General features: G+C 57.0%; 194 protein-coding genes, 6 tRNA genes and 1 other RNA gene (2 of these 201 cut by a window edge). 130 read left to right on the forward strand and 71 right to left on the reverse strand.

Annotated elements, in window-relative coordinates; all coding sequences use genetic code 11:
* The 6 genes from ilvD to D3791_RS15050 form a co-directional block, all read left to right on the forward strand.
* Positions 1–494, forward strand: partial view of a dihydroxy-acid dehydratase gene (gene ilvD, locus D3791_RS15025; protein ID WP_172512670.1) — the end only. 1,210 nt of this gene lie to the left of the window's left edge; the window shows 494 of its 1,704 coding nt (coding positions 1,211–1,704); the start codon falls outside the window, past its left edge; the stop codon is at positions 492–494.
* Positions 495–783: 289 nt separating this feature from the next.
* Positions 784–2,667, forward strand: a complete 1,884-nt coding sequence (locus D3791_RS15030; protein ID WP_172512671.1) for an acetolactate synthase large subunit — start codon at positions 784–786, stop codon at positions 2,665–2,667.
* Between the two features lie 3 nt (positions 2,668–2,670).
* Positions 2,671–3,189 carry an acetolactate synthase small subunit gene (gene ilvN / locus D3791_RS15035; protein WP_061952333.1) on the forward strand — a complete coding sequence of 173 codons (519 nt, stop codon included), beginning with the start codon at positions 2,671–2,673 and terminating at the stop codon, positions 3,187–3,189.
* Between the two features lie 104 nt (positions 3,190–3,293).
* Complete coding sequence (gene ilvC / locus D3791_RS15040; protein WP_172512672.1) at positions 3,294–4,325, forward strand: ketol-acid reductoisomerase; 1,032 nt, start codon at positions 3,294–3,296, stop codon at positions 4,323–4,325.
* Positions 4,326–4,614: 289 nt separating this feature from the next.
* On the forward strand, positions 4,615–5,229 hold the full coding sequence (locus tag D3791_RS15045; RefSeq protein WP_172512673.1) for a hypothetical protein: 615 nt from the start codon (positions 4,615–4,617) through the stop codon (positions 5,227–5,229).
* Between the two features lie 32 nt (positions 5,230–5,261).
* Positions 5,262–6,524 carry a hypothetical protein gene (locus tag D3791_RS15050; protein WP_172512674.1) on the forward strand — a complete coding sequence of 421 codons (1,263 nt, stop codon included), beginning with the start codon at positions 5,262–5,264 and terminating at the stop codon, positions 6,522–6,524.
* A 150-nt stretch (positions 6,525–6,674) separates the two neighbouring features.
* Here D3791_RS15050 and D3791_RS15055 read toward each other — a convergent pair whose 3' ends face one another.
* The 4 genes from D3791_RS15055 to D3791_RS15070 all read right to left on the reverse strand — a co-directional run bounded on the left by D3791_RS15055 (position 6,675) and on the right by D3791_RS15070 (position 12,206).
* Positions 6,675–7,280, reverse strand: coding sequence for a sunset domain-containing protein (locus D3791_RS15055; RefSeq protein ID WP_172512675.1), 606 nt, complete (start codon positions 7,278–7,280; stop codon positions 6,675–6,677).
* Between the two features lie 117 nt (positions 7,281–7,397).
* Entirely contained in the window at positions 7,398–8,300 is a 903-nt protein-coding gene (locus tag D3791_RS15060) for a class C sortase (RefSeq protein WP_172512676.1), read from the reverse strand.
* A gap of 143 nt (positions 8,301–8,443) precedes the next feature.
* Entirely contained in the window at positions 8,444–9,847 is a 1,404-nt protein-coding gene (locus tag D3791_RS15065; RefSeq protein ID WP_172512677.1) for a SpaH/EbpB family LPXTG-anchored major pilin, read from the reverse strand.
* A gap of 88 nt (positions 9,848–9,935) precedes the next feature.
* Positions 9,936–12,206: a SpaA isopeptide-forming pilin-related protein gene (locus tag D3791_RS15070; RefSeq protein ID WP_172512678.1), complete on the reverse strand. Its 2,271-nt coding sequence runs from the start codon at positions 12,204–12,206 to the stop codon at positions 9,936–9,938.
* An 82-nt stretch (positions 12,207–12,288) separates the two neighbouring features.
* On the opposite strand from D3791_RS15070, the gene D3791_RS15075 reads away from it, so the two are divergent.
* From D3791_RS15075 to D3791_RS15095, 5 genes are all read left to right on the forward strand, one after another.
* On the forward strand, positions 12,289–13,065 hold the full coding sequence (locus D3791_RS15075; RefSeq protein ID WP_172512679.1) for a hypothetical protein: 777 nt from the start codon (positions 12,289–12,291) through the stop codon (positions 13,063–13,065).
* A 953-nt stretch (positions 13,066–14,018) separates the two neighbouring features.
* Positions 14,019–14,717, forward strand: a complete 699-nt coding sequence (locus D3791_RS15080; protein WP_172512680.1) for a class I SAM-dependent methyltransferase — start codon at positions 14,019–14,021, stop codon at positions 14,715–14,717.
* A gap of 182 nt (positions 14,718–14,899) precedes the next feature.
* Positions 14,900–15,676 carry an acyltransferase gene (locus D3791_RS15085; RefSeq protein WP_172512681.1) on the forward strand — a complete coding sequence of 259 codons (777 nt, stop codon included), beginning with the start codon at positions 14,900–14,902 and terminating at the stop codon, positions 15,674–15,676.
* A gap of 458 nt (positions 15,677–16,134) precedes the next feature.
* Positions 16,135–17,730, forward strand: coding sequence for a phosphoglycerate dehydrogenase (gene serA, locus D3791_RS15090; protein WP_172512682.1), 1,596 nt, complete (start codon positions 16,135–16,137; stop codon positions 17,728–17,730).
* Between the two features lie 400 nt (positions 17,731–18,130).
* Complete coding sequence (locus D3791_RS15095; RefSeq protein WP_172512683.1) at positions 18,131–19,147, forward strand: glycosyltransferase family 2 protein; 1,017 nt, start codon at positions 18,131–18,133, stop codon at positions 19,145–19,147.
* A gap of 156 nt (positions 19,148–19,303) precedes the next feature.
* Here D3791_RS15095 and glf read toward each other — a convergent pair whose 3' ends face one another.
* Positions 19,304–20,476, reverse strand: a complete 1,173-nt coding sequence (glf, locus tag D3791_RS15100; protein WP_172512684.1) for a UDP-galactopyranose mutase — start codon at positions 20,474–20,476, stop codon at positions 19,304–19,306.
* A 262-nt stretch (positions 20,477–20,738) separates the two neighbouring features.
* Between glf and D3791_RS15105 the strand changes: the two genes are divergently transcribed.
* Positions 20,739–23,360 (forward strand): polysaccharide pyruvyl transferase family protein, encoded by a 2,622-nt coding sequence (locus D3791_RS15105; protein WP_172512685.1) that lies wholly within the window; start codon positions 20,739–20,741, stop codon positions 23,358–23,360.
* Between the two features lie 80 nt (positions 23,361–23,440).
* Complete coding sequence (locus D3791_RS15110; protein WP_172512686.1) at positions 23,441–25,234, forward strand: glycosyltransferase family protein; 1,794 nt, start codon at positions 23,441–23,443, stop codon at positions 25,232–25,234.
* Positions 25,235–25,515: 281 nt separating this feature from the next.
* Here the strand turns inward: D3791_RS15110 and D3791_RS15115 are convergent, their stop codons facing one another.
* Complete coding sequence (locus D3791_RS15115) at positions 25,516–26,271, reverse strand: SGNH/GDSL hydrolase family protein (RefSeq protein ID WP_172512687.1); 756 nt, start codon at positions 26,269–26,271, stop codon at positions 25,516–25,518.
* A 427-nt stretch (positions 26,272–26,698) separates the two neighbouring features.
* On the opposite strand from D3791_RS15115, the gene D3791_RS15120 reads away from it, so the two are divergent.
* Positions 26,699–27,904, forward strand: a complete 1,206-nt coding sequence (locus D3791_RS15120; protein ID WP_172512688.1) for a polysaccharide pyruvyl transferase family protein — start codon at positions 26,699–26,701, stop codon at positions 27,902–27,904.
* A 366-nt stretch (positions 27,905–28,270) separates the two neighbouring features.
* Here the strand turns inward: D3791_RS15120 and D3791_RS15125 are convergent, their stop codons facing one another.
* Both D3791_RS15125 and D3791_RS15130 read right to left on the reverse strand, forming a co-directional pair.
* A complete protein-coding gene (locus tag D3791_RS15125) occupies positions 28,271–29,155 on the reverse strand; it encodes a GT-D fold domain-containing glycosyltransferase (protein WP_172512689.1) in 885 nt (294 codons plus the stop codon).
* Between the two features lie 367 nt (positions 29,156–29,522).
* Entirely contained in the window at positions 29,523–30,329 is an 807-nt protein-coding gene (locus D3791_RS15130) for a DUF6270 domain-containing protein (protein ID WP_172512690.1), read from the reverse strand.
* A gap of 514 nt (positions 30,330–30,843) precedes the next feature.
* On the opposite strand from D3791_RS15130, the gene D3791_RS15135 reads away from it, so the two are divergent.
* The 5 genes from D3791_RS15135 to metG all read left to right on the forward strand — a co-directional run bounded on the left by D3791_RS15135 (position 30,844) and on the right by metG (position 41,263).
* Complete coding sequence (locus tag D3791_RS15135) at positions 30,844–33,378, forward strand: glycosyltransferase (protein WP_172512691.1); 2,535 nt, start codon at positions 30,844–30,846, stop codon at positions 33,376–33,378.
* 166 nt (positions 33,379–33,544) lie between these two features.
* Positions 33,545–37,387 carry a CDP-glycerol glycerophosphotransferase family protein gene (locus D3791_RS15140; protein WP_172512692.1) on the forward strand — a complete coding sequence of 1,281 codons (3,843 nt, stop codon included), beginning with the start codon at positions 33,545–33,547 and terminating at the stop codon, positions 37,385–37,387.
* A gap of 73 nt (positions 37,388–37,460) precedes the next feature.
* On the forward strand, positions 37,461–38,501 hold the full coding sequence (locus tag D3791_RS15145; RefSeq protein WP_172512693.1) for an XcbB/CpsF family capsular polysaccharide biosynthesis protein: 1,041 nt from the start codon (positions 37,461–37,463) through the stop codon (positions 38,499–38,501).
* Positions 38,502–38,647: 146 nt separating this feature from the next.
* Positions 38,648–39,655, forward strand: coding sequence for an NYN domain-containing protein (locus D3791_RS15150; RefSeq protein ID WP_172512694.1), 1,008 nt, complete (start codon positions 38,648–38,650; stop codon positions 39,653–39,655).
* Positions 39,656–39,712: 57 nt separating this feature from the next.
* The gene (gene metG / locus D3791_RS15155; protein WP_172512695.1) at positions 39,713–41,263 is read left to right on the forward strand and encodes a methionine--tRNA ligase; all 1,551 of its coding nucleotides are present in this window, start codon (positions 39,713–39,715) and stop codon (positions 41,261–41,263) included.
* Positions 41,264–41,362: 99 nt separating this feature from the next.
* On the opposite strand, the gene D3791_RS15160 is transcribed toward metG, so the two are convergent.
* Both D3791_RS15160 and D3791_RS15165 read right to left on the reverse strand, forming a co-directional pair.
* Positions 41,363–42,055: a response regulator gene (locus tag D3791_RS15160; RefSeq protein ID WP_061952316.1), complete on the reverse strand. Its 693-nt coding sequence runs from the start codon at positions 42,053–42,055 to the stop codon at positions 41,363–41,365.
* Between the two features lie 6 nt (positions 42,056–42,061).
* The gene (locus D3791_RS15165) at positions 42,062–43,294 is read right to left on the reverse strand and encodes a sensor histidine kinase (RefSeq protein WP_172512696.1); all 1,233 of its coding nucleotides are present in this window, start codon (positions 43,292–43,294) and stop codon (positions 42,062–42,064) included.
* A 182-nt stretch (positions 43,295–43,476) separates the two neighbouring features.
* Between D3791_RS15165 and D3791_RS15170 the strand changes: the two genes are divergently transcribed.
* The 10 genes from D3791_RS15170 to thiL all read left to right on the forward strand — a co-directional run bounded on the left by D3791_RS15170 (position 43,477) and on the right by thiL (position 54,440).
* Positions 43,477–44,535, forward strand: a complete 1,059-nt coding sequence (locus D3791_RS15170; RefSeq protein ID WP_149596783.1) for a 3-isopropylmalate dehydrogenase — start codon at positions 43,477–43,479, stop codon at positions 44,533–44,535.
* 114 nt (positions 44,536–44,649) lie between these two features.
* Positions 44,650–45,744, forward strand: coding sequence for a branched-chain amino acid aminotransferase (locus tag D3791_RS15175; RefSeq protein WP_061952313.1), 1,095 nt, complete (start codon positions 44,650–44,652; stop codon positions 45,742–45,744).
* A 75-nt stretch (positions 45,745–45,819) separates the two neighbouring features.
* A complete protein-coding gene (gene galE, locus D3791_RS15180; protein WP_149596784.1) occupies positions 45,820–46,911 on the forward strand; it encodes a UDP-glucose 4-epimerase GalE in 1,092 nt (363 codons plus the stop codon).
* 17 nt (positions 46,912–46,928) lie between these two features.
* The gene (locus tag D3791_RS15185) at positions 46,929–47,693 is read left to right on the forward strand and encodes a fumarylacetoacetate hydrolase family protein (RefSeq protein ID WP_172512697.1); all 765 of its coding nucleotides are present in this window, start codon (positions 46,929–46,931) and stop codon (positions 47,691–47,693) included.
* Positions 47,694–47,851: 158 nt separating this feature from the next.
* Positions 47,852–49,357 (forward strand): glutamate--tRNA ligase, encoded by a 1,506-nt coding sequence (gene gltX / locus D3791_RS15190; RefSeq protein ID WP_022876929.1) that lies wholly within the window; start codon positions 47,852–47,854, stop codon positions 49,355–49,357.
* Between the two features lie 363 nt (positions 49,358–49,720).
* Positions 49,721–49,792 (forward strand) — tRNA-Gln (locus D3791_RS15195).
* 46 nt (positions 49,793–49,838) lie between these two features.
* Positions 49,839–49,914: transfer RNA gene (locus D3791_RS15200), tRNA-Glu, on the forward strand.
* A gap of 99 nt (positions 49,915–50,013) precedes the next feature.
* A complete protein-coding gene (locus D3791_RS15205) occupies positions 50,014–51,780 on the forward strand; it encodes a P-loop NTPase family protein (protein ID WP_172512698.1) in 1,767 nt (588 codons plus the stop codon).
* Positions 51,780–53,423, forward strand: coding sequence for a GTPase (locus D3791_RS15210; protein WP_172512699.1), 1,644 nt, complete (start codon positions 51,780–51,782; stop codon positions 53,421–53,423). Before D3791_RS15205 ends, D3791_RS15210 begins: the two co-directional genes overlap by 1 nt.
* A gap of 6 nt (positions 53,424–53,429) precedes the next feature.
* Positions 53,430–54,440, forward strand: coding sequence for a thiamine-phosphate kinase (gene thiL / locus D3791_RS15215; protein WP_246242152.1), 1,011 nt, complete (start codon positions 53,430–53,432; stop codon positions 54,438–54,440).
* 27 nt (positions 54,441–54,467) lie between these two features.
* Here the strand turns inward: thiL and D3791_RS15220 are convergent, their stop codons facing one another.
* Complete coding sequence (locus D3791_RS15220) at positions 54,468–55,193, reverse strand: IclR family transcriptional regulator (RefSeq protein ID WP_172512700.1); 726 nt, start codon at positions 55,191–55,193, stop codon at positions 54,468–54,470.
* Between the two features lie 122 nt (positions 55,194–55,315).
* Here D3791_RS15220 and leuC point away from each other — a divergent pair, with 122 nt between their 5' ends.
* The 6 genes from leuC (at position 55,316) to D3791_RS15250 (ending at position 61,919) form a co-directional block, all read left to right on the forward strand.
* Positions 55,316–56,755 carry a 3-isopropylmalate dehydratase large subunit gene (leuC, locus tag D3791_RS15225; protein WP_172512991.1) on the forward strand — a complete coding sequence of 480 codons (1,440 nt, stop codon included), beginning with the start codon at positions 55,316–55,318 and terminating at the stop codon, positions 56,753–56,755.
* Between the two features lie 14 nt (positions 56,756–56,769).
* Positions 56,770–57,375 (forward strand): 3-isopropylmalate dehydratase small subunit, encoded by a 606-nt coding sequence (gene leuD / locus D3791_RS15230; protein WP_172512701.1) that lies wholly within the window; start codon positions 56,770–56,772, stop codon positions 57,373–57,375.
* Between the two features lie 258 nt (positions 57,376–57,633).
* Entirely contained in the window at positions 57,634–58,953 is a 1,320-nt protein-coding gene (gene murA, locus D3791_RS15235) for a UDP-N-acetylglucosamine 1-carboxyvinyltransferase (protein ID WP_022876692.1), read from the forward strand.
* A 17-nt stretch (positions 58,954–58,970) separates the two neighbouring features.
* Positions 58,971–59,735, forward strand: coding sequence for a lysophospholipid acyltransferase family protein (locus tag D3791_RS15240; protein ID WP_246242154.1), 765 nt, complete (start codon positions 58,971–58,973; stop codon positions 59,733–59,735).
* Positions 59,736–59,772: 37 nt separating this feature from the next.
* The gene (locus tag D3791_RS15245) at positions 59,773–60,807 is read left to right on the forward strand and encodes an NAD(P)H-dependent glycerol-3-phosphate dehydrogenase (RefSeq protein WP_022876690.1); all 1,035 of its coding nucleotides are present in this window, start codon (positions 59,773–59,775) and stop codon (positions 60,805–60,807) included.
* Entirely contained in the window at positions 60,807–61,919 is a 1,113-nt protein-coding gene (locus D3791_RS15250; RefSeq protein ID WP_022876689.1) for a D-alanine--D-alanine ligase family protein, read from the forward strand. The genes D3791_RS15245 and D3791_RS15250 overlap by 1 nt, the downstream gene beginning before the upstream one ends.
* Positions 61,920–62,002: 83 nt before the next feature.
* Here D3791_RS15250 and D3791_RS15255 read toward each other — a convergent pair whose 3' ends face one another.
* Positions 62,003–62,542 (reverse strand): DUF3515 domain-containing protein, encoded by a 540-nt coding sequence (locus D3791_RS15255; protein WP_061952306.1) that lies wholly within the window; start codon positions 62,540–62,542, stop codon positions 62,003–62,005.
* 177 nt (positions 62,543–62,719) lie between these two features.
* Here D3791_RS15255 and D3791_RS15260 point away from each other — a divergent pair, with 177 nt between their 5' ends.
* Genes D3791_RS15260 through rsmD form a run of 4 tightly spaced genes read left to right on the forward strand, consistent with a single transcriptional unit; the run spans position 62,720 to position 67,425 of the window.
* The gene (locus tag D3791_RS15260; protein ID WP_246242156.1) at positions 62,720–63,649 is read left to right on the forward strand and encodes an LCP family protein; all 930 of its coding nucleotides are present in this window, start codon (positions 62,720–62,722) and stop codon (positions 63,647–63,649) included.
* Between the two features lie 23 nt (positions 63,650–63,672).
* Entirely contained in the window at positions 63,673–64,641 is a 969-nt protein-coding gene (locus D3791_RS15265) for a DAK2 domain-containing protein (RefSeq protein WP_022876686.1), read from the forward strand.
* A gap of 37 nt (positions 64,642–64,678) precedes the next feature.
* Positions 64,679–66,820: an ATP-dependent DNA helicase RecG gene (locus tag D3791_RS15270; protein WP_246242158.1), complete on the forward strand. Its 2,142-nt coding sequence runs from the start codon at positions 64,679–64,681 to the stop codon at positions 66,818–66,820.
* Positions 66,821–66,834: 14 nt separating this feature from the next.
* A complete protein-coding gene (rsmD, locus tag D3791_RS15275; protein ID WP_172512703.1) occupies positions 66,835–67,425 on the forward strand; it encodes a 16S rRNA (guanine(966)-N(2))-methyltransferase RsmD in 591 nt (196 codons plus the stop codon).
* Here the strand turns inward: rsmD and D3791_RS15280 are convergent.
* Positions 67,396–68,178: a spermidine synthase gene (locus tag D3791_RS15280; RefSeq protein WP_172512704.1), complete on the reverse strand. Its 783-nt coding sequence runs from the start codon at positions 68,176–68,178 to the stop codon at positions 67,396–67,398. The genes rsmD and D3791_RS15280 overlap by 30 nt on opposite strands.
* Positions 68,175–69,386 carry an aminotransferase class I/II-fold pyridoxal phosphate-dependent enzyme gene (locus D3791_RS15285; protein ID WP_172512705.1) on the reverse strand — a complete coding sequence of 404 codons (1,212 nt, stop codon included), beginning with the start codon at positions 69,384–69,386 and terminating at the stop codon, positions 68,175–68,177. The genes D3791_RS15280 and D3791_RS15285 overlap by 4 nt, the downstream gene beginning before the upstream one ends.
* 112 nt (positions 69,387–69,498) lie before the next feature.
* Between D3791_RS15285 and coaD the strand changes: the two genes are divergently transcribed.
* On the forward strand, positions 69,499–69,966 hold the full coding sequence (gene coaD, locus D3791_RS15290) for a pantetheine-phosphate adenylyltransferase (protein WP_172512706.1): 468 nt from the start codon (positions 69,499–69,501) through the stop codon (positions 69,964–69,966).
* Positions 69,967–70,059: 93 nt separating this feature from the next.
* A complete protein-coding gene (galU, locus tag D3791_RS15295; protein WP_172512707.1) occupies positions 70,060–70,959 on the forward strand; it encodes a UTP--glucose-1-phosphate uridylyltransferase GalU in 900 nt (299 codons plus the stop codon).
* Positions 70,960–71,151: 192 nt separating this feature from the next.
* On the opposite strand, the gene D3791_RS15300 is transcribed toward galU, so the two are convergent.
* Positions 71,152–71,943, reverse strand: coding sequence for an SGNH/GDSL hydrolase family protein (locus D3791_RS15300; RefSeq protein ID WP_172512708.1), 792 nt, complete (start codon positions 71,941–71,943; stop codon positions 71,152–71,154).
* 1,529 nt (positions 71,944–73,472) lie between these two features.
* Here D3791_RS15300 and D3791_RS15305 point away from each other — a divergent pair.
* From D3791_RS15305 to D3791_RS15345, 9 genes are all read left to right on the forward strand, one after another.
* Entirely contained in the window at positions 73,473–74,540 is a 1,068-nt protein-coding gene (locus tag D3791_RS15305) for an LCP family protein (RefSeq protein ID WP_172512709.1), read from the forward strand.
* Positions 74,541–74,676: 136 nt separating this feature from the next.
* Positions 74,677–75,525, forward strand: coding sequence for an ABC transporter permease (locus D3791_RS15310; protein ID WP_022876676.1), 849 nt, complete (start codon positions 74,677–74,679; stop codon positions 75,523–75,525).
* Between the two features lie 148 nt (positions 75,526–75,673).
* Complete coding sequence (locus D3791_RS15315; protein WP_052165317.1) at positions 75,674–76,393, forward strand: ABC transporter ATP-binding protein; 720 nt, start codon at positions 75,674–75,676, stop codon at positions 76,391–76,393.
* A 7-nt stretch (positions 76,394–76,400) separates the two neighbouring features.
* On the forward strand, positions 76,401–77,438 hold the full coding sequence (locus tag D3791_RS15320; protein WP_172512710.1) for a glycosyltransferase family 2 protein: 1,038 nt from the start codon (positions 76,401–76,403) through the stop codon (positions 77,436–77,438).
* On the forward strand, positions 77,435–78,256 hold the full coding sequence (locus D3791_RS15325) for a CDP-alcohol phosphatidyltransferase family protein (protein ID WP_061952292.1): 822 nt from the start codon (positions 77,435–77,437) through the stop codon (positions 78,254–78,256). Before D3791_RS15320 ends, D3791_RS15325 begins: the two co-directional genes overlap by 4 nt.
* Before the next feature lie 40 nt (positions 78,257–78,296).
* Entirely contained in the window at positions 78,297–79,187 is an 891-nt protein-coding gene (locus D3791_RS15330; RefSeq protein ID WP_172512711.1) for a glycosyltransferase family 2 protein, read from the forward strand.
* Positions 79,188–79,426: 239 nt separating this feature from the next.
* On the forward strand, positions 79,427–79,888 hold the full coding sequence (locus tag D3791_RS15335; RefSeq protein ID WP_022876671.1) for an FAD synthase family protein: 462 nt from the start codon (positions 79,427–79,429) through the stop codon (positions 79,886–79,888).
* 49 nt (positions 79,889–79,937) lie between these two features.
* On the forward strand, positions 79,938–81,212 hold the full coding sequence (locus D3791_RS15340; protein WP_172512712.1) for a CDP-glycerol glycerophosphotransferase family protein: 1,275 nt from the start codon (positions 79,938–79,940) through the stop codon (positions 81,210–81,212).
* 295 nt (positions 81,213–81,507) lie between these two features.
* Complete coding sequence (locus D3791_RS15345) at positions 81,508–85,050, forward strand: CDP-glycerol glycerophosphotransferase family protein (protein ID WP_172512713.1); 3,543 nt, start codon at positions 81,508–81,510, stop codon at positions 85,048–85,050.
* Positions 85,051–85,121: 71 nt separating this feature from the next.
* Here D3791_RS15345 and D3791_RS15350 read toward each other — a convergent pair whose 3' ends face one another.
* The gene (locus tag D3791_RS15350; protein ID WP_172512714.1) at positions 85,122–86,336 is read right to left on the reverse strand and encodes a CDP-glycerol glycerophosphotransferase family protein; all 1,215 of its coding nucleotides are present in this window, start codon (positions 86,334–86,336) and stop codon (positions 85,122–85,124) included.
* Between the two features lie 131 nt (positions 86,337–86,467).
* A complete protein-coding gene (locus tag D3791_RS15355) occupies positions 86,468–87,703 on the reverse strand; it encodes a CDP-glycerol glycerophosphotransferase family protein (RefSeq protein WP_172512715.1) in 1,236 nt (411 codons plus the stop codon).
* 390 nt (positions 87,704–88,093) lie between these two features.
* Here D3791_RS15355 and D3791_RS15360 point away from each other — a divergent pair, with 390 nt between their 5' ends.
* From D3791_RS15360 to mutM, 4 genes are read left to right on the forward strand one after another with little or no spacing between them, the layout of a single operon-like run.
* Positions 88,094–88,630: a YceD family protein gene (locus D3791_RS15360; protein WP_028268815.1), complete on the forward strand. Its 537-nt coding sequence runs from the start codon at positions 88,094–88,096 to the stop codon at positions 88,628–88,630.
* Between the two features lie 30 nt (positions 88,631–88,660).
* Positions 88,661–88,864 carry a 50S ribosomal protein L32 gene (gene rpmF / locus D3791_RS15365; RefSeq protein ID WP_013348816.1) on the forward strand — a complete coding sequence of 68 codons (204 nt, stop codon included), beginning with the start codon at positions 88,661–88,663 and terminating at the stop codon, positions 88,862–88,864.
* A 24-nt stretch (positions 88,865–88,888) separates the two neighbouring features.
* Positions 88,889–89,566 carry a ribonuclease III gene (gene rnc / locus D3791_RS15370; protein WP_246242164.1) on the forward strand — a complete coding sequence of 226 codons (678 nt, stop codon included), beginning with the start codon at positions 88,889–88,891 and terminating at the stop codon, positions 89,564–89,566.
* Between the two features lie 11 nt (positions 89,567–89,577).
* The gene (mutM, locus tag D3791_RS15375) at positions 89,578–90,504 is read left to right on the forward strand and encodes a bifunctional DNA-formamidopyrimidine glycosylase/DNA-(apurinic or apyrimidinic site) lyase (protein ID WP_172512717.1); all 927 of its coding nucleotides are present in this window, start codon (positions 89,578–89,580) and stop codon (positions 90,502–90,504) included.
* A gap of 51 nt (positions 90,505–90,555) precedes the next feature.
* Here mutM and D3791_RS15380 read toward each other — a convergent pair whose 3' ends face one another.
* The 4 genes from D3791_RS15380 to D3791_RS15395 form a co-directional block, all read right to left on the reverse strand.
* A complete protein-coding gene (locus D3791_RS15380; RefSeq protein ID WP_246242167.1) occupies positions 90,556–90,990 on the reverse strand; it encodes an SRPBCC family protein in 435 nt (144 codons plus the stop codon).
* Between the two features lie 17 nt (positions 90,991–91,007).
* Positions 91,008–91,343, reverse strand: a complete 336-nt coding sequence (locus D3791_RS15385; protein WP_172512719.1) for an ArsR/SmtB family transcription factor — start codon at positions 91,341–91,343, stop codon at positions 91,008–91,010.
* Positions 91,344–91,559: 216 nt separating this feature from the next.
* Positions 91,560–92,426 (reverse strand): sulfurtransferase, encoded by an 867-nt coding sequence (locus D3791_RS15390; protein ID WP_172512720.1) that lies wholly within the window; start codon positions 92,424–92,426, stop codon positions 91,560–91,562.
* Between the two features lie 144 nt (positions 92,427–92,570).
* Positions 92,571–93,386 (reverse strand): serine hydrolase domain-containing protein, encoded by an 816-nt coding sequence (locus D3791_RS15395; protein ID WP_172512721.1) that lies wholly within the window; start codon positions 93,384–93,386, stop codon positions 92,571–92,573.
* A gap of 149 nt (positions 93,387–93,535) precedes the next feature.
* Between D3791_RS15395 and smc the strand changes: the two genes are divergently transcribed.
* Positions 93,536–97,108 (forward strand): chromosome segregation protein SMC, encoded by a 3,573-nt coding sequence (gene smc, locus D3791_RS15400; RefSeq protein WP_172512722.1) that lies wholly within the window; start codon positions 93,536–93,538, stop codon positions 97,106–97,108.
* Positions 97,109–97,143: 35 nt separating this feature from the next.
* On the opposite strand, the gene D3791_RS15405 is transcribed toward smc, so the two are convergent.
* On the reverse strand, positions 97,144–98,742 hold the full coding sequence (locus tag D3791_RS15405; RefSeq protein ID WP_172512723.1) for a tetratricopeptide repeat protein: 1,599 nt from the start codon (positions 98,740–98,742) through the stop codon (positions 97,144–97,146).
* 576 nt (positions 98,743–99,318) lie between these two features.
* On the opposite strand from D3791_RS15405, the gene D3791_RS15410 reads away from it, so the two are divergent.
* On the forward strand, positions 99,319–100,707 hold the full coding sequence (locus D3791_RS15410) for a glycosyltransferase (protein WP_172512724.1): 1,389 nt from the start codon (positions 99,319–99,321) through the stop codon (positions 100,705–100,707).
* Between the two features lie 469 nt (positions 100,708–101,176).
* Positions 101,177–102,673 (forward strand): glycosyltransferase family 2 protein, encoded by a 1,497-nt coding sequence (locus tag D3791_RS15415; RefSeq protein WP_172512725.1) that lies wholly within the window; start codon positions 101,177–101,179, stop codon positions 102,671–102,673.
* 173 nt (positions 102,674–102,846) lie between these two features.
* On the opposite strand, the gene D3791_RS15420 is transcribed toward D3791_RS15415, so the two are convergent.
* Positions 102,847–104,082 (reverse strand): MFS transporter, encoded by a 1,236-nt coding sequence (locus tag D3791_RS15420; protein WP_172512726.1) that lies wholly within the window; start codon positions 104,080–104,082, stop codon positions 102,847–102,849.
* Positions 104,083–104,255: 173 nt separating this feature from the next.
* Here D3791_RS15420 and ftsY point away from each other — a divergent pair, with 173 nt between their 5' ends.
* From ftsY to D3791_RS15465, 9 genes are all read left to right on the forward strand, one after another.
* Complete coding sequence (gene ftsY / locus D3791_RS15425; protein WP_172512727.1) at positions 104,256–105,437, forward strand: signal recognition particle-docking protein FtsY; 1,182 nt, start codon at positions 104,256–104,258, stop codon at positions 105,435–105,437.
* Between the two features lie 544 nt (positions 105,438–105,981).
* Positions 105,982–107,283, forward strand: a complete 1,302-nt coding sequence (locus D3791_RS15430) for an SH3 domain-containing protein (RefSeq protein ID WP_172512728.1) — start codon at positions 105,982–105,984, stop codon at positions 107,281–107,283.
* Positions 107,284–107,437: 154 nt separating this feature from the next.
* Positions 107,438–108,124: a hypothetical protein gene (locus D3791_RS15435; RefSeq protein WP_172512729.1), complete on the forward strand. Its 687-nt coding sequence runs from the start codon at positions 107,438–107,440 to the stop codon at positions 108,122–108,124.
* 325 nt (positions 108,125–108,449) lie between these two features.
* Positions 108,450–110,582 (forward strand): acyltransferase family protein, encoded by a 2,133-nt coding sequence (locus D3791_RS15440; RefSeq protein WP_172512730.1) that lies wholly within the window; start codon positions 108,450–108,452, stop codon positions 110,580–110,582.
* 179 nt (positions 110,583–110,761) lie between these two features.
* On the forward strand, positions 110,762–111,421 hold the full coding sequence (locus tag D3791_RS15445; protein WP_172512731.1) for a hypothetical protein: 660 nt from the start codon (positions 110,762–110,764) through the stop codon (positions 111,419–111,421).
* A 298-nt stretch (positions 111,422–111,719) separates the two neighbouring features.
* A complete protein-coding gene (locus D3791_RS15450; protein ID WP_172512732.1) occupies positions 111,720–112,940 on the forward strand; it encodes an ammonium transporter in 1,221 nt (406 codons plus the stop codon).
* A 139-nt stretch (positions 112,941–113,079) separates the two neighbouring features.
* Complete coding sequence (locus D3791_RS15455; RefSeq protein ID WP_425483120.1) at positions 113,080–115,272, forward strand: catalase; 2,193 nt, start codon at positions 113,080–113,082, stop codon at positions 115,270–115,272.
* A 132-nt stretch (positions 115,273–115,404) separates the two neighbouring features.
* The gene (locus tag D3791_RS15460; RefSeq protein WP_172512733.1) at positions 115,405–116,535 is read left to right on the forward strand and encodes a YihY/virulence factor BrkB family protein; all 1,131 of its coding nucleotides are present in this window, start codon (positions 115,405–115,407) and stop codon (positions 116,533–116,535) included.
* Between the two features lie 102 nt (positions 116,536–116,637).
* On the forward strand, positions 116,638–117,114 hold the full coding sequence (locus D3791_RS15465; protein ID WP_172512734.1) for a pyridoxamine 5'-phosphate oxidase family protein: 477 nt from the start codon (positions 116,638–116,640) through the stop codon (positions 117,112–117,114).
* Between the two features lie 129 nt (positions 117,115–117,243).
* Here the strand turns inward: D3791_RS15465 and D3791_RS15470 are convergent, their stop codons facing one another.
* Entirely contained in the window at positions 117,244–117,435 is a 192-nt protein-coding gene (locus D3791_RS15470; RefSeq protein WP_022876651.1) for a CsbD family protein, read from the reverse strand.
* Positions 117,436–117,816: 381 nt separating this feature from the next.
* On the opposite strand from D3791_RS15470, the gene D3791_RS15475 reads away from it, so the two are divergent.
* The 3 genes from D3791_RS15475 to D3791_RS15485 are packed head-to-tail and all read left to right on the forward strand — an operon-like array spanning position 117,817 to position 120,969.
* On the forward strand, positions 117,817–118,878 hold the full coding sequence (locus tag D3791_RS15475; protein ID WP_172512735.1) for an acyl-CoA dehydrogenase family protein: 1,062 nt from the start codon (positions 117,817–117,819) through the stop codon (positions 118,876–118,878).
* Complete coding sequence (locus tag D3791_RS15480; RefSeq protein ID WP_172512736.1) at positions 118,872–120,242, forward strand: bifunctional PIG-L family deacetylase/class I SAM-dependent methyltransferase; 1,371 nt, start codon at positions 118,872–118,874, stop codon at positions 120,240–120,242. Before D3791_RS15475 ends, D3791_RS15480 begins: the two co-directional genes overlap by 7 nt.
* A complete protein-coding gene (locus D3791_RS15485; protein ID WP_172512737.1) occupies positions 120,235–120,969 on the forward strand; it encodes a glycosyltransferase family 2 protein in 735 nt (244 codons plus the stop codon). Before D3791_RS15480 ends, D3791_RS15485 begins: the two co-directional genes overlap by 8 nt.
* Before the next feature lie 103 nt (positions 120,970–121,072).
* On the opposite strand, the gene D3791_RS15490 is transcribed toward D3791_RS15485, so the two are convergent.
* The 7 genes from D3791_RS15490 to D3791_RS15520 form a co-directional block, all read right to left on the reverse strand.
* A complete protein-coding gene (locus D3791_RS15490) occupies positions 121,073–121,399 on the reverse strand; it encodes a hypothetical protein (RefSeq protein WP_245858298.1) in 327 nt (108 codons plus the stop codon).
* A 426-nt stretch (positions 121,400–121,825) separates the two neighbouring features.
* Positions 121,826–123,253, reverse strand: a complete 1,428-nt coding sequence (locus tag D3791_RS15495; protein WP_172512739.1) for a phytoene desaturase family protein — start codon at positions 123,251–123,253, stop codon at positions 121,826–121,828.
* A complete protein-coding gene (locus tag D3791_RS15500) occupies positions 123,250–123,780 on the reverse strand; it encodes a hypothetical protein (protein ID WP_172512740.1) in 531 nt (176 codons plus the stop codon). The genes D3791_RS15495 and D3791_RS15500 overlap by 4 nt, the downstream gene beginning before the upstream one ends.
* A gap of 121 nt (positions 123,781–123,901) precedes the next feature.
* A complete protein-coding gene (locus D3791_RS15505; protein WP_172512741.1) occupies positions 123,902–124,282 on the reverse strand; it encodes a hypothetical protein in 381 nt (126 codons plus the stop codon).
* An 89-nt stretch (positions 124,283–124,371) separates the two neighbouring features.
* Complete coding sequence (locus D3791_RS15510) at positions 124,372–125,007, reverse strand: cyclodeaminase/cyclohydrolase family protein (protein ID WP_172512742.1); 636 nt, start codon at positions 125,005–125,007, stop codon at positions 124,372–124,374.
* A complete protein-coding gene (locus D3791_RS15515; RefSeq protein ID WP_172512743.1) occupies positions 124,997–125,212 on the reverse strand; it encodes a DUF6480 family protein in 216 nt (71 codons plus the stop codon). Before D3791_RS15515 ends, D3791_RS15510 begins: the two co-directional genes overlap by 11 nt.
* 141 nt (positions 125,213–125,353) lie before the next feature.
* Positions 125,354–126,079, reverse strand: a complete 726-nt coding sequence (locus D3791_RS15520; protein ID WP_246242173.1) for an esterase/lipase family protein — start codon at positions 126,077–126,079, stop codon at positions 125,354–125,356.
* Positions 126,080–126,517: 438 nt separating this feature from the next.
* Between D3791_RS15520 and D3791_RS15525 the strand changes: the two genes are divergently transcribed.
* From D3791_RS15525 to D3791_RS15535, 3 genes are all read left to right on the forward strand, one after another.
* Positions 126,518–128,542, forward strand: a complete 2,025-nt coding sequence (locus tag D3791_RS15525; protein WP_172512744.1) for a M23 family metallopeptidase — start codon at positions 126,518–126,520, stop codon at positions 128,540–128,542.
* A gap of 195 nt (positions 128,543–128,737) precedes the next feature.
* Complete coding sequence (gene ffh, locus D3791_RS15530; protein WP_061952269.1) at positions 128,738–130,300, forward strand: signal recognition particle protein; 1,563 nt, start codon at positions 128,738–128,740, stop codon at positions 130,298–130,300.
* 141 nt (positions 130,301–130,441) lie between these two features.
* Positions 130,442–131,635, forward strand: coding sequence for a hypothetical protein (locus D3791_RS15535; protein WP_172512745.1), 1,194 nt, complete (start codon positions 130,442–130,444; stop codon positions 131,633–131,635).
* A gap of 92 nt (positions 131,636–131,727) precedes the next feature.
* On the opposite strand, the gene D3791_RS15540 is transcribed toward D3791_RS15535, so the two are convergent.
* The gene (locus D3791_RS15540; RefSeq protein ID WP_172512746.1) at positions 131,728–133,440 is read right to left on the reverse strand and encodes an AMP-binding protein; all 1,713 of its coding nucleotides are present in this window, start codon (positions 133,438–133,440) and stop codon (positions 131,728–131,730) included.
* A gap of 230 nt (positions 133,441–133,670) precedes the next feature.
* On the opposite strand from D3791_RS15540, the gene D3791_RS15545 reads away from it, so the two are divergent.
* Positions 133,671–134,471, forward strand: coding sequence for an IclR family transcriptional regulator (locus D3791_RS15545; protein ID WP_061952266.1), 801 nt, complete (start codon positions 133,671–133,673; stop codon positions 134,469–134,471).
* Here D3791_RS15545 and D3791_RS15550 read toward each other — a convergent pair.
* From D3791_RS15550 to D3791_RS15565, 4 genes are all read right to left on the reverse strand, one after another.
* Positions 134,468–135,424: a beta/alpha barrel domain-containing protein gene (locus D3791_RS15550; RefSeq protein WP_022876637.1), complete on the reverse strand. Its 957-nt coding sequence runs from the start codon at positions 135,422–135,424 to the stop codon at positions 134,468–134,470. The genes D3791_RS15545 and D3791_RS15550 overlap by 4 nt on opposite strands.
* Positions 135,421–136,680, reverse strand: coding sequence for a CaiB/BaiF CoA transferase family protein (locus tag D3791_RS15555; protein WP_172512747.1), 1,260 nt, complete (start codon positions 136,678–136,680; stop codon positions 135,421–135,423). Before D3791_RS15555 ends, D3791_RS15550 begins: the two co-directional genes overlap by 4 nt.
* Positions 136,681–136,707: 27 nt before the next feature.
* Positions 136,708–138,132, reverse strand: a complete 1,425-nt coding sequence (locus D3791_RS15560) for a GntP family permease (protein ID WP_172512748.1) — start codon at positions 138,130–138,132, stop codon at positions 136,708–136,710.
* Positions 138,133–138,328: 196 nt separating this feature from the next.
* The gene (locus D3791_RS15565) at positions 138,329–140,035 is read right to left on the reverse strand and encodes an AMP-binding protein (protein ID WP_172512749.1); all 1,707 of its coding nucleotides are present in this window, start codon (positions 140,033–140,035) and stop codon (positions 138,329–138,331) included.
* Positions 140,036–140,181: 146 nt separating this feature from the next.
* On the opposite strand from D3791_RS15565, the gene D3791_RS15570 reads away from it, so the two are divergent.
* Together D3791_RS15570 and D3791_RS15575 are read left to right on the forward strand one after the other, a co-directional pair.
* Positions 140,182–141,042 (forward strand): carbohydrate kinase family protein, encoded by an 861-nt coding sequence (locus D3791_RS15570; RefSeq protein WP_172512750.1) that lies wholly within the window; start codon positions 140,182–140,184, stop codon positions 141,040–141,042.
* 126 nt (positions 141,043–141,168) lie between these two features.
* The gene (locus D3791_RS15575; RefSeq protein WP_022876632.1) at positions 141,169–142,038 is read left to right on the forward strand and encodes a VOC family protein; all 870 of its coding nucleotides are present in this window, start codon (positions 141,169–141,171) and stop codon (positions 142,036–142,038) included.
* A 21-nt stretch (positions 142,039–142,059) separates the two neighbouring features.
* On the opposite strand, the gene D3791_RS16850 is transcribed toward D3791_RS15575, so the two are convergent.
* From D3791_RS16850 to D3791_RS15590, 3 genes are all read right to left on the reverse strand, one after another.
* Positions 142,060–142,827, reverse strand: a complete 768-nt coding sequence (locus D3791_RS16850) for a CatB-related O-acetyltransferase (protein WP_281350612.1) — start codon at positions 142,825–142,827, stop codon at positions 142,060–142,062.
* 90 nt (positions 142,828–142,917) lie between these two features.
* Positions 142,918–144,738 (reverse strand): glycosyltransferase, encoded by a 1,821-nt coding sequence (locus D3791_RS15585; RefSeq protein ID WP_172512752.1) that lies wholly within the window; start codon positions 144,736–144,738, stop codon positions 142,918–142,920.
* Between the two features lie 31 nt (positions 144,739–144,769).
* Positions 144,770–144,991 carry a hypothetical protein gene (locus tag D3791_RS15590; RefSeq protein WP_172512753.1) on the reverse strand — a complete coding sequence of 74 codons (222 nt, stop codon included), beginning with the start codon at positions 144,989–144,991 and terminating at the stop codon, positions 144,770–144,772.
* Here D3791_RS15590 and D3791_RS15595 point away from each other — a divergent pair.
* The 18 genes from D3791_RS15595 (at position 144,980) to D3791_RS15680 (ending at position 161,479) form a co-directional block, all read left to right on the forward strand.
* Positions 144,980–146,695 (forward strand): HNH endonuclease signature motif containing protein, encoded by a 1,716-nt coding sequence (locus tag D3791_RS15595; RefSeq protein WP_172512754.1) that lies wholly within the window; start codon positions 144,980–144,982, stop codon positions 146,693–146,695. The two genes, D3791_RS15590 and D3791_RS15595, sit on opposite strands and share 12 nt — an antisense overlap.
* A 242-nt stretch (positions 146,696–146,937) precedes the next feature.
* Positions 146,938–147,348 (forward strand): 30S ribosomal protein S16, encoded by a 411-nt coding sequence (gene rpsP / locus D3791_RS15600; RefSeq protein ID WP_022876628.1) that lies wholly within the window; start codon positions 146,938–146,940, stop codon positions 147,346–147,348.
* A 2-nt stretch (positions 147,349–147,350) separates the two neighbouring features.
* The gene (locus tag D3791_RS15605; RefSeq protein ID WP_022876627.1) at positions 147,351–147,593 is read left to right on the forward strand and encodes an RNA-binding protein; all 243 of its coding nucleotides are present in this window, start codon (positions 147,351–147,353) and stop codon (positions 147,591–147,593) included.
* 115 nt (positions 147,594–147,708) lie between these two features.
* On the forward strand, positions 147,709–148,245 hold the full coding sequence (rimM, locus tag D3791_RS15610) for a ribosome maturation factor RimM (RefSeq protein WP_172512755.1): 537 nt from the start codon (positions 147,709–147,711) through the stop codon (positions 148,243–148,245).
* Positions 148,246–148,248: 3 nt separating this feature from the next.
* Positions 148,249–149,082 (forward strand): tRNA (guanosine(37)-N1)-methyltransferase TrmD, encoded by an 834-nt coding sequence (trmD, locus tag D3791_RS15615; RefSeq protein ID WP_022876625.1) that lies wholly within the window; start codon positions 148,249–148,251, stop codon positions 149,080–149,082.
* Positions 149,083–149,356: 274 nt separating this feature from the next.
* Positions 149,357–149,716, forward strand: a complete 360-nt coding sequence (rplS, locus tag D3791_RS15620; RefSeq protein ID WP_022876624.1) for a 50S ribosomal protein L19 — start codon at positions 149,357–149,359, stop codon at positions 149,714–149,716.
* A 13-nt stretch (positions 149,717–149,729) separates the two neighbouring features.
* Positions 149,730–150,377 (forward strand): signal peptidase I, encoded by a 648-nt coding sequence (gene lepB, locus D3791_RS15625; RefSeq protein ID WP_172512995.1) that lies wholly within the window; start codon positions 149,730–149,732, stop codon positions 150,375–150,377.
* 426 nt (positions 150,378–150,803) lie between these two features.
* Positions 150,804–153,164: an LPXTG cell wall anchor domain-containing protein gene (locus D3791_RS16690; protein ID WP_216847354.1), complete on the forward strand. Its 2,361-nt coding sequence runs from the start codon at positions 150,804–150,806 to the stop codon at positions 153,162–153,164.
* A 167-nt stretch (positions 153,165–153,331) separates the two neighbouring features.
* Positions 153,332–153,916 carry a hypothetical protein gene (locus tag D3791_RS15635; protein WP_152485571.1) on the forward strand — a complete coding sequence of 195 codons (585 nt, stop codon included), beginning with the start codon at positions 153,332–153,334 and terminating at the stop codon, positions 153,914–153,916.
* A gap of 186 nt (positions 153,917–154,102) precedes the next feature.
* Positions 154,103–154,807, forward strand: coding sequence for a signal peptidase I (gene lepB / locus D3791_RS15640; protein ID WP_246242176.1), 705 nt, complete (start codon positions 154,103–154,105; stop codon positions 154,805–154,807).
* Between the two features lies 1 nt (position 154,808).
* A complete protein-coding gene (locus D3791_RS15645; RefSeq protein ID WP_172512757.1) occupies positions 154,809–155,546 on the forward strand; it encodes a ribonuclease HII in 738 nt (245 codons plus the stop codon).
* Positions 155,546–155,866 (forward strand): DUF2469 domain-containing protein, encoded by a 321-nt coding sequence (locus D3791_RS15650; protein WP_022876618.1) that lies wholly within the window; start codon positions 155,546–155,548, stop codon positions 155,864–155,866. Before D3791_RS15645 ends, D3791_RS15650 begins: the two co-directional genes overlap by 1 nt.
* A gap of 95 nt (positions 155,867–155,961) precedes the next feature.
* Entirely contained in the window at positions 155,962–156,324 is a 363-nt protein-coding gene (locus tag D3791_RS15655) for a YraN family protein (RefSeq protein ID WP_022876617.1), read from the forward strand.
* The gene (locus D3791_RS15660; RefSeq protein WP_172512758.1) at positions 156,321–157,874 is read left to right on the forward strand and encodes a YifB family Mg chelatase-like AAA ATPase; all 1,554 of its coding nucleotides are present in this window, start codon (positions 156,321–156,323) and stop codon (positions 157,872–157,874) included. The genes D3791_RS15655 and D3791_RS15660 overlap by 4 nt, the downstream gene beginning before the upstream one ends.
* A 9-nt stretch (positions 157,875–157,883) precedes the next feature.
* Positions 157,884–159,128, forward strand: coding sequence for a DNA-processing protein DprA (gene dprA, locus D3791_RS15665; protein WP_172512759.1), 1,245 nt, complete (start codon positions 157,884–157,886; stop codon positions 159,126–159,128).
* A gap of 25 nt (positions 159,129–159,153) precedes the next feature.
* Positions 159,154–160,152, forward strand: coding sequence for a tyrosine recombinase (locus D3791_RS15670; RefSeq protein ID WP_172512760.1), 999 nt, complete (start codon positions 159,154–159,156; stop codon positions 160,150–160,152).
* A gap of 142 nt (positions 160,153–160,294) precedes the next feature.
* Positions 160,295–160,798 carry a DUF3145 domain-containing protein gene (locus tag D3791_RS15675; RefSeq protein WP_022876613.1) on the forward strand — a complete coding sequence of 168 codons (504 nt, stop codon included), beginning with the start codon at positions 160,295–160,297 and terminating at the stop codon, positions 160,796–160,798.
* A 294-nt stretch (positions 160,799–161,092) separates the two neighbouring features.
* Complete coding sequence (locus D3791_RS15680; protein ID WP_172512761.1) at positions 161,093–161,479, forward strand: VOC family protein; 387 nt, start codon at positions 161,093–161,095, stop codon at positions 161,477–161,479.
* Here the strand turns inward: D3791_RS15680 and D3791_RS15685 are convergent.
* The 6 genes from D3791_RS15685 to aceE form a co-directional block, all read right to left on the reverse strand.
* Complete coding sequence (locus D3791_RS15685) at positions 161,476–162,051, reverse strand: dihydrofolate reductase family protein (protein WP_172512762.1); 576 nt, start codon at positions 162,049–162,051, stop codon at positions 161,476–161,478. The genes D3791_RS15680 and D3791_RS15685 overlap by 4 nt on opposite strands.
* A 188-nt stretch (positions 162,052–162,239) precedes the next feature.
* Entirely contained in the window at positions 162,240–163,487 is a 1,248-nt protein-coding gene (gene fabF / locus D3791_RS15690) for a beta-ketoacyl-ACP synthase II (RefSeq protein WP_172512763.1), read from the reverse strand.
* A 108-nt stretch (positions 163,488–163,595) separates the two neighbouring features.
* A complete protein-coding gene (locus D3791_RS15695; protein ID WP_022876609.1) occupies positions 163,596–163,841 on the reverse strand; it encodes an acyl carrier protein in 246 nt (81 codons plus the stop codon).
* A 212-nt stretch (positions 163,842–164,053) separates the two neighbouring features.
* On the reverse strand, positions 164,054–164,977 hold the full coding sequence (locus D3791_RS15700) for an ACP S-malonyltransferase (RefSeq protein ID WP_022876608.1): 924 nt from the start codon (positions 164,975–164,977) through the stop codon (positions 164,054–164,056).
* 176 nt (positions 164,978–165,153) lie between these two features.
* Positions 165,154–166,362 (reverse strand): PucR family transcriptional regulator, encoded by a 1,209-nt coding sequence (locus tag D3791_RS15705; protein WP_172512764.1) that lies wholly within the window; start codon positions 166,360–166,362, stop codon positions 165,154–165,156.
* A 131-nt stretch (positions 166,363–166,493) separates the two neighbouring features.
* Positions 166,494–169,238, reverse strand: a complete 2,745-nt coding sequence (gene aceE / locus D3791_RS15710; protein ID WP_022876606.1) for a pyruvate dehydrogenase (acetyl-transferring), homodimeric type — start codon at positions 169,236–169,238, stop codon at positions 166,494–166,496.
* A 404-nt stretch (positions 169,239–169,642) separates the two neighbouring features.
* Between aceE and D3791_RS15715 the strand changes: the two genes are divergently transcribed.
* The 3 genes from D3791_RS15715 (at position 169,643) to D3791_RS15725 (ending at position 170,658) form a co-directional block, all read left to right on the forward strand.
* The gene (locus D3791_RS15715; protein WP_152485573.1) at positions 169,643–170,017 is read left to right on the forward strand and encodes a DUF3052 domain-containing protein; all 375 of its coding nucleotides are present in this window, start codon (positions 169,643–169,645) and stop codon (positions 170,015–170,017) included.
* Positions 170,017–170,466, forward strand: coding sequence for a redoxin domain-containing protein (locus tag D3791_RS15720; RefSeq protein ID WP_172512765.1), 450 nt, complete (start codon positions 170,017–170,019; stop codon positions 170,464–170,466). Before D3791_RS15715 ends, D3791_RS15720 begins: the two co-directional genes overlap by 1 nt.
* A gap of 116 nt (positions 170,467–170,582) precedes the next feature.
* A tRNA-Val gene (locus D3791_RS15725) sits at positions 170,583–170,658 on the forward strand.
* An 87-nt stretch (positions 170,659–170,745) separates the two neighbouring features.
* On the opposite strand, the gene D3791_RS15730 is transcribed toward D3791_RS15725, so the two are convergent.
* A complete protein-coding gene (locus D3791_RS15730; protein WP_172512766.1) occupies positions 170,746–171,204 on the reverse strand; it encodes a hypothetical protein in 459 nt (152 codons plus the stop codon).
* 226 nt (positions 171,205–171,430) lie between these two features.
* On the opposite strand from D3791_RS15730, the gene D3791_RS15735 reads away from it, so the two are divergent.
* Positions 171,431–171,503 (forward strand) — tRNA-Val (locus tag D3791_RS15735).
* 229 nt (positions 171,504–171,732) lie between these two features.
* On the opposite strand, the gene D3791_RS15740 is transcribed toward D3791_RS15735, so the two are convergent.
* Positions 171,733–172,761 (reverse strand): methyltransferase, encoded by a 1,029-nt coding sequence (locus D3791_RS15740; protein ID WP_172512767.1) that lies wholly within the window; start codon positions 172,759–172,761, stop codon positions 171,733–171,735.
* 411 nt (positions 172,762–173,172) lie between these two features.
* On the opposite strand from D3791_RS15740, the gene D3791_RS15745 reads away from it, so the two are divergent.
* Complete coding sequence (locus D3791_RS15745; RefSeq protein WP_022877055.1) at positions 173,173–173,367, forward strand: CsbD family protein; 195 nt, start codon at positions 173,173–173,175, stop codon at positions 173,365–173,367.
* A 50-nt stretch (positions 173,368–173,417) separates the two neighbouring features.
* On the opposite strand, the gene D3791_RS15750 is transcribed toward D3791_RS15745, so the two are convergent.
* A complete protein-coding gene (locus D3791_RS15750) occupies positions 173,418–174,641 on the reverse strand; it encodes a glycosyltransferase (RefSeq protein ID WP_172512768.1) in 1,224 nt (407 codons plus the stop codon).
* A 68-nt stretch (positions 174,642–174,709) separates the two neighbouring features.
* Between D3791_RS15750 and D3791_RS15755 the strand changes: the two genes are divergently transcribed.
* The 3 genes from D3791_RS15755 (at position 174,710) to D3791_RS15765 (ending at position 177,892) form a co-directional block, all read left to right on the forward strand.
* Positions 174,710–175,366: a TetR/AcrR family transcriptional regulator gene (locus tag D3791_RS15755; RefSeq protein ID WP_172512769.1), complete on the forward strand. Its 657-nt coding sequence runs from the start codon at positions 174,710–174,712 to the stop codon at positions 175,364–175,366.
* 85 nt (positions 175,367–175,451) lie between these two features.
* Positions 175,452–176,618, forward strand: coding sequence for an acetylornithine deacetylase (gene argE, locus D3791_RS15760; RefSeq protein ID WP_246242193.1), 1,167 nt, complete (start codon positions 175,452–175,454; stop codon positions 176,616–176,618).
* Positions 176,618–177,892 carry an MFS transporter gene (locus tag D3791_RS15765; protein WP_022877059.1) on the forward strand — a complete coding sequence of 425 codons (1,275 nt, stop codon included), beginning with the start codon at positions 176,618–176,620 and terminating at the stop codon, positions 177,890–177,892. Before argE ends, D3791_RS15765 begins: the two co-directional genes overlap by 1 nt.
* A gap of 78 nt (positions 177,893–177,970) precedes the next feature.
* Here D3791_RS15765 and trhA read toward each other — a convergent pair whose 3' ends face one another.
* Complete coding sequence (gene trhA, locus D3791_RS15770; RefSeq protein WP_022877060.1) at positions 177,971–178,660, reverse strand: PAQR family membrane homeostasis protein TrhA; 690 nt, start codon at positions 178,658–178,660, stop codon at positions 177,971–177,973.
* Between the two features lie 168 nt (positions 178,661–178,828).
* Positions 178,829–179,089 (reverse strand): GlsB/YeaQ/YmgE family stress response membrane protein, encoded by a 261-nt coding sequence (locus tag D3791_RS15775; RefSeq protein ID WP_022877061.1) that lies wholly within the window; start codon positions 179,087–179,089, stop codon positions 178,829–178,831.
* A 319-nt stretch (positions 179,090–179,408) separates the two neighbouring features.
* Here D3791_RS15775 and D3791_RS15780 point away from each other — a divergent pair, with 319 nt between their 5' ends.
* Both D3791_RS15780 and D3791_RS15785 read left to right on the forward strand, forming a co-directional pair.
* On the forward strand, positions 179,409–179,930 hold the full coding sequence (locus D3791_RS15780; protein ID WP_022877062.1) for a gluconokinase: 522 nt from the start codon (positions 179,409–179,411) through the stop codon (positions 179,928–179,930).
* Between the two features lie 47 nt (positions 179,931–179,977).
* A complete protein-coding gene (locus D3791_RS15785; RefSeq protein WP_022877063.1) occupies positions 179,978–181,393 on the forward strand; it encodes a GntP family permease in 1,416 nt (471 codons plus the stop codon).
* Positions 181,394–181,489: 96 nt separating this feature from the next.
* Here the strand turns inward: D3791_RS15785 and D3791_RS15790 are convergent, their stop codons facing one another.
* Positions 181,490–182,224 carry a FadR/GntR family transcriptional regulator gene (locus D3791_RS15790; protein ID WP_022877064.1) on the reverse strand — a complete coding sequence of 245 codons (735 nt, stop codon included), beginning with the start codon at positions 182,222–182,224 and terminating at the stop codon, positions 181,490–181,492.
* A gap of 207 nt (positions 182,225–182,431) precedes the next feature.
* Here D3791_RS15790 and gndA point away from each other — a divergent pair, with 207 nt between their 5' ends.
* The 4 genes from gndA to D3791_RS15810 all read left to right on the forward strand — a co-directional run bounded on the left by gndA (position 182,432) and on the right by D3791_RS15810 (position 187,861).
* Positions 182,432–183,871, forward strand: coding sequence for an NADP-dependent phosphogluconate dehydrogenase (gene gndA, locus D3791_RS15795; RefSeq protein ID WP_172512770.1), 1,440 nt, complete (start codon positions 182,432–182,434; stop codon positions 183,869–183,871).
* A 196-nt stretch (positions 183,872–184,067) separates the two neighbouring features.
* Positions 184,068–185,063, forward strand: a complete 996-nt coding sequence (locus D3791_RS15800) for a phosphodiester glycosidase family protein (RefSeq protein ID WP_172512771.1) — start codon at positions 184,068–184,070, stop codon at positions 185,061–185,063.
* 4 nt (positions 185,064–185,067) lie between these two features.
* Complete coding sequence (locus D3791_RS15805) at positions 185,068–186,165, forward strand: bifunctional glycosyltransferase family 2/GtrA family protein (RefSeq protein WP_022877067.1); 1,098 nt, start codon at positions 185,068–185,070, stop codon at positions 186,163–186,165.
* Between the two features lie 67 nt (positions 186,166–186,232).
* Positions 186,233–187,861, forward strand: a complete 1,629-nt coding sequence (locus tag D3791_RS15810; RefSeq protein ID WP_172512772.1) for a carbohydrate-binding domain-containing protein — start codon at positions 186,233–186,235, stop codon at positions 187,859–187,861.
* A gap of 102 nt (positions 187,862–187,963) precedes the next feature.
* On the opposite strand, the gene D3791_RS15815 is transcribed toward D3791_RS15810, so the two are convergent.
* On the reverse strand, positions 187,964–188,548 hold the full coding sequence (locus D3791_RS15815) for a TetR/AcrR family transcriptional regulator (RefSeq protein WP_022877069.1): 585 nt from the start codon (positions 188,546–188,548) through the stop codon (positions 187,964–187,966).
* Between the two features lie 98 nt (positions 188,549–188,646).
* Between D3791_RS15815 and D3791_RS15820 the strand changes: the two genes are divergently transcribed.
* Complete coding sequence (locus tag D3791_RS15820; RefSeq protein ID WP_172512773.1) at positions 188,647–189,033, forward strand: DUF1304 domain-containing protein; 387 nt, start codon at positions 188,647–188,649, stop codon at positions 189,031–189,033.
* Positions 189,034–189,079: 46 nt separating this feature from the next.
* Positions 189,080–190,090 carry an NADP-dependent oxidoreductase gene (locus tag D3791_RS15825; RefSeq protein ID WP_172512774.1) on the forward strand — a complete coding sequence of 337 codons (1,011 nt, stop codon included), beginning with the start codon at positions 189,080–189,082 and terminating at the stop codon, positions 190,088–190,090.
* A gap of 97 nt (positions 190,091–190,187) precedes the next feature.
* On the opposite strand, the gene D3791_RS15830 is transcribed toward D3791_RS15825, so the two are convergent.
* Entirely contained in the window at positions 190,188–190,715 is a 528-nt protein-coding gene (locus D3791_RS15830) for a GNAT family N-acetyltransferase (protein ID WP_172512775.1), read from the reverse strand.
* The gene (locus tag D3791_RS15835; protein WP_172512776.1) at positions 190,712–192,979 is read right to left on the reverse strand and encodes an ATP-binding cassette domain-containing protein; all 2,268 of its coding nucleotides are present in this window, start codon (positions 192,977–192,979) and stop codon (positions 190,712–190,714) included. The genes D3791_RS15830 and D3791_RS15835 overlap by 4 nt, the downstream gene beginning before the upstream one ends.
* 422 nt (positions 192,980–193,401) lie before the next feature.
* On the opposite strand from D3791_RS15835, the gene D3791_RS15840 reads away from it, so the two are divergent.
* A complete protein-coding gene (locus tag D3791_RS15840) occupies positions 193,402–194,682 on the forward strand; it encodes a dicarboxylate/amino acid:cation symporter (protein ID WP_172512777.1) in 1,281 nt (426 codons plus the stop codon).
* 71 nt (positions 194,683–194,753) lie between these two features.
* On the opposite strand, the gene epsC is transcribed toward D3791_RS15840, so the two are convergent.
* The 3 genes from epsC to msrA all read right to left on the reverse strand — a co-directional run bounded on the left by epsC (position 194,754) and on the right by msrA (position 197,072).
* Positions 194,754–195,338: a serine O-acetyltransferase EpsC gene (epsC, locus tag D3791_RS15845; protein ID WP_022877075.1), complete on the reverse strand. Its 585-nt coding sequence runs from the start codon at positions 195,336–195,338 to the stop codon at positions 194,754–194,756.
* Between the two features lie 142 nt (positions 195,339–195,480).
* Entirely contained in the window at positions 195,481–196,416 is a 936-nt protein-coding gene (gene cysK / locus D3791_RS15850; protein WP_022877076.1) for a cysteine synthase A, read from the reverse strand.
* 128 nt (positions 196,417–196,544) lie between these two features.
* The gene (gene msrA / locus D3791_RS15855) at positions 196,545–197,072 is read right to left on the reverse strand and encodes a peptide-methionine (S)-S-oxide reductase MsrA (protein WP_028268905.1); all 528 of its coding nucleotides are present in this window, start codon (positions 197,070–197,072) and stop codon (positions 196,545–196,547) included.
* 132 nt (positions 197,073–197,204) lie between these two features.
* Here msrA and D3791_RS15860 point away from each other — a divergent pair, with 132 nt between their 5' ends.
* Together D3791_RS15860 and D3791_RS15865 are read left to right on the forward strand one after the other, a co-directional pair.
* Positions 197,205–198,158, forward strand: coding sequence for a Nif3-like dinuclear metal center hexameric protein (locus D3791_RS15860; protein WP_022877078.1), 954 nt, complete (start codon positions 197,205–197,207; stop codon positions 198,156–198,158).
* A gap of 513 nt (positions 198,159–198,671) precedes the next feature.
* Positions 198,672–199,079, forward strand: coding sequence for a VOC family protein (locus D3791_RS15865; RefSeq protein WP_246242197.1), 408 nt, complete (start codon positions 198,672–198,674; stop codon positions 199,077–199,079).
* A 94-nt stretch (positions 199,080–199,173) separates the two neighbouring features.
* On the opposite strand, the gene D3791_RS15870 is transcribed toward D3791_RS15865, so the two are convergent.
* The 3 genes from D3791_RS15870 to D3791_RS15880 all read right to left on the reverse strand — a co-directional run bounded on the left by D3791_RS15870 (position 199,174) and on the right by D3791_RS15880 (position 202,350).
* Positions 199,174–200,199: a COG1361 family protein gene (locus D3791_RS15870; protein WP_172512778.1), complete on the reverse strand. Its 1,026-nt coding sequence runs from the start codon at positions 200,197–200,199 to the stop codon at positions 199,174–199,176.
* Positions 200,196–201,434, reverse strand: coding sequence for a sialidase family protein (locus D3791_RS15875; RefSeq protein WP_172512779.1), 1,239 nt, complete (start codon positions 201,432–201,434; stop codon positions 200,196–200,198). The genes D3791_RS15870 and D3791_RS15875 overlap by 4 nt, the downstream gene beginning before the upstream one ends.
* A gap of 136 nt (positions 201,435–201,570) precedes the next feature.
* On the reverse strand, positions 201,571–202,350 hold the full coding sequence (locus D3791_RS15880) for a YaaA family protein (protein WP_061952223.1): 780 nt from the start codon (positions 202,348–202,350) through the stop codon (positions 201,571–201,573).
* Positions 202,351–202,506: 156 nt separating this feature from the next.
* Here D3791_RS15880 and rnpB point away from each other — a divergent pair.
* The 3 genes from rnpB (at position 202,507) to D3791_RS15895 (ending at position 205,739) form a co-directional block, all read left to right on the forward strand.
* An RNA gene (gene rnpB / locus D3791_RS15885) (RNase P RNA component class A) lies at positions 202,507–202,861 on the forward strand.
* A gap of 198 nt (positions 202,862–203,059) precedes the next feature.
* Positions 203,060–204,517 carry a glyceraldehyde-3-phosphate dehydrogenase gene (locus D3791_RS15890; RefSeq protein ID WP_172512780.1) on the forward strand — a complete coding sequence of 486 codons (1,458 nt, stop codon included), beginning with the start codon at positions 203,060–203,062 and terminating at the stop codon, positions 204,515–204,517.
* A gap of 175 nt (positions 204,518–204,692) precedes the next feature.
* The gene (locus D3791_RS15895; protein WP_172512781.1) at positions 204,693–205,739 is read left to right on the forward strand and encodes a winged helix DNA-binding domain-containing protein; all 1,047 of its coding nucleotides are present in this window, start codon (positions 204,693–204,695) and stop codon (positions 205,737–205,739) included.
* Between the two features lie 12 nt (positions 205,740–205,751).
* Here D3791_RS15895 and def read toward each other — a convergent pair whose 3' ends face one another.
* Together def and D3791_RS15905 are read right to left on the reverse strand one after the other, a co-directional pair.
* Entirely contained in the window at positions 205,752–206,324 is a 573-nt protein-coding gene (gene def, locus D3791_RS15900; protein ID WP_022877083.1) for a peptide deformylase, read from the reverse strand.
* Positions 206,325–206,348: 24 nt separating this feature from the next.
* Positions 206,349–207,497 carry an acyl-CoA dehydrogenase family protein gene (locus tag D3791_RS15905; RefSeq protein ID WP_172512782.1) on the reverse strand — a complete coding sequence of 383 codons (1,149 nt, stop codon included), beginning with the start codon at positions 207,495–207,497 and terminating at the stop codon, positions 206,349–206,351.
* A 381-nt stretch (positions 207,498–207,878) separates the two neighbouring features.
* On the opposite strand from D3791_RS15905, the gene D3791_RS15910 reads away from it, so the two are divergent.
* Entirely contained in the window at positions 207,879–208,382 is a 504-nt protein-coding gene (locus D3791_RS15910; RefSeq protein ID WP_172512783.1) for a DUF2306 domain-containing protein, read from the forward strand.
* Between the two features lie 86 nt (positions 208,383–208,468).
* On the opposite strand, the gene D3791_RS15915 is transcribed toward D3791_RS15910, so the two are convergent.
* The 3 genes from D3791_RS15915 to orn form a co-directional block, all read right to left on the reverse strand.
* Positions 208,469–208,544 (reverse strand) — tRNA-His (locus D3791_RS15915).
* A gap of 386 nt (positions 208,545–208,930) precedes the next feature.
* Positions 208,931–209,006 (reverse strand) — tRNA-His (locus D3791_RS15920).
* 161 nt (positions 209,007–209,167) lie between these two features.
* Complete coding sequence (gene orn / locus D3791_RS15925) at positions 209,168–209,776, reverse strand: oligoribonuclease (RefSeq protein ID WP_172512784.1); 609 nt, start codon at positions 209,774–209,776, stop codon at positions 209,168–209,170.
* 211 nt (positions 209,777–209,987) lie between these two features.
* Here orn and mptB (D3791_RS15930) point away from each other — a divergent pair, with 211 nt between their 5' ends.
* The 7 genes from mptB (D3791_RS15930) (at position 209,988) to D3791_RS15960 (ending at position 218,523) form a co-directional block, all read left to right on the forward strand.
* A complete protein-coding gene (gene mptB, locus D3791_RS15930; protein ID WP_246242203.1) occupies positions 209,988–211,514 on the forward strand; it encodes a polyprenol phosphomannose-dependent alpha 1,6 mannosyltransferase MptB in 1,527 nt (508 codons plus the stop codon).
* An 8-nt stretch (positions 211,515–211,522) separates the two neighbouring features.
* Positions 211,523–213,028: a polyprenol phosphomannose-dependent alpha 1,6 mannosyltransferase MptB gene (gene mptB / locus D3791_RS15935; RefSeq protein WP_246242608.1), complete on the forward strand. Its 1,506-nt coding sequence runs from the start codon at positions 211,523–211,525 to the stop codon at positions 213,026–213,028.
* Positions 213,029–213,085: 57 nt separating this feature from the next.
* Positions 213,086–214,204, forward strand: coding sequence for a VanZ family protein (locus tag D3791_RS15940; protein WP_081638084.1), 1,119 nt, complete (start codon positions 213,086–213,088; stop codon positions 214,202–214,204).
* Between the two features lie 116 nt (positions 214,205–214,320).
* A complete protein-coding gene (locus D3791_RS15945) occupies positions 214,321–215,100 on the forward strand; it encodes a DUF2637 domain-containing protein (RefSeq protein ID WP_022875062.1) in 780 nt (259 codons plus the stop codon).
* Between the two features lie 85 nt (positions 215,101–215,185).
* A complete protein-coding gene (locus D3791_RS15950; protein WP_022875063.1) occupies positions 215,186–216,283 on the forward strand; it encodes a GTP pyrophosphokinase in 1,098 nt (365 codons plus the stop codon).
* 133 nt (positions 216,284–216,416) lie between these two features.
* Positions 216,417–218,018, forward strand: coding sequence for an ABC-F family ATP-binding cassette domain-containing protein (locus tag D3791_RS15955; protein ID WP_022875064.1), 1,602 nt, complete (start codon positions 216,417–216,419; stop codon positions 218,016–218,018).
* 67 nt (positions 218,019–218,085) lie between these two features.
* On the forward strand, positions 218,086–218,523 hold the full coding sequence (locus D3791_RS15960) for a hypothetical protein (protein ID WP_172512786.1): 438 nt from the start codon (positions 218,086–218,088) through the stop codon (positions 218,521–218,523).
* Between the two features lie 21 nt (positions 218,524–218,544).
* On the opposite strand, the gene D3791_RS15965 is transcribed toward D3791_RS15960, so the two are convergent.
* The 3 genes from D3791_RS15965 to D3791_RS15975 are packed head-to-tail and all read right to left on the reverse strand — an operon-like array spanning position 218,545 to position 220,133.
* Positions 218,545–219,450 carry an SURF1 family cytochrome oxidase biogenesis protein gene (locus tag D3791_RS15965; RefSeq protein WP_172512787.1) on the reverse strand — a complete coding sequence of 302 codons (906 nt, stop codon included), beginning with the start codon at positions 219,448–219,450 and terminating at the stop codon, positions 218,545–218,547.
* Positions 219,451–219,696, reverse strand: coding sequence for a hypothetical protein (locus D3791_RS15970; protein ID WP_022875067.1), 246 nt, complete (start codon positions 219,694–219,696; stop codon positions 219,451–219,453).
* On the reverse strand, positions 219,696–220,133 hold the full coding sequence (locus D3791_RS15975; RefSeq protein WP_022875068.1) for a DUF3099 domain-containing protein: 438 nt from the start codon (positions 220,131–220,133) through the stop codon (positions 219,696–219,698). Before D3791_RS15975 ends, D3791_RS15970 begins: the two co-directional genes overlap by 1 nt.
* A 175-nt stretch (positions 220,134–220,308) precedes the next feature.
* Between D3791_RS15975 and fabG the strand changes: the two genes are divergently transcribed.
* Together fabG and D3791_RS15985 are read left to right on the forward strand one after the other, a co-directional pair.
* Complete coding sequence (gene fabG / locus D3791_RS15980; protein ID WP_172512788.1) at positions 220,309–221,031, forward strand: beta-ketoacyl-ACP reductase; 723 nt, start codon at positions 220,309–220,311, stop codon at positions 221,029–221,031.
* Positions 221,032–221,101: 70 nt separating this feature from the next.
* Complete coding sequence (locus tag D3791_RS15985) at positions 221,102–221,851, forward strand: SDR family oxidoreductase (protein WP_172512789.1); 750 nt, start codon at positions 221,102–221,104, stop codon at positions 221,849–221,851.
* A gap of 144 nt (positions 221,852–221,995) precedes the next feature.
* Here the strand turns inward: D3791_RS15985 and D3791_RS15990 are convergent, their stop codons facing one another.
* A complete protein-coding gene (locus tag D3791_RS15990) occupies positions 221,996–223,738 on the reverse strand; it encodes a VanW family protein (protein WP_172512790.1) in 1,743 nt (580 codons plus the stop codon).
* A gap of 163 nt (positions 223,739–223,901) precedes the next feature.
* On the reverse strand, positions 223,902–224,822 hold the full coding sequence (gene serB, locus D3791_RS15995; RefSeq protein ID WP_172512791.1) for a phosphoserine phosphatase SerB: 921 nt from the start codon (positions 224,820–224,822) through the stop codon (positions 223,902–223,904).
* Between the two features lie 123 nt (positions 224,823–224,945).
* Between serB and D3791_RS16000 the strand changes: the two genes are divergently transcribed.
* From D3791_RS16000 to lplAB, 5 genes are all read left to right on the forward strand, one after another.
* Complete coding sequence (locus tag D3791_RS16000) at positions 224,946–225,731, forward strand: ABC transporter ATP-binding protein (protein ID WP_028268505.1); 786 nt, start codon at positions 224,946–224,948, stop codon at positions 225,729–225,731.
* A 28-nt stretch (positions 225,732–225,759) separates the two neighbouring features.
* Positions 225,760–226,557, forward strand: a complete 798-nt coding sequence (locus D3791_RS16005; protein ID WP_022875074.1) for a sulfite exporter TauE/SafE family protein — start codon at positions 225,760–225,762, stop codon at positions 226,555–226,557.
* Between the two features lie 4 nt (positions 226,558–226,561).
* Positions 226,562–227,395 carry a TrmH family RNA methyltransferase gene (locus tag D3791_RS16010; RefSeq protein ID WP_022875075.1) on the forward strand — a complete coding sequence of 278 codons (834 nt, stop codon included), beginning with the start codon at positions 226,562–226,564 and terminating at the stop codon, positions 227,393–227,395.
* A gap of 146 nt (positions 227,396–227,541) precedes the next feature.
* Positions 227,542–227,799 (forward strand): type B 50S ribosomal protein L31, encoded by a 258-nt coding sequence (locus tag D3791_RS16015; RefSeq protein ID WP_022875076.1) that lies wholly within the window; start codon positions 227,542–227,544, stop codon positions 227,797–227,799.
* A 131-nt stretch (positions 227,800–227,930) separates the two neighbouring features.
* The gene (gene lplAB, locus D3791_RS16020; protein WP_172512792.1) at positions 227,931–228,986 is read left to right on the forward strand and encodes a lipoate-protein ligase LplAB; all 1,056 of its coding nucleotides are present in this window, start codon (positions 227,931–227,933) and stop codon (positions 228,984–228,986) included.
* Positions 228,987–229,066: 80 nt separating this feature from the next.
* On the opposite strand, the gene pepN is transcribed toward lplAB, so the two are convergent.
* A protein-coding gene (gene pepN, locus D3791_RS16025; RefSeq protein WP_246242207.1) for an aminopeptidase N crosses the window boundary here: on the reverse strand, positions 229,067–230,686 show its 3' portion. 1,029 nt of this gene lie beyond the right edge of the window; 1,620 of the gene's 2,649 nt are visible here — the last part of the coding sequence; its start codon lies beyond the right edge, outside the window; its stop codon occupies positions 229,067–229,069.

Raw genomic sequence — 230,686 nt, forward strand, 5'->3', positions numbered from 1 at the left:
TGAAGTCCGCGGGCTTCGACGCTGATGTTTTCGAAGGCACCGCGCGAGTCTTCGAGCGCGAGCAAGGTGCCCTTGAAGCATTGGATGCTGGACAGATCCAGGCTGGCGACGTGGTGGTCATCCGCTATGAGGGTCCAAAGGGCGGACCTGGCATGCGCGAAATGCTGGCCATCACCGGTGCCATCAAGGGCGCGGGGCTTGGCAAGGACGTCCTGCTGCTGACAGATGGCCGCTTCTCCGGCGGCACGACGGGCCTGTGCATTGGGCATGTGGCTCCGGAAGCGGTCGATGGCGGACCTATCGCCTTCGTGAAGGATGGCGACCGGATACGCGTGGACATTTCAGCGAGGACCTTTGACCTGCTGGTCGACCCGGCTGAGCTTGAAGCCCGGAAGTCGGGATGGAAGCCGTTGCCGGCCAAGTTCACCTCGGGCGTGCTGGCTAAATACGCGAAACTGGTAAATTCCGCTTCGACAGGCGCTTATTGTGGCTAAAGGAGCCTTCGTCTGATTCAGTGGACGCGGAAACGCGTCCACTGAATGGACATCCATCTCATATAATGAGATGAACGGGGTGTCTAGTTGAACTTTATCTTTGGGTAGAGAAAACTAGAGACATGCAAACAAACTTCGATGTTCTACTAGTTATCAGGCGCGAAGCCTGAGACGCTGTCGCACTAAGCGGACAGAACATCGGTAACGCGCAAGCCCCCTTTCGTCAGTAGTGACGGCCGCGGGGCGTTTTTTATGCGCAAACGAAGAGATAGAAATGGAAAGGATCCCGATGAGCAACTCAACACCCGCCAATCCGGCGTCGGTTGCGAAGTCAATCAATCGATCTAAGGATGCCGCCGCCGCTGTCTCTTCCGTCGTGGAAGCTTCGAACCCGGTACAGGGTCCGAATAATATCGTTGCTCCCACACAGATGACGGGCTCACAAGCCATCGTCCGCTCGCTGGAAGAACTGGGCGTCAAAGACGTCTTCGGATTACCAGGTGGGGCCATCCTTCCCACCTATGATCCACTGATGGATTCGACCAAGATCAACCACGTCTTGGTCCGCCACGAACAGGGTGCAGGCCATGCCGCACAGGGTTTCGCCATGGTGAGCGGGGAGGTTGGCGTATGCATCGCCACCTCCGGACCAGGCGCAACCAACCTCGTCACCGCACTGGCCGATGCCAATATGGACTCGGTACCAATGGTGGCAATCACCGGTCAGGTCCATAGTGCATTCATTGGCTCTGACGCATTCCAGGAAGCAGACATTGTCGGCATCACGATGCCGATTACCAAGCACGCTTTCTTGGTCACCAACGCAGAAGACATTCCAAAGACTCTGGCGAGTGCCTTCTACCTCGCCCAGACCGGTCGTCCCGGTCCGGTGCTGGTGGATATCACCAAAGACGCCCAGCAGTCCGATATGACCTTCTCGTGGCCGCCAAAGGTGGATCTGCCCGGCTACCGAGTTGTGACCCGTGGCCACAACAAGCAGCTTCGCGAAGCCGCCAAGCTGATCGCCGGGGCAACCCGTCCGGTGCTGTACGTAGGTGGTGGCGTAATCAAGGCCAACGCCCACGAACAGCTCAAGGAATTCGCGGAATACATCAATGCGCCTGTGGTCACCACCCTGACCGCTCGCGGTGCCTTCCCGGATTCGCACGAACAGCACGTGGGCATGCCAGGCATGCACGGTGCCGTGTCTGCAGTGACTGCACTGCAGCAGTCGGACCTTTTGATCACCCTTGGCGCCCGCTTCGATGACCGAGTCACCGGTGTGCTCTCCTCCTTCGCGCCGAACGCGAAGGTGATCCACGCCGATATCGACCCTGCGGAAATCTCCAAGAACCGCGTTGCCGATGTGCCGATTGTGGGCTCGCTGGATGAAATCATCCCGCAGCTGCAGGAAGCCTGCGCAACCCGCTTCGAGAACGAGCCGCAGCAGGATCTTTCCAGCTGGTGGGGCCTGCTCAACCGCCTGCGCGAGACCTACCCGATCGGCTACACCGAAACCCAGGATGGCCTCTCGGCGCCACAGCACGTGATCCAGCGCATCGGTGAACTCACCGGTCCTGAAGGCGTCTATGTTGCCGGCGTGGGCCAGCACCAGATGTGGGCCGCCCAGTTCGTCAAGTACGAGCGTCCGCGCTCCTGGCTGAACTCGGCTGGCCTGGGCACCATGGGCTACTCGGTCCCTGCCGCAATGGGCGCCAAGGTCGCACAGCCGGACCGCGTGGTCTGGGCCATTGATGGAGACGGCTGCTTCCAGATGACCAACCAGGAGTTGGCCACCTGCGTGATCAACAATATTCCGATCAAGGTCGCAGTCATCAACAACTCCTCGCTGGGCATGGTCCGCCAGTGGCAGACCCTGTTCTACGATTCCCGGTACTCGAACACCGATTTGAATACCGGCCACGGAACCGCTCGCATTCCCGACTTCGTGAAGCTGGCCGACGCCTACGGCTGTGTGGGCCTGCGCTGCGAACGCGACGAGGATATCGACGCCACGATCCGGAAGGCGCTGGAGATCAATGACCGCCCAGTGGTGATCGACTTCGTTGTCTCGGCCGATTCGATGGTGTGGCCGATGGTCCCATCGGGCGTGAGCAATGACGAGATTCAGATTGCCAAGGGCATGACCCCAGAATGGGAAGAGGAGGACTAGAACATGGCAAAGCATACGCTTTCGGTACTGGTTGAAGACGTCCCCGGCGTACTTACCCGAGTAGCCAGCCTCTTCGCCCGCCGCGCCTTCAACATCCACTCGCTGGCAGTGGGCCCCACCGAAATTGACGGCATCAGCCGCATGACCGTGGTGGTCGACGCCGAGGGGGATTCCCTGGAACAGGTGACCAAGCAGCTCAATAAGCTGATCAACGTCATCAAGATCGTCGAGCTGCTTCCGGAAACCTCGGTGCAGCGCGACCACATCATGATCAAGGTGCGCGCCGACGCGGCGACTCGCCTGCAGGTGACGCAGGCCGCGGAGCTCTTCCGTGCCTCCGTCATCGATGTGTCCACCGACTCGCTGGTGGTCGAAGCCACCGGCAACGCGGCAAAGATCGACGCGCTGCTGGCGGTGCTGGAGCCATTCGGCATCCGCGAAATCGTCCAGTCCGGAACCCTCGCGGTGGGCCGCGGCGCCAAGTCCATGAGCGACCGGGCTCTGAAGACCCTGAGCGCCTAAAAGCCGTAGAAGACTTCTACGGACACGAACTATAAATTTTAGATACTTGGCATCTAGCTTAGAAATTGAGCTAAAAAGCCAGAGCACAAATAAGGAGAATTACAGTGGCTGATCTGTACTACGAAGACGACGCAGACCTCTCAATCATCCAGGGCAAGAAGGTAGCCATCATTGGCTACGGTTCCCAGGGCCACGCACACGCACTGAGCCTGCGCGACTCGGGTGTCGAGGTTGTTGTCGGCCTGGCTGAGGGCTCGAAGTCCCGCGCCAAGGCTGAAGCTGAAGGCCTGAAGGTTTCCACCGTGGCTGAGGCTGCCGCTTGGGCCGACGTCATCATGATCCTGACCCCGGACCAGGTCCAGGCCCAGGTGTACACCGAGTCGATCGCCGAGCACCTGGAAGAGGGCAACGCCCTGTTCTTCGGCCACGGCTTCAACATCCGCTTCGGCTTCATCCAGCCACCAGCCAACGTTGACGTTGCCCTGGTTGCACCAAAGGCTCCAGGCCACACCGTACGCCGCGAATTCGAAGCTGGCCGTGGCATCCCTGACCTGATCGCCGTGGAGCAGAACTTCTCCGGCGGCGCCAAGGAACTGGCACTGTCCTACGCTGCAGGCATCGGCGGCACCCGCGCCGGCGTTATCGAGACCACCTTCACCGAAGAGACCGAAACCGACCTGTTCGGCGAGCAGGCTGTTCTCTGCGGTGGCACCTCGCAGCTGGTTCAGTACGGCTTCGAAGTTCTGACCGAAGCTGGCTACAAGCCAGAGATCGCTTACTTCGAGGTTCTGCACGAGCTGAAGCTCATCGTCGACCTGATGTGGGAAGGTGGCATCGCCAAGCAGCGCTGGTCCATCTCCGACACCGCTGAGTACGGCGACTACGTTTCCGGCCCACGCGTTATCACCCCAGAGGTGAAGGAAAACATGAAGGCTGTACTGGCTGACATCCAGTCCGGTGCCTTCGCTAAGCGCTTCATGGATGACCAGAAGGCTGGCGCTCCAGAGTTCAAGGAACTGCGCGCCAAGGGCGAGTCCCACCCAATCGAGACCACCGGCCGTGAGCTGCGTTCGCTGTTCTCCTGGATCTCGGACGCATCCTCGGATGACTACGTGGACGGCTCCGTCGCCCGTTAGGTCTCAGCGATCCTGAGGTAAACGCTTAGAAACTGCCGTGGTGCGGTGACTTAAAGTCATCGCACCACGGCAGTCTTCGGTTTAACGGACAAAGCCATGCTCATGGCATGCGTTTCAAAATTCAGCTACTTTTTCCTTAAAGTTTCATTCGTGCGCTGCAGAAGAAACAGTTTATCCTCATATTAGTTAAATGTCGGTTCATGGTGTCATTATTAGATTGCGAATTCAAAGCGTCTAACGACCTTTGGTGTCGTTAGATATGTTGGGTTTATCTGAGAATGAGATGTAGATGTTGGGAACAATTAAACGATTTCTTGTCCGTGCCACACTCACGATTGTGGGTCTGGCCGTCGTCGTAGGGATAACACTGGCGGCTGCGCACTACTTTGGCAATCCCTTCGATGCGTACGGCAGCAAGAAGAATACGCGTGTCTTGTACTCAATCAAGAGCGTTGAAGAGATCGCATTGTTGAGCTTGGGTGTTCAAGAAATTGAGAACGATTCGGAGGATAAGAGGCTATTCAACGTCTCGATTCCGGGTACAACGAAGACATCAAATGTACAGTTCTCATTTCAAGCGAAGCTCGGGATAGACGGCGAGAACGTAGAAGTTGAAGACCGAGGTGGCGACGAATATTTAATCAAAGTTCCTGAATTCGAATTCATCGGCATGGAGAACCTCGACGTCCAAGTCATAAATGAGGAAAATGGGGTCCTCAGCTGGGTCACTCCTGATATTGACAAAGATGAAATGCTCAAGAAGGTTCTCAACGAGGATCTTCAGGACAAATACATCGACAGCAATCAGCAGATACTTCGTCAGCAGGCCGAGAACTTCTATCGGGGACTGGTGGCAAGCATCGAGCCTGAGGCTACCGTTGAATTCGAATTTGCAGGCGAGTAATTTCAAGAAGCGGAATCAGGTGCGAATCACGCATGAGTATTGACGAAATCGAAATCATCGCTGACGATGATGGAATTGCGGTAATCGGGGACAAGGGAACTGTCGAATCGGTACTGGCGTCGCTGAACCTGGAGTCAAAAGACATGGTTCTCGACACCCTGATTACTGGTGCTGCAATGGGTGCAACCGCTGCTCAGGTTGCGGCAGAGGTCTCGGCCAATTACGGACGATGGGTGAAGCTGTCGGAGCAGTCAGCCAAGGCGTTCCATGTCGCCGATCTCATGAAAGGTTCTTCCGATGGGCTGAGCCGTGCCATAGTCATGAATAAAGGCAAGACCGCTGGCATTCTTGAGATCGTCACTAAACCGGGCGCAGCCCTGGCGAATCCGGCGTTCCTCGCAGGCGTTGGAGGCATCATGGCGCAAGTGGCGATGCAGCAAAGCATGGACCAGATCAATGACTATCTCGCTGTCATTGACGAAAAGATCGATGACCTGATGCGTGCCAATCATGATGGAATGATGGCCGAAATTGACGGTGTTGCCATGACGATTGAGCAGGCACTGACAATTCGGGATGGCGTCGGGCACGTCAACGATGTGACTTGGTCAAAAGTTCAAGATAGTGAACGGATCATTGCATCCAAACAAGCTTTAGCAATTCGTTCGCTCAACACGATCGCTGAAAAACTTGAGAAAAAAGCCAAGATGGGTGACATCGCCAAATCCGCTGTTGAAGCTGAACCGCAGGTGAACCAGTGGCTTTCGGTACTCGCACGTTGTTTCCGGTTGCAGGATGGCGTTGCAGTTTTGGAATTAGACCGCGTGCTTCAAGGATCACCCAGTGATTATGAGCGGCATCGAATTGCCATGAAGATTGCACGGAAGCACAGGACTGAGCAGATCACACAAAGCACAGGCGAGATTCTTAACAGGATCGCGCTCGTTGGTTCCAGAGCAAATGCCAAAGTGCTGCTGCACCCCAAGTCCGCAGGAGTTATCGTTCACAGCTCGAATAGTATTTCAGCAGAGTTGTCCGAATTTCAGATTCAGCTTGGATTTGAAAGCAGCAATCGTGAACTGGATCAGAAGCGATGGCTGACCGCAGTCTCGGAAGCACGCGACAAGGTAACTGATGCGGGCGCTGATGGCCTGGTTGCTATCCGGCAACTGGGGGACGAGACCAAGAACAAAGCGTTGGGTAAAGCCGAAGGGCTGGCAACTTCGTTAGCTGAAGGCATCCGGAAACGAAGAGAAACAGGCGCACCGCAATCGCCGAGGGAACTTGAGGATTGATCCAGCCTTAGCCGGGCCCAGCCAAAACTGCCGGTCCAGATTTCCCGGTATCTTGCGAAAAGACAACGTCCTTGGCCACCTAATTTTGAGGTGGCCAAGGACGTTGTCTTATTGACGGGCAATCGCTGAAGCTTGAGCTACAGCAAGTTGTTAGCGCTTAGAAGCGCGGTAGCCGGCCTTCCGGGCATCGGAAGTGGTCTTGAAGCACTCTTCAGGCGCAGTGCGAGAGTAGAATGCGCCACCTGGTACGTGGTACTTCCATTCCTTCTTGCTGCCGGTGCGGTTGCCCTTCACCGGGAAACCCGAAGGGCAGCTGTAGCCTTTGCCATTCATCTTCACTGAGCGCTTGCTTGAAGCCTTCTTGACTGACAAAGACTGGGTTTTGGTGATCGTTTTGGTCTTGCCCTTGAGCTTGTACTTCACGGTCGTCTTGACCTTGTACGTACCGGCAGCCAATTTGACCGACTTCTTACTCTTGGCAACGGTCTTTTTGCCCTTGGTGACTGTCAGGAGTGCTGAATTGATCTGGACGTTCTTGGCCTTGGAATAACTTGGCTTGATCGTAGCCCTTGCTTTGCCCTTGACCGTCTTGTTGCTGATCTTCTTAATCGTGACCGGGGCGGTCTTCTTAGCAGCTGCAATGGCAATGCTTGGTGCTGCAGTCGGCTGGGAAGCTGCCGACGCTACAGAGACACCAGAAAAAGCGAGGGCGCAGGCTGCGATGACAGCAAGCGAAGGCCGAACGATGTTTTTCATTTGTCCTCATGATTCGGAGAGTGAGTGAAGAACTTGAATGTTCCAGTATTGATTATAATATCAATTTGTCACTGCTCACTAGTGGAAACTCATGTCGCCCTTGGACGATATTGGACGTTAAGAACTTCGCGTATTGACGGTGCGCCCAGCGAAATAGACCCACGCCGCGGCAGCCAATACTGCAGCGCCAGCAAAGACTGACCACCACGGGAAGCCAGGGATTTCGGGCGCTTTTCCAAGGGCGTTGAGATCTTCAATCGGGGTGGGCAGAATGCGTTGAGCAGTGACCAGCATTCGATGCGAATTGATTCCCAGGGGAGTGCAGGTCACCAGTGTGGCCAGGTCCTTGCCGTATTGGGGAACCAGCGATTTGGTTTCATCGGGGAGCACTGTTTGGGTTTCGATGACTTGGTAGGACAGCACTTCTCCGAGGACCTCGATGGTGAAGGTGTCCCCGATTTTCAGTTTGGGCAGATCGTTGAAGAGCGTGGCATCCGGAAGGCCACGGTGTGCTGTAAGCACCGAGTGTTGCGAGGCTCCGCCAACCGGTAGCGCCGTACCTTCAAGGTGCCCCACGCCGCGTTCCAGGGTCTTGGCATCTGTGCCGTGATAAATGGGAAGATCCACGTTAATCGCGGGAATTCTCAACCGGCCCATCAAACCGTCATCCGATACTTTGAGCAGGTCATTGTAGTCTTGGCCGTTGCCTTGCCGCCCGTCGCTGGTAGGCACGTTGCTCCCAGGTGAGAGCAAAGCGCCGCCGACAAGCTGCTGGTTATATTCGTGTGCTTTGGCCAGCTCCGACTGCAGCCAGTTGGGCTCATCTTCCGAAATCTCGGCGGAAATCATGCCGATGGTTTTGGATTGGTTGTATTGGGCAAACCAGCTGGCGGTGGACGGATAGAGCAGGGTCAACGCGCCGAGCAGGAACACGCTGGCAATGACCAAGGTAGCGACGGGCAGCTTCCACCGCCGTTGAGCCTCGGCCGGGCTCGGATCTTTCTCATCCACTGCTGACATAGTCGGTTCCTTCATCGGTGCTTTTCGGACGTGCGGCCACATCGGTGGTTGTCGGGCTGAAGGTTTAATTGCGGAAGTGGGAGAACGAGCAAATCTCGTCCTCCCACTCCTACCGCTTGGCTAGGCCACGCTGTTGGTCGGGCTTATTCAGCGCGACGCTGGCGTGCTCGACGCTGTACCAGAACTGCGCCACCGGCTACGGCCATCAGGCCGATACCTGCCAGGGTGAACAGCAAGGTACCTTGTGCACCGGTCAATGGAAGATCCGGTCCGTCAGCCTTGTGGTTCGTGATCGTTGGTTCAGCGGTTGCGCCCGCGGTGACATCGATTTTGGTCCACGGATTGGCGGGGAGGACGAAGCCTGCTGGGGCCACAATTTCCCGGACCCAGAAGTCTTCGGTGACATCTTCATCAATGCCAACGTGGACCTGCCATACGATCACGCCAAGGTCGTTCGTGGTGCCGGTGGCGATGGGATCGCCCTCTGGTTCGCCATTTACTGGAGCGGATCCATAGAGCTCGAACTTGGCTCCTGGCAGGATCGCGTCGCTTTCATCGGTCTTGGTGAGCTCGATGGTTCCGAGGTTCGTATTGGCTGGATCCTCAACGGTGGTGCCATTGATGGTCAGGGTTGCGTTGTTAACAACCTTGCCGCCGGTTGGAATTGTGTTCACAGTTGTTACCAGTTCGATGGAGAAGGTGGCTTCCCCTGCAAGATCCAGCTTGGCCAGTCCTGACTCGGTCAGTGAAATCTCGGACTTGTCGTCCGAAACCGTGTAGTCGGCCGCTTCAATGGCCTCACCGTTGAGCATCAAGCTGCCCCAGGAAACGAAAGTCAGCTCCGCAGGCAGCACATCGGTCAAGGTGAAGGACTCGTATGGCAGTTCCGAAGCAGGAACGATCGTGTCCAGGGTCCACGTCACCTCGTCGCCCAAAAGCAGGGCTTCGGTGTCAACCGTCTTGGTCAAATTGATTTCATTGAGCACATTCTTCGGGTACACGTGAACGTTGTAGTTCCATGAACCGTCTTCGTTCGGGTAGGGAACGGTGACCCAGAATGGATCGTGCTTCTGTGCGATCAAGTTATCGCCCGACTTGGTCTCGGTGACCAGGTAGAGTCCCAAGTTCAGCCCGGTGAAGGTGGCTACGCCCGCGGCATCGGTAGTAACTGCGGTGTTGGTGCCCAACGAATACTCTGCCGAGGGCAGCGACGGTGCCGTACCGGCATTCGTGACTGCTTCGGAGAGTTCCCATCCTTCAGCGGTGCTCAGGTCAATTGGTGCGCCGTTGTGCAGTACCGGCTGCAAGGTGAATTCAACACCGAGCAGTTCCTTATCCAGACCTGGATCAGGAGTGATTTCGGTACCATCGCCCTGCTCGCCTGGTACGGCTGAAGACTTGTGGACACTAATCGAGCCTGTCTGTGCCGGATCAATGCCCGGCGCGTCGTCGGCAGCTGCGGCGGTGGCCCCCAAAAACCCCGCCCCAACCAGCGCCAGTGCGCTAGCTCCGGCAATCAATTTGCCGAGTCGTTGTTCGCTGAACACAATTACTCCTCATATATAAAATGCGAATGATTGCGGTACCGGCCCCCAAGTACTACCGGTACCGCGGTTTATTTGGCAGTTCGTGAATCTAGCGGATCATTCGATCGCGCCGCGTCTTCCAGAACCTGCCCCCTAGTACGCTCAACCCCAAGATCAAGATTCCTGCGCCTAGAAGATATACGTGGTCACGTCCCAAACCACCGGTGAGCGGAAGGGTGGGACCGACCTGCTGTTCGTTGACGACGGCTGCAAGCTCTACCTGCAATGCTTCGCCTTGAACAGTGAACTCATGGATGGTGTCATCCCGTTGGTACCCCGGAGGTGCCAGCAATTCGGCTAGGGTGTAGTCGCCCCATGCCAGGTTCTCGATTGAGAACTTGCCAGCTGCCGGATCCCGGTCCAGGCCCTCGCACGGTTCCTCGATGCAGTCGGTGATTTCCACTGCTTGCGAGTTATCGCCTGCCGGTCCGGTGAGAGTCCATGTTGCGCCAGCCAGCAACCGATCCTGCACGTCGGTTTTCGTCCATGTAACCGAGCCTGGCTTGGCAGTGTTGACGATGGTGCAGGTCGCTGCCTGGCCCAAGTCCAATGAGATTGAATCAGCATCTGATTGATTGCCCGTTCCGGTGCAGCTCCATTCGCCAGCTTCGTAGCCGGCAGGGCCCGATTCGTTGAGAGTGTAGCTGCCTGCGGTTACCGAAGCCTCGGTGACTGCCGGTTCGCCCGTGACTCCGGAAACCGTGATGGAAGGATCTTCGGAATTGGTTGCCGTCAAAGTCCAATCGGAAACCGTGGACGTGCCAGAGAACTCTTCATTATCCAAGTCTTTGACCAGAGTCAGCTGCTGTACGCAGTCGACGGTATTGACCACTTCAATCACATTCGGATCCGGTGTCACCGTCATGGTGTGCGTAATCTGGTCTGTCTCGCCGTCGTTGATTGATGTCGACACCGTGCAAAGCTCAGGAAGATCTGACACAGTTTCGCTGATTGCCACTTCGTCTCCGACCAGGAAGCCGGTGATTGGAGCGTCAAACTGGCTCTCGGACCCATCAACCGTCAGCTGGGCCTGGCCAACAGGTTGGTCGCCGTGGGCGTATTCCTCGCCATTGACGATCCACTGCTTTGTCACGGTCAATGCGACTTCTGCGGTGTTGGTGAGGGTACAGGTGATTTTGTCGCCTGCATTGATGACCACGGAGTTCGTTTCCGATACGGGATGCGAGTCCCCACAGTCAACGCTGGTCAGCTGGTAGCCAGTCGTGCCATCCGATTCAGACAAGGTGTATTCACCGGGCGTAACCGGGGCGTTTGTCACCGATTCTTCACCTGTGGCTCCGGCAAGGGGAGTAGGACCATCAGCCTCCAAGGTCCAGCTTTCCGGTGCGGCTTCGCCAACAACTTTCTTGACCAGTGTCAGCTCAGTGCACGTGACCGTGTTGGTTACCAGATAGCTGTTCTTACCGACGGAGAGGGTGTGCTGTCCCAGGTCTCCCGAGGCTTCGTAAGTGCATCCTTCAGGGACCTGAACATTGGTCTCTGCCACGGTGACCGTCTGCTCCGAGTAGTATCGGGTGTTATCACTCTCGGTGACATATTCCGTGCCGAATGTTGCTGCGTCCTGGCCCGTGAGCTCTAGCGTTGCATCGAATCCCTCTGGCTGATCGCCATGCGAGTAGTCCTGGCCATCAATAACCCACGACTTGTCGACTACAACGCTGGAACAGGTACTTGGAATATTGAGCGAAATGGGTGCTACCCAGTCCTTGAGGGCCGAAGCATCGCCAGAAGCGCTGGAACGAATATTCAGGGTGCCGTAATTGCCGCTGCAGTCGGCTGTACCAAATAGTGCCGTCAGGTTCACCGCGAATTCTGCAAAGAGGTTAGGCTCAAGGTCAGCAGTGCCACTGAAGTTCTTGATGACACCTGTATTTGCCATGCCTGTGAAGCCGGCGGTGCTCGGTAGCACTGTCCAAAAACCAGTGGTGGCACTAGTTGAGGTCCAGGTGTAGGCCTTGTCCAGAAGTAGGTCGTTTTGTCCGTTCTGGTTGACCGAAAGCCTCAGGTCGCCTGTGCTTCGCGTCGGGCTAGGCGAGGCGGCACTTGAGTTCGGCAGAGCGTTCAGTTCGATGACAAGCTGAGCTGTGCCGTTGCCGGTTTCTCTTTCGAATCCAAGGTATGCGTAGACATCGGTACCGATGGTGCGTTGCAAGGCATAAACATTGTGAATGTCGTTCTTGTCGCCGGCTGTATTTGTTCCGCCAGACTCACTCGAGTCCCAAGGCCAGGTACCTTCGCTGACGCCGTTGGTAAATTGCGTTGAGTCGTTTACGCCGTCGTTGGCAGTTGGCTGTGTCAATACCGAGGACCAGTCGTCTTTGACGTTGGAACACAGGTTTCCGTCGATCTCAAAGTTCCCAACGAACCTCGGATTGAACTGCGTGGAGCAATCCGCTGCGGCTGCACCAAGTGCCAGGTTTTTTGCAGCCGGCGTTGGCGACGGGCTAGGCGAAGGAGTTGGTGATGTCTCGAAAGCGGACTCTGTTGCAGAAGCCGATTGTTTGGTCGAAGTCGTGCTGGTTGGCTCAGGCGAGGCTGTTTTCCCAGGGCTCTTGCTTGAAGCCGAAGGCTCACTCGGAACGCTAGAGACCAATGTTGCCTTTGGCGATTCGACGGGAACCGCAGAGAATGTAGCCGTTGGCGCCTTGCTGACTTCGGGTTCGGCTTCGCGCTCGGGTTCATCAGTGCTGGAACTCTCGACCGCAGACGCAGAAGCGGACTCCACCTGGATGGACCGTGGAGTACTTTTCAGCGAGATTTCGCTGGACACCTTGGGCGTGGCCGGAATGCTTGGTTCGGTAGCAGCGCTTTCCGATGCTGTCGGCTCGCTAGGGGCCGACGACGCAGTTATGGAAGTAGCAGCAGACATTGCCAACGCAAGCGTCGCCACAGAAAGAGCTCTCCACTGCCGTGAGCGTAGAGGCTTCTGTATCAATTGTTCACGGCGACATTTACGTCGGCGCGCAATTCTGTCCCCAACAGGATTGCCAAACACTAGATTTCCCCAAATTTTAGTGTGGAAGCTGTACAGGTCAATCCTTGTGAACGCGTTTAAGCGTGACGCATTACCGGAGTCTTCATCGATTATGAATATTCGGTACTACTTGCCGTTCAATCCCCAAGATAGAACGGCCGGCCCCAAGTTTTTGCTGAACTAACCAGCTTCCGTGCGAGTGTTGTAATCGTCAGCGTATACACCCGCTGAGGTTTCGTCAATATTGTTTTTAAATACGACATAATGCGATCGAAAAGTTCGTTACATTGTGTCTTTTTTCATTTTTAAAACCACCCAGTTCTGGGCGCTGTGGTTTTCCGAGGAGGCTTACGTTTCAGTAGACATATAACTTTTTAGATGGAAGTAATGGCGATCCTGGTGGTGGCACTGGAAGCATCTAAACCGTCGGTGGGCCAAAGTATCATACGCCCGCTTCACTAGATTGTTAGCGCTTGATCTAAAGCCGCAAACGCCAACGAGGGGCCGGCAAGTGCTAGATCCGCGTAGTTCGTGATTGCTGCACGATGCCGTCGAATCGCATCGGTGCGCTATGAAATAGTTTACTAGGAATTTAAGTAGGGGTGGTTGTCCTGTGAGAGTGGTATGCGAGATCTCTCCGGAAATGTTCCTCTTGGTTGTGAAAGAAGCAAGTCAATTTATCTTCCACGGATGGGCGTTTGTTGGCACTTTTTATGTCAAGAATATTCGCAGAATTATTATTGATTATCGAAATTAATCCTGCCGTTAATCTCAAGGTTGTTGGAGCATCGGCGGATTCGAGCTGGATAACATTCTCGATCGTTGGAGAAATTGAATAAGGCCTCTAGAGATGTGTTCCTTCTTGGCCCCATCGAAAGGATCAAGGTGCGATGAGGGCATGGTCTGCGGCTTATTGGGTTCTTGGAGATGTCCTAATGTTCAGCCCACTGCCGGTCTCGTTGCAGGTCAGGGTAATTTGAGTCCTCTGTCTCGCCGGTGCGCAACCGATCGGGCGAAAATACTGAAACTGAAGAATCTGGCAGCGAAATAGATTAATTGAATCAGTGTCTGGAGTATCAGGATCATTCCAGAACATGTTGTTAGACTCCGACAAACCAAGCGACTCTGAGGAATAAAATGAACGCGAGTAATTACGATCAATTCGCCGCGGCGTACGCCATTGAGAACGAATCCAGTCTCCTTAATGCCTACTATGAACGGCCCGCCATGCTCGAATTGGCCGCTGAGGTGAAGTGGCGACGGATATTAGATATCGGTTGTGGGGCTGGGGTGTTAGCCCAGGAGCTCATTGCTAGGGGTGCCACCGTAAGCGGCTTCGACGCAAGCCAGGAAATGATTGCACTTGCCCGTAAACGACTTGGCGACTCGGCCGACCTTCGCGTCTCACGGTTAGGGGAGCAGCTTCCCTATGAAGACGGAAGCTTTGATGACGCCGTGGCATCCCTTGTATTCCATTATTTGCCGGACTGGTCTTTGGCGCTGCGAGAAATCCGTCGTGTACTCAAGCCCCGCGGGAGGCTGATCATGTCGGTCAACCACCCGATTCTCTATCCTTGGAACCATAAGGGGTCGGACTATTTCAAGGTGACCGAATACAGCGACGAGGTCAACCTCAACGGAGAATCACACGAGCTGACATATTGGCATTACCCTTTGCACGTGATGGCGTCTGCAGTACTTGAGGCAGGGTTCTCCATTGAAAGGATTTGGGAACCGCCATATTCGAAGCACGCGCCTACGGAAGTAGTTCCGGAGGCTCTGCGCGATCGCGAAGCCTTCCTGAGCTTCCTCTTTTTTGAGTTGAAATCCAAGTAGGCGTCGAGCAACTGCGAATGCGCTGGAACTCCAATCAGGCGGTTGGTGCGGATCCTGGCTACCAAAACTGTCCAGTTGGTTGCCTTGGATCATCTGCGGGCTGAGGATATGGCCAGACAGGGAATGATCATCGTCGTTTTCAGACCGCAGGCGGTTATTGAGCTGAACTGTAGACTGACGCCATGGTCAAAATAAATGCTCTTACTGAATATGCCGACGATGACGGAAACTCGATCGAGTCGCCATCCCTTTTCGACAAGGACATCAACATCACCATCCGTGGCAAGAACAACCGGATCGTCATTGATGAGAAGGCTCGCATCGGAAAACTGACTCTTGTCATGGATTGTGACAATGGAACACTGATCGTCGGACCCAGCTCCAAAAAAGCGCTGCAGATGAACATCCGCATCGGCGAGGATTCGATTGTCAAGATCGGCGCTAACGTCACGACGACCTCGATGCCTATAGTCAGTGCTGTTGAGGGGTCGACGGTCAGTTTTGGCGACGATGTCATGATTGCCAGCCAAAATCAGTTCCGAGCAGATGACGGACATCCAATCTTCGACATCGCCACGGGCAAAAGAGTCAATCCCGCGAAAGACATCATTGTCGGGAACCATGTGTGGATCGGTGCCAAGGCAACGCTGCTGGGAGGAGCCAAGATTGGCGACGGCTCGGTCATCGGCTTTGGAAGCATTGTGACCAAGGAAATCCCGAACAATGTCATCGCCGTCGGGTCGCCCGCGAAAGTAGTTCGCAAGAATATCGCCTGGGAACGCCCCCATCTGTCATTCGTTGCGCCGCCGTACAAGCCGGATGTCTCGACGGTCAAGAAGTCGGAGAAGTATTGGAACGCGACGGTCGACCTGCATCATCCGCAGGTAGTCAAGAAATCCCTGACCCTATTCGGGCGGATCATGAAGAAGCTCGGATATCAGAAAATAACCAAGAGCTGACATCCGCTGCGTTCTGCTTCAACCCAAGACCAGCCGGAACAAGGCCGTTGATTCCAACTACCGCCCAATGCGGTTTCTCGTGGTGAACAGCTAACTGAATGACGCCACGCGATTGCTGCGTGCCTTTGTTGCGGGTGGCATCGGGGAGGAAGTGGGCTGGAATGTAGAAATCGATCCGTGATGGGGTGCAATTGACATGCCGTTGCACCGTAATTTCCGTTGGATCAACGGCACTTATCGCAAGAGCCAACCGTCCCCTGAAATCCGGATACGGCGGATCAGTGTCACATTCTATGTAATAAGTGAAAGTTTTCACAAAGTAGGGTTTTCTCTGCGTAACATGCGTGATTTCGCACCAAAACGAAGGATACATAGGGTTACGCTTGATTCGACGGCAGACGCTAAAAACTGCTGTCTTGCAAGCATCAGCCCTATGAAATCGCAAAGGTGCCACACCCGTGTCTGACATTAAGCCCATCGTACTTTTGGCCGAGCAACTTTCTCCTGCAACGGTTGCTGCTCTCGGTCCCGACTTTGAAATTCGTCAGACTGACGGTGCGGACCGCTCTCAGCTTCTCGAAGCCATTGCCGATGTAGATGCAATCCTGGTTCGCTCTGCCACTCAGGTAGATGCTGAGGCCATTGCTGCAGCCAAGAACCTCAAGGTCATCGCCCGTGCTGGCGTTGGCCTGGACAACGTAGACATCAAGGCCGCTACCCAGGCTGGTGTCATGGTCGTGAATGCTCCGACCTCCAACATCATTTCCGCAGCTGAGCTGACCGTCGGCCACATCGTTTCGCTGGCACGTCGAATTCCGTCCGCGAACGCCTCGCTGAAGAACGGCGAATGGAAGCGCAGCTCCTTCACCGGCGTCGAGCTCTTCGAGAAGAAGGCCGGCATCATCGGCCTGGGCCGCATCGGTGCTTTGGTTGCAGCTCGCCTGCAGGGCTTCGGCATGGAAATCGTCGCTTACGATCCATATGTCACCCCAGCACGCGCGGCCCAACTTGGCGTCACCCTGCTGACCCTGGACGAGCTCCTGGCAGAAGCCGATTTCATCACCATCCACATGCCAAAGACCCCCGAGACCCTCGGAATGCTGGGCAAGGATGCTTTCGGCAAGATGAAGGACACCGCCTACGTTGTCAACGTTGCCCGCGGTGGCCTGGTAGATGAGGCTGCGCTTTACGAAGCACTGAAGAACAAGGAAATCGCCGGAGCCGGCATCGACGTCTTCGTCAAGGAGCCAAGCACCGACCTTCCATTCTTCGAATTCGACAACGTCACTGTCACCCCGCACCTCGGCGCATCCACCGATGAAGCCCAGGAGAAGGCCGGCGTTTCCGTCGCCAAGTCTGTTCGCTTGGCATTGTCCGGCGAATTGGTGCCGGATGCAGTCAACGTCGCCGGTGGCGTCATTGACGAGAACGTACGCCCAGGCATCCCGCTGATTGAGAAGCTGGGTCGCATCTTCAACGCTTTGGCTGTCGGTTCGCTGACCAGCATCGACGTTGAGGTTGCCGGCGAAATCGCTGAGCTCGATGTCAAGGCTCTGGAGCTGTCGGCACTCAAGGGTGTCTTCATGGATGTTGTCTCGGAGCAGGTCTCCTACGTCAACGCTCCTGTTCTCGCAGAACAGCGTGGCGTCGCGACCCGTTTGATCACCACCGCAGATTCGCCTGAATACCGCAACCAGCTGACCATCAAGGGTTCCACCAACGAAGGCACCCAGCTTGCCGTGGCTGGCACCCTGACCGGCCCGAAGCAGATTGAGAAGCTCGTGGGCATCAACGGTCACGAGATTGAAATCCCGATCTCTGATCACATGATCGTCGTTCGCTACGCGGACCGTCCTGGTGTTGTTGGCTCCCTGGGTAACGTTCTGGGCGAGCAGGGCGTGAACATTGCCGGTATGCAGGTCTCCCGCGATGAGAAGAAGTCTGAAGCCCTTGCTGTCATCAGCATTGACTCGGCGCTTCCTGCCGGTGTTCTCGATGTTGTTGGCGCTGCAATCGGCGCCAGCGTTGCTCGCGAGATCAACCTCGAGGACTAATCAGCCAGCAGATTGCTGATTGGGCTTGTTTGGCCTAAGGAGCATGAACGATTCTCAGAGGCATGCAGCCTAGTCCTGAGCTCCACAACAATAGAGGAAGCCGCCCACTGCGACAGTGGGCGGCTTCCTCTATACCTAGGGGAGTGCGGGGCTGAGATCCTTGTGGGCACTCATCGTGATGAGGGCTGCCAATGCTCTGGCGGCCCGGATGTCACGCGTCATCCGCTGCCTCGATACCTGCGGTGGCCATTGGAAGAAGATGGAAATTATTTAACAAATGAATTTCAGGAAATCACAAGGTAAACAACGGGTTAATAAAAGATAGAATTTAGGTTTTCACTAATCAGAAGTGGTTAAGAAATTAGCTGACATCTTTTTATTGAGATAAACTTGATCCGATATGAGGGATGAATTAAGAGACAATGCGGAAACCGTTCAGGCGAGTTTCGAGCCGTCTGAGACTGCTATTGTGATCGTTACTTACAACCGATCACATCTTCTCGATCGACTCCTGACTAGTATCCAGGTCATGGATCCTGCCCCCGGTCATGTCGTTATCGTAGACAATGCCTCTGTCGATAACACGCACGAGATTGTTGAAAAGCACTCCGCTGAACTTGCTGCGAAAGTCGTTTATAAGAAGCTGCCAACCAATACCGGCGGGGCCGGGGGATTCCACACCGGAGTCAAGACTGCGTATGAGCTTGGCGCCACGTGGATCTGGATGATGGACGACGATGTTGAAGTCATTCCCAATGGATTGGGTCGCCTAGGCCACTGGTCGCAGCGTTTCAAGGTCATCCAGGGCAGGCGCTATGACTACGATGGCAGCGAGTTCTATTGGCAGTATCGAATCTCGGACCGACTGGCCATCCCGATTCCGTTCGCGCCTAGCGACTTCGATGTCACGGGCTATCGGGAGATGAATTCGGGCTGTTTCGAGGGTATGTTTATCCATCGTGACGTAGTCCGTCGAATTGGACTTCCCGATCCGCGCTTCTTCATCTACTGGGATGATCAGCTCTACGGCTGGCTGGCATCAAGAATTACCACTGCGGTCATCGTCAATGAATTCGTCCTTCGACGTACGAGGGACATCCGTCAGCTCGATTTGGGCATCCGCCACTTCAATGCTTCGAGTGATCCTTACCGTTACTACATCATGCGAAACCGCGCGATACTCAAGCAGTACTATCGCGCTCACGGCATGTGGCACCCAGGCGCGTTTGCTTTGGGGACGGCTCTGACGTTCGGGAAGGAAATCTTGCGCCTGCTCTTGGTGGAAAAGACTATTCGCGGCACGTCGAATCTCTTCAGGGGAATCCGAGACGGCCACAAGATCGCCAAGGACAATACCTGGGAGCCAATGGCTCCCTTGGAATCCCTTAAGCAAAATCAGCACCACAAGTTCGACTGAGTATCGGCGCGTGATCGCCAATATCTAACGATCACGGGGAAGCGACGTCTAGGGCATCCCTCTACGAATTAGTCTCCCAAAACAATCTTTCAGAAGCAGCACATACAAGAAAGTGGCAGCGTTCGCGAATGCGAACGCTGCCACTTTTTCAGTGCGCTACTGCGAGACCTTCAGGTCCTGGGCAATCTGCGAGATCTGGTTATCCCACATCGACAGCGCTGAACCGATGGCCATGTGCATATCCAGGTACTGGTAGGTTCCCAGACGGCCGCCGAAGAAGACATTCTCTTCCTTCTTGGCGAGCTCGCGGTAGGCCAGCAGTCCAGTGCGGTCCTCTGGAGTATTCACCGGGTAGTACGGCTCGTCGTCGCGTTCAGCGAAACGCGAGAACTCACGCATGATCACGGTCTTGTCCGTTGGGTAGCTGTCCTTGCGCTCCGGGTGGAAGTGCTTGAACTCGTGGATTCGCGTGAATTCCACGTCGGCATCCGGGTAGTTCATTACCGGGGTGCCCTGGTAATCGCCCACATTCAAAACTTCTTCTTCAAAGTCCAGGGTGCGCCAGGACAGGTTGCCTTCGCTGTAGTCGAAGTACCGGTCGATTGGACCGGTATAGACGATCGGCATCTTGCCAACCAATGCCTCCTTGTTTAAGGGCTGGCTGGTATCGAAGAAGTCGGTGTTCAGCTGAACGGTGATGTTCGGGTGATCAGCCATGCGCTCAATCCAGGCGGTGTAGCCGTCAACTGGCAATCCCTCGTACTTGTCATTGAAGTAGCGATTGTCGTAGTTGTAGCGCACTGGGAGTCGGCTGACGATATCGCCCGAGAGCTTTTCGGGGGAGGTCTGCCACTGCTTGGCGGTGTAGTGAGCGAAGAAGGCCTCGAACAATGGGCGTCCTACGAGGGCAATGCCCTTCTCGTAGAAATTCTTGGCGCTGTCTACCTCGAATTCCCCTGCCTGTTCCTTGACCAAGGCTCGGGCCTCGTCAGGGGTGTATGCGGCATTGAAGAACTGGTTGATAGTGTGCAGATTTACTGGGAGAGCGAAGGTCTGATTGTTGTGCGTCGAGTAAACCCGGTGTACGTAATTGGTGAAGCTGGTGAAGCGATTCACGTACTCCCAAACTCGTTCATTCGAGGTGTGGAAGAGGTGTGCTCCGTATCGATGAACTTCGATGCCGGTCTCTGGTTCTGCTTCGCTGTAGGCGTTTCCGCCAATGTGCGATCTCCTGTCGATAACGGTGACCTTGAGACCTGCGTCGGCAGCCCGTTCTGCAATCGTTAGACCAAAGAACCCGGACCCGACAACTAATAAATCTGTATCCATAGATGCTATCTATTCATTGCACAGTAACCGACTACCGTATGGAAGGTTAACCGAAGGTGTATTTCGCTCTAACAAACAGCCATATCGCCGAATTTCAAAGGTCGTGGAATTGATTTATTGGTAGCGTAGTTACTCGCGACCAGCAATTCGCCTGATATCGGCCCGTCGTAGCAGTGCCCCGTTCCCATAGGAACGAGAGGGCAGTCCCGCGGAACCGCCCGCCGGTTGCGCGCTAGTTAATGCATGATGCGTAAGACAAGGAATGAGGAACTTCCCCTTGGTGGATCCGAAGAACAAGTATGATGTAGCCGTCCTCGGATGGTGGTACGGCAAAAATTACGGATCAATTCTGACTTACTACGGTCTGAACCGCGCCATCGAAAATCTCGGACGTTCGGTACTTATGGTTCATGAACCACTGGGCTACAACGGCTTCCGAGTGCGTTGGCCAGACGACATCCTGTCTATGGATTTCGCTCGCCGAACCGGTTACCAGTACACCGAGCAGATGCATTACTCGCAGCTCGGAAAGCTCAATGAGCTGGCAGATAATTTTGTTGTCGGAAGCGACCAGCTGTGGAACCCGCTCATCGGCCGCGTCAACGATGACCTCTTCCTGGACTTCGTTGCTCCAGACCGCAACCGCGTAGCCTATGGCACGTCGTTCGGTAATCGCGGAACCGAGAAGTTCAAGCCAGAATTCATTGCCAAGCACGCCCAGAACCTGCAGAAGTTCAAAGCCATCTCAGTTCGAGAAAACTACGGCATCGATACCGCTCGCAACATCTTTGGGGCCAAGGCAGACCTGGTTGTTGACCCAGTGTTCCTGCTGGACCAGAACCACTACAGCGAACTGGCTGCGAAGGCAACGATCTCGCCAGAAGGCAAGTACATGGCCGTCTTCTTCCTGGATCCAACTCCAGAGAAGAAATCCACGGCACTGGCCATCCTTGAAAAGACCGGGTTGGAAAAGATCCTCGTGATCTGCAATCCGGATGAGGGACGCACAGCTGCCCAGGAGATTTGGGCTGACGAACCACGCGCAGAAATTATCGAGAGCGATTCGCCGGAAAACTTCCTGCGTGGTTACAAGGATTCCAGCTATGTGGTCACCGACAGCTTCCACGGCACCGCATTCTCGGTTATCTTCGAGAAGCCATTCTCCTCGATCTACAACAACAAGCGTGGCGCTGACCGGTTCAAAAACCTGCTGTCGTCCCTCGGCTTCGGTGACACCCGACGCGTCTACGAGAGTGATACCGCCGAGACAATCAACGCAAATGACAACGTCTCGCTGGACATTGATTTCACCAAGGCACGCAACTACATCGAGAACGGCCGCAAGACTTCCCTCGAATGGTTGAACGCGGCCCTGGACCCGGCAGTCAAATCATCAGCCGCCCTTGAAAACGGCAAGGCCGTGATTGACGCTGCCAGCGCCTCGGTGCAGAGCCACACGCTGGATCTGGACTTCTCGGCAAACAGCGACATCTGGGCTATCACCAAGGGCAAGGACGGCGTTTCACTGAGCGTCGGCAAGGACAAGGACCTGCGCGGAAAGCATGTCTGGACCGATCTGCCCGAACCATTGACTCCTGGCTCCCGCAAGCGCCTGAAGATCCAGTGGGCTCCAACCACCAAGACCAAGAGCATCAACGTGCACCTGCGCAATCCGCAGTCCGGTACGTTCAAGGTCATCGGCAAGGCAGAAGTCGCGGAGACTTCCGGCGGCCTTCGCACCGATGAATTCGAGTTCTCGGTAGCTGAAGCCGGCCTGAGCCAGGTCATGCTCGGTGCCCTGCACTTCACCGGTCCACAAGCCGGCGCCCAGGTTCATGAGATCTCCATTACGGATATCAAGCCCAAGGCACTAGCCGCCCCAGCAGCACCAGCGAAGTCCAACGACGACATCGTTGAAGGGTTCTCGAAGCAAGCACGCCGCTTGGCGCTGCATGACTACGAATCCCAGGTACGTTCGTTTAGCCGTGGCCGCTCAGCAGATTCCGTCACCGGAATCCGGGCACGCATGTTCTTCCACGCCCACGCGATCGAAAAGGGCCTGACCCACAGTAACTTCCGTCCAGGTTTCGGCCGCGTCGCCATTCCTGGCCTTGCCAAGGAAATGAACGCCTGGATCACCCGCGGCCTGGACACCAACGACACCATCGTGCAGAGCTCCGCATCGGTGATGAAGGCCTACTTTGCCCGCAACGAGGAAACCAATACGGATGTCTCGCACTTCCGCAATCTGTTCTCGGCACAGGCACTGGACGTCATCGCCAATGGCCGAGTAGGCGAGGGTGGAGCATTCCCTGCTGCGAACCACCGTGAAGATCCGGTAGAGACTCCCAACGATGACCGCGCGTTCATGGACGTGATGTACGGGCGTCGAAGCGTACGAGAGTTCGTCGATACCCCAGTTGACGACGCAGCCATTTCGGCCGCCGTGCAGATTGCAATGCAGTCGCCATCCGTCTGCAGCCGTCAGGGTGCACGTGTTCACCAGTTTGATGACCCGGAAACCATCAAGCAGCTCTTGGAAGTACAGGGTGGATTCTTTGGATTCAAGGCACCACCACGCCTTCTGCTGGTGACTGCAGACCTGGATGCGTTCCTCTTCGCTCCAGAACGCAATCAGCCATTCGTTGATGGGGGACTGTTCATGATGTCCCTGCTTCTTGGACTGACCCAGATGGAGCTCGGCTCGTGCCTGCTGAACACCGCCATGGGCGTGGAGAAGGAACAGAAGATCCGGAACATCGTCGATATTCCAGAAAACGAAGTATTCATCGCGTTCGTAGCCGTCGGCAACTTCGACAAGAATGTCCTGGTTCCTCGCTCCAAGCGAGTTGAATCAGACAGCATTCTGAAGCGACACGCATAGATCTTAGACCCGGTTAGGAACGTAACAAGAGTATGACGATGCCAGCAACATTTGAACAGGAACAGATCGAAGGACCTGACATGACCGAGTCAAGCACCTCTTACCCCGTACAACCGGGAATCTGGCTGCAAGCCGGAATCTCGACGGAACAAGAAGCGCACTTTCATGTCTACGGTCCAGTGGGCATCTCGCTCAGCCGGGGCGTGGCAGAATTCGCCCCGGGCGGGCTGCTCTCCACGAGCACGTACTACAACGTGTTCAACTACGGAAAGTGGAGAAGGATCTGCGGAAACCTTCCACTGGAACTCCAGCTCAAGGGCCACGGACGCTACCAGCTGAACGTCTTCCAAGCTGACCGCCATAAGTCATGGCACAAGATTGTCAGTGAAGTTATCACCCTCGACGGCACATACCGCCAGCCGGTGGTCATCGACGAGTCGACCTCTGATGAGTCCTTGCTGTTCTTCGACCTGATGGCGCTCAAGGACGGCGAGCTGGAAGATTTTGCCTGGGCAACCACGGCAACGCCAGTACGCACTCCGGAATTGATGCTTTCGGTAACGACTTTCCGACGTGAAGATGAAGTTGAGAACACCATCTCTCGTTTCCGCGAATTCCGCGCGACTTCCGAGATCAAAGAACACATCAGCATGACTGTGGTTGATAACGGCAATTCCCTGAAGGTTGATGACGGTGACGGTGTTGAGGTCATTGCCAACGAAAACCTTGGTGGCGCCGGTGGATTCACTCGCGGCTTGCTGCGTGCCCGAGAAATAGGAGCAACCCACTGCCTCTTCATGGATGACGACGCTTCCATCCAGATGGAGGCACTATCGCGCACTTGGTGGCTGCTGGCCTTCGCCAAGGATCCACGCACCGCAGTTGCCGGCTCGATGATCAACGCATCGCATCGCTGGCAGATCTGGGAGAACGGTGCCGAATTCGAGCTTGGTTGCAAGCCTCGCTACCACGGCCTGGATCTTCGTTCACGCGATGCCGTCTTCAACATGGAATACGAGACGACCGCTCCAGCGCCAGAAGATCTGTATGCTGGCTGGTGGTTCTTCGCCTTCCCGATTGACCAGGTGCAGCACCTGCCATTCCCATTCTTCGTGCGCGGCGATGACGTAAGTTTCTCACTGGTCAATGACTTTGACATCGTGTCATTGCCTGGTGTTGCCTCAGTCCAGGAAAACTTTACCGATAAGGCGTCTCCGATGACCTGGTACCTGGACTTCCGCAGCCACTTGGTCCACCACTTGTCATTGCCAGAAAAGCAGCGTTCATGGTTGGAACTGCAGCAGATGGTGGCCAGCTTCTACATGCGAAACGTCATGAGGTTCCATTACGACACTCTCTCCGCCATCAACCTGGCCTTTGAGGATGTGCTTCGTGGACCGAAGTTCTTTGATAAGCATGCCGATATGGCAAGACGGCGGGCCGATCTTAAGGCGCTCACCAAAGACGAAGCGTGGAAGCCAGTCCAGGAACGGCCAAGCGAACTGCACGGAGAAAAGCCGCGCTATTCACGCGGGTTGCTCCTGGCAACTTTGAACGGTCACTTGCTGCCACTGGGCAAGGAAACTGATGCGAATCTGACGCTGTCATCGCCTTTCCGTGATGACTACCGGAAGGTTTACGGAGCTAAGGAGATCACTTATCTCAACGGTGATCAGTCTTCGGCGTACGTGGTTCGCCGTAATCAGAAAAAGTTCTGGCGCGAGTCATTGCGCTTGGTTCGAAACACGATGCGTTTGCGTTCAGCCTACGATGAGAACATCCGGTTGTGGCGTGATGGCTATGATCAGCTGACCTCGGACTCCTACTGGACTGACAAGTTGAATCTCGATCAAGCGGGAAAACTGAATAAATAACAGTATCGCCAACCGGCCGATCCGGAAAATTTATGATTGCCATTCGCATTAATCATCAACTCATGCAGAGCAAGTCATGATTTTTCTGGATCGGCTGACAGGCCAGTACCCGCGTCTGAGAGCAACTAACATTATTGACCGTTGTGGTTACCGGAACTGTCGAATCTGTTGGACTCGTGGACGTACTAACCGGATGTTATCGGAAGGAACATGGCCCCCGCGAACCTCGAAGATTTCTTGTTCGGCTGCAAAAATCTTCAGATTTCGTGCCAGGTGAAGTGCTACGACCAGTAATTACCCATAGCGACCGGCAGTAGTTCTCGCCAATGCAAATCCCGGACATCCAACGAATCAATGATGTGATGATCGAATCCGGTTGGGACAAATTTTGGTGATATCGTGCCTGATTCAGGGTCCAATAGATGAGCGTTAATATCGAAATATCCGTATCCGAGTTCATTGCAGGCACCCTTCAATATTGAATTGAACCTAAATGCAAGTTCAGTTCGGAGAATGTCTGACGCATAAGAGTTCTTGAGATTTTGGACTACAGAGTGCCGTTTCGATAAGTCATCAGAACTGTCGGTGAATCGTTCTGTTACGATTCGGGTGATGTATTTGATGGCCTTGTCGCGATCGTAGCAAAGCGTAGGTAGGTTTATGCCCTTGATTATGATCCGCGAGTTTGGCATGTCGAGTGTTTCGATGTAACGGAAATACGCTGCAACGAATTGGTCGATCAACTCAGACATTGGGCTTGTGCTGCCCTGTACATATTGTCGAAACGGGATTCCAAGTTCGATATCAACTTGCCCCAAATTGAGAACTAAGAAGTCCGGCTTAGCATTCTTTATCCATTTCGGAATGTCAGAACCAACGTTTAGCGTAGACGTAAGCTTGCCAACGCCTGATACTGTCGCCCCGTGGATGACCTTGTTATAGCAAGTTATTCCGCGTAGCGATTTGTTAATGGTTCGCAGCTGATTAGTGATTCCAAAATATTCGGTGTGGGAGTCGCCGACGACGAGGAATTTCATTCGATACCTGTTCAATCTAAACTAGCGGGACAGTGAAATAAACTGATCCGCACGAGCTTACAGCATGACAGGCCTCGTAGTCCTACTAGTCGGATTCCAAATACGTCAAAGTTTCGTTTTGGAGCAGATACTCTCTTCAGAATCGATAAGTTGCGAGGTCGGAGAGACGGGGCGCAATTTGCAGAGCGCATACTGTGGCTCGGGGAGGTGGCCAGGTGACGCATTCGTTCATGTGCTCATTTGGTTTGTGGCCTAGGTCTGGAGATAGCGATTTGAAACGCGGAGCGTCTTGGGCCAGTACTCGCGTTATATCGAAAGTGATACGAAAACCGGCTACGAGGTCTAACTGTATGGTACGTGGAGGTTCCAACTCATGCTGTATCATACATTAGGCCAATATAAGTTCTCCGATTAGAGTTGATACATAATGGAATTAGATATTTCTAAGTTGTCTGACCTGTTAAACGCAAACGCTTATCTCAAGCAAAGTTGCGATAAGATTTTCGTTTACAGAAATGTTAAATGTGTAATTGAATTCCCGGTTTTAATGGGGCAAGTTGCACTTGATATTGAATTGGTTGAAAACTCATTGGTTGCCAGCCTCGTCGGACGCACCATCGCGACGCGTAGACTCATTCGCAATGCGTTCTTGACGAAGTATCAGCTCCGCCAAAAAGACGGTGAAAGGTTGCTCATTCCTGGCTCGCTTAGCGACGGAAACACTGAAACCCTCATCGAAAACATTATTGATCTTATTGAGGGAATTCAAAAAGAGACCACTGAGTATCTCTCATTTAGACGAGAAGATGTTGGGTGTGACGCACCTGGATTACCCATTTATTGGTGGGACGGACTGGCTAACTTTGGAGACTCGGTAGGCCCACTGCTGGTTTCTGAGATGCTTTCCGTGAAGCCGTTGAATGCTCGCCAGCGAGTGCGCGCGGGAAATACACTTTTCTCGGTTGGATCAATTACGACCTCCATAGATCGGGATAACGTAACGGTGTGGGGGAGCGGATTGCTTGCCCCATTGTCCGACAGGCAAATCATGAATCTCAGGCAGCGCAAGAATGTAGAGGTTCTAGCTGTGCGCGGCCGATACACCCAATTGGAGCTGGAGGCGAAACTTGGCTGGACCGTTCCTTCTGTATTCGGCGATCCTGCGCTCCTATTGCCGAAGTATTTCCCGGTCCCACGAAGGGATCCGTTGGATTCGAAGTCTATTTCAGTAGTTCTCCATTGGGAGCACGCCAAATACTTAGATACGGCAGAGGAAAACATCAATTTTATCAATGTAGGCGATGATGCGCGTCTGGTAGTGGAGCAGATCGCTTCGTCTTCCGTGTGTATCTCTTCATCATTGCATGGAATAATCGTGGCTCAGGCTTATGGAATCCCTTGGATCTGGCTTCAAGTCTCCGACCACAAATTGCATTCCAGCAATTTCAAGTTTGATGATTTCTTTACCACTTTGGAACGACGACAGGTTTGCAAAAAGTCTGTCGTTCAAAAGGATCTGAACGGCGTCTCTTGGCACAAATTGGCGGAGTCTGCGACCTTGCCGGATCTTTTAGTTGACCTGGATCCATTAGAGTCAGTTCTTCTTGCCGCCGGGCTAACCGAGAGGGAATAAGATCTTTGGCATGCCGGTAAAACGGATGCACGAGGGATCGGATATCGGTGAATTGGTCTTGAGGTACGAAGCATGGATAGAAATACGCGACTAATTCTTGTGATAATTGTTGGTCTAGTACTTACATGGGTGATTACGTCAGATTGTTCAAGTTTCAGTTCAGTTCAACCTGACTAAAGAGGTTCGCTAATCCGTATTGCGGATGGCAGAAACACTGCGGTTGGGACAACGACAAGAAAACGGGCCTGAGTCCGCCTAATAAGGTGGATTCAGGCCCGAAAGTGTTTAACGACGAGACTAAATACTGATTTCGCGCCCCGAGCTAGATGAACTCGTAGAATACATCAGACATCACCGTGACCAGTATTACTTTGAATCTGGTTTTATCAACGGCACGTTCTCCGGAAACTCTCCACCAGTGAACGCGGCCGCGTAGCTTGAAGCAAGATGACCGACATCGATGGTGTGTTTGTTTCCGCCATCTGGGGAACTCAAAAAGGCAGACAATGTCGTACCTGTCGGGCCCAGCGCTGTGAGATATATGTCGGCCTTCGGAGTGTCAAGTACTCGTTGCTTCAGTTCTGAAAATTCGGAGAAGGCGTTTCGGGGTAGCGACTCGACCAACTTGATGTCTGCCACGTTATCGAACAGTTCAGGAAGTAAAGCAAAACGAGAGTTCTTGCCGGCGATGACACAAACGTTCTTACCGTCCCAAAGCGAACGCCAAGCGTCTACCGCGTCTTGCCCATGCTTCTGGAAAAATAGAGGTCTTGATATATGGGTGTTAGCCCACGTCGACTTTGACTGTGCCAAAATGGGTTGTAAAGCGTGCCACACCTCAGCCCAAATACCCATCCACAGCCGGCTTACGAAAATAGTTGGGAAGGCTAGTAGAGTGTGCTTATAAATGGCGTCGTAGGAAAGAAGTATCCGTTTGAGTTCAAACGCTAGTTCCGGATTTGGTTTCTGGAACGAGAGCTCAAATTCCGGTTGCAACATTAGACGAATCTCGCCGTCACCCCAACGAGCCACCGATTTACCCTTATGAAGTTCTTCCATGGTCTCCATCATGGACAACTGTCGATACTGAATAGTCTCATCGACATCTGCTAAGACCTCTCGAAGGCTTGCTTTGCCTAAAACTTCAAGCATCCGCCCCTGCTCGGCAAGTTGTTTACCTTGGTTCTCTAAGATCTTGTTTTGATTCTTTACCACGCTCAGCAAGCTTGTTACGAGTTGCTCAATTTCCAAAATACTCTCCAGTCCGAGTTAATTACACTAGGCGCCATCTTACATGTGACGTTGTTCTATCGAGGCCTTTGAGCACATCCGAATGCATTAATGCCCGGTCGTCGTAGAAGCTAACCGGCGGTCTGAGGAACACTATCCCGGCCAGTTTATTGACTTACATGGCCACCTGGCTACGTGGCGAACCAGATGATGTACGATCTGGGGACTACACCTTGCGCGGGTGGCCTCTTCTAACATGACCAATGATTCCCTGCTTCCATCGGTCATGGTGGATGGTACCCGCTTCGCGGATGAGGCGGCGATGAAGATCGCCGAGAACCTCCTGCTGCCTTGGTTCAAAGGCAACGATTAGGTAGCGGTCCAGCACCTAAACTAAGGCACGTTGGCTCGAACGAGCATGAGTAAGAGCCATGCGCGTAAGTTCGTTCAAGAAATCCGCATGATATTGGAGCTGGTAATGCACTCCGTAAACACCCCAGGGGTGCCCTACGAAACTCATGGTGTCGTCGTTCCGAACGCAGATGACTTCATCAGCAAAATTTTCTGAAAAGTAGGTGTTGAGCTTCCGCCACCAAACGTTCATGGCATGCAACGCGGAGGCATTACCCATTTCTTTGGCTTGTCCGTTTTTCTCTCGGTACTTCGTCACGAACTCAACGTCGTGAAGAACCAGCTTGCTGTTTGGCGATACTCTGCGAATGTAGTTCACCGCTTCAGTCGCTGCTTCCGTCCACAGGTCAAAGTACTGTTCCGACTGTGGGCGGAATTCACGGAGGAGGTTTTCTTTGTAGAAATCAGTTTTAGTGAGTTTCCACTGATTACGGGTGACGAAAGTTGCATCCTTCAGCTGTGCGGCACCGAATCGTATATCTCCGAAGAAATCGAAGATAATGTATTCCGGCTTTTCGGTGGCGATGTAAGAATTTACTTCACGGGTCATCTCTGACCTGATGTCCTTCACGATACTGTCCTTGAGCTGGGCTAGATCAGCTTCAGGAACAGTGAACGGGCCGGAAACGAAAGAGATCAGCGACCCCTGGATAAGGCTCGAACCGCATTCAAAGAACATCTTATAGCTCGGGCAGAACTGCCGATTGAACACATCTCTGGTTACGCAGCTGCCAATAACTGCTACTTTGATTGGTAGTGTGGCATCGCCTGAGGTTTGAACCATTCGATCATTATATCTTTCAACACTCGTTCACATTCTTAAGTTACCGGAGGGAAGACCGACCATTCCAACCATGAAAACTGGGGGTTCCATGAAGGTCTGGTCTCGCTCAACGCTGACAGGTAAGGGGCCTGACGATTCAAATGATGATAGCGCCCAGGTCATATTTACGATGGTCGGACGGGTATCAGCTTCAAGGGAGACGAAGAGTCAGCAGCGCGTCGTCAAGATTGACTTTTTATATTCCACATGTGGCTGTACCGTCTGCGCGACGAGAACTTGCTCAAAGCTACAAGAGACAGATGAATTTGCAACGAGGTTGGCTAAGTTCCTTAACTGGAGGTAAACGGAAGATGTACAACAAGGTGACAAATCTTGTTTATACTTGTAGGGAGAACCGTCGACTTCGGTGGTGGGTTTGAGATCGCCAATGGTACTTACGGGGTTGCGTGTCTCAGGCTAGTCGCATAGTAATGGGCCTGTAAAACATGAGCAGGGGAACAAGTAATTGCCGGATATGACAAAAGTAAAGCGAATTTCGCGTCGAATTAAGAACTTAGCCAAACGTGAAGTTCAGTCGTACTGGCGAAATCTTCCGATTATGGAAAAATCGGTATTGTTCGAGTCTTATTCTGGCAATGGGATGCTTTGCCATCCTGAGGCAATTTTTCGTTACATGCTGGAAAGACCAGAATACAGCGACTTCAAATTTACATGGGTTCTCAACGACATTCATCGCTATGAGTCTATTACAAAGGATTTTGAATCCTACTCTAACGTTTCGTTTGTCAAGTATGGATCTCTTGAGTATCATCGCAAACTTTCGACATCAAAGTATCTCGTTAACAACGTTAGCTTCCCGGCACCTTTTGTTAAAAGAGATGGGCAGGTATATCTCAATACTTGGCACGGTGTTCCTCTGAAAAAAATGGGCTATGACATTGCGGGGCGACCTGAAGATGCAAAAAATATAGTCCGTAATTTCCTCGCGGCAGACTACCTTTTATCGTCATCTCCCGCGATGACAGATGTAATGTATTCGAAAGCATTCAAGCTCCAAGGCATATATGAAGGGCAGATACTAGAAGAAGGAAATCCGCGAACGGACCGTCAGCAGACGAATGCTCAGCCAGAGCTGGAATTTCGGTCGTTGATGGAGAACTATGGTGTTCGGGTTGATGACCGAGAAATTATTCTTTACGCACCTACGTGGAAGGGCGAATCGTATTTTAGTCCTCACAATGATGCCGCAAGTCTAAAGGGCCTGATCGATATCATCGAAGAGGGCATTGATAGCACGAAATACCAGGTCCTCCTTAAAGCCCATCAGGTAGTCTCCGCCGCAGTGAGCGAAGATGCGGATCTCAAGGATTACTTAATTCCGAATGGTATTCCTACAAATGTGGCGTTAGGCGCTACGTCCATCTTGGTCACCGACTATTCGAGTATTTTCTACGACTTCTTGAGTACTGGTCGTCCTGTAGTCTTCTACATCCCTGATATTGATGACTACCGACGGTATAGGGATCTGTACGTTGATCCAGAGGACTTGCCGGGACGTGTAACTAATTCTGCTACCGGCCTAGTGGAGGCAATCACTTTAGAGCTAGCGTCCGGGAAGAATGATTCGCCTATTGCTGATGCCTATAAACAAAGTCGGGAAAAGTACGTACCCTACGATGATGGTCGCAGCACGGAACGTGTGGTGAACGCCGTCTTTAGGGGCGGCGAAGCGCGGTCAATACGACTATCGAGTAACGATAAGCTGAAGATTCTTTTATACGCTGGCGGTTTGATACCAAATGGCATAACCACCTCTGCCTTGAATTTGTTGGATAACATCGACTATTCGCGGTTCGATGTAACTGTGTTGTGTCCATACAATGCGCAGAACGCCAAACAGCATATTTATGCTCAAATTAATCCCAACGCTAGAGTTCTGTTCAGGTTTGGAACGTTTACCAGTGGCTACCTGGATAATGCATTACGTCTACGGGTTTTGAAATATGGTAATGATTCGCTTATTGCCAAACTTCCAACTCAAAAGAAACTTTGGGAAACCGAATGGCGTCGCTGTTTCGGGAATGCGAAGTTTGATCACATGATTGATTTTAGTGGCTACACGGCCTTTTGGGGAATGCTTTTCTTGCATGGGCCGGAATCAAAAAAATCTATATGGCTCCATAACGATTTGGCTGCCGATGCTTTGCGCTCGGTGGAGGGGGATACCCCACTTAAGGATGGCCTCTATTCGACATTTTCAATTTATCGGAAATTTGATAATTTAGTCTCTGTTTCTCAAGGGCTAAATGACATAAATAGGTTATCCTTAGCTAAATGGGCACCGCGTTCAAATTTCTCGTGGGCATCAAACACGGTGAACGAAGAGAAGATCCGCCAAATGGCGGCCCTGGATGACGGCTCGGGGTCAACAAGTTATGAACTGGATCGACATCATAGGAGCATGATGATGGGCGATCTAGTACAGAGACTAATAGATCCTGCACGCCCCGCTCTTAAGGAAATTGCTGCTTCAGTTGATTCAGGTAGAGCCTTCTTCACATTCTTTTCCGCCGGCCGGTTGTCACCGGAAAAGAATCACATCAGACTTGTTCGCGCTTTTGCCCGCGTGCACAAACGGTTTCCAGCCACCAGACTTGTTATTGCAGGCGATGGACCGTTGAAGAAACTGATCAGGCAAGAGATTGTTAGCCTCGGGCTTACAGAATCGGTCAAACTAGTTGGACACATAAAAAACCCGTACCAGCTCATGTCCCTGTCTGATGCTTTCGTGCTTTCTAGTGACTATGAAGGTCAGCCGATGGTGTTATTAGAGGCTCTCGTTTTAGGAGTTCCTGTGATAACCACTTCCTTCGGTTCGGTTAAGGGCGCCCTGCCAAAGAATGTAGGCAGAATTGTTGCGCCAACCGTTGACGATTTAGCAGCCGGGATGATTACTCAAATCGAATCCGATGGGGAAGTCGTAGACTTTGACGTCGTTAGTTACAACAAGCGAGCCATTACTGAATTTGAGCAAATCTTGCTGCCGTAAGTCGGATAACTATAGAACGTGCGAATTTCACACCATGACGGTAATCGCCGTACAGCAGGTTGGAGATTTCCGGCTCATATTTCTAGCCTGTTCTGGAAACATACGGCGTGGAATTTGATCAGATCGGCCGAAGGTTGGGCATTTAAGTTTTGACGGTATTAGGAGAATGATGGTTATCAAAGATCTGTTCGCAGAGGCGACAATCAAACATGGTCAGCTACTTGGCAAGGCTGGCAAATGGGCTGAGGCTCTTGACGAGTTCAAGAAGGCTGCAAAGATCGTCGGTAGTGTCGATGGCCGAGTCAATTATCTTGTCGGTAACGCTTATTTTCAGTTGAAGAACCTTCCAGAGTCCTTATTGTGGACGAAGAAAGCGCTATCACTCGTTCCTGATAACTATTCGTGGAATATTCGTTTGGGAGCTCTTTACGAACAAACTAAACGCCATACTGATGCGGCCGATGCTTATGAGTATGCTGTTGCTCTTCAGCCAGGAAATATTGATGCGCTCACTAGACTCGCCAGAGCGTATTCAAGTTCAAAACGACATGCCGATGCTAGAGAAGTACTTGCCAACGCAATACATATGGGTTCAGCAGATAAATCCATTTCTACGGCTTACGTATCTAATTCTCTGAAAAATAGTCCGACGTGGCAGAAAATTGAAGCTCTGCAGTACGGACTCCAGCTCGAACCCGCGAACGCCAGCTGGCTCGAACGCCTCGGGGCGGAGCTTGCCTCCCTCAATAGATATGCTGAGAGCGCTGAAGCCCATTCAAAGGCTATTGCAGCAGGTTCAAAGAGCTTGGCTAATGCTTGTGGGTTGGTTCGTTCGAGCAGGGAATGCGGGCGGGCTGACCTCGAAGCAGATGGATTGGAGCTAATCCGAGCTCTGAAACCTGGGGAAGACCCTATGTCGGTAGTAGCCCAGTACTATCAAAGCAAGGGTCATTGGCCGGATGCTTACAGGTTCTATAAAGATGCTGCGCGTGACTCCATTGATCCGGCTTCGAATTTGTATAACACCGGTCTTGCTGCCGACCGAAACAATGCATGGGCGGAAGCTTCTGAGTGGTTCCGCGAAGCACTGGAAGAAGATCCCGACAAGCCTGCGCGACACTACCGCATGGGACTCGCGCTAGAGCGTCAAGAACGCTACAAAGATGCGGCTCAAGCATACGACGCTGCAATTCGATTCCTGGGCAAGGACCAACCGTACTGGAGCTTCCGGCTGGCATTTGTCCTATGGTCCGCCAATGATATTGAAGGAGCGTTACAAGAGTTCTTGAAGAGTCTGCCAGGGCAGGCGAACCTAGTTGAGCACGTCATGACCCTGGAAAGTATAGAGCTCGGTGCATATGACGCTGAGTTATTTGAAGCGCACCTGTTGCGGTTGATCGAGCGCAATGACTTCAAAGTACTTCACGACCGTGGCGTCAAGATGCTTAAAGCTGGCCACTATGAAATCGCTCTGAGGTATTTGACTGAAGCTTGCCGTAGGGATCCGGAACAAAATGGGATTTGGTTCTTCCATAAAGCCCTAGCTGCACACCGTTTGGGGCTGGCAGACCTAGCCATCTCTTCGTTCTTGCAGACGCGAGTTTTTGTTCGTGCTGACGGCATTGCGGCCGAACAGTACCTTAAAGCCAAATGGCGTCGCGACATCATGGAGTACGTCTCGTTACAAGAATCTACTGAACTGGATGATCAGGCCGTTCTGTACGAGAGCTACTTCGGTGGGAAGATCTCTTGTAACCCATTAGCTCTATATCGTGAATTGGCTCAAAGGCCAGGATACGCAACGACGAGGCATTATTGGGTAGTTACTTCGGAAACAAAAGTACCAGAGGACGTACGGCAAAATCCGAATGTTATTCTTGTGCCGCGGGGCAGCCGCCTCTATCTAAAATTGCTCGCGTCTGCTGGCTATTTGATCAACAACGTCACTTTCCCTCACTACTTTGTGAGGCGAGAAGGTCAGCGCTATCTCAATACGTGGCATGGCACCCCGCTAAAGACCCTGGGCAAGGACATCGGCACTGGGTTCATGGAACATGCGAATGTAAGCCGCAATTTTCTTCAGGCAACCGAGCTGTTAGCACCAAACGATCACACCCGAAACGTATTGATTGATCGGTACGACATTTCTGGATTGTATTCTGGACGGATCCTCCGAACTGGTACGCCGCGCATTGATCAGATGCTGTCCGCGACGCCTTCCGAGAAAGACGCATTGAGGACTGAGCTGGGCATTCCAGAAGGTAAGAAGGTTATTTTCTATGCGCCAACGTGGCGTGGATCGCTCAATACCAAGCATTTCGATACTGAATCGTTGATTCGCGATTTGGGGGTTATGGGAGATGTCGATGGAACGGTCCTATTATTCAGGGCTCACCACATGACCGAGGCCATAATCGGTAAGACGGAATTGCCCGCGATCACGGTTCCAGAAAACATTGCCTCGGAGTCGGTATTAGCGATCTCTGATGTCTTGATTACTGACTACTCCAGTATCTTCTTTGACTTCATGCCAATGAAAAAGCCCATCATTTACCACGTCCCAGATCTCGATGAGTACAAAGCTGAACGTGGATTGTATTTTGACTTTGATGAGCTGCCTGGAACTGTCACTCAGACACCGACGGAGCTTATGGACTGCATCAAATCTTCACTTTCGCAAGACGTTGCGGCAGACGTTTCATATTCGAATGCCATAGCAAGTTTTTCTGCTCAGGAAAATGGTTCGTCAGCCAAACGCACTGTCGATGCATTTTTTGGAGACGACACGACTTTCATCGAAACTCTCCGAGCGGATGAAAAGAAAGTGCTGTTGTTCCATCAGAGCCTCCTCCCGAACGGGATTACGTCGGCGTTTATCAATATGCTTAACGCAATTGATCCGTCCATGTATCGTGTAGTGTTCCTTTTCGACCCGGCACCTTTCAGCAAGGAACCACTTCGCATGGACAAATTTGCGATGTTGCCTGAGCATGTGCAAAAGATTGCCCGGGTTGGAGCGCATTTGGTGTCTCTGGAAGAACGATGGGTAATCGACAAGTTCAATGCATGGAACGCCTGGGGATCGCAAGAACAAGAGCAGATCTATCAAGGCGGTTTTGCAAGAGAATTTGAGCGGATTTTCGGTCAAGCGAAGTTTGACGCAGTAATTGAATTCGATGGTTATGCGCCATTCTGGTCTGCGTTGTTAGGTTCTGCTGCACGATCTAAGAAAAAGATCGCATTTATGCACAATCGTATTTACGCAGAATGGACCACGAAATATCCCGAGCTTGCGGGCACCATGAAGATTAATAAGTGGTATGACAAACTGCTGTCTGTCTCTGCGGCAACTAACGACATCAATAGAGATGAACTGGGGCACATCTTTGACATCCCGGCCTCTAACTTCCGGCCGATCAATAATTTAATCAATTTTGAACTTCTCTATGAAGAGACGAACAAGCCTCTAGATAGCGACATTCAAGCCTTCTTGAACGGAGCGACTGAGACGTGGTTGAGCATTGGGAGAATGTCACCAGAGAAAGCTCATTTGAAACTCTTCAAGGCTTTCCGGCGACACCTTGAGGTTGTTCCAGGGGCGAAATTGGTCTTGCTAGGGGACGGACCCCTACGCGTTGAGCTTGAAGCGTATGTGTCTGCGAATAACCTTGGTCCATCTATCCTTCTGGCCGGCCAGCGTTCTAATCCATTTGCGGTTATGCGAGCTGTAGATGCGTTTGTCTTGGCATCTGACCACGAGGGCCAGCCTATGGTTTTGCTGGAGGCCCTAACTCTCGGACTACCAGTTCTTGCGACTGACATAGTGGGAAACCGTGGCATACTCGAGCCAGGTTACGGACTACTTGTGGAGAATTCGGTAGAGGGCCTTTCGCACGGATTCCAAGTAACACTGGACTCCGCCAAGGATTTCGTTAAATTTGACGTAGTCAATTATTGTGATGAGTCATTGACTTCAGCTCTATCTGAATTTGTCGGTCTGGACGCATAGCTACTACTGTTACTTGACCCCTTATGATGCGCCTCAGAAATCCTGAGGCGCATCATTCATGAAAGGACCGTGTATGGAACGAACTGGTAATGTCCTCAAGCTCGATTCGGCCGAACTTGGCGACCTGTTGCAGCTGCTGAAAACGGATTTGTCTCCGCGCTTTATCCATGTGGATTTGCGAGCAATGAATGTGGAACAGAGCTTCTCTCGCATAGCTTTGCACAACTCCGTTTTCCGTGAAGCAATAGTCACAATGGCGCAAAGCGCGTACTACGCGTACGCACAGCGCGGATCTGTAACAAGTTTTGTACACGAAAGCCGGCTCGACGGACTCTGGAATCCATTGAAGGATGGTACTTACCGTAGGGCAGAAGACGGTACTGTTTACAAGCTAGAAGAACCGTTGCAAACACCAACGCGCCCACGATTGCTAGTTTTGTTCTCATCCATGCCGCCAGACCTATTCACGCCGAGCCTCAGCCGGTACTTTACTACTAACTTCAACTCGATTGCGAAATTTAGTAATAAAGAAACTTATATTCTGAGAATTGCTGATGTAGGCGGGGTAATTGGAAATTTCTATCTTGATACTCTGGCTCTCCCGAAAAACACGCAAAATATCGGAACTCTAATTAGAGACGTGATGGCTCAAAATGGAGTTCAACCAGAAGATGTTGTACTTCTAGGATCGTCAAAAGGCGGTACTGGAGCCCTTTATCACGGTGTATCGCTTGGTTTGAAATTCGTTGCTGTGGATCCAATTCTTTCGGATGCTCACTACTGGAATAAGCACAACGATATTCATTTCACCAACAATTCTTTGTTCCCTCGGCGTAAGGATGAGATATTCACGCAACTCCTTGCCCAAAATGACATAGATGGTGCGGAAGAGGGGACCCAATGCGTAATTTATTCGCGCCGGTCTCCGCAACATAAATACATTCATGATCAGTTCTTATCTTTGACTGACAACGGGATCTTCATCGATGTGGATAGTCCGGAGATCAAGGATCATCCGGATGTGGCCCCGAATGCACTCCACGTCACGACCACCATAGCCACCACTATGCTTGCGGGGGTTGGTTTGAAAAACGGACGTTCTATTGTGAAGTAAAGTCGCGCGAAAGGTAAGTTGCTTCTTGGTGAGCGTACCTGATGAAAGGACGCTTGGACACCAAAACTAGGGTCCCCTACGCGGAATGGCTAATTTGTGAGTTCTTCCGGGGCTTTGGCTCCTCATGGAGTAGGTAGGATCGAACCATGATGAACCAAACTGCCATTTTCATAGATGCTGGATTTTTACTTTCACTAGGCGGACACCGTGCTGCTGGTACAACTTTACGGTCTGCGTTTACGACGCACTATGAGTCATTAGTTCGCGGCATTGTGCAAACGGTGAAGAAGAATACCGGCCTTAATAACCTACGCGTTTACTGGTATGACGCATCTAAAGACGGTCTGTTTACTGAGCAGCATAAAAGGATCGGGCTGATACCGGGAGTAAAGGTGCGTCTGGGACGTATCTCGTACAACGGTGAGCAAAAAGGCGTAGATCTACGTTTGGCTCTGGACCTTGTTGGAGTGGCTAGGAATCGATCCGCTTCGATTGCGTACCTAGTATCTGGCGATGATGACCTCGCTGAGGCTGTAGAGGAGGCCCAGGATCTCGGCATGAAAGTGGTGCTCCTGGGCGTAGCAAAGTCCGACAGCAGGCTAGGGGTTGCTTCAGTGGCTGAGCACTTGGCTTTGACCGCGGACTATATCGAAACCATTCCAAATCAACTGCTCGATAGCGCGTTCACAAAAGTTTTGGAGTGGGACCAGCACCACTCCGAGAAGACCTCAATTATTGCCAACGCACCGACTGAAGTCCCGACTTCGATGGCACCTAAGCCTTTCGCTCCAACGCCTGCTGTAATGGCCCAGAAAACAACTGCGAAGGCACAGACTCCAACTGCGTCCAGTGCCGAAGTCGTTTACTCAAGTGGCGGCGAGCAGCCGGGTTACAAAGGCAACGCTGCCTACGAGCAACAAGAACTTAAAGTGGCCGAAGAAATCGGTGCAAAGGTTGCCAAGTCCTGGCTTGCATTTACGACTCAGTCTGAAGTTGTTGAGCTCATGGCCGATAAGCCACAGCTGCCACCTGAAATCGATAGGACATTGCTGAAGGACTGTGCTCAAGTCCTGGGGGAGTGGAAGACTGATCAACAGACCATCCGCAGAACCTTACGCAGTGCCTTCTGGGAGTATCTAGCAAAGATCATGTGACGAGCTAGCAACGACTTGAAGAACTCTAACTGACGCGAGCTAAGGTAAATTTGTAACGTGACTTCTCAGCAGAAACCCTTTTACATCACCACTGCCATTTCCTACCCGAACGGCACCCCGCATATCGGCCACGCTTATGAAGTAGTGGCCACCGACGTTATGGCTCGGTTCAAGCGACTAGACGGGCACGACGTTTTCTTCATGACCGGCACCGATGAGCACGGTCAGAAGATGATGCAGACAGCTGAAAAGCTGGGAATCACTCCGGCTCAGCTGGCCCAGCGTAACTCGGACGCCTTCCAGGCGATGAACGATGAATTGGGCACCAGCTACGACCGATTTATCCGTACCACTGACGCTGACCACCACGCCGCGGCACAGGAGCTGTGGCGCCGGATGGAAGCCAACGACGATATCTACCTGGATAAGTACGCTGGCTGGTATTCGGTACGCGACGAAGCCTTCTACACCGAAGAGCAAACCGAGGTCCGCGAGGACGGCATTCGATACGCCACTGAAACCGACACCGAGGTCACCTGGACAGAAGAAGAGTCCTACTTCTTCCGTCTTTCCAAGTACCAGGACAAGCTTCTCGCGTACTACAACGAGAACCCAGAATTCGGTGCGCCTCGTTCACGTTTTAATGAGGTTGTGCGATTCGTCGAGGGCGGCCTGACCGACCTTTCGATTTCGCGCACAACTTTCGACTGGGGTATCCCGGTACCGGGCAATGAAAAGCACGTTATGTACGTGTGGGTAGATGCATTGACTAACTACCTCACCGGCGTGGGTTTCCCTGATGTCAAGTCTGCATCATTCCAGAAGTACTGGCCGGCTGACGTTCACGTCATCGGCAAGGACATTTCACGGTTCCATGCCATCTACTGGCCTGCATTCCTGATGTCTGCCAAGCTTCCTTTGCCGAAGCGCGTGATGATCCATGGATTCCTTCACAACAACGGTGTCAAGATGTCCAAGTCATTGGGCAACACCGTTTCGCCTGATGACTTCGTGAACCGCTACGGCCTGGACCAGGTCCGGTACTTCTTCCTGCGCGAAGTTCCTTTCGGAGCCGACGGCAGCTACAACCACGAGACCATCGTCGCCCGTATCAATGGGGACCTCGCCAACAACTTCGGCAACCTCGCTCAGCGCTCGTTGTCGATGGTCGCCAAGAACTGCGGCGGGGTAGTACCTACGCCTGGTGAGTTGCTTGAAGCCGACCAGCAGATTCTTGATGCTGCCGGGAAGCTTCTAGAAGCCAACCGGGACGCATACTCGCGTCAGGAATTCAGCAAAGCTCTGGAAGCCGTTTGGCACGTATTGGGTGATACCAATGCGTACTTCGCGGAACAAGAGCCTTGGAAGCTGAAGAAGACTGATCCTGAGCGCATGGCCACGGTGCTTTACGTGACAATCGAAATCGTTCGCAAGGTCGCACTGCTTCTGCAACCGGTTCTGCCTCAGGCCATGACCGCCATGCTGAATTCTTTGGCGGTTGGCGAAGGGTCGGCCCGTACCTTCGAATACTTTGACACTGCTTTGGTTCCAGGCACCGAGTTGCCAGCGCCATCCCCAGTGTTCCCTCGATACGAGGAAGAGAAGTAGCCAAAGCTACTCAGGCAAAGAAGCTGCCGGCCAGGCAGAGAACTCACGTTCTCTGCCTGGCCGGCAGCTTTCGTTTGAGCCGTTACAGATTCTCTGCGTCTACGGGCTGACAACGCCGGTCTGGTAAGCAATGACTACGGCTTGAACCCGATCCCGGGCGTCTAGCTTGGCCAATATGTGGCCAACATGGGTTTTGACCGTGGCTTCAGAGAGGAAGAGCTCCTCGGCGATTTCAGGATTGGATCGACCCAGCGCGATAAGGCCGAAGACTTCGCGTTCCCGTCGAGTCAGCGAATCCACGAGAGCTGACAGCTGCTCATTGCCTTGAGCGCTTTCCTTCTTCAGCAGTGGTGCCATATGATCCAGCAATCGGCGAGTGGTCGAAGGAGCGATCACTGCATCGCCGCGATTCACCGTGCGAATGGATTCAAGCAACTCTTCGGGCGGTGCATCTTTCAAAAGGAATCCGCTGGCGCCAGCCTGGATCGCGCTTAAAGCGTACTCATCCATGTCGAATGTTGTCAGCACAATGACCTTTGGGCCCTCGGCAGCGGTTTTAGATGGATCAAGCAAACGTTCTGTTGCTTCGATGCCATCCATTTCCGGCATTCGCACATCCATGAGGATGACGTCAGCTTGATTCATCAGGGGAGTGGCGATAGCCTCTCGGCCATTGCTTGCTTCAACAATCACCTGCATGTCTTCTTGAGAGTTGATCAGCATGCGAAAGCCGCTGCGTACCAGTAGCTGGTCATCCACCAAGGCGACCTTGATGGCGTTGTCGTTTTCCATGTGTTGTTAGTCCTCGGAGTATGGAATGAATACGGCGACGGCGAATCCGCCGGAGGATTGTGGGCCAGCGTTGCAAGTTCCCTCGTACAAGGCTACGCGTTCCTTCATGCCGAGCAGCCCCTGGCCGGCTCCCTCTAGCTTGATAGCTCCTGCGCCACGCCCGTCGTCTTTGATCTGCAGCTCTAGGCCTCGGTAAGTCCATCCGAGGATTACCTCGGCGACAGCGTTAGCTCCGGCATGTTTGAGCACATTAGTCAGGGATTCTTGAACGCAACGGTACGCGGTGAGCTCGGCGCCAGCGGGCAGTTCTTTTCGCGGAGTGCCTATGGTGGTCAGCTGTACCGTCAGGCCTGAATTCTTGGCTAGCTCCACGAGATCCGAGATGTCAGATAGGCCTGGCAAGGGCCGGTTCTGAAGTTCTTCGTCTTTACGGAGGACGCCGAGAAGCCTACGCATTTCCTTGAGCGAAGCGCGTCCGGTGTCCGACACCGTCTTGAGAGTATCAATGGCAATCTGCGGGTCATTGACCGCCGCATAGCGGGCACCGTTCGCCTGCGTGATGATGACAGATAGCGAGTGGGCAACGATGTCGTGCATTTCTCGGGCAATATGATTACGTTCATCAGACGCCGCCAAGGCTCTTTCCATGACGCGTTCTTTTTCAAGCCGTTCGGCATGATCCTGTAGGGATTTCATGGCCAAGCGTCGAGTGCGGGCAAGGTCGCCAAAGGTCCACGAGACGGTGACAACGAGGGCAAGACCCACAAAGGAGACCAACATGTTCAGCGTCATCGACGGTGTGGGGTCGGAAACGTCACGGAAAGGGTTGAACATGCTGAAGGTGGCCAAGACGGCACCGGTCAGACCGAGGGCAAGGGTGCTGAAGGACTGCCAGCGTTTTCCGTACACTGCCATCGTGTAAACCATGATTGGGACTGAGAATTGCGATGGCAGCACGAGGCTGTCAAAGCCTAGCTGCAGGATGTGGCCGAAAGCCACGACAAGTGTCGCTGCCCAAGGGTATTGCCTTCGCACCATCAAAGGGACGGTTTGCAACAGGGCGATGGCGAAGATTGAAAGTACGGCGGAGCCTGACATCGCGCCCGCGAAACCGAGTGTTCCGGGGACACAGAATAGGGTGTAGATCAGACCCGTGATGAAGTCTATTCGTCGGGGATTCGCTCGGATCCAACCGTCAATTCGACGGTGGGGATTGGCAAAAATCAATTCTTCCTTCAATTCCGTGGAGCTTGCTGCGGACTATTGATGCACTGGTTGCTACGTCCGGAGTATCCAGAATATCGACTTCGTCTAGTCTTGTACCTCATGCCTAGGTTTGAATTCTGAAACGCTTGGAAACATTCTTCTCAATATATGAGATGAACTCTCACATGTTGGACTTGGATGGCTAGAGTTAAAGCATGGCAAATGAAATTGATATTGCGGTCATTCCAGGCGACGGTATTGGCCCAGAAGTTGTAACTGAAGCGGTCAAGGTTCTGAAATTCGTCACCAACGGTGGCAAGCAAGACGTCAAGCTCACTTACTACAAGCTGGGTGCAGAGCACTGGTTGGAAACCGGCGAGACTCTTCCGGATGAGACCCTTGCCTCGATCAAGCAGCACGATGCGATTCTCTTCGGCGCAGTAGGTGCGGCGCCGGGCGACACCCGCATTCCATCTGGGATCATCGAGCGTGAAATGCTCCTGAAGCTCCGCTTCTCGCTGGACCACTATGTGAACCTGCGTCCATCCAAGTTGTACCCAGGCATCGAAAGTCCGCTGTCCAACCCGGGAGCAATCGACTTCATCGTGGTGCGTGAAGGTACTGAAGGCCCGTATGTCGGCAATGGCGGCTCAGTCCGCACTGGCACCTCGCATGAAATCGCAACCGAAGTTTCGGTCAACACGGCCTACGGTGTCGAGCGCGTTGTCCGTGACGCGTTCCGCCGCGCCTCAGAGCGTGAACGCAAGCATGTCACGCTGGTGCACAAGCACAATGTCCTGGTGCACGCTGGCCACTTGTGGAAGCGCACGGTAGAGGCAGTGGCAGTGGAGTTCCCTGAAGTCACTCACGATTACCTTCACGTTGACGCTGCGACCATTTTCCTGACAACTGATCCATCTCGATTTGATGTCATCGTCACGGACAATCTCTTCGGAGATATCCTGACTGACCAAGCAGGCGCAATCACCGGCGGCATCGGTTTGGCAGCAAGCGGCAACATCAACATGGACCGCACCTACCCCTCGATGTTTGAGCCGGTGCACGGTTCAGCGCCAGATATTGCCGGGCAGCAGAAGGCGGATCCAACTGCGGCTATTCTTTCGGTGGCCTTGATGCTTGATCATCTCGGATTGTCAGAAGAAGCACGCTCGGTTGAGCAAGCTGTTGAAAAAGAGATCACTTCGCGTCAAGAATTGACCGATAATCGCACCACGAGTGAAATCGGCGATGCAATTGTCGCGTTACTGGCATAAGCTGAAAGTGACGTTTCCGATTAGTAGTTAATCGGTAGCATTTCCACGAACGGGTGTTCCGCTTTGGCGTGGAGCATCCGTTCTTTGTTTATTGAGCTAGGAAGTCCAAGGTAGATGGAATTCACCGAAAATCTTTCAACGAGTCGCAAGAGCGACCAAGAGCGCGCCAGCGTTCTGGCTAACCCTGGTTTCGGGGACTTCTTCACTGACCACACCACTGTCGTTGACTGGACCGCCAACGAAGGCGGCCAGGGTGGCGAATGGCATGACGCCCGTATTGAGCCTTATGGGCCAATCGCCATGGATCCAGCTGCTTCGGTGCTGCACTACGGCCAGGAAATTTTTGAAGGCTTGAAGGCTTACCGCCACGCTGACGGGTCCGTGTGGACGTTCCGCCCACGCGCCAACGCTGCTCGCTTGAACAAGTCTGCCCAGCGTCTTGCGCTGCCACAGCTGGATGAGGATGTCTTTGTTGAGTCTCTGAAGAAGCTCGTGGCCACTGACATTGACTGGGTGCCAACCGGAGACGGCGAAGCCCTGTACCTGCGCCCATTCATGATTGCTACCGAAGCCTTCCTCGGTGTGCGAGCAGCTCGCGAAGTTTCCTACCGTGTCATTGCTTCGCCTGCAGGCAACTACTTCGGTGGCGAGCTCAAGCCCGTCGCTATTTGGGTATCGAAGAATTACGCCCGTGCGGGACGTGGTGGCACCGGTTCAGCCAAGTGCGGCGGCAACTATGCTGCATCCTTGGTGGCGCAGCTGGAGGCTGAAGAAAACGGCTGCAAGCAGGTTCTGTTCCTGGACTCCTTTAACGACAACGCAGTTGAAGAACTGGGCGGCATGAATGTTTTCTTTGTCACCAAGGACAACAAGTTGGTTACCCCTGCTTTGACTGGCACCATCCTTGAAGGCGTTACCCGTTCATCCGTTATTCAGCTTGCCAAGGACCGTGGCATCGAAGTTGAAGAACGCAAGATCACCCTGGACGAATGGCGTGATGGAATTGCCTCCGGCGATATCACCGAGGTCTTCGCCTGCGGTACCGCGGCAGTGATCACGCCAATCGGTGTTTTGAAGAACGGCGATGAGCTCATTGGTGACGAAAATGCACCGGCTGGCGAAGTGACCATGTCCATTCGTGAGGAACTGCTGGGCATCCAGCTGGGAACTGTTGAAGATCGACACGGCTGGCTTGAGCGTTTGGCATAGACGCGAAAGTAAGCGACTACGATGGTCTCGGGGCTTAAGCCCTGGGGCCATCGTTTTTATGTGAAAAGGAATGAAATGCACGTACTGGTAACTGGCGGTGCAGGCTACATAGGTTCGCACGCAGTGCTCCTATTGCTCGAAGCTGGCCACAAAGTTTCTGTCTTCGATAATCTCAGCAATTCTTCGCCTGAGTCGTTGCGCCGCGTTCGAGAAATGTCTGGTTCTGCTCCGGATCTATTCATTGGCGATTTGCTCGACAGTGACCGGTTGGATTCAGTTTTGAGCCAGACCCAGCCCGACGCTGTAATTCATTTCGGCGGGTTGAAGGCCGTTGGCGAATCAGTGCAAAAGCCAATTTCCTATTACCAGAACAATGTTGTTGGCACCTTGAACCTGGTTTCCGCGATGGAAAAGGCCGGCGTGAAGCGTTTGGTCTTCAGCTCTTCCGCAACGGTCTACGCCGAGTCCACCGAATTGCCGTTGGTTGAAGGCGCCCAGCGGGATGCCTCAAATCCCTATGGCCGCACCAAGCTGCATATCGAGCAGATCCTTGAAGATCTTGCAGTCTCCGACTCCTCGTGGTCCATCGCCACCTTGCGCTACTTCAACCCAGTCGGTGCTCATCCATCGGGGAATATCGGCGAGGACCCACAGGGTATCCCGAACAACCTCATGCCTTTTATTGCTCAGGTTGCCGTTGGACGCCGAAGCGAAGTTCAAGTCTTTGGCAATGATTACCCGACCTATGACGGCACGGGTGTACGCGACTACATTCACGTCATGGACCTCGCCCAGGGACACTTGGACGCATTGGACTTCCTGAACAGCCACAACGGGCAATACGTTTGGAACCTCGGAACGGGAAGCGGAACCAGCGTGCTTGACGTCATCGGCGCATTCTCACGAGCCTGCGGCCGCCAGCTGCCATACAAATTGGTAGACCGCCGCCCAGGCGACATTGCCGAGTATTACGGTGATCCAACCACAGCTCGCCTGGAGCTCGGCTGGAAGGCCGAACGTGGCGTAGAGGAAATGGCCCGAGATATGTGGGAATGGCAGTCCAAAAACCCTGCCGGATACCCGGATTATGATCTTGACGGAATTTCTGAAGAAGAAATTAACGAATTCATTCGCGGGGCCCGCGCGTCAATCGTCAAAGAAAAGTAGACAAGAGAAATAATCAAATGAAAATTGCAAGATTTGTAGTAGACGGTGACCCGCTCTATGGAGTCGTCGATGGAAACGACATCCATGTCCTAGCAGGTGACCCTTTCTTCCAGGGAATCAAGACCACCGGTGCAACCCACAGCCTTGACGATGTTCGACTGGTGGCTCCAATCATCCCGCGCTCCAAGGTCGTTGGATTCGGACGCACCTACCGCGAGCATGCCAAGGAACTCGGCAACGAGATCCCGCAGGAACCACTGATGTTCCTGAAGCCAAACACTTCCGTGGTTGGCCATGGGGATCCTGTCACCTTGCCTGCGTTTTCAGATGAAGTTTCCTTCGAAGGGGAACTTGCAGTAGTCATCGGACGGATTTGCAAGGACGTCCCTGCCGACAAAGCACAGGACGTGATCTTCGGATACACCGTTGCCAATGACCTGACCGCACGGGATGCTCAACGCAAAGACCCTCAGTGGGCCCGCGCCAAGGGATTCGATGGTTCTTGCCCATTGGGTCCATGGATCGAAACTGAATTGTCTGATCCAGATGATGTCAGCATCGTCACCCGAGTCAATGGGGATGTCCGGCAAGACGGATCAACCAACGAGATGATCTGGCCCGTTAATGAACTTGTTGCCCGAGCTTCCGAGGCATTCACCCTTTTGCCAGGAGATGTCATCATGACCGGGACACCTGCAGGCGTGGGATTAGTTAATGCCGGAGATGTCGTGGAAATTGAGGTTGAAGGAATCGGTTCATTACGAAGTGTATTCCGACGCTGAGTTAGTTTATCTATCCTTTATCCGGATACAATAATAACTACCACCAACTTGCCATCATCATTTTGGTGGAACCGCACTGGCTCTCGATCATTTATGTGATCGGGAGCCTTGCGGTTTAAATGCAACTTTCGGCTCGGAAGGCATAGAATGAAGACATCATGACTGATCTATCGCTGATTCCTGTAGTAACCGAAGACACCCCGGTCCGCGTCCGCTTTTGCCCATCACCCACTGGTACGCCACACGTTGGCCTGATCCGCACGGCCCTGTTCAACTGGGCCTATGCTCGTCACACCGGCGGCAAGATGATTTTCCGCATCGAAGACACCGATGCGAAGCGTGATTCGGAAGAAAGCTACAACCAGGTACTCGATGCCTTGGGCTGGTTGGGTATCGACTGGGACGAAGGCGTAAACGTCGGGGGACCGCACGAGCCTTACCGCCAGTCTCAGCGAGGCGAGATCTACCAGGACGTCATTGCCAAGCTGCGCGCTGCTGGCCACGTTTACGAGTCCTACTCGACTCCAGATGAGATCGAAGCCCGTCACAAGGCGGCTGGCCGAGACCCAAAGCTTGGCTACGACAACTTTGACCGCGAGCTCACTGACGAGCAGAAAGCCGCTTTCAAGGCTGAAGGGCGCGAGCCTGTGCTGCGTGTGCGCATGCCAGATCACGACGTCACCTTCGATGACTTGGTCCGCGGAGAAATCACGTTCAAGGCCGGCAGCGTTCCGGACTTCGTAGTTGTTCGTGCAAACGGACAGCCCTTGTACACCTTGGTAAACCCAGTTGACGATGCATTGATGGGTATCACCCATGTGCTTCGTGGCGAAGACCTGCTGTCCTCAACCCCTCGCCAGGTGGTGTTGTACGCGCTGCTTCACGATATTGGTGTTGCACAGTACATGCCTCGTTTCGGCCACCTCCCATACGTCATGGGCCAGGGCAACAAGAAGCTTTCCAAGCGTGATCCAGAATCAAGCTTGTTCTTGCACCGCGACAACGGATTCATCCCAGAAGGCTTGCTCAACTACTTGGCACTGCTCGGATGGTCGCTCAGCGCAGACGAGGACATCTTCTCCCGCGAGCAGCTCGTTGAGGCATTCGATGTAACCGATGTCCTTTCGAACCCGGCTCGATTCGACGTCAAGAAGGCGGAAGCAATCAACGGCACGCACGTGCGCATGCTGGAGCCACAAGACTTCCGCGACCGACTGGTTCCTTACCTTCAGGCCGCGGATCTGCTCGGCTCGGAACTGACTGCTCGCGAGAACGAGATCCTTGATCAGGCAGCTCCCTTGGTCCAGGAACGCATCGCGCTCCTGGGTGAAGCAACGGACATGCTCGAATTCCTGTTCAAGTCTGATGATGAAATTGTCATTGCCGACAACGCGCTCAAGGGGATGCCAGCCAACCTTGTTGAGGTTGTTGAAGCCTCGGTTGAAGCATTGGAAGCTTTGTCAGATTGGAATGCGGAAACCATCCAGGGCGCGCTTCGTGCCAAGCTGGTTGACGAGTTGGAGCTCAAGCCACGCCAAGCCTTTGGTCCTGCACGTGTAGCGATCTCCGGTAAGCGAGTATCGCCACCGCTCTTCGAGTCCATGGAAATCCTGGGCCGCGATTCGAGCCTCAACCGTCTTCGCGCATTTGGAGCGTCTCGGTAAGCTGCTGCGCTTGCGATAACTAATTCAAATAAGCCTCGGGCGCCATCGATTTCAAAAGTCGGTGGCGCCTGAGGTTTTTGATGTTCGGATTGGATTCAATGCCATGCCGGCTGGCGGATATGAAAGATCTGCCGCGGTGCATGCAGGCGCAGTGGGTCAGTTCACACAGATGATGAGGGCGCAAGATTGTTCTCAGCTGACAGGAGTAGGCGATTTTCCGGCGAAATTCCGCGGATGTCTAGACGGGTAGGTGATGGGCTCTCCGATTTGTGTAGATGGTTGACTGCCGGTATAGTTGTATCTCGTGCTACGGAAGTGGCCTGGAATAATGCTTGACAGAATTCCTAAACTCCCAAGTCACAATGGGATATGGTGTAATTGGCAACACAACGGTTTCTGGTTCCGTCATTCTAGGTTCGAGTCCTGGTATCCCAGCGCTTCACCGGATTCGTTCGGTGAGTCAAGGTGAAACTTGACGTACGGCCCCATCGTATAGCGGCCTAGTACTCCGCCCTCTCACGGCGGCAACACGGGTTCGAATCCCGTTGGGGTCACCATATGAAAAACCACGGAGAGATCCGTGGTTTTTTCTTTTGCGCAGAAAACGTGCTTCCATCTCTCAGCAAACACCATCGCCATAAGGCAAGATGGTGCACATGGAGTCGAACTCAGATCAGACAAAGCCTGCATTGAGTGGTGCCGCTGGAAGCGCAAATACCAGTGACATCACCATTGGAAGCCTCACGGAATTACGTGGCATACTCACGGATCTTGTTTTCGTCGGTAATCAGTCTTCTGCGGCATCTGAAAGCGAACAGCTGCGCGAAAAGACGCTGCACCAGATATCCGACTATTTAATTCCTCGCGTCTCAAATTTGGGGGCGCCGTTATTGGCCGTGATTGGTGGTTCCACTGGCTCCGGCAAGTCGACACTGGTCAATTCACTCATCGGGGAGCAAATCAGTATTTCCGGCGCTGTCAGGCCAACGACTCGTACTCCTGTCCTCGCATTCAATCCCGTGGATCAGCCCTTCTTCGAATCAGATCGCGTGCTCCCGGAACTCACCCGCGTTTCAGGAGGCGGTTTTGCGGTAACCGGGGATTCGTCTCGAAATGAAGCGCTCTTGATGAAGCCGCACGCGAGCGTACCTCAGGGGCTGGCGATCCTCGATGCGCCGGATATCGACTCAGTATCAGACGATAATCGGGCGCTTGCAGGACAGCTGCTCAACGCCGCTGATTTATGGATTTTTGTAACGACAGCCAACCGGTACGCAGACGCATTGCCGTGGGAACTGTTGACAGATGCCGGTGTCAGGGACATCACCGTTTCCGTCGTACTCAACCGAGTTCCTCAGGGAGCCGAGCGAGATATCGTGCCAGACTTGCGTCGCTTGCTGAGCGAAAAGAATCTGGATCCTGCTCTGCTGCACGTCTTTAACGAGACGCAACTCAACGAAGAGAAACTCCTGCCGGGGGAGCAAGTTGAACCTCTGTTGGCGTGGCTCAATGCATTGGCCGCTGACTCCACCAAGAGGCAAGAGGTCGCTGCGCAAACACTGGCGGGTGCCTTGCGTCGCACCACGGCCGATGTCGGAGAGCTATTGGCCGAATTGCAAGACCAGGCGCAACAGATTGAAGACTTGCGTCAGCTGACCAAAGGGAGATTTGCCCAGGCGCAGGAACGCATCAATGCCGCACTCAACGACGGATCGCTATTACGCGGAGAAATCCTGGCGCGCTGGCAAGATTTTGTTGGAGCAGGGGAGCTGCTTCGCGGGATCGAGGGAGCTATTGGGCGTGTCCGAGACAGGGTGGGCGCTTTCTTTTCCGGCCGGCCACCAGCCACGCATCGTGTTGAGCAAGCTATCGAATCAGGCCTGCATACGGTGTTCATCGCCGAAATTACCAAGGCCTGCCATGACGTCGATAGGTCTTGGAAGAACACACCATTGGGCCAGGTGCTCCGCGCAGATCTGGTTTCGCCGCGGCCGCCAAAGGATCTTGATGAGCGGGCTGCTGACAGTATCCGACTCTGGCAAAAAGACATTCTTGAGATGATCCGTGAAGAAGGTGCTGGCAAGCGAAAAACCGCCCGCATAGCTGCCTTTGGGGTCAACGGCGTCGCGGTCATTTTGATGGTTGTAGTTTTTGCCTCGACCGCGGGTTTGACCGGACTTGAAATCGGTATTGCCGGCGGGTCTGCTGTAGTGGGCCAGAAGCTGTTGGAAGCGATATTTGGCGAGGATGCTGTCCGGCGCATGGCAACCAGGGCGCGCAAGATGTTGGATGCACGAGCGGAAGCTTTGATTGGCAAGAGCGTGCAGTTATACGCGGACGGGCTGGATCATGTGGCGCAACCGAAAGCGGCCCTGGCCTTGAACAAAGTCACTGATCGATTGAACGGCAAGGGGGCTAAATAATGGCGGAACGAAAAGTAGTCCGTGCTGTTAATGGTCTGAATCAGCAGATTGACAGCGTTATCGGCGCCATGGAGCTAGCTGAACCATATCTGGATCCGGACAGCATCGATTTGGCGGCCTCGGTCATCAGGAAATCGGAATCACGTCGAAAGCTATCCTCGGAACACGTGGTTGTGGGTCTCTTTGGCGCAACGGGTAGCGGCAAGTCCACACTCTTCAACGCTCTCGTTGGCCAGGAATTGGCGTCAACAGGGGTGATCCGTCCTACGACGACAAATACAGTAGCTGCCATTTGGGATACAGCAGGCGCCAATGAGCTTCTGGACTGGCTTGAAGTGACAGATCGCCACGTCATTGAAGAGAGCGCAGAGCCTCGACGCCGATCCTCGAAAAAAGACTTTGATTCCGGGCTATTGCTCCTGGATCTGCCGGACATGGATTCGACGCGGGTGGAGCATCATCAGATTGCCTCGCGCCTGGTGGGTCAGGTAGATTTCCTGGTTTGGGTTCTTGATCCCCAGAAGTATGCGGATGCATCCATTCACCATGGTTTTCTCAACTCCTTGCAAAGCCAACAGGGAAATATCCTGATTGTTCTGAACCAGATAGATCGAGTGGCCGAGTCTGACCGCAAGAACATAGTTAGTTCCTTGCGCGATACTCTCGCTTCGTCCGGATTGGAAAGACTTCCGATTGTCTGCGCGTCGGCCACCACCGGAGAAGGGCTGGACGAAGTCCAACAGCAGATCGCTGCTGCCGCGAAAAACAAGGCCATTTCCACGCGCCGGCTCAGGTCTGACGTTGACCAGGTAGTGCACCACCTGAATGGACAAATAAGCGTTGAAAAAGTCCGTCAGCCAAGCCAGATGCATCAATCCGAACTGGAACGAACGATCGCCAATGCTCACGGCGCACAATATATTGCTGACGCAGTAGAGACTTCGTACAAGCTCCGGGCAGCCCGACGCACAGGTTGGCCAGTGACCACCTGGCTGATTCGACTGCGCAATGATCCATTGCAGCGAATGAACTTGGGCCGCAAACGGGACGAACCCGAATTGTCCATCACCTCGCGTCCAGAACTATCCGTGGCAGAATCTTCGGCCATTGACCACGCTATCGATAAGTATGTTCAGCAAAGCACCGAAGAACTGCCTGACAGTTGGCATGAACCAATTCGAGAACAGGTCGGGGCCAATGTCGAGCACCTTGATGGTGCCGTTGATGCCGCTATCGCTAGCACGCAGCTTGGCGTTGAAAAGTCATCATGGTGGTGGCCTGTCGTCAAATTTATCCAGTGGGTCTCATTGTTGGCAGCATTGACCGGTGCGCTTTGGCTTGCTGCTTATCCCGTTGCTGGGTACTTCCAATTCGACTTGCCCTCGGCCCCACGGGTGGAAGGGATCGCGCTTCCCACGCTGGTCTTGGCAATCGGGTTATTGCTGGGTATCGTCCTAGGCATAGCGTGCTCATTCGTCAATCGAATAGTGGCTAAAGTTAAACGTAGGAAGGCGTTAAGGAATATCGAACGTTCAGTATCCGGCTTGGTTCGCACGGCCATCGTTGAACCTGTAGACGAGTATCTGACTACGTATAACAGCTATGCCACCCTTATTACCTCAGCAGCAAAGAAAGCCGACTAGAACTCTGTGACTATTAATCAGCCTGAAGCTACCGTTGGAGACCTTGGCGAGCAAGGAATTCTTGACACCATACTTCCACTCCTTGATTCGCAAAAGGCAAACCTCGGTCCGGGGGACGATGCAGGTGCGCTAAGCGTTCAGGGCTCGGAAATCCTGGTTTCGGTGGATACTCTTGTCGAAAATCAAGACTTCAAGTTGGTTTGGCCAAGCGGTCTAGAACACCGTGCTTATGACATCGGGTGGAAGTCTATTGCCCAGAATGTTTCGGATATCAACGCCATGGGCGGCACCACTACCGGCGCGGTAGTTTCCTTGTCGCTGCCTGCTCAGACATCCCTTCAGTGGGTTAAAGATTTTGCCCAGGGAATGGCAGATGCCATCAGTTCGCTGGGGGCCAAGGAACTCACGATTCTCGGCGGTGACCTTGGCAAGTCAACGGAAATCTCGGTGACGACAACGGTTCTGGGGGAGTGCGCGCACGGAAAGATTCTGCGCAATGGCGCCAAGCCTGGGGACGTCATCGCAGTGGCTGGCCGTCTTGGTGATGCCGGTGCTGGGCTAACTGTTTTGGAACATCGCAGCGACGCCAATAAGTGGAGCAGGGCTGTGCGCAGGATTGCAGAAGCGCAATGCAAGCCCGCACCACCATTAGGGTCAGGTCCTCGCGCAGCTGAAGCCGGCGCTCACGCCATGATGGATATCTCTGATGGCCTCGTTCGTGATACTTCGCGTCTGGCCAAGAACAGCGGCATTAGCATCGATTTCAACAGCGAGGTATTGAAAAAGTTCGCTGCACGTTTGGCGCCCGCTGCGCAATTGACCGGGACAGATCCAATGGAATGGGTATTGCACGGCGGTGAGGACTTTGGCCTTGTGGCCGCTTTCCCAAACGAAGATGTGGTTCCCGAAGAATTCACGGTGATTGGCGCTGCCAAGGCGCGAAGTGGCCGACGCTCATTGGTGACGGTCGACGGGAAGATCGCGACCGCAAGCGCGGGATTTGACCACTTCAACTAAGCCGCGGCCCACGCACACCGCGGCTTCCTAGCTGTGGTCGTTTTGCACTCTGAGCAGTTCAGAAAGCTCATGGGCGGCACTGGTGACCGCTTCGTGGTGGATCTTTCCTGGCTGCCGCGTCAGTCGCTCAATGGGGCCGGACAACGACAAAGCGGCGATGACGCGGCCGGACTGGCCACGGACAGGCGCTGAAACCGAAGCAACGCCTGGTTCGCGTTCACCCAAGGACTGAGCCCAGCCACGCCGGCGCACGCCCGCAAGAATGGTAGGCGTGAAACGAGCGTGATGCAGTCCTTCGACCATCCGCTCGTTGTCCTCCCAAGCCAAGAGAATCTGTGCGGCTGAGCCAGCTTTCATCGACAGCTGGGTTCCCACCGGAATGGTATCGCGCAATCCGATGGGTCGTTCTGCGCTGGCGATGCATACACGGAAGTCGCCTTGTTTGCGAAAAATCTGGGTACTTTCACCGGTCAGGTCTCGAAGCTTGATGAGAATCGGCCCTGCCGCGCTGACCAAGCGATCTTCACCTGCGGCGCTGGCCAACTCCACCAAGCGATTTCCAAGCTCAAAGCGGCCGTGCATATCTCGGCCTAACAGCCCGTGGTGGACCAACGACTGGGCGATGCGGTGCACCGTCGGACGCGAAATGTCCGTCAGCTCCACCAACTGGGAAAGGGACGTCGGTCCGTTTTCCAGCGCGTTGAGGATGGCTGCTGCCTTATCGAGAACACCTACACCGCTACCTATTGTCATAGTCCCAGTATCACGTCTCATTATTTGAGATTCAAGTCCGCATACTGGAAATGACTATCTGTGAAGTGTCAAAGTTGAACTACCACAATTACGTAGCTTGAGGAGTGTGTCGCATGTCCGCCATGCAGTCGCCCCAGACATTGGCAGAAAAAGTTTGGAGTGCACATGTTGTGCGCCAAGGTGAAGGAAGTGGAGAGTCCCGCCAGCCGGACTTGATCTACATTGACCTCCACCTCCTACACGAAGTGACCTCGCCGCAGGCGTTCGAGGGGCTTCGCCTGGCAGGACGCCAACTGCGCCGCCCGGATCTGACCATCGCGACAGAAGATCACAACACTCCTACGCTGGAAATCGACAAGCCTATCGCTGACTTGACCAGCCGCACACAGATTAATACCCTGCGTGAAAACTGCAAGGAGTTCGGCGTCCGCCTTCACTCGCTGGGCGACAAGGAACAGGGCATCGTCCACGTGGTTGGCCCGCAGCTGGGCCTGACCCAGCCGGGCATGACCGTGGTCTGCGGAGACTCCCACACCTCCACGCACGGCGCATTCGGCGCTCTGGCATTCGGTATTGGCACCTCCGAGGTGGAGCACGTGATGGCCACCCAGTCGCTGAGCCTGAAGCCTTTCAAGACCATGGCTATCAACGTCGAGGGCACCTTGAAGCCGGGAGTCACCTCCAAGGACATCATTCTGGCTGTCATTGCCAAGATTGGCACCGGTGGCGGCCAAGGGTACGTTCTCGAGTACCGCGGTTCAGCCATCCGCTCGCTGTCCATGGACGCGCGAATGACCATCTGCAACATGTCCATCGAAGCAGGCGCTCGCGCTGGCATGATCGCTCCGGACGAGACAACCTTTGAATATGTGAAGGGCCGTCCGCACGCGCCAAAGGGTGAGGACTGGGACGCAGCGGTAGAAGACTGGAAGCAGCTGCACTCCGATGAAGGAGCCCAGTTTGATGCAGAGGTCTTCCTGAACGCCGATGAACTTGAACCATTCGTCACCTGGGGAACCAACCCAGGCCAGGGTGTCTCACTCTCCCAGAGTGTTCCTTCGCCGGAAGACTTCGAAGACGAGAATGATCGCAAAGCCTGCGAACGCGCTCTGAACTACATGGGCCTGACCGGCGGAACGCCGATGAAGGATATCCGTGTGGATACCGTCTTCCTGGGATCCTGCACCAACTCTCGCATGGAAGACCTGCGGGCCGCGGCAGAAGTCATCAAGGGAAAGACCAAGGATCCAAACATCCGGATGATCGTGGTGCCAGGCTCGGCCCGCGTGCGGCTGGAAGCCGAAGCCGAGGGACTGGATCAGGTATTCAAGGACTTCGGCGCCGAGTGGCGATTCGCTGGTTGCTCCATGTGCCTGGGAATGAACCCGGACCAGCTGGATGAGGGGGAGCGCTGCGCTTCAACCTCCAACCGCAACTTCGAAGGCCGCCAGGGCAAGGGCGGACGCACGCACCTCGTTTCGCCGCTGGTTGCCGCCGCCACCGCGGTCCGCGGAACCCTGTCCTCGCCAAGCGACCTGGTCAACGCAGCGGCTGCAGTCTAGAAAGGATTACCACGATGGAAAAGATTGTTACCCACACCGGCATTGGTGTTCCGCTGCGGCAGAGCAACGTGGACACGGATCAGATCATCCCTGCTGTCTACCTCAAGCGCATTACGCGAACCGGCTTCGAGGACGCGCTGTTTGCCGGCTGGCGCCGCGACGAGAACTTCATCCTGAATAAGGAACCTTTTAACGCCGGTTCCGTGCTTGTTGCCGGCCCGGACTTCGGTACCGGCTCTTCACGCGAGCACGCAGTTTGGGCATTGAAGGATTACGGCTTCAAAGCAGTGATCTCCGCACGTTTTGCCGACATCTTCCGCGGCAACTCCGGCAAGCAGGGATTGGTTGCCGCCGAGGTGGCGCAGAGCGACATCGAACTGATCTGGAAGGAATTGGAGAACAACCCGGGCACCACCGTGACCGTGGATCTTGAAGCCCGTACCGTTCACTGCGGCTCGATCTCGGCGCCATTCCAGATTGATGATTACACCCGCTGGCGCCTGATGGAAGGCCTGGACGACATCGGGCTGACTCTGCAGCAGGAAGATGCCATCACGGCCTACGAGGCGCAGCGTCCGGCGCACAAGCCTAAAACGCTGCCCGCACAAACCGCCGGCTAAGAGGTTTTTCCTGAAGCCGGAATAATAGGTCCGCTCTTTACCGTTCTTATAGCGGGAGAGCGGACCTACTGTTCTTCCTAGGACGCATATACCGCTCAGGGTTGTGACGTGGCTGAAAGCATGCTCACAATGTGTGCGCCACGGGATGATCTGAACATACCAGCGGGTACATAAGCGGTATGCTTGCTAAGTCCTGCCAGTTCGAAAGCTCAGAAGCTTCGGCGGGCGATAACGACTACGCGATGAGGTAATTCATACATGGGTAAGATCTTGACGATCCATGGTGGTGTTCCACTTGAGGGCACCGTACGAGTCGGCGGAGCAAAGAACCTAGTGCCAAAAGCCATGGTTGCAGCTCTGCTTGGTGACACTCCTTCTGTTCTGCGCAATGTGCCAGAAATCAAAGACGTCGTAGTAGTACGCAGTTTGCTTGAGATTCATGGTGTCAAGGTTGATCAGGACCCAACCACTGGTGATCTCACCATGGACCCTACCCAGGTCAAGATTGCCTCGAACCAGGCCATCGATGCCCACGCAGGCGACTCCCGTATCCCTATTCTGTTCTGCGGCCCGCTGATCCACTCCTTGGGTGAAGCCTTCATCCCGGATCTGGGTGGCTGCCGCATCGGCGACCGTCCCATCGATTTCCACCTCGAAGTCCTGCGCGAATTCGGCGCAGTCGTGGACAAGGCCCCGGACGGCATCCGCATCTCGGCACCCAACGGCCTGCACGGTGCCAAGCTCTCCTTGCAGTACCCAAGCGTTGGCACCACGGAGCAGGTTCTGCTCTCGGCCGTTCGCGCCAAGGGCGTTACCGAAGTCAGCAACGCGGCCATCGAGCCAGAAATCCTGGACTTGATCTCTCTGCTGCAGAAGATGGGCGCCATCATCTCGGTACACCGCGATCGTGTCATTCGCATCCAGGGCGTGGACCAGCTCACCGGCTTTGACCACACCGCCTTGCCTGACCGCAACGAGGCCGCTTCGTGGGCTTCGGCAGCACTGGTCACCAAGGGCGACATCTTTGTTCAGGACGCACAGCAGCGCGACCTGACCGCCTTCCTCCACGTATACCGCCAGATTGGTGGCGAATTCGAAGTCAAGTCCAACGGCATTCGCTTCTACCACCCAGGTGGAGATCTGAATCCATTGATCCTGGAAACCGACGTCCACCCAGGTTTCATGACCGACTGGCAGCAGCCGCTGGTCGTGGCACTGACCCAGGCCAAGGGCGTTTCCGTGATCCACGAAACCGTTTACGAAAACCGTTTCGGATTCACCGATGCTCTGGTGCGCATGGGCTCCACCGTCCAGGTGCACACCGACTGCCTCGGTTCCACTCCTTGCCGCTTCGGTCAGCGCAACTTCAAGCACTCAGCTGTTGTTGTCGGCCCGGCAAAGCTCACCGGTGCTGATATTGACGTTCCAGATCTTCGTGGCGGTTTCTCCCACCTCATCGCAGCCCTGGCTGCTGAGGGCACCAGCCGTGTGACCGGAATTGAAATCATCAACCGCGGCTACGAGCACTTCATGGACAAGCTGCAGAGCTTGGGCGCCAACGTCGAGCTGAGCAACTAACAAAGGGGATCTTGTTCGTGGTAAAGATCCTGGCTCCGGGGGAGTCTGCAAAAACCAAGCGTGTCTTTTCCGTCTTGGCGGGAATCGTCCGTCCGGTGATGAATGGCTTGACGGGTAGAACCTGGAAGGGCTTTGAAAACCTTCCGCAGGGTGGATACATCGTCTGCCCAAATCATCTGACGGAAATTGATCCGCTGGTAGTCGGGCACGCCATTTACAGTAACGGCAGGCTTCCTCGTTGGCTGGCTAAGGAATCACTTTTTAAGCCACCTGTGCTTGGCTGGTTCCTGCGGACCACCGGCCAAGTCCCCGTTTCACGTAGCTCTGCAAGTGCAGGTGACTCGTTGAAGCAGGCCAAGAAGGTGCTGGACGCCGGCGGAGTCATCGTGATTTACCCCGAAGGCACGCTGACCAGGGATCCCAACCTGTGGCCCATGATCGGACGCACCGGTGCAGCGCGCTTGGCGTTGCAAACCGGTGCTCCGGTCGTGCCCATGGCACACTGGGGAGACCAGGAGCTACTGCCGAGGTACTCCAAGAAGATGTACCTGTTCCCGCGCAAGCATGTCACCGTCTCCGTTGGAGCACCGGTAGACCTGGATGATTTGCGAGAAGGCCCGCGCACCCGCACGGCGCTCCAGGAAGCAACGGACCGAATCATGGACGCGATCACCGGTTTGCAGGCTGAACTGCGCCAGGAAGAACCACCGGCCAAGCGCTGGGATCCTTCTGAGCATGGACAAGCCCAAACCGGCCGTAGCTTCGAAAAACCGGATAACTAATCATCACTCGACATCATCACTTTCTAGAGGACTGACAATGACAAAGCCACTTCCACGCAAGATCGCCGTGATGGGTGCCGGTAGCTGGGGTACAACGTTTGCCAAGGTCTTGGCTGACTCCGTTGCAGATCAGGGGATTCCCGTTCAGATCTGGGCACGCCGTGATGACGCAGCCAACGAGATCAACGAACGCCACACCAACTCCCGGTACCTTCGCGAGACGAAACTGCCTGCCAACATCTCAGCTTCGTCGAATCAGCGTGAGGTGCTAGAGGGTGCTGACCTTGTTGTCCTGGCCATCCCATCGCAGTCGCTGCGCCGGGAATTGGCTGTCTTCAAGAAGTACTTCGAGCCAGAAGCCGTATTGCTTTCCCTGATGAAGGGCCTGGAGCGCGGCACCGACCTTCGCATGAGCGAAGTGATTGCCGAGATTACCCAGTTCCCTGAAGATCGAATTGCTGTGCTGTCCGGTCCGAACCTTGCCATGGAAATTGCCCGGGAACAGCCAACGGCATCGGTCGTTGCTTGTGCCGACTCGGAAACCGCCCAGTGGATCGCTGAACTTTGCTCGGCACCGTACTTCCGTCCTTATACTAATGACGATGTCTTGGGTGTTGAGCTCGGTGGAATCGTCAAGAACATCATCGCGCTTGCTGTTGGCATGTGCGATGGCATGGGCATGGGCGACAACACCAAGTCCACGGTGATTACCCGTGGCTTGGCCGAGACAACCCGCCTGGTGCTCTCTTTGGGCGGACGCCTGGACACCCTGGCTGGCCTTTCGGGACTAGGCGACCTAGTTGCCACCTGTTCCTCATCGCTGTCACGCAACAACACCGCCGGTCGCCTGCTCGGCCAGGGCCTCTTCCTCGACGAGGTCAATGACCGCATGTCGCAGACTGCCGAAGGCATCAAATCCGCGCGGGCAGTCTTCGATCTGGCTCGCGCTCACGAAGTTGAAATGCCAATCACTGAAGCGGTGGTCATGGTGCTCGAAGGTTCGTTGAGCGTTGAAAACATGGCGGCGCGATTGCTGGCCCGCGAACTGAAATCTGAAGGAGAACAGAACTAATGGCTGACCGTAAACTTCGTGTCCTCCTGCTCTTCGGCGGACGTTCCTCGGAACACTCGGTTTCTTGCGTGACTGCCTCCGGCGTGATGCATGCAATCGACCGGGAGCGCTTTGACGTCATCCCCGTTGGCATCACTCGCAATGGTGGATGGACCCTCTTGGACAAGGATCCCGAAGGTTGGGCTCTCGATTCGGGCCAGTTGCCAGAAATCGCCTCCGTTGACCACCCGGTTCAACTATCACCCGAGCCGAATAAGACTTCACTTCAAGCTTTCGGCGGTTCAAAGATCTCGGAAATCTCCGAAATCGACGTAGTCTTCCCGCTGTTGCACGGTCCTTTCGGCGAAGACGGCTCGATTCAGGGAATGCTTGAAACCGCCGGAGTCCCATATGTTGGCTCCGGTATTGCCGCTAGCGCCATGGGCATGGATAAGCACTTCATGAAGGTCGTTTTTGAAGGGGCCGGCTTCAACGTTGGCCCTTACGAAGTCATCAGCAACAAGCAGTGGCTGCGTGACAGCGATGCCGCCTTGGCTCGTTGCGATCGCTTGGAATACCCGCTATTCGTCAAGCCTGCTCGCGCAGGTTCATCGGTTGGCATCACCAAGGTCGACGTCCCCTCGGATCTTCGCGCGGCTGTCGAGGTAGCCCGGGTTGAAGATCCAAAGGTGATTGTCGAGCAGGGGATTGTTGGCCGCGAAATCGAATGTGGTGTCCTGGAAGGCCGTGGCAGTTCTCCTGCCCGCGCTTCTTTGCCGGGCGAGATTGCCGTGGCAGATAACGGGCATACGTTCTACGACTTCGAAGCTAAATATGTGGACGGAACCGCTGCGCAGCTAAGCTGCCCTGCTGTATTGAGCGAAGAAGCCACTGCGGAAATTCGCGAATTGGCAGTCAAGGCCTTTGATTCCCTGGATGCTGAAGGTCTTTCGCGTGTTGACTTCTTCTACACGCCGGAGGGCCAGTGGATCATCAACGAGATCAATACGATGCCTGGCTTTACGCCGTCGAGCATGTACCCGCAGATGTGGGATAAGACGGGTATCGACTACCGTGAACTGATCAACGAGCTCATTGCCTTGGCAACTGAACGAAATGTCGGTCTTCGTTAATTTCCAGCCGTAAAAAGACGTTGGCCTGGTGCCCGAGATTTTCTCGGGGCACCAGGCCAACATCGTTTGAAGCAAAGTACGGATTACAACTGCTCTGACTTATCGACGCTCACACAAGCCTTCTGCGCGGGGATCTTGGCAGCAGCATCTGACAGGGACGCAAGAACCGTGCTTGAAGGAATCACATTCGGATCCAACACCACTTCCGTCGCTGGCGTGCGGCCGTAGGTGGTCAGCGTCCAGATCCCGGACTTCTCATCTTCGTGGGCGACCCAGTCAACGTCATTGACTGATACGCATGGATCGCTTGTCGGAGTGGGCACTTGGACGCCGCAGCGCAGAACCACTTTAGAAGGATCGCCCCAAGCCGAGGTGGCTTGGGAAGTGGTGGTGCGACGGTCAGCATCTCCGATAGTGTCTGGGAGCACTACCATCATCTCCGCGCAAAGTGGGTTAGCCGCATCGGGAGCCGCATCAACCGCTGCAACGGACGAGCACCCAGCGAGTAACGGCAAAAATAGTGCTCCAATTAAGGCGTTTCGAGTTAATCGGCCTACTTTTGGATTAAGTTTTGGTGACAGTCGGGCTGTGACACTGATTTTAGACACGTTATAAGCGTACATCGGCTATCTGAAAGATAAGATGTATTGAGTTGAAACTGTGAAAGGTAGCATATGTCCTTCGAAGAGCAGCCAGCAAGGCAGCGTACAAAGAAGAAGCGCACTGGGCGCGTAGTACTCTTTAGTGTTCTATCCATAGTGGTAATTGCTGCGTTGGTTGCCGGGCTATATGCCTGGAACTTGGCACGCACATTTGATGAAAATAGCAACAAGCTTGCTGACGCTTTTCCGGCCGAGGAAACTCGGCCGGAGGTCAAAGAAGAATCCAAGGACGCTATCAACGTCCTCTTGCTTGGATCCGATACTCGCGCAGAACGCTCCGATGATGAGCCGGGCGATGACTTCGCGACCCTACCTAGCGGCGGTCGTTCAGACACGATGATGCTGGTTCACATTCCGTCGGATCGCAAGAACGTGTTTGTCACCTCGATCATGCGTGATACGTGGCTTGACATTCCTGGCGTTGGGACGGCAAAGATCAACCGTGCCTTCGCCAGTGGTGGCGTTCCAAAGGCAGTTGAGACTCTTGAAGGTCTTTTCGGCATCCGCATTAACCACGTTGCATCCATCGACTTTGAAGGCTTCAAGGGACTGACCGATGCCGTAGGCGGGGTGACTGTCGATAACCCAATTGCTTTCACCCCGGTACATGCCAAGGGTTACTACTTCCCTAAGGGCGTGCAGAAGTTGGACGGCGAGAGCGCACTGACCTTCGTACGTGAGCGTAAGGCCTTCACCGGCGCCGGTGGTAGCGATTACCGCCGCGTGAAAAACCAGCAGCTCTTTGTTAAGGCATTGCTTGGCCAGATCCTGTCCAAGGAAACTTTGACAAGTCCCTCAAAGATTCAGAACGTTGTCAGCGAGATTGCTCCTTATGTTGCAGTAGACGACACCCTGGACTCGGCTAAGATTGCAGGTATTGCCTCGTCGATGCTGAATGTTCGCTCGGATGACATGACCTTCTTTACCCTGCCAAACAATGGTCCAGGCCGTTCTGCTGATGGCCAGTCCATCGTGGTTCCAGATATGGAGACCATTAACAAGTTCGGCGAAGCACTGCAGAATGACACTGTTGACGAGTTCGTAGATTCAACAGACTTGTCTCAGTAACACCAGCTAAGGAACAACTTTCCATGACCCCCCAAAAACTCGATACTTCCGTGCGCGCCATCAAAGAATGGCTTGCGCGGAGTGTGAAGAGTCTCGGGAATCACTCTGACCGGCTTAATGCCATCAATGTTTTTCCGGTAGCCGACGGCGATACAGGGAGCAATCTCTATCTCACCGCGCGGGCGGGTCATGACGCGGTCAGCGAGTTGGAAAGCGACGATATTGGTGGCTTCCTTGAGATTGCCGCGCGTTCCTCCATGGAGTCGGCGCGCGGCAACTCAGGCACCCTGTTCGCCGTCTTCCTCAGTGGTCTGAGCGAACCTTGGACCGGGCAAGAACGGCTGACAGCACCCTTGCTTGCCCAAGGACTGGAACGAGCTAAGGTCCGCTCTTGGTCCGCGTTGAGTGAACCGGTAGAAGGCACCATGCTGTCGGTCATCAACGCGATTGCCTTGGCCGCCAGTTCAACCCTGGCCCACATAAAAAACGACTACGAGAGCCGAGCAGCGCTCGATACCGTCCTGGTTCAAATGAAACAGGCAGCACAGCTGGCAGTCCAAGGTACAGAAACCGAACTGGCGCCACTGCTAGAAGCCGGCGTTGTCGATGCCGGTGCCGTGGGCATGCTGATCATCATTGATGAACTCTGTGCCGCCATCAGGAATGACGAAACCGACTTTGACTCCTATGAGTCATTCCACGGCTACAAGATCCAAGACCCCCATGTACATCTCAACCGCGAGGCAGAGTCCGGCGTTGAAGTGATGTGCACCGTTTCCCTCGATGCCCTGGGAGCTGCAACCCTAAGGGGACAGCTAGATTCCATGGGCAATTCGGTGATCATGTCTCCGGTGAATCAGCTGGAGGAAGACACCTATCGCTGGCGAGTACATGTCCACGTGGACGAAGCGCAACCAGCCCTGGATCTGATTGGCAAATATGGCGATCCGGTGAACGTCAGCGTAACCGACCTTTGCACCCACGATGACTGATCCAAGCCCCGTTTTGTTTGAAGAATCCGAGCTGGCCATGTACTTGGGCAACAAGAACGCCCAAGCTCTTGAGAAAGCCTTTGGATACAAAACCGTTGGGGACTTTCTCTGGCATTTTCCTCGTCGATACGTTGAAGTCGGCGAGCTCACGCCCATTGCCGAACTTCCCTTTGATGAACACGTCACGGTTGTCGCACAGGTAGTCAACGTCAGTCAGCGGCAAATGCACTCACGTCGTGGATTCATTTTCGAAGTCACCGTCAGCGATGAGTTGAGTTCCGGCGGTCAAGAATTGAAAATGACGTTCTTCAACGGATATCAAGCTCGCACAGACTTGACCGTTGGAACAATTGCCATGTTCAGCGGAAAAGTCGGGTGGTATCAGGACCACCTGCAACTGAGCCAGCCTGATTACGCGGTCCTTGACGAAGCCTCGCAAGCTGATCCTCGGCCTATTCCGATCTATCCTGCGTCGGCGAAGATGCCGAACAAGCGAATCCGGGACTTGATGGGACTTCTCATCCCGCACTTGTCAGAAGACAATCTGCCGGAGTTCCTTCCTGAAGAGATCCTTCGTTCGCATCGCTATCCAGAACGCCACAGAGCATTTCTTGAACGACACGTACCCCGCGAAATCAAGAAAGCCTATATCGCAAGACAGCGTTTTGCCTTTGAAGAAGCCTTCATTCTCCAGCTATCGCTTGCTGAAAGAAGCCGCCAACTGGGCACACAGCAGGCCATCGCCCGTCCGCGCATCGCGGGTCGGTTGGCTGAAAAATTCGATAATCAATTGCCGTTTGAGCTGACCGAAGATCAGCTGCAAGTAGGGGAGCAGATTTCCTCTGACTTGGCGCAGGCCCACCCGATGCATCGCTTGCTGCAGGGCGAGGTCGGTTCGGGCAAGACGATCGTCGCCCTGCGCGCCATCCTGCAGGTAATCGACGCGGGGGGACAAGCCGCGCTCTTGGCGCCAACCGAAGTGCTCGCGGCCCAGCATTTCAGTTCTATCAAGAAAATGCTCGGAAAGTTGGGGGAGCCCGGACTATTCGGTGAGGGCGAAGGCACCGGCATCGCGTTGCTGACCGGTTCGGCAAAAACCGCTCAACGTCGCGAAGCGCTGCTGGGAATCGCCAGCGGTGAAACCGGTCTGATAATCGGCACGCATGCGCTGTTGAGCGATCAAGTTCAATTTGCCGAGCTTGGCCTGGTCGTCGTTGATGAGCAGCACCGATTCGGCGTGGAACAACGTGATGCCCTCCGCGCAAAATCGGGTGCAGCCCTTCCGCACACGTTGGTGATGACCGCGACCCCGATTCCCAGGACGGTCGCGATGACCGTCTTCGGTGACCTGGATACTTCGACTATCAAGCGCCTGCCGGCCGGCCGAGCGCCAATTCAAACCCACATCGTTCCCATGCAGCTGGCCGGATATCGTGACCGCCTGTTTTCGCGGATCACCGAAGAGGTCTCCAAAGGGCATCAGGTTTATGTTGTTTGCCCGCGAATTACGGATACAGCGGCTGAACAAGGCGTGCTTCTCTCGACTTATGAGGAGCCTTCCGGCCAAACGATGAGCGTTGAGGCAATGACGGAACTGCTCGCGGGCATGCCCGAATTCGCTTCGATCCATACCGAGGCTTTGCACTCGCAGCTTGATTCGGCGCAGAAGCAAGATGTCATGGATTCATTTGCCCGCGGCGAAATTGATGTACTTGTCTCCACAACGGTTATCGAGGTTGGTGTTGACGTGCACAACGCAACTCTGATGGTCATCATGGACGCTGAGAGATTCGGGATATCCCAGTTGCACCAGTTGCGCGGCCGTGTGGGGCGTGGTGGATTGCCTGGCACCTGTCTGATGACGACCTGGCTTGATGCCGACCATCCTTCGGTAACGCGGCTCAAGACCATCGAGTCGACGATGGACGGATTTGAACTGGCGGAAGCGGACTTGGCGGAGCGGCGAGAAGGAAACATCTTGGGTGTCCAGCAGTCCGGTAGCCAGTCATCGCTCAAAGAGCTGAGTATTATCAAGGACCGCTCACTTATTGAGCAATCCCGGAGCAATGTTGATGTCCTCATGAAAGTGCCGCACTGGCACGAGAAATATCCGCGTCTCGTTCAGATCGCCGGAGCATGGGCCGATGAATCAACTAAAGAATTTTTGAACAAGAACTAGCAGGAAAGGCTGAAATGAGCCGAATTATTGCCGGCGCCGCTGGCGGCCAGCCACTGAAATCAGTTCCCGGGGATGCGACTCGACCAACCACAGATCGTGTGAAAGAAGCACTTTTTTCGCGACTTGAGAGCTGGGACCTTCTCGCCGGCGCCCGTGTTTTGGACCTCTTTGCCGGTTCAGGAGCACTGGGCATTGAATCCGCGAGTCGGGGAGCCCGTCAAGTCGTCCTCGTTGAAAAAGCCCCCAAAGCCGCAAGCGTTTGCCAGCAGAATGCGGCCCTGGTCAACAAGGTTTTGAAAACTTCAACGGTATCGGTGCAGCGTGGTTCGGTGGACTCAGTCCTGGATAGCTACGTGAACGCTGCTACCGGACTGCCAAACCGCACCTTCGACCTGGTTCTACTGGATCCGCCATATCCGCTGACCGAAGATGAGCTCGCGACAACCTTGCAGAAAATCTCAAAAGTCCTGGCCGAGGACGCGACGGTAATGGTCGAGCGTTCCAGCCGCTCTCCGGAACCTTCGTGGCCCAATGAGTTGGTGAATTTCTCCGACAAGAAGTACGGAGAAACCCACTTATGGTTTGCTGAACCTGTCGAGGTCTAAGCCAGAACGGACTTCCGCGGGATAAGGCCCAGCCGCTTGGCAACGGTCAACCAGTTCCTCGGGGACCTGCTTCTTCGAAGCAGTGAGGATGAGGTTGCCTGGGTACCGGGCTGTAAACATCTCTGGTGTTGAACTGAGCATCACGAAATCGAAAGCCGAACGTGCAGCGGCGACTTGTGACTTGGTGAAGCGCAGCGGGGGATCGTCGCCAATGTTGACGAACAGCAGCCCATCCTCCGTCAGCGACTCCCTGAGCTCGGTGTAATACTCCGGCGTAGTGAGGTGTTCTGGCGCTTCAGGCCCGGAGAAGATGTCGAGTACGATTGCATCGAATTTTTCTCCGGCCAGTTCTTCAGCCAAGACTGATCGTGCATCAGCTACGACTGGAGTGAGATTGCAGCCTGAAGGCAGCGGCAGCTGGGTCAATACAAAGTCAAGAAGTTCTCGTTCAATGTCAACGGCAACATGCTTGCTGCCTGGATAGACAACGCTAGCCCAACGGGCCAACGTCAATGCGCCGGCTCCCAGATGAAGCATCTTGAGCGGTTTTTCAGGAGTGCGCAACACCTGCAGATGATTCGCAATGCGGGCAAGGTACTCGTAGAAGACTTCTTCCGGATGGGCCAGATTCACATGCGACTGAGGGGCGTCGCCAATGGCAAGAATTTTTGAGCCCGGAATCAAGTCATCATCGTAGATGGAGGCGTGCGCCTGGACGAATCCCAACCATCGCTTCGCTGGTTTTCCGTTCATCGATTCAAGACCTCCGGGAGCTGTTGCAGTTTTCCAACCGCATCTCTCAGGACTTCGGGCTTCTTGCAGAAAGCGAAGCGCAGCAACCCCTGGTAGCTGGAAGCATTCTGTGGATGCACAAAGACTGACATCGGGATGGCTGCCACTCCAACCTCCTGTGGCATCATGCGCGCGACCTCGATAGCGTCGTTGTGCTTGAAACCGTTAATGTCGGCAACCAGGAAATACGTTCCTTTGGGGCGTATGACTGGAATGCCAGCATTTTCGAGTCCGTCAGCGAGAATATTTGCTCCCTGCACCAAAGATGATGCGAAGCCTGTGAAGAATGACTCTGGCAGGTTTAGTGCCTTGGCCACTGCTGGCTGGAAAGCCGGTCCTGAAGAGTAGGTCAAGAACTGCTTCACCGTGCGAATCGCGGTGATCAAGTTCTGCGGACCTGTAGCCCAACCTACTTTCCAACCGGTAAATGAAAACGACTTTCCTGCGGACGAGATGGTGATCGTTCGTTCAAATCCGCCAGGCATACTAGCAATAGGCACATGTTTCGTTCCGAATGTCAGATGTTCATAAACTTCGTCCGCAACGATAATGCAGTCATGCTGATGGGCCAGGGCAATGACTTCATTGAGAATAGAAGTCGAGAACACCGTTCCCGTAGGGTTGTGGGGATTATTGATCAGGATGACGCGCGTATTGTGCGTGATTGCCTGTCGCAATTCATTGACACTCGGCTCGAAGTTCGGAGCCTTGAGCTGAACGACTTTATGTTGCGCATTAGTCAACCCGATCATCGCCGCGTATGAATCATAGAAGGGCTCAAAGGTGACTACTTCATCGCCCGGTTCAAGGAAGGCTAGTAGCGCTGATGCGATGGCTTCTGTCGCGCCGGTTGAGACCACTACTTCGTTGTTGGGGTCAATGTCTAGAGAATAGAAGCGCTTCTGATGATCTGAGATCGCTTGACGCAATTCCAAGATTCCTGAACCCGGAGCGTATTGATTTGCCCCTGACAAAATTGCGTCAACAGCGATTTGGCGTATTTCGGCAGGTCCCTCTGTGTCCGGAAAACCCTGGCCCAAGTTGATGGCTTCATGCTTGTTGGCAAGGGCGGTAATCTCTTCAAAGATGGTCACCCCAGGCTGGCCAGAAGCGTCCAACAAATTTGCGCCGTGGGCAGTTCTCTGCCAAGGAGTCATGGAGTTGCTCATAAGTTCATTATGGACGTGCGCTCATAAAATGTTGTCCGTTGAGTCGAGGAATCGTTACGGGACATTCACCGAAGTTCCAACAATTGACGCGAGTTCTTGATAGATTCGGTTCATGCGAAGAGCAGTATGCCCCGGTTCCTTTGACCCGATTCACAACGGTCACGTTGAAATTATCGCGCGTGCAGCCAGCCTTTTTGACGAGGTGATCGTTGCCGTATCCACGAACTACTCGAAGAAGTATCGCTTTAGCGAAGACGAGCGAGTAGCGATGGTGGAAGAAACCGTGGGCGGATTGCGAGGAGTCACTGCAATTCCAATGGGTCAAGGATTGCTGGCGGATTTCTGCAAGGAACACGGCGCTGAAGCGATCGTCAAGGGGCTTCGAAGCACCGTTGACTATGCCTACGAAATCCCGATGGCCACAATGAACCGTCACCTGACGGGTGTCGAGACAGTCTTCCTGCAAGCGGATACCCGTTTTACCCATCTGTCATCTTCACTTCTGAAGGAAGTGCAGTCATTGGGAGGCGACGTGGCGGAATACTTCCCGCGGGCTGTCATGAAGAGGCTGCTTCGCTAATCGCAATTTTCATGAAGTTTGTAATTACACAGGGTAGATATAAGATTAGACCCTTGAAAGATCACTCTCACTTACTTGGACGGTTTTCCTAAAATGAATCAACGTGCCATCACCAAGGCAGTCATTCCTGCAGCAGGACTCGGAACCCGATTCTTGCCAGCGACCAAGGCCATGCCGAAAGAGATGCTGCCGGTTGTCGATAAGCCGGCAATCCAGTACGTCGTCTCCGAAGCCGTCAAGGCTGGCTTCACTGACTTGCTCATGGTTACCGGCCGCAGCAAGCGGGCCCTCGAAGATCACTTCGACCGTGTTCCTTCGCTGGAGTACTCGCTTGAGGCCAAGGGTGATAAGAAGAAGCTGGACGCAATTCACGAGGCCACTCACCTCGGCGACATCCACTACGTCCGCCAGGGCGATCCAAAGGGCTTGGGCCACGCAGTTCTATGCGCAAAGCAGCACGTGGGCGACGAGCCGTTTGCCGTATTGCTTGGTGATGACCTCATCGATGAGCGCGACGAACTGCTGTCCGTGATGGCAGAAGTACAGCAGAAAACCGGTGGCTCGGTGATCGCGTTGATGGAAGTAGAGCCAGAGCAGATCAGTGCCTATGGTTGCGCAGACGTTTCGGCAGTCGAAGGCGAAGAATACGTCAAGGTTAATGGCTTGGTTGAAAAGCCAGCAGTCGATGAAGCACCAAGCAACTTGGCTGTCATCGGCCGCTACTTGCTTCACCCGCGAGTTTTCGAAGTCCTGGAGCACACCGCGCCGGGCCGCGGCAACGAAATCCAGTTGACCGATGCCTTGCAGGTGCTGGCAGCCGCTGAGGGCGAAGGATCGGGTGTGCACGCAGTTGTGTTCCGTGGCCGCCGCTACGACACCGGTGACAAGCTGAGCTACCTGCAGGCCAACATCACCTTGGCGGTTGACCATGAAGACCTCGGTGTCGGTTTGAAGACCTGGCTCAAGGAGTTCGTCGCAGGGTTGGACGACTAATCACTTCTTGCCAGCTTTGACAGCCCATCCAACGGCCGTCGTTTGCTAGCTGAAGCTTGAGATAACTAGGGCCTCGGTGCCCCCGCTATGCGGGGACACCGAGGCCCTAGTCTGTATTCGCCATAATTTAGTGCGAACGGGTGTATTCGAATTTTGCGTTCGACTCCGTGAGGCACCGGACGCTGAACTTTTTTAGCTGGTTGCAGGCAATGACAACTCTTGGAGCAAGCGCTTGGCTATCGCCAGGTGCCCAGCTGTATTCGGGTGGAACAAATCAGATTTACCTTTCCACGTTTGCATCCCGCGGGGGCCGCGGTTCTTTGCATTCGAATAAAGATCTGACAGTGACACGAAGGTACCGCTATTTGCTTCGCACGTTTGTTGGATAACTGTGTCTAGATCTTGTGCGATTTGAGTTTCCGGCCGGTACCAGACACCTAAGCAGACGAAATGTACGGATGGCGAAACGGAGCGGATTCGTTTGAGGTAGTTCTGGTATTCCTTGCGGAAGGTATCAGTGGGAGTGTTGCCGCCAGCATCGTTTGTCCCCAGCTCGATGATGGCCAAATCCAAATCCTTGGGCAGGCTCTTTCTGTGGGCGATGTAATTCAACTTCGCGCCCGATTTGGCGATAGTTGTGATCGATTCAGTCCCGGCGGCTTTGAGATGTCGTGAGGTAATCGCCCGGAAGCTCTCTGGGAGCAGGTGAGCGTCCCGACCGACACTGATCGAATCGCCTGCGAACAACACCCGGTCGAAATTGTTTCCTGTCGCGGGTTCTTCAGGAGCCGCGCTCGGGGGAGTTTCTGCAGCCTGGCTGTTCGATGAGATGATGCCCTGGATTGCAGGAACCAAGGCCACGGCGACCACGACGATCAGTACGAGTGTGATTGTGATCTTTTGTCGCAATGACATTCTGTTGTCCCCATATGCGTTACGCACGTTCTGGCTCTGCAGTAACGTGTCACGGTGTTTATCGATCATTCAAAGTTTATCGGGACAGACTGCTAACTTCGTGGCTGACTGCTTAAGGTTAGACGTGAATCTCATCGCTATTGAATGCAAAATTCAATTCTGGAAAGCGTGTGCGTGCCTGAACATGACAAGTCGCTTCCGCCGCGGAGCGAATCAATAAGCGGGCAGAGGTTGGAATCCGGTACTCTCGCGGTTCAGAACTAGATGTGAATCATGAACGTAGCTTCTATCGCTGGTGCCAGGAACCATCAGAATCTCTGTACGCGCTGGCGTCGCCCTGAACCAAAGTGCGGATTGTGGATGAGTCCGCTGAATCTTTCATGAAGGCAATCCGCGCGACCGCAAAAGTCTCCAAGCTACGGTTCTCATCGGGATATGAGAAACCCAAAACGAGCAATTCATCGTCGGAGGTTTCTGAGCATTCCTTAACAAATGCAAACTAGGAGGAGACCGTCGTGATGCAGGTGGCATCTTCGGCGATTCGGTCGTGGTCCGGCAGGCTGCCTACTTCTCGGACGTTTCGCGCTAGATCTTCATTCACGACAAGTGAATAGACCAGGTTCTCTTGTTCTGTCTCCCCAAACGGTTCACGAACATCCTTGATGTTTTCTTTACCCCCAAGGTGCGTACTCAATCTCGATGTCTACTCGGCAAAGCCGTTCCCTAATGGCTTTGGCGCTCACCGTGTAGCGGTCTACTGAAAATTCGGCCTTTGGTGGGGCTGCTCCTTTAAGGTCATCTGAAAGATGGACCGTTACCGGAGTTTCTATAGTCGAGAACGGTGTCTGTTCGCCGGGGCCTTCAACATGGACTTTGTCGAATTAGTACAACGTTCCCGCTTGCGAATCTCCGGCTCCATGCTCAGTGGTCGTTGTCCCGTCAGCATCTTTCTGGGCTCCACTGCATCCGCTGACTAGCAGTACGCCGGAGATTAGGGCGGACGATATTCTCAGTGATTGACTGTAGAAGGGACAGGCAGATTTCATGGCACTCTTCACTGGAGAGAATGTGGAATTTGGGAGAAACAGTTGTTTCTGAAGATCATATCCAAGTGCTAGAGAAAAAGTGCGAAGACTATTGTGAATTTTCACCGGCCGAGATCATGTGCACGGTTCATGGAGTTGGAATTTCCCAAGCTTCCGCAGTGATTCGTTCCTGTGGTCAATTCGGGAAACGATCTTGCCGTGGAACCGCGTGCGCTTAGCCATGTAGGAGTACGCCCAACTCTTTGCATTCCGGCAATTGTTGCATGTACTCCTGCATGGTTGCGTGTGACTCTTCAGTTGACCGTTCCGCTAGTTCCTCTGGGTGCTCATTTGATGAGCGTCCTCTGATGAAAGAATTGAATTAATTGACTTTTTCAATGATGGAATGAATTCGAATAAACAGAGGGCGATGAAAGCGAGTGGTGTTTCTCACTCTATTTAGAAGTCAATGTACTCAGGATAATCACAAGTACCTTATGTAAGCTTTTCCTTTGCGTGAAGTCTCTCGGCCTGTCCGGTTGCTTCAGTTTTGGTAGCCCGGGTGGAGATGATTTGAAACACGACGAACCTCAAGAAATCGTATTTGCGTCGAGGAGCGCGCGGAACGTAGTAGAGCGGAAGAAGAAGCGAACGCGGAACGTACTCGTTGCGGTGGTCGCAGCCTTGCTAATTTGCGTGCTCGGGGCCGGATACTTTGTGTTTGATCTGCAGCGCCAGTTCAACTCAAAATCCAATTCCTTGGCTCTCGGGTTCTCGGACGCTGACCAAGAGGCGCGGCCTGTCAAGGACCCAGATGACAAGTCGATGAATATCCTGATGCTCGGCGTAGACCATGCCGCTGATGACAGCGACGGGTCAGCTGCACTCAATGGCGCTGTTGAGCAGCGTAGCGACTCCATGATGCTGGTCCATATTCCGGAAGACCGCTCCCAGGTGTACGTCATGTCGATGGTCCGCGACATGTACGTCGACATTCCGGGATACGGCAAGAATAAACTCAACGCCGCAGTATCGTACGGCGGAGTGCCATTGCTGATGCGAACTGTCGAGGGACTCTTCGAAACGAAAATCGACCATGTCGCCATGGTCGATTTTGAAGGATTCAAGGAACTGTCAACTGCACTCGGCGGCGTCACGGTGGACAATGACATTCCGTTCACCGCGCATGACACGGATTATTTTTATCCAGCTGGAAACGTCAATCTCGAAGGGGATCGCGCGCTGCGATTTGTTCGCGAGCGCAAATCCTTCAGCAACGGCGACTACCAGCGCGTGGCTAATCAACGGAAATTCATCGCTGCTGCAGCCAATAAACTTCTTTCCTCGGACACTCTCACTAACCCAGTCAAGCTATATGACATCGTGGATACCGTTTCGCCATACCTGACGTTTGACGAAGACTTCGACGCAGCAACCCTCGTGGGGCTAGGCATGCAGTTGAAGAACGTTGATACGCAAAATATGGCAATGTTTACCATGCCTACAGCCGGCACCTCGGTGAGTGCTGACGGGCAGTCCATCGAGCTCCCGAGCGAATTAGCGGTTGCGCAAATCGGCGAAGCACTGCAAACAGACACGATGGCACAGTATCTGAAAGAGAATCCTCCCGAAACAGAGTAATTCCTGTGATCGGTGTGACAAAAGCGTAGAACCGGCTACTGAATCACATGGATGTCAGATCCTATCTACTAGACTTTGAACATCTGTGCTTACTAACAAAGCGACAGTTAGCATTCGAGAATGAGGACCTTTGAGCATGGCAGTTGCAGAGGAGGCCGACAAGTTCGGCTTGGACCGCGTTGGCGCGCGTCCGTCGTTGGGCGACTATCTACGGCAAACTTGGGAACGTCGCGAGTTCATTTATGAACTAGCGAAGGCGCGAGTCCAGAAGCAGAACCAGCAGAACCGACTCGGCATGATCTGGGTGGTTCTGAAGCCAACTATGAATGCCATCATGTACGGCGTCATTTTTGGCGTTTTGCAGGGTGACAAGAAAGCAGCTGATTTCCCGGTTTTCGTGGTCATTGGCGTGTTCCTTTTCGAGTTCTTCACCAGCTCAATGAATGGCGGAGCCAAGTCGATTACTGGCAACTCTGCCTTGGTTCAATCGTTGTCATTTCCGCGTTTAAGCCTGCCGGTAGCTCAGATCACCCAGAACCTTCTGACCTTGATGCCAATGGTGGGTGTCATGTTTATTTACTCCATGATTCTGGGTACTACACCGAAATGGTCGTGGTTTGGCATCATCCCGTTGATCGCGATTTTCAGTGTGTTCAACATGGGTGTTGCTCTCATCTGTGCCCGCATCACTGTTCACGTTCGAGATTTCACTCAAATCCTTCCTCTGATCTCTCGCATGCTTTTCTACACTTCGGGTGTACTGTTCAGCGTTGATCGCATTCTTAGCCACTGGCCTTGGCTAGTCACTGTCTTCGAATTCCATCCGCTGTATCAGACGTTGCAACTCGCCCGAGCGATGATCATGGACAACGCTGAATACGATCCGATGGCATGGCTCGTTGTGACTGTTTGGTCTGTCGCGATTCTTGTCGTAGGACTTATTTACTTCTGGAAGGCTGAGGAGCGTTACGGCCGTGCCAATTAGTTTTGATGATCTAATCAACCCGGGGCTACACCCCGAGTACGAACCAGCCCCGATCTTCTCTGACGACACTTCTTTCATCGATGTTGTCCAGCCGGAAGATATCAAGACATCAACGTTGACCGTTGACGAATCCCGCACGCCCGTAGTCATGGTGGATAACCTGCATGTCAAATACCAGGTGTTCTCCAGTGGCAAGGCGGTCGGCAATGCCGGTGCCCGCAGGCTCTTGCAGCCAAAGATGCGAGGCGTTCGTACGGTTCATGCGTTGAAGGGTATCTCCTTTGTCGCCTACGAAAACGAATCCATTGGCATCATCGGTTCCAACGGTTCCGGTAAATCGACTCTGTTGCGAGCCATCACCGGTCTGACTCCGCCAGCTGCCGGCTCTGTGTATGCACGTTCACGTCCCAGCCTTCTGGGCGTTGGCGCAGCTCTGATTCCGGACCTCTCGGGAGACAAGAACATCACCTTGGGCGGTTTGGCCCTAGGGTACAACCGCGAGCAAGTCGAACAGATGCGTGAAGAGATCACCAAGTTCGCTGAGCTGGAAGAATTCATTGACCTTCCAATGAAAACCTATTCGTCCGGTATGGCCGCGCGACTTAAATTCGCCATCGCCGCGTCCAAAGAGCACGACATTCTCATTGTGGATGAGGCTTTGGCCGTGGGTGACGCGAAGTTCCGCAAGCGCAGTGAAGCCAAGATCCGCGAAATTCGAGAGAACGCCGGAACCGTGTTCTTGGTGTCGCACTCGATGAACTCGATCAAAGAAACTTGCAATCGTTGCATTTGGATTGAAAAGGGCGTCCAGAAAATGGACGGCGATCCGGATACCGTGATCAAGGCCTACCAGCAGCACAAGAAGTAAGAGACGAATGACTGAATTTCCCGGCGTATCCTACGTCATGCCAGTGCTGAACGAGGCCGACTACCTGGAAGAGGCTGTCAACTCGATCCTCACTCAGGATTATGACGGTGAGAAAGAACTGGTCATTGCCCTCGGCCCGAGTACCGACAACACTGATGTTGTTGCGCGCCGTTTGGCCGACGAAGATGCTCGCATCACGCTTGTCGATAACCCCAAGGGCCGTACCCCGATCGCGCTGAACTTGGCGATCAAAGAGTCGATTCATCCAATCATCATGCGTGTTGATGCGCACAGCGAACTTCCCTCGAATTACACCCGCCGTGGCGTGGAGACCCTGTACCGCGTTGGCGCCCACGACGTCGGCGGGCTCATGGACGCTCGTGGCCGCACGCCAGTGCAGCGAGCTATTGCGGCGGCATATCATTCCAAGTTCGGTTTTGGCGGACCGGCCTACCACTCGGGTGCACCCGAGGGAGAAGCGGAATCCGCATATCTGGGAATCTTCCGCCGCGAGGTCTTCGACGAAGTCGGGTTCTACGACGAGAACATGTGGCGCGCCCAGGACTGGGAACTTTGCCTGAGGATCCGCCAGGCCGGCCACAAGGTCTGGTTCGATCCAGAACTGAAGGTCGGGTACTACCCGCGAGATACTTTCAAGGCCTTGGCCCGGCAGTCCTACGCTTCTGGCACATGGCGCGGTGAGATCGCGCGACGCTTCCCGGAAGGCAAGTCCCTGAGACACGACATTCCGCCGTTGCTTCTCGCGGGCGTAAGCCTCGGCTCTGTTGCCTTGGCCGTGGCTCCATTCACGCGGAATCACGCGCCACGTCCGGTGCAGGCGCTGATCAATGTGGCGGCCTCCGCACCCTTGGTCTACGTTGCCGCCACCGTGGCTGCTGGATTGACTTCGAAGGGCGAGGGAATCAAGGAGAAGCTCCTGACCGCAGGCGCATTCCAATCCATTCACCTGCCGTGGGCCGCTGGCTACCTCAAGGGCAGGATCTTCGGGGCGGCTGGAACCCTGGATAAGGGCCGGGTCAAGTGACTGTAGATCGTCCCAAGAATCCAACGCTGGACCAGCTCAGGGCCGTTTGCCAGCCACCAGAGGTTAAAGCTCGAAAAAATGCGGAACACTGGACCGCGGAACTGTACCTTCGGCATATCTCCATTTATCTGACCGCAATTTTGGTCAGGACCAGGATCACCGCCAACGGGGTTACTGGCCTGATGATCCTAGCCGGTTGGTGCATGTCGCTGGCTCTGCTGATTCCTGGCATTTGGGGACCGATTCTCGCCGTTGTCCTTTCGCAGGTGCAGCTGTACTTCGATTGCTCCGACGGCGAAGTCGCCCGATGGCGTGCTTCGCAATCGCCTCGTGGCATTTTCATCGACATGGTCGGCCACCACACCACTGAAGCGCTGATTCCGATTGCGCTGGGTTACCGGGTATTCAAGGAACTCTCGGTGGACGGGGCGCTGAGTAGCCAGGCATGGCCTACCTTGTTCATGGGCGCCTGCTTGTCGGTGTTGCTGGTGCTGAATCGTTCACAGTCCTTGATGGTCCACGCGGCTCGAGGCATGGCAGGGCTGTCCAAGCTTCCGGACACTGCGGCCGCACGGGCTGTTTCGACGGCAACCTTCATTGGAAAGCTACGTGCGATGGCGCGTTTCCTCCCATTCCACAGGCTGCTCCATGCGGTGGAATTGAGTCTTCTCATTCTGCTGTGCTCCATCATCTCAGCGGTCGCTGGCATGCCAGGTGTGGCTGAAAAGTGGATGATCTGGATTCTGCTGCCAGCGTGCGTACTGGTAAATATCGGACACTTCTTATCGAATATGGTGTCGTCGCGGCTGAAAGCGTGATTTCGCGCTCTCGCACAAAAACAAACGGAAAGGGCTGAGCATGGATAATCGACTCGCTCCAACAATCGGCGTTGTCGTATTGACCATGGGTAACCGTCCGGTGGAACTGCGACGAGCTTTGGATTCCTTACTGGCACAACGAGATGTCAGCATCAACGCTGTAGTCGTTGGCAACGGCTGGGACCCCACAGATATCCCGGCCGGGATCAAGACACATTTCTTGCCAGAAAACCTCGGCATCCCAGCGGGCAGAAACGCTGGCGTTGCCCAGGTCGAGGGTGAGTACCTATGCTTCCTCGATGATGATTCCTGGTTCCTTGATGATGATTTCCTGATCACGGCTGTCCAGCGTTTTAAGAAGTATCCGCGGATGGGTTTGCTCCAGCCTCGGATTACCGACCCTGAACACAGTGATCAGAATCCAACACGTTGGATTCCCCGCTTGAAGAAGCGCACCGCGGAGGAGCCTAGCCGCGTCTTCCACGTAGGCGAGACGTGCCTGGTGACAACCCGTGAGCTTTTCGACTCCACCGGCGGCTGGGCTGGTGGGTTCTGGTACGCCCACGAAGGCATCGAGCTTGCTTGGCGAATCTGGGACACCGGAACGTACGTTTGGTATGCAGGCGATATGCGCATCGGCCATCCCGTGGTTGATCCTCGCAGGCATGAAGAGTTCTATCGATTGAACGCCCGCAACCGTGTGTGGTTGGCTCGCAGGAACTTGCCGGCACCATTCACTTGGATCTATCCAACTACCTGGATGCTGATTGAATGTCTGCGAATGCGCAAAAAACCGAACGCGGTCAACCAATATCTCGCCGGTTGGAAAGCCGGTTGGAAGGGCAGCCCTTGGTACCAGGAGCCACGTTCCAAGCTTCGTTGGATCACTCTGCTGCGAATGACGCTGTCAGGTCGTCCGCCAATTATCTAGGCCGATGAATCTCACATTGGATTGAGCGGTAAAACGTGATGGATTTGGGTGTTGGTTTACTCAACTCGGATGATGACCGCTAGGGTAATTGTTAAGTGAACTAAAGATTAACGCGAACTGACTACTTAGCGCGATAATTGACTGGTATCAGTGAAGCAATGCAGGTTCTGGCTCTTATGCTCCATCAATCGTGATCAGGGTGCGTATGCCGGAACTCGAATCAGCAGGAGGATTTGCAAATGACTAAGACGGTTTTGACCTATGGAACTTTTGATTTGTTCCATATTGGCCACCTCAATATCTTGAAGCGACTGAAGGCGAAGGGCGATCGTCTGATCGTCGGCGTTTCCACCGATGAGTTCAACGCCATCAAGGGCAAGAAACCTGTTGTTCCATTTGAGCAGCGCCGTGAAATCGTTCAGGCCATCGAGTACGTGGACCTGGCTATTCCAGAAGAGAACTGGGAGCAGAAGCGCCTGGACATCAAGAAGTATGATGCCAAGGTCTTCGGCATTGGCGAGGACTGGAAAGGCAAGTTCGATGATCTGGGCGATGAGGTCGAGGTTGTTTACCTGCCACGCACTTCAGGTATCTCGACCACTGAGATGAAGCGTGTTCTGAGTGAATTTGACGAACGTCATGTCCAGTCGCTCAAGAGCACCCTGGACACGTTGAGCCAAATCGTGAAAGAACTGAGCTAAGCAAAGCTCCACTCTCTAAACCAGTCGAAACACGTCATTGAAAGATCTCATGTCTAGCGAATACATCACCAGTTCGGTCAAGGCGAGTGTCAAAGGAGTTTTACGAAAGTTCGGCCAACGTCCGGAAGCAAAACGTCTGACACGAGCAATGGGCTTCGTGAATCGACCAGCGGGCGCCAACGTTGGGGTATCCAATGTTCCGTTGCCAGGTTCTGTTGCAGTGTACTTTGGCGACGGCGCAGACAAGATCTATCAAGTGGCCCAGTGGTTGCCTGTTCTCGAAGAACTGCATGAGAAGGAAGAGGTCCTGCTGGTCTTCCGAACGCTCAGTGCTTTCAAAGCAGCAGGAAATCTCACTGACCTGCCGAAGATATTCGTACGCCGTTTCTCTGATTTGATGGATGTGTACGACGACAATGATCTGAAACTGGTGATCTATGTCAATAATTCGCGGAGCAACTTCCAGTCTTTGGACCATCCGCGATTGGTGCATGTCCACGTAAATCATGGCGAAAGCGACAAGCTTTCGATGGTTTCAAATAAGGCCAAAGCTTACGACAAGGTATTTGTCGCGGGGCCGGCGGCGATCAAGCGCCACGAGACCATGTTGATTGATTTCGACTTGAGCAAGCTGCTTGTCACTGGACGTCCTCAGCTGGACATCGAATTTGAGCTAGAACTCCTGCCTAGCGACAGATTGGATGTCATGTATGCGCCTACTTGGGAAGGCGAAAATGAGGACAACAACTATACGTCGCTCGATAAGTATGGCGTAGCTATCATCGAAGCATTGCTGGCAAACCCTGCATGGCGAATCATCTATAAACCGCATCCGCGTATTGAATCCAGCAACACTCCAGGTGTTGCGGACGCGAACGCCCGCATCAAGGAACTGCTCGAGTCCGCTAACGACGCCGGTGCAGACCATGTGATTTCGGAACAGGGCAATATCTTGGCCATGTTCGAGTCGACGGACGCGTTGATTACCGATGTTTCGAGTGTGGGTCTGGACTACCTGTATCTTCACCCCGGTAATCCTTTGGTCATCTCCGATCGTCGAACCAACCGAGAGATTCTTCATCGCGATGCCCCGATCGCACAGGCATGCCAGGTAGTCGACGAAGACAGTGTTGAAAACGTTGGAAGTCTGCTGGCCGATGCGTTGACTCATGACAACTACAGGGAACAACGCTTGAAGATGCGTCAGTTCTATTTTGGGGATCTTGTCCGGGGCGACTCGACTAAGCAGTTCCAGGATGTAGTTCAGGAACTAATTGCAAATCGGCAGGCGAAGCTGCAAAACTTCCGTGGTTGGCACAGCTGATTTGGCTTTGGGGCTCTGACCTACTTAGAGCTCCATTGCGGGAGTGCATTAATGAGTGCTCACGAATACATGCGCGCCTGATGCATTTTTGGCCCTCAGGATATTTGCAGTTTGCCGTCGGCGGTTCAAAACTGACTTGAATTCCCGGAAGGGGTAATCTTGTTCAGTGGATCACATGGGCTGGTATCTGTCCCAAAGTTTTGCTAGGGCCTGATCTATGTGGTTTGTACGCGAACTCTATGCTGTTTTCCGGAACTGAAGTCTGGAAGAACAGATATCTTCTGAAGGACTTTTTGTGGCAGTTGAAATTCGATCGATGCAAAACTTCGCGCAATCTGCAATGCAGACACTGCGTGATGAACGGTTGAAGCGCAAGAAGTACCGCTATTACGACGGTAATCAAGAGCTGAATCTCGGGATTCAAGAAGACACGTTGCAGATTGAAGCCTGCGTCGCACACGAAATCCAGTTGATTTCCATCCTCCATGGCCGCCATATAGTCACTTCTGTCGCACCCATTTCTTCTCGAGCAGTCACGATGAAAAATGGTGTGGCGCACCGGGTGCAAGCTGAGATTTCTTTGGAATCGCTTCTCGACCAGTGGCATGAATATCGTGAGGCACTTTCCGCAAGCGCCGCAGAAGAATTTATCGAAACTGACACGGACGAAGCTGACGCAGACGGAGCCGAATCAGACGAAGCAGACGATAACGAAGTCACGCTGGAAGATAACGTTTATTCGGGCACAGTTCGAATTGCCCAAACGTTCACCTCCAATTTCTATGAACTGCCTTCGGGTATTGCATGGGTGCAAATAACCGAAGGCGGGCAGCTGTTCCGTCGACGCGAAGTCCGGCAACTAATCGATTCTGGCGAGCTGGTCCTGGAAGGCCCAGTGATCGCTCATCGCATCATGGGGCGATTTGCTTCGACCAATCTGGAGCACAGCTCAGTCTATTCTTCTGACGAACGCAGCGTCGGCGTATACATCAACAAGAAAGCGGAAGCGGCGCTCGCGCTAAACCGCTCGATGAAGTTCAAGTACCGAATTCGCACTGACATTACTCAGGTCAGTGGAGGCAAGCTGTCGTTGGGGGGAGTGCTAGAAACTCAAAGCGACCGTGCGTCATCAGTTACGCTGCAACTCGTGGGACGTAAGTCCGAGTTCCAGGTAGAAGCTCCAGTCAAGCTTGTGCTGAATCAAAAACTGATTGCCAAGCGATTTGGTCGTGCCATCTATACGTGGTCTGCGTCAATTGATTTTGCTACTGTGGACTGGCAAAAAATAGACCGAGGCGACAACTACGATCTTTACCTGTTGGCGACTTCAGAGTCCGCTGGCGAGGCGACCCGATTGAGAGTGACCCGCACTCCGTTTGCTGTGCGCAATACGACGCGCGCGGGTGACGTCACTGTGGGCGATAAGACCCTCGCGATTTCTCCTTATTTCACGTTCAAGGCCAAATCAACTTCTCTGATTTTGGAAGTTTTCGACAAGGAAGCATTCGCGGTGCTCTCCGGCACTCAGCAACATAGTTTCCCGCTGAGCCGGCCTGCAGATTCAAAACCGATATGGATCGTCGGCGAATTGTCCTACAAAGCCCAGGACAACGGGCTTCACCTGTTCAAGTACCTTCGCAAGAACCGCGCGGATATTGATGCCTATTATGTTATCGATGAAAATGCGCCCGATTTGCGTAATTTCGAGACCATGGATCACGTTGTTTTCCATGGCAGCAAAGAGCATTTTGAGCTAGCCATTCGTGCAGAGCGATTCGTTGGCACCCACCATGCCGACTATCTTTACCCTACGAGACATCAGAGTTTCTCTTCGCGTTGTCGAGCAACGCGAGTATTTTTGCAGCATGGTGTCATGGGGACTAAATGGATGGTTCCTAACTACGGCAAGAACTCACCAGGGTTTGCCACCGACCTATTCATGGTTTCGTCCGAGCGGGAAAAGCAGTACATCGTTAATGACTTCCTTTATTCACCGGAGGAAGTCAAAGTTACGGGCCTATCCCGATTTGATTCTTTGCTTGCCCAGGACCTTGCACTCAACGAGAACATGTTGCTCATCATTCCAACATGGCGCGACTGGCTGCAGAACGAAGAAGTCTTCTTAGAATCTGACTACCTTGAACAGTGGAAGAATCTGCTGAACTCTGCCGAACTTGAAGCTCTTGTGAAAGCGCATGGCTTGGAAGTCGTTTTCTGCCTTCATCCGAACATGATGCAGTTCCGTGACCACTTCGCCGGGGCCCCGACACGGTTGATCGTCCAAGGTGAAGTCGACGTTCAAGAACTGATCAAGACTGCTGCCATCATGATCACTGACTACTCGTCAGTGAACTTTGATTTCAGTTTCCTGCACAAGCCGGTGCACTACTACCAGTTTGACCGCGCGCGTTTCCTAGGACGAAACGGTTCGCACCTGAATTTGGATGATGAACTGCCCGGCCGCATTGCCTTCGACAGCGGAACCTTGTTGTCGGATTTGGCGAAGACTTTGCAGCGCGGCAAGACAATGGAAGACGTCTACCGAGCCCGCGCTGACCTGTTCATGACTCATCGAGACCGGGAGAATTCGCGTCGTATTACCGAAGAAATCGAACAGGCTGAACTTCGCCGTAAACCTAATGTCGGTTGGCGCGCTGAATTGCCGGTCAAACTGAAAAACAAGTTCCGCCGCAACAAGCGCTACTTTGATGTCATGCGCAAGCTGTTCAAGTTGTACAAGCTTGCTCCCATGGATGAAGACCTGATCGTTTTTGAGTCAGGCTTGGGGCGCCAGTATGGGGACTCGCCACGTTACATTTACGAGGAGCTGCTGCGCCAAGGGGATACCCGACGCAAGGTGTGGGTCTACTCCGGAAAGCATCGTTTCACGGACCCGCTAACGACGACTGTCAAACGATTGTCACCAGAGTACTTCTGGTACCTGGCCCGGGCAAAGTACTGGGTCAACAACCAGAGCTTCCCGCATTATGTGAAGCGCCGCGCCAAGGGCATTTTCCTTCAAACGTGGCACGGAACTCCTTTGAAGCAGATGGCTCTCGATATTCGGGAGGTTCACGGACGTGATGAAGGTTATCTGGAACGCGTCACACGTGCGACTCGTCAGTGGTCACATCTTATTTCGCCATCCGGGTACACCAGCGAGATCATGCGATCCGCCTATGCATTCTCCGGGGAAGCCGTGGAGCTTGGGTATCCGCGAAATGACATCTTGACGGGCAGTGGTGTTGCTGAGCATGAGCAGCGCGTCAGGGAAGAATTGGCGATCCCGCCTGGTGTCAAAACGGTCTTGTATGCGCCGACCTTCCGAGACGACGCTGCTTCGACTCGCGGCAAATTCAGATTCGACCTGCCGATGGACTTGGAAGAATTTGACCGTCGCTTCGGGCAGGATACTGTCCTGATGCTGCGCATGCATGTCCTGGTATCAAACGCAGTATCTATTCCCGAACATCTGAGCCATCGGATCATGGATGTATCGAGCCATCCGGATATTCAGGAACTTTATCTGGCTTCTGATGTCTTGATCACGGATTATTCGTCTGTGTTCTTCGATTATTCTCTGCTGCGTCGGCCGATTATCTTCTATGCGTACGACCTTGAAAACTATCGAGATAATCTACGTGGATTCTATTTGGATTACGAAAGCGCCCTGCCTGGTCCGATTGTCGAAGAAGAAGGCGACCTTTGGGATACTTTGTCGGCAGCTCTAACTGGTGAAGAGTTGCCGGGAGTGGACCGTGAAGACTTCATCCAGAAATATGCTCCGCATGACGACGGAAACGCCGCGCGGCGGGTCGTAGAGCGATTCTTCAAATAGGAACAACGCTTCGATGTTCCGATGATGTGGTGTCGGACCAATTTGCCGGTCCGGCGCCGCATCTCTTTCTATCAGTGCTCAGCTACGCGGTTCTCGTGGACCAGAGATAGCGTTTCATTGATGAACCGTTTCATGCTGGCGCCCTTGGAGATGTCTCCAAAGTAGTAGCTGACTAGATCGCTTAGCTGCTCGTTGGTTTCATCAAGAGCTTCTCGGGCAATCTTTGCGAAGTCAGCTGCGCTCGATGCCTGCAAGGCTGGCACTTTTTCCAACGCGGGCGAGTCATTCAGTGTTGCTTTTTCTGACTCCGGTTTCGTGACGAATAGCGGTTTTCCGGTTGCCAGGAAGTCGTAGGCAACGGCGGATATGTCGGTAACGCAAATGTCAGCAACCGACCATTGCCATCCCCAATGAGTCGACTCATCGCAGATGTACTGGGCCTCTGCAGATTCGTTGTGGGTACGCAGCTGGTCTCTGATTCGGCCAATGGCTTGGAGATAGGATTTCTTATTTTGTCCCGAGCGCGGATGCGGCCGGAAAATAATGTTAAATCCTCCGTCCCTTATCAGGGCTTCGATTAAACGCTCCCCATGCGATTGCACAGATCCATAGCTCATTGAAGGCCTATCGCCTTCCCACGTCGGAGCGTAGAGGACCGTCGGCAACTTATCATTAACTGCGACAGGCAGCGGATAGTGCACGTCGATCTGTGGTCGGCCAATCAAGCGGCAACGGGCTGAGGCGTCGAAGTTTCGTAAGTGTTGTTCCAACCGGTCTTTTGCTGCTTGGCCGGCCGAGAACACATAGTCGTAGGCCTTGAGCTGGTTTGACCACATGTAGGCTTTTTCGCTCTCACCGTGGCAGATGAATACGTGCTTGGGCGTATTGAAGCGTAAGAATTGGAAGTTCCTAATATTCTGGTTCACATAAAATACAACGCGCAGGTCCTGCGAGTGCACGAATCGCTCAACATCTTCGATGGCGGGAGCATAGTGAATTGGAAAGGGGCACTCATTGCGCAGAAGGATCGCCGTCTCCGGGGTTCGCACCACGATCGCTACCGGAACGAACTCAGATAGGGCTAGCAGAGGGTCGTACCACTGCCTGATTTGATAAGCGTTGATAACTTCATCGGGAAAGTGAACCGCAACCTTGTACCGTCCGGCGCCGATGGGGTAGTTGCGCAGATCCGCGGCATGCTTACGAATGAACCTCAAGTGTCGACGAGTTGCAAGACTTGCTTGCATCTTCTTGACGACCTTGTTCAAGGCTCGTGTTGCTCGCATAGAGAATCCTTCACCACGTAATTTGACGCATAACCAAGCACCAATTGCCGGAACCTTTTTGGCGAATGATGCGTTGGATAGGGGCAGGTGCAAGGACTTCAGCGCTACCAAACGTCGGTGTGTGCCGGGCCCTAGGCAGCTTTCTTTAATGGCAAACGCCTGACTTGCACCTCGCCCACAACCAGCTTCAGTGATTCGGTGAGGAATCGATGCATGCTGGCGCCGGCAGTGACGTCGCCAAAGTAATAGTCTACGACTTCGCGGAAACCAGAATCCTCTTCGGTCAGTGCGTTGCGAAGAAGCGACGGTGCATTCTCCAGATCTTCGGCAGTGAGCGAAGGCACCTTGGCCAAAGCCGGTGAACCGGTGACCAGGGCCTCGGCCGAAACAGGTTTGGTGACAAACATCGGCTTGCCCGTTGCCAAGAAGTCGTATGCAACGGCAGAAATGTCGGTAACGCAAAGGTCTGATTCAGCCCATTGCCATCCCCACTGCTCGCTGTCGTCAAAAAGTAACGTTGCATCAGACGATGCTTGAGCTGCTGCCAGATTGTGGCGGATCTTTTCAACGCTCTGTGCGTAAGACGCAGAAGCTTTCCCGGAGCGCGGATGCGGGCGGAAAATTATATTGAATCCGCCATCCTTGATCAGGGTGTCTATGAGGATTTCTCCGTGGGAGCTGGCTGACCCGTATTTCATCGACGGACGATCGCCTTCCCACGTTGGCGCATAGAGCACCGTAGGCAGGGAAGAGTTCAATGAAGCGGGCGCAGAATATGAAACATCTATCTGTGGCCGCCCGATGAGCCGAGTTCGCGCATCGACGTCGTAGTTGTGCAGGTTCTTGGCTAAGCGATCGCGTGCTGCTTGGCCGGCTGAAAAAACGTAGTCGTAGGCTTTGAGCTGGTTGGACCACATATAGGCTTTTTCGCTCTCGCCGTGGCAGATGAAAACATGGTCCGGCGCGTTGAAACGCATCATCTGGAAATTGTGGATGTTTTGATTGACGTAGAAGACCAGGCGCAAATCCTGCGAATCGACTAGTTTCTCAACATCTTCAATGGTTTCTGCGTAGTGCACGGGCAACGGGCACTCTTCACGCAAGGCCAGCGCAGTGTCAGGGCGGCGAGTAATCACTACGACCGGAACGAATTCTGCCAGTTGCTTCATTGGCTCGTACCACTGACGAATTTGGTATGCGTTGGTCATGTCATCAGCGAAATACAGTGCAACTTTGTAGCGATCATCGCCTGAAGGGACGTGAAAAAGCTCCGTGGCGTTACGCGTGATGAATTGCCGCTGCCTCCTAGCAGCAAGGCGCTGGGCAGCGAAATTTGCTGCCCTGTTCAAGGTATTGAACACCTTCATGTCAGATCCTTTTGCTGCTAGTAACTGGCTGGTATCACAAGCATAAGGTTAAGTCCTAGCGAACCGCTGTTGACATGCCTTGAAATGCCTATGTACTAAGCTAATTTTGAGCTTGTGACCTAAATTCACTCAGATTGGATGCGGTGGCCACGCGGATTTCCTGTAAAAGCCGCACTGGCCCTGAGGTTCCTCGGTCGTAACAGAGAGGGCAGCTGGGATATGCTGTGGTGAGTGCAACACCAACATCTGGGTTCTTTGGCTGGTTTCAGTTTGGGAACTTGGGTGGCGGCAAGCTAAGATGAAATGTCGGACTATGTTTTAGTAGGAGTCATCATTAGCGATAAGCGTTCTGATCGATCGTCACATGGCGCACTCGATCGCAACTCGCCTCTGGTTTTTTCAACCAGGGATCTCGGCCGTTCGCCGGGCTCAATGGAGACTCTTAACGAGCAGGTTCCGGCACCCGCAGATGTGGGAAATGCACTCATCGGTATTCGTGGAGGATCTGAGCTTGAATTAGATCTTCGCCTTGAAGCCGTGCATGAAGGAATTTTGGTATCGGGTACCGCTACAGCGCAAATTGCTGGGGAATGTGGACGATGCCTGGATCCTATCGAGTACGACTACGAGGCTGATATTCAGGAACTCTTCTACTATGAGGAGAGCGAAGAATTCGAAGACGATGATGATGTGGATCAGTATTGGGTAGTCGGTGACTTGATTGACATCGATCCGGTATTGCGGAGCGCAGTGGTTACCGCCCTGCCGTTCCAGCCGGTTTGCAAGGAAGATTGCTTGGGGCTCTGCAATGAATGCGGAATCAACCTCAACGATGAACCCGAGCATCACCATGAGGTACTTGATCCACGTTGGGCGGCGCTAGCGCAGCTGTCCGACAATGTCACTGAAGATAGTGACAAAAACTAAAACGTTAGACTAGAGAGAAGAGAAGTAGTCGTGGCTGTTCCAAAGCGGAAGATGTCCCGTGCGAATACTCGTGCCCGCCGTTCTCAGTGGAAGGCCACCGCGCCGAACCTGGTGAAGACCGTTGAAAACGGTCGCGTAACTTACAGCCTGCCTCACCAGGCTAAGGTTGTCACCGACTCGGCCGGTACCGAACTGTTCCTTGAGTACAAGGGTCGCAAGGTCGCTGACGTCTAAGACATGTCTTCTAAAGAAGAACTAATGAAGCGTCTCGGAATCGATATCGATTCCGAGACGTTTCGTCTTGCATTCACCCACCGCTCGTATTCATACGAGAACGGCGGCATACCAACGAACGAGCGCCTTGAATTCCTAGGCGACTCAATCCTTGGCTTCTGCGTTGCAGAATACCTATACGCAAAATTCCCGGATCTGCCTGAAGGCGACCTTGCCAAACGCCGTGCTGCCATTGTCAGTACCCGTGCATTGGCCATGATCGCTCGCGACCTGGAGGTCGGAGAACACCTTCTCCTTGGGCGCGGCGAGGCCCAGTCCAACGGCGCCAACAAGTCATCTATTCTGGCTGACACCATGGAATCCATCCTCGGGGCAACCTATCTGGTTCAGGGAATGGACGCGGCGCGAGCTTTTGTGCTTCGCTTCGTCACTCCGCTGCTGGAAGATCCTCGCCTGCTCGGCGCCACTACCGACTGGAAGACAGTTATCCAGGAAGTCGTTGCCTCTCGCAAATTAGGCGAACTTCGTTATCAGGTCAGCGGATCCGGCCCTGACCATGCGCGCACTTACGTGGCCGTGCTGCACATTGGCGATGGCGGTTACGGCGAAGGCCATGGACCGTCGAAAAAAGAAGCCGAGCAGGAAGCAGCCCACCAGACGTGGCTGCAGCTTAATCCTGGCGAGCAGATCCCCAAGAGCTAAGCACCACGCAGATGCCTGAACTGCCAGAAGTGGAAGTAGTCCGTCGGGGCTTGGACAAATGGGTGCGCACTCGAACAATCGAATCTGTTCAAGTGCTGGACCCTCGTTCAGTCAGACGCCACCTCGACGGTGCGCTGGACTTCGAACAATCCCTGACCGGCTGCACCGTTTCCTCCGTCGTACGCCGCGGGAAATTCCTCTGGCTCGGGCTTGATGGGTTGGAAATTCCAGCGGTCCTCATGGCGCACCTAGGTATGAGCGGTCAGCTGCTCGTGGAGCAACCAGAAGCACCAGACGAAAAACATCTCAAGGTCAGGATCTCTCTGACTGAACGCCTGGATTATCCAGGTGAGCTCAGGTTCGTTGATCAACGGATTTTCGGCGGGATGTTCCTATCCCCGCTGGTTCCGAGTCCCGACGGACTGCCTGCTGGCCAGGGCTCTAGCGAGTCAGCCATCCCACAGGCCGCGGCGCATATTGCCAGAGATGTCCTTGATCCGCACCGCACCGCAGAAGACCTGTATCTGGCCTTGCGGAAGCGAAGCACCGACCTCAAGCGCGCCATCTTGGATCAAGGCGTTATTTCTGGAGTCGGCAATATCTACGCTGACGAAGCACTATGGCAGGCAAAGCTTTCGGGACACCGGAAAACTGCAACGATCCGACGCCCGGAAGTGCAACGTCTCAACGACGCCCTGATCGATGTCATGACTCGCGCACTGGCGGCCGGGGGAACGAGTTTCGACTCGCTGTACGTAAACGTCAATGGCGCCAGTGGCTACTTTGCCCGCTCACTGAACGCCTATGGGCGCGAGGGCAAAGAATGCCTACGATGTGCGCAGGACGGCAAGGTAACTCTGATTCGCCGAGACCCATTTATGGGGCGTTCGTCGTACTCATGCCCGGTGTGCCAGCCGAGGCCACGAACTTCCCGTTAGATTTTGCAAGCAGCTGCCCACCCGCCTCATGCGGGTTGGCAGCTGCTTTTTCTAGGAGAGCTCGTCGAGCAATTCGCCGAAGCGACGCAGAACATGGCGGCGCCATCCGCCATTCATGATGTTGCGTGCCATGGCCTGGTGTGGATCATCCAGATCAAAGCCGGCGTGGACGAGGAACAGACGAGTGCCGTTCCCCTCCGGCTGAAAGGTCCAGGACACCGTGGTCGCCATGGCATTGGAGCTGTCCGCATCGGCCCAGCTGATCGTCAATAGCTTTTCGGGTTCAAGCTCCAGCACCGCGCAATCGATCAGACCAGAAAAGTTGGTCTGTTCGATGGGCTGGGTTTGGAAGTTGAACTTGTGCCAGACGCGTGGTTCGAAGTTGTTGGGCATCAGACATTGCTCCATGATTTCCGGAGTGGTCAGCGCCTTCCATAATTTGGCCGGCGGATGCGGGAAAAACTGTTCAACCTCGATGCGGGTCAAGTCTTCTTGCTCGGTCATCAGTCTTCCATTCTGTCCAGGACATCGTTGAGGGCATTAAAGCGTTCGCGCCAGAAGCGTTCGTAGGGGGAGAGCCAATCGAAGAGCGTCGCCAACGGATCGGCGCTCATTGAGTAGTACCGGAACCGCCCGTCTTGGCGTTCCTCTATCAGCCCGGTCTCGCGCAGGGCACGCAAGTGTTCCGAGACGCTGGCGCGGGCCATATCGAACTTGGCTGCGAGGTCTCCGGCGCTGAGTTCCTGCTTCAGGAGTGCGTCGAGAATATCGCGTCGAGTCGGATTAGCGAGCGCCGCAAAGACTTCATCCAGGGGACTGGATTTAGTGCGTCGTGGCATTTGACGTTCCTATCTGCTGATTCAAGATCACTGCAGTGCCGCAGGTGTTCGCCAGCAAAGCAAAGACGCTTTGAGTATATGTAGGAAATCTCCTACGCGTCAATCATGAGCATCCGAGATCATGACTGCGGGACTCTTTTTCCTGTAGCAACATTGGCGCGCTGCCGTGGACGGCTTGAGGACGCGCAGAGTCTGCGCCTCGGCACGGCTTAGGTCTTAGAGGTTTGGGGAAGGCCGCTTCGCAGTTGATCCTGTCTCAATCGGTAGCGCCGCAGTGCGGCTCCAAGCGCTCCAGCTCCCGGGATAGAGCTTGCCACGTCTGAGCCCTGCGTATTCCATGGACAAGAGATTGTGGCAAGCAGTAACGCCCGCACCGCAGTAGCTGACTACATCTGCGGCTTGCAGAACGCCCGCGGCGGCAAAAGTCTCGCGAACCACTTCAGGTGGCGCCATCGTTGAATCCGCTTGAAGATGCTGCCGGCAGGGGACATTCATTGCACCAGGGATGTGTCCACGGCGAGGATCAGCTTCCGGCACCTTGCCCAAGTTTCTATCGACCTCGGGCTCTTCGCCGCGGAATCTATTCGCCGGCCTGGCATCAACAATCAGAGACGACTCATCTGCAGCCAGTTCCTCAGTAGATAGCAGGGATCCAGCTGGCCACGGGCGCGGAAGGAGCGTGGCCTCGCGCGATTGAGGCACTGTGGTTTCAAGCTTGCCGGTGAATGCCTGGATACCACCTGAAACTACCGACGCGGGCACTTCGAGCAGCCGTAACATCCAAACAAGCCGTGCCGCAATGACACCGCCAGCATCGTCGTATGCCACTACCGGAACAGTGCCGTCAATACCGGCGCGTGACATGGCCGCGGCGAAATCCTCCGGCGTGGGGAATGGGCCACGGCCAGAGTTCTCGGTGATTTCCCCGGTGAGCGCCGTATCGAGATCGACAAAAACAGCACCGGGAACATGGCCCTGACGATAGGCAGCAAACCCAGAACGGTCCCAAAACCAGCGGCTATCAACGAGTACAAAGTCCTCGACTTGGCTTTCGCACCATTGCCAGGTGACAAACGGTTCCATGCGCCCTCACAAATGAAGATACAACTGAAGAAAAATTGGTAATTCCAATATTTGGCCAGCTGGCTGCCGCTTGCCAAGTTGTGTCCAGCATGTGGTGCCGTGGGTGCCGGCGCCAAGATTCGCAATCTTGGGCGCAGGGAAAAATCAGGCTAGCTGCGACGCCAGAACCTGCTCGTTGAATGGTGCCCAAGCGTCAACAGCCCACTGGCCAAAATTCTTGTCGGTCAGGGTGACACACGCCAGGCGGTGCTCAGGATCTACCCACAAGAAGGTGCCCGACTGGCCAAAATGCCCGAAGGTGCTTTCTGGGTGGCTAGCGCCGGTCCAGTGTGGATTCTTGGTGGAACGAATTTCAAAGCCCAATCCCCAGTCGTTGGGATTCTGTCGCCCGTAGCCTGGCAGGATTCCGGCCAGATTCTCGAAATGGACTCGGGTGGCATCATCCAGAGTTTGCTTCGCAACGATGGTTGGGTTGAGCAACTCGGCAGCGAACTTCGCCAGGTCATCGGCGGTGGACCGGCCGTCTTTGGCGCAGCTTCCGGCAATTTCAGTCTGGGTCATTCCCAGGGGCGCGAAAACCGCCTCGTGAGCGTATTCGGCCATGCTGATACCGGTCTGCTGCTCCAGGTGCTCGGCTAGCTTCTCGAATCCGGTATTCGAGTAGCCGCGCTTGGTGCCTACGGCAAAGCGAATAGTTTCGGAGTCGAAGTCATAGCCAGCGGTATGTGCCAGCAAATGGTGAACCGTTGATCCTTCAGGCCCAGCCGCGTCCTCCAGAGTGATTGCTTCTTCTTCCAGAGCTACCAGGAAGGTGTAGGCGCTGAGCAGTTTGGTCACCGACGCAAGTGAATAAACCCGGTTCATATCGCCGTGCTGATCAACCACGTCACCGCGGCTGTCCACAAAAACGGAAACTGCGTTCTCGGAAGGCCACTGGTCAATCTGGCTCAGAATGCTCATGGAATGATCTATCCCTCGATATTTCTTGATGGTATTTGCGAGCAGAATCAGAAAAACCCAAGCACGCTTCGCTAGAATTGCGTGAAGGATTGAGTGTTACTGCCCAAACCAACCATAGCGATCTGACCCAAACTTAGGAACTTCACGCCGTGCATCTAAAGACTCTTACCGTTCGCGGATTCAAGTCTTTCGCGTCGGCAACAACCTTTGAGTTTGAACCCGGTGTCACCGCAGTAGTCGGACCCAACGGGTCGGGAAAGTCCAACGTCGTAGATGCCCTGGCCTGGGTCATGGGGGAGCAGGGCGCGAAAACCCTTCGCGGCGGCAAGATGGAAGACGTGATCTTCGCCGGTACTTCCGGACGACCGCCACTAGGCCGCGCCCACGTTTCACTGACTATCGATAACGCTGATGGCCAACTCCCCATCGACTATGCAGAAGTCACCATTTCCCGCACGCTGTTCCGCGCCGGTGGCTCGGAATATGCCATCAATGGCAACTCCTGCCGATTGCTGGATATCCAAGAGCTGCTCTCGGATTCAGGCCTCGGGCGGGAAATGCACGTCATTGTCGGCCAGGGCCAGCTGGATCGAATCCTTCACGCCACCGCTGAAGATCGCCGCGGCTTTATCGAAGAAGCAGCCGGCGTACTCAAGCATCGACGCAGGAAAGAAAAGACCCTGCGCAAACTTCAGGCGATGCAGGGCAACCTGGATCGCCTCGAAGACCTCAACTCTGAGGTGCGACGACAGCTGGCGCCACTGGGCAGGCAGGCAAAAATCGCCCGCCGCGCTCAGACCGTGCAGCACGACGTCCGCGACGCCAAGTCACGCCTTCTTGCCGATGACCTGGTGACGATGAACAACCGTCTGGCCCAAGACATCGATGATGAATCAAAGGTCCAGGCGCAACAACAGGAAGCCACCGACCGGCTTGAGCGAGTCAAAAGGCATATCGCAGAACTCAGTGCCCAGATCGAAAGTGTGACCCCGCGCCTGGGGCAAATGCAAGATACCTGGGTAGCGTTGAGCACCCAGGCAGAACGGTTCCGTTCACTGGCGGCGTTGGCCCGGGAACGCAGCAAACTGCTCGAGAGCAATGAAACCCATTTTGATTCCAGCAGGGATCCTGAACGACTTGAATCCCAAGCGGAACGGCTGAGCGAAGAACTTGAAGAGCTTGAAGAAGCCGTCGAGGACCGCCATGAAATTCTCGCCGAAGCGGTAGAAGCCAAAGAGCACGCCGAAGAAGAATCGCGGGCCGAACAACAGCGCATGGCCGCGATGCTCCGTGCAGCCGCAGATCGGCGCGAAGGAATCTCCCGTTTGGCTTCGCAGGTGGCATCGGCACGAAGCCGCGTTGATGTCACCCGGGCCGAGATTGTTCGTTTGCAGGAGAGCGTTCAATCCTTTGATTCTGATCTTGAACTTGATCAGCGTTCCCATGACGACGTCTCCGCTGATTTGGAAACCCAACTTGCCGGGGAAACCGATCTAAATGAAGCTTTCGAGATAGCGGATCACGAATTCTCTACCTTGGCCCAGGCCCAGCAGGCTGATGTCCAACGCGAACGCGAACTCTCGGTGCGGGTCTCCGGGCTGCGCTCCCGGTTGGAAGCTCTGAAGCTGAATACCAAGCCCGATGACCAGTCCTCGAAGCTGCTGCAGTCTGCCTCGACTGAGTTGCTTGGACGCCTCGGCGAGCTGATGACCGTCAACCCAGGCTATGAACAAGCAGTGGCAGCGATCCTGCGGGATAACGCGGAAGCGCTTGTAGCTCTTGATGCCTCCTCGGCAGCGAGGTTGCTTGAACAGCTCCAGGCTGATGAAGCCAGCGCTGTCTTCCTGCACGCCAGCGGCAATGCAGATCAACCATCAACGCCAAGCCTTCACAGCGCTATCAGCGCTCGCGACGTAGTCGGTTCCGAGGACAAGATCTCTGCGCTGCTGGACCAGCTATTCGCCGGACACTACGTGGTTGAAGAGCTTAGCCAGGCCCAGGCGGTCGTCGCGGAATATCCAGCGGCCAAGGTGACTACCCTGGAAGGGACAACCTTCTCAGACTTGCGCAGCTCTGTTGGTGATGCAGCCGGCGCTTCGCTCATTGCCCAGCAGGCCATGGTTGAACAAACAGAAACGGAACTCAACGAGTGCCAGAGGGAGCTCTCACTGGTTGAAGAACGCATCGCCGAACGTTCCCCGCAACTCTCAGTCGCCCAGCAGCAACGGGACGATGCGCTCTCGGCGCTGACCGAATCCGATGCAGCCATCGACGAGCTCAGCTCCTATCTAGCCCGCTTGGGTCAAAAGCTGCGCAGTGCCCAAGCCGACAAGCTCAAACTCATCGAGCGCCTTGAAGCGTCGAATGAGAAGCTGGAGATCGAACAGGAATCCCTGGAAGAGATCACCGAGCGCATGGAGATGGCCTCCACGGATCAAGAAGAAGAGACCATCGACGACGCAGCGCGTGCCGCGCTGGCCGATGCAGCCGCGGCCGCCCGCCAGCAAGAACTTGAAGCCCGTCTCGCATTGCGCAGCAGCGAAGAGCGCGTTTCCGGCTTGCGCTCTCGCATCGAAGGGCTTCGCCGCACCGCAGTTGCTGAACGCAATCATCGTGAAGTTGCTGCCCGTCGCGCTGAACAGCGCAAAGCACAGGCTGCCAACGCCAGCAGGGTAGAGCAAGCAGCCGAACGCGTCTTGCGTTTCATCGAAGTTTCGGTTTCGATGGCAGGCCAAGAGCGCGAAGAGCTCGCCTCAAAGAAGGCAGAACTCGACCAGATGCTCAGCAACCAGCGCACCGAGGCAGAACAGCTGTCCGCCGAATTGGCCAGATTGGCTGACGCAGTACACCGCGATGAGATGGCGCGTGCCGAGTTGCGCCTGCGGATCGAGAACTTGGAAACCAAGGCATTGGAAGAGTTGGGGTTCACCCCCGATCACCTGATTGCCAACTACGGCCCTGACCAGCTGATCCCCGAAGCCATCGATGAAGACGACAAGTGGGGCAGCCTGCGCCAGAATGTCGATGAAGAAGGCAACCCTCTCGGAACGAAGCCTTTCGACCGGGTGGAGCAGGAAAAGCGCCTCAAGAAGGCCGAACGGGACCTGTCCGCCTTGGGCAAGGTCAACCCGCTGGCTTTGGAAGAATTCGCGGCCCTGGAAGAACGGCACAAATTCCTCTCCGGCCAGCTGGAGGACCTGAAGAAGTCCCGCGGCGACCTGGAACAGATCATTGCTGACGTGGACGCGCACGTGGAACGGGTCTTCACCGAGGCGTATAACGACACTGCAGTTCAATTCAAGCGGATCTTCGATCGCCTGTTCCCGGGCGGTGAAGGCCAGCTGGTGCTTACCGACCCCGAGCATATGCTCACCACCGGCATCGAGGTGGAGGCGCGCCCCGCAGGCAAGAAGATCAAGCGCCTTTCCCTGCTCTCAGGCGGCGAACGCTCGTTGACCGCAGTGGCGCTGCTGGTCGCGATCTTCAAGGCCCGGCCGTCGCCTTTCTACGTCATGGATGAGGTTGAAGCCGCCCTGGACGATATGAACTTGGGCCGCCTCATCACCATTTTTGAAGAGCTTCGCGAGTCCTCGCAGCTGATCGTGATCACTCACCAGAAGAAAACCATGGAAGTCGCGGACGCGCTCTACGGCGTCACCATGCGCGGCGACGGTGTGACGACGGTGATCAGCCAGAAAATGGAACGAGCTGGCTCCCAGTAGTCGTCAGCCCGCCCGTCATCGCTTCGTCCGCGAGGTTACGCTGAAGCCTTGCTTCGCTGTCTGCCAATGGCCGCCCGTACTGCACGCAGCCGGTCCTTTGGGCGCTGTGCATCTGGAGCCAGTCTGACGGCCTGCCGCATGGACGTCTCCGCGGCTTCAAGTTCTCCGGCCTTAATAAGGCATTCGCCATGACGAAGATGATAAGCCGAGCGATCGGGACTGATCGCTAAAGCCTTCTGCATGGCGCTCGCCGACCGCGCATAGTCTTTGCCAGCGGCAAAAACGTAGCTCAAGCGCACCAAATAATGAGAATTACCTGGTGACATTTCGATTGCTTTTGCCATGGACTCTTCGGCGTCGAGTAATTCACCGGCCATGAGCTGCCATTCTCCCAACCGAAGCTGGTACTCCGGCTTATCGGGCGAGAGGGAAATGGCCTGCTTCATTGCGGCTATAGCGTCATTCCAACGCTCAAGCTCAGCGTATACGTAGCTCAATCGGACATGGGCATTCGAGGATTCTGGCTTTAATTGGATTGCTTTGGAAATCGACGATTCCGCCTCAGGCAGGCGGTTAGCCAGGCGCAACAGGTCTCCCAATCGGAGATGGAATTCAGGCTTGGACGGAGCAAGCTTGAGTGCTCGTCTCGTGGCTCGGATAGCGTCCGGAATCTTCTGCTGCCGTTCATGGATAACGCTCAAGCGAAGATGCGCGCGGGCCATCGTCCGGTCGGTCTCAAGTGCCTGAAGGAATGCCCCTTCCGCTTCTTGCAGCCGTCCGACTTTTAGCAGTAATTCACCGAGACGGAATGGAAGTCGCGCTATTTTGGGGTTCATGGAAGACGCAGTTCTCATGCTGATAATTGCATCATCATAATCTCCAATTCTGGATAACTCTGACGCCTTCTTTTCATGAGGATAATGAGTTAATTCAGTATTGGTTTTAACCACGTTATGGAAATTATTCAGATCAAATTCACCGTGCGCTATTTCGCTCACTAGGCGCTTGAGTTTATAGGTGTCGTTCAAGAAGAATGAAACGGGGTGCCCGCCGTATTCGAGCGGAACGACCGTTGCATTGGTCATGCGTTTGATGCAACGGGCGTGTTCGACATCTACGGTGTCAGGGCAGTAGAACACGTAGCCCTGGGAATCCTTGCAGTCGCCATTGCGGATGTAGTTGTGCTTGAAATCGATTATCTTTCCTTCATCACCCCAGCGATCATCCTGAACTTCTCCGCCTTCTTCGATGTCATAGAGAGGGGAGAGCGCGATAAAGGTCTTGGCGTTGAGCTTGGATGCAAGGCTGATCGCAGCCATGCCACCCATGCTTCCGCCATAGGTGACGATCGAAGTGCCTTGCGCACGTTCCTTGATGATGTCAATGACTTTTTCGATTTCATCGGTCTGGTACCAATGATTTCTACTGCGCTTAACCAAAAATTCATTTAAACCTAGTTGCGCAAAGATGCCTCGACCGTATCCGTTTTCAAATGGGCTCGGTTCAGTAGTGCTGATGTATTTGTTTCTCGCCTCAAAAGTGACTATTGATATGGGGAAACCGCCATCATGATAGTCGAGCGCTAGGTCGCGTCCGACAAAAAGTTCTTCATGGATAATCTCATTCTTTTGCACCTGTAAACCCTAACCTTTAGCTGGCAAAACGTTCAATAGATTAAGGCGGGTGGCGTGATTCATTTTGCTGGTGTGCCAGCTTCGTCACCGTGAGCGTAAGGCAAGTAGTCACCGGAACCGTTATCGACGATCGCGGTCAAACCACCCTTGGTGGGCGCGCAACCTTCTATGGGCCGCAGGTTCGGTTGGCAGATGGAGGGGACACAGCGGTTCCATCAACTACGGTGTTCGAGTTCAATGCGGATTGAATGAGCAGCCCTGAAAACTACGCTGCAGAACACATATCGGGCAAAGCTCAAAGGCGGGGCCGAATATTGATTACTGCGCTGTTGTCGGATCACCACTTCAGATGGCACGGTCCTGGGGATTCGAGTTCTGTCATTCATTTCGCCGGTCGGACTGCCAGAGGACACGGTGATAGCAGATGACTGTAATCAGTCTCACGCGTGTTTCTTGAATTCATGCTGATATAAACACCACTACTCAGCTCTGAATGCGAGCCAATCATCTATGATATGAAAAGAATAGGAATCTATTTCTGTATTAGTTCTTCTGCAGCAGAGGTTGGTTGGCTGAATGTCACGCCGTTCGTTCATGATCACTTGGATAATTGACGAAAAATTCGGGGGATTGACGACTGCGTGCTTGCAACGTGCTAGTAGCTTCGCAAAGAAATATGGCAAGTCGAATGTTGTAACATTCGCTTATACGCAACACCTCAATTCTACGGTTGAGCGATTGCGCGGAATCGGGCTAATTGCTTCTGGTGTGAAGGTTCATAACTTGTATTCCGACTATGCCTCCAGAGTCTCGCACCCGCCGGTGAAGAAGCTGGCCGTAAAGGCGGAAGGCATGAAATGGTCTGTGGAGCCAGTAGAGTCCCAGGTTAATGATGCCGGGATCTTCAAGCATGTGTATGCGCACACGGACGATTCCGCTTCTTCGAGGATCATCTATTCTCGACCGGATGGCTCCAAGTTCATGTCTGATGCGAAATTCGTGGCTGATGGTGAATCAAAACGAGAAATCGCGATATTCAACGGGGCAGGTGAGGTCCTCAAGAAATTCTCATCTGCCTCATCGCTGTACCGTCATTGGCTGACTGAAATTGTCGGATATGAAGAGTCGATCGCTGTATTCGACAGCAGCTTTGTAGCCTCAATGATGGGACCATGGCGTGCGCCGAAGACAACCAAAATGTTTGTCTTTCATTCGTCACATGTTGTGGCCGGTGCTGAACCGGAAACGGGTCCAGTGGTACCAAAGCATCAAAAAATTGCAGCAAACGCCGATAATTGGGATGTTTTCGTATTCCTCACTCGGCAACAGGCTGATGATTTCAACGCGCGCTTTGGCCACGAATCTAAGTCTGTAGTTATCCCGAACATCATCAAGAGTTCCTCGCTCAAGAAATTCTCTCGTCGTAATGACCCTAGGCAAATCATTTCAGTGGGAAGCCTCGACAGCAGAAAACAAGTAGATCATGCTATTCGCGCAGTCCATGAATTAAAAGAATTGGGAGTCGACTGCAAGCTCGCAATCGTTGGAAAGGGCCAAAAGCAGCACGAGTTGCAATCCTTGGCAAAGGAACTCGGATTATCTGACCGTATTGAGTTTGCAGGGCACGTAGATGACGTACCGCGGCGACTTGCAAATAGTGGGATCTTGTTATTCACAAGCAAGCTGGAGGGCCAGGGGTTGGTTCTCTTGGAGGCGCAATTCCATGGCTGTGTGCCTATTTCGTATGACGTTCGATATGGCCCAGCGTCTGTGATCGATAGCGGTGTTAACGGGATGCTCGTTGGACCCAACGATATTCACGCATTGTCGTCGCACGTTGCGTCACTGATTGATAATCCGAAGGAATACAAGCGGCTTTCCAAGCAGGCCCACTCATCGGCCAAGCGTTACGCTCGGCAAGACTTGACCAATCTTTGGATCAAGGCGGCAAAAAACGCAAGGTAGCCGACAGTTCGTGAGCTTAACAGCGACGGATAGCTAATTTCGCTGAGAATACCTCTCGCGCCACTTTACCTTTGGCCATTGACTGCGGGACGAATCTCACTGGAGATCGGTTGGATTGAGTACCGCACGCGTTGTAGCCGAAGAAACGCATTCCTTCAGTTATGACACCCCTTTTCCCTCCCGAAATATCACCGCGGGAACGAAGGCGGGAAGGATTCCGTCGCGTTGCCGCGAAGAGAAGAACCGAAGCTCAAATCAAGGCCGACCTGCGCCTCTCTGAAGCAAGGTGTTTATCTAACCACCTAAGTTGAGCACCTAAATAACTCTGGGAAAGTGTTATCAAATTGTAACAACACTAATCAGAGCGCATTTACCTTCCCGTTGGTGCGCAGGTTGTTGTTTCCTTGGGAATATAATTAAGTTTGAAATTCATTGAAGCCTAGAAGGTTTCACTATCAACGGGAATCAAATGGCACTGTTTAAACGACGCTCTAGATCGCAAAAGCACGAAGTTTCTAAGGCAGTTCTGACTCCGACGCCCGTAGGATCTGAAACTCGAAAATTAACTCTGCCGACTACAACGCCGGTTGCAGAGCGTGAATCTCAGGTACAGCCAATCTCCTCTGATTCGAAGGGCATTCTGGTCAGTGTAATTATCCCTGTCTACAATTCGATGCCGTACCTAACTGAGATGCTTAACTCACTCGAAGGCCAAGACCTATCGAAAGGGAAATTCGAGGTCATTGCGGTTGATGATGGATCAACCGACTTCGGCGGCGAGATTTTGGACATTTATGCCAAACGAAACCGAAATTTCACCGTTATCCATCAGGCGAACAGTGGCTGGCCTGGCAAACCGCGCAACGTAGGAATGAAACATGCGCGAGGAAAGTATGTTTTCTTCGTTGATGGGGATGATCGTCTTGGGCCACAGGCGTTGCGCCGAATGACAAGCTTCGCTGAGGAACATGATGTGGACGTTCTCGTTCCAAAAATGGTGGGTATTGACGGGCGCCGTTCGCCGGTGAAGTTATTTGAACGTACGATCAAAGACGTTCCATATGACTTCATTTTGCACACGCTGTCGCCACAAAAAATGATCCGAAAGTCACTGCTGGATATCCATGGAATTCGTTTCGTGGAAGAAAAAGTGAGACTCGAAGATGGTCTGGTGATGGTCGAGTGCTATTCCGTCGCCAAACGCACCAGCATCTTGGCTGATTACAACTACTACGAAATTCGCCTGCGATCAGACGGCCAAAATATCAGCACCGGTCACATTGAGCCCAAGGGCTACGTTGCTTCACTGAGCAAGATCGCGCAAACGGTATGGGATTACGCCAACGATGACCAGGAAACGAGCAAGAAGCGAATTGCTGGGCTGTTCAGGCGCAAGGGACTCACGTTCTACATGGGACAACGGTTCCTTCGGCTACCTGAACGGGAACAGCGCGAGTGGGTGGCCCACCACAAGGTCTTTCTTGAACGTTTCGGGCTCACTGACGTTAACGAGTTTTTTGCTCAATCCGAGGCCCGTCGAGTTTCAGCCATCCTAGAAGAGAACGTGCCTGAATTAGAGCGTATGGCGCAACGCGAAGCAGAAGCTCAACGGCCGCCGGAAGTGACCCAAATCAGCGTGAAGCAGGACTTGGTGGAACTTATCGTTGAAGTTCCGGATGCTGGTCCTCGTCCGACCGGCGCGCTTATTACAGATCGCGAAACCGGAGAAATAACGGTCGGGACCATCTCCTTCGTCGGTAGCACATCAAGCACTGTGGTGTTTTTTGATCGCCGAGCCATCCTGCAAAACGTGAAGCGACTCGGAAACCTATTCCTTGAATACCAGAATGCTTCTGTGAAGCGAATCAAGATGGGGAAAGGTTGCCAGGACACTGCGCACGCCGGCTTGCGAGTTTATGCCACAGAGAACGGATTCTTGAGCATCGACCGAAGGAAAGCACAGTAAACAGAAGGCGTCAGCCGCTGCGTCCAAACCGCGATGCGAGCCTTAGCCATTCTTCGGTTCGGACGGAAGAAGCGATCATCCTACGGGATGCGGCCGCCATTGTTTCCGCAGTCGCATCTTCATGAGTGTCGCAGAGGGGAGAGCGCTGCATGCACTCGACGTTCGCGTGGGTTTTATTCAGCTAGGCGCACCGGGCGGATGGTCTTCGGCACGAGCAACCATGCGATAACTCCTACGAGACCTACGATCGCTGAGATGCTAAAGGCCATTTGGAAGCTAATGGCATCGGCTACAGCACCGGCCAGCAATGGGCCGATAATTGAACCAAGGTCCGTGCACATTTGGAATCCGGCAAGTGCCTTTCCGCCATTGCGGCCAGACCCAATAACATCGGCAACTGCCGCCTGTTGCGCTGGACCGAGCATGCCGCCGCCAAAACCAGCCAGGACTGAAAAGACGATAAAGCCAACGAGCGTGGTGGAAAAGCCCATGGATCCGATGGAAACCAGCAATAGGCTCATGCCGAGTATCACCGGGATTTTGCGCCCGATGGTATCTGTCAGGCGACCGGAGAAAATCAATGCGCAGCCATTGCCAATGGCGAAAGCGGTCATCGAAACCCCGGCAGCTTGGGCCGCCATGTCGTTGCCAAAAATCATGAGCGCAAAGAGTGGGATCATACTGTTGCGCACGCCCAGAGCAAGCCAGCCATAGCTGAAGCCGGAGAACATGGCTGCGCGATAAGTAGGGGAGCTCAGGGCTTCTTTGGTCGTAACCACCGGAATAGCAGCCTGGTGCTGCTTTAGCGTGCTCGTCGCTTCATCTAGCTCTCTGCGGCGGCCTAATGCCCTGTAGACCAGAGCCGCCGCTATGACCAGGGCCGAACCATAGATGACGAATGGAGCACGAATTCCCAAGGGCGCGAGCAAGGAACCGAGCACCGGTCCGAAAACATTTCCGAGCAAAAAAGAACCGGCATAAAGCCCTGAAATTCGACCCCGCGACTTTTCAGGCGCCAAGCGTGAAATCAGTGCCATCGCCGAGATGGTGAACATGGTGGATCCGAAACCGCCGAGCCCGCGAGCAATCAGCAGTTGCGTGTAATTCTGCACGACAGCGCAAAGCAGGGTGGACACTGCCACCAGGAGCACGCCCGTCACATAGATCCTGGGTTCTCCGAGTTTCCCAACCAATGCACCCGCTGCGGGAGCAAAAATAAGGCGAGTGAATGCAAAGATGCTCACGATGATCGTGGCTGCCGCATTACTCACGTGGAAGCTCACTGCGTACTGCGGAAGAATCGGGGCAATGAGGCCGAAGCCGAGCGCGATGATGAATGCGGCGACCAGGAGCACACGAATTTCGGCTGGGATTGGCGCCAGAGCAACTCGGTTTCGATTCAGTGCCATGTCTTTGAGAAATCGATCATGCCAAGACTTGGCAGATCTCGTGCCTTTCTTCCAACGGTGATCGGGCCGGCAGGCCCACCTAGCAGTCTATCGTTGAATTCAACGTGTATTTCTTCCGAAAGCCCAATGGTGCTGGATCCCCAGAACCAACTTCGTGTGAGACGATTTAACACGTGTCTGATTCGCTTATATTAACCATCATCATTGTCGCGGTTGTTGCCGTGGTGGGCATCGGCGTCATCGCCTTTGTCACCAAGGGCCGCAAGCCCAAGACTCCATATACTTCTGAACGCGATGCTGACGACCTGCCGGCCGGCCAGGGCGCGGACGGCACTACCGATGTCGCCTCCGACACCGCAGGTGCCACCGATACTGCCATTGCAGTCGAGGAACCTGTCTCCCCTGCAGCTCCGCAGCTCGACGTTCCTGAACCGGTCCAGGGCCGTTTGGCACGTCTGCGTGCTCGCCTGACCAAATCGAATAACATGTTCTCCAAGGGCCTGCTGGCACTGCTCAGCCAGGACTCCATTGATGAGGACGTCTGGGACGAAATCGAAGAGAATCTGCTGATGGCAGACCTCGGTACCGAACCAGCCATGGAACTTGTTGATGCCTTGCGCGAACGTGTGAAGATCGAAGGCAGCAAGGATCCAGCACGCGTGAAGGCCATGCTCCGGGAGGAGCTGCTGAAGCTTGTTGATCCAAGCCTGGACCGCAGCTACCTGCCGGAACCGCATACAGACCGTCCAAGCATCATCATGGTCGTAGGTGTTAATGGTGTTGGCAAGACCACCACCATCGGCAAGATGGCTCGCGTGCTTGTTGCTGAAGACAAGGACGTTTTGCTCGGTGCGGCTGATACTTTCCGCGCTGCTGCTGCCGAGCAACTGGCAACCTGGGGCGACCGCGTTGGTGTGCCTACCGTCCGCTCGGATATCGACGGCGCTGATCCAGCCTCGGTCGCATTCGAAGCGGTTTCGGCTGGCATCGATCAAGAGGTCGACATCGTCATGATCGATACCGCAGGGCGACTGCAGAACAAGGTCGGCCTGATGGACGAACTTGGCAAGATCAAGCGCGTGGTTGAAAAGAAGGCCACCATTGACGAGGTGCTCCTCGTTTTGGACGCAACTACCGGACAGAACGGCCTGCAGCAGGCCAAGGTGTTCTCTGAGGTCGTCAATGTTACCGGCATTGTGCTGACCAAGCTGGATGGCACCGCTAAGGGCGGCATCGTGGTGGCGATCCAGCGTCAGTTGGGTGTCCCAGTGAAGCTGGTTGGCTTGGGCGAAGGCCCGGACGATCTGGCACCGTTCAACCCGGAGGATTTTGTGGACGCGTTGCTCGAAGGCTAACCTGCCGTCACCCAGCAGCCTCGGCCCCGCCATTCGGCGGGGCCTTTGTTCTGCCCGGGGTTGCCTATTAGTAACGAAATCACCTGCACTTCACCGAAGACGCGGGAAATTTCCCTATGGTTTCCATCCTTCCAGGACAGGGGTCGCCGCGGCAGCTGCACTGAGAAAGTTGAAAACGACTAGTGGCACTTGTTTCCTCAGCGCCCATCGTCCGGCGCGCGACAAGGCAACCAGATCATCCCTGTTGCTGGCATTGAATGCAGCATCACTTTAAAATATAAATGTTTGATAAAATTCTTGCTGGTAGGGAAGTAATGCCATAAGCTTCAACTGGGTTAGCCTTCTGCGGTCTGGAACCCGGGATCACCACTAGCAGTCTTGGTTGGAACGTGGGGAAGTTATTTGACGCTCAGGTCAAAATTGCACTACAAGCGAGCTGCCATGGCGGCTCTAAGTACCCTTGCCCTATTCATCCCCCTGCTGATGACAGCGCCATCAAGCTCTGCGCTGGTGCAACGAGGGATTCAAGTGCAACTTCTCTCTTATGATCCGGAGAACGCTCCGCCGTCAAAGTTCATCAAAGAAGGTCACTGAGACGCGCACAACCGAGAATCTCAACCTTCGCGCCTCGGCGTCGACTGGCAGCCGCTCGCTGGGTGTGATGCCTAAGGGAACGGTCGTGCAGCCCACGGGGAAGAAGCAAGATGCGTGGTGGCAAGTCAAGTGGGGAGGCAAAACTGGATGGTCTTCGAGCAAGTATCTGAGCACACGGACGTATATCAAAGACGACTCCATACGATACATGACTCGGTACACGCCGATTCACGCAACGAGCTCGCTAAGCAGCCGCATAGGCTCGGTTAATCTGCGCACACAAGTCAGTCTGCTGGAAATCAGCGGCGGTAGTGCCCATATCAAAACCGTTTACTACCACGGTTGGGTGGAAGCCAAAAACATAGTGCGTACCCGGCCAGCCAAGCAATATCGGTATGTGCAGAAAAGCGGTGGCATCTACTCGCACCAAGATCCAAACAAAGACTCGTATCTGGGGAGGATTCACCATGGCGACAAGTATGAGTACCGCCGATGGGATGGAACTCATCGTTGCGACGAAATCTATGTCAACGGACGCTGGGTTTGGGCCCAAACCACCAACCGGGACCCGGTAGCTTTCCAGTACCGGTATGCGCAGCGCGATGGCTCGGTGTACAGCTCTGCGAGCAAGAGCAGCTCCAAAGTGGTAGGCAGCATCAAGCTCGGCGCAAAGGTGCGCTGGGGTTCCTGGGATGCTGCGAATCGTCGCGACGAGATCAATTTGAATAGCAAGTGCGTTTGGTCTGCTGTCACCGATCTCGGAAAGCCAGCAGGCTATATTCCTCCTGCCGTTGATGTGAAGAACTACTCGAGGTTCAGCACCACCGGCCTATCTCTTAAAAAGAATCCGGTCTCCGGGGCGGCTTCGGTTGGAAGCATCAAAAAAGGATGGAAAGTCACCGTCACGCACAAGGCTGACGGGGGATGGGTGCGGATTGATGCTGGCTCGTTGTCCGGGTGGATCAAAGAAGCCGAGAATCTCAGAAGCCACGGTCTTTACTCCGTGGCAGTCTACAGAACACTGCGCAGCGGGCAATCCGCGTACAACGTGATGGGAGGCTTCCAGCAAAAGGTCAAGGACCAAAGGCTTGCCAATCCTTCGCTTTATCAATTGTGGAATGCCAATTGGACGTTCCTGACCAACGGGCCGAAGACTGTCGTGGCTGAGCAATTCCAGTACTCGGACTCCGCAGGTCCGGCCATGCTCAAGAAGGTGGATATCTATGAAGGCCAGCTGAAGTACCAAGGGTAGCCCATGTACACACGGCAGAACTTCAACCTGACCGATGGATCTCAGTCGTGGACATATAAAACCACGTCGTTCTCGGAGAAAGTGGTCAAGAATTGCGGCCGCTTTATTTCATCCGGGGACTTCTTGAAGCACTCATAGGGCAAGGGACAGAATCATGGATAAGTCATTTGAAAGCGCAGAGCTGAAATCCATCAAGGACCGCCGACGCAAGATCGCCGTGTGCGCTGGAGCAACTGTTGCCGTAGTTGCCGTGACAAGCGCACTGATAATAGGCAGTCACAGTTTCTCGGCTCAGGCTGGGCCCACGTCGGATAAGTTGCAGGATAGCCTGGCCAATGACGCCGAAACCGATGCTGAGACAGGTGAGGAAGTCAAAGTGGACACCGAGGCCCAAGTCATCAAGGACCTCGGCGAACCGGGCAAGCTCACAATGGACGGATCAACGAAGCCCTCGTTCGAAGTAACGGTCCACAGCGTGCAGGTCGAGAAATCATGTATCCTGCGTGGATTCGATGAAACAATCACACCCGAAAATGGAGTTTTTCTCGTCCTGGATGTCAGTGCTTCGCTCGCGGCTTCCGCGGCCAAGGTGGTTGACGAAGAGATTGCTCTCATGCCATTGGATGCGTCGTCGTTCGGAGCTTCCCCAGGGAAGAATAAAAACGTTGTCTACGACTTGAACACTGTGGCGGCATTCTACTGCGAGGTAGACAACCCATTGGATATCGCTGTTGGAGCAGGCGACGATATTCGAGGCAAAGTGGTGTTGGATTCGCCGTATTCCACCGGTCAAATCGTTTATGACCCGGACCAGAGTGGCGGTTGGACCTGGAGCTACTGATCTCGGCCGGGGATTTCCATGCACTAGGCCATGCGAAACGACACCCCACGTAGGCGTGGGGTGCGACACGCCCAAGGATCAGATGTGAAACTCCTCTAGCTGAAGTGGATTCCCTCTCGAATGTCGTCTTCGTAACGACACAAGTCAACTGACATTTGAACGAGAATGGCGCTAGTTGTGAACAGAGCATGGCCAGTTTAGCTCGGGCAGATTTTCAGAAACCCGTCAGTTTTTCCGGTAAATATTGACTGCGAGCGATGGCGTCTCACTAATTGGGTGGCCGGCTCTACGCAGACAACTCAGACGGTAAAGGATCCATCCAGCAGTGTCGTCCAATCAAGACTTGCCCTTGCCCGCAAAGCCGGACTCGAAGCCCCGTGGATTCCGTGCGGATATCCAAGGGTTGCGTGCCATTGCCGTAGGCATCGTAGTTTTGTATCACTTCTGGGGACATTACTTACCAGGCGGATTCGTCGGCGTAGATGTATTCTTCGTTATCTCCGGCTTTCTGATTACATCGCATTTGATTTCCAATCCGCCGAAGAACATGGCCGACATCGGCCGTTTCTGGATGCGCCGCGTCAAGCGTCTTATCCCGGCCTCGTTCCTCGTTATCCTTTGCAGTGTCGCCGGTATCTGGATCTTCGCGCCACAAACCGTCTGGCAAGACTGGGGTCTGCAGGCCATTGCGGCGACCTTCTACTTCCAGAACTGGTTCTTGGCTTTGACGAAAGTCGACTATCTCGCAGAAGGCGACGCGCCTAGTCCGTTCCAGCATTTCTGGTCCCTATCCGCCGAAGAACAGTTCTACTTCGTGTGGCCAATCCTCATCGGACTCCTCATTTTTGCTGCGTTGAAGTACAAGAAGGCACCGAGGAATCTCCTGCTAGGCGGCATCGGGCTGGTATTCATACTTTCCGCCGGGTATTCGCTCTACGCCACCGCTACGGATCCTGGCGCAGCTTACTTCTCGACGTTCACTCGTGTGTGGGAATTCGCCGTCGGAGCTTTGGTCGCCGCGCTGGGGACTGCCGCGCACGCAGCGAAGAACGATATCGTCAGCTTGATTGGTTCTTGGGGCGGCCTATTCGCCATTGCCTTCGGTGCCCTGGCATTCACCGGAGAAATGCCATTCCCCGGCTTCATCGCGGCTATTCCGGTATTTGGCACCGCTCTGCTTCTGCTCTGCAATTCCACGCATAAGTACTCGCCAAACTTCTTGTTGAATACCAAGCTGTTCCGATTCTTCGGTGACAACTCCTATGCCATCTACCTTTGGCACTGGCCATTGCTGGTCCTGGTGCCATTCATGGTCGACGATTTCAAGTGGCCGCAGAAATTAGTGGCCCTGGCATTCACCTTGATTTTTGCAGTCTTGACGCAAAAGCTGGTGGAAGTTCGGTTCAGGAAGTTCATCGACGCCTCAGCGTTGCTGTCTGCTCCCCGATTCCTGGCTGCCGGCAGCTTGGTCCTGGCATTATTCGCAGGTGCCTTTTACCTCACCAGCGTTCGCGTTGCTGATGACGCGCGAGATATCAACATGGCTCTTGCGCAGGTGGAAAAGGCAGTGGGCGAAGACTGTTTCGGGGCTTCGGCGTTGACTGCAGTATGTGGCAATCCGGCTGCTGTGCAAAGCACCAACCAACTGGTGGCCCCAGCCCCCGTTGCCGCAAAAACCGACAAGCCAGAAGTCTACAAGGACGATTGCTTTGCAAGTTCCTCTACTGACTTTCAAGATCGACCCGTTTGCCACTACGGCCAAGGGGATATCAAGGTGGCATTGGTCGGGAACTCACACGCAGGACAATGGTTTCCGGCGTTGGATAGCCTTGCCAAGGAGAACGGTTGGCAGATCGATACCTACTTGGCCAGCCGTTGTTCCGTCATGGGCGAGAAACAAAAATTCGAAGATCGCGCAAGCATCGATGGTTGCAGCGATTATGGAGTCTGGGTGACCGACCAGTTCAAAAAAGAGAACTACGATTTGATTGTCAGCTCTAACCGGCAATCAGTGGCGGTAAGCGGTCACAGCATGAAAACGTCCGAAGCCCCGGCCACTGAAGCCTTCAAAGAGATTCTGAAAGACTGGTCAGAAACCGGAGCAGAGGTTGTGGTCATCCGTGACACTTCGTTCCCTGGGACTTCAATTGATAGCGCCCCGGATTGCGTTGCGGAAAATGCAGAGCAGCCGAGCAAATGCAGTGGCGAGGCCAAAGATTGGATCCCGATGGATCCTCAGGTTGATGCAGTGAAAGAACTTGCTGATCCGGATGTTGTATCAGTTGACATGAATGATCAGCTTTGTGAGGACGGGCAATGCTACACGGTCATCGGGGGAATCTTGGCCTATTGGGATCATTCGCATCTGACGGCAACGTACTCCCAATCGCTTGCCGAAACACTGGGATTGCGTATCGAAAAGGCGTTGGGTTCAAAGAGATTGTTCCCGACCTCGTAGTTACAGAGCAAATTCCCCGTTGAGGAGTAGAGGCTGCTGCTGGATTTAGTTCCGGCAGCAGCTTTCGCATTTATTTCTGCTTTGCGGCGCTATATTGTCCGCCTGCCCTGCCATGATCAGCAGTACTCGGATGCACTTGGGGGATCCGGGAACTCGCACCCATGAAATGGAGCAGAACCATGAAAAGGTTCATTTGGCTGGCATCAGCCGTAGCCATGGCCCTGTCGCTGACCGGCTGTGGCGTTTCGACTGAGGACTTCGAGAAAGCTCGAGCCTCGGCCTCGGCGCTGGACACCGAAAAACAAGCACTGGCGGCGCAACTGGAGCAGGCGCAAGCCTCGTTGGAATCAGTCCAGGATGAAGCGGATGAGCTGCGTGCCGCTGAAGAAGAACGTCGGGCAGAAGAAGAAGCGGCGGCATCCCGAAAAGCTGAAGAGCAAGCGGCCAAGGAAGCAGAAGAGAAGGCCAAAAAGGAGAATGCGAACCGGGCCAAGAAAGTCAGCCAACGGGAGCTGGCCCAAATCGTCAAGAAACCAGATGCCCACATTGATGAAAACGTCATCCTATACGCCAGGATCACGCAGTTCGATTCAGGGACCGGTCCATGCGCATTCAGGGCAGATCTGAGCCACGCCCATGTGGGCAAATACGACTACGAACACAATTCGATGTTCACAGCTGGCGATCGATTGCTCGACTGCGAAATTCTCGATGACTTCGTCGCTGATGACATTGTTCAGGTCACTGCCACTGTTCTTGGATCCTTGACCTATGACACCACCATTGGTGGATCAACCACGGTACCGAAGTTCCAGGTGGTCAAGATCAAGCAGGCCTAGGCAGTTCCAATGATTGTGGGCTGTGCGCCGTTGCAAGGCAGTTTTGGCAACGAGCGCCAGACCCACAATCACAGCCAGCCATCCCGAGAGTGAATCAGGCGAAACAACGTCGAAACATCCGCGAGAACCAAACGTTACGCAGGGACGTGTCTTGATACACAGTTGAAACGAATCGGCGAGTGTATCGAAACATCCATCGCGAAGAATGGACTCAACACCGGGCCAAGGACACCGTAATCCTGCAGTAGGGCCCGACTCGCCACCGATACACCGAACACCTTGAGGGGATGTGATCCTGATGGAGTTGGACGTAGCCAGCTTATGGATCCTGATAGCAGCCGCACTTGTCTTGATGATGACACCTGCACTTGGAATTTTCTACGGCGGTATGACTCGCTCTACCGGCGTGGTCAACATGATGCTGATGAGCTTCTCCGCCGCGGCAATTACCGCCGTGGTCTGGGTACTGTGGGGGTACTCGTTCTCCGCAGGTGAACCAACCATCGCAGGTATCGTCGGAAACCCGATCAGTGATTTCGCGATGCACAATACCGAACAGGCAGACCTGCTTTCTGCAGGCTTCTCCGGCACCTTCGCCATGATCTCGGTAGCGATCATTTCCGGCGCCATCGCCGACCGCGCTCGTTTCGCTCCTTGGCTGTTCTTCATCCCACTGTGGGTCACCCTGGTCTACGCACCGGTTGCCTTCTGGGTCTGGGGTGGCGGCCTGCTTTCAGCAGATGGCTTCCTCGGCAAGATCTTCGGCGAAGCAATTGACTTCGCAGGTGGCGCAGTAGTCCACACCAACGCAGGTATCGCAGCTCTTGTACTCGCACTCAAGCTCGGCCAGCGTCACAACTTCCACGATCGCCCACAGCCTCACAACACTCCGCTGGTCATGCTCGGCGCTGGCCTTCTGTGGTTCGGTTGGTTCGGCTTCAACGCCGGTGCCGCCACCACCATCGAGCAGGCTGGCTTGATCTGGATCAATACTTTCGCAGCACCAGGTGCAGCAATTCTCGGTTGGATCCTCATTGAGAAGTTGCGCGGAGAGCGCGCTAGCTCGGTAGGCGTTGCTTCCGGTCTGGTTGCCGGTCTGGTTGCTATTACTCCTTCCTGCGCAGACCTGGCCCCATGGGCAGCACTGCTTCTCGGCCTCCTGGCTGGTGCCGGTTCGGCTTGGGCAGTCAACCTGAAGTGGAAGCTCGGCTACGATGACTCCCTCGACGTGGTCGGTGTCCACCTGGTGGCCGGTATCATCGGTACCTTGTTCCTTGGCTTCTTCGCACTGCCAACCGAGGAAAGCGCTGGCGGCCTGTTCTACGGCGGCGGCCTGTCGCAGCTTGTTGCACAGTTCATGACGCTTCTCGTAGTAATGGTCTTCTCCGCAGTAATGACCTGGGCTATCGCCACCATCATCGGCAAGTTCAGCCCATGGCGAGTATCGGCCGATATTGAAATCGCCGGTATCGACGCAGCCGAGCACAACGATGCTGGCTACCAGTTGGCCTCTAAGTAAAGGGGTGGGACCTGAAAAATAACAAATACATAATCAAGGGGTAGGACGCCATCACGGTGTCCGGGAGACCGCCGGTGGGCCATGCAGCCACCGGCGGTTTCCGCACTTAACGGCCTATTCCGGGCTAGATGTGTAAACCATGGGAATCGCTGGACCCGCTGGAGAGCACGAGTCGGTGGCCTCTAGCGTGGAGAATATCCAGCCGGATTTCCCGAGAAACAAGGAGAACGCCATGGCCAATGAACCGAAGCATCCAACTGACCCAGGGCAGCAGCCGGAATCGGTGCCGGGCCAGGACAGCGAATACCTCACCACCGCGCAGGGCGCACCGGTCAGCGATACCGACCATTCGCTCAAAGCAGGCGAACGCGGTCCGACCTTGCTGCAGGACCACCACCTGCGTGAAAAAATCATGCACTTCGACCATGAGCGCATTCCTGAACGCGTGGTCCACGCCCGCGGGGCCGGGGCCCATGGCCTTTTCACCAGTTACGGCAATGCCGAGGAGCTGACCCGGGCCGACTTCTTGAAGCCCGGACGTACCACCCGCGTTTTCGTGCGTTTCTCCACCGTGGTCGGTTCCCGCGGCTCGATGGACACGGCCCGCGATACCCGCGGCTTTGCCACGAAATTCTATACCGAAGAAGGCATTTTCGACCTGGTGGGCAACAACATCCCGGTGTTCTTCATCCAGGACGGCATCAAGTTCCCGGATCTGGTCCATGCCGCGAAGCCGCACCCGGATACCGAGATCCCGCAGGCGCAATCGGCCCACGATACCTTCTGGGATTTCGTCTCCCTGCATACCCCTGCCCAGGCCCACGTGATGTGGCAGATGAGCGACCGTGCGATACCCCGCTCGCTGCGCATGATGGAAGGCTTCGGCGTGCACACCTTCCGCATGGTCAACGAGGCGGGCAAAGCGTCACTGGTGAAGTTCCATTGGAAGCCCAGGCTCGGCGTGCACTCGCTGGCCTGGGAAGAGTCGCAGCTGGCCGCCGGCGCGGATCCGGACTTCCACCGCCGCGATCTGGCCGAAGCCATTGATGCCGGAGCCTACCCCGAATGGGAACTGGGCGTGCAGATTTTCCCCGACGACGGTTCGGGGGTCTTCGAGGGCATCGACCTGCTGGATCCGACGAAATTCGTGCCAGAAGAACTGGCCCCGGTCCAGCCGCTGGGCAAGATGGTGCTGGACCGCAACCCGGAGAACTACTTCGCGCAGACTGAACAGGTCGCCTTCCACCCCGGGCATCTGGTTCCGGGCATCGATATCAGCGACGACCCGCTGCTGCAGGCGCGGCTCTTCTCCTACCTGGACACCCAGCTGACCCGGTTGGGCGGACCGAACTTCGCGCAGATCCCGATCAACTCGCCGGACTCTCCGGTCAACGACATGTTCCGCGACGGCTTCCACCAGCACCGGGTGCCCAAGGGCATCGCGCCGTACAAGCCGAACTCGCTGGATGGCGGCTGCCCATACATGGCGCAGGTGGTTTCTGGCCAGCAGCCTCCGCTGGACTTCCCGCAGCCTGTGGCCTCCGGGAAGAAGATGCGTTCCGAGCCGGCCAGCTTCTCGGACCACTACAGCCAGGCGCGCCTGTTCTACATCAGCCTCTCGGCCGTGGAGCGCGCCCACGTGCAGCAGGCCTACTCCTTTGAACTGGGCAAGTGCACCGATACCGCGATCCGCCAGCGGCAGGTGGAATGCCTGGCGAAGATCGATACCCAGCTGGCCGCCGGGGTCGCCCAGGCACTGGGCCTGCCGGCACCGGCCGCAGTGCAGCTGGATGACCCGGTGGCCAGCCCCGCGCTGTCCCAGATCGGAAAAGCCTGGCCAGTGGACGGGCGCAAGGTCGGGGTGGTGTTCAACAGCGGAAACCACCAGCACGTGCCGGCAATAGCCCAGGCGCTGGCCGAACGGGGCATGTCCCCGCTGCTCGTTTCGGCCTCCGGCGGCGAGGTGGCCCCGGACCTGCCCATTGACCGCACCTACCTGACGGCGCGCTCCATCGAATTCGATGCGCTGGTGCTCATCGGCCCGTTGCCGCCGGCCCCGGACGCCGCGGTTGCGCTGGATGCCAAGGCCGGCGCCTTGGGGGCAGGCGGGGTTCCCATCGACCCGCGCGTGGCGTTGCTGGTAGCGGAGGCCTACCGGCACAACAAGGCCATCATCACCCTGGACGGGCTCTCCGATGGCCTGCTGCAAGCGGTGGGCCTGGAAGATGACGCGCCGGGCATCGCCCTGGTCGAGCTGTCGGCGGTGGCCGAGAGCGCGGAGCAGCTGCTTTCCACCCACCGCGCGTGGGAGCGCTTCCCGGTCGCCGAGTAGCAGCACGGCCAAGCTGGAACGGCGTGCGGCGCGGCAGGCGCAGAGTTCGCTGCGCCTGCCGCGCCTGCCTTCTCCTGGCCGCCTGGCCGGAGGCAACGAACTGGCACAGAGATCTTTGAGGAGAGTCGCAAGATGCCTTCAGGAACCGATAGCAATGACGCGAAAGGGCACGTGGCCGATACCGCTGCCAAAGCCCGGCACGCACCTGGACCGGATGCCGAGTCCAAGCCCGAATCCCCGCCGGACATGCACGCGCAGTCGTGGAAATACGCGGCCAAGCGCGCCATCAGCGAATTCTCCCGGAAGAACTGCACGGATATGGCAGCGTCCCTGACCTACTTCGCGATGCTCTCCCTATTCCCGGCACTGCTCGCGGTGGTCTCCCTGCTCGGAGTCGCCGGCCAAGCGGAAAACATGACCCGCAACATTCTCTCGCTGCTTGAGGAACTGGCGAGCCCGGAAGTTGTGGAAACCCTGAGGCAACCCATCGAGCAGCTGGCTTCAGCCCCGTCGGCAGGCCTCGCCCTGTTTGCCGGCCTGCTCGGTGCGTTGTGGAGCGCCTCCGGGTACGTCGGGGCCTTCGGCCGGGCCATGAACCAGATCTACGAGGTGGCCGAAGGCCGGCCGTTCTACAAGCTGCGCCCGCTGATGCTGCTGCTGACACTGGTACTTCTTGTTGCGGCCAGCGTGCTGGGGCTGCTGCTGATAGTCTCCGGCCCGCTGGCGCAGGCCATTGGCGACGTCATGGGGCTCGGCGAGCGCGCAGTGGCGGTCTGGAACATCGCCAAATGGCCGGTGATCGTGCTGTGCGCGATTGTGCTGGTTGCCGTGCTGTACTACGGGGCTCCCAATGTGAAGCAGCCGAAGTTCCGCTGGATCAGCCTCGGCTCGGCCATTGCGCTGTTCGTGCTGGCGGTGGCGACCGTGGGCTTCTTCTTCTACGTTTCGAATTTCGGGAACTACAACAAGACCTACGGCGCTATTGGCGGGGTCATCGTGCTGCTGCTGTGGCTGTGGATTGCCAACCTCGCACTGCTGTTCGGCGCGGTTTTCGACGCGGAAGCAGAGCGCGGGCGCCAGCTGCAAGCGGGGATTTCCGCCGAGCGCTCGGTGCAGCTCCCGCCACGGGATACCAAGGCCAGCGTGAAGCAGGAGGAGAAAGAAGAGCAGGACATCAGCGACGGACGGCAATTGCGTTTCGCCAGCGAGTTGCGCGCCGAAGAGCGACCGGATCCTCAGTCCAGGCGGAACCCGGACAGCTGAGCAACTACCGAAGCTGGCAACCACCTGGGCGCGAGTTGGCCCAGGCCGGCAAATCAGTAGCGTGTAAGAGGACCGGATCATCCCGATGCAAAGGAGTTCATCATGGCCAGCGAAGAGGCAAGCAAGGTTATCGACATCATCAAGGATCTGCGGATCGCCATGGTCACAACCCACAGCGCTGGACGGTTGGCCAGCCGCCCCTTGGCGCTGGTTGAAGCCACCGACCAGGGGGAGCTCTGGTTCTTCTCCGCCGCCGACGCGGGGATTGTCCAGGAAATCCGCGCTCAGGGGCTGGTCAATGCCGCGTTCAGCGGATCCAAGCAGTGGGTGTCGGTCAGCGGGCACGCCGAGGTGGTGCTCGACGTCGCTAAGAAGAAGGAACTGTGGAACGCCGCTGTAGAGACCTTCGCCGGCGAAGGTCCGGAATCCGCGCAGACAGTGCTGCTGCGCATCAATGCAGTCTCCGCCGAATACTGGGAGAACCCCGGCGGGGCGGCAAGCCTGGTGGCCGGTTGGGTCAAGCAGAAGCTCACCGGAAAGCCGGCGGAGCCCGGCGAATCGAACAGCGTCGAACTGTAGTACTCGATGCTTTGGCGCTACGGCCACCGCTCCTTGACTGCGGAGCGGCGGCCATAGCGCTTTCCAAGTTGCCGGAAAAGAGCTGTGCCCCATGAATCTGCATCCATGGGGCACAGCTGGTTGCGCTGCTTAGGACAGGTCGTCCTTGACATCCTTGGCGGCGTCTTTGACGTGTTCGCCTGCCTGCTTGGCCTTGGCAGCGGCCTGGTCCTTCACGCCTTCGGCCTGCAGCTGCTCATTGTTGGTGGCATCGCCGATGGTTTCCTTGGCCTTGCCAGATGCTTCCTGGGCCTTGTTCTGGATCTTGTCTCCAATTCCCATGATTCTTACCTCCTGTGTGGATCTGGTGTACTGACAATTTGAACTCTAGGGCAGATTGCAAATTGGGGACCTGAAGCTGGGAATTTCCTTGTGGCGTACCTTGCAGATCATCACAGAGCGGTCTTCAGCGCGGCGAATTCCGCAAGCTCTCTCGAAGTTGTGCCTTGGGCCCTCGGTGCGGTTGACGGTGCGTCCCTGAACCATGCGCGTTGCGTTGCCAGGTTGGCCAGCTGCTCCACAGCATCCCCGGATTCTTCCCGCGGGACACTTCAGGGGTGGGTCTGTGGCTATTTGCGGTTTTCAGGTGCCATTCAGCTGGGCGAGCCACGAACTGCCCGGAACCTAGACTGGTCATGAGTTCCGACCAGGGAAAGAGGGCTGATGGACCAGAAGCCTGTGACGTTCAGTACGGGCGAACCACGATTTGCAACCCGCAATGGCGAGCCGTGGTGGGGTGCCGAGCAAGCGGTGCGTGATGCCGCCGTGCGCTGCGAGGGCAACCCGGAAGCGATGCTGCGCGTGCTGGAAGGCTCCGGGGAGGATCCTCCGGTCCCTGCCGCTGGCCAGACGCAGCGGCTCTGGGAGCTGCTGGCGTCCGTGGCCGCCACCGACCTGGTTGCGGCCAGGACGCTGGAACCGCATTTGGATGCAGCCGGAATCCTTAGCCAGGCGGGCATGCCGTGGCAAGCAGGCACCTCCTGGGGCGTTTTCGCCGCGCAGTCGCCCACCACCGCTCTGGAAGCTGTCCGCGAGTCCGGCGGAGGCTGGGTGCTGAACGGCACCAAGCCCTGGTGCTCCTTGGCCGCCGCGCTGACGCATGCATTGGTCACCGCCCGAACACCGGAGGGGAACCGGTTGTTCATGGTTTCCCTCCGCCACCCCGGCGTTGAACCGGCAACAGGTGGCTGGATCAGCCGAGGAATGGCCCAGCTGCCCAGCGGTTCCGTGGACTTCACGGGAGTGCCGAGCCAACCGGTGCAAGACGCTGGCTGGTACCTGTCCCGCCCGGGGTTCGCGGTTGGCGGCGTCGGTGTTGCCGCCTGCTGGTTCGGGGGAGCGGTGGGAATCTACCGTCATCTGCAGCGCAGCGCCCAAGCGCGTACCCCGGATCAGCTGGCCCTCGCCTGGCTCGGCGAAGCTGACCGCTTGCTGGCCGGCTCCGCCGCGCTGTTGGAACATGCCGCCCGGCTGGCGGATGCCGGAGAATTGGATGCCATTGCCGCCTATCGGATCCGCGGCCAGGTGGCCTGGGCATGCAACCGCATCTTGCAGCTCAGCGGCGAGTCCACCGGACCGGGACCGCTAACCGCCGATGAGGAGCATGCGCGGCGCGCAGCAGACCTGGGCATCTATCTTCGCCAGCATCACGCTGCCCGCGATGACGCGGCCCTGGGCCAGCTGCTTGCCGACCGCGCCGGCCGGGAAGGCGGGAGCGCATGGTGAATTTCACGCATCAGGACCAGGGAACATCTGCAAGCTGCTGGCAGCAGGCTGGGCTTGGGCGAATCGCAGCATTGGATCCGGAGAAGCTTTTCCACGCACTCTCATCGGTAATCGTCCTGGCCGCCCACCCGGATGACGAGACGCTGGGCGCCGGAGGACTGATCCGCATGGCGCTATGCCGGGGGATCGACGTCCACGTGATTGTCTGCAGCTTCGGTGAAGCATCGCACCCGCACTCCGCAACGCACACCGCCGCCCAGCTGGCCTCGCTGCGCAAGGCGGAGCTGGACGAGGCGATGAGCACGCTGCGCGTACAGGGACCGCAGGCCGGGACGCTGCACCTGCACTGCCTGGGGTTGGGCGACGGGAAACTTGAAACTCAGCAAGCACGGATCCGCGCGGCCCTAAAGCAGCACGCCAGCCGAGACTGCCTGATCGCCAGCACCTACCGCGCCGACGGGCACCCGGACCACGAAATCCTGTCCCTTATCGCCGCTGACTGCGCCCTGGCGCGCGATGCATGCCACCTGGAATTCCCCATCTGGTTCTGGCATTGGGGGCATCCGGACAGCCAGCGCAGCTGGAAGCACTGGCACCGGTTGGACCTGGATGAATCCAGCGCGCAGGCCAAGGCCCGCGCCCTGGACGCCCACCGTTCCCAAACCCGGCCGCTGTCCGCACTGCCAGGAGACGAAGTCATCCTTAGCGAAGCCTTCCTGCAGCATTTTTCCCGCGGTGCCGAGATCTTCCGCGCCACCTGGCCTGGCCACAAGGATGCAGAGTCGGCTCCGGCGGTGTTCGACGAGCTCTACGGGCAGCGCGAGGATCCGTGGGAATACCGCAGCAGCCGCTATGAGCGGCGCAAGCAGCAGATCCTGCTCGCCTCCCTGCCCCAGGAACGGTACTCGGCGGTGCTGGAGCTGGGCTGCTCCATCGGAGTGCAGAGCGCCGAACTGGCCCGCCGCAGCACGCGCCTGCTGGCGGTCGACGCCAGCGCCACCGCATTGGCCCAAGCAAGGCGTGCCGTGGCAGGAATGGACCACGTCGACTTGCTGCAGGCCACGGTGCCCCGACAATTTCCGCAGCTGGAGCCGGGCAGCTTGCAACTGGTGGTGCTCAGCGAGATGGGCTACTTCCTAGCAGCCGACGAACTGGAGCAGGTGCTCGCCGCCAGCGCGGCCGCACTCCATGCCGGCGGCGAGCTGGTGCTCTGCCATTGGCTGCATCCCATTGAAGGCTGGCCGCTGGACGGGGAAGAAGTGCACCGCATGGCGGGCCAGCTGGGGTGGGAGCGCATCGTGGAGCATCGCGAAGCCGATTTCCTGCTTGAAATACTGCGCAAGCCAGCTGGTGCCCGTGGGTAGGCAGCTGGCGGCCATGGCGGTGATCATCCCGGCCCGCGACGAGGAAGAACGCCTGGGCCGTTGCCTGGATTCGGTGCGCGCGGCCATGGACCGTCTTGCCCATGCCCGCCCGCAGATCCAGGCCAGGGCCATCGTGGTTGCCGACAGCTGTACGGACGGTACAGCGCAGATCGCCGGGAGGCATGCCAGCGAGGATTGGCGGATCAGCGTGCAGCAGGTCGGCTTCGGCAATGTCGGTGCGAGCCGTGCCGCAGGAGCACGCCATGCCCTTGGCCTCCTCGCAGCGGCCGGCGACCCGGGCGCCATCTGGCTGGCCAGCACCGACGCGGATACCTGCGTCCCCGAGCATTGGCTTCAGGGCTTTGCCCGCCTGCATAGCCGCGGGGCAGATGCGGTAGCGGGAACCGTGGAACCGGACCGCAGCGAACTCGAAGAGCACATCTTCGCCCTCTGGCAGCAGGAATACCAGCCGGTGGAGGGGCATGGCCATATCCATGGCGCGAACTTCGGCGTGTGCGCCGCTGCCTATCTGGCTGTCGGAGGCTTCGAGCCGCTGGCGGCCCGGGAGGATGTGGCACTGGTGGAAGCCTTGCGCCATGCCGGCTACCGGGTCCAGGCCACGGCCCGGCTGCAGGCAACCACCTCTGGGCGCTTGCGCGGCCGGCTGGACGAAGGCTTCGCGGACTATCTGGCGGCGCTGGATCACCGGATGCTCAACACCGGCTAGCATCCAGCAAGCAGACCTGGTCGCGGGCATGGAAACAGCCCCCTGGTGAACTGCGCGGTGCGCAGATTACAGGGGGCTGTGCCAGTGGCAGCGTTGCTAGCTGTTATAAGCTGCTGCCGGACTCCTGGGCGGCGTACCTGTGTCCTGGCGCATTCGCGTCGAAATGGGGCACCGCGTGGGCGACCGCACTGTACTGCCAGTACTTTACGCGGAATGCGGCCATGCCGCTGTGCTCGGCCTGCGCGAACAAATCCTTGATCGTGCTGCGCGGCGCACTGGCCGGAACCACTTCCAAGACTGGAGAAGGCTCGGAAATGTGCAAGAATTTCAGCTCCTCGGTCTGCTTTTCAAGCATCGCGACCAGCACCGGCCGCTTATGCACCGAAACCAGGCCCATGACATCGTCGAGCGATTCCTCAGGCTGTGTCATGACCACTGGCATTCCCTGGGTCCAGCCATAATTGCCCAAATGTCTTCTGCCCTCGCGTGATCCCAGCAACTCAGCAACGCGCTCCGCGGTCCGGGATCTGACTAGCCTTCCTGGCATGTGAACTACCCTCCACTTCTAGACGATACTTCTCACTTCAACTATGCAGTTTTCCGGCCCCTGAGGCGGCGGCATGGCCTGCAGTGACGCTGTCGACCATACGCCAAGCGGTGGGGACTTGGTATGAAATTATCATTGGCCCACCAAGTTCTTGTGCACCCGTCCCGATTCTAAGGGAATTCCCAGACTATATTTTTACTAGTCAAAAGCCTTATTGCAGGAATTGGCTTGGGCTGCGGGGGCTCGGTTCGCCTATGTAGTTGCATGCCGCTGATCCATCGCCGGCAACTAATGGCGCTGATTATCGGCTCAGGTGCGCGCAAGCTCGCGCAGTGCCCGATGCGCCGCATGCCAGCCGGCCATGCCATGCACCCCGCCGCCAGGCGGCGTGGAAGAGGAGCACAGGTACAGTCCCGGAACGCCGAGGGAATACGGATTGAGCGAAGCGGAGGGGCGGAAGAATTGCTGGGTGCCGGACAGCGATCCGCCGCCGATATCGCCGCCGACCAGGTTGGGATCCCAGGCCTGCAGCTGCGCCGGGGAAGTGTCCACCCGCTGCACGATCCGGTCCCTGAAGCCCGGCGCGAACCGCTCGATCTGCGCATCGATGAGCGCACCGGCATCCCCGGCATAGCCCTGGGGCACGTGGGCGTAGGACCAGATGACGTGGCGGCCGGCCGGGGCGCGCGAGGCATCGACGCTCGAAGGCTGGACCACCATAACGAAGGGGCGGTCGGGCATTTTCCCGGAGGCGACCTGGTGCTCGGCAGCGGCCAGCTCGGCGGCATCGCCGATCACATGCACCGTGCCAGCCCGCGCGGTGCGCGCATCCTGCCAGGGGATCGGGCCATCGAGCAGGTAGTCCACCTTGAAGGCAGCGGTGCCGTAGCGCCAGCGTTCGAACCGGCGGCGCAGGCGTGGCGGAAGCTGACCGCCGGCGATCTGCACCACCTGGCGGGGCGTGGTATCCAGGAAAGTGAGTTCGGCATCGGGAAGCTGGGCGAGGCTGGTGATCTGGTGCCCGGTGTGGATCTGCACCCTGAGCCCATCGAGCACCCGCAGCAGCGCGTCGATAATGCTGCCGGTGCCGCCGCGCGCCACCGGCCACCCCCAGGACTGGCCCAGGGACCCGAAAAGCACGCCGAATCCCGAGGTGAACGGGTGGGCGAGCGGCAGCATGGAATGCGCGCTGGAGCCGGCGAAGAGCGCCGCGGCCTGCCGGGTGCGGAAGGCCGCGGTGGCCAAGAGCTTCGCCGGCGGCAGCGAGCGCAGCCCGAAGCGCGCCATCAGCACCGGATGCGGCGGGATGCCCAGCAGCGGGCTGGTGGCGTTCTCCAGGATCGCCTGCGGATGGCGCACCAGCGGCCCATGCAGCAGCCGCCAGATCTTCCGGTCGGCGGGGAACTGCCTGCTGGTGGCGTCCATGCTCTGGTGCAGGAAGACCGAGGGGCCGTCGTCCAGCGGGTGGGCCAGCGGGTAATCGTGGAAATCCCATTGCAGGCCATGGCCGGCCAGGTCGAAATGCGCGAATGCCGGGCTGCCATAGGCGAAGGGGTGGGCGGCAGCTCCCAAATCCACAATGGTGCCCTCGCCCAGCGTGCTGCCGGAAGCCGCGGCGCCGCCCGGATGGGCATTGCGCTCGAAGACCTGGACATCGAAACCATTCTGCGCAAGCACCGCCGCGGCGACCAGCCCATTGGGGCCGGCCCCGACGACATTCGCCTTCCCATTGCTCATCGGCGGCGTTCCTCCTGGTTCTCGTGTTCTTGCGGGGCGAAGCGCTCGGGCCAGGTCTCATCGCTGAGCGCCTTGAGCTGGCTGATCTGCGACTCGGCGCGGTGCGACAGGTCCTGCAGCAGCGCCTGGTCCAGGCGCGGATCGTGGGGCAGCATCAGCAGCAGCGTCTGCCACATGCGCAATTTGGCATTGAGCAGTCCGGTGAGCACATCGAGCTGCACCTGCGCGGCGGCCAGCGTGCGCATCCGCAACGGATTGAACGGGTTGACATGACCGGCGAGCTTGGCCACCGGTGCCAGGAGGCGGGCCAGCGGACGCTGCCTGCATCCCAGCCGGTCCATGATCCGCTTCAGATCCGCTTGGTCGTCCTTCACCTGCTGGTGCAGCGACTCGAAGCGGTCGGAGTACGCAGTGCCCGCCCAGGTGTGGTGCGCCGCTTTGAAATGGTTCAGCCCCGATTCGGAACCCAGAAGGTGCTCGCCCAAGTACCTGTGCAGGGTCATCTGGTCGATGGTGTTGTTCGGCATCGTGCCCGTCCTTAGTTCTCGAAAGCGGTTGCAGTCTTCTGCTGGGTCGAACGCTAGGGCACCGGCCGCCGCTGGCCAATGGCGCACCGCTGATCTGCAGGCTGCACCCAGCTTTCGGCGGCTAGCAGGCAGGGTAGGGGCTGGCCTTGAGCAGCCGCGCCAGATGGGCCGCGTTGCGGATGGCAATGCCCGTGGCATTGGCCGTGACCTCCGGGGTCTGCTGCAGGTCCTGGTAGTCGGTGGTGTGCATGGCCTGCCCCACCCAGTAGGTCGAGCCCTGGGCCGCCAAGGTGAACCCGACATCGGACAGGCCCTGGCCCAGATCCGCGATCACCTTGTGCGCGCCGTCCTCATTGCCCACCACTGCTACCAGGCCTACCTTGCCGAAGAAGATCGGGCGGCCCTGCTCGTCGGTTTCCGACAGCTCGGCATCCAGCCGCTCCAGCACCTGCCGGGCCAGCAAATCGCTGCTGGAGGCCTTGGGCGAGGGGAAAGGGTGCATACCAGGATCAATGCATTGATCGGTGTCCGGGTCATGGTCATCATTCCTTGTCATCGATGCCTTTGCCATCGGCCGTGCTGGCAGCCGGATCAGCGCTTGATGCGCGCATCGATGCGCGCGGCCAGCTGTCCTGCATTTTTCATCGCCCGGTCCAGAGATGCTGCGGTATCCCATAACCCAGCGTGCTTGACCTGCGCCGTGCCGGAAGCCAACTGGGAAAGGTCATAGCGCAGATTGCTGCTGGCAGCCTTCAGCACTGCGCTCAGCATGCCCAGGGCCGTGGCGACATCGGCCACCAGTTGCGGTTTGGCTTGCTGAGAGAGCCAGCGCAGGTCATTCAGGGCGGTCATGGCCAGCGCACCGAGTGCGGCAGAGGATTTCGCGGCCTGCAAGCAGGCCTGTGCAAGGCGGCGGTCGCGCTGCTCCGAGGCCGGTTGCGCGTAGGCTACCCCGAACTCCGCGGAAGCCCGCGCATCACGGTCTGCCATGGCCAGCGCGTCGAGCCGCAGCTGCTTGGCCCGTGCCAGCAGGCCGGTGAGTTCGGACTGTGCGGTCCCCGAAGCTGATACGTAGCCGCCGGACATTGACATCAGCGCGGCGGCAGCTGCGAGCATCAGCGCCGCCGCGGCTCCGCCGCCCGGGTTCCCGTCCGATTCAGCCAGCTCCTCCAGCCAGCGTCCAATGCGTGCATCGCTGATTGGACGCTGCGCCAGGCTATTCGCCATGGCCCTGGTCTTGGCTCATCGATCCCTCGCCCGGCGGGGTTTCACCCGGCGGTACCGAACCGCCCGGTTCCAGCCCGGTAATCAGTTGCTCTTCTGGATCGGGGTTGGACGCGGCTGCGGCCTCGCGGTTGGCTGATTGCGCATCGTCGTGTGCATCGTCGCGTTCGCCATCATCCTGCGGCGCGGAGAATTCCTGCGGGTTCATCGGCTGCTCCTATCTGCATGATTGCTGTGGCCGAGAGTCCAGCCCTTGTCCGCCCACGCTAGACAGCGCTCAGCAGCCGGTTCAACAGCAAGGAGCAATTCACACCGAACGCTCGGATTGAGGTGCGCTGCCTGCCGGGGATCAAGCGGCCGAGGGCGATTCATGCCCCAGGTGCTTGAGCACTGCTGCATGCAGGCGCGCATCGGACAGCAACCGGAAATGCCCCAGCGTGGGCAGCTTGATATTGGTGGCTCCGGCCAAGTCGCAGCCGCCGGGGATGTGCGGGTCGAAGCTGCTGTAGATGGAGATGATCCGCGAATTCACGCTCAAGTTGGCCGAGAGCTTGAGCAGCCCTTGGTCATTGGGGGACAGGGCCCGCAAGGAGCGGATCGGAGCATAGCGCGCATAGCGCGAACCGGAGAAAGGAGTGCCGATGGCGATCATCCGATTGATCCGGTAACCCTGCAGCGAGGCGGCCATGAGGTACTTGCCGATCAGGCCGCCCTTGCTGTGCGCCACCAGCACCGCACCGTCCAGCTGCTCCTTGGCCAGGTAGCGGGAAACTGTCTCGGACATCTCCGGTACGGTGCCGTGGTTGAAGCCGAGCTGGGGGATCACATGCACTGGGTGGCCGAATTGGTGCAGCGCCTTGGCCAGCGGGAGCATGAATTTCCAGGATTCCCAGATTCCCGGAATCAGGACCACCGGTTCGGCCGCCGGGTCGCTGCCCGTGCGCAGCTGGTCGGCCGGCGTGCCTGGCAGCAGTGAACGCAGCTGCCAGGCGCCAGCATAGAGATAATCTTGCAGCCATGCGCAGGACAGCACTGCCCACCGGGAAAGCCTGCCGGCCAGGGTGCTGGTCTCCACCGTGGATCCTCCGTTTTTCACCGCGCTGCGGGGACCAGTTGCCCCGCGGTCCCTCCTCACAGCATTATCAGCACATCAGCACGGTTCAGGCAGGAAGCGACATTGCCCGCCCAGGGAATTCCGGGTTTCCGGCGGCCGGCCAGTTGTCGGCAACGCGCCGAATCGAGGCGGGAATCCCGGGTGGAATCGGCGCTCGCCGGAACTCGGGCAGGCGTCGAAATTGCAACGATTTGATGCCGGATTTCCGGGGTCTCGCCACGACTGGAATGGTGCCGCGGGAGAACGGTGTTCCGCAGAATCATCCTTGCCGTTACAAAAGCCCTCAACTAGCCATGGATTATTCTTCGGGCTAGGACTATTCTGAGGTTCTGTTGAGTAATTGCAGTTTTGGGGGACTGGCAAGTTATGAAACGACAACATCATGGTTTAAACAGTTCTATGCCGCGCGGAATCTTGGGGACCAGGCGCCGGCTGCCTGATGGCGCACTGGCTATTGCTGCGGCATTTGTCCTGAGTAGTGCATTGGCGTGGCCCGGTGCGGCCGGTGCAATGCCTGCCATGGCCGAATCAAGCGCCGTGGCCTTCAGCGCGGAATCCCAGCCACTGATCGGGAGCGACGTCGTCACCGTACCGGACATGTCCGAAGTGGCCGGCATAGAAATCACCGGCCTGAAATCTGGCACTGAGAGGCTCGGCGGGTCCGAGCCTGGCCCGGTGGCACAGGTGGCCGAGCATCGAGCGGCTATGACGGCAACATCGAGTTCGGGGGTAACCGTGCCGCCCGCACCGATTGCCGCGTCCCAGGAGATCCGGCCGGCCATGCTGCGCACCGGCCTGCTGCTGGAGCACTCGGTGGCCACCCGGCAAATCTCCAGTGCGTTCGGCTGGAGAACCAACCCGACAGGTGCCGGGCACCAAATCCACATCGGCCAGGATTATCCCATTGCCTGCGGCTCGCCCGTTCGTGCCAGCGAGACCGGCAGGGTGATTGTGGCTGGCTGGGCGGGCCATTCCGGCCAACGGGTCACCATTGACCACGGGAATCGGGTGCAGACCGGATACAGCCACAATTCGCTGCTGCTGGTGAGCGTTGGCGAATTCGTGGTCCAAGGCCAAGTCATTGCGTTGTCCGGGACAACAGGCAATTCCACTGGCTGCCATGTGCATTTCGAAGTCATCGTCAATGGGCAGTGGCAGAATCCGAGCAACTACCTGCCGATGGCCGGCGGGCAACGGCGAGCGGTACTTGCAGCCGGGCCATTTGCGGTGGACGCAGGCAGTGCCCTGCGCCAACAATTGGTTGCTGGAGCATTTGGGCATTCCTCCGGGCCCTCAAGCAACCGCGGCTCAGCAGGCGAAGAACGCCCAACCCGTGCGAAGCATTACCAGGCTGACCCGGTGAAGCCATCTGCCGACGGCAACCATAAAAAGGCCAAGGCGGCCAAGCCTAAGACCCAGCCGAAAAAGGATCACTCGAAAACCAGCCCGTCTCCACGAACCACGCAGCCGGCACCGCAGCCGAGCAAGGTGCCCAAGCCGCCGAAGAAGCTGGAAGCCGAACGACCGAAGGCCCAGCCAACGCCTTCGCCAACGCAAACTCCTGTTCCAGCTGAGCCAAGTGTGCCGACTCCAAGCGTGCCAACTGCAGTACCGATTCCAAGTGCGCCGACTGCAGCGCCAACGCCAAGCACTGGACCAGTGGAGCAACCCAGCGTTTCCGCATCACCTACCGCGTCACCCACCGAGTCGACGATGCCTTCGGCATCACCGAGCGCCGTGGAGACTCCAGCCCCGGAGAAACCAACAAAGGAAACGGAATCCTCCCAGACACCTCCATCGGCCGCACCAACCCTAGCTCCTGAACCGAGCCCGGACTCGGGTATCGAACCGCAGCAGGAGAAAGAAACGGGAAACCCGGACACCTCGGACCATGAGGAGGAAACCGAGCCCACGGCCGGGACAGAAAAGATCATCGGTGTAGCCCAGCCGAAGATCGTGGACATGCAGGCCAAGAAGGACCAGAAGGCTCCACCTGTAGCCAAGGAGCTGGCCCCGGACAAGCCTACTGCTCCAGAGAAGAAGAGCGCAAAGAAGCCAGTGGTTGAAAAGCCCAAGCCGGCAGTCGCGGACAAGCCGAAGGCGGCTGTTCCGGCGAAGAAGAAGCCGCTAGCACCGGCTAAGCCAAAGCCGGCATTCCCGGCCAAACCCAAGCCGGCAGCTCCGTCCAAGGCGGCTGCGCCTGCAGCGAAGAAGGTCGCGAAGGCGCCGGACGCAACGGTTCCGCAACCTCAGCCGAAGCCAAAGCCGCCAGTTGCGGCGCCGGCCGTGCAGAAAGCTGCCCCGGCAGCGGCCAAGCCGAAGCCGAAGGCCACTGTTTCTGCACCGGCTGAAGCTGCCGCAGCAGCCAAGGTGCCGCAGCCGTCGGCAGGCACCGCGCCTGCTGCCAGCGAGGCCAAGCCGTAGCCCTTGGCTGCCGGTACCCCAAAAGCTGCTCCCTTCCTTCAGGAGGGCAGCAGCTTTTGCATTGCGCACCAGTCAACGGGTGAAACGCTGCACAGCTGGTTAGTTCGGCGCCCGATTATTGATATTCTTGGGAGTTGAGTCCTGTGCGATTTTCCAATGCGCACCACAAGACCTATCGAAAGAAGTGCCCGGCACGTGTTTAATTCACTTTCCGATCGCCTGACAGCAACCTTCAAGAACCTGCGCGGCAAGGGCCGCCTGACTGAAGCAGACATCGACGGTACCGTCCGCGAAATCCGCCGCGCCCTGCTCGACGCTGACGTTGCCGTCTCGGTGGTCCGCGCCTTCGTGGCCCAGGTGAAGGAACGCGCACTGGGTGCCGAGGTTTCCGAGTCCCTGAACCCGGGGCAGCAGGTCGTCAAGATCGTCAACGAGGAACTCGTAGGCATCCTTGGAGGCGAGACCCGCCGCCTGAATCTGGCCAAGAACCCTCCAACGGTGATCATGCTCGCCGGTCTGCAGGGTGCAGGTAAGACCACCCTGGCCGGCAAGCTGGCCAAGCACCTGAAGTCCGAGGGCCACACCCCGATGTTGGTGGCCTGTGACCTCCAGCGTCCCAACGCCGTCAAGCAGCTGCAGATCAACGGCGAACGCGCCGGCGTGCCGGTCTACGCACCGCACCCGGGCGTCTCCTCGGAGTTCGATACGCCTACCGGTGACCCGGTAGCAGTAGCCCGCGACGGCATCGCCGAAGCCAAGTCCAAGCTGCATGACGTGGTCATCGTTGATACCGCCGGCCGCTTGGGTGTCGACACCGAGATGATGGCCCAGGCAGCGAACATCCGCGCCGCCATCAACCCGGATGAAGTCCTGTTCGTCATCGATGCGATGATCGGCCAGGACGCGGTGAACACCGCACAGGCCTTCCACGAAGGCGTGGACTTCACCGGTGTTGTCCTTTCCAAGCTTGATGGCGATGCCCGTGGTGGCGCCGCCCTGTCGGTGGCTTCGGTGACCGGCAAGCCAGTGATGTTCGCATCCACCGGCGAGAACCTGGATGACTTCGAGATCTTCCACCCGGACCGCATGGCTTCGCGCATCCTGGACATGGGCGACGTCATGACGCTCATCGAGCAGGCTGAGAAGAACTGGGACAAGGGCGAAGCCGAGCGCATGGCGAAGAAGTTCGCCGACCAGGAAGACTTCACCCTGGACGACTTCCTCGCCCAGATGGCCCAGATCAAGAAGATGGGCTCGATGAAGAAGCTGCTGGGCATGATGCCCGGTGCGCAGATCTCCCGCCAGCAGCTTGAGCAGTTCGACGAGCGCCAGATCGACCGTGTGGAAGCCATCGTTCGCTCGATGACCCCGCACGAACGCGTGGCACCGAAGATCATCAACGGCTCGCGCCGTGCACGTATCGCCAAGGGTTCCGGTGTTGCGGTTTCCGAGGTGAACCAGATGCTGGAGCGCTTCACCGAAGCGCAGAAGATGATGAAGAAGATGGCTGCCGGTGGCGGCATCCCGGGCATGCCAGGTGCAGGCCGTGGCGCTGCCCGCAAGGCGAAGGCCAAGGGCAAAGGCAAGAAGCAGCAGAAGTTCGGCAACCCGGCCAAGGCCGCACAGGCCCAGCTGGAAGCCCAGAACAAGAAGTCTTCGGCACCCAGCGGAGCATCCTTCGGCGCCGGCGCCAACCAGGACTTCGATCCATCAAGCCTGAACCTGCCAGCAGGTTTCGAGAAGTACTTGGGCAAGTAACAAGCCCGCCAGCTGCATAGGCCGAGAACGCGCCATGGGAACTGACATAGTTTTCCCATGGCGCGTTTTGTCTGTGTGTCCCAGACCCAAACTATGATTGACAGTAGCCAGCTACTTCACCAGTGAAAGGAATCTGCCTTCGTGGATTCGTCTGAGTTCAACTACCTCAACCTAGAGTTCATCTTCATGGGCGACAAGCCAGACGCCGCAGAAGTTGTCCGCACCGCATTGGCTGATCGCCGCCTGCTGGGGTTCATCGGGGGAGCCGTCGAACGAGAGAGATCCACCGAAGTCCTGGCCGAAGTGGCGACCGTCAGCGAAGCCCGGGACGCGGTGCTCTACCGTATTGATGCCAAGGGCAAGCTGCGTGAAGGATCCCGTGTCACCAAGCTGGTGCACGAATTGAAGAACTCGACCGGTGCCAACTATGTGCTGGTGGACGGCGATGAGATCGACGGCCCGACTCCGGACGACGACATCCTCGGGGATCTTGGGGCAACCAACGAGCTGCTGCACGGAGCCACCCTGAAAGCCTCGGAACTGGTGCTGGCCGCCGGTTTTGACGACAACCAGATCACCGTCTGGGACACCGAATCCGGGCTCATGGCCATGCCGACCCAGCCGGTTTTCTCCCCAGGGATTTCCCGATCCAACCGCCCCTTCCTGTCGCTGACCCGCACCGGCAACGTCATCATGGCAACTGTTGAGGCCAAGCGCCCGCGCGGCGATCTCTTCGGCCCGGCGCTGAGCATGGTGCTGGATCTGGAACGCCAGCCCATTTTGGAACCGGAAGCGGACTCTCCTGCGGCTTCGCGCCTCAAGGAACTGGACGGGCTGCTGCTGGGCATCGGCGAGGAAACAGTTGAACTGCTGGACGCCCTGATCTCTGACCCGAAGGCCCGCGAGGAAGCCCTGGCCCTGATGCAAGGACCAGTTGATCTGGCCAGCATGAAACGATTTGTCGCGTTGCTGGGCTTCGATGCTCGCAGCGTCGACTACCTCACCGGCCGTCCCATCCCTGAGGACCGCCGCGTTATTTCCACCGGTGGCCCCTTTAGAAGCCTGCGCGCGGCACTGAACGAGCAGGAGCGCGAAGCCACTGGGCTGAAGCGGGTGCTCTTCCGTGCCGGATGGAATCCACAGGCGCTGATCGGTTCTGGCGCTCTGGTGCTGGCCTCGGGCATCGGCGTACATGCGCTGCTGGCCAAGAGCCGGAAGTTCGCTTGGCTGCCAAAGCCCGCGCGCCAGCTGCTGATGTTCGCCTGGTACGCCGACGGCGCGTTTTATTTGGGCAAGGGCATTATCGATGCGGCCAGAGCCAAACGGGACTTCTAGATCCTAGTCAACCGGAATGCCAACAGCGCGGGTGCGCAGCAAGCTAATTGCTGCGCACCCGCGCTGTTCTTGATGGTTCGCGAGGGTGGCCTCTAGCCTCGATTTTTCAGTGCAGGAAAATCGGTATCCCGGAACTCCTTGGGCGGAACCTTCCCGGCGGCATGCTGTTCTTCCTCGGCCAGGCGCAATTCCACCCGGCGGATCTTCCCGGAGATCGTCTTCGGCAAATCCGAGAATTCCAGCCGGCGAATGCGCTTGTAGGGTGCCAGATGCTCGCGGCAGAACCCCAGGATGTCTTCCGCGGTGCCCGCGTTCGCCTCGTAACCGGCAGCCAGGATGACAAAGGCCTTGGGCACCGAAAGCTTGAGCGGATCCGGGGAGGGGACCACCGCGACTTCGGCCACCGCCGGATGCTCCAGCACCACCGATTCAAGTTCGAATGGACTGAGCTTGTAGTCGCTGGATTTGAAGACATCGTCCGCCCTGCCGATGTAGGTCAAGATCCCTTCTTCGTCGCGTTCGGCGATATCCCCGGTGTGATAGACCCCGTCACGCAGTGCCTCGTCGGTTTTCGCCTGGTCATCGAAGTAGCCCTTCATCAGACCCACCGGGCGGGGATCGATGCGCAGGCAGATTTCTCCCACTTCGGCCACGTGGCCGGTGGTGGGGTTGCGCAATTCAATATCGTAGCCAGGCATCGGGCGGCCCATGGCGCCTACCTTAACCGTTTCGCCGGGGGAATTGGCGATTTGGACCGTGGTTTCCGTTTGGCCGTAGCCGTCACGGATCACCTGGCCCCATGCTGTGCGCACCTGGTCAATGACTTCGGCGTTCAACGGCTCGCCGGCCGACACCAGTTTGCGTGGAGGGGTTTTCAGCGTGGTCAGATCGGCCTGGATCAGGTAGCGCCATACCGTGGGAGGCGCGCAGAAGCTGGTGACGTTTTCCTTGGCCATCTGCTCCATCAGCGCCAGGGGATCGAAGCGATCATAGTTGAAGACGAAGACGGTGGCTTCAGCGATCCACGGCCCGAAGAAGTTGGACCACGCGTGCTTGCCCCAGCCGGGGGAGGCAACGTTCAAATGCACGTCGCCGGGCTCGACGCCAATCCAGAACATGGTCGCCAGATGGCCCACCGGATACGAGGTGTGGGTGTGCTGCACGAGCTTCGGCTGGGAGGTGGTTCCGGAGGTGAAGTACAGCAGCAGGTTCTCATCGGCGCGGGTCGGGGTCTCCAATGCGAACTCGGCTGGCGCCTGATGGGAGTCGTCAAAGTGCAGGGTTCCGGGGTAGCGGGCGCCGCCGACCTGGACGATGGCGTAGGCGCCGGGAACCTCGGTGAGCTTTTCCAGATGATCGTGGCTGGTGATCACCCAGGTGGCCTTGCCTCGCTCGATGCGATCGGCGAGATCCTCGCTGGTGACCTGCGTGGTCGTTGGAATGATGACCGCTCCGAGTTTCATGCCGGCCAGCATGGTTTCCCACAGGGCCACCTCGTTGCCGAGCATCACGATGATCGCATCCCCGCGTTGCAGGCCCTCGTCGGAGAGCCAGCGAGCTACCTGGGTGGAACGCGTGGAGAGCTCAGACCAACTGTAACGGGCAGATGTGCCATCCGGCTCGGTGAGAATCAGGGCTGGCTCATCGGCCCGCTGCGGGTCCTTTGCGACGGCATCGAACCAGTCGTAGGCGAAGTTGAAGTCGGTGAATTCTGGCCACGTGAACTCGTCCCGAGCTCTTTGGTAGTCATCGCGCGCGGCCAAAAGCAGGTCGCGGGCGGCTCGGAACTTCTCGGTATTGCTCATCGCAGTCCTTTGCATTTCGGGCGACAATGCCCGTAGCTATCATCCTTCGTTTCCACTCAATATACGGGAGTGACCAGTTTGGACGAATTGTTGCGCCATCATGCGTAGTCGTGTTGCCGTTATACGCAATTTTGTCCACTGATTCATGGATTAGGCGAGCAATGTGGCCTCCGTGCAGGAGCTGAAGAACAATTGGACGGCAACCGCTCGGATGGTCTAGCGTCTGAAATATGCCAAAGGAACAAGTTCCCGCCAAGAAACAGAACCCGCTTCTTGTGCTGGGAAAAATCAGCGCGATACTTGATTCCTTTTCCTTGCGGCAGCCCGTGCTCACCCTGGCCGATTTGCGTGAAGCCACGTCCATGCCGGCCTCTACGGTCCAGCGATTGGTGGCGAACCTCGTGGAACAAGGATTCCTGGATCGTGAGGGTGATGGCTATCGAATCGGCATGAAAATGGCGTACTGGGCCGCCCCTGCCACCCGTGGCAAGGAAGTCCTCGACGTGATCAGCCCGCTATTGGCCGAGCTGCGCGATACGACCGGCGAGACGGCGTGCCTATTCCGGGCCGAAGCCGTTTACCGCGTCTGTGTTGGCATCGCCGAAACTCGCCATGTATTGCGCCGCGAAATGCATTTGGGGGAGTTGGCGCCGCTGCATGCGGGTTCCGCCGGCCGGGTCCTCTTGGCCTGGAAGCCGGAGCTGATGCAGCGCCTGGTGGAAGGGTCCTTGGAATCACTGACCTCATCGACCATTACCGGTCTTGATGATTTGCAGACGGCCGTGGAAGCGACCCGCGCCGATGGCTTTGCGATCACCACCGGCGAACGGGAAAGCGGCGCGTCCGGGCTCTCGGCCCCGGTCTTCGACTCGGCGGCCCGGCTGGTGGCCGCGGTGACCATCAGCGGACCGACGATGCGCATGCCGCAAGCGGTCTGCGAAGGCTGGGTGGAACCGCTGCTGGAAACCGCCGAGCGCATGACCCGGCTGATCGGCGGCCGTTTCCCCGGCGAGACCCACCGTCCGGCCTAGCCAGCGGCGGATGGCTCCGTGTCCGTAGTGATGACCCACTCGAATGCCTTGGCCTTGGACCGCGCTCCCTGCGCGGACTTCGAGCGGTTCGGCTCGCCCAGCTGCGCCAGGAGCCTCTCGGAGAGCTGGACCAGTTCGCCGAAGCGTTCAGGAGTCAGCCAGTCGGGCCGGGTTGCGAAGAGGATGTCCTCGCTGGAGGTGTTGCCGCTGGCTCCCGGCGCGAAGGGGCAACCGCCCAAGCCGCCCAAAGCTCCATCAACCACTTCGGCTCCGGCGGCAATCGCGGCCAGCGTATTGGCCACTCCCAGCCCCCAGGTGTCGTGGCCGTGGAAGACGATGCGCCGTTGCGGCGAATTCTCCCGGACATTGGCGATCAGCGACGCCACCTGGGCGGGAACCGCCTGGCCAAGGGTGTCGCAGATGACGATGTCGCAGGTTCCTTCTGCGCGCGGATCATTGGCGATCTGAAGAACCTTCGACTCCGGGACCTGGCCGTCGAAGGGGCAGGTGAAGGAGGTCGCCAAGCAGAGCTGGATGCTCCCGTTGACGGCCTGGGCGTAGCTGACCGCTTCGGGCAGGGCCGCCATGCTTTCTTCGGTGCTTCGCGAGATATTGGCTTGGTTATGCGCGTCGGAGACCGAGAGGCAGTACTGGAAATTGGTGATGCCCGCCTTCGCGGCCTTAGCCACATGTCCCGGGGTTGCCACCCAGATCCAGCAGTGAGCCAGTTCCTGCGGAGTCAACGCTTCGGCGACCTCCAGGGTGTTGGCCATCGGGGGCACCAAGTCGGCGCGGGCCATGGAGCCGAGCTCGATTTCCTGGACTCCCAGGCGCAACAGTTCCCGGACGGTCGCGATTTTCTCTTCGGTGCTCAAAAGCTTTCCGGTCAGTTGCAGTCCGTCGCGCAGGGTGACGTCGCGCAGGGTGGCTGCTGGTGTGAAGTTGTAGCTCATGCTTGGCTCGTTTCGCTGCTGATGGCTTTCATGATTTCTTCCGGGCTGTAGCCCAGGAGTGTGCCGAGGACGTCATTGGTATGCTCGCCGAGGTCCGGGCCGAGGTTCCGGATCGGCAGGGAGGCTGTGCCCATCACCGGGACGATCCCGGGGAATCCGACCCCGGGGAGCACCTCCTCGCCGGTGGATACGTCGAAGTTCTGGATCATATTGCGGGCCTGGTACTGGGGCTCGTTGACGATATCCTCGGCCGTGTAAATGGGGCCGGCCGGAACGCCTGCGGCATCCAGTACGGCTAATGCATCTGCGGAGTCCAGGGTGCCGCTCCAGGCGCCGATGGCCTGGTCGAGCATTTCGCGCTGTTCCCATCGCTGGGCGTTGGATTGCAGGTTCTCGTCGTTGGCCAAATCGGGGCGGCCGATGGCTTCCATGTACCTGCGGTAGATCCCATCGCCGTTGCCGGCCACCACGATGCTTGCCCCGTCGGCGCACAGATAGGCGTTGGACGGGGCGATGCCTTCCATCCGTCCTCCGGTGCGGGTCCGGGATTCGCCGTAGGCGCCCTGGTCGGGGATCAGCGATTCCATCATGGAGAACATGGCCTCGTGCAAGGCGACGTCGATGATCCGGTGGTCCAGTGGCAGGGGATTATCGCCTGTGCTCTTGCGGTCGCGTTCGAAGAGGGCCATCACGGCTCCGAATGCGGCGTAGAGCCCGGCGATGGAGTCGCCGATGGAGACGCCCACGCGGACCGGGGCGCGGTCGGGGTCGCCGACCAGGTTGCGGAAACCGCTGAAGGCTTCGGCCACGGCGGCGAATCCCGGGCGTTCGGATAGCGGGCCGGTTTGGCCGAAGGCCGAGATCCGGGTGATCACCAGGTTCGGGTTCGCCGCGCTGAGCTCCTCTGGTCCGAGCCCCCATTTCTCCAGGGTTCCGGGCCGGAAGTTTTCCAGCAGCACGTCGCATTCGCGCACCAGATCGAGGACCGCGGCCCGCCCGGCGTCGCTGCGCAGGTCGAGCACCACGGATTTCTTGTTCCGGTTGATCGTGCGATAGAGCATGGAGACGCTGCCCTTTTTCAGGCGCCAGTTGCGCAGTTCGTCGCCGGTTTTGGGGCGTTCGACCTTGATGACTTCGGCTCCGAAGTCCGCCAGCAGGCGTCCGGCGGTGGGCGCTGCGATGTAGTTGCCCAGCTCCAGAACTCGGATGCCTTCCAGCGGGGCGATGGCCTTGGCGGCTCGATCTTGGTGGCTCATATGTAGCTCCTTGTCAGGTGGCTGGGATCAGATGAAGATGCTCATGACCAGAACGAGCCCCAGAGCGATCACCGAGGCGACAGAAACGCCGACGGTCACCGACTTCAGGGCGCCTCGAACGGTTTGGCCCAGCAGGGATTGCAGCAGCCAGAATGTATTGGAGGTTACGTGGATCATGAACAGCGAGCCGGCGCCGGCGGCCAGCGCGATGAGCACCGGGTCCAGTCCCAGTGCCGGGGCGATCGGTGCGAGCATGCCGGCGGCGGTGATCGCCGAGAGCGTCACCGAGCCCACGGCGATGTGCAGCACCGCGGCAATCACCCAGACGACCACCAGTGGTGCCACTGCGCTGGCACTGAAGAATCCGCCGAGGATATCTCCCAGTCCGGCGGCGGCCACGGTAGCTGCCAGCGAACCGCCAGCGCCGGTGAGCAACAGGATCTGTCCGCTTTCCTTGAAGCCGGTGCTGATCGCGTCCTCCACGCCCTTTTGGCCGATGGCACCGCGTGCCACGATGGTGGTGCCGATCAGGCCGATGAGCAGGGCGACCACGGGGTTGCCCAGCAGTTCCAGCACGCCGTTCTGGAACTTGGCGATTTCGGCGATCGCGCCGGCGGCAATGAGGATTAGCGAAAGCAGCAGGGGAGCGAAGAGCAGCAGCAGCGAGGTTTCGCGCTTGCCTTCGGGGCCAACGGCCAGCTTCACCGCACCGGGATCGGCCTGTGGCTGCTGGCCCTCGTCAATGCCAACGCTGCCACGGGCGGGCTCGTTCGGGGTGCTCTGCGGGTAGTCATCTTCCTCGAAGACATTCTGCTCGTCGCGCGCTGGCTTCCAGAACCCGCGGCGGAACAAGAAGGACATGATCAGCACCGCCAGCAGGACCGTTGGCACCACCAGGAGCAGGCCGCAGATCAGCATCTTGCCCAGCGATACGCCCAGCACGCCGGCTACCGCCAAGGCGCCGACGCCGGGAACCATGAAGATGATGCCGCACTCCAGAGAAATGGCCATGGCCGTGGCCAGCCGGGCGGTGCCCATCGGACCGATCTTGGTGGCCATGCGACGTGCCAGCGGGGCCGAGATGACGATCAGGACGTCAACGAAAATCGACTGCAGCACGGTGCTCATGGCTACCGCCATGGAGTACGGCAGGGCCTTGGGTCCGAACACCGAGAGCAGGCGTTCGACCAGGCGGCGGATGGCGCCGACCTCGTTGAGGATGGATCCCATCAGCACGCCGAAGGCGATGAGCAGGCCGACCTCCATCATGATGTCGCCGAAGCCCTTGGTGATGGTCTCGATGGTCTTGCTGATGCCAAGTTGCGTGCTCAGTCCCAGATACAGGGAGCCGAGGATCAGCCCGATGACGGGGTTGACCTTGAATTTGACGATCAGCAGCACCGTGGCGAGCACGGCCACGGCGGTGTTTATCAGAATCGCTGTATCTGACATGGGGATCCGATCTTCGTTGATAACGGGTAGACGTGAGCTGGGTCACGAAACTCTGATTCATAGTATGAGTTGCAACCCACGATGTAAACTTCATGTCGCTATTAAGTCATTGGCGATCGGCAGGCGTTTGCGCTTAACCGCAGCGGGCCCCGCAGCAACAAGCTGCGGGGCCCGCCGGGGCGCGTGTTCAGAGTGGTTATGATTTCAGCGAAGGGAAGTCCGTATCCCGGTATTCCTTGCCCGCTGGTTCGCCGCCATTAAAACGGCGCTCCTCGGCCTGGCGCAATTCCACGCGGCGGATCTTGCCCGAAATGGTTTTGGGCAACTGGGCGAACTCGATGCGCCGCACCCGCTTGAAGGCCGAGAGGTGCTCGCGGCAATGCGCCAAAATCGACTCCGCGAGTTCGGGGCCGGGCTGCGCGTTGGTCGTGGGAACGATATAGGCCTTCGGCACGCTCAAGCGCAATTCATCCGGGGCTGGCACCACTGCTGCCTCGGCCACCCCGGGATGCTCGATCAACACGGATTCCAGCTCGAAGGGGCTGATCTTGTAGTCGCTGGACTTGAATACGTCATCGGCGCGGCCCACGTAGGTCAAGACAGCGCGTTCGTCCCGTTCGGCGATATCCCCGGTGTGGTAGACCCCGTCACGGAAGACCTCTGCGGTCTTCTCCGGATTCTCGAAGTAGCCCTTCATCAGCCCCAGCGGGCGGGGATCGGTCACCAGGCAGATTTCGCCCAGATCCCCAACCTCGCCGGTAGCCGGGTCGCGCAGCACGATGTTGTAGCCGGGCATCTCGCGTCCCATGGCGCCGATGGTGATCGGCACTCCCGGCGGATTGGCGATCTGCACCGTGGTTTCGGTCTGGCCAAAGCCGTCGCGGATGACCTGGCCCCAGGATTTCTGCACCTGGTCGATGACTTCGGCATTCAGCGGTTCGCCGGCGGAGACCAGCTTCTTCGGCGGATTCTTCAAAGCGCTCAGATCCGCCTGGATCAGCAGGCGCCACACGGTCGGCGGAGCGCAGAAGCTGGTGACCTTTTCGGTGTCCATCTGGTTCATCAGCGCGATCGGATCGAAGCGGTCATAGTTGTAGAGGAATACGGTGGCTTCGGCGATCCACGGCGCGAACAGATTCGACCACGCGTGCTTGGCCCAGCCCGGGGAAGCGACATTCAGATGCACATCGCCTGGTTCCAGCCCGATCCAGAACATCGTGCTCAAATGCCCCACCGGGTACGAAGTGTGGGTGTGCTCCACCAGCTTCGCCTTGGAAGTGGTTCCGGAAGTGAAATAGCGCAGCAGCGTTTCGTCGGCGCGCGTGGGGGAGTCCAGCTGGAATTCGGCTTCGGCGTTGTAGGACTGCGCGAAGTCGAGGATCCCATCCGCGGTGCTGCCACCGATCTGGATCAGCGTGTAGTCGCCGGGCACCGTCTCGAATTTCTGGATCTCGCCCTGGTTGGTGATCACCCACTGGATATGCCCGCGCTCGATGCGATCGGCCAGGTCCGTGGGGGTCAGCTGCGTGGTGCAGGGGATCAGGATCGCCCCGAGCTTGATGCCGGCCAGCATCGATTCCCAGAGCTCGACCTGGTTGCCGAGCATCACTGCGATCGTATGGCCTCGGGCCACGCCCTGATCACTGAGCCAGCGCGCGAGCTGCGTGGAGCGCTGTGAGAGCTCGGCCCAACTGTGGCGTGTGGAGCTGCCGTCGCGTTCGGTGATGATCAGTGCCGGCGTATCGGCTCGTTGCGGATCCTTGGCCACTTGGTCGAACCAGTCGAAGCCGAAGTTGAACTCGCTGAACTCGGGCCAGCGGAATTCTTCCCGCGCCGCCTCGTAGTCCTCGCGCAATTCCAGGAGCCGATCTCGGGCTGCTCTGAATTCATCGGTAACGCTCACAACTAACCTTCCGTCGCTGGGACTAGGGCACCCCACATCATCGTGAGGCAGATCACTTGCCAATATACTTTGAAGTCCAAGGGTTTGAAAGTGCAATTGGCGCCAAACTGTTGAATCGGATGATGCCACGCGTATTTAATAAGTGCATGACTCAAATGCCCAAGGTGCTCGTCTGTGGTCCATCCAGCTGGAATCAGCTCGTTGAGCTCGACCGCTTGCCCGACCCTCGGCCTCAGCAGCTATCCGCCCGCAACGATTGGTACACCGTGGGTGGAACCTCCGCGGGCAAAGCGCTGCACTTGAGTTCCTTGGGTGTTGCGACGACGCTCTTCACGCCGCTGGCCAACGATGAGCCGGGGCGCCTGCTGCGACAGGTGCTCGGTGGCGCGGGCGTCAACCTGCAAGCGATTTCCAGCGTGAGCACCGAGCGGCATATTAACCTCATGGCTGGCGGGCAACGCGTATCCATCTATCTGGCAACGCCCTCAGCTGTCGAGGACGCGGATGCTGATGCCCTCTGCGCGGCCATTGGGGAAGCTGACCTGGCAGTGGTTGACCTGAGCGAGTTGGGGTTGCGGATTATCAGGCAACTCGCCGAGCCGCCTGTACCGCTATGGGTCGACCTGCATGACTTCGATGGCGCGGCCCAATTTCATCTGCCATTCCTGAGGGCGGCCTCGGTGGTCTTCATGAACGATGATGCAACCAGCGATCCGTGGGAGCTGATGGCCACCTGCCTGCGCCATGGCCCGGAAATGGCCATTTGCACGCGTGGAGCGCGGGGTGCGGTGGCAATGGATCGTCAGGGGCGGCGCTGGGAAGTGGCTGCGCCAAAGGTCGAGGTGATCGACACCAATGGTGCCGGCGATGCCTTCATGGCCGGTTTTCTCGCGGCTTACCAGCGGGGATCATCGGTGCAAGCGGCTTTGGAGGCAGCTGCCGGAGCGGCGGCTGTGGCGCTATCGAGCCGGCATCTGCATCCAGATCTCGCCCGGTTGCTCTCCTAGTGCCGATGGCGCGTGCCGCGATCGCGAGCGTGATGACCGGAACATTCCAATTTACTTGAAGCCTCAACTAAATTGGCGTATGGTTGGAGGTAACAAGAAGTCCTGATTGGAAAGAAGGCACTGGCCATGACCATGCTCAAAGAAGACAAGCTCGCCGCAGCCACTCATATGAACGCCGTGCAGCTCAAAGTCGGCGACATGAAGGTCATGAGCGAGTACTACCAAAAAGCGCTGGGGCTGACGGTACTGGATGAAACTGCCGACGGCACCCGCTTGGGCCGCGGTGCCCAGGAGCTGGTCAACCTGCAAAATGCCCCGGGCCTTCAGCTTCCTGCGCGCAGCGAAGCGGGGCTGTTCCACACCGCATTGCTCTTCAATAGCCAAGCAGACCTGGCAGCCACCGTGCTCTCGGCCGCGCAATTCGACCAGAGCAAATTTGTCGGCAGTTCAGATCACCTGGTCTCCGAAGCCTTCTACTTCACCGACCCCGAAGGCAACGGCATCGAGCTGTACTTCGACCGGCCGCGCGAGACCTGGACCTGGAACAACGGCGAAGTGCGCATGGACACCATCTACCTGGACCCCAACAACTACCTCAACACCCACCTGAGCGAACAGGCCGTGGCCTCCTTGCAATCGGCGAGCGCCGATATCGGCCACGTCCACCTGCAGGTCGGCGATGTGGCCACCGCGCGCCGGTTCTATGTGGACACCCTGGGTTTTGACGAGACCACCGCGCTGGGCAACCAGGCATTATTCGTCTCCGCTGGCGGCTACCACCACCACATGGCGATGAACGTGTGGAATTCCCGCGGCGCAGGTCCCCGCAAGGACACCTTGGGGCTTGGCGAGGTGCTGATCAACGTGCCTACCGCCGATGAGGTCGGCAAGCTGGCGCAGCGATTGAGTTTCGCTGGCGTCACCCATCATCACACCGGTGCCGAATTGCGCTTCAACGATCCCTGGAACAACCAGCTGCGCGTGGCCGTCGCCTAGCCGCAGACCGCGGGCGACGGATCAGGCGGTGGCTTGCAGGTGTTCGGTGATCACCTCGGCGGTCAAGGGCTTCGTTGCCAGCGGCTGGAAATCGCCATGCTCGCGGCCGCGCAGCACCTGCGCCGCAAAGAGATCCGGGGATCTGACATCGCAGTGCGTCAGATCCTCGGGGGCCAGTTCCCACCAGGCCGAGGCCTGCAGGGCCTGGACCGTTTCCGACGCAAAACGCTCGCGGATCACCCTTGCAGGCAGGCCGCCCACCACGGTATACGGCGCCACATCCTTGGTCACCACCGAATTCGAGGCGATCACCGCACCGTCACCGATGGTGATGCCATGGCCCAGGGTGACCTTCTCGCCGATCCACACGTCGTTGCCGATCGTGATCTTCCCGGGCTTGTAGCCGAACTTCGCCGCATTCAGCGTGACCCCGCGATCTTCGCTATAGGTCTGCGCGAGCAGCTGCTGGTTGTAGAACACCGGGCTGGTCGAGGCCCACTCATGCGGGTGGCGGGCGCCCATCACGCTCATGGACTTGGCGATCGAGGTGAAACGGCCGACGGTTACGGACTTGTGCAGCCTCGAATGCGTATAGGAAAACGCGCCCATCCGCCCCAAAGCCAATCCCGTGGTGCCCCAGAACGTGGTGTAAGGGTGCAACTCCAGGTCCGCCTCGTAGGTCACCAAGGCTTCGGGCTTATAGGATTCACCGGTCTTTTCCATGCTGTCGACGCCGCGGCCGGCCAATAGGATCCGGTACTCGCGCAAAAGCGGCTGCAACTGGGACATCGCGATTTTCATGACTACGAGTCTAAGGCCGCGAACTGAGCGCGCCATGAGCGAGTGCCGAAGGGCAACTGGTGATCTGCCTACCGAGCCCTACTTCTTCTGCTGACCCGTCTGCGGCTTGAAGGACAGGTTGTTGTGCGAGGTGAAGTACGGCAGGGTGCGCGAATTCTTCACGCCCAGGCGCTTGAGCTCCACGCTGCCCCCAAGCTGGCACCGCAGATACACATCACTCGGCGAGCCTTCCCCGGCCGCGGCCTGCAGCATCTGCGCGCTCAGGGAGAACACCAGCAGCCCATCCTGCCGTGCGCTGGAAGCAATCGACTGCAGCTGGGCCTTGGTATCGCGGTCGAGGATGACCAGCTCGATTTCGGCTTGCCGGGGCAGCGGCTCACGGACGCTGACGCCCAGCGCCAGCCCGTCATCTTTAAGGAATTCGAGCGAGGTTATGCGGGCCGAGAAATCCGGCATGTCTTCCCTGGTGCTGTGGGCCTTGAGTGCGGCCGCCTTGTTCCTGGTCTCCAGCCACCGCGCGATCACATCATTGGCGGCATACTCGCGGGCGAACTGCCGGCAGTGCTCGGACATCTTGGCCGCCAGCTGCCCATCGGTGATCAGCTGCTCGACCCGGTCGGCCATCGCCTGCAGATCCCCGGGCTCCACCAAAAAGCCGTTGACCCCGTCACGGATGCTATCGGCCGGGCCGAAATTGATGTCGTAGGACACCGGAATGCAGCCTTGCTGCTGCGCCTCGAGCAAGACCAGGGCCTGCCCCTCGTTGGCGGAGGTGAACAGCTGCGCGGTGCAGCCGGCGAAAAATTCCGGCAGCCGATCGGAATACCCGTGGAAGAGGACCTGGTCGGCCACCCCGAGCTCTTGGCATAGCGCTTCGAGCTTGCCGCGCTGCGCGCCCTGGCCGACCACATGCAGTACCGGGTGATGCCCGCGGCGCACCAGCTCGGCGACCACCTTGATGCTGGCGGCCACATTCTTATTTGCCGTCAGCGATCCGGCCGCGATCAGATGCGTGCTGCGGCGCTGCGGCGGCGGGCCAGGCAGGGTGCCGGACTTGAGCGGATTGGGGATCACGAAACAGCGCTCGGCATCCCCGAAACGCCGCACATAGGCATCACGCTGTGCGGCGGTGAGGAAGACGAACCCATCCCACTGCTGGCGTGCCTGGATGATCGGCGCATGGGGTTTGCTCAGCTGCCCGGTTTCCAGCGGCTCGCCCTTGGCCACGTGGATGCTGTGGAAGGCGTACAGCTTGGGCACCTTCGTGGTCTTCCACTTATCCAGCAGCGCCGCCGTGTACTTGCTGTCGATAACCACCAGCGAGTTCTCGTGATCGGCCAGCGAGCTGAGCCAGTACCGGTACAACGCCGGTGCAGTATTAAAGCGGGCGATCACCGCGCCCTCGGTGTCCAGCACTTCAAGGCACCGCCGCTTCTTGCCCTGGGGGTCAAAGCCCTTGGTGTCGATCAGGAAGGTGCTGCCGTCCTTGCGCAAGAACCGCGTCTGGCCGGTCCCCGCAGCCTGGCCATCGGTGAAATGCTGGCTGAAAGGGCGCTCGGGCGCCCCGGGATAGGCCACGGTTTCACCCAGGACCAGATCAGTGATGGCCGGATCGAACTTCTTGACGGCCACCGGTTCCTGCGGCGCCAATCCGCGCTGGGCCAGATCCAGGTACAGGTTCAGCACCTGCACATCCGGGGAAAGCTTGCCCTTGCCGACCAGTTCGTCGACGATCTGCGGCTGATCCGGCGCGCGATTAAAGGTCACCACAAAAGCCCGGCCATAGCGCTGGGCAAACAGCCCGGCACGCTGGGTGCACACCGTGGTCATTCCGCCGAATTCTCGTTCGAGCTTCCACGTCACCATATAGGCGTCAAGATGTTCGCTGGATAATGCCACGGGCCGATCCTTAGGTTGTCCTCGAAATTGCCTAGCGCCAGAACCAGCCACCCATCGCGGGGACTGCGCTGGCCGCTGCCACCGAGTCTAGCCGCGCACCGCCGAGCCCGCAGAGCCGCACACCGGTTTTCTGCCCAGCTGCCAGTTGCTTCGATGCCCGGACATGGCTCGCACATAGCCAGTTGCCCACAGCCGGGATCTTTTTGCCACTGGCTCCCGCCGGCGCACCCATGATGGCTTCATGAGTATCCACCAGTTGGCCGCCGCACTTGGCGAGCTGCAGCAGGCCATCGCCAGGGGCGTGCCGCGCGGAACCTGCGCGGCGCTCCTCCAGGTCATGGCCGCCTGCGTGTCATTGCTGGTGCAATTGTCCCGATCGCTGCGGACCAGCGAGGATCCTCGGGTGGCCGCCGCCCACGCCCGGCTGATCGAGACCCTATTCCGCTATAGCCTGCGCGAGCAGCTGCACAGCGCCATCCACCTTGAATCCACCGCGGCCCACCTTTTGGCCGACGACGATCTGGCCGCCGTGGGCTCAGGCACCACGGACTTCAGCCAGCCGGCCACGCTGCATGCCGGTCGCGTGCACTACCGCAGCACCAACGGCTTCCTTGCCAGCTGGCTGGGCCTGGACTTCCACGAGGCCGATCGCCGCGTGCAAGATGCCCACCTTTTGATCGCCCGGCGCGCCATGGACGGCTCGACCATCGCACCCCGGTTTTCCGCGCTGGCCCAGCTGTTCACCGACTCGCCGGTGCTCGATCCCAGGTCTGTGGCCCGTGCCGCCCGCGCCCTGGATAAATTCGAGCCCGCAGACACTGCCTTCGAGGGCCAGCCGCTACAGCCCACTGCCACCCACGCCGATGGGCGCACCTTGGAAGAGCATGTGGTTGAACTGTTCCGGGATCCTGATCTGACTACCGCGCAGTCTCTGGTTTCCGACCTGATCTCTGCCGAGCGCCTCGCCCGCAAAACCGTCAAGACGCCGCAGCCCGGATTCTTCCGGCGTGCCAGCATCGGGGAGTGCGACCGCTACGAGGTCATCGTCACCGGTGCCCAGCGCGAAGAGTTCCGGTCCTTCATCGGGCAAAGCGATAATCCGCGCACCGAGGCCGGGAAATCCGCCCGCGGTGCCCAAGGCAGTGGAATTCAAGGCAATGGCACACCTGGCGGCGATCCGGTGGCCGATGACCTGTTCAGCAGCAACGAACCCATGCCGCCTTGGGCCCAGGATGCGGCCAGCGAGCCACCGCAGGCAGACGAAAATTCCTTGTCGGACGCCGAAGGACAAGATCAAGGGCTTGTTGGCGAACAACTGGCCGCCGATTCCCAGCCTTCGGCGGGTTCAGAACAAGTGTCCGGCGATGCTGTGCCGGGAGACGCTGATCTACCTGTGCCGCAGCGCAGGCTCAATGCCCTGATCGCGGCCCTGAAAAATCGCGGCGGTCGCGGAAGCGCAAAAACCGCCACTCCTAAGATCGCGATCCATGTCCAGCTTGATTCACTGGCCGATCTGGCAGCCCCGGAGCAACTGTCCTCCATGTCGGAGCACGGCATCAAGCTCGGACCAGCAGACACCTCGGCGCTGATCTGCCAGGGCGAGATCTACCGGGTGGTTTTTGGCCCGGATGGGCAACCTCTGGATGTCGGCAGGTCCCAGCGCTTCTTCACCGAGGCGATGAAGCGAGCGATCTTCGCCCGCGATCGAGGATGCATAGTGCCCGGCTGCACCGCGCCTCCCGAAATGCTCGAGTACCATCACAATGACTGGTGGGAGCATGGTGGGTGCACTTCGGTGCGCAATGGCAGCTGCCTGTGCCGTGCGCATCATCATGCCGTCCATGCCGGCTTATTAAAGCTGGTCACTGTTTCCGGGCTGGCGCACATTGTGCTGCCCAAACATCTGGATCCGCTGCAGCGCCCGCAGCGAAATCGCATCCATCTGGCCTACAGTTAAATAGGTCAAAATGTCAGTGCCCGCGACGGGCGTGATCAACTTCATGCGCCCACTTCGACGCGCCGCCAGAATAGAGTTGGCCAGCACCTTGGCTCTCTGGCATAATTGCAGGGTACTCGATTTGTTGTGGCCCCTCTCTCCGCTTCGAATCCTGTCCTTTTTAGAGTTCGAGAAGTAAGGCCTGCCCCACAGGTGCTAAAAATCGGATTCGACCATGTTGAGAAACAGGAGTGACCACTACAGTGGCCGTTAAAATTCGTCTGAAGCGCTTCGGTAAGATGCGCGCACCTTTCTACCGCGTTGTTGTCATGGACTCCCGCGCTAAGCGCGATGGCCGTGCCATCGAGGAGATCGGTAAGTACCACCCAACCGAGAACCCATCGATCATCGAGATCGATTCTGAGCGTGCTCAGTACTGGCTGTCGGTTGGCGCTCAGCCAACCGAGCAGGTTCACAAGCTGCTGAACATCACCGGTGACTGGCAGAAGTTCAAGGGCATCGACGGCCAGGAAGGCACCTACCAGGTTGCCGAGCCTAAGCCAGCATTCGTTGCACCTGAAAAGGGTTCGGTGATCCTTCCTGAGGCCATCACCAAGAAGGCTGAGAAGCCAGCTGCTGAAGAGGCAGAGGCCGAAGCAACCGAGGCTGAGTAACAGTGCTCGTTGATGCGCTAGACCATATGGTGCGCGGAATCGTCGAGGAACCGGAAGACGTCAAGGTCGCCTTGAAGTCCACCCGCCGCGGTGATTTGCTCGAAGTTCGGGTCAACCCTGAAGATCTCGGTCGTGTGATCGGACGCCAGGGACGCACCGCGCGAGCACTGCGTACCGTCATGGCAGCGCTGGCCAAGGAATCGGTTCGTGTTGATGTCATCGACACCGACCGACGCCGCGGCTAAGCAACTGCAGCCCAACTCTTCGTTGGCTTCATTTCGAAAGGAGTTTCCGTCCAACTGGTGACGGAAACTCCTTTCGTGTTTCACCACCCACACCATCCAGAAAGAGCAGCAGATTATGCGATTGCAGGTTGCCCGCATTGGCAAGCCCCACGGCATCCGTGGCGAAGTCACCGTTCAGGTCCTCACGGACAACCCCGAGGATCGCTTCACCGCCGGCGAAGAACTGATCGTCGTCGAAGGCCCGGTTAAGAGCCTCACGGTGACCAACGCCCGCTGGAACAAGACCATCCTGCTGCTGTCCTTCAAGGAGATCAACGATCGCAACCAGGCCGAGACGCTGCGCGGCGCCCGCTTGGAGATCGAGGTCTCGGACGAACCCGAAGACGATTCGGATGAGTGGTACGAGCACGAGCTGCTGGATTTGAAGGTCATTCTCGATGGCAAGCAGGTCGGCGTGATCACTGCACTGCGCACCAACCCCGCACAGGACCTACTGGTATTCGAAGACACCGAAGGCAACGAGGTCTACCTGCCCTTCGTCGACGAGTTCGTGCCCGAAATCGATCCAGAAGCCGGCATCGTCGTCATCACTCCGCCCGCCGGCCTGCTGACCCTGAACAGCGACGAAGACTCCACCGAGGAAGAGCACTAAACCATGCGCCTAGATGTCATCTCGATTTTCCCCGAGTACCTGCAGCCGCTCTCGCTCTCGCTGATCGGCCGGGCCGCGGAAGACGGCATCCTGGATTTGAATGTCACCAATTTGCGCGACTTCACTGAAGACAAACACCGCAAGGTCGACGACACTCCCTATGGCGGCGGCGCCGGCATGGTGATGATGCCCGAGCCGTGGGGCCGTGCCCTGGATTCGGTTCGCCCCGCTGATGCGCAGGGCGCCAAGCCCACCTTGATCGTTCCTTCGCCCGCCGGCGCGGTGTTCAACCAGCAGATGGCCTACGATCTGGCCGAAGAAGAGCACCTGGTCTTCGCCTGTGGACGCTATGAAGGCATCGACGAGCGCGTGGTCGACTACGCGCACGAGAACTTCAACGTTATCCCGGTATCCATCGGCGATTACGTGCTCAACGGGGGAGAAGTGGCGGTCATGGTGATGGTCGAGGCCATCGCCCGACTGATCCCCGGAGTCATCGGCAACCCAGAATCCCTGGTGGAGGAGTCCCACTCGGATGTCCTGCTGGAGTACCCGGTCTACACCAAGCCTGCCTCTTGGCGCGGACGCGAGGTTCCCGAGGTCCTGCTGGGCGGCAACCACCAGCGGGTTGGCCGCTTCCGCCGCGACGAGCAGATCAAGCGCACCGCGGCCCGCCGCCCGGATTTGATCACCCAGATGGATGTCCCGTCCTTGAACCGCCGCGATCGCGACGCCCTGTGGCATAACGGATTCGCTGTGGTCGACGGCGTGATCACTCCAAAGTCCGAGCTGGACTGGGCCACCGGTGCAGGTGCCGAAGGCACCGAGAACAACTAGTTCCACGGCCGCAGCCCGGCAACGAGGTCTAAATCACGGGACCAGAAATTCTGCTGGACTCGCGCGAGCCGCAGCGATACGGCATAATTGTTTCTTGGTGTGTTTTTATCTGGCTCCTGCCGCAGGGGGAAGACCGGATGTGAAAGAACCGCCGCATCGACTGCTAGAGCCAGTCGGTGGTAAACGTTCCGGGGAGATCGCCAGGCGGCAAGCCGGCGATGAGCCCCGCTACGAGGATTCGGTGACCTGCGGCATTGATCCTAGGAGATGCAACATGCATATTCTTGACTCAGTCGATGCAGCTTCGCTGCGTTCGGACATCCCAGCTTTCGGTCCAGGCGACACCCTGAAGGTGCACGTCAACATCATCGAAGGCAAGAACTCGCGCGTCCAGGTTTTCCAGGGCTACGTTATGGGCCGTCAGGGCCACGGCGTTGGCGAAACCTTCACCGTTCGCAAGGTTTCCTTCGGCACCGGTGTTGAGCGTACCTTCCCAGTTCACTCCCCGATCATCGAAAAGATCGAGGTTGTGACCAAGGGCGACGTTCGTCGTGCAAAGCTGTACTACATGCGCGATCGTCACGGTAAAGCTGCTCGCATCCGCGAGAAGCGTGACTTCAACGCAAAGAAGTAATCTGCGTTCCTTGATGAACCAGATTGCCCGCAGCGAGCGAGCATCGGTGAAGCGCCGGGCCTTTTCTTGGGTCTGGCGCTTCGCTGTTCTTGCCATCATTCTCGGCCTGTTGAGCACCATCATCTTCCGCGCGACGGTGACTGACCTCTTCCACATCGACTCCAACTCCATGGAGTCGACCCTCAACCCCGGCCAAAGCATCGCGGTTGACCGCCGCGCCTACCGCGACGCGCCGCCGCAGCGCGGAGACGTCATCGTCTTCGATGGCCGCGGTTCGTTCCTGCCCTATGCCCGGGCGAGTTTCGCCGACGATCTGCTCGGCGCGTTGAGCCTGACCGGCACCGGCAGCAAATACGTCAAGCGCGTCATCGGGGTCGGGGGAGACACCGTGGAATGCAAGGGGGCCCACTGCCAGATCACGGTTAACGGCCAGACTGTCGAGGAGCCCTACGTCTTTGCCGGCGATGCACCGAGCGAGCAGAAATTTTCCGTCAAGGTCCCGGAAGGACGTTTGTGGGTGATGGGCGATCATCGCTCCACCTCCAAAGACTCGCGCTCGCTGCTCGGGGCCAGCGGTGGTGGAATGATCAGCGTCGATCGCGTCGTGGGCAAGGCGACTGACATTGTTTGGCCATTGGATCAGCGCGCCACTATCCGGTAATTGAGTGTTACTAGTTGATAGCCATCAGGCGTCTGGAAGCGAAATTTTCTCGCTTCTAGACGCCTTTTTTCGTGTCTTATGGATTTTTTTTCACCGCCGCACAGCTTCAGCGGCATTTCTATGATTCTGATGTGCGGAATCCGGCCTAGTTCACAGGTTTCTTTGAGTTGACTAGGCGCTAGAAAGATAACTCCAATCTTAAACAAAAGCTACTGTCTCGTAAGATGTGACCCAGTCGAATCCATGCAAAGCAATCTGACTAGGGGAAACGTGGTTCGTTATTTATATTTTCGTTGGATTCGGTACTTGAAAAGCCTATCTGCAACCCGCTATTGTTTCATTTTGGTAACAACACCTGTGCTTAGAAGTGTGTTCTGAGGTAGGAACACCGCTAGCACTCGCACCATAAATGTGGGAGAAGCATTAATGCCAAATCCAAATAAGAAGACTGCGCAGCGAGGCATCGTTGCTGCAGCCGCTACCGCTTTGGTAGTTGGCAGTAGCTTCATGCCAGCCGTTGCGGCCCCGGAGGCGACCAGCTCGCCTTCCGCGTCGGCCTCCTCGAGCGAGTCGGCCACCCCCAGCGCAACCACCACTGAGGGCGCTGTAGACACCACCGGCCTTCCAGAAGCGATCGAACGCGATCTGGACAAGACCGTTGATGAGTACTTGGAAGACTCCAAGGCTAGCGAAACCGCGGCTGCGGTTTCCAAGCAGCTGAAGGAAAAGGGCATTGATTCTCGTGCCTCTGTGAAGGACGGAAAAGCCAAGGTCGAGGTGAGCGAGAAAGACGCTGCTGAGGCCAAGAAGGTAGCAGCTGCCTCGCAGGCGGCAGTATCCCTCGACATCAACAAGAAAAAGCTGTCCACTCCTGAAGATGTTTATGGTCAAATCGTCGAAAATGTAGACGAGTCTGAACTGACCCGACTGACTGCGATCGTCAACACGGTTGAGGATGGCAAAGAGGTCGTGAAGATCATTGCTTCAGGCCCTGGGTCCATCGAGGGATCAAAGAAGGAAACCTATGCCAAGAAGTCAGCGGCTGAGGGCGAGCTTTCTCTAGAAGAATTCGCGGAGGAAGTAGCATCATCAGATGTTGTTTTCGAGCCGTCTAAGAAGGACGGCCGCGGTGCTGCGAAGCACGGTGCCACAGAAGATATTTACGGCGGCATGGGTTACGCAATCGCTGAGAGTGGTCAAGACCCTGCCTCGCGTTGTTCCGTTGGGTTCAATGCCTGGGATCCAAGTGGCAAGGACGCTATCTTGAGCGCGGGTCACTGTACTGCAGATAATTCGATGACCGACACTTACGTGTTGGAAGCGAACGCACCTAATGATTTCCTCGGGTACACAGCTAATCTTGGAACCTTCGGTTTCGGACAGTTCGGTGGCCCGGGCAATTCGGGTTACGCTCCTGGCACCCCGATTTCAGAGACTGATACCGAGAACCCTGGCACCGATATTTCGGTGATTGAGGATATCAACCCTGCTTTGAATTTGAAGGCTGGCGTTTCACAGTGGCCATCCGGTGGCGACGAGCGTGATCAGGTTATTAACGTAACCGGCGATGCAGCTGCCACGATTGGTGCAAACGCATGTTCGTCTGGCGCGACCACGGGCTGGAGCTGCTCGACCATTACGGGCGAGGGCATCTTCTACGTCCAGGGTATGGGTGGAACTATCCGCGATGTATGGGGCTATACCGCTGATAACCCAGATCAGTCAGTACTGGATCAAGGTGACTCCGGTGGAGCAGTTTTGGTTGGTAGCAAGGCTGTCGGTATCAACTCGGCCAACAGCGGTGGCGAAGATGGTGTGGAAAACACCAGCGATGATCTTGCCTTCTACACCGGACTTACCGATGCGCTGCAGCGCATTGATGGCGTGAAGGGTTACACCGTCAAGGTGTTCATCAATGCCCCAACTCTGACTACCGAGAATGGTTCTGAGGTTGAGGCTGGTAGCGATATCACCGGAAACGTCAAGGACGCTGCACCTGGCACTAAGGTTGATGTCATCGTCAACGGCGAAGTTGTGGACACCGTAACTGTTGATTCGAACGGTAACTTCACTTTCTCCGCTCCTGACCAGACTGGCGTCTACGAGTTCACTCTCCAGGCACACAAGGGCTTCGATAAGTCGGCAACCACCGATGGCAAAGTAGTTGTGATCGCGGTTCCAGAGCCGACCCCGACCCCGACCCCAACTGCGACTCCTACCGAGGAGCCTTCTGAGACCCCGACTGAGGAGCCATCGGAAACTCCAACTGAGGAGCCATCGGAAACTCCAACTGAGGAGCCATCGGAGACTCCAACTGCGACTCCTTCTGAGACCCCAACCGAGGAGCCTTCCGAGACTCCAACTGAGGAGCCATCGGAGACTCCAACTGCGACTCCTTCTGAGACCCCAACCGAGGAGCCTTCCGAGACTCCAACTGAGGAGCCATCGGAAACTCCAACTGCGACTCCTTCCGAGACCCCAACCGAGGAGCCTTCCGAGACTCCAACTGAGGAGCCATCGGAAACTCCAACTGCGACTCCTTCCGAGACTCCAACCGAGGAGCCATCGGAGTCTGCTTCGGAAACCGAAGAGTCCTCTGAAGCTCCACAGGACGATGAGTCTGATGAACCAACCAAGTCGGCAACTCCAAAGGAAACTCCTAAGAAGGACGATCCACTGGCTGATACCGGTTCGAGCAGCGCTCCATTGATCGCTGCAGGTGGCGCACTGGCTCTGGTTGGTGCAATGTTCCTCCTGTTCCGTCGCGGCAACCGCCGTCACGGCTAAGGAAACACCTTTAGGTTCTAGAAACCTCTGAAAGTGTCCCGCTACTAGTTACTGGTAGCGGGACACTTTTTAGTTAGTACACATGTGGTTCACCGACTGCTTTACGAATAGCCCTATAGCCTCGATACAAGGCAGGTTATTGGGTACGCAAAAACCGAGGTGCAATTATGAATTTCAACGCTAAAACTTCCCGCACGCCCCTTGCATTAGCATCAACCGCGCTTATGGCAAGCTTGTTGTTGACCGGTTGCGGCCAAGGGACGGACCCAGGCGCGAATAAGTCCTCAGATTCACAATCTTCCAATGCCGCGCAGCCTTCCGATAACCAAAGTGAGAATGCCGTGGATCAGGAAACTCTGTTAGAAACCAATGACCAGCTTTCAACGCAACTCGGCGATGCCTACGTGCAGGGCTGGATCAAGGACGGCAAGCTCCACGTCTCAACTACCAGCGAAGGCAAGCTGAGCGCCATCAAGGAAGCTGGTGCCGAGGGACACGTAGTCCCGTACAGCAATAAGGAGTTGCGGTCTGCCATCAGTGAAATCATGAAATGGCAGTCACAGCAACAGAACCCGATCAACAGCTCGATCCATGCCTACACCCTGAATCCGGAGACCGGCGGCATTACGCTATCCGTGGACAAGAGCCAGATCGACGCGATCACCAAGTTGATTGAAAAGGATAAGCCGATCGGTGATATCCCCGTGGACCTCAAACCCAGCGGCGGAATTGCAACGCCTGCCAACTCTTAGCTGAATCCTCGCAGTGGGCCCCGCTACTCGCGGGCCCGACGTGACACCCAGCGACGGCCAGCCCGACTTCGGGCTGGCCGTTTTCGCTTTGCCTGGCAACGAAGCGAATCAGGCAATGAGCCATTCGCCCACCATTGGCACGTAAGATGGGGTGTGTTAGGCAAAAGGGAAGGTACCAATCAAACTGTGAGCGCCGCACCAGCAGAAAATCCCCAGGGCAAGGGGCCGCTATACAAGGTATGGCGCTTCATCCGCGAGATCGTCATCATCGTCGCCATTGCGCTGGCGCTCTCTTTCATGATCAAGACCTTCTTCTTCCGCGCCTACTACATTCCGTCGGGCTCGATGGAACACACCCTGGAAGTCAACGACCGCATCTTCGCGAATCTCATGGTTCCTGGCCCGTTTGAGCTGAACCGAGGAGACGTAGTCGTCTTCCGTGACGATTTGGGCTGGCTGCCACCACTGGCTGAATCGCCCACCGCGTTCGAAAATGTCCTGTCCTTCGTCGGAATCCTGCCTGCAGCCGACGAGCAGTATCTGGTCAAGCGCATCATCGGCATGCCGGGGGACACCGTGGAATACGATGCGGCTGTCGGCAAGCTGAAGATCAATGGCGAAGCGATCGACGAACCATACATCTACACTGGCAATAAGCCGTCCGATATGGAATTCTCCGTCACCGTGCCTGAAGGCAAGATCTGGGTCATGGGCGATCACCGTGCCGCCAGCGCCGACTCCCGCTTCCATACCGACATCCAAGGCGGTTTCGTGGACCTGGACTCCGTCCAGGGACGCGCCTCGATCATCTCCTGGCCAACTTCGCGATGGGGCACCGTCGATTCCCACGACGAAGTCTTCGCCAACGTTCCTGACGCGACCAGCAAATAACATGGCCGCGACAACGAAGACCGGCAAGAACCAGCCCACCACCCTCGATCACGAACGCGCTTTGGCCGCCCGCCACGGCGTGAAGCTCATCGGTGCCGTGGATGAGGTAGGCCGTGGCGCCCTGGCAGGGCCGATTACCGTGGGCATCACCGTGATCGACATCAACGAGGTCAGCGAGTTCCCGGAACTGCGCGACTCGAAGCTCTTGCGCCCTGAAACCCGCGAGGCACTGGTGCCCCAAGTGCGCCAGTGGGCGGCCGGATATGGCGTTGGCCATGCATCTGCCGAGGAAATCGACTCCCTAGGCGTCACCGCAGCCTTGCGCCTGGCCGGTACCCGAGCCGTGGAACAGTGCGCCGTCGCGCCCGAAGCGATCCTGCTGGATGGAAGCTACGATTGGCTGACCGCTCCGGAACCGGACCTATTCGACGTCCTTGCCGACGACCGCGATCCGGTAGGCCTGCACTTGCCGGTGACCACCATCATCAAGGGTGACATGACCTGCCAAGCGATTGCCGGCGCCTCCATCTTGGCCAAGGTCGAGCGCGACGGGATCATGAGCGAATTGGCCTCGGCGCATCCCGACTTCGGGTGGGATATCAACAAGGGCTACGCCACCGCCGCGCACCGGGCGGCGATTACCGCTCTGGGACCTTGCGATTACCACCGCAAGAGCTGGAACTTGACTTCACAGGCCGATACGGCCGAAGGTGAAGCCACAACAAAGAAAGCAAAGTGATGGCTGGCGACGACCTGGAAAACTACGAGTCCGACATGGAACTGCAGCTGTACCGCGAGTACAAAACCGTGGTGGGGCTCTTCAACTACGTGGTCGAGACCGAACGACGCTTCTACCTGGCCAACCAGGTCGACGTGAAAACGCTGAGCAATGCCGGCGAAGTCTACTTTGAGCTGAACCTGACCGACGCGTGGGTATGGGACATCTACCGGCAGGGGCGTTTTGTGAAATCCGTGAAGGTACTGACCTTCAAGGACGTCAACGTGGAGGAACTCAACCGCGATGAGCTGCAGATCCCCAAGGAGGGACTGGACTCCTAGCCGCGGAAATCCACATTCCGCACGGACCGGGCACGCGCGACCAGGCAAGCTCCGAGAATGTTCAGAACGAATAGTTCGAACATCCAGGAGTCAACATGCGCACAGCGGCACAACGTTTGGGTGCAGCCGGGGAACAAGCCGCCGCCCGATACCTCAGCGAGCACCACTACGAGATCCTCGACAGGAACTGGCGCTGCTCGGCAGGGGAACTGGACGCCGTAGCACGAACGGCCAGCGGTCAGATCGCAGCCATCGAGGTGAAAACCCGTTCCTCCACGCGCTATGGCACGGGCTTTGATGCGATCACCACGCAGAAATACCGGCGGCTCCACAAGCTGCTGATTCTCTGGGCCCAGGCCCACCGGCTCTTCATCCCGCAACCACGCGTGGACATCATCGAGGTGTATCCCGATGGAACGGGCTACACCTGCCTTCTGCACCCGGCGGTGCAACCATGAGCACCGCACGCACCAGCGCTGCCGCCATCCACGGGGTCGGCGTCTCCCTGGTCGAGGTGGAAGCCGATCTAGGCAACGGCATACCCGGCTTCATCATCCTTGGCCTGCCTGACGCCTCATTGAATGAAGCCCGAGAACGCATCAAGGCCGCCGCGCGGAATACCGGCATCCCGTTGGCCAACCGCAAGCTGACGGTCAACCTCTCGCCGGCCACCCTGCCGAAATACGGTTCGGGATTCGACCTGGCGATCCTCATCGCCGCCCTTGCCGCCGATCAGCAATTGCACGCCAGCCCGGCCACCTTGTACCTGGCTGAGCTGGGCTTGGATGGGACCCTCAGGGCCGTGCCCGGCGTCCTGCCAGCAGTGCAGCTGGCCAAGGAGCATGGCCTGGAACGAGTCATCGTTGCTGAAGGCAATGGCAACGAGGCGCGATTGGTCGAGGGGATCGAGGTCATCTCTGCCCGCCATCTCGGCCAGGTGCTGCGCTATTGCGGTGCCCAGGATGAGCTGATCACAACCTATTTGCACCATCCGCTTCCAGCAAAATCACCCGCCGAATCAACGATGATTGGTGCTGGGAATGAGGAAGTCGATCTGCAACTGGTCAACGGGCAGCAAGAAGCCCGGCTGGCCTTGGAATTGGCCGCAGCCGGCGGACACCACCTGATCATGGTCGGCCCCGCCGGCGCGGGGAAGACCATGCTGGCCAAGTGCCTGCCAACCATCATGCCCCCGCTGGATGACCTGCAAGCGCTGGAAGCCACCGCAGTCCATTCCATAACTCGCGGGGCAATGCACGAGGTGAATCAGCTCCAGCGAACTCCGCCATTCGTCGCGCCACACCACACGGCATCGCTCTCCGCGCTCATCGGTGGCGGGACCTCACAGCTGATCCCCGGCGCGATCACCCGGGCGCATCACGGAATCCTGTTTCTGGATGAAGCCGCCCAGTTTAATACCGGAGCCCTCGATGCCCTGCGCCAACCCGTTGAGGAAGGCTATATCAATCTGGCCCGGGCCAAAGGCCACCAACGATTACCGGCCCGCTTCCAGCTGATCCTGGCATCCAATCCATGCCCATGCGGCCGGAACTTCGGGACGGGAACTGGCTGCACCTGCACGCCCATGGCTCGACGCAGATATTTTGCTCGCTTGTCCGGCCCGATACTGGATCGTGTCGACCTGCAGGTGCGGGTCAATCCGGTGCACCAATCGCAACTGCTGAGCACCGCGCCCAACGAATCCAGCCACGCGGTTCGCGAAAGGGTACTGGCCACCAGGGAACGCAGCCAGGAACGGCTACGGACGTTCTCAATCAGCTGCAACGCCCAGATTCCGACCCAAGTGCTGCGCCACGAGTTGAAGTATCCGGCGCAAACGAAGAAAGCTTTGGAACTGCTCGCCACCCGTCGTGGCCTCTCGGCCCGTGGCATCCACCGGTTGCTCCGCGTCGCGTGGACGGTCGCCGATCAACAACAGCATGCAGCTCCCACCGAAGACGACCTGGCCATTGCCGCTCACCTGCGGCAAAGCCTCGAGAATAGTTAGGCCACCTCCATGTCCATCAATCCGAACGCAACGCAGGCGCCAAGCCGTACCAGTGCGGAACGCCTGACCTACGCGCATCTGAACCAGCTGATCGAACCAAACGACTTCACCGCGTCGGCCTTGCTTCAGCTCATGAGCGCCTCGGAACTGCTGAGCCTGATCCGCAAAGAGGACTTCATGCCCACGGACCTGAAACCGAAAGTTGAGGAAATCCTCGGATTCAAGACCTCCTCGAATATGGCGCAAGATCTCAAAGTGGCATTGACCCGATGGCGGAAACGGATGCCGTTGAGCAACCCGCTGGCTGCGGTGGACACGGCCGCACGGCATCAAGGGGGATTGCTGATTCCTGGCGACGACCATTGGCCGGTGCAGCTTGATGACCTCAACCTGGGGCGACCGCTGTGTTTATGGTGGAGGGCCGGCAATCCGGCATTCTTGGGCGGCCAGGAGATAGGACGCAACGTGGCTATCGTCGGCTCACGCGATGCCAGCGACTACGGCGATCAGGTGACCTTCGACCTGAGCCGATCATTGGCGCTGCAGGGATACAGCATTGTTTCAGGAGGCGCCTACGGTATCGACGCCAGTGCTCACCGGGCTGCATTAACCGTGGAGGAGTGGTCCGCTGCGAACCCGCCGACCATCACCGTCATGGCCGGTGGCATTGACCGGCTCTACCCGTCGGGCAATAGCAATTTGCTCAATCAAATTGTGGCGCGAGGAGTGCTGTTTTCCGAGGTTCCCCCGGGTACGACATCTGCCAGATTCCGCTTCCTGAATCGAAACAGGATCATCGCCGCACTTAGCCGATTGGTGATCGTGACCGAAGCCAGGCATCGCTCAGGCGCGCTGAATACTGTTAGCCACGCAGTTGAACTAGGCCGTGATGTCGCCGCGGTCCCTGGCAGCGTATTCGCTCCGAATTCCGCAGGTTGTCACCGGTTGATTGGCGAAGGGAGTGCCGTCCTGTTGACCTCGCCGCAAGACGCGCTTGCACTGGCCGGAGCGCAGCACCCTGCACAGGGCACGAGTGAAGACTCCGCCCCGAAACGGCCCACCGATCAACTGGGCCGCGACGAAGGCATGGTCTACGACATCATGTCCTTCTCGAAACCGATGCTCGTAGACGAGATTTCCGCACGCAGCGGTATCCCGATCATTCAGACGCTGAAATCTCTGGGGCGGTTGGAAGACCTCGGCTTGGCAAGCACCGACGGGTTGTCATGGAGATTGCTCTACCAAGGCAAATGATCGCGGTCGGGTAAGCTCGGTGGTGATGAAGCAAGAATCTGCCTCGAAGCAAACAGCCGGGCCGTCAGCGAAGTTTTCAGAACCAGTTGCAGACTATCTGGAGTACCTGCAACGCGAACGCGGGCGCAGTGAGAATACTTTGCGCGCCTACGATGTTGACCTTCGAAATCTCGGACAGTTCCTCAAAGAGCGAGCCGCGGACCCGGCCTTGAAACAGGTTTCTGTTGACATGCTGCGAGACTGGCTGGCTTACCTTCACGAGTCCGATGTCTCGCGCACTACATTGGCACGTCGGATCTCGGCCGTTAAGAACTTCTTCGCCTGGGCGCTAAAGCACGAACTCATTGAGGCTGACCCGGCACTGCGGTTGGCTGCACCCAAGAAAGAGCGGCGTCTGCCTCATGTTCTTCAGCCCAGCCAGATTGACAGGCTGCTCTCGGACGAAACGGTTGCGTCCGAGGGAACAAGCAACGTCAACGGCGACGAGGATGAACAGGTGAATGATCCGAAATCGTTGGCTATCCAGTGCAGGGACAAAGTCATTGCCGAGTTGCTTTACGCCTCCGGACTGCGCATCAGCGAGCTAGTTGCGCTGGACATCGCAGATGTCGATTTTGAACGAAGGACCTTGCGCGTGCTGGGCAAGGGCAACAAAGAGCGCGTGGTTCCGTTTGGCAAACCTGCGGAACGGGTAATTATCGATTGGATTCGATCCCACCGCAGGATCTTGGCATCCGAGTCAGCAGGAGACGCTCTGCTGGTAGGAGTCCGCGGCTCAAGGCTCAACGTCCGGCAAGCACGTGAAGTCATAGCCACGGCTCTGCGCCTTCTTGGCGACACCTCGGCGAGCGGACCGCACGCACTACGCCATACTGTGGCTACCCATTTGCTTGACGGTGGGGCCGACCTGCGAGCGGTTCAGGAATTTCTCGGGCACGCTTCGTTGGCGACAACGCAGCTTTACACGCACGTTTCCGTGGATCGATTGCGGCAAAGCTATCGCCAAGCCCACCCTCGGGCCTGAAGATTTCCACCCAATCTGTGAAAATCATCGATCCGGGTGGCGAAAAGTGCCCTTCATCGGGCAAAATAGAAGTATCGGCGGCGAAAGCACCTGTTCGATGTTGACGTAGGGGAAGACGATCAACACCGCAACGGAGGATGGCATGTCTGCACCGATGACCAGAGGCGTGATATTTGTACATTCCGCCCCTGCAGCGCTATGCCCACATCTCGAATGGGCAATTGGGTCCGTGCTCGGTACCCCAGTCAAGATGGACTGGACCGAACAGCACGTCGCACCCGGATTTTGTCGCGCCGAAATTGAGTGGGTAGGCCCACAAGGAACTGGCGCGCTGCTCACCAGCGAAATGCACGGCTGGCAGCACCTGCGTTTCGAAATCACCGAAGATCCAAGCCCTGGCGCCGATGGCAGCCGTTGGTCTGTCACCCCGGACTTGGGGATCTTCCACGCGACCGTAGATGTTGCGGGCAACATCATGGTCGGTGAAGAACGTATTCGCTGGGCCTACGAAAAGGGCGACGGCAACCCATCCGTGTTCTATCAGGAAATGTCGATCGCCCTGGGTGAAGCTTGGGACGAAGAACTTGAACCATTCCGCCACTCTGGCGATGAGGCTCCTGTGCGATGGCTCAACCAGGTGGTATAGCGACTGGTTATTAAGTCTCTGGGTGTGTTTACAACTGCATCCAGTCAGACCCCGGTGGTGCGGGGTTGTTACCAAAAGAAGTGGGATCCCTGTTTGGGATCCCACTTCTTGATTTAACGCTGATGGCCTAGAAGCGCATTGGGTGATGGTGCTAGACTCATTGGCGATGAAGACCAGTCAGGCTTGCAATAGCCACTCCCGGAACGGCTATCTGGTCGTTCCCTGATACGCGGACCTCCCGGTGACCGAGACATTCAACGTACAGAATTTTCGGACACATAATGAAAGGGAGACATGACCGCACGATTCAACCACACGATCATCGCTTCGCTCGATTCCCAGCGCATGGCGGAGTTCTACACCAGCCTGCTAGAAGCGAAGCCCGCCCCACATTGGGGACCCTTCCGCAACATCAGCCTCGACGGCGGTGTGCTTCTCCAATTCGCAACGCCTCCGATCGACTTTCCACCTCAGCACTACGCATTCTTGCTCAGCGAATCGCACTTCGACCGCGCATACCAGAAGATCTGCACGGAAGGAATCGAACACTGGGCGGACCCGCGACGGCAGTGCCCCGGATCGATCAATCATGAGCATGGCGGCAGGGGAGTGTACTTGCTAGATCCGTCAGGCCACTATTTGGAATTGCTGACCAAGGGATATCTGGAGGGGCAACCCTAGCGCAGGACGTCGAAGACGTTTTTTTGAATGCCATTCGAGTACGTTTGGGAATCCACCAGCGTCAGCTTCTGCGCGTCTATGCTTTCCTGGCTGAACAGTCGCTTGCCTGCACCAAGCAGCACCGGGAATACGAGGAGGTTGTACCGGTCTATGAGCTGGTGCTCCTGCAGCGAGCGGACCAGCGTTGCTGAACCGTGAATGCTGATAGGTCCGCCTTCGCCGGCGCGCAGGCGAGCCACATCGGAGACCGAACGCAGAATCGTGGTTTCGCCCCAGTTATCCACCAGATCCTTCTCGGCCAGGGTCGTGGAGAGCACATATTTTGGCATCACGTTATAGTGCGGAAATTCTTCGGTCATCGAGGGCCAGACGGGGGAGAATGCCTGATAGCTGATTCGGCCCAACAGCATGGCGGAGGCTTCGGCCTGCTCGGTTCCTTTGAGCTCATATGCGGCCGGATCGAACTCGACGCTGTTCATGGTCCACCCGGAATTGCGGTAATCGGGTTCACCGCCCGGTGCTTCGACAACACCGTCGAGTGAGACAAACGCGGTGGCGATAAGTGTGCGCATGAGGGCAGCTCCTGACCTGAGGAAAGAACAAAGTTCCGCATCAACTAAGCGGATTTTGAGCGTAACAAGCACAGGCCAATGCGGACAACTATTTTCAGGGAAGCCGGATTATTAAACGCCGATGGGCTGGGCCAAGGAAAACTTTGGACCAGCCCATCGGCAAGCAGCTTCAGGAAGCTGGGAAGTGGCTAGACGCTTCGGATAGCGACGACAGCGTTGTGGCCACCGAAGCCGAAGGAGTTGTTCAGAGCCACGATGGTGCCTTCAGCTGGCAGCGGCTTTGGCTCGCCGGTGACGACCTTCAACGGGATCGCTGGATCCTGGTTATCCAGGTTGATCGTCACTGGAGTGGTGCGGTGGTAGACAGCCAGTGCGCACAGGACCGACTCAACGGCGCCGGAGGCACCTAGCAGGTGGCCCATCTGCGACTTGGTTGCCGAGACCCACACGTTGTCCAGCTGATCGCCCAGGGCATTCTTCAGCGCGGTGTATTCCGGTGCGTCGCCCACTGGGGTGGAGGTCGCGTGCGCATTGACGTGCACGACGTCCTCGGGCTGGATCAGGCCGTCGTACATGGCGGCCTTCAGCGCACGGGTGGCACCCATGCCCTCTGGATCGGGAGCGGTGATGTGGTGTGCATCGGAGGTGACGGAGGAACCGGCCAGCTCGGCGTAGATGCGGGCGCCACGAGCCAGTGCGTGCTCTTCGGCTTCCAGGACCAGTGCACCGGCGCCTTCGCCCATGACGAAGCCATCGCGGTCAATGTCGTAGGGACGCGATGCCTTGGCTGGATCGTCATTGCGGCGCGAGAGTGCATGCATGGAGGCGAACGCGGCCATTGGCATCGGGTGGATGGCGGCTTCCGCGCCACCGACCATGACCACATCGGCCTTGCCGGAGCGGATCAGGTCCAGGCCGACGTGCATGGCTTCGGTGCCCGAAGCGCAAGCCGAAACCGGGGTGTGCGCACCGGCTTCAGCGCCGAGATCCAGCGAGACTGCAGCGGCTGGGCCGTTTGGCATCAGCATCGGCACGGTCATCGGCAACACGCGGCGCGGGCCCTTTTCGCGAAGGGTGTCCCAGGCGTTGAGCAAGGTCCAGACGCCGCCAATGCCGGTGGCGAACGCGACGGCCAGCTTATTGTGGTCGATCTCGTCCTTGTTCAGGCCCGAGTCGGCCCAAGCTTCGCGAGAGGCAACCACAGCGAACTGCGTGGAAGGATCCATGCGCTTAGTTTCCGGGCGGGAGAGCACCTCGGTTGGCTGAACGGCAGCGCGCGCAGCGAAGGTGACCGGAAGGTCGAATTCCTTCACCCATGAATCCTCTATGGTTGCGGCGCCCGAGACGCCCTTCAAAGCGTTCTCCCAAAGGGTTGGGACATCTCCGCCGATAGGCGTGGTGGCTCCGAGACCGGTGATCACTACTTTGCGCGCCATCATCAAACTCTCTACTGTGCGATTAAGAAATTTAGGGGACCGGCTTGACGTACCGGTCGGTGTGCACGGCTTTCCCGCACAACGGTGGTGGCGATAAACGCCGAAAGCTTAGGCCTGTGCGCCGGCGATGAAGTTAACAGCGTCGCCTACGGTCTTCAGGTTCTTGACTTCCTCGTCCGGAATCTTAACGTCGAACTTCTCTTCTGCCTCTACGACGATGGTCATCATCGAGATCGAGTCGATGTCCAGGTCCTCGGTGAAGGACTTGTCCAGCTGCACGTCTGCTTCGTCCAGGCCGGTCTCGGAGTTGACGATTTCGGCGAGGCCCGCCAGGATTTCTTCGTTGCTAGCCATGGATGGCTCCTTTTCTTCAGTTGCCGGAGGACTCCGGTGTTCATTGTGGCTGTAACAAGCCCCTGCGAACAGGTTCCCGTCTCATGCCGGTGTGCTGAAACTTTGGTGCACTTGCATGCCCCGCAGTTTCGTCGGTTTAAAGCTTAGGTCAGAGATGAGCTTGCCGGTGGCATCATGGCTGTTTCGGCGCGCAATTCTTTGTGTGACGCCGGTTAGCTGGCAGTATGCTCGGCGACGAAGGCCTTGGCTGCCTCCAGATCGGCAGGCGACTTGACCGCCAGGGTCTTCACGCCCTTCAATCCGCGGCGAGCCAGGCCTACCAGGGTTCCGGCTGGGGCCAGTTCCAGGACTCCGGTCACGCCAGCGGCGGCCAGGGTCTCCATGCACAGGTCCCAGCGCACCGGGCGCGAGACCTGGGCAACGAGCGAGTCGAGGTTCGACTGTCCATCGGCGACTGGCTGGCCATCGAAGTTGGAAAGCAGCTGCACGCTCGGGTCGGCGGGAGTGAGCGTATCAGCCAGCTCCTTGAGGGTGCCTACCGCTGGCTGCATGTGCGAGGTGTGGAATGCGCCGGCGACCTTCAGTGGAATCACGCGCGCCTTGGCTGGCGGGTTCTCGGCCAGCTCGGCGAGCTGTTCGGTGGTGCCGGCGGCAACGATCTGCCCGCCACCGTTGGCGTTGGCCGGGGTGAGGCCCAGGCCGTTAAGAGTCGAGAGCACTTCTTCGGGATCGCCGCCGAGGACGGCGGCCATTCCGGTCGGGGTCGCTGCTGCTGCCTCGGCCATGGCGTTGGCGCGCACCTTGACGAAGTTCATGGCGTCGGCTTCAGCCAGGGCGCCGGTCAGTGCCGAGGCCGTGATCTCGCCGACCGAGTGGCCGGCGACGATGCTGCCGGCTGGCAATTGGTCGCCGAACAGCGCGCGGGCGGTCACCAAGCCTGCGGCGACGATCAGCGGCTGCGCGACGGCGGTGTCCTTGATGGTCTCTTCGTCCGAGACGGTGCCGTGGGCGGTGAGGTCACGCTCGGTGATGGCACTGAGGGCGGCCAGATGATCGGCAACGCCTTCGACTTCGAGCCATTCGGCGAGGAAACCTGGGGTCTGGGAGCCCTGTCCGGGGCAAACGATTGCTAACACTCTTACAGCTTTCCAAATATCAGGAGCTTTTGGCGCTTCATTTCGGTACCAAGCTCAAGGTGACTGTTTGTAGGAACTCTACAAAAGCTTATCTTATGGCGAACCAAAGTTCCCATGTAATGCGCTATGAGCGAGCACAAAGGTGTGCTGCGTCATGCATTGTCTTTGGGTGAAGCCTACAAGCTGAACTCATGGAGCCGGCCATAGAGCAGGGCCGATTGCAGCACGAAGGCATCCCTCGGCACCAACGGGTCCCAGCCGCTGACCTCGCTGACCCGCTTGAGCCGGTATCGCACCGTATTGGCGTGCACAAAAAGCTCACGCGCGGTGCCTTCCAGCGAATGGCCCAGTGCCAGGTAGCTCGAGAGCGTGTCGAGCAGCCCGTTGGACGCCTGCTGAAGCGGCTGGTAAACCTGTTCGATCAGCGCGGTGCGCGCAAGCTGGTCACCATTGCTGGCACGTTCCGGCCATAGGTCATCGGCACTCACCGGGTTGGGCGCCTGCGGCCATGCGCGGGCCGCACTGTAACCGGCAACCGCGGCGACCGCGGCATGGTGCATATCCTTCACGGTGGCTGCCAGCGGCGAATAGACCACCGGGCCGGGGCCGAAGAACCGGGTGAAGCGGGTGAGGTCAACCTCGTCGAACTTGGTATCCGACAGCATCAGCACCGACCGGTCGCCGAGCACCCCGACCAGCGAGTCGCGCGAATAGCGTGTGGCGACCCGGCGCAGGGTCGAGACGAAGGTCGCGGAATTGGCGGCCGGAGTGGTGCCGACCAGGACGCGGATGTCCTTCTGCGATTTCCAGCCGATGGCGGCGATGCGGGAGGCCAGCGAATCATGGGGTTCGCCATGGAGCACCGCATCCACCACGTGGGCTTCGAGCCGGGAGTCCCAGGCGCCTCGGGTTTCGGCGGCGCGGGCGTAGACGTCGGCGGCGGCAAAGGCGACCTCGCGCGAGTAGCGCAGCACCGCTTCGCGCAGAGCGGCTTGTTCGGACTCGGTGGCGATGTCCGGTACCTGGGATTCGACTACTTCCACGATGGTGCGCAGAAGCCCCAGGGCCTTTTGCAGGGAGATCGACCGGGTCAACTCCGTGGGCGCGGCGCCGAAAACGTCGGTGACCACCCAGGAGGGGGTGGAGGACGGGTCCTCGTACCAGGTGACGAACGTGGAGATGCCTTTTTGGGCGATCAGGCCCAGGGCCGCGCGCTCGTTGGGGTCCAGGGACCGGTACCACGGCAGCTGCTGGTCCAGGTATTTCAGGGCGGTGGTGGACAGCACGCCGATATGGCTTTGGAGCCGCTTGAGCGTTTGCGGGCTCGGCGGCTGGTGGTGGCTGGATCGGTTTTTCGGTGTGGCGGCATCGAGTTCGGGACTCATGACTTCAAGCTTAGTGACTTTTGCCCCGCGATGCGCATGTCAGGCAGGGTTATTAAAAAGCGCCTGCCCCGCAACGGAATCACCGTAGCGGGGCAGGCGCAGAACATGGCACGTAGTGCCGGCCCGGAGGTTTAGGCGTCGCCGCCTGCGTTGCCGGACTTGCCGGCGTTCGGGTTGTTCAGATCGTACTTGGCGTGGGCCTTCACCGCGGTGTCCGCAGGGATCTCGCCACGCTCAACCAGCGACTGCAAGGTCTGGACCACCAGGGAGTGGGCGTCGATCTTGAAGAAGCGGCGGGCTGCTGCACGGGTGTCCGAGAAGCCGAAGCCGTCAGCGCCCAAGGTGTGGAATTCACCTGGGACGTATGGGCGGATCTGCTCAGGGACTGCGCGCATGTAGTCGGTGGTCGCGATGACCGGGCCCGGGGTGGACTCCAGCTTGGAGGTCACGTACGGGGTTCGGCGTGCCTTGGATGGGTCGATCAGGACTTCGTCGTCGGCGTTCATGCCGTCGCGAGCAAGTTCGTTCCACGAGGTCACAGACCAGACATCGGCGGAAACGCCCCACTCTTCGGCGAGGATTTCCTGCGCTTCCAGAGCCCAAGGCACGGCCACGCCGGAGGCCAGCAGCTGTGCGCGCGGGCCGTCGGTGGTGGCTTCCTTGAGCAGGTGGATGCCCTTGATGATGCCTTCCACGTCAACGTTTTCCGGCTCAGCTGGCTGGCTGATCGGCTCGTTGTACACGGTCAGGTAGTACATGACGTTTGGATCCTGGTGGGTTCCGCCATACATGCGATCCAGGCCGGAGCGCATGATGTGGCCGATCTCGTAGCCGTAGGCAGGATCGTAGGTGATCACCGCCGGGTTGGTCGAGGCCAGGATTGGCGAGTGGCCATCAGCGTGCTGCAGGCCTTCACCGGTCAGGGTGGTGCGGCCGGCGGTAGCGCCGATGATGAAGCCGCGAGCCATCTGGTCGCCGGCAGCCCAGAACTGGTCGCCGGTGCGCTGGAAGCCGAACATCGAGTAGAACACGTAGATCGGGATCAGCGGTTCATCGTGGGTCGAGTAGCTGGTGCCGGCAGCGGTGAATGCCGCCACGGCGCCAGCCTCGTTGATGCCCGGGTGGATCAGCTGGCCCTGAGGGGATTCCTTGTAGGCCAGAACCAGGTCGCGGTCTACGGACAGGTAGTTCTGGCCACCTGGGTTGTAGATCTTCGCGGTCGGGAAGAACGAGTCCATGCCGAAGGTGCGCGATTCGTCGGGGACGATCGGCACGATGCGGTGGCCGAATTCCTTGTCGCGCATCAGGTCCTTGAGCAGGCGGACGAAGGCCATGGTGGTGGCTGCCTGCTGCTTGCCGGAACCGCGCTTGGCGATGGCGTAGGCCTTGTCGCCAGGCAACGGAAGCTTGACCGAGGTCTCCTTGCGGCGGGTTGGCACCGAGCCGCCCAGCGCCGCACGGCGTTCCATCATGTACTTGTACTCGGCCGAATCCTCGGCTGGGCGGTAGTACGGTGGCGAGTACAGGTCGGCTTCGAGCTGCTCGTCGGTGATCGGGATGCGCAGGTGATCACGGAACTGCTTGAGGTCTTCCATGGTCAGCTTCTTCATCTGGTGGGTCGCGTTGCGAGCCTCGAAGTGCGAACCCAGGCCGTAGCCCTTAACGGTCTTGGCCAGGATGACAGTTGGCTTGCCCTTGAATTCAACGGCTGCCTTATATGCTGCGTAAACCTTGTGGTAGTCGTGGCCACCGCGCTTCAGGTTCCAGATCTCGTCATCGGTCATGTCCGCAACCAATTCCTTGGTTTCCGGACGCTGGCCGAAGAAGTGCTCGCGCACGAAGGCACCGGACTCAGCCTTGTAGGTCTGGTAGTCGCCATCCGGGGTCTGGTTCATGATGTCAACCAGGGCGTTGGTCTTGTCGGCTTCGAGCAGGGCATCCCACTCGCGGCCCCAAGTTACCTTGATGACGTTCCAGCCGGCGCCGCGGAAGAAGGCTTCCAGTTCCTGCATGATCTTGCCGTTACCGCGAACCGGGCCGTCAAGGCGCTGCAGGTTGCAGTTGATGACGAAGTTCAGGTTGTCCAGCTTTTCGTTGGCTGCCAGCTGCAGGAAGCCGCGCGACTCTGGCTCGTCCATTTCGCCGTCACCCAGGAAGGCCCAGACCTGCTGGTCCGAGGTGTCCTTGATGCCGCGGTTCTGCAGGTAGCGGTTCAGCTGAGCCTGGTAGATGGCGTTAGCTGGGCCGATACCCATCGACACGGTCGGGAATTCCCAGAAGTCAGGAAGTGAACGCGGGTGCGGGTAGGAAGGAAGGGCGTGGCCTTCCTTGGAGTGCTCCTGGCGGAAGCCGTCCATATCCTCTTCGGACAGGCGGCCTTCGAGGAATGCGCGTGCGTACATGCCAGGGGAAGCGTGGCCCTGGAAGAAGACCTGATCGCCGCCGCCTGGGTGGTTCTTGCCACGGAAGAAGTGGTTGAAGCCAACTTCGTAAAGGGTAGCCGCACCTGCGTAGGTGGAGATGTGTCCGCCGACGCCGATGGCTGGGTTCTGGGCACGGTGCACCATGATTGCTGCGTTCCAACGCATGAATGCGCGGTAACGGCGTTCGATGGCTTCGTCGCCCGGGAAGTCTGGTTCCTGATCCACAGGAATGGTGTTCACGTAGTCGGTGGTGGTCACATGGGGGACACCCACGGACTTGGCACCTGCACGCTGCAAAAGCGAGCGGATAATGAACTGAGCACGCTCGGTGCCCTGGGATTCTACGAGAGAATCAAACGAGTCCATCCATTCCTGAGTTTCCTCAGGATCCTGATCTGAAAGCTGGTAAGTCAACCCGCTACGGATCTGGGAGATGTGTTCCTCTACAGCCACTGAAGCTCCTTGATTGAATTGCGGCTCCGCTGCGTTGCAGTTTTCCACTGCGATGCGACGGTTTTGGGACAACGGGTGCAGTAACACTGGAGTGATGTGCACTGTCGGTTCATATGCAACTCTAATGTCATTTTTGCGGGCTTGGGAGCATATTTCTGGCCCAAAAACCGCTTAAATCTGACTTATAAAGTGACTTGCGCAACATCGTATGGGAGCTATCTGGATAATGCACCTGTCGGTATGATGTGGGCCACCGGATTGTGGGTTATATTTGTTCGGCGTGTTATTGCTGCAGCGCTTGAATGGAACAGGAAAACCGTGTTTCGTTGGTAGTAACGCTTTGCACCAGCAGGAGGAATGAAGTGAGCGACGCCGTATCGGCAAATCTGGAGCCCGCCAAAAAAATGGGGTTCCAAAATGAAAACCTTATTCAGGAACTGGGTTACGACGATGACGTGGATTACGATCTGCGTGACTCGATCGAGGATCTGATTGGTTCAGAGCTGCTCACCGAAGAGGATCATGACGTTGTCGACGCAGTTATCTTCTGGTGGCGCGATGGCGACGGAGACCTTGTAGATTCGTTGATGGACGCGTTGAACTGCTTGGACGAAAGCGGCGTAGTCTGGCTGCTCACCCCAAAGCAGGGCCGCGAAGGTCACGTATCCCCAGCACTAATTCAGCAGGAGGCGCCAAGCGCTGGTCTGCATGTGACGACCAGTGAAGGCGTATCGGAGGACTGGTCCGCAGTCCGCCTGGCCCCACGTAAGAAGAACTAATGATTCAAGCAGGTTCGCGCCTGTTCGATTTCTCGCTGCAAAATCAATACGGTGAGTCGATAACCAGCACCGGGCTTTCCCAAGGCCGAGTGCTGGTTGTCTTTTACCCATGGGCATTTTCGCGAGTCTGCGGTTCGGAGCTGGCGGCGCTTAATGAAGAGCATGATTACTTTGCACAGCGCGGGGTGCGGATCATCGGCATTTCCGTCGACCATAAATTCACGCTTCGCAACTATGCGGAATCGATGGAACTGAAGTTCGAGCTTCTCGCGGATTTCTGGCCACACGGGGAAGTGGCGCGGCGAATTGGCGCTTTCGACGAGGCTCAGGGTGTAGCGACCAGGCTCTCGTTGCTCATCGAAGATGGCGTGGTTCGCAATATTTTCCATAGTGCGATGACCGAAGCCCGCAAGATTCAAGATTACAAGGACGGGGTTGACGCCCTGTAGGGGCGGCTGAATTCGCTGGTGTTCCAGTTCACGCGGAAAATGCGGTTCTCGATTTGCGCGCCACCAAATATCTCTGTAAAGTTATTCCTCGTTGGCTTTCAAAGCGAACATGGTTAGGGCCTTTAGCTCAGCTGGTAGAGCGTCACGTTTACACCGTGAATGTCATCGGTTCGATCCCGGTAGGGCCCACCAAACAGAAATCCTCGATCCACACGGATCGAGGTTTTTTGCATTTCTGCATTTTCCGGCGTTGTACTGGTGGGCCGATTGGCACCTGAATTATTTACCGAGGCGCACCATGGTAGTCGTTCCCATGATGCCGGCTTCGTACGAAATCTCGTCCTTGTGAAATGTAAATTTCTTGGTCTTGTCGCTTGAGGCCAATATTGCGTTATCAGTTGTCTTTCGGTCCCGCTTGGAAGTCCATGAGTAGGTGTCCGCCGCTGCATGCGGCTCTTCGAATGAACCAACCCAATAGAGCGATTTCGTGTCCCCGTGATTCGTGACCCAATTGATGGTTATGGTTTCTGAATCGATAATGGCTTCCTGATAAGCGTCCGCGTCCATCGAATTCTTCTGCTTCCATGTGCCCTGCATATCGATGGGCTGAGCGGATTCTGACGAAACTGGGGTGACGGTTGGGGATGAGTATGCTGATCCGTCGGACGGTGATTGGCTTCCGCAGGAGGCCAGTGCGAAGCTAAGGGCGATTGACATGGGGGCGAGAATTTTCTTCATGCCTATAGCCCGATCGATCGTTCCGACAGTTTGGCTGATTGTTTCTTAGGCACGGGTGCGGACAAACGGGAAGCTGCAGGAATATGGCGTTCCAGTGGTGACGCTCGGCACTCTTATTGATTTTTGACGATTTCAATTTGCCAAGTCAGTCCCGGGTGTACTAAATTATTTCTTGTTGCAGAAAACGAACAAAACAAAGAGATTTGTAAGCGTCGGAGCTGCAGGAGGGCCTTTAGCTCAGCTGGTAGAGCGTCACGTTTACACCGTGAATGTCATCGGTTCGATCCCGGTAGGGCCCACAGAAAAGAAACCCGTTTCCATCAGTCAACTATGGCTGGTTGAAACGGGTTTTTGTTATTTTCCGAGGGTACGTCAATGACGGGCCTCATGATAGAACGTCGATTTCATATCCGGGGGAGTGTCCCCATCTCTTGCACTGAAGCAGCGGAATTGTAGCTACTAGTGTGTTTCTCCAGGCTATCGTGGCTTCGCGCTAGTGCCTGTCTTACGAGAATAGCCAGCGACGTTTTACTGAACCGCTAAGCGCCACAGGGTTGTTGTTTCCACGGATCGGGCCGAGTAGAGCAGATCCGACTGATCAAAAGCCCTAGCATGTTGTGGTTGGGCATCGATTCGACCAGCAACCTTTAGTCCAGCGTCATTGATAGCTGTGGCCAGAGCCTGGCTAGTTCGGAGCCCGAGTAATTCTGCCAGATCCGAAATGATCAACCAGGCTTCACCATCTTCGGTGAGATGCTCAGGCAGGCCACGAAGAAACTGCAACAGCATTTTGCTTCCGGGGTCGTAGATGGCTGCATCAAGACTGGTTGGGGCGCTGCCCGGGAGCCACGGAGGATTGCAGATAATCAGTGGTGCTTTGCCATCGGGGAACATATTGGTCAGTTCGGCGTGAGCCGAGCTTGAAATACCAAGTTGCGCGAAATTCTGGTTTGCGCAGTCCACCGCACGCTGGTGAATGTCCGTGCCGATAACTTTCTTCACGCCACGGGCTACCAACAGGGCTGCGAGCACACCAGTCCCGGTGCCTATGTCAAAGGCAACCTGGGCGTTCTTGATCGGCGCCTTGGCAACAAGGTCCACGTACTCCTGTCGGGTGGGCATGAAGGTGCCGTAGCTGGGGTAGATTTTCTTCCCTAGGGCCGGAACCTCCACTCCATTGAGGAACCATTGGTGGGCGCTGAGAACTCCGGTCAATTCCTGCAGACTCACTGCTGCTTGGCCAGCGTAGCTGCCTCGGGACTGTTCATATCCGAACGCGATCGCGGCTCCCACTTCAGGCGCTCTAGTCAGAGATATCTGCGTGGACTCAGGTGTGCCGTTAACAGACAACGGGACCAACAACAGGGAGAGCATCCGGGAACGATGCGCCCGTGCTTGGCGAATGGAATAGAACTTCTGCTCGTCGCTTTGCCCTCGTTTGAGAGATCGGCCAGCCTCGATATTGCCAAGTCTTCGATCCATGGCTGACAGTAATTGCCTGGCGTTGTTGTAGTCGCCGTGCCATAACATCGCAATGCCCTGTGCCGCATTTCGCATCGCAGCATCTGCGCTGAGCCGATCGTCTACAGCGACAACTTTCTTGGGAGCAGGTCGGTCGTTGGCCGAGAACCATGAAGCGTGATGGCCTATGCCATCGAGGGTCCACGAAATAGTAGGTTCGGAAATGCCTGATGCAGTGCAGATGGCTCAACGCCCTGTCGATTTGCGGTGCTCACCCGTTGGAGAACCGCGCATGAGCTGTGCAGCTGCGAGGGTCGTTGAGCGCAAGTCTACCGACGAATTCGGCTGGAGGTGCGCGTGCGGAGACCCTACTCGACTTTTTCGGATTCCTCAGGTTTTGTCGAATACGTCCAGCAAGTACGTAGCGGGTCGACAGCCCATTCATGAATGGGGCCTGTAGCGTCGAAAGTGTTCGTTGTTCAATCGACTGCAAAAGGAGTTCATCTGATGGGTTTAGGCGATAAGTTCAAGAACAAGGCTCAGGAAGCATCCGGCAAGGTTAAGGAGTCTGTCGGAGATGCAACCAACAATGAGGATTTGCAGGCTGAAGGCGTTAAGGATCAGGCCGCGGCCAAAGCGAAGCAGGCCGGAGAAGCTGTCAAGGATGCAGCCAAAGACGTCCGCGACGACTTCAACAAGTAGCAGTTAGTTCAACAAGGGCACCCACCATACGGTGGGTGCCCTTGTTGCCTCTAGCGTGAGGGACGGTACTGTTCCAAGAACGTTGCAACTGTTAGCGCGCTGTCTTCTTCGTCCGCGAGTTTGGTCGAGAGCCATTTCGCACTTTGGCGATATTGCTCATTGCCGACTGCTTCGTTGATGGCTTCGGTGAGCGAGCCAACCGTCAAGTTCTTGAAGGGGATCGGGGCGGTGCCCGCTCCGAGACGGTGCAGTTGAGCAGCCCAGAAGGGCTGATCGGTGAAAATCGGTACCGGCACTGCCGGGGTGCCAGCGCGCAAGCCGGCGGCCGTCGTGCCCGCACCGGCATGGTGCACCACCGCAGTTACCTGAGGGAACAACCACTGATGAGGCACTGGACCAATGCCCAGTACGTCGGTCTCACTAAATTCTCCGGCGCCTTGGACGATGGTGCGGCGGCCAGTGCGGCGGGCAACTTCAAGTAGGAAGTCTAGTTCCAAGGCCTGGGTGCTCCCGAATCCAAGGAATGTCGGTGGCTCTCCGGCGGAGAGGAAATCTCGCAGCTGAGCTGGGGCGCTCCACGAAGGGTCGGTCGCCGGCCACCAGTAACCGCAATTGATGATGTTCTCGTGCCAATCAGCCGGGCGGGGCACAACTGCGGAGCTGAAACCATTAAGGACTGGTTGACCGGTCTTTCGGCGCTGGCGTTCTGTGGCCGCCCGGCTTCGCTTGGGCAGTCCCAGTTCTGTGCGTATGCGTGCGGTTGGCGCATCATAGGGGGCCTTTGCCGATGAAAGTAGGTGATGCAATGCCCGGTTTCCAACGTTTCCAAAACTTCGGGCAGTGCCTAAAGTCATCGGTGCGTATTGACCGCTTGGTTCGGTGGGTTGCAAATGTGCGCTGATGGACGGGATTCCTAGCGCCTCGGCGACATCGAAGGCGAAGGGTGCCACTGAATTTGCGAGAATCAAATCTGCACAGTGCTCTGCGGCGCGCAAGGTGCCGGTGGCCGCTTGATCAAAGTAGGTGCCCAATTCTGCGAGGTAGTTTCGCAAATCCTTGGGACTGGTCTTTGTGCCGGGGGCTGCAGGATTCACCAGAGCGCTCATGTCGCCTGGAAGCTCGTGGAAAGCGCATCCGGAAGCGGCAACCACCTCTTGATACGCAGGGTTTGCTGCGATCGCGACATCAAAACCTTGCCGGATGAGTGTCTGACCTAGGCCTGCCATAGGTGTGACATCACCACGGGTTCCAGGGGTAACCATCAGTACACGCATGAATCTCCTGTAACATTAATTGCGAACAGTGTTCGCGATTAACTATACAGTCTCCAGGAGCACGAACTGTGGCCAAGAATCCAACGCAGAGGACCACCGGTCCAAAACCTCAATACTCGCGCGAGAAAATCGTTGATGTTGCCGTTGGCCTCGCCGATGCTGATGGAATTGAGGCTGTTTCGGTGCGGAGCGTAGCGTCGAAGCTCGGCACGGGGCCTGCATCTCTCTATCGATACGTGAAGTCCTACGATCAGCTCACCGAACTGATGGTGGACCGCATCAGTGCTGAGTATGACTATGAGGCATGTTCGGGCTCCGCAATTGAGCAGCTGTTGGAAATAGCTCGCCAAGGCCGTCGGATCATGAGTCGTCACCCGTGGGTTCCGTTGATCGTAATGCGAAACCAGGTGGTGACTCCCAATTCCTTGGTGTACCTAGAGCGTGGTTTGCTGGCCCTGGCCGACACGGATTTGAGCGCTGCCCGAAAACTGCACACTCTCGCAATGCTGAACTCCATCACTGCCGCATTTGCGCTCAATGATCAGAGCCAGCGTGGGCAGCAGGACGCTTCAGCCTTATTGAATGCCATGCAGATGGGTTCGTACCCGCACTTGCTTCTAGCGCTGAGTGAAATCAATGAGCCTCTGGACCTGGATAGCGCATTCGAGCAGGCCATCGTTACGTATCTTCGGGGTGTTGGAGTGGGGAAGTACCCGTACGCATAGCCTTAGTATGAAATCTTCTATACGTAGATGACAAGGTATGACAGCATGAAAACTGTGTAATGAAGCCGAGTACTCAGGAGTTGTGATGGCTGCACCGTCCGAAGCAAGCATGAAAGAAATCCGCGAGCTGATCGCGGTGGACACGACGAGCCGGGACACGAACTTGCCGCTCATCGAAAATGTTGTCGACAAGCTTCGAGCGCACGGTGTCGAGTCAACGCTGATTCACAACGAGGATGGCACCAAGGCTAATCTGCTGGCGACCATCCCGGCCAGCGACGGCACACTTTCTGGCGGCATTGTGCTCTCCGGGCATACGGACGTTGTCCCTGTTGATGGACAGGACTGGAGCAGCGAACCTTTTGATGCCCAGGTGCGCGGTGACAAACTCTATGGCCGTGGAACCTGCGACATGAAGGGCTATCTTGGGGTCATTCTTGCCAAGCTTGATCAACTGACCAGCGCCCAACTCTCAGAGCCGATCCACCTGGCCTTGTCCTACGACGAGGAGGTGGGCTGCGTCGGCGCAGTCAGCCTGGTCGAGAAGATTGTGGCTGACGGATTGGCACCGCGCGGATGTTTTGTAGGGGAGCCGTCGAGCATGCGCGCCATTCGCGGGCATAAGTCGATGAACGTCTTCCGTGTGCAATTCAACGGCGTTGCCGCCCACTCATCGCTTCCTGCTGAAGGGGTCAACGCAATCTCCTACGCGCTAAAGTTTGCGAACTTCGTGGAAGAGGTGTCCGCGGAACTTAGAACGAGCGGACCTAGCGATGAGGCATTTATCGAGCCTACGACCACCATGAACGTGAACAAGTTCGACGCTGGCATCGCAGTGAATACGATCCCTTCCCAAGCGGTAGTGTTCTTCGAGTACCGGTCGCTGGCAGTGGTCGATCGTGAGGCGCTCACCGCTCGTTTCCGTGATGAAGCAGCGAAGCTGGAAGCGCAAATGCGTGAAAAGAATCCATCCTGCTCGGTCAGCTTCGAGCAGCAGGCCGGCGCCCCGGGACTGGATACCGAGCCCGGTGAAGAAATCGTTGCGCTGGCAGCCGCATGCGGCGCGATAGCCACCGATGAGAAAGTCACCTACGGCACCGAGGCGGGCTTGTTCTCGGCAGCGGGCATCCCGACGGTGGTGTGCGGCCCCGGCGATATCGCCCAGGCGCACGCGCCAGACGAGTACATCTTGCTCGAGCAGATTTCCGAGTGCGAAAACTTCATTGACTCACTGATTGCGCAGCTGAGCTGATGAGCGCCTCAGGGCGAGCTACCGCACAACAGGTGGCGATGGCGCGCAGGGCCGTCATCTCCAGTTCCATCGGTGCGGCCCTCGAATGGTTCGACATCATTGTTTATGCGACCTTCGCTACCACCATTGCCAAGGTGTTCTACCCGGAATCGGATCCGACTTTCGCGCTGATCCTCACGTTCGCGACCTTTGCGATTTCCTACGTGATCCGACCGCTCGGTGGCATGGTGCTGGGAAGCTATGCGGATCGCAAGGGGCGGAAGAAGGCGCTGACGCTGACACTTGGGCTGATGATGCTGGGCACCCTGATTATGGCTGTAGCTCCACCTTATGCCTCGGTGGGAGTGGCTGGCGCGCTGATCATCCTGCTCTCCCGGCTGATTCAAGGCTTCTCGGCTGGCGGCGAGTTCGGAACCGCTACTGCCTTCTTGATCGAAACGGCGCCGCATAAGAAGGCGTACTACTCGTCGTGGCAGGTCGCCAGCCAGGGTGCCTCGATGATGCTTGCCTCCGGGTTCGGATACTTCCTGACCACGGGGCTGAGTCCTGAGGCTCTGGAATCGTGGGGCTGGCGTGTGCCATTCTTCGTTGGTTTGCTGATCGGCCCGGTGGGCTTGTATATCCGAGCCCGGTTGGAAGAGACCGAGGAATTCACTGCGGCGGAAAAGGAGAAATTCCCGCTCGGGACGCTCTTCAAGCTGCACTACGGGCGGTTGCTGGCCGGCGTCGCGGTGATCGGTGTGGCAACGATTTCGATCTACCTGATCCTGTTCATGCCGACTTTTGCGGTCAATAATCTCGGCATTCCGGGGGACGCGGCGTTCTTGGGAGGCATCGCGGCCGGCGTGATCACGCTGTTCGGTGTTCCGTTCGTCGGACATCTGGCTGATCGCATCGGCCCGGCTCGGGTGATGACTTATGCAGCTGTGGCGGCCTTTGTCCTGGCGTATCCGCTCTTCAAGCTGATGACTTCCACCCCTACGGTCGGGGTCATGGTCGTGGTGATCGCGCTGCTGGGCGTCATCATGTCCTTCTACTTCGGTCCGTTGCCGGCGCTGCTGTCCGGGCTGTTCCCGGCCGCGATCCGTGGTTCCGGATTGTCCGTGGCCTATAACGTCGGCGTCACCTTGCTGGGTGGCATCGCTCCGCTGGTGTTGACCTGGCTGCTGAAAGCCACTGGCTCGTTGGATGCACCGAGCATCTACTACATGGCGATCGCCGTGATCTCTTTGGTGGGACTGTTCTTCGTGAGAAAGCGCTACGCGCAGCGCTAGACAGTGAGGCCACAGAACAGTCGTGCCCGCCAGCTTCTCGCGGAAGCTGGCGGGCTCGACTTTTTGCATCGGCAGGGATCAGAGCGCTACGAGCAGTACGGCTGTCCAGTGGCAAAGGAACGCGATGATCGTGCAGGCATGGAACAGCTCATGGAAACCGAAAATGGTTGGCAGGGGATTAGGGCGTTTGGTGGCGTAGAAAACGGCTCCAACTGTATAGGCCAAGCCACCAGCCAGGATCAGGATCATCACCGCCGGGTTCGCTGCCCAGAAAGCTGGCAGCTGCATCAGCGCGCCCCATCCGAGGAGGATGTAGAGGCTTACGCCGACCCATCGCGGGGCGGTGGGCCAGATGGTCTTGATGGCGATTCCAGCTAAAGCGCCCGCCCAGATGATGGAAAGAACGATGATGGCTTGCTTGGCTGGAAGAGTCAGCGCTGCGACCGGGGTGTAGGTGCCAGCGATGAGCAAGAAGATGTTGGCGTGATCGGCGCGGCGGAACAGGCCCATGACCTTATCGGTCCAATTGCCGCGATGGTACAAAGCGGACGTGCCGAACAAGAGGATCGAGCACAGCGCGAATACGGCACTGGTCCATTCGGCCAAGTGGCCATCGGCCAGGACAATCAACACCAGATTCATGATGATGATGCCAGGCGTTGACCATGCATGGATCAGTCCGCGCCAGCGCGTTCGTTCGGTGCCGATCGACAAGAATTTCTTCGGCGCCCGAATTTTTGCGGTGGGGATCATCGGATCAATGGCCACGGGAGTCCTTAACGTAGTGCTCGGGGGAATGAACCCCTTTCTGGAAGTCTACGTCAGGATTCTGGGTTCCTACTGTGCCGGGTGCTTGATGGTAGACAGGAAAAAACCCGCCCAATTTACATTGGACGGGTTTCCTGCTCAGCCCTGGTTGAGAACCAGATGTTGCGGTTAAGCGCGCTTCTTGGTGATGAATCCCCAAATGAGAAGGACGATCAACGCGCCACCGATCGCCAGGATCCAGCTCCAAAGCGAGAAGAATCCGCCCATGCCCTTGTCGAAAATGAGGCTGCCGATCCAACCGCCGAGCAGTGCGCCGACGACGCCTAGCAATAGGGTTGCGATCCATCCGCCACCTTGCTTACCCGGCAGGATTGCTTTTGCGATAGCGCCAGCAATCAAGCCCAAAACTATCCATCCAATGAATCCCATGATTCGCTCCAATGGTCAGATTCTCTAGTGATCGGGTTTGACCACTTAGTCCAGACATTACATGGCTTTGAGCTGGGGTTCTACGGGTGGCGCGGTGATTTTCGGGCTTTTCACAACATTGATTCAATCGCAGCTTGAAGGTTGACTCGAATTCGCCGGTAAAAATGCACCTGATAAGGGCGTTAGGCAAATGTGGAGATTGGCTTGTGCAAAATGGTTGACATGGATCACGGTCACTCTTACGCTTGTTAAATCAGATTTTATCCAATCAAACCATCCTTAAGTCTGATATTAGGTTTGCGCACGACGGAGTGAATACATGAGTGAACTGGTTCCCGCCATCATCGTTATGGGTGTTTCAGGCAGCGGAAAGACCACTATTGGTCAGATGCTGGCAGATGAGCTGAATCGTCAATTCATTGACGGCGACAGCCTGCACCCTGAGTCCAATAAGCAGAAAATGGCAGCAGGCGAAGCTCTGAATGACCAAGACCGCGAGCCGTGGTTGAAGGTCATCGGCCAGAAACTCGCTGAGGGAACCAGCCAAGGTGAACCGCTGGTCATCGCATGCTCCGCTTTGAAGCGCAGCTACCGCGACCTGATTCGCTCTCTCGAACCGTCAACCATTTTTGTGCACCTGGCAGGTGTGCCCACGGTCATCCGCGATCGCATGAACGCTCGCTCCCATGAGTACATGCCTTCTTCGCTGCTGGACAGCCAGTTGGCCACTTTGGAATTGCCAACTGCCGATGAAGCAGTACTCACTGCGGATATTTCCAAATCCCCACAGGACATCGTGCGTCAGCTTGTTGTTGACCTCGGGGTAGCACACTTCGCATAAACCACCTGCCAGATGCTGGCATGGTTAACCATTGATCAAGGACGACAATGACACCTGAGCTCGAATTGAACTGGACGCTGGGCACGCCCGGTCTCCTCGGCCTAGCAGTAGCGGCGGTCGCCGTGCTGCTGGTTCTAATTATCCGCTTCAGAGTCCACGCATTCGTGGCTCTGGTTCTCACCAGCCTTTTGACCGCCATCGCCGCAGGTATTCCTGCAGGATCGGTCATCACGACTTTGACCAGTGGCTTCGGCTCAACGCTTGCGAGCGTTGCCTTGCTGGTCGGTCTTGGCTCAATGCTCGGACGCATGCTGGAAACCAGCGGCGGCGCCGAAGTCATGACCAACTGGCTGATTTCCAAGTTCGGCGAAAAGCGTGCACCTCTGGCCCTCTCCGTGGCCTCGCTGCTCTTCGGCTTCCCGATTTTCTTCGATGCAGGCCTTGTGGTCATGCTTCCGATTATCTTCACCGTGGCCCGTCGCCTGGGCGGATCGGTGTTGTTCTACGCGATTCCTGCCGCAACCGCCTTCTCGGTCATGCACGTCTTCGTTCCTCCTCACCCGGGTCCAGTGGCTGCATCGGGTCTGTTGGAAGCCAACGTCGGCCTGGTGCTGATCCTGGGCCTGGTCGTTGCCATTCCGACCTGGTTCTTCTCCGGCCACCTGTTCGGCAAGTTTGTCGGCAAGAAATTCGACATCCCGGTACCTGACATCCTGGACGCTGCCCTGGGCAACGGTTCGGGCAAAGATGACTTCAAGTCCTCGCCTTCCGTAGGAACAGTTTTCAGCCTGCTGCTTCTGCCGCTGGTGCTGATCTTCTTGAACACCGGATTGAACATGCTCGGCAGCGCCGGTGTCGTGGATGCTGAAGCTTCGTGGGTTACCTGGCTGCGCCTGTTCGGCGAGACCCCGGTAGCGCTGCTGATCACCGTACTGCTCGGAATGATCCTGCTCGGCTTCCGCAAGGGCAAGGACAAGACCCTGATCGAAACCGTTGTGGATTCGGCACTGGGCCCAGTGTGCTCGATCATCTTGATCACCGGCGCCGGTGGCATGTTCGGTGGCGTGCTGCGTGCCAGTGGCATCGGCGACGCCATTGCCGATTCGCTGCAGTCGGTAGGCATGCCGCTGATCATCGCCGGCTTCCTGATCGCCGCCGTCGTGCGCTTGGCCCAGGGTTCCGCCACCGTGGCATTGACCACCGCCGCTGCCATCGTGCAGCCGGCCGTTCTGGCTGATAGCTCCCTGACCGCATTCCAGGTCGCGGCCATGGTGCTGGCGCTGGCCGCCGGTTCGGTCTTCGCAGGCCACGTGAACGACTCCGGCTTCTGGCTGGTATCGCGCTTCCTGCAGATGGATGTCTCGACCACCTTGCGTGTTTGGACCGTAGGCCAGGCACTGGTTTCGGTTGTCGGCTTCGTCTTCGTGATGGTGCTCTACGGCATTGCGACGATGGTCGCCTAGGGCACGCTCCGCTAGCGAAAAAATCCGCTGTCCCCAACAATTGTTGGGGACAGCGGATTTTTGTTACCCGGATAGGCAATCAGTGATTCGCTCGGTTTAGTGCGCGTCCTTGGCCGGGTCGACAAAGAGGCGCGGCTGGCCTTCCCAGAGGCTGCAGATTTCGTTGTGGGTGCGGCGCATGATGCTTTCCATGTTCTTGCGCGCGCCGGCCGAATCGGAATTGGAGATGGCATCGGCCACCGACTGGTGCCAGAGCAAGGCTTCTTCGTGCGGACGTTCAGGCATCAAGCCGAGTTCGGTTCGACCACGAAGGATTGCGCCGATGGGAGTCGCCAGGTTGGCGAACATTTCGTTGCCCGAGGCGGCCAAGACCAAAGCATGGAAACGGATGTCCAATTCCAGGAATCGGCGAAGATCGCCTTGGCGCCCGTAGTGGTTCATCTGAGCCGAAATCATCATCAGCTCTTTGCGCATCGCTTCCGGCGCGACCTCGGCGGCAAGTTCAGCGGCCATAGGCTCAACTGAAATACGCAGTTCGGTCAACGAACGCAGCTGCGTGCCCTTCTGATCCCCGGCCAGTCGCCAGCGGATGACTTGAGTGTCATAGGGATTCCAGCTTTCGGCCCCCAAGACCCGGATGCCCACGCGCTTGGTGCTGGTCACCAGTCCGCTCTGCGCGAGGACGCGGACGGCCTCGCGGATCACCGAGCGGGAAACTTGAAGTTGCTGTTCGAGATCGGCGGCAAGGATGATCGAGCCGCGGGGAATTTGTCCGCTGACGATGCGGGAGCCGAGATGCTCAACCACATGAGCGTGCAGACTTGTTGCCATAGGGATAGTTTAGCTAACGACTAGGGACAAGTAGCGTTGCGCCCACCGAATACACAAAATAAATATGTTTTTAGTTCGGTCATTCTCTGGGAAACAGTGCCCTGTGCCTAGTAGTATGGAAAGGTCACGTGGTCGTGATTCAGGGGCCATGGTTTATGGTCTCTGTTAACGGCACACCCTCCCCGTAATTGATGGAGACTTATTTTTATGCCTGCACAGATTGGTGTCACAGGTCTGGCCGTGATGGGTGCAAACCTCGCCCGTAACTTCGCCCGCAACGGATACACTGTCGCCCTGCACAACCGCTCGGTCGGAAAGACTGACGCGCTGCTTGAGGCGCATGGCGATGAAGGCGACTTCATCCGCACCGAAAGCCTCGAAGAGCTGGTTGCGAACCTTGAAACCCCGCGTCGCGTCCTGATTATGGTCAAGGCTGGCGGCCCAGTAGATTCCGTCATCGACCAGCTGGTTCCGCTGCTGGATGAAGGCGACATCGTCATTGACGCAGGCAACTCGCACTACACCGACACCCGTCGCCGCGAAGCAGCCCTTAATGAAAAGGGCCTTCACTTCGTTGGCGTTGGCGTCTCCGGCGGCGAAGAGGGCGCACTGCTCGGCCCATCGATCATGCCAGGCGGCTCGGCTGAGTCCTACAAGGCACTGGGCCCGATGCTGGAAAAGATTTCCGCTAAGGCCGACGACGGAGCTCCTTGCTGCGCTTGGATTTCCACCGATGGCGCTGGCCACTTCGTGAAGATGGTCCACAACGGCATCGAATACGCCGACATGCAGGTTATCGGCGAAGCTTACGACCTGCTGCGCAGCGCTGCAGGTATCGAACCTGCTCAGCAGGCGGAGATCTTCAACGAGTGGAACCAGGGCGAACTGTCCAGCTTCCTCATCGAGATCACCGCTGAAGTACTGGGCCACACCGACGCCGCCACCGGCAAGCCGCTGATCGACGTAATCCAGGACTCCGCAGGACAGAAGGGCACCGGTCGCTGGACCGTGCAGTCCGGCCTGGACATGGGCTCGCCGGTTTCGGCTATTGCTGAATCGGTATTCGCTCGTTCGCTGTCCTCCCAGCGCGACATCCGCGCCGTGGGCCAGAAGGTCCTCACCGCGGACACCACCGAGGTCACCCTTCCAGAGAACTTCGTCGAAGACGTGCGCCAGGCGCTGTTCGCATCCAAGCTGGTTTCCTACGCGCAGGGCATCGATATGCTGACCTCTGCTGCTGGCGAATACAACTGGCAGCTGAAGCTCGACGAGATCGCCGGCCTGTGGCGTGAAGGCTGCATCATCCGTGCAGCACTGCTCAAGGACATCACCGCAGCCTACTCCGCAGACGAGAAGCCTGCGAACCTGCTCTTCGCCCCAGCCTTCGCTGAAGCGATCGCCAAGGCTGTTCCAGCATGGCGCCGCGTTGTCGCTGTTGCCGTTCAGCTGGGCATCCCAGCACCAGTATTCTCCTCGTCGCTGGCCTACTACGATGGCCTGCGTCGCGATCGTTTGCCAGCAGCTCTGACCCAGGGCCTGCGCGACTTCTTCGGTGCTCACACCTACCGTCGCACCGACAAGGAAGGCACCTTCCACACCTTGTGGAGCGGCGACCGTTCTGAGATTGCAGCAGAGGACACTCACTAGAGTTTCCACAGTAAAAACCGGCCCTTTTCCTAAGGTAATTCTTGGGAAAAGGGCCGGTTTTTCTTTTTGGGAGGTGAGTCACAAAGACAATTTTTCGCCCGTAATTATTGAGAATAATCGGTGTCGATCAATCATTCATGGAAAACACCTAACTGGATCGGCATTTGCTAACAGGTAGCGTCTATATAAATTTTTCATGACGAATTCACCTGAACAGCAGAACACTCGAGTCCAACAGCGAGCCACCGAAAAAGCTTCGAAGACCAAAAAGCCATCACGCCGAACTGTACTCATCGGCTCCCTGGCCGTCCTCGCGTCAGCGGGCGGGGGTGCAGGCTGGGCATTGGACCGCTTCGTGGTTGAACACGTTGAGCAAACCGGTGTCAGCAGCGCGGCCACGGCTACCGCAGCCGTCGCTTCGGATAGCTCGGCCACCGTTACGGATACCAGCTACACTTCGGATCTTGCCGAGATCAACATCACCAAAACCGTAACCGGCAGCGGAACGAGCCAAGTCACTTATTTTGCAGCCGACCTGAACCTCAAAGAAGGCACAGTTCTTGCCTCAGCTTTCGCGAAAGATAGTTTTGGTGAAAATATCACTGAAACCACCAGCGCGATTGCCGAAAACAACTCTGCGATCTTCGCTATCAATGGGGACTACTACGGGTTCAGGGACACCGGCATCATCATTCGCAACGGCGTCGCCTATCGAGACAAAGGCGCTCGTGAAGGGCTGGCCTTCTATAAAGACGGAAGCGCCAAGGTTTACGACGAGACCACAACCGATGCTGACACGTTGGTTTCTGAGGGAGTCTGGCAGACGCTGTCCTTCGGGCCAGCGGTCGTAAAGGACTCAAAGCAGGTAGATGGCATTGACCAGGTCGAGGTTGACACCAATTTCGGCAACCACTCGATCCAGGGCCAACAGCCACGAACGGCCATTGGCGTCATCGATGACAACCACTTTGTCTTCGTAGTGGTTGACGGGCGCTCTGAGGGATACAGCGTTGGGGTGACAATGCCTGAGCTCGCCCAGATCATGTTGGACCTCGGGTGCAAAACCGCCTACAACATTGATGGCGGCGGATCATCAACGATGTACTTCAACGGCCAGCTCGTGAACAACCCGCTTGGCCGGAACCAAGAGCGTGGCACCTCGGACATCATGTTCATCGCAGGTCAGGGGTAGCACGATGATTATCCTGATTCCGGCCTACGAACCTGATGAAAAACTCAACATTCTCATTGAGTCGCTGCAGCTTGAAAACAACGAAACGATCCTCGTCGTGGTTGACGACGGCAGTGGACCCGAGTCTGGAGAAATCTTCTCCTACGCTCAACGCCAAGGGGCAGTCCTTGTCCAGCACGCGGACAACAAAGGCAAGGGAGAAGCACTGAAAACAGGATTTGATTACGTAGCCGAGCACTTCCCAGGCCACGATGTCGTAACGGCCGACTGCGACGGACAACATGCCGCTGTCGACATCTACGCTGTAGCCAGAAAAGTAGGGCAACACAGAAGCATCGTCATGGGCGAACGCGAATTCGCCGGCAACGTCCCACTGCGGAGCAAACTGGGCAACAAGGCCACCGCGCTGCTCTTCGCTTTGTCTACCGGTACGTGGCTCAATGACACGCAAACCGGACTTCGCGGGTTCCCGGCCGAAATCCTACCCTGGCTAGGTACGGTTCCCGGCGAGCGCTACGAGTATGAGTTGAACATGTTGCTGGAGGCAAAAAGGAACGATGTTGAGCTGGAAAGCGTGAAGATTCAGACAATCTATCTGAACGACAACGAGAGTTCCCATTTCCGGCCCATCCGGGATTCGATGCGGATCTATGCTCCGCTGCTGAAGTTCTCCGCCTCCTCACTGGCAGGATTTGCGGTAGATACGGTCTTGCTGCTCGTCTTCACAGCTCTGTTCAACGATTTGCTGCCAGCGGTAGTCCTTGCTCGCCTGGGCAGTGCTGCTGTGAATTTCTGGATCAATCGCCAATTGGTCTTCGCCGAGGGGCGTTCCCTGTCGTTGCGCTCAACGGTGAGTCGGTACGCATTGTTAGCGGTGGTGCTGCTCGCGCTGAATTATGAGGTGCTAGTCCTGCTTTCGGCTATTGGCACTCCGTTGCTGCTGGCAAAAATCCTCACGGAAATCACGCTGTTCTTGCTGAGCTTCTCGGTTCAAAAGAGGTTTCTTTTTCGAAAAAAATCTAACAGATCGTCGCCATTCGAAGATTCACAAGATGGACATTTAGTGAATACAGAGTCATCACAGGGGCGCAGTGAAAGATAGTTATATACCCTCCGAGAAGCAAAATTAAATTGCTGGTATTCCGAATTTATATGTAGAAAGAATGCTCATGAAACGCTCATTTCGAACTAAGGCACTGAGTTCAGTTGCCGCCTTGTCCCTGGCCCTGACGATGGCCGGCTGCGCAACGACTGGAAGCGGCACCACCGTTTCCGACGTCATCGATGCAACCAGCAGTGCCAGCACTGCCGCCACGGTTGCTGAGAGGAGCGCCGCATCCGCTGATACCACGACCGCCTCGGCCAGTGATATTTCGGAAGATACTCACTATGACGAAGACGATCTCACGTGGGACGCGGACTCCGAAACGAGCGTTTCACTCGCTGATGACGGCACCAAGGCCTCGGGAACCGACGCGGATAAGGTCTCGGTTGATAAAGGCACGGTCACGATCAGTGGCGCAGGAACCTACCGGCTATCGGGTTCGCTTAGCGACGGCAAGATTGTTGTCGCGGCCGGCGAAGAAGACGTAGTTCGAATCATTCTGGATAATGCTTCGATCACCAGTTCGACCGGTTCGGCGATTGAAGTAGATGCGGCCAACGAGACCTTGCTCTACCTGGAAAAGGGCACGAGCAACTCGGCATCCGACGCGAGTACATACGCGGATACCGCAGATGACGCCGCCAATGCAGCTATTTATTCGATGGCCGACCTGACCATCGCAGGTGAAGGCTCTTTGGACGTCAAGGGCAACTACCAAGATGGCATCTCTAGCAAGGATGGTTTGGTCCTCGCTTCGGGGGACGTAACCGTCAGCGCGGCAGATGACGGAATCAAGGGCAAGGATTATGTGGCCCTATTGGGCGGTGACGTCAAGATTACTGCCGATGGCGACGGCATCAAGTCAACCAATGACACCGACACCGATCGCGGCTGGCTGCACCAATATGGTGGCCAGCTATCCGTGGCGGCCGGTGACGACGGCATCAAGGCCGAACAGCTGCTGACCCTCAGTGGAGGCGCTGCAACGGTCAGCAAGTCCTATGAAGGGCTGGAAGCGCCAACGATCAACATCTCGGGGGCGACAGTCAACGTGACCGCCACTGATGACGGGGCCAATGCGACCGCTGGCAGCACCGATACCAGCGCGCAGGGTGGCGGAGGCATGGACGCAGCGCAGGATGCTCACCTGAACATCACCGGTGGCAAGGTTACCGTCACAGCGGAAGGCGACGGGCTGGATTCCAACGGGGACATCTCCATAACCGGCGGCACTACCGTAGTGAACGGGCCGACCAACGGCGGCAACGGGGCTCTGGACTCAAATGGCGATATCACTGTTGACGGTGGCGCGCTCTTTGCCGCTGGCAGCGACGGCATGGCAGAGGGCCTGAGCGACACCTCCAAGCAGTCCGGCGTGCAGGCATCCCTGGGGACAACCGTTGATGCAGGAACCGCCATCCACATTGTCGACTCCAGTGGTGAACTTGTTGCAAGCTTCGTGGCTTCAAAGGCTACAGCGAATGTCGTGTACTCCAGCTCGGAGATTGTTGATGGCGATAGCTACAGCATCTACACCGGAGGAACCGCTGACGTTGATGCCGGACTCGGGACCGGCAATATTACCGATGCAACGAAGGTCGCCACTGCGACTGCCGGCGAGTTCGAGACCGGCATGGGTGGCGGCGTGGGCGGCGGCATGGGCGGACAGGGCGCCGGTCCCGGCGGCCAGTAGAACTTCATATTCCAGAGGGTAGTCATATAGCTGAACCCCGTTGTCCCAATCATGAGCTGGGGCAACGGGGTTCAGTGTCGTTTCAGGCGAAGTGCAGGCCGGTCAACTCTCGCAGGCGACGAGGGTTTTAGCATCCTCCAGCAGTGTGCTGGCTTGCGCTGGGGCAATCCGGACCAGCGCGAAGGAGGCAACAACCAGCCCGGTGATCGTCGAGGCCAAGCGCTGCTGCACCGCCGGCTCCAGTCCGGGGTGTGCTGCATTGATGCCTCGGCTGAAGGCGACTTCCAGTTCTTCGCGGTATTCCTGTACGAGCTGGGAAACGTGCGAGTCGGCGGACAGCGGTGAGCTGGCGGTGTTGATCAGCAGGCACCCATTGCTAGTTGGCAGTGCCTCTGGTTGGCTGAAGACGGTGATTAATCCGTCGAGATATTCGGCAAGTGCCGAGGCGCTGACTCGTTCAGCCATGAGGGGTTGGAGTCGCGGTCGGACGATTTCATCGAGGTAGCTTTGGACTGCCGCGTCGAAGAGTCCCCGCTTGGAGCCAAAGGAATTGTAGATGCTCGAACGGCTCAGGCCGGTGGCTGCTTCAAGGTCCGGGATCGAGGCGGCCTCAAAGCCCTTGGCCCAGAAGAGCGATCGTGCACTTTTGATGACTGTGATGCTGTCAAAGGCTAGTGTTCTTGCCATCACATACCTTTCTGCTTTCGGAAACGACCATTACAGTATATATTGAAATGGACGTTACAGAATACTTGTTCCGCTAGAACTTACAGGAGCTGTTCCCCATGATCATCACCGCACTCGTGCTGGCCACCTTGGCTGCATTGCTTCACATGTACATCTTCTTCATGGAATCCCTGTGGTGGACCACTCCCAAGGTCCGCGCCACCTTCGGCTCCAGCCAGGCCGAAGCCGAAGCCACCAAAGAGATGGCCTTCAACCAGGGCTTCTACAACCTGTTCCTGGCCATCGCCACCTTCGTCGGCGTCATCTTCCACATCGCAGGACAGGCAACCATCGGCTCGACCCTGGTCTTCACCGGAACCGGATCAATGCTCTTGGCAGCTTTGGTCCTGATCCTCTCCAGCCCATCCAAGGCATCAGCCGCCATCAAGCAAGGTGTCTTCCCGCTGCTCGCCGTGATCGCACTGGCCATCGGCGTAGCACTCTAGATTTTCAAACCCGAAAAAATTCGAATCAGGAAAGGTACTCAACACCATGAGCGAAACCACCAGCACCCAGATCCACCTCGCAAGCCGCCCTACCGGATGGCCTACTGATGAAAACTTCAGTGTCGAGCACGTGGAACTCCCAGAGCTGGCCGACGGCGAAGTACGGGTACGCAATGAATTCATTTCCGTCGACCCATACATGCGCGGGCGAATGAACGACACCCGCTCGTACGTGAAGCCATTCCAGATCGGCGAACAGATCTCCGGCGGCGCGGTAGGCCGCGTCATCGCTTCCCGGGACAGCTCGCTTCCCGAAGGCACCCTGGTCCTGCACCAGCTCGGCTGGTCTGACCTGGCGCAGGGCCCGGCAGCGAACTTCAAGCAGATCCCTGACCTGCCAGGCGTGCCCAGCTCGCTTCGCCTGCACATCCTCGGCATGACCGGACTGACCGCATATGTCGGCCTGAAGGCCATCGCCGGCCTGGTTGAAGGCGAAACCGTCTTCATCTCCGGCGCAGCAGGCGCCGTAGGAACCGCCGCCGGGCAGATCGCCAAGCTCATGGGAGCCAAGCGCGTTATCGGCTCCGCCGGCAGTGCCGAAAAGGTCGAACTGCTCACCAGCAAGTACGGCTACGACGCCGCCTTCAACTACAAGGACGGCGACGTCCGCGGCCAGCTGGCAGCTGCTGCTCCTGAAGGCATCGACGTCTTCTTCGACAATGTCGGCGGAGACCACCTCGAAGCCGCGCTGGCTGCCTTCAATGACGGCGGACGCGCAGCGCTGTGCGGCGCCATTGCCAGCTACAACACCACTGAGCCGACCCCGGGCCCGCAGAACATGGCCAATCTGATCACCCGCGGGCTGAAGCTGCAGGGCTTCACCCTGTCCAGCTACCTGAACTACGGCGAAGAATTCTCCCAGCTCATGGGACAGTGGTTCGCAGAAGGCAAGATCGCCTACGACGAGACCATCGTTGATGGCGTCGACAACACCGTCCAGGCCTTCCTGGACATGATGGGCGGCGCAAACACCGGCAAGATGCTCGTACGCATCTAGCAGGGCCAAGCACCCGAAAACCAATGCTGGTGGGGCCAACCGGAATACTCCGGTTGGCCCCACTGGCGGTTAACCCAGAGATTGATCGCAGGGGAGTCTAGGCTTTGGCTCCAGCCGCTTCTGGCAATCGCACCATGCGCGCGTCAGTGATCAGCGGGGCCGTGGGGTCTTGTTCGACCAGGCCATCAAAGGCAAAGCCATTTCGCCGGTAGAACGCGATGGCGCGGGGATTCTTTTCCGTCACCCACAACATCGCAGGCTCATCGCCAAGTACGGCCTCCAGCAGCTGCTGGCCCGTGCCCGAGCCGTGATGGTCATTCAAGACGTACAGGTTGTAGAGCTGGCGTTCGATCCCTTCGGGGACGTCGGTGGCATCCTTGGGCAATGGCGCGGAGAAGGAGAAGCCGACCAGGCGATCCTGCTCGTCGCTAGCCACGGCAATCCGGAATCCAGGATTGGCGTCATCAAGGATGCGCCGCCACATGCTGATCCGCTGCTCAAGATGCTGGGCGGTGAAGAAACCTTCTGGCAATAGCTCGCTGTACGTCTGCTTCCAGCACTCGACATGCAAGGTGGCGAGTTCTACGGCGTCCTTAGATACCGGCTTCCGTAAAGTGATGCTCAATTGCTGCCTCCAACATAATCGTTCAGGTGGATTCCGGTCAGGGTGCCAGATGAGCTCAGGGCCGCGGGAGTTCCTTCAAAGACGATCTGGCCGCCTTCGTGGCCGGCGCCTGGGCCTAGGTCGATCACCCAGTCGGCGTGGGCGACGACGGCCAAATGATGCTCGATGACAATGACGGTGTTGCCTTCATTGACCATTTCATCGAGCAAGCCCAGCAGGTTCTGGACATCGGCCATGTGCAGACCTGTGGTTGGTTCATCGAGCACGTAGGTGCCGGAGCCTTTGCCGAGGTTGATCGCTAGCTTGATGCGCTGGCGCTCGCCGCCAGAGAGCGTGCTCAGCCGCTGTCCCAGCTTGAGGTATCCGAGGCCTACCTGGTTCAAGCACTTCAGCATGGGCTTGGCCTTTGGAATCTTCAGTTGTTCCAGCGCCTGCCCCATGCTCAGATCCAGCACCTCGCTGATATTCAGACCGTCCAAGGTGTAGTCCAATACCTCGGCGGTAAAGCGCGTGCCTTCGCAGACTTCGCAGGGAAGAGCCACCCCAGCCATCGAGACCAGATCCGTGTAGGTGAAGCCGACGCCTTTGCAGTTAGGGCACGCGCCCTCGGAATTTGCGCTGAACAGGGCCGGCTTGACCGAATTGGCTTTGGCGAAGGCCGCACGGATCGGATCCATGATCCCGGTATACGTCGCTGGGTTGGAACGTCGCGAGCCTCGGATGGCGCTTTGGTCGACAACAGCGACATCCTCGCGCTTGGAAATCGTGGAATGGATCAGCGTGGACTTGCCCGAACCGGCCACGCCAGTGACGGCGCACAAGACACCAGTTGGAATATCAACATCCACCTCTTTGAGGTTATGTGTCGAAGCGCCCCGGATTTCCAGCGCACCCGTAGCTGAACGGGTTTCGGTCTTGAACGGAACACGGGTGGAGAAGTGCTGGCCGGTACGAGAGCCGCTGTCCAGCAGTCCTGATACGTCTCCGCTGTAGCACAAGGTTCCACCATGGGTTCCGGCTCCCGGACCCAGGTCAACGACGTGGTCAGCGATCTTGATGACCTCGGGCTTATGCTCCACGACAAGCACGGTATTGCCCTTGTCCCGCAAGTTAGCCAGCAGGCCATTCATCCGCTGGATATCGTGAGGATGCAGTCCCACCGTCGGCTCGTCAAAAACATAGGTGACATCCGATAGCGCGCTGCCCAGATGCCGGATCATCTTCACGCGCTGGGCTTCGCCGCCAGATAGCGTGCCGGACGGGCGATCGAGCGAAAGGTATCCCAAGCCCAATTCCACCATCGAGGTCAGCACTGCACTGAGATTCGCAAGCAGGGGAGCGGCATCTGCAATCTGGATCTTCGCCAGTTCATCGACAAGTTCCGAGACCTGCATGGAAGTCATGTCGGCAATGCCCAAGGAATTGATTTGCGAGGCACGCGCTTTTTCGCTCAACCGCGAACCGCCACAAGCCGCACACGGCGCTGTGGTCGAAATGCGTTCGATCCATTCCCGGATGTGGGCCTGTTTGATTTCCCTGCCCGAGAGGATGTAGTTGGACTTGATGCGGGTGATCAGCCCGGAGTAGCTCATATTGGCGCCATTGAGCTTGACCTTGCCGTCTTCGGCGTAGAGCAACCGGTCTAGCATCTCTTGCGGCATGTCCTTGAGCCTTAGATCAAGTTCCACTTCAGTGCCGGCGGTCAGGGTTTGCCAAAGCCACGCGCCCGGTGCGAAGTTCGGGGCCTTGATGGCACCTTCATTCAGAGTCTTGTCCCAGTCGAGCAACTCATCCAGATCGATGCTGGCCTCGGTTCCAAACCCTTCGCACACCGGGCAAGCGCCCTGGCCGAGGTTAAACGAATATGCTCCGGCACCTCCGGCGCTTGGGACCGAATAGCGCGAGAACAGAACACGCAAAAGCGAATATGCATCGGTGGCTGTGCCGACCGTGGAGCGGGAATTGGACCCCATGCGCTCCTGGTCAACAACGATCGCTGCCGACAAATTCTCCAAAACCTCGACATCTGGTCGCGGCATTGACGGCATGAACGTCTGGATAAAAGACGTGTATGTCTCATTGATCAGGCGTTGCGACTCGGCGGCAATTGTCCCGAAGACCAAGGAAGACTTCCCAGACCCTGAGACACCGGTGAATGCAGTGATGCGCCGTTTGGGAATATCAACGTCGATGCCTTTGAGGTTATTTTCCCTCGCTTGACGGACTCGAATCATGTCATGGGCGTCGACCGGATGCTGGTTCATAGTGCCAACACTACTAATTGGCGAGCGCTGCGGGTACTCCCGATGACCAGTGACCTGGTTGACGGGCCGAAGCGAGAGCGACATTGCGGTCAATGCCACTGCGCTCGCCGTGAGACAGAGCCGATCAGTATGCACGGTCCGTGCGGATTGAAGGCTTAATTCTGCGAAACCAGCGTGGGCGAAATAATGATGCAAATATTCTGCCAGGGTCACAGCCAGCCCACTGGCTTCGAATATTTCCAAGGTCAGTTTGAGTTTTTACGGCAAATCTTCGAAATCCGGCGCTATTCTTGGAATTCCCTAGCGTTTCATAATTTTTCAGGCTTGCCTGGCATCGCATTATCATTATCGAGGCGTGTGCTGCGACACATCAGTAGCATTCCGACATAACGCCGAGTTCTCCAACCACCAGAAGGACCTTCATGAAGCTGCTGAAATCTATTCCCTTGCTTGGCTGGGTGCTTGTCGCCATCATCCTAGGCGTCTTATTGGGCCCCGTCATGCCGGTATGGTTGGGAAGCTTGTTCCTTACCTACAATTCGATTTTCTCGGGCTTCCTGAGCTTCGTTGTACCGCTGATCATCTTTGGCCTGGTTGCCCCCGCCATTGCTGAGCTTGGAAAAGGCGCAGGCAAGTGGCTTGGCATCACCGCTGTCATTGCCTACAGTTCGACCATCTTCGCAGGTCTTCTTGCGTACTTTGTGAGCCGCTGGGTATTTACCCCGTCTCTGTCCGGGGGTGGGCTGGAAGCCATCGGTGAAGGAGAAGGATCAGGATTCGAACCATTTGTCACCCTTGCGTCTAGTGCAGGAGATTCAGCAACTGAAATCGTCCTGCCACCAGCCCTGGATGTGATGACTGCATTAGTCTTAGCCTTCATCCTTGGCCTCGGCATGACAGCGTTCCGTTCCAAGGTGCTTTTCCGTGGCGTGGTTGAGTTCCGAACCATCATTGAGCTCGTGATTCGCCGCGTTGTAGTGCCGGCGCTGCCACTGTTCATCTTCGGTATTTTCCTGGACCTTTCGGCCAGTGGTAGTGCCATCACCGTGGTCACCAAGTTCCTGCTAGTTGCCGTTGTGTCCTTCGCGCTGACCCTTGTAGTGCTGCTGATCCAGTACTCGATTGCCGGTGCCATGAATAAGCGCAATCCGCTGACCGCATTGTGGGGCATGCGTGATGCGTACTTCACCGCTCTGGGCACCTCGTCTTCGGCGGCGACTATTCCGGTCACGCTGGCTTCGGCAAAGAAGAATGGTGTGTCGGATTCTGTGGCCGGATTTGTGATCCCTCTGGGAGCGACCATCCACCTCTCGGGCTCGATGGTGAAGATCACCTGCTTCTCCATCGCAGTTCTTCTGCTCACCGGTGGGGATGTCAACTTCGGCTCCTACCTCCCCTTCATCCTCATGCTCGGTGTCATGATGATTGCCGCTCCGGGCGTTCCTGGCGGAGCTATCGCTGCGGCCGCTGGTCTGCTGGCACAGATGCTCGGCTTCGGCGAGGTGGAAGTTGGACTCATGTTCGCCGCCTACATTGCACTTGATAGCTTCGGTACCGCAACCAACGTGACCGGTGACGGCGCGGTGGCAATGATCATGCAGAAGCTGACCAACGGAAAGCTAGGCACACAGCCGCAGAGCGAGGAAGACGAAATCGTCGAGCTGGCTGACGGCTCCAAGAGCGCCCATCAGCTAGGCGAGTAAAGCGCCTCAATACACGAATGGCCGATGTTCCCATCAGGGAACATCGGCCATTCGTTTTTGAGGAACTTGGACTAGATCCACATGGCTGGATCGATGTACTCGGCAGGGTCCACCGCCGGCTTGCGCTCTTCAGGCTTGCGTGGGCGATTCTGCGCAGGGATTCCGGTCACGATGGATCCTTCAGGAGCGTCCTTGACCACTACGGCATTGGCACCGATTGCCGAGTCGGCACCGATCACTATCGGGCCCAGCACCTTGGCGCCGGCGCCGATGACAACGCGGTCGCCGATGGTTGGGTGGCGCTTGACCTTGGCCAAGGAACGTCCACCGAGGGTCACTCCGTGATACAGCATGACGTCTTCGCCGATTTCCGCGGTTTCACCGATGACGATGCCCATGCCGTGGTCAATGAAGAAGCGACGGCCGATGGTGGCGCCTGGGTGGATTTCAATTCCGGTAAGTGCGCGGGTTGCCTGAGAAATCAAGCGTGCAACTCCCTTGGAAGAAGGGTTCTGCCACAACTTGTGGGCCAGCCGGTGAGCCCAGATGGCGTGCAACCCGGAATATACGAAAAAGTTTTCGGTATCGCTGCGTGCCGCAGGGTCATGTTGTCGAGCTGTGGCCAGGTCTTCACGCAGCCGGGAGAAAAAACTCATGAATACTACCTTAGGGGTTGCGGTTCGCTGTGGCGGAATCGTAAGACGTCACACAGCAAATCGGCACGAGCTGCACCGATTTAGGTCTCTATTAGACCCAACGGTGGCTCGCGCCGATTTATTCTAGTTTGCCGAAACTTATTTAGCCGCGGATGTCATCAAACAGCAGGGTGGAGATGTAGCGCTCACCGAAGTCAGGAATAATGGCAACAATCTGCTTGCCTGCATTTTCTTCGCGAGCAGCGATCTGCAATGCGCCCCACACGGCTGCACCGGCGGAGATACCGCCGAGGATGCCTTCCTTGACGCCCAAGGCGCGTGCAGTGGAGACCGAGTCTTCGATGCTGGCGTCAAGGACTTCGTCGTACAGCTCGGTATCAAGAACTTCTGGGATGAAGTTCGCGCCCAGGCCCTGGATCTTGTGTGGGCCTGGCTTGCCGCCATTGAGGATCGGGGAATCCTTCGGCTCAACGGCGACGATCTTCAGCTCCGGGTTCTTTTCCTTCAAGAAGCGGCCTGCGCCGGTGATGGTGCCACCGGTACCGATACCTGCAACGAGGATGTCGATCTTGCCTTCGGTGTCGTCCCAGATCTCTGGGCCGGTGGTGTCCGAGTGGATCTGCGGGTTGGCGGTGTTGGCGAACTGCTGTGCCCAGACGGCGTTGTCAGAAGTTGCAACGATTTCCTTGGCCTTCTCCACTGCGCCGCGCATGCCATCGGCACCCGGGGTCAGCACGATCTCGGCGCCGAAAGCGCGCAGCATGACACGACGCTCGGTGGACATGGTTTCCGGCATGGTCAAGATGACCTTGTAACCGCGAGCGGCGCCGACCATGGCCAGGGCAATACCGGTGTTGCCGGAGGTGCCTTCGACGATCGTGCCGCCTGGCTTCAGCGCGCCGGACTTCTCGGCAGCGTCAACGATTGCAACACCGATGCGGTCCTTGACGGAGTTGGCTGGGTTGTAGAATTCCAGCTTTACGGCGATGTTGCCGGCCAGGCCCTCATCGAGTCGGTTCAGCTTCACCAGCGGGGTGCGGCCGATAACTTCGGTGACGTTGTTGTAAATCTTGCCCATCTTCTATGCAGTCCTTACGTGACTCATTGCGGCCGCGATTGCTGGCGGCGAGTTACTTGCAGATGACCGGCTCAATGGCGCGGACACCTTGGAGGTTCGTATCCAACCCTAGTAGGCGATTCATCAACCTAGGCTTCATTTAGCCATTGAGCGTAATATTTCCTGACCTTTGCGAGTTTCGGGTCAATAATCACGCGACAATATCCGACATCTTGGTTCGCAGAGTAATAATCCTGATGTATTTGCTCTGCCGGGTAGAAATCTTTGGACTCTTCTATGGTGGTGACGATCGGATTAGGGTATAAAGGCCCGAATTTTTCCATGGAAGCAGTAAACAGTTCGCGCTGCTGGTCGTCGAGCGGGAACATCGCCGAACGATACTGGGTGCCCACGTCGTACCCCTGGCGGTTGAGCGTCGTAGGGTCATGAACGGTGAAGAACATGTCCAAGATGACTTCGGCTGGCACAACCTGTGGGTCAAAGATGACGGCGACGCCCTCGGCATGGCCGGTTGTTCCGGTGCACACTTGCCGATAGTCGGGATTGCTGGTGTGTCCGCCGATATATCCGGAGATCACCGCGTGAACGCCGCGGGTGCGTTGGTAGACCGCATCCAGACACCAGAAGCAACCTCCTGCCAAGACGAAAGTTGTCAGCTCGGTGTCTTCAAGCTGCAGCGTTGGACTGAATTGATGTGGTGATTGAAGGCTGAGAATACTCACATAGTTCATAACGATGCGGCGTTGCATTCTGTTCCATCCGTATTGGCAACGCGTAGGGTGGTGCATATGCAGAGCAAGGCAAACAACTCGCAAGAACCGGGGAAGAAGACCCCAACCCCGGACGCTGCTGCGCTTAAGCCCGTTACCGGAGATGACGTGAAGCCGACGGAAGAAGCAACCTCCCCGACGCCAACAACCTTGGGTAACGTCCTTGAAGCAGTGGAAGAGCTTTGGCCCCATTCCTTAGCCGAGGACTGGGACGCCGTAGGGCTAGTTACCGGACGTACCGGCCAGCAGGTTTCGAAAGTCGTCATGGCAGTGGATCCGACCCTGGAGGTGATTGAAGATGCGATCGAGCGTGGGGCCGATCTGCTGATCACTCACCACCCGCTGCTTTTGCGCGGAGTCACCCAGGTGGCTGGCACGAGTTTCAAAGGCGAAGCGATCCACCGGCTCATCGAGTCCGGAACAGCATTATTAACCGCGCATACCAACGCGGATAGTGCCATCGGGGGAGTCAACGACGCACTGGCTGACGCCTTCGGGCTCAAGGAGTGCGTTCCGCTAGTTGATTCCAAGGACGGCCTGCCCGAGGAAGGATTGGGGCGTGTGGGTTTCCTTGAGAAGCCCATGAAACTCGAAGACTTCGCAGAACGTGTTTACACCGTGCTTCCTGCGGTTGCCGGTGGCGTGCGAGTTGCGGGAGATCGTACCGGGATTATCCGCAAGGTTGCATTGTGCGGCGGTGCTGGAGATTCGCTTTTTGATGCTGTCCGCTCGCATCAAGCAGATGTATATGTCACCGCGGACCTGCGCCACCACCCAGCTAGTGAAGCGCGCGAGGCAGCCAATGGAGGATTCCCGTATCTCATTGACGTTTCGCACTTTGCTTCGGAGTGGGTATGGCTTTCGGCCGGCGCACGAGCTTTGGGCAATGTGCTCAACGACTTGGGGCATGCCGTAGAGATTGAGATCTCTCAGGTGAACAGCGACCCGTGGGACTTCGTCTTGACCCCTTAACTGGATGCGCCGCGTGTGAATCGTTACGGGCCGGTCCCGATCAATTGAATGGCTGTATCTCTATTGGTAATGTCCAACGTCTAGAAACCCTTCCAGGTAACCCTGGGAGGGTTTCTTCGTGCCTGATGAACTGAGAACGCGCTTGTCCCGAAAAGTTGGTTGAAGATCACAGTTTTTATAACTTTCCTGCAACGGTTTGAATATTGATACTTAAACTGTCGGTACCTTGTGGTTAGCTGAAAATCTACGATTAACTTTCTATGGGGGAAACTTGCACGAGGTAGGACCGGAATTTGGGCGTACTGCGACTGGAGGATTTCAAGGATTTTGTCCTGAGTGTGGGGCGGTGAGCCAAGTCTTTACCGACGATTGGGCAGCGGAAGACTTTGAATACGCTCATCGCGCACTGCATGAAGATGGGTAACTCGAACCTAGAAAAAGGTTGGCCGCATTGTTTAGCAGATTGCCACTTTCACTGAAGTAGCATTATTGGTCACTGGAGCGTCTAGGTAGTTGGGCAAGGGAATGCTGCATCATTTGGAAATCTGGGTCGATGATCTTGAAGCAAGCAGGGGATCTCTCGGCTGGTTACTCGTTCGCCTGGGTTACGTAGTCCAGTCGGATTGGGCCGATGGAATCAGCTACCAGCATGACCGGCTATACATCGTTTTAGAGTCCGGTCCCGATGTCCGCCATCGACCGCACGATCGGCGTGCACCAGGGTTGAATCATTTGGCCTTTAGCCTGCCAAGCTCTCAAGACGTTGACGAAGTAGCTGCCGAGGCACTGAAACATGGATTCAATTTGATGTTCGCGGATAAGCATCCGCACGCCGGCGGGCCCGACCACTACGCCGCCTATTTGGAAGATCAATCGGGCTTTGAAGTGGAGCTCGTCGCATCGCGACCTGCAAAAATCTAGAAAATGACCACAGGCGGGACACGAGGGCTAATGCTGTTCATCTCTTGTCTGTGGTCATTCTCTTATTCGCGCGGTTCTGCGGTTACTGTCCTGGTCAACGGGAAGGCGCCGCCTTCACCTCTGACTGAATCGAATTCTCGCCGTTTCGCGCTGACGCCAGCTTGCCGAGACTTTGAACCTTTACTTCCGAAGCATCGAGGCTTGTTTTCAACCGTCGAACGGTTTTGCTCCGGGATTCGCCTGGTTCAAGTGCATCGAATTCGAACCCCGGTCCTTCTATATCACTGAGTCTCACGTTTCCGGTGTTAGTGACCGTTACTTCGTAGCTCATCCAGTCACCGGCCCGCTCCGAAGGGTTTGCCGCTGTTGCCACCTTGGCCGGCGAGGTTGCTTCAGCAGTGAAACTGGGCTGGCGATCTACGAGGTCAACTTCTTCGCCGGTAATCGTGTACTGATTCACGACAGTGTTATTGCCAATCCGTCCTATGGTCCAATGCGTCTGCGGGATGAAGTAGCCGTTGGCCAGATCTTGGCTGGTGACTTCATGGCGAGGGGTTGCACAGGTGTAGGCCGAGCCAGCGGGCAGGTTCGAGTATCGGCAATTTCCGGTCGGGCTCGGCTCGCCCACGGGATTGGCAGCAAAGGGCGCGAAGTTCCCTTCCGTGGGAACAATCCACTGGGCGATGTTGCCGATGCTGGTGACGCGGAAACTGTACGGGACCTTCTCCCCGACGGCATAGGGGTTTGTGGCCAAGTCGCGGCTTGTGTTCGTTCGTTGTCCGCTGACGGTAATGCCGGTAGTTTCCTTGCCGGAGATTTGGGCGGAGACAGTGGCTTGGGACGTTTTCCCGTTGCTGCTAGTGAACTGCAGCTGCAGCGTCTGTTTGCCATAGGCGGTGGAAGATATCGTCAGGGGGACCTTGATTGTGGTGCTGGCGCCGGCGGCGAGGTTGCCAACTTGCTGTGGTGCGGCGCTAAATAAGGTCGAGGTTCCCACCGAGACGCTGCCGGAAATGGCTTTGCTTCTTGATTGGTAATGGTGACCGGCAGTTCGATTGTTGTTGCCGGATCCGCCGTGAAACTTGATGCTTCCATCGGTGCACAGACGTAGTTCAATCAAGATTCATCAAAGGTGGCAAGCTGCATGGAGTCCGTGTAATTGCCCTCGTAGAACACGCCGAATTTTCCATTGTCGAGGGTGTCGGCTACCGAATATGCTGAGAACCCGCGACGGATGGTCCGCAGTCCAGGCCAGGTCTTGCCATCGTCGCACGATACGCGAGCTGAAACGTTTGCTCTGGAGGTTTGTGAATTTGCGCCGGTGTACAGCAATTTTCTAGCCCGGGCGCTGTTGGCGGCTGCTTCCGGGAACATTTGCGTGATGTGGGCATTATTCGTCGGGTCAGGCAAGTTCTTGTCTTGGGTAACAGCAGAGTAGCTGTGCCCGCCATCGCTGGAAATCGCAACCTTTCGGTAGCCTCCGCCCGCGTTGTCGCGGGAGTTGAGCAGGAGTCGTCCGTCTGAGAGTTCGACTACTTTGTTCTCGTCCATGGCTGATCCAGTGAATTCACCGCGCTGCCATGTTGCGCCGTGATCATCCGAATACACCGAAAATGCCTGGATAACGCGGGAGCCATCGGATTGCATGACGTCGCCGGCGTATTGCTGAACGAGGCGCCCGGCGTACTGGCCTCGGGTGATCTGGATTCCCTGGCCGGATGTGGCGAAAGTTGATCGCACAGCGCCTGGCACTGCGCTGTCGCCGGGTTTGACGACGTCGGTGATCAGGCGGGGCTTGCTCCAAGTCGCTCCATCGTCGGAGGACTCGACCACAGCTGCGCTGAGCACCTGCCGGTTGGTGTCATCTTTGCCCCACGTGCTGCCGCCGAAGCCCTGGTCTTTTGAATAAACGAAGAAAGCAAAGGTCTTTCCGCTTTCGTCATCAACAACATAGCTGGGGTCGGAGTAGCCGTATTTTCCTTGGTCCGCGGTTCCGGTAAAGCCGGCGGCGACGGTGGTGACAGGGCCCCATGTGACTCCGTTGTCGTTGCTCTTTCGCTGGACGATGCTGTTGGGATTTGGGGCATCACCCGCGCTGCCGGGGCGGCCATCCCAGGCAGCCCGGACCACGCCGTTGCCCAGATGCGCCAAGGCGGGTATCCGGTAGAAGAAGTTTTGAGTGGTGCGGTCGGTGCCGAGATTGATTTCACGGAATGTACCGGGAGGCGTGGCGGGATCGGCTTCTTCGAGGGTGGTGGCCATGGCGCTTGTTGCGCTGATGGCTGGTATTGCCAGGCTCAGTGCTAGTGGTGTGGCCAGGATTCGTTTGTGCTCGTGCCGAGAACGACTTCGCATGGGCTGGTTCCTTGCAGGGTTGAGTTCCTGGAAAGTGGAAGGACGTATACGTGAAGCCTGCGTGAATTGGATCACTATCGGAAGAGGTGGTTTCTTCTTTTTCGCCGGCTCCGGATACTAATGCGGAGCAGTCGAGCTATTTCGCCGTCGTGAACTGATGGTCTGCGGGCAGCAGGATATTTAAGGCTCGGCCTTTTTTGTCTTCAATGAGACTTGCTTCCCACTTGGTCTGAATAAGTTGAAGCAACTCATCCGGGGTCGCTGGTTCTATGTCTTGCTGCACGAGGAAGCGAGCCACTTCTCCGCGGGTGTGCTTGGCGAAATGCGAGACGACTTTTGGAACACCATTGCGCAACTGGAAGACGTTGACGGCAACACTGTTGCCATTGCTTGGCTTGTAGGCGGCGGCATATGTGCTTGATCGCGCGTCAACGATCAACTGGTCGGATGCCGCTTCATCAAGAACGGGGGTAAGCCGTTTTTTCCACCACGAGGCGAGCTTGCCCAGGGGTTCCAATTTCACCGACATCGACAAGCGGTATGGGGGAATGCGATCGCCGAAGCGCACCGCTCCCCACAGTGCGGAAATCACCACAATGCTTTCATCGGCTCGTTGTTGTTCCTTAGGCGACAGCGAGGAATACCCCAATGCTTCAAAGAGGACTCCCGAGTAGATGTCGTGGGCCTTTGCGGCTGGCTCGGTGTGCAGATTGATATTCCGTGCCACTTCGTTGGCTAGTGAAGCGCCAACGCCCAGCAGGTCCATGGCGTCCTTGCGACCGGAAACTTCGGTTAATGCTTCGATCACCTGGTGGCGTTCGCCGGTAAGTTGCGAAAACGACAGGTCGGCAAGGTCGAAGGGGGAGCCTTCGGCGTGAGCGGTTTTGCCTTCGGAAGGCGGCAACAAAATAAGCACGTCTTCCAGCTTATCCGAGGTCGGCGATCAAGCGTTGTTGATGAAATCTCGCATGACGTGCCCATTTGGCCAAGAATGAATCGAGTGAATCTGTGGCGAAGGGCTCGCAGTGCATGTCGGGTGAGGCAAACTGGCGGGGCTAGAATGGTTAACGAATGGGATGGCCAGACGGTCGCGTGGCAAGTAATTGCCCCGAGGAACGTCCGGGCTCCACAGAACAGGGTGGTGGGTAACGCCCACTCGGGGTAACCCGCAGGCTAGTGCCACAGAAAATAGACCGCCAGGCTTCCTGGTAAGGGTGAAACGGTGGTGTAAGAGACCACCAGCATCACGGGTGACCGGGATGGCTAGGTAAACCCCACTCGGAGCAAGGTCAGACAGACTGCGTTATGAGGGCTGTTCGCCCCATGCAGTCGGGTGGACCGCTAGAGGCTGCCGGCAACGACAGTCGTAGATAGATGACCGTCCCGCTTCGGCGCGACAAAACCCGGCGTATCGGCCATCCCATTCATTTCCTTCCACCGCTCAGGTGAGATGTTTCACAGTTCTTCGTGCTCTGAATTTTTCTGCGCCGTTTAGAATGGAAAGCGTACTTAGTACTTACGAGGATGATCCTGTAGACCTCGTACCACCGCAAAAGCAATGGTGCTTCCCACGGTGCCAACCGACTTTATGGATCTGCGAGTCGGCTGAATTGGAAGGATTTTCTGTGACCCAGCAGTCTGTCGTTGCCCAGCAAGAATGGAGCGGGCGCGAAGAGCTCGCCGAGGCCATGATTCCACTGATCGGACGCTTGTACCGCAAGAACAACGTGGTGCCCTCCGTATATGGCCGCAAGCTGATCAACCAGTCCGCCATCGACATCATCAAGGCGCACCGCGTAGTGCGCCGCATTGATGGCGAAGAGCTAAGCCTGAAGGCGACCAAAGCAATTCTCGACGAGATCGAGGCGCTCAATGTTGGATCGGTGTCCGTTGACCTCGGCCGTTTGAACAAGAAGTTCAAGGATTCCGGCTCGGTTGACCTGAACGCATTCCTCAGCAACGAACTCGGCGAAAAAGTCGGCCAGGCCGGTGCCACCGACGCAGAGCCAAAGGACGTCGTCCTCTACGGCTTCGGCCGCATTGGCCGTCTGCTAGCCCGCATCCTCATCGAGCGTGGCGGCTACGGCTTGCGCCTGCGCGCCATCGTGGTTCGCAAGGGCTCGGATGATGACATCGTCAAGCGCGCTTCGCTGTTGCGCCGCGACTCCGTGCACGGCCGCTTCGAAGGCTCGATCACTGTCGACGAGGAAAACAACACCATCCTCGCCAACGGCACCTTGATCAAGGTCATCTACTCGAACGACCCAGCTACCGTTGATTACACCCAGCACGGCATCGACAACGCTATCGTCGTTGACAACACCGGCCGCTGGCGCGATGAAGCTGGCCTCTCCCAGCACTTGCAGGCCAAGGGCGTAGCCCGCGTGCTGCTGACCGCACCGGGCAAGGGCGACCTGAAGAACATCGTTCACGGCATCAATGATTCCTGGATCACCGCCGAAGACAAGATCGTGACCGCCGCTTCATGCACCACCAACGCGATCACCCCGGTGCTCAAGGCTCTGAACGACAAGTTCGGCGTCAGCCACGGCCACGTCGAGACCGTTCACTCGTTCACCAACGACCAGAACCTCATCGACAACTTCCACAAGGGAGAGCGTCGCGGCCGCGCTGCGGCTTTGAACATGGTCATCACCGAAACCGGTGCCGCCAAGGCGGTCGCCAAGGCTTTGCCAGAGTTCGAAGGCAAGCTAACCGGCAATGCCATCCGCGTACCAACCCCGGATGTTTCCATGGCGATCTTGAACCTCAACCTTGAGAACGAGACCACCAAGGAAGAACTGAACGCCTACCTGCGCGAAACCTCGTTGACCTCGAACCTGCACAAGCAGATCGACTACATCGATTCGCCAGAGGTTGTTTCCACCGACTTCGTCGGCTCGCGCCGCGCCGGCATTGTTGACGGACTGGCCACCATCGTTTCCGGCAAGAACGCCGTTGTCTACGTCTGGTACGACAATGAGTTCGGCTACTCCTGCCAGGTTGTCCGCGTGATCGAAACGATCGCCGGAACCCACCCGGTAGCAGTTCCAGCCGTCAAGGCTGAGGCTGTCACCGTCTAAGGCTTAAGCACCTGAACTTCGGGACCATGCCCGCGCAAACCGCGCTGGTGCATGGTCCCGAAGTCGTTAACCGCGCCGCGGCCAACGCTGCGGGGCAATCGCGGCAAAACTGAAGGCACAGGTGCGGGCCAAGCTGTTACCCTCTGAAGAGCAGGCGGTGTCGGAAGGCGGAAACGTGGATCGCGAAAGATTGCTCTCGGCTCGAATGGCCAGCCAGTTGTTGTCCGCGCCAGCTAGCACCGTGCAGGAAGCCGCGGGGCACTTGCTGGCTACCCAATCCCAGGACTTCATTGCCGGGAGATACACGCTCGCCCAGCGCGTGCATCCGATGCCGCCACGGGAGCAGGTTAATCAACTCTTTAACGAGGGTTTGCTCGTGCGCTCGTGGACCATGCGAGGAACCCTGCACATCTGCTTGCCGCAAGACGCACAATGGCTGGTGCAGACGTCCAAGGAGCGAACCTTGAGATCAATGGCTGCCAGGCATCGGGAACTGCAGATTGATCCAGAAGTAATTGAGAAGTCCGCCGCGATTATCCAGTCACACCTGTCAGCGGTTGGAAGGAGCAGCAGGCCCGAGCTCTTTGATCAGCTAGAGCAGCAGGGGATCGGCACGCGTAATCAACGAGGCGTGCACCTGTTGCTCGCCCTGGTCCAGCAGGGCTTGATATGCCTGGGGCCGATACCGCAGACGGCAAAACTGACTGCCCAAGATTTTGTGCTTGTCGAACAGTGGATCAGCGAGCATCACGTTCCGGATAATCCAATCCAGGAATTGCTCTCGCGCTATCTCGGCTCGCATGGGCCAGCCACGCTCCGTGACGCCGCCTGGTATGCGGGCCAGACCCTCACCGTCATCCGCAAGGCCGCCGCTGACATTGAACCAGAACTCATCAGCGTCGATACAGATGAACGCGGCGAAGACCTGTATGTGGTTCAAGGATCAGCCGCACACCAGGTGTCTGAGTCATCAGCAAAGATCGACCTTCCCACACGCCTGCTTGGCCCCTTTGACGAGTATTACTTGTCATGGGCCGATCGAAGCTTGGTGGCTGATCCTTCCATGCAAAACCGGATTACCCCCGGCAAGAATGGCATGTTCAACGCCTTCTGGCTGGAATGCGGCAGGGCATCAAGTCTCTGGGATGCAAATGTAGCGCCGACCGATTCACTCGGTGCGGCGCTACATCAGCGGTATATGGACTTCAGGAATGCCAACTAGGCAGTTCGAAAGCTAGTGCCCAAAAGGATCCTCATCGGTGCCAGGCAGCCAGGTATTGCCCGGTACGCCCCAGCCCAGTGCCTTCTTGGCTTTCTTCCAGCGCTTATCCCAGCGCGGCTGCAGCTTATCGACATACAGGAACCCATCCAGGTGGTCGTATTCGTGCTGCATGACGCGAGCGAACCAATCGTGGGCTTCGAAGGAGATCGGGTTGCCGAACTCATCAAAACCTTCCACCTTCGCGTACTCGGCACGCTTCAGAGGGTAGTTCAGCCCGGGGACGGACAAGCAGCCTTCCGATTCCTCGTCAACGTCGGCAGGCGCCTGCGAAACCTTGGAGAGAGTCAGCTTGGGGTTGATGACGACGCCACGTTCAGGCGCAGTGTCCTGGTCAGCGTAGACATACGTGAACAGACGTAGACCGATGCCAACCTGCGGAGCGGCCAGTCCCACGCCATGAGCTTCATCCATGGTCACATGCATATCTGCAACGAGCTGGCGAAGTTCATCATTGAACTCGGTGACTTCTACCGCGCGGCGATGTAGAACTGGTTCTCCGTAAACTGTGATCTGCCGGATTGGCACGTGATCAGGTCCTTTCAAAAGTGCTTAAAGTGCTCGTCCAATAGTTTCACGCATGATCTCACTTGTGCCACCAAAAATGGTCAATAAGCGTGCCGCGGTGAATGATTGAGCGATCGGGTACTCCATGATGTACCCGTAGCCTCCATGGATCTGCAGCGCCTTGTCCGAAAGCTCTTTTGCGCTCTCACTTGCCCAAAGCTTCACTTCAGCGGCCTCATGGGCGTCCAGTTCGCCATTATTGAAGGCGAGAACCGCCTGATCCACAAAAGTCTGAGTGACATGGGACTCAGTCTTCAAATTAGCCAGCTCGAACCGCGTGTTCTGATACTGGGTCAAGGCCTGGCCAAAGGTTGAGCGGTTCTTCGCATGCTCCAATGCCTGGTCGAACGACGCCGTGCCAATAGCCGCTGCCGCGACGGCAATAGCCAAGCGCGCCTGGGGCAACTGCTCCTTGACATAGCGCAGACCCTGTCCGACCTCGCCGATGCGATCCGCATCGGAGACGCGAACCTCATCAAAGAACAGTTCAGCGGTATCCGAAGCGCGCAAGCCCATCTTGTCGAAGGGATTGCCATTGGTATAACCCTCGGAACGCTCCACCATGAACAGGGAGAACGAAGACTCCGTGGCTCGACCGCTCTCCGCGTCTGTGCGGGCAAGAACCACTGCGGCATCGCCAAAGGCGCCATTACCGATGAAGGTCTTCTGGCCGCTCAGCAGCCAATCCTCGCCATCGCGAACCGCCTTGGTTCGTACCGCGCGTAGATCGGAACCGGCGCCTGGCTCGGTGAATGCGCAGGAAGTGATCGTCGATCCATCAACCATGCGGGGTAGCCACTTGGCCTTGAGTTCATCGGAACCATAAGCCAGCAGGTAGGGGAGTACCAGGTCGTCATGCAGGTGGAAGGCCAGGGCAACAGCTAGGTGCCCGGCGCGAACGAATTCCTCATCAAGCACCACGCGGAAACGGTAGTCATCGATCCCCATGCCACCGAATTCCTCAGGAACGGCTAGGCCTAGAAGGCCGTTCTCGCCGGCAGACTGCCATACCTCGCGTGGAATCTGGTGGTCCTTCTCCCACTGGGCGTATTTTCCAGAGACTTCACGGGTATTGAACTCCGTAGCCAACTCACGGAACTGCTCGTGGTCCTCTTCAAAAAGCGCGCGTTTCACAGGGGGAGTACCTTTCATCGGGTAGGGCACAGGCGAGCAACACAGAGACTTGCCAAAGTACAAGTTCCATTATGGTTGTTCACGCGAAATCATGCCTACTTGAATCGCAAACCCGCGTCTCAAGTCCCAAAATAACGCCAGATGTCTCGAAAAACACAGGGATATCCCCAAAAACGAAGCGCATTCGAACATAAGTTCGAAACTCCCGTGCAAGCTCCCGAAATATGACTTAACGAGCTTGATCGTGCCCTGTGGTTGCCGTGACTTCTTCGCATTCAATCCAAGACGCGCTTGCTCCGGTGCAGCGCTCGCCGATGGTTTTCGGCACGTAGGGGCCGATCGAGGGTGCGGGCCGAGGGAGATCGGATCTACAGTGGTGGCATGGGGAACTTCGTTATTGCCGTTCATGCGATTTCAGCAAGTCTCGTGATCCTCTTGGCGCCAGTGAATATTCTTCGACGTCGCAAGGACTTGCGGCATCGCGCCCTGGGTCGAACCTGGGTGATCTCAATGTACTTCGCCTGCGTCAGTGGAATGTTCATCTATACGATCAGCGGCGGATTTACGATCTTCCATGCGTTGGCGATCTTCACGTTCGCCACTACCACCCTGGGCGTGCTTAGCATTCGCCGGGGGAATGTCCCCGGACATGTCGGAAACATGGTCGGTTCATGGATCGGGGCAATCGTCGCCGGCGTTTTCGCGGCCCTCGCGCCTGGTCGCATCATTCCGACGCTGGCTATCGAAGATCCGATGTTGCTCTGGGGGTCAGTCGGATGCGTAATTGTCCTAGCAACTGTCTGGGTTTTGTACGTCTTGTTGGCGCTGGGAAAAGAAGCTGGGGCACAGGCTACGCGTGATGGAGAATCGCCTCGTGTTCCGTGAGGGAATCCTGAGGATACTATTCTTTGAGGTGGTGATGCGCAAAAGGCCCGATTTACAACCGAAATTGTAAATCGAGCCTTTTGATTTGGGGTGAGTAACGGGGTTTGAACCCGCGACCTTCTGGACCACAACCAGACGCTCTACCGACTGAGCTATACCCACCATGTTCACTTCGATACTAGTCAGAAGCCGTAGTGGCGAATCCTTTGTATCGGGCAACGAGAAATACTATACACGTAATTGTGCGTTGAATACCAATCCAGGGCGGCGGAAAAGGTCGTATGTGACCAGTGGCTCAATTATGGGTTTGTTTTAGCGTCGGCTTTACCTGTCGGTGACCAATTTGGTGCCTGATTGAATCGATGTGGAACACTTGCGTTGAATGTCCACTTCGGTCTGGTTTCTTGACTAGATCGTTTTCCGAGTTGCTGTGGCTTCGAATGATCGTGTGGACCTAATCCGCTGTTGTTCATTTTTGATCGGTTGGTCGCGGCAAAAACAAAGAAGACCTGATCCGTAACCGGGGTTTTGGATCAAGTCTTCTTACTTGGGGTGAGTAACGGGGTTTGAACCCGCGACCTTCTGGACCACAACCAGACGCTCTACCGACTGAGCTATACCCACCATGTTCACTTCGATACTAGTCAGATCCTCTTTGAGAGGCGAATCAGTATCTGGCAACGAGAAATACTATACACATAACTCTCGGCCTGACGCCAATTGGCAACCCCTGGGATGATGTGCAGTGCATCACCTGCGTCCCAGGGGCTGAAAAGTGGCTGGAATTAGTCGTTCGGCGCGATCCTGGATGCGATCTCGCGAGCTTCTTCGCTGCTCGGGCCTGGAGCGGGAACCATGATCGATTCGCGGTAGTAGCGAAGTTCGTTGATGGAATCCTGGATATCGCCCAGTGCCCTGTGATTGCCAGTTTTCGTCGGAGCTGCGTAGTGGGCCTTGGGATACCAGCGGCGGCTGAGTTCCTTTAGCGTCGAGACATCAATGATCCTGTAGTGCAGGTGCTCGACGACTTCCGGCATGTCGCGAGCCAGGAAGTTCTTGTCGGTACCTACCGAGTTGCCGCCCAGAAGCGCCTTCTTGGGCTCTGGGACATGCTTTTTGATGTAGTCCATGACCAGGCGCTGCGCCTCGTCCATGGCGATGCCTTTTTCTAGCTCGGGGAGCAGGCCGCTGACCGTATGCATATTGCGTACGAAGTCGTTCATCTGCGCCAAGGCCGCTGGCTCTGGCTTGATGACTACCTGGATTCCCTCGTCGACGATCTCCAATTCCGAATCGGTGATCAGCACGGCAACTTCGATCAGCGCGTCATCAACCAGATCAAGACCGGTCATTTCGCAGTCGATCCATACAATTTTTTCTGAATTACTAGCCACGTATCTAATCTACACGCGCCCGGCGGCTGTGGGGCAGCGCACGGCGTGATTGCCCGCTCAGAAACGGTGTCCTGCCCCGGTTGTTTGGTGGTGTGATGCTAAAATCGACAGAGATTTCTGGCCGTTGAATCACCCGTTCGCATGGGGAATCCCGATGCGACGTTGGCCAAGTTTTTCCGACCTTTAGTCCGCTACAGCACGAGGTGTCAGTGTGTCAGCCAGCAACGTAGAAGCAGTGCGCTCCCAGCCGGACGCTGGAGTGAATAGGACGCTGCTCAGCGGCGTTATTGGTGCTTCGCTGATACTTTTCGGCTCCTTCGGCACTGGCTGGTTGGCTAGCGTCTCGCCGCTGAACCGCGATCCGTTCTTCATCATGCTCCGCACCGAACCAGCCGGCGTCATCACCTGCGTCATCCTGCTGGCCATCGGGTGCTGGGTGCTGTTTCGCTCATGGTGGCGGCTGGGCCAGAAGCTGAGCGCATGGGGCGAAGGAGCCCTCAAGATCGTTCGGCGTGCAGTCTGGCTATGGAGCATTCCGATGTTCGTCGCCCTGCCGATCATGAGCCGTGACGTCTTCGCATACATCGGCCAGGGACGCTTGGTGGATGCCGGGCAGGATCCTTATGTCGACGGTATTTCCAGCTTGAATAACTGGTTCCAGCTCGGTGCAGACACCATGTGGGCCCAGGATGGAACACCGTATGGCCCGCTGTTCCTGTCCATCGAGTACCTGGTGGTCAATGTTGTCGGCGGTTCGACCGACGCCGCAATTCTTGTCTTCAGGGCAATCGCCTTCATCGGCGTCTTGCTTTGCCTGCACTTCGTGCCGAAGCTTGCCGAGCTGCATTCAGTTCCGGGAGCGAAGGCCACCTGGATGACCGTGGCGAACCCGCTGTTCCTGGTCAACTTCGTCGCAAGCGCGCACAACGATGCGCTGATGACCGGCCTGTCGGTTTGGGCGGTATACCTTGCCTGCAAGCGCCACGGCTTCTGGGCCATAGTCGTGTTGGCAGCCTCTATTGGCGTCAAGCCAATTACCCTGGTCCTCTTGCCATTTATCGGCCTGCTGTGGGCCGGGCCCGAAGCCAACTGGCCACGCCGCATTCTCTACTGGTTCTACTCCGGCATGATCTTCCTGGCCCTCATGACCGTGGTCGGGTGGCTCAATGGCTACTGGTTCGGCTGGCTGGAAGTCATGCTCAACTACACTGGCGCAGGATTCTCGATTTTCGCCCCGCTGGGCTTGATGACCGTGGCGATCTCAAGTATTTTCCATTCCTTCGGACTGGAATCGGATTCAGTGCTCTCGGTCATCAAGACTGCCGGTCGACTGATCGGCGTGGTTATGGCGATTGTGCTGATGTTCCGCGGCAAGTACTCCCATCTTGTCCAGCGCATGGCTATCGCGTTCTCGGCGATCGTAGTCCTCTCGCCGGTCATCCAGCCTTGGTACCTGCTGTGGCTGCTGCCTTTCTTCGCGGTCACCGGCTTGCGGGATGATTGGCAAATGCTGTGGCTTCACCTGACCACGATCTTCTTCCTCGCTTATCAGGCAGCCGACCAGATCTTCGTCTGGCAGTTCCTCCAGGAGTCATTGGTTCCCCGTGTCCAGATGATTTCCTGGGGCATCTCCATCGCCTGCGCGATCTATCTGGTGTTCTTCGATCCCAAGACCAAGTCCATCTGCCCGGATCTTCTCAGCTCCACGAACTGGCTGAAGAAGTCGAAGAAGGCCTAGTGGCCGTGATGGACATCAGCCGGAAACTACTGGGGGAGAGTCTGCCCTCACTGGGGTGGCAGGGCTTCGCCGCCTCCGCGATGATCACCGTGGCTTCCTGGGGGATTGGCTGGTTCCCGCGCAACCAGCTCTCGCCCCTGGCCCGCAGCGGATTCTTCATTGAATTCCGCACCGACGTCAGCGGCGTCATCACCTGCATCATCTTGATGGCCCTGGGCATGGTCTGGCTGACCCGGACCTGGATTGTCACCAGGCCACGGGTGCAGGTGGCCACCGGAATCACCCACCGGGAACTGGGACGGCTGTTCGGAATGTGGTCGGCGCCCTTGATGTTCAGCTTCCCGATTCTCAGCCGTGACGTGTACTCCTACCTTGCACAGGGCCGAATGCTGCACGCAGACAAATCACCATACTTGGAAGGCATCTCAGCGTTGCCGGGATGGTTTGACGGCGGCTCTGACGGGCTCTGGGCTCAATCGCCTTCACCCTACGGCCCTTTCTTTCTGGTCCTGGCCCGCTTCATCTTCTTCATTTCCAATGGCATTCCGGAAATCGGTGTGGGTCTGCTGCGAATTGTCGCGGTGCTTGGTGTCCTCGGCTGTTTCCACTTCACCGCGAAACTTGCACAGAAAATGGGTCAAAACCCCAACTGGGCTAACTGGGCAATCGTCGGCAACCCGCTATTCCTCTTAACCATGATCGGTGGCGTTCACAACGACGCACTGATGATCGCGGGAGTGTTCTCCGCGTTTGCCTACGCTTATGACCGCCGTCCTGCGGCAGCTACCCTTTCCTTGGCCATTGCTGTTTCGGTGAAGCCCATCGTCCTGCTCGTACTTCCATTCATCGGCCTGGTCATTCTCGACAAGAATCCGTCCAAGCGTGCCCGCTGGGCAGTATGGGCCAAGGTCTTCGTCTTGTCGCTGATCTGGCTTGGCATCATCGGTGCCGTAACAAACCTTTGGTTTGGCTGGCTGCCAGCAATGTTCACCGCTGGCGATGCAGCGTTCCCGTACGCGCCAGTGGGTCTGATCGGGTGGAGCGTCAGCAATCTGGCAGGGATGCTGGGTGGAGACATCGCGTTTGTCAACGGGCTAGTGGTGACACTCTTCCAGTTGCTGGGTTTGGTCATTGTTGCCCGACTGGCGCTGGCTAAAAACATCTCGAATCCCGTGCGTTTGGCAGCCTGGTCGCTCTCGGCCGCTGTGCTGCTGGCCCCGATTATCCAGCCGTGGTACATCCTGTGGCTCATCGCATTGTTCGCGATATCGCACCGAGTCTCCTGGTCATCGGAAAAATTGATGATCTATGTCTCCAGCCTGATCCTGGTGGCAGTTTTTGTTGACCAGCTCTCCATCGAACAGTGGCACTCAACATGGATGATGCGCACCTTCGCCGGGGTGCTCGTGGTACTGCTATTCGCCGGCCTCTTCCGTTTTGATGCGAAGACCCGGAGGATTCTGGCCGGCCCGGTGGGACCGCTGGGCATGGCGCACCCGGTTAAGAAGAAATAGCCAAGATCACATCATCGGGCACAGGATCCTCTGCGCACCGTCGGCTTAGATAGAACCATGCAAACGATGATTTGGCCTGCGGCCATAGCCGTGCTCGGCGCGGCCTTATTTCTCGGCGCGGCCGGCATCTTCCTGCTGGCGGTGCAGTACCGGCGCCATGGGCGGCTTTCCTGGCGCCGCACCATCACCACAGCCACCGCGGCGATCTACGGGTTCGGGCTGTTCAGCTACACCATGCTGCCGTTGCCGGAAACCCGCGAAGCGGCGTGCTTCACCGGGCTGGGAATCACCCAGACCGACCCGGGTCACTTCCTGTATGACTTCAGGGCGAGCATTGCCGAACTCGGTCTACGCGGATTCGCAACTAGCTTCGTTTTATGGCAAGTGCTGTTCAACATCATCTTGTTCATGCCACTGGGAATCCTGGCCGTGCGGTGGCTGCGTGGCAACATCTTCACCGGCATGGTGCTGGGCTTCGCAGCCTCCCTCACCATTGAATTGACCCAGTACACCGGCATCTGGGGACTGTACAACTGCGCCTATCGCGTCGCCGATGTCGATGACCTGATCATGAACACCGGTGGCGCATTCATCGGTGCCGTATTCGCTTATCTTCCGATCTTCGGTTTCCTCACCGGTCCCAAGGAAGGCGATGCCCGCTACGCGGCGCCCCGCAGGGTCACACGATCCCGCCGCGCGCTGGCCAACGTATTCGATGCAGCGATCACCACCGGCGCCGTCTTTGCAATCACTGGCACGCTGTCATTGATCGAAAGGCTCGGCGGGCCAGCCACCAATGAACGCTTGATGAACTTCTGGATCCCCTTGGTGGTCGTGTTCTTCGTCTTCGTGCTCCCCAGCCTCAGCCCGGGACGCGCGACACTCGGACAGCGCTGCGCCTGGCTCATCGTGACTGATGGCGGCACTAATCGCGCATCGGCAGGGCGAGCGCTATCGCGCAGCATCATAGGATTCGGCGGGATCACCTTCCTGTTCCAGATTTCCACCAGCTTGACGGAAGTCAGCCCCTATCCGGTACTGAACATGCTGGTCACTGCCTATATCGCGGTAAGCGCGGTCTTTTTCCTCTCCGATGGGCACCAGCAGGGACTCGCGGGAAAGGCCACCGGCACCGGGTTCATTGATCGCCGGGCCATATCAATCCGCGAGCATTAGCACCAGTCAATTGGGGCTAAAATAGACACTGGTGGCTTTTGACCAGTGCGTTGGGGTCATCACACTCGCCTTCGACGACATATCCGAATACTGAGAAGTTAGGTCTGCCCAGCAGCATGGAAGAAAAAAACCCTGAGGTCCCGAACGAACCGCACAATGCAGTCCTAGGTACCGCCGTTGGCGCAACGGTCCTGATTGCCGTTGGCGCATTCGTGCTCTCTTTCGCCGCACTGACCGACTTGGCAGAACGCTCGGGCATCAGCCCGCGCCTGGCATGGATCTGGCCAATCATCATCGACGGCATGATCGTGGCCGCCACCGTGGCCATTGTTGCCTTGAACGGCTTTAGCCGCAAGGCCATGATCTACCCATGGTCCCTGCTGTTCTTCGGCGCGATCGTATCGACCGCAGCGAACTCCACGCACGCCATCTTGACCGTGGATTCCATCGAAAACGGCGTTCCAGCGCTGGTTTCAGCATTGGTCGCAGCCATGCCGCCAATCGTCCTTTTGGCCATTACCCACTTGACCGTGCACATGTACCAGAAGAAGTCCTGGGCCGCGAAAATCCACGCAGACCTTGCCTATGACGAAGAGCAGGAAAATGCCCAGAAGTACGGCGTGGCCTATGACGATGGCTACAACGCCGCGTTGACCGATGCCCAGACCGCTGAAGACGAGCGCATGGCTGCCTTGGCCCAGGAACACCAGGATGCCCTGGCTCGTGCCCGCGCCGAGGGCATCGCCAGCGCACGCGCTGATGCCAAGGTCACCCCGATCAAGCAGAACACCCAGGCTGCAAAGAACGCTGCCCAGCCTAAGGCCGAGCAGTCGAAGCCAACCGAAGACAAAGCTCCACTGTATGACGATCTGGCCAAGAGCCTGAACCGTCCATAAGGTTCGTCGATTATCAACCCGGTCGGAACAACACGGAGCACAAGGACTGTAGAACAACGCGCAGAGCAGCAACGAGGAGGCAGCTATGACGGAATCCCAGCATGAGCCAAAGAACGACGAGTTCTCTGAGCACATCGAGTACTCCGTTGAACAGTACAAGTCTGTCACCGGCGAGCTGAATACCGTCATGTCTGCCATGAAGGCAAAGATCCGCAGGCTCTTTGCCCAAAGTGAAGTCCAGCCCTTGTTCATCACCGGCCGGGTCAAGTCCCCGCAATCCTTCCGCGCGAAGGCATCGCGCCGATTGCAGGAAACGACCGAGAGCGCTCCGGTGCTCGAATTCCCCAATCCGCTGCGCGAAATCCACGACATGGTCGGCATCCGCATCATCGTGATGCTGCCGCATGAAATCCAGCAGGTGGCAAGCCTGATCAAATCCCACCGAGACTCCTTCGACTGCCGCAGCGACCGCGAGAAGGACATCGGATCGGTGGAATCGGGAACCTACGGGTACTCGTCGAGGCACCTGCTGCTCAAGACCCGCAGCGAACCGACCGTGCGGAAGTTCCAGGAAGCGCTGGGAAAGCCCGTGGTTGCCAGCGGGAACTTCGTATTCGAAGTCCAGATCCGCACGGTGCTGCAACACGCGTGGAGCGAGATGGAACACGACATCCGCTTCAAGCATCCCGGCGAGGCCGCATGGAATCCCCAGATCGACCGCCACTTCACGGCAACCGCTGCCATGCTGGAAACGGTAGAAGACTACTTCACCGACATTGACGAGCTGTACCACCGCCTCAACGGGTACCACGACGAAAAAGGCGCCGGTGCTGAGCCGTTGTCGGGCGAGAAAATCGGCGAAATCTGGCAAACCCTGCTCCCGCACGTTGATCGCAAGCGCGACGATGACTGGTCCTGGGCATCAGAGCTGCTCGATGCGCACGAGATCAACCAAACCTGGCAGCTGGCCCAGCTTCTGGATGCCAACGTTGTCACCGATGTGCGTGCCGCGTTGGATCACCGCTATTCGCCGGGCCCGGACCGCCTGCTGGATGATGTGCTGCTATGGCGTTTCGGCAAGGAGCACATCGACAAAACCAGCGGTGGAGACCTTCGCCGTGAAGGCTCGCTGCGCCGACGCCTGATCCAGATGAAGGACTATCGTTCCCAACTGGGGCAGTAGAAAGCCACAAGTCGGAGCTGGACTGTTAGTTTATGCACTTTCCTCCAGCGCACAGGGCTTTGGCCGGTAGACTAGTTAAGTTGCCCAATTATTGGGCCAAGATTTTTCTCACCGCGTGAAAGGGCCACACCATATGATTTCCGTAGCCAACCTTGAGCTACGCGTCGGCGCCCGCTTGCTGATGGACGAAGTGAACTTCCGCATCGACAAGGGCGACAAGATCGGACTGGTGGGGCGAAACGGCGCCGGCAAAACCACGATGACCAAGGTCCTCGCTGGCGAGACCCAGCCAACCGCTGGCGAAGTCGTCCACAAGGGCTCCATCGGCTACCTGCCGCAGGACCCGAAGACCCCGAATATGGAGCAGCTGGCCCGCGACCGCATTCTCGGCGCCCGTGGCCTCGATGTCGTTGTGGGCAATCTCGCCAAGAACCGCGAAGAGATGGCCAGCGAAGATCCAGCGGTTTCGGCCAAGGCCATGCGCCGCTATGACCGGCTGGAAGCCGAGTTCATCGCCGCCGGCGGCTACGCTGCCGAGTCTGAAGCCGCAGCCATTTGCGCCAACCTGGATTTGCCTGATCGCATTCTCGACCAGCCGCTGCGCACCCTCTCTGGTGGCCAGCGCCGTCGTGTGGAGCTGGCCCGCATCCTCTACTCGGACGCGGAAACCCTGCTGCTTGACGAGCCGACCAACCACTTGGACGTCGACTCGATCAACTGGCTGCGCGACTTCATCAAGAACTACCCAGGCGGCGTGCTGATGATCAGCCACGACACCGGGCTGATGGAAGAGACCGTCAACAAGGTCCTGAATCTGGACGCCAACCGCGGCGTGGTTGATGTCTACAACATGAACTGGAAGCGCTACAAGGTCCAGCGCGAGACCGACGAGCGTGCCCGCAAGCGCGAACGCGCCAACATCGAGAAGAAGGCTTCGGTCCTGCTCACCCAGGCCAACCGCATGAAGGCCCGTGCTTCCGGCGCGTCGGCTGCGCAGTCCATGCTCAAGCGTGTTGACCGCATGCTCTCGGGGCTGCAGGAAGAGCGTGCCTCCGACAAGGTCGCGGCCTTGCGATTCCCGGATCCGGCTCCTTGCGGCAAGACTCCTTTGATGGCCGAGGGGCTGTCGAAGGCCTATGGTTCGCTGGAAATCTTCAACGATGTCTCGCTGGCCATTGACCGAGGCTCCAAGGTCGTCATCCTGGGCCTGAACGGCGCGGGTAAAACCACCTTGCTGCGCATGCTCGCCGGTGTCGCCGAACCTGATACCGGAAAGATCGTTCCCGGCCATGGGCTGAAGATCGGCTACTTCGCCCAGGAACACGACACCCTGGATCCTGAAGCCACGGTGCTGGAGAATATGCGCCGCAATGCGCCAGACCACCTCAACGACGCTGATGTGCGCTCCATCCTTGGTTCGTTCCTCTTTGTCGGCGACGACGTGTCCAAGCCTGCCGGGGTGCTCTCCGGTGGTGAGAAGACCCGCCTTGCTTTGGCGACGATCGTGGCCTCCAGCGCCAACGTTCTGCTGCTTGATGAGCCGACCAACAACCTGGACCCGGCATCCCGCGCCGAGGTGCTCGGTGCGCTGTCCACCTTCCCGGGTGCCGTGGTGATGGTCAGCCACGATGAGGGCGCCGTGATGTCCTTGAAGCCCGAGCGTGTGGTCATCCTGCCTGATGGCGACGAAGACCTGTTCAGCGAGGATTACCTGGAACTGGTATCCCTGACCTAGGCCTAACGGCTTGACGCGAAATCTCGTAGGCTTGGCATAACACCGTCAGAAGGGGTTGTGCCAAGCCATGAGTGTATCTGGGGCAAGAATCAAAATACTCGCCGCCGGGCTCCTGCTCGGAACGCTCCTTGCCGCCGGGTGCGCGCGGCTAACTCCGGATGAGGTCAATGCCCAATGGAGCTTGATAGATTCCTCCGCGGTGACAGAAGAGAGCACCAGCCTGGATCTTGGTGTCATGCGCATTGCCTGCGGTTCGGGCATCACCGGGGAGATTACCGGAACCCACGTGGCATACTCAGCCGAGGACATCACCATCGGACTGGTGGTCGAAGAACTGGATGGTGAGGCGCAGACCTGCCAGTCCAATGAGACGGTGCCGTATACCATCAAGCTTGATGAACCCGTCGGGAATCGATCGCTCACAGATGCTTCGTGCACCGAGGCAGAGCAAGAGCAGGGCACAACGCCAGCGTGCGAACACGATGGCATCCGCTGGGCGCCGTGATCAACAGCTGGCAGAGCAGGGCTAGCGCGAGTCGCTAGGGGACTGGGGAGTGTCATCGAGCATTGCGTCCTCGATGGCTTCATCGGTCAGGGATCCGTCGCGGCGGAACTTCTTTTCCTGCTTCGCGCGCACCTTGCGCACCTTGTGCACCGGTTCGTCGAAGCCCAGGGCCTTGGCTTCAGCCAGTTCGGCGGCATCCTCTGCGTTCAGCTTCTTCTGCTGGCGAGCGGCATACCAGAAGCCAACAAAGGCAAGGACACCGAAGGCGTACCACTGGAACTCATAGGACAGGTGTGGTCCTTCATCCATGTCCGGCGCGTCCAAAGGCTGGGGCGCTGAGGCTGGAGCAGGACTTTCCTGGTACATGATGCCGTACGCGCCTTGGGCGATGTCGTAATCCACCTGTTGCGCATAGTCTTCCAGCTGGATTGAAGCGATCTGTCCCTCGGGAGCACCTCGGTCCAAGCGGACTTCACCGGGCTTCAAGCGAGCGAGCACCGTGACATTGCCCGACGGGGGAGCCGGCACCGTGTCAGGGTGTCCGTTCTCTTCGTCTCCGATGGGAAGGTAACCGCGGTCAATGATGACTACCTCGCCCTGCGTGGTTCTGAAAGGAACGAGGACCTCGTAGCCCGGACGTCCAGCCTTGATGCGGTTTCTCGCGATGCGGGTGTCGTCGCTCAGGTAGGTGCCGGTGAGCTTCACGGTCATCCACGTCTTCTCTTCGGGAAGCATCTTGAACTTGTCCAGAGCCTGTGCTCCAGAAACGGGGTCGGCGAAGTAGTTGCGGTTAACGCGTTCAATCCCGGTCAGGGCCTGTTCCCTGCGGTTGGCCTGCCAATTGCCCAGGCTCACGCAGGCGGTAGCGAAGATGGCAACCAGTACCAGCCAGCCCACCCAACGGGTGCTTGCTAGGAATCGATACATTTACTTGGCGCCTCCGGTAGCTTCTGGCAAGGGCAAGGTTTCCCGGTGCAACAGGCGCTCCTTGAGATAGGACTCCAGCCATTCCAGATGTTCGGGGCAAGCCAGCCAGATCTTGCGCCGCTCGGGGGTGTGGATTTTCGGGTTGTTCCATAGCAGTTGGTGCTCGGCACGGTTGCGGCACCCCTTGCGTGAGCACTGTACTTCGGCGCTGGCCTGCGGTTGTCCCAGCGAACCTAATAAATCCACTAGTCCTCCTTGGATGGGTTGCTGTGTGGCTCTACGAAGGTGCCGTCGATGATGTCGGCCTCGTCTTCTGATGGCTCGCTGCGAGTCGGCGGGGCAGGCAGCTGCTCGGGCTCCGCTGCCTTGTAGAACTCTGCAGGCGGTTCTCGCTTGGTCAGGTCTGCGCCACCGTTGGCGACAACCACCGCGATATACGGGAGGACAACGGCGCCGGCGATGAATACCCAGCGCAGCCAGCCGTCGAAGAAGAAGGCCAGAATGAAGCAGATCATGCGGATGGTCATCGAAATCGTGTATTTGCGCACACGGCTATCGCGTTCAGAAGTATGTGATTCACGCGCTTCGGTGATGCGGTGGACTTCCGGTTCACGAGAATCGTGATTCGTGGGCTCAAATGGCATGTAGATGACTTCGCTTTGCTGTACGGAAACTAGTCCCATTGTCTCACTTGTGGCACTCAGAGTGTAATTTCTACGCGCTGTCGAAGCGGTAAAACTGGGCAGTAACTAATAGGATTGATCACGGAGAAGCTACTTAACTAGGCAAAGTGCGTGACGCGAGGCCTCAGTCACATGAATTGTTGTGCCTGCGCTTACGCATGAATGGAGAAATACATTGACTACGGAACCAACCACAGGCCGCAGCGTCCTCGTGACCGGCGGCAATCGCGGCATCGGACTTGCCATTGCTCGCGCCTTTGAGGCCAACGGAGACAAGGTAGCCGTCACCTACCGCAGCGGCGAGGTTCCCGCCGGGCTGCTTGGTGTTAAGGCAGATGTCACCGACAGCGCCTCCATCGATGAGGCTTTCAAAGAGGTCGAGGCAGCCCACGGCCCGGTAGAAGTATTGGTCGCCAACGCCGGCGTCACCAAGGACACCTTGCTCCTTCGCATGAGCGAAGACGACTTCACCTCGGTCATCGATACCAACCTCACCGGGGCATTCCGAGTCATCAAGCGCGCCTCGAAGGGCATGCTGCGCCTCAAGCGCGGCCGTGTCGTCCTGATCTCTTCGGTGGTCGGCCTCTATGGCTCCCCAGGACAGATCAACTACGCAGCATCCAAGTCCGGACTGGTTGGCATTGCCCGCTCGCTGACTCGCGAGCTCGGTTCACGCGGCATCACCGCCAACGTCGTGGCCCCCGGCTTTATCAATACCGAGATGACTGCTGTCCTGCCGGAAGAAACCCAGAAGGGCTACCTGGCCAGCATCCCGGCGAACCGCTTCGCCGAGCCGGAAGAGGTTGCCAACGTTGTTCGCTGGGTAGCCAGCGACGAAGCCGCCTACATCTCCGGGGCCGTGATCCCGGTTGACGGCGGCCTGGGCATGGGCCACTAAAGAGCTTTCTGGCAGCGCATAGCGCTGCATGAGATTAAATTTTCCCTAAGATCCAAGGAGAACATTCGAGATGACTGAATTCAAAGGCGCCGTAGTTACCGGTTCCTCGCGCGGCATTGGCGCAGTAACCGCACAGCTTCTGGCTGAGCAGGGTATCGGCGTTGTAGTCAACTACCGCGCCAAGGCGCCACGCGCCAACAAGATCGTTGCCGCTATTGAGGAAAAGGGCGGCAAGGCTGTCGCCGTCGGCGCCGACCTCACGACCCCAGAGGGCCCAGTAGCCCTCGTGGACGCAGCAGTTGAGAACTTCGGCTCGCTCGACGTCGTGGTGCTGAACGCTTCGGGCGGCATGGAAACCTCGATGGGGGAGAACTACGCTCTCCGCCTGAACCGTGACGCCCAGGTAGCCATGCTAGAAGCGGCTTTGCCAAAAATGAGCGAAGGTGGACGCGTCGTTTTCGTCACCAGCCACCAGGCACACTTCATCAACGATGTGTCCACCATGGACGCCTATGACGCAGTAGCGAAGTCCAAGCGTGCCGGCGAAGACGCGTTGCGCGAAATGATCCCGCAGCTGACCGAAAAGAACATCAGCTTCGTTGTCGTCTCAGGCGACATGATCGAGGGCACCATCACCGCTACCTTGCTCAACCGCATGGAGCCAGGAGCCATCGACGCCCGCCGCGAAGCAGCAGGCAAGCTGTACTCCGTCGAAGAATTCGGTGCTGAAGTCGCCAAGATGGTTTTCGCTGACGTCGAGACCGGCCACACCGAACTGGTTGGCGGCGCAGGAGACTTCCTGAAGCAGGCTGGCAAATAATCCAGGCTGATTGCCCCGGGTTATTTCAACAGCTGGTGCCCGGTCCCTGCATGGGGCCGGGCACCAGCTAGTTTTCCTGGCCATTAAAGAACTATGCCGGAGATCCCCAAAGGAGGATCTCCGGCATTTTTCAGTGGTCAGCGATTACGGCTTTTTGCCGCAGACGATCTTGTTCCATGGGCTGTAGGTCCAGCTCTTGGTTTCTGCTGGCAGCTTCTTGGAGCCGTCGAAGGTTTCGCGATAGCGGGTGATGTCGATGGTGAAGCCCTTTTGGCCGCCGGATTCAGCAACGCACTTTTCAGCTTCGTTGTACTTGGTCTCGGGGTCGGTCTGGTTGTATTTGCCAGAGCTCTTCTGCGAGACATCCCAGTACTTCGTCGACCATAGGCGGGTGTGTACGGCATCGTCGGAAACCCAAGCCTGTACCATCACGCCGTACGGGGTGTTGTTCTCCCAGATCATATCGATCTGCCCTTCCCAGAGGGTGGCTTCGCGGCCTGCAGGGTAGCGGTCGAACCAGCGCGAGTGCGGCTGGTGGGTGATGTCGTCATAGCCGGCAAGGAATCCGACGTTGTACATCATCGTGGAAATCTGCGACAGACCGCCGCCCACTGCTTCCGAGCTGAAACCGTTCTCAACGACGCCGGAGCTATAGTAGCCGTTGGCGGTGGTGATCGGCCCCAGGGTGTTCAGCAACGAGAAGCGTTCGCCCGGCTTCACGATAACGCCAGTGACCCGCGCTGCGCCAGCCTTGAGGTTCTTGGTACGAACGGTATCAGAAGCAGGGTACGGGGTCGAGAAGTCAACGATCGGCTCCTTGATTCCCAGCTTCTTTGCTTCAGCAGTAGTGAAGTCAGCCTCGGTCTCAGTCATCTTGACCTCAGCTGTGCGGTTATCGGTAGCAGTTGCTGCCAATACCTTGGCTCCCAAGCCTTCGGTTTCCAGTGAAAGGCCGTTGCTGGAATCCTGGATGGATGGCTTGCCGTTCTTCAGGACGATTTTCGCGTCCTTGGCGGTACTTGAAAGTTCCGAGTTCTTGGTGGCAGCCTTGTACAGCTTCTTGTCATCGAGGGTGATGGCAGGAGCCCCGTCCTTGGGCGCGTACGTTGCAGCTGCAGCGATGGACGCAGCGGACAGGTTGGCTTTCTTATCGCCGGATACCAATGTCACGTCGCCCTTGAGCAGCTTTTTCGCTTGGTCGTCGTAGAACTTCTGCAAAGTGTCAGCTGAAATCTCAGGCTTTACTACCTGTGCAGGAAGGTCGATCGGCGAGCCGTCAATCGACCAGTCTTCACTGATCTTTTCGACGGCGCCTTCGGTGTCCAAAGCGACACCGTCAACTGGCGTGGAGAGCTTGGCCATTCCGTCGGCGAATTCGATCTTGCCTTCGGTGACATCAGCGTTGGCCTTCTTGGCTAAGGCCTCGACCTGGCTCGACAACTTCTCCTTGTCGACGTTCAGTTCCGGGGTGACCTCGTAATCGCCAGTCAGGCGTTCATAGAGCTTGACGGGATTGACTTCATAGGAAGTCAGATCCTTTACGGTGTCATCGGTATTAAGGCTCAGGCCCGCCTTGGCAGGATCAACGGTGTAGTCCTTGCCGTTCACTTTTACCTTGATGGGTTCCTGCGCCAACGGTGAGACTACGCGCTCAATTTCCGCACGTGCCTCATCGCTGTTCATCGAGCCGATATTGACGCCTGCAATGGAAGCGTTGGCCGGTACTTGCGAACTGATGAACGCGGCTGCGCCAAAGTACGCCGCAACTACTGCCACAGCACAAGAACCGCCAATGATCCAAGGCTTGGCCTTGCTCTTTGACTTCTTCTTATCCTGCGAGGAATTCGTAGGCGTAGTGGGGGTACTGTCCTGATCAGGGGTCTGCACTGGATTTAGAGTTCTTTCGAAAAGCGTTAGGATTCAGCCGCTAGGTCGAGGTATCTACCACAGGCCATTAAGGCGTCTAGAGAAAATACTAACCGCTGGAACAACCGATAGCCGTGCAGTGAGGCTCTATTCACTCGAATTGTTATCGAGTTGTTGGATTCGTTTAGTTCAAGTCATCCAGCACGAGATCGGCAATCACGTCGAGGCGGCCGAAATCCAGCCGAACGTCAGCCTGATCGCGAAGTGCGGGCTTCGCATTAAACGCGATGCCCAAGCCGGCGGCCGACACCATGTCGAGATCATTGGCACCATCACCCGCGGCAATGGTCGCCGTCAGCGGTATCCCGTGCTCTGAGGACCAAGCGCGAAGCTTTGCTTCTTTCATCTGGCGGTCGACGATCTGGCCATGGACGGTACCGTCAAGTACGCCGTCGGTAATGCCCAGCGTGTTAGCCAACGCGTGGTCCAAGCCCAATTCCACGGCCAGAGGGTCTAGGATCTGCTGGAATCCTCCGGAGACAACCGCGACCTTGTGGCCAGCGGCGTGGAAACGGCGAACCAGGGATGGCGCGCCATCTGAGAAGATGATACGTTGGCCAACTTCTGCAAGTACCGAGTCCGGCAGATCCTTGAGGGTTGCCACGCGTTGGATGAGTGACTGCGCAAAATCCAGCTCGCCGCGCATGGCGGCTTCGGTGACTTCAGCGACCTCCTTTTCCCGGCCGGCATGGGCAGCCAGAAGTTCAATGACTTCCTGCTTGATCAGTGTGGAATCAACATCCATGAGCAGCAACAGCTGAGGCGCTGAAGAAAGCTCTTCAGGAACCACTGCCAGGCAGATATCGGAATATCCCACAGTGCCTGCCGAGACATGGCGATCAACAAATTCGGTCGCAAGCTGCTGGACCTGTGCTTGTGACCCCTCACCGAGTTGTGCCTTGGCCACAAGGCGCTCTTCGCTGGATTTGACGATGAGCTCCTGCCCCTGCGGAATCAGTTGTTCTGCGACAGCAAGGACAAGTAGATCCTGAAAGTGATCGCGAGGGAAGGAAGGACGGGAGACAAAAACCAGAGATGAAGCCATGCATCCATTTTTCAATGATTCAGCTATTGCGACCAAACATGACGGAGAAGACACTTGAATAATCGGGGGATTATGGGTGATTCAATTAGTGAATTAGCAACGAAAAGTCTAGTCTTGAATACCATGAGCGAAGTGCTAACTTTCAAAGATGTCAGCGTGGTACGCGGGCGAAAAGAACTGCTCAAGGACGTGTCCTGGGAAGTTAAAGAAGGACAGCGGTGGATCGTTGTCGGACCCAACGGGGCCGGCAAATCTACCTTGATGAATATCGCAGCCACTCGGTTGCACCCAACCCTAGGCACAGCCGATATTCTCGGCGAACGTCTAGGACGCGTGTCGGTCTTCGATCTTCGCCCACTGATCGGCTTGAGCTCGGCGCTGGTCGCTAACTCGATTCCAGCTAACGAAAAGGCTTTGAATGTAGTTCTGACTGCAGCGTACGGCATGACCGGCCGCTGGCGTGAGAAGTACGAAAAACTCGATGAACGCCGCGCCTTCCGCCTGCTGCACGAGTGGGGCATGTCCACGTTCATGAACCAGCCATTCGGCAAGCTTTCCGAGGGCGAACGCAAGCGTGTGCTCATTGCGCGTGCACTGATGACCGATCCGGAACTGCTCATCCTCGATGAGCCAGCCGCCGGTCTGGATCTTGCCGGACGCGAAGAGCTTGTCGCGCAGATGTCGGAGCTGGCTGCCGATGAAGATGCGCCTGCTCTCGTTTTGGTCACCCACCATCTGGAGGAAGTTCCTGCCGGGTTCACGCACATCCTAATGATGCGTGACGGCCAGGTGGTCGCTGCTGGCGAGATCGATTCCACCCTGACCGAGGAAAACCTCGAACTGACTTACGGCATGAAGTTGAAGCTACGCCGTGAAGGCGGACGCTACTCGGCATTCGCCGGCGCATAAAAGAACGAATTAGAGGAGAAGCTTCTACGTGGTTGAGTTTTGGCGTGAAGCCCTCATCTTCATTGGTGGCCTGTGGGCCGGAACGATCAACACTGTTGTCGGTTCCGGCACGCTGGTCACCTTTCCAATTCTGGTGGCCCTGGGCACGGCCCCAGTCAATGCAGTAGTTTCAAACGCGATGGGCCTTGTTGCCGGTGGATTCTCCGGTGCTTGGGGCTATCGCCGGGAAGCCGCCAGCGTCAAGAAAACGCTGCTCAAGCTTGTACCAGTCTCGCTGGTTGGTGGCTTGATCGGTTCGTTGCTGCTGCTGAACTTGCCTGAATCGGTATTCGGAGTGGTCGCGCCGATCCTTTTGGTCTGTGCGTTGATTCTGGTCATCTTCCAGCCACGATTGGCTAAGTGGGCGAAGTCCCGCCAGGCCGCCAGGGGCGGGACTGATCCTGATGATGCGGACCGGGCCAAGATTCCTGCCATCCTGTATGTTTTGGTATTTATTATCGGCGTCTATGGTGGTTATTTCACCGCCGCCCAGGGCGTCTTGCTCATGGCCGTCTTCGGGGTATTCCTGCAGGCCTCCCTGCAGCAGTCCAACGCCATCAAGGTCATCCTGTCCTTGATCGTGAACCTCATGGCTGCCGTCATGTATCTGATCATTGCTCCAGAGCGCATCAACTGGTTGATTGTCCTCTTGATCGCCGTGGGCTCGCTGATCGGTGGCTTTATCGGCGCCAAAATCGGTCGCAAGCTCTCTCCGGGGTGGCTGCGCGGCATCATCGTTGTCCTCGGTGTCATCGCACTGGTCAATATGCTATTGAAGTTGGTTTGATTCAGTGACGGAAATTCTCAATCCAGAACGGATTCTGCACGTCGAAGATCTCCAGGACTCGCGTCTTGATGAATATCTGAGGCTGTCGGAAGCCCACCTGCGGATGCGCACCGATGTTGAAAATGGCCTCTACATCGCCGAAAGCACCAAAGTTGTCCAGCGTGCTATCAACGCCGGCCATGTTCCTCGCAGTTTCCTTCTTGCTGAAAAGCATCTGGGGCAGTTGACCGAGGAATTCAATCGTTTCCCAACAGCACCCATTTTCATCGGCGATGACCGGCAGCTGGAAGATCTTGTCGGCTTCCACCTGCATCGTGGTGCCATGGCCGCGATGAATCGCCCCGAACCACTGGACTTGGACAAGGTGCTGGAGAACAGCTCCCGTATCGCAATCCTCGAAGACATCGCGGATCACACCAATTTGGGCGCCATCATTCGATCGGCCTCCGGGCTAGGTGTCGATGCCGTATTACTGACGCCCAAGTGCGTGGATCCTTGGTATCGACGCAGCGCACGCGTATCCATGGGTACCGTATTTGATCTGCCTTGGGTTCGACTTGAAAGCTGGCCACAGGATTTGGACAAGCTCAAGTCGCATGGCTATGAACTGCTGGCCATGGAACTGACCGAGGATGCTGTGGCTTTGAATGATGTCCACCTCGCCCCGGGGCAGAAGGTTGCGATGATCCTCGGCAACGAAGGCAGGGGAGTAACCCAGGAAGCCTTGGGTTCCGTGGACCGAACGGTGATCATTCCGATGCATCGTGACGTCGATTCGCTCAACGTTGGTGCGGCAAGTGCAATCGCCTTCTGGCATTTGTGTTCCGCCCCACGTTGAGCTGGTTCTCCTGAGTGCTCAATGTGCGATAGGATGTAATGTCTGTGTGTTGCAGGTTCAGTAACGAATGTTGTACTGCACGGCGAATTTCCGAGTAATTAGCTGCTGGCAAAATCCAGTGGCCATAAACATGAAGGTGTATAGCTATGAAGGCTGATATCCATCCAAATTACGCCGCTGTGGTTTTCAACGACCTGGCATCCGGCGAAAAGATCCTGACCCGTTCGACCGCAACTTCGGACAAGACCATCGAGTGGGAAGACGGCAACACTTACCCAGTGATTGACGTTGAAATCTCGGCTGCTTCGCACCCGTTCTACACCGGTAAGCAGCGCATCATGGACACCGCTGGTCGTGTCGAGCGCTTCAACGCCCGCTTCAAGGGCTTCGGCGGCAAGAAGTAATACTTCGCCCCTCGCAAGCTTTATGCGGCGTGTTTCCAGTTTTCTGGAAACACGCCGCTGCTGTTTTAACTGCGTGGTGAGCTCTGCGATGGAGTGTCCAGGTGAAAGATGCGCAGGGATAGAATGAAAACATGATGCATCATGGTGAATACAAGGTAGTCGGTGGCAAATTAGTCGTAGTTGATCTCGAATCAGACAACGGGGTAATCACAGATGTTTCGCTCAACGGCGACTTCTTCCTGGAACCGGACGAGGCCTTGGAAGACCTCAACGCGGCCGTCCGCGGACTACCAACCGATGCCAGCCACAGCACCATCCGAGATGCTGTCACCAACAACCTGCGCGAGGGCGCGGTGATGTTCGGTTTCGATGCCGACGCCGTTGCCCGCGTGGTTAGGCGAGCCCTAGGACATGCCACAAAGTGGGAGGATCACGAGTGGGAAATACTCGGACCGCAGATCATCCCGATCGCCGAGCAAGTGGCCCTCGATGAAGTACTGACTCGCCAAATTGCCCAAGGCACTCGCAAGCCGACCATTCGTTTCTGGGATTGGAACGAGGGAGCTGTTGTTATCGGCTCCTTCCAGTCGCTCAAGAATGAAGTGGATATGGAGCAAGCCGACAAATACGGCATCCAGGTGGTTCGCCGCATTTCCGGTGGCGGTGCCATGTTCATGGAAGCTGGCAACTGCATTACCTACTCCCTTTATGCTCCCGAATCGCTTGTAGATGGCATGAGCTTCGCGGATTCCTACCCATTCTTGGACGCATGGGTCATGGAAGCCCTTCAAAACATCGGGCTGACAGCGCACTACAAACCGCTGAACGACATTGCCACCGATGCAGGAAAAATCGGCGGAGCCGCGCAAAAGCGGCTCGCCAATGGAGCAATGCTGCATCACGTGACCATGAGCTACGACATCGATGCCGAGAAGATGACCCAGGTATTGCGCATCGGCCGGGAAAAGATTTCAGACAAGGGAATCACCTCGGCGGTGAAGCGAGTGGATCCGCTGAAGTCGCAGACAGATCTTGACCGCATGGAGATCATCCAGGTCATGATGGATACTTTTGCCCGACGCACCGGAGCACAGCAAGCGCAATTGGACGAGGCCACGCGCCAGGCGGCTCAGGAGCTCGCAGAAACAAAGTTCGCTACCGAGCAGTGGACTGCGCGCGTCCCCTAGAACTCGGTTAGCTCGTTAAACCCAACGGGTCTGCGCCATGCATCATGCATGGCGCAGACCCGTTGGCTTTTGGCGTGCGCTTAGCGGCTGGTGCGGCTGAATGCCTGGGCGTTCAAGGAACGCTCTAGTTCAGCCCGCTCTTCAAGCAGGATTCGCTTCAGCGCGCTGGGCGCCTGTGCATTCTCCTCAAGCCAGGCAGACGCTGCGGCCAAAGCGTGATTCTGTTCAATGGCTCCGTCCAAGTCCTGGTGGCCCGGGTAGAGACCCTCGATCACTCGGGTGGAGAACTCCATGCTCATGGTTTCGAATACCGGGAGGATTGCTGCCCAGAATCGCTCTTCAAATGGCGCCAACAAAGCTGCCGAGCCCATTGCGAAGCCCAAGGCCGTGGCCGAAAGCGCATCGTTTGAGAGCTCGCCCTTGTCGTCGCGCGCCATCAAGACGGTGTCGAAGGCATTTTCCTTGACCTCCGGAACCGGGCGAGCGGCCAATGCGGTTCGAACGGCATTCAGCGCGATGCTCGTCGGATTCTTTCGCGCGGCCTCGTGCATTTTCGCTTCGGCTGCTTCGTCGAGCTTTCCGGCGGCAGCCAGCGCAATATACGAATTCCACAGCAACTGCTCATCGACCGTGGTTTGGTATTTATTGGGCTGTTCACCGAGGAAGGCATCGATGACATCGCCAGCCACGCCGGCGCGGGCCAACCTGGTCAACGTGCGAGCCGTGGTGGTCTGCTGATCGCTGCCCGGCTCGAAGGTGGTGAGCCAGCCGGTGAGGACCTCGGCGGCACGAGAGCGCAGCTCGGCGCGCAACTCCGGGGCAACATACTTGGAAATCGATGTCACCAGCTGGTCGGTGAGAACCCCGAAAACGCCGGCATCTGCCACCGTATGCGCATGGGCCAATACGGCCTCCACGTAGTTTTGGGCGTCCAAGGTCGCGGAACGGACCGCGTCCCACAGCGAAGCCCAGCAGGTGGCGCGCGGCAAGGAGTCGGATAGCCCTGACAAATTCTCCAACAGGGTTGCCCGCGATTCCGCATCGAATTCAATCAAGGCGTAGGTTTCATCGCCGTCATTGGGCAAAATCAGGTCAGGGACCTTCCGGCCAACGAGGAAATCAAGGGCTACCGAGGAGCCCACAAGTTCTACCGGCACGGAGTCCGTGCGCACGAGTTGTCCGCCACGCAGTTCATAGGCGCCCACGCTCAGAACGTGAGGGCGAACGATCGGCTGGCCGGTTACCGGATCCGTGCCGAATTGATCCAGCTGCGCCCGGGTGATGACCCCCTGCCCATCGGTGCTGTAGTTGACCTTCAGCTTTGGAACTCCGCTGGTTTTCAACCAGGCATCAGCCCACTGGCGCATATCCCGGCCGCTGGCGGTTTCCAGTGCCTGCAGGAAATCCTCCAGTGAAGTATTGGAGTAGGCGTGCTTGCGGAAATACGAGCGGGCCGCGTTGCGGAAGGCGTCTGCGCCGACGAAGGCGGCGAGCTGCTTGAGCACGCTGGCGCCCTTTGCGTAAGTGATGCCGTCGAAGTTCTGGTCGGCAGCCAGCAGGTCGGGAATGTCGGCCACGATCGGGTGGGTGGTCGGCATCTGATCTGCTACGTAGGCCCAGGCCTTGCGGCGGGCCGCGAAGGTGGTCCAGGCGGTGGTGAAGTCGGTGGCTTCGTCATTGGCCAGGGTGCCGATGTAGTC

The organism is Glutamicibacter mishrai (assembly GCF_012221945.1).
Lineage (GTDB): Bacteria > Actinomycetota > Actinomycetes > Actinomycetales > Micrococcaceae > Glutamicibacter > Glutamicibacter mishrai.

Bases quoted from the DNA above. Each gene is read 5' to 3' on its own strand.
- dprA (WP_172512759.1), top strand. From the start codon at position 157,884: ATGTCCATCAATCCGAACGCAACGCAGGCGCCAAGCCGTACCAGTGCG.
- D3791_RS15330 (WP_172512711.1), top strand. From the start codon at position 78,297: ATGGATAATCGACTCGCTCCAACAATCGGCGTTGTCGTATTGACCATG.
- glf (WP_172512684.1), bottom strand. From the start codon at position 20,476: ATGGATACAGATTTATTAGTTGTCGGGTCCGGGTTCTTTGGTCTAACG.
- rimM (WP_172512755.1), top strand. From the start codon at position 147,709: ATGCGATTGCAGGTTGCCCGCATTGGCAAGCCCCACGGCATCCGTGGC.
- D3791_RS15510 (WP_172512742.1), bottom strand. From the start codon at position 125,007: ATGGCGAATAGCCTGGCGCAGCGTCCAATCAGCGATGCACGCATTGGA.
- D3791_RS15540 (WP_172512746.1), bottom strand. From the start codon at position 133,440: ATGAGCAATACCGAGAAGTTCCGAGCCGCCCGCGACCTGCTTTTGGCC.
- D3791_RS15820 (WP_172512773.1), top strand. From the start codon at position 188,647: ATGATCATCACCGCACTCGTGCTGGCCACCTTGGCTGCATTGCTTCAC.
- D3791_RS15335 (WP_022876671.1), top strand. From the start codon at position 79,427: ATGACTAAGACGGTTTTGACCTATGGAACTTTTGATTTGTTCCATATT.
- trmD (WP_022876625.1), top strand. From the start codon at position 148,249: ATGCGCCTAGATGTCATCTCGATTTTCCCCGAGTACCTGCAGCCGCTC.
- D3791_RS15675 (WP_022876613.1), top strand. From the start codon at position 160,295: ATGTCTGCACCGATGACCAGAGGCGTGATATTTGTACATTCCGCCCCT.
- D3791_RS15495 (WP_172512739.1), bottom strand. From the start codon at position 123,253: ATGAGCAATGGGAAGGCGAATGTCGTCGGGGCCGGCCCCAATGGGCTG.
- D3791_RS15205 (WP_172512698.1), top strand. From the start codon at position 50,014: ATGGAGTCGAACTCAGATCAGACAAAGCCTGCATTGAGTGGTGCCGCT.
- D3791_RS15115 (WP_172512687.1), bottom strand. From the start codon at position 26,271: ATGAAATTCCTCGTCGTCGGCGACTCCCACACCGAATATTTTGGAATC.
- D3791_RS15525 (WP_172512744.1), top strand. From the start codon at position 126,518: ATGCCGCGCGGAATCTTGGGGACCAGGCGCCGGCTGCCTGATGGCGCA.
- D3791_RS15270 (WP_246242158.1), top strand. From the start codon at position 64,679: ATGTACTTGGGCAACAAGAACGCCCAAGCTCTTGAGAAAGCCTTTGGA.
- D3791_RS15505 (WP_172512741.1), bottom strand. From the start codon at position 124,282: ATGCACCCTTTCCCCTCGCCCAAGGCCTCCAGCAGCGATTTGCTGGCC.
- D3791_RS15060 (WP_172512676.1), bottom strand. From the start codon at position 8,300: ATGTCAGCAGTGGATGAGAAAGATCCGAGCCCGGCCGAGGCTCAACGG.
- lplAB (WP_172512792.1), top strand. From the start codon at position 227,931: ATGATGCATCATGGTGAATACAAGGTAGTCGGTGGCAAATTAGTCGTA.
- D3791_RS15185 (WP_172512697.1), top strand. From the start codon at position 46,929: ATGAAAATTGCAAGATTTGTAGTAGACGGTGACCCGCTCTATGGAGTC.
- D3791_RS15500 (WP_172512740.1), bottom strand. From the start codon at position 123,780: ATGCCGAACAACACCATCGACCAGATGACCCTGCACAGGTACTTGGGC.
- D3791_RS15940 (WP_081638084.1), top strand. From the start codon at position 213,086: ATGCAAACGATGATTTGGCCTGCGGCCATAGCCGTGCTCGGCGCGGCC.
- D3791_RS15250 (WP_022876689.1), top strand. From the start codon at position 60,807: ATGGCTGACCGTAAACTTCGTGTCCTCCTGCTCTTCGGCGGACGTTCC.
- D3791_RS15660 (WP_172512758.1), top strand. From the start codon at position 156,321: ATGAGCACCGCACGCACCAGCGCTGCCGCCATCCACGGGGTCGGCGTC.
- D3791_RS15255 (WP_061952306.1), bottom strand. From the start codon at position 62,542: ATGTACGCTTATAACGTGTCTAAAATCAGTGTCACAGCCCGACTGTCA.
- D3791_RS15560 (WP_172512748.1), bottom strand. From the start codon at position 138,132: ATGTCAGATACAGCGATTCTGATAAACACCGCCGTGGCCGTGCTCGCC.
- mptB (WP_246242608.1), top strand. From the start codon at position 211,523: ATGGACATCAGCCGGAAACTACTGGGGGAGAGTCTGCCCTCACTGGGG.
- D3791_RS15775 (WP_022877061.1), bottom strand. From the start codon at position 179,089: ATGGGATTCATTGGATGGATAGTTTTGGGCTTGATTGCTGGCGCTATC.
- D3791_RS15740 (WP_172512767.1), bottom strand. From the start codon at position 172,761: ATGCGAAATGCGGCACAGGGCATTGCGATGTTATGGCACGGCGACTAC.
- D3791_RS15150 (WP_172512694.1), top strand. From the start codon at position 38,648: ATGATGAACCAAACTGCCATTTTCATAGATGCTGGATTTTTACTTTCA.
- D3791_RS15985 (WP_172512789.1), top strand. From the start codon at position 221,102: ATGACTGAATTCAAAGGCGCCGTAGTTACCGGTTCCTCGCGCGGCATT.
- D3791_RS15555 (WP_172512747.1), bottom strand. From the start codon at position 136,680: ATGAGCCACCAAGATCGAGCCGCCAAGGCCATCGCCCCGCTGGAAGGC.
- argE (WP_246242193.1), top strand. From the start codon at position 175,452: ATGGCTGCACCGTCCGAAGCAAGCATGAAAGAAATCCGCGAGCTGATC.
- D3791_RS15170 (WP_149596783.1), top strand. From the start codon at position 43,477: ATGGCAAATGAAATTGATATTGCGGTCATTCCAGGCGACGGTATTGGC.
- cysK (WP_022877076.1), bottom strand. From the start codon at position 196,416: ATGGGCAAGATTTACAACAACGTCACCGAAGTTATCGGCCGCACCCCG.
- D3791_RS15490 (WP_245858298.1), bottom strand. From the start codon at position 121,399: ATGACACAGCCTGAGGAATCGCTCGACGATGTCATGGGCCTGGTTTCG.
- D3791_RS15650 (WP_022876618.1), top strand. From the start codon at position 155,546: ATGGCTGGCGACGACCTGGAAAACTACGAGTCCGACATGGAACTGCAG.
- leuC (WP_172512991.1), top strand. From the start codon at position 55,316: ATGCAGTCGCCCCAGACATTGGCAGAAAAAGTTTGGAGTGCACATGTT.
- D3791_RS15030 (WP_172512671.1), top strand. From the start codon at position 784: ATGAGCAACTCAACACCCGCCAATCCGGCGTCGGTTGCGAAGTCAATC.
- D3791_RS15800 (WP_172512771.1), top strand. From the start codon at position 184,068: ATGACGAATTCACCTGAACAGCAGAACACTCGAGTCCAACAGCGAGCC.
- D3791_RS15080 (WP_172512680.1), top strand. From the start codon at position 14,019: ATGAACGCGAGTAATTACGATCAATTCGCCGCGGCGTACGCCATTGAG.
- D3791_RS15445 (WP_172512731.1), top strand. From the start codon at position 110,762: ATGAAAAGGTTCATTTGGCTGGCATCAGCCGTAGCCATGGCCCTGTCG.
- D3791_RS15430 (WP_172512728.1), top strand. From the start codon at position 105,982: ATGATCCGGAGAACGCTCCGCCGTCAAAGTTCATCAAAGAAGGTCACT.
- murA (WP_022876692.1), top strand. From the start codon at position 57,634: ATGGGTAAGATCTTGACGATCCATGGTGGTGTTCCACTTGAGGGCACC.
- D3791_RS15965 (WP_172512787.1), bottom strand. From the start codon at position 219,450: ATGTATCGATTCCTAGCAAGCACCCGTTGGGTGGGCTGGCTGGTACTG.
- D3791_RS15960 (WP_172512786.1), top strand. From the start codon at position 218,086: ATGAGTGTATCTGGGGCAAGAATCAAAATACTCGCCGCCGGGCTCCTG.
- D3791_RS15220 (WP_172512700.1), bottom strand. From the start codon at position 55,193: ATGACAATAGGTAGCGGTGTAGGTGTTCTCGATAAGGCAGCAGCCATC.
- D3791_RS15095 (WP_172512683.1), top strand. From the start codon at position 18,131: ATGAGGGATGAATTAAGAGACAATGCGGAAACCGTTCAGGCGAGTTTC.
- D3791_RS15945 (WP_022875062.1), top strand. From the start codon at position 214,321: ATGGAAGAAAAAAACCCTGAGGTCCCGAACGAACCGCACAATGCAGTC.
- D3791_RS15550 (WP_022876637.1), bottom strand. From the start codon at position 135,424: ATGAGCTACAACTTCACACCAGCAGCCACCCTGCGCGACGTCACCCTG.
- D3791_RS15045 (WP_172512673.1), top strand. From the start codon at position 4,615: ATGTTGGGAACAATTAAACGATTTCTTGTCCGTGCCACACTCACGATT.
- D3791_RS15645 (WP_172512757.1), top strand. From the start codon at position 154,809: ATGGCCGCGACAACGAAGACCGGCAAGAACCAGCCCACCACCCTCGAT.
- galE (WP_149596784.1), top strand. From the start codon at position 45,820: ATGCACGTACTGGTAACTGGCGGTGCAGGCTACATAGGTTCGCACGCA.
- D3791_RS15705 (WP_172512764.1), bottom strand. From the start codon at position 166,362: ATGAGTCCCGAACTCGATGCCGCCACACCGAAAAACCGATCCAGCCAC.
- D3791_RS15265 (WP_022876686.1), top strand. From the start codon at position 63,673: ATGACCCCCCAAAAACTCGATACTTCCGTGCGCGCCATCAAAGAATGG.
- D3791_RS15135 (WP_172512691.1), top strand. From the start codon at position 30,844: ATGACAAAAGTAAAGCGAATTTCGCGTCGAATTAAGAACTTAGCCAAA.
- D3791_RS15285 (WP_172512705.1), bottom strand. From the start codon at position 69,386: ATGAGCAACTCCATGACTCCTTGGCAGAGAACTGCCCACGGCGCAAAT.
- D3791_RS15085 (WP_172512681.1), top strand. From the start codon at position 14,900: ATGGTCAAAATAAATGCTCTTACTGAATATGCCGACGATGACGGAAAC.
- D3791_RS15765 (WP_022877059.1), top strand. From the start codon at position 176,618: ATGAGCGCCTCAGGGCGAGCTACCGCACAACAGGTGGCGATGGCGCGC.
- D3791_RS15780 (WP_022877062.1), top strand. From the start codon at position 179,409: ATGAGTGAACTGGTTCCCGCCATCATCGTTATGGGTGTTTCAGGCAGC.
- D3791_RS15730 (WP_172512766.1), bottom strand. From the start codon at position 171,204: ATGAAGAAAATTCTCGCCCCCATGTCAATCGCCCTTAGCTTCGCACTG.
- D3791_RS15280 (WP_172512704.1), bottom strand. From the start codon at position 68,178: ATGAACGGAAAACCAGCGAAGCGATGGTTGGGATTCGTCCAGGCGCAC.
- D3791_RS15575 (WP_022876632.1), top strand. From the start codon at position 141,169: ATGACCATGCTCAAAGAAGACAAGCTCGCCGCAGCCACTCATATGAAC.
- D3791_RS15300 (WP_172512708.1), bottom strand. From the start codon at position 71,943: ATGATCGATAAACACCGTGACACGTTACTGCAGAGCCAGAACGTGCGT.
- gndA (WP_172512770.1), top strand. From the start codon at position 182,432: ATGCCTGCACAGATTGGTGTCACAGGTCTGGCCGTGATGGGTGCAAAC.
- D3791_RS15310 (WP_022876676.1), top strand. From the start codon at position 74,677: ATGGCAGTTGCAGAGGAGGCCGACAAGTTCGGCTTGGACCGCGTTGGC.
- D3791_RS15320 (WP_172512710.1), top strand. From the start codon at position 76,401: ATGACTGAATTTCCCGGCGTATCCTACGTCATGCCAGTGCTGAACGAG.
- ilvN (WP_061952333.1), top strand. From the start codon at position 2,671: ATGGCAAAGCATACGCTTTCGGTACTGGTTGAAGACGTCCCCGGCGTA.
- lepB (WP_172512995.1), top strand. From the start codon at position 149,730: ATGAACCAGATTGCCCGCAGCGAGCGAGCATCGGTGAAGCGCCGGGCC.
- D3791_RS15175 (WP_061952313.1), top strand. From the start codon at position 44,650: ATGGAATTCACCGAAAATCTTTCAACGAGTCGCAAGAGCGACCAAGAG.
- D3791_RS16850 (WP_281350612.1), bottom strand. From the start codon at position 142,827: ATGTCCCAGTTGCAGCCGCTTTTGCGCGAGTACCGGATCCTATTGGCC.
- D3791_RS15110 (WP_172512686.1), top strand. From the start codon at position 23,441: ATGACCGAGTCAAGCACCTCTTACCCCGTACAACCGGGAATCTGGCTG.
- D3791_RS15745 (WP_022877055.1), top strand. From the start codon at position 173,173: ATGGGTTTAGGCGATAAGTTCAAGAACAAGGCTCAGGAAGCATCCGGC.
- D3791_RS15140 (WP_172512692.1), top strand. From the start codon at position 33,545: ATGATGGTTATCAAAGATCTGTTCGCAGAGGCGACAATCAAACATGGT.
- D3791_RS15455 (WP_425483120.1), top strand. From the start codon at position 113,080: ATGGGAATCGCTGGACCCGCTGGAGAGCACGAGTCGGTGGCCTCTAGC.
- D3791_RS15105 (WP_172512685.1), top strand. From the start codon at position 20,739: ATGAGGAACTTCCCCTTGGTGGATCCGAAGAACAAGTATGATGTAGCC.
- rsmD (WP_172512703.1), top strand. From the start codon at position 66,835: ATGAGCCGAATTATTGCCGGCGCCGCTGGCGGCCAGCCACTGAAATCA.
- D3791_RS15790 (WP_022877064.1), bottom strand. From the start codon at position 182,224: ATGGCAACAAGTCTGCACGCTCATGTGGTTGAGCATCTCGGCTCCCGC.
- D3791_RS15395 (WP_172512721.1), bottom strand. From the start codon at position 93,386: ATGAGCATTCTGAGCCAGATTGACCAGTGGCCTTCCGAGAACGCAGTT.
- coaD (WP_172512706.1), top strand. From the start codon at position 69,499: ATGCGAAGAGCAGTATGCCCCGGTTCCTTTGACCCGATTCACAACGGT.
- D3791_RS15950 (WP_022875063.1), top strand. From the start codon at position 215,186: ATGACGGAATCCCAGCATGAGCCAAAGAACGACGAGTTCTCTGAGCAC.
- rplS (WP_022876624.1), top strand. From the start codon at position 149,357: ATGCATATTCTTGACTCAGTCGATGCAGCTTCGCTGCGTTCGGACATC.
- D3791_RS15160 (WP_061952316.1), bottom strand. From the start codon at position 42,055: ATGGAAAACGACAACGCCATCAAGGTCGCCTTGGTGGATGACCAGCTA.
- D3791_RS15315 (WP_052165317.1), top strand. From the start codon at position 75,674: ATGGTGGATAACCTGCATGTCAAATACCAGGTGTTCTCCAGTGGCAAG.
- D3791_RS15815 (WP_022877069.1), bottom strand. From the start codon at position 188,548: ATGGCAAGAACACTAGCCTTTGACAGCATCACAGTCATCAAAAGTGCA.
- D3791_RS15860 (WP_022877078.1), top strand. From the start codon at position 197,205: ATGCAGAGCAAGGCAAACAACTCGCAAGAACCGGGGAAGAAGACCCCA.
- D3791_RS15050 (WP_172512674.1), top strand. From the start codon at position 5,262: ATGAGTATTGACGAAATCGAAATCATCGCTGACGATGATGGAATTGCG.
- D3791_RS15340 (WP_172512712.1), top strand. From the start codon at position 79,938: ATGTCTAGCGAATACATCACCAGTTCGGTCAAGGCGAGTGTCAAAGGA.
- gltX (WP_022876929.1), top strand. From the start codon at position 47,852: ATGACTGATCTATCGCTGATTCCTGTAGTAACCGAAGACACCCCGGTC.
- D3791_RS16690 (WP_216847354.1), top strand. From the start codon at position 150,804: ATGCCAAATCCAAATAAGAAGACTGCGCAGCGAGGCATCGTTGCTGCA.
- D3791_RS15875 (WP_172512779.1), bottom strand. From the start codon at position 201,434: ATGCGAAGTCGTTCTCGGCACGAGCACAAACGAATCCTGGCCACACCA.
- D3791_RS15805 (WP_022877067.1), top strand. From the start codon at position 185,068: ATGATTATCCTGATTCCGGCCTACGAACCTGATGAAAAACTCAACATT.
- D3791_RS15825 (WP_172512774.1), top strand. From the start codon at position 189,080: ATGAGCGAAACCACCAGCACCCAGATCCACCTCGCAAGCCGCCCTACC.
- D3791_RS15515 (WP_172512743.1), bottom strand. From the start codon at position 125,212: ATGAACCCGCAGGAATTCTCCGCGCCGCAGGATGATGGCGAACGCGAC.
- D3791_RS15420 (WP_172512726.1), bottom strand. From the start codon at position 104,082: ATGGCACTGAATCGAAACCGAGTTGCTCTGGCGCCAATCCCAGCCGAA.
- D3791_RS15545 (WP_061952266.1), top strand. From the start codon at position 133,671: ATGCCAAAGGAACAAGTTCCCGCCAAGAAACAGAACCCGCTTCTTGTG.
- D3791_RS15415 (WP_172512725.1), top strand. From the start codon at position 101,177: ATGGCACTGTTTAAACGACGCTCTAGATCGCAAAAGCACGAAGTTTCT.
- D3791_RS15435 (WP_172512729.1), top strand. From the start codon at position 107,438: ATGGATAAGTCATTTGAAAGCGCAGAGCTGAAATCCATCAAGGACCGC.
- D3791_RS15910 (WP_172512783.1), top strand. From the start codon at position 207,879: ATGGGGAACTTCGTTATTGCCGTTCATGCGATTTCAGCAAGTCTCGTG.
- D3791_RS15390 (WP_172512720.1), bottom strand. From the start codon at position 92,426: ATGGAACCGTTTGTCACCTGGCAATGGTGCGAAAGCCAAGTCGAGGAC.
- D3791_RS15670 (WP_172512760.1), top strand. From the start codon at position 159,154: ATGAAGCAAGAATCTGCCTCGAAGCAAACAGCCGGGCCGTCAGCGAAG.
- D3791_RS15975 (WP_022875068.1), bottom strand. From the start codon at position 220,133: ATGGGACTAGTTTCCGTACAGCAAAGCGAAGTCATCTACATGCCATTT.
- D3791_RS15460 (WP_172512733.1), top strand. From the start codon at position 115,405: ATGCCTTCAGGAACCGATAGCAATGACGCGAAAGGGCACGTGGCCGAT.
- D3791_RS15720 (WP_172512765.1), top strand. From the start codon at position 170,017: ATGATTCAAGCAGGTTCGCGCCTGTTCGATTTCTCGCTGCAAAATCAA.
- rnc (WP_246242164.1), top strand. From the start codon at position 88,889: ATGAAGCGTCTCGGAATCGATATCGATTCCGAGACGTTTCGTCTTGCA.
- galU (WP_172512707.1), top strand. From the start codon at position 70,060: ATGAATCAACGTGCCATCACCAAGGCAGTCATTCCTGCAGCAGGACTC.
- D3791_RS15685 (WP_172512762.1), bottom strand. From the start codon at position 162,051: ATGCGCACACTTATCGCCACCGCGTTTGTCTCACTCGACGGTGTTGTC.
- D3791_RS15410 (WP_172512724.1), top strand. From the start codon at position 99,319: ATGTCACGCCGTTCGTTCATGATCACTTGGATAATTGACGAAAAATTC.
- D3791_RS15715 (WP_152485573.1), top strand. From the start codon at position 169,643: ATGGGGTTCCAAAATGAAAACCTTATTCAGGAACTGGGTTACGACGAT.
- D3791_RS15450 (WP_172512732.1), top strand. From the start codon at position 111,720: ATGGAGTTGGACGTAGCCAGCTTATGGATCCTGATAGCAGCCGCACTT.
- D3791_RS15385 (WP_172512719.1), bottom strand. From the start codon at position 91,343: ATGCCACGACGCACTAAATCCAGTCCCCTGGATGAAGTCTTTGCGGCG.
- D3791_RS15145 (WP_172512693.1), top strand. From the start codon at position 37,461: ATGGAACGAACTGGTAATGTCCTCAAGCTCGATTCGGCCGAACTTGGC.
- D3791_RS15470 (WP_022876651.1), bottom strand. From the start codon at position 117,435: ATGGGAATTGGAGACAAGATCCAGAACAAGGCCCAGGAAGCATCTGGC.
- D3791_RS15695 (WP_022876609.1), bottom strand. From the start codon at position 163,841: ATGGCTAGCAACGAAGAAATCCTGGCGGGCCTCGCCGAAATCGTCAAC.
- epsC (WP_022877075.1), bottom strand. From the start codon at position 195,338: ATGAGTTTTTTCTCCCGGCTGCGTGAAGACCTGGCCACAGCTCGACAA.
- D3791_RS16000 (WP_028268505.1), top strand. From the start codon at position 224,946: ATGAGCGAAGTGCTAACTTTCAAAGATGTCAGCGTGGTACGCGGGCGA.
- D3791_RS15465 (WP_172512734.1), top strand. From the start codon at position 116,638: ATGGCCAGCGAAGAGGCAAGCAAGGTTATCGACATCATCAAGGATCTG.
- D3791_RS15955 (WP_022875064.1), top strand. From the start codon at position 216,417: ATGATTTCCGTAGCCAACCTTGAGCTACGCGTCGGCGCCCGCTTGCTG.
- D3791_RS15120 (WP_172512688.1), top strand. From the start codon at position 26,699: ATGGAATTAGATATTTCTAAGTTGTCTGACCTGTTAAACGCAAACGCT.
- mutM (WP_172512717.1), top strand. From the start codon at position 89,578: ATGCCTGAACTGCCAGAAGTGGAAGTAGTCCGTCGGGGCTTGGACAAA.
- D3791_RS15835 (WP_172512776.1), bottom strand. From the start codon at position 192,979: ATGAACCAGCATCCGGTCGACGCCCATGACATGATTCGAGTCCGTCAA.
- D3791_RS15480 (WP_172512736.1), top strand. From the start codon at position 118,872: ATGGTGAATTTCACGCATCAGGACCAGGGAACATCTGCAAGCTGCTGG.
- D3791_RS15350 (WP_172512714.1), bottom strand. From the start codon at position 86,336: ATGCGAGCAACACGAGCCTTGAACAAGGTCGTCAAGAAGATGCAAGCA.
- D3791_RS15635 (WP_152485571.1), top strand. From the start codon at position 153,332: ATGAATTTCAACGCTAAAACTTCCCGCACGCCCCTTGCATTAGCATCA.
- D3791_RS15475 (WP_172512735.1), top strand. From the start codon at position 117,817: ATGGACCAGAAGCCTGTGACGTTCAGTACGGGCGAACCACGATTTGCA.
- D3791_RS15210 (WP_172512699.1), top strand. From the start codon at position 51,780: ATGGCGGAACGAAAAGTAGTCCGTGCTGTTAATGGTCTGAATCAGCAG.
- D3791_RS15840 (WP_172512777.1), top strand. From the start codon at position 193,402: ATGAAGCTGCTGAAATCTATTCCCTTGCTTGGCTGGGTGCTTGTCGCC.
- D3791_RS15810 (WP_172512772.1), top strand. From the start codon at position 186,233: ATGAAACGCTCATTTCGAACTAAGGCACTGAGTTCAGTTGCCGCCTTG.
- leuD (WP_172512701.1), top strand. From the start codon at position 56,770: ATGGAAAAGATTGTTACCCACACCGGCATTGGTGTTCCGCTGCGGCAG.
- D3791_RS16015 (WP_022875076.1), top strand. From the start codon at position 227,542: ATGAAGGCTGATATCCATCCAAATTACGCCGCTGTGGTTTTCAACGAC.
- D3791_RS15680 (WP_172512761.1), top strand. From the start codon at position 161,093: ATGACCGCACGATTCAACCACACGATCATCGCTTCGCTCGATTCCCAG.
- D3791_RS15130 (WP_172512690.1), bottom strand. From the start codon at position 30,329: ATGGTTCAAACCTCAGGCGATGCCACACTACCAATCAAAGTAGCAGTT.
- D3791_RS15570 (WP_172512750.1), top strand. From the start codon at position 140,182: ATGACTCAAATGCCCAAGGTGCTCGTCTGTGGTCCATCCAGCTGGAAT.
- D3791_RS15785 (WP_022877063.1), top strand. From the start codon at position 179,978: ATGACACCTGAGCTCGAATTGAACTGGACGCTGGGCACGCCCGGTCTC.
- D3791_RS15355 (WP_172512715.1), bottom strand. From the start codon at position 87,703: ATGAAGGTGTTCAATACCTTGAACAGGGCAGCAAATTTCGCTGCCCAG.
- D3791_RS15245 (WP_022876690.1), top strand. From the start codon at position 59,773: ATGACAAAGCCACTTCCACGCAAGATCGCCGTGATGGGTGCCGGTAGC.
- D3791_RS15750 (WP_172512768.1), bottom strand. From the start codon at position 174,641: ATGCGTGTACTGATGGTTACCCCTGGAACCCGTGGTGATGTCACACCT.
- serB (WP_172512791.1), bottom strand. From the start codon at position 224,822: ATGGCTTCATCTCTGGTTTTTGTCTCCCGTCCTTCCTTCCCTCGCGAT.
- D3791_RS15595 (WP_172512754.1), top strand. From the start codon at position 144,980: ATGAGTATCCACCAGTTGGCCGCCGCACTTGGCGAGCTGCAGCAGGCC.
- D3791_RS15655 (WP_022876617.1), top strand. From the start codon at position 155,962: ATGCGCACAGCGGCACAACGTTTGGGTGCAGCCGGGGAACAAGCCGCC.
- D3791_RS15055 (WP_172512675.1), bottom strand. From the start codon at position 7,280: ATGAAAAACATCGTTCGGCCTTCGCTTGCTGTCATCGCAGCCTGCGCC.
- fabF (WP_172512763.1), bottom strand. From the start codon at position 163,487: ATGGCGCGCAAAGTAGTGATCACCGGTCTCGGAGCCACCACGCCTATC.